The 173,398-nt window shown below is 62.0% G+C and carries 168 protein-coding genes and 3 pseudogenes (1 of these 171 only partly in view); 87 read left to right on the top strand and 84 right to left on the bottom strand.

Going from position 1 to position 173,398, the window contains the following annotated elements:
• Positions 1–370: 370 nt before the first annotated feature.
• From QM716_RS22995 to QM716_RS22960, 8 genes are all read left to right on the top strand, one after another.
• Entirely contained in the window at positions 371–1,810 is a 1,440-nt protein-coding gene (locus QM716_RS22995; protein ID WP_283306438.1) for a uracil-xanthine permease family protein, read from the top strand.
• A gap of 89 nt (positions 1,811–1,899) precedes the next feature.
• On the top strand, positions 1,900–2,802 hold the full coding sequence (locus QM716_RS22990; protein ID WP_283306437.1) for an FAD binding domain-containing protein: 903 nt from the start codon (positions 1,900–1,902) through the stop codon (positions 2,800–2,802).
• Positions 2,803–2,804: 2 nt separating this feature from the next.
• The gene (locus QM716_RS22985) at positions 2,805–3,449 is read left to right on the top strand and encodes a (2Fe-2S)-binding protein (RefSeq protein WP_029256750.1); all 645 of its coding nucleotides are present in this window, start codon (positions 2,805–2,807) and stop codon (positions 3,447–3,449) included.
• The gene (gene cutA, locus QM716_RS22980; RefSeq protein WP_283306436.1) at positions 3,446–5,968 is read left to right on the top strand and encodes an aerobic carbon-monoxide dehydrogenase large subunit; all 2,523 of its coding nucleotides are present in this window, start codon (positions 3,446–3,448) and stop codon (positions 5,966–5,968) included. Before QM716_RS22985 ends, cutA begins: the two co-directional genes overlap by 4 nt.
• Positions 5,965–6,636 (top strand): SRPBCC family protein, encoded by a 672-nt coding sequence (locus tag QM716_RS22975; protein ID WP_283306435.1) that lies wholly within the window; start codon positions 5,965–5,967, stop codon positions 6,634–6,636. Before cutA ends, QM716_RS22975 begins: the two co-directional genes overlap by 4 nt.
• Positions 6,637–6,927: 291 nt before the next feature.
• On the top strand, positions 6,928–9,027 hold the full coding sequence (locus QM716_RS22970; protein ID WP_283306434.1) for a hydantoinase/oxoprolinase family protein: 2,100 nt from the start codon (positions 6,928–6,930) through the stop codon (positions 9,025–9,027).
• The gene (locus QM716_RS22965) at positions 9,027–10,967 is read left to right on the top strand and encodes a hydantoinase B/oxoprolinase family protein (RefSeq protein ID WP_283306433.1); all 1,941 of its coding nucleotides are present in this window, start codon (positions 9,027–9,029) and stop codon (positions 10,965–10,967) included. Before QM716_RS22970 ends, QM716_RS22965 begins: the two co-directional genes overlap by 1 nt.
• Before the next feature lie 14 nt (positions 10,968–10,981).
• The gene (locus QM716_RS22960; protein WP_283306432.1) at positions 10,982–11,815 is read left to right on the top strand and encodes an NmrA family NAD(P)-binding protein; all 834 of its coding nucleotides are present in this window, start codon (positions 10,982–10,984) and stop codon (positions 11,813–11,815) included.
• A 6-nt stretch (positions 11,816–11,821) separates the two neighbouring features.
• Here the strand turns inward: QM716_RS22960 and QM716_RS22955 are convergent, their stop codons facing one another.
• From QM716_RS22955 to QM716_RS22935, 5 genes are read right to left on the bottom strand one after another with little or no spacing between them, the layout of a single operon-like run.
• A complete protein-coding gene (locus tag QM716_RS22955) occupies positions 11,822–12,832 on the bottom strand; it encodes a YdcF family protein (protein ID WP_283306431.1) in 1,011 nt (336 codons plus the stop codon).
• Between the two features lie 24 nt (positions 12,833–12,856).
• On the bottom strand, positions 12,857–13,666 hold the full coding sequence (locus QM716_RS22950; protein WP_283306430.1) for an ABC transporter ATP-binding protein: 810 nt from the start codon (positions 13,664–13,666) through the stop codon (positions 12,857–12,859).
• Positions 13,666–14,448, bottom strand: coding sequence for an ABC transporter permease (locus tag QM716_RS22945; protein ID WP_283306446.1), 783 nt, complete (start codon positions 14,446–14,448; stop codon positions 13,666–13,668). Before QM716_RS22945 ends, QM716_RS22950 begins: the two co-directional genes overlap by 1 nt.
• A gap of 2 nt (positions 14,449–14,450) precedes the next feature.
• Positions 14,451–15,233: an ABC transporter permease gene (locus QM716_RS22940; RefSeq protein WP_283306429.1), complete on the bottom strand. Its 783-nt coding sequence runs from the start codon at positions 15,231–15,233 to the stop codon at positions 14,451–14,453.
• A gap of 10 nt (positions 15,234–15,243) precedes the next feature.
• Positions 15,244–16,248 carry an ABC transporter substrate-binding protein gene (locus tag QM716_RS22935; protein ID WP_283306428.1) on the bottom strand — a complete coding sequence of 335 codons (1,005 nt, stop codon included), beginning with the start codon at positions 16,246–16,248 and terminating at the stop codon, positions 15,244–15,246.
• 195 nt (positions 16,249–16,443) lie between these two features.
• Between QM716_RS22935 and QM716_RS22930 the strand changes: the two genes are divergently transcribed.
• From QM716_RS22930 to QM716_RS22920, 3 genes are read left to right on the top strand one after another with little or no spacing between them, the layout of a single operon-like run.
• Positions 16,444–17,226, top strand: coding sequence for an IclR family transcriptional regulator (locus tag QM716_RS22930; protein WP_283306427.1), 783 nt, complete (start codon positions 16,444–16,446; stop codon positions 17,224–17,226).
• Positions 17,223–18,035 (top strand): alpha/beta fold hydrolase, encoded by an 813-nt coding sequence (locus QM716_RS22925; RefSeq protein ID WP_283306426.1) that lies wholly within the window; start codon positions 17,223–17,225, stop codon positions 18,033–18,035. The genes QM716_RS22930 and QM716_RS22925 overlap by 4 nt, the downstream gene beginning before the upstream one ends.
• A 43-nt stretch (positions 18,036–18,078) precedes the next feature.
• On the top strand, positions 18,079–18,465 hold the full coding sequence (locus QM716_RS22920; RefSeq protein ID WP_003946047.1) for a RidA family protein: 387 nt from the start codon (positions 18,079–18,081) through the stop codon (positions 18,463–18,465).
• A gap of 10 nt (positions 18,466–18,475) precedes the next feature.
• Here QM716_RS22920 and QM716_RS22915 read toward each other — a convergent pair whose 3' ends face one another.
• The 9 genes from QM716_RS22915 to QM716_RS22875 form a co-directional block, all read right to left on the bottom strand.
• A complete protein-coding gene (locus tag QM716_RS22915) occupies positions 18,476–19,726 on the bottom strand; it encodes a reverse transcriptase family protein (protein ID WP_283306425.1) in 1,251 nt (416 codons plus the stop codon).
• Between the two features lie 227 nt (positions 19,727–19,953).
• A complete protein-coding gene (locus QM716_RS22910) occupies positions 19,954–20,895 on the bottom strand; it encodes an ABC transporter substrate-binding protein (protein ID WP_283306424.1) in 942 nt (313 codons plus the stop codon).
• A gap of 41 nt (positions 20,896–20,936) precedes the next feature.
• Positions 20,937–21,644 (bottom strand): class II aldolase/adducin family protein, encoded by a 708-nt coding sequence (locus tag QM716_RS22905; protein ID WP_283306423.1) that lies wholly within the window; start codon positions 21,642–21,644, stop codon positions 20,937–20,939.
• Complete coding sequence (locus QM716_RS22900; RefSeq protein WP_283306422.1) at positions 21,641–22,795, bottom strand: LLM class flavin-dependent oxidoreductase; 1,155 nt, start codon at positions 22,793–22,795, stop codon at positions 21,641–21,643. The genes QM716_RS22905 and QM716_RS22900 overlap by 4 nt, the downstream gene beginning before the upstream one ends.
• Positions 22,792–23,883 (bottom strand): LLM class flavin-dependent oxidoreductase, encoded by a 1,092-nt coding sequence (locus tag QM716_RS22895; protein WP_283306421.1) that lies wholly within the window; start codon positions 23,881–23,883, stop codon positions 22,792–22,794. The genes QM716_RS22900 and QM716_RS22895 overlap by 4 nt, the downstream gene beginning before the upstream one ends.
• A complete protein-coding gene (locus QM716_RS22890) occupies positions 23,880–24,920 on the bottom strand; it encodes an ABC transporter substrate-binding protein (protein ID WP_283306420.1) in 1,041 nt (346 codons plus the stop codon). Before QM716_RS22890 ends, QM716_RS22895 begins: the two co-directional genes overlap by 4 nt.
• Complete coding sequence (locus tag QM716_RS22885) at positions 24,904–25,746, bottom strand: ABC transporter ATP-binding protein (protein ID WP_283306419.1); 843 nt, start codon at positions 25,744–25,746, stop codon at positions 24,904–24,906. The genes QM716_RS22890 and QM716_RS22885 overlap by 17 nt, the downstream gene beginning before the upstream one ends.
• Complete coding sequence (locus QM716_RS22880) at positions 25,743–26,600, bottom strand: ABC transporter permease (RefSeq protein WP_283306418.1); 858 nt, start codon at positions 26,598–26,600, stop codon at positions 25,743–25,745. The genes QM716_RS22885 and QM716_RS22880 overlap by 4 nt, the downstream gene beginning before the upstream one ends.
• Before the next feature lie 4 nt (positions 26,601–26,604).
• Positions 26,605–27,657, bottom strand: a complete 1,053-nt coding sequence (locus tag QM716_RS22875) for an NrtA/SsuA/CpmA family ABC transporter substrate-binding protein (RefSeq protein WP_283306417.1) — start codon at positions 27,655–27,657, stop codon at positions 26,605–26,607.
• Between the two features lie 247 nt (positions 27,658–27,904).
• Between QM716_RS22875 and QM716_RS22870 the strand changes: the two genes are divergently transcribed.
• From QM716_RS22870 to QM716_RS22855, 4 genes are all read left to right on the top strand, one after another.
• A complete protein-coding gene (locus QM716_RS22870) occupies positions 27,905–28,654 on the top strand; it encodes an IclR family transcriptional regulator (protein WP_283306416.1) in 750 nt (249 codons plus the stop codon).
• A gap of 118 nt (positions 28,655–28,772) precedes the next feature.
• Positions 28,773–29,243 (top strand): NfeD family protein, encoded by a 471-nt coding sequence (locus tag QM716_RS22865; protein ID WP_283306445.1) that lies wholly within the window; start codon positions 28,773–28,775, stop codon positions 29,241–29,243.
• On the top strand, positions 29,240–30,055 hold the full coding sequence (locus tag QM716_RS22860; protein WP_283306415.1) for a slipin family protein: 816 nt from the start codon (positions 29,240–29,242) through the stop codon (positions 30,053–30,055). Before QM716_RS22865 ends, QM716_RS22860 begins: the two co-directional genes overlap by 4 nt.
• A gap of 59 nt (positions 30,056–30,114) precedes the next feature.
• A complete protein-coding gene (locus QM716_RS22855; protein ID WP_283306414.1) occupies positions 30,115–31,353 on the top strand; it encodes an HNH endonuclease signature motif containing protein in 1,239 nt (412 codons plus the stop codon).
• Positions 31,354–31,434: 81 nt separating this feature from the next.
• Here the strand turns inward: QM716_RS22855 and QM716_RS22850 are convergent, their stop codons facing one another.
• The gene (locus QM716_RS22850; RefSeq protein ID WP_283306413.1) at positions 31,435–32,130 is read right to left on the bottom strand and encodes a pyridoxamine 5'-phosphate oxidase family protein; all 696 of its coding nucleotides are present in this window, start codon (positions 32,128–32,130) and stop codon (positions 31,435–31,437) included.
• A 97-nt stretch (positions 32,131–32,227) separates the two neighbouring features.
• Between QM716_RS22850 and pdxR the strand changes: the two genes are divergently transcribed.
• Together pdxR and QM716_RS22840 are read left to right on the top strand one after the other, a co-directional pair.
• A complete protein-coding gene (gene pdxR / locus QM716_RS22845; RefSeq protein ID WP_283306412.1) occupies positions 32,228–33,613 on the top strand; it encodes a MocR-like pyridoxine biosynthesis transcription factor PdxR in 1,386 nt (461 codons plus the stop codon).
• Between the two features lie 59 nt (positions 33,614–33,672).
• A complete protein-coding gene (locus QM716_RS22840; protein WP_283306411.1) occupies positions 33,673–35,790 on the top strand; it encodes an oxidoreductase in 2,118 nt (705 codons plus the stop codon).
• A 7-nt stretch (positions 35,791–35,797) separates the two neighbouring features.
• On the opposite strand, the gene QM716_RS22835 is transcribed toward QM716_RS22840, so the two are convergent.
• From QM716_RS22835 to QM716_RS22810, 6 genes are all read right to left on the bottom strand, one after another.
• Positions 35,798–36,856: an isopenicillin N synthase family dioxygenase gene (locus tag QM716_RS22835; RefSeq protein ID WP_283306410.1), complete on the bottom strand. Its 1,059-nt coding sequence runs from the start codon at positions 36,854–36,856 to the stop codon at positions 35,798–35,800.
• 196 nt (positions 36,857–37,052) lie between these two features.
• The gene (locus tag QM716_RS22830) at positions 37,053–38,156 is read right to left on the bottom strand and encodes an inositol-3-phosphate synthase (RefSeq protein ID WP_230815793.1); all 1,104 of its coding nucleotides are present in this window, start codon (positions 38,154–38,156) and stop codon (positions 37,053–37,055) included.
• A complete protein-coding gene (locus QM716_RS22825; protein WP_283306409.1) occupies positions 38,149–38,712 on the bottom strand; it encodes a PadR family transcriptional regulator in 564 nt (187 codons plus the stop codon). The genes QM716_RS22830 and QM716_RS22825 overlap by 8 nt, the downstream gene beginning before the upstream one ends.
• A 116-nt stretch (positions 38,713–38,828) precedes the next feature.
• Complete coding sequence (locus tag QM716_RS22820; RefSeq protein WP_283306408.1) at positions 38,829–39,608, bottom strand: DUF1707 SHOCT-like domain-containing protein; 780 nt, start codon at positions 39,606–39,608, stop codon at positions 38,829–38,831.
• A 10-nt stretch (positions 39,609–39,618) separates the two neighbouring features.
• Complete coding sequence (locus tag QM716_RS22815; protein ID WP_283306407.1) at positions 39,619–40,443, bottom strand: DUF1707 SHOCT-like domain-containing protein; 825 nt, start codon at positions 40,441–40,443, stop codon at positions 39,619–39,621.
• Positions 40,444–40,452: 9 nt separating this feature from the next.
• On the bottom strand, positions 40,453–41,325 hold the full coding sequence (locus QM716_RS22810; protein WP_283306406.1) for a DUF1707 SHOCT-like domain-containing protein: 873 nt from the start codon (positions 41,323–41,325) through the stop codon (positions 40,453–40,455).
• Positions 41,326–41,432: 107 nt separating this feature from the next.
• Here QM716_RS22810 and QM716_RS22805 point away from each other — a divergent pair, with 107 nt between their 5' ends.
• The 3 genes from QM716_RS22805 (at position 41,433) to QM716_RS22795 (ending at position 46,209) form a co-directional block, all read left to right on the top strand.
• Positions 41,433–41,852: a DUF5318 family protein gene (locus QM716_RS22805; RefSeq protein WP_042448217.1), complete on the top strand. Its 420-nt coding sequence runs from the start codon at positions 41,433–41,435 to the stop codon at positions 41,850–41,852.
• A gap of 592 nt (positions 41,853–42,444) precedes the next feature.
• Positions 42,445–44,592, top strand: coding sequence for a transglycosylase domain-containing protein (locus QM716_RS22800; protein WP_283306443.1), 2,148 nt, complete (start codon positions 42,445–42,447; stop codon positions 44,590–44,592).
• Positions 44,593–44,631: 39 nt separating this feature from the next.
• Positions 44,632–46,209, top strand: a complete 1,578-nt coding sequence (locus tag QM716_RS22795) for a glycosyltransferase family 87 protein (RefSeq protein ID WP_283306405.1) — start codon at positions 44,632–44,634, stop codon at positions 46,207–46,209.
• A 75-nt stretch (positions 46,210–46,284) separates the two neighbouring features.
• Here QM716_RS22795 and QM716_RS22790 read toward each other — a convergent pair whose 3' ends face one another.
• Positions 46,285–48,066, bottom strand: a complete 1,782-nt coding sequence (locus QM716_RS22790) for a sigma-54-dependent Fis family transcriptional regulator (protein WP_283306404.1) — start codon at positions 48,064–48,066, stop codon at positions 46,285–46,287.
• 221 nt (positions 48,067–48,287) lie between these two features.
• Between QM716_RS22790 and QM716_RS22785 the strand changes: the two genes are divergently transcribed.
• The 5 genes from QM716_RS22785 (at position 48,288) to QM716_RS22765 (ending at position 56,132) form a co-directional block, all read left to right on the top strand.
• A complete protein-coding gene (locus QM716_RS22785; RefSeq protein WP_283306403.1) occupies positions 48,288–50,210 on the top strand; it encodes a hydantoinase/oxoprolinase family protein in 1,923 nt (640 codons plus the stop codon).
• A 78-nt stretch (positions 50,211–50,288) separates the two neighbouring features.
• Entirely contained in the window at positions 50,289–50,714 is a 426-nt protein-coding gene (locus QM716_RS22780) for an acetone carboxylase subunit gamma (RefSeq protein ID WP_283306402.1), read from the top strand.
• 30 nt (positions 50,715–50,744) lie between these two features.
• Positions 50,745–52,883 carry a hydantoinase/oxoprolinase family protein gene (locus QM716_RS22775; RefSeq protein ID WP_283306400.1) on the top strand — a complete coding sequence of 713 codons (2,139 nt, stop codon included), beginning with the start codon at positions 50,745–50,747 and terminating at the stop codon, positions 52,881–52,883.
• Positions 52,884–52,912: 29 nt separating this feature from the next.
• On the top strand, positions 52,913–55,243 hold the full coding sequence (locus QM716_RS22770; protein WP_283306399.1) for a hydantoinase B/oxoprolinase family protein: 2,331 nt from the start codon (positions 52,913–52,915) through the stop codon (positions 55,241–55,243).
• Between the two features lie 82 nt (positions 55,244–55,325).
• A complete protein-coding gene (locus QM716_RS22765; protein ID WP_283306398.1) occupies positions 55,326–56,132 on the top strand; it encodes a hypothetical protein in 807 nt (268 codons plus the stop codon).
• 17 nt (positions 56,133–56,149) lie between these two features.
• On the opposite strand, the gene QM716_RS22760 is transcribed toward QM716_RS22765, so the two are convergent.
• Together QM716_RS22760 and QM716_RS22755 are read right to left on the bottom strand one after the other, a co-directional pair.
• Complete coding sequence (locus QM716_RS22760) at positions 56,150–56,734, bottom strand: GNAT family N-acetyltransferase (RefSeq protein ID WP_283306397.1); 585 nt, start codon at positions 56,732–56,734, stop codon at positions 56,150–56,152.
• Complete coding sequence (locus QM716_RS22755) at positions 56,734–58,089, bottom strand: glycosyltransferase family 87 protein (RefSeq protein WP_283306396.1); 1,356 nt, start codon at positions 58,087–58,089, stop codon at positions 56,734–56,736. Before QM716_RS22755 ends, QM716_RS22760 begins: the two co-directional genes overlap by 1 nt.
• A 210-nt stretch (positions 58,090–58,299) precedes the next feature.
• On the opposite strand from QM716_RS22755, the gene rpsF reads away from it, so the two are divergent.
• The 5 genes from rpsF to dnaB all read left to right on the top strand — a co-directional run bounded on the left by rpsF (position 58,300) and on the right by dnaB (position 63,133).
• Positions 58,300–58,587, top strand: coding sequence for a 30S ribosomal protein S6 (gene rpsF / locus QM716_RS22750; RefSeq protein WP_003941237.1), 288 nt, complete (start codon positions 58,300–58,302; stop codon positions 58,585–58,587).
• 64 nt (positions 58,588–58,651) lie between these two features.
• The gene (locus tag QM716_RS22745) at positions 58,652–59,176 is read left to right on the top strand and encodes a single-stranded DNA-binding protein (protein ID WP_003941248.1); all 525 of its coding nucleotides are present in this window, start codon (positions 58,652–58,654) and stop codon (positions 59,174–59,176) included.
• Between the two features lie 39 nt (positions 59,177–59,215).
• Positions 59,216–59,458 carry a 30S ribosomal protein S18 gene (gene rpsR, locus QM716_RS22740; RefSeq protein WP_003941245.1) on the top strand — a complete coding sequence of 81 codons (243 nt, stop codon included), beginning with the start codon at positions 59,216–59,218 and terminating at the stop codon, positions 59,456–59,458.
• Positions 59,459–59,476: 18 nt separating this feature from the next.
• The gene (gene rplI, locus QM716_RS22735; RefSeq protein ID WP_283306395.1) at positions 59,477–59,932 is read left to right on the top strand and encodes a 50S ribosomal protein L9; all 456 of its coding nucleotides are present in this window, start codon (positions 59,477–59,479) and stop codon (positions 59,930–59,932) included.
• Between the two features lie 543 nt (positions 59,933–60,475).
• The gene (gene dnaB / locus QM716_RS22730) at positions 60,476–63,133 is read left to right on the top strand and encodes a replicative DNA helicase (protein ID WP_283306394.1); all 2,658 of its coding nucleotides are present in this window, start codon (positions 60,476–60,478) and stop codon (positions 63,131–63,133) included.
• Positions 63,134–64,021: 888 nt separating this feature from the next.
• On the opposite strand, the gene QM716_RS22725 is transcribed toward dnaB, so the two are convergent.
• A complete protein-coding gene (locus QM716_RS22725) occupies positions 64,022–64,615 on the bottom strand; it encodes a TetR/AcrR family transcriptional regulator (protein WP_283306393.1) in 594 nt (197 codons plus the stop codon).
• Between the two features lie 154 nt (positions 64,616–64,769).
• On the opposite strand from QM716_RS22725, the gene QM716_RS22720 reads away from it, so the two are divergent.
• Positions 64,770–65,651: an SDR family oxidoreductase gene (locus QM716_RS22720; protein WP_283306392.1), complete on the top strand. Its 882-nt coding sequence runs from the start codon at positions 64,770–64,772 to the stop codon at positions 65,649–65,651.
• A 541-nt stretch (positions 65,652–66,192) separates the two neighbouring features.
• On the opposite strand, the gene QM716_RS22715 is transcribed toward QM716_RS22720, so the two are convergent.
• Positions 66,193–67,206, bottom strand: a complete 1,014-nt coding sequence (locus QM716_RS22715; RefSeq protein ID WP_283306391.1) for a GlxA family transcriptional regulator — start codon at positions 67,204–67,206, stop codon at positions 66,193–66,195.
• Between the two features lie 148 nt (positions 67,207–67,354).
• Here QM716_RS22715 and QM716_RS22710 point away from each other — a divergent pair, with 148 nt between their 5' ends.
• The 3 genes and pseudogenes from QM716_RS22710 to QM716_RS22700 all read left to right on the top strand — a co-directional run.
• Positions 67,355–67,990 carry an isochorismatase family protein gene (locus QM716_RS22710; RefSeq protein ID WP_283306390.1) on the top strand — a complete coding sequence of 212 codons (636 nt, stop codon included), beginning with the start codon at positions 67,355–67,357 and terminating at the stop codon, positions 67,988–67,990.
• Between the two features lie 576 nt (positions 67,991–68,566).
• Positions 68,567–69,427, top strand: a complete 861-nt coding sequence (locus tag QM716_RS22705; RefSeq protein ID WP_283306389.1) for an alpha/beta hydrolase family protein — start codon at positions 68,567–68,569, stop codon at positions 69,425–69,427.
• Positions 69,428–69,794: 367 nt separating this feature from the next.
• Positions 69,795–70,109: pseudogene (locus tag QM716_RS22700) on the top strand (AMP-binding enzyme); the annotation flags it as partial.
• A gap of 45 nt (positions 70,110–70,154) precedes the next feature.
• Here QM716_RS22700 and QM716_RS22695 read toward each other — a convergent pair.
• A complete protein-coding gene (locus QM716_RS22695) occupies positions 70,155–70,523 on the bottom strand; it encodes a hypothetical protein (protein WP_283306388.1) in 369 nt (122 codons plus the stop codon).
• A 68-nt stretch (positions 70,524–70,591) separates the two neighbouring features.
• Positions 70,592–71,491: a LysR family transcriptional regulator gene (locus QM716_RS22690; protein ID WP_283306387.1), complete on the bottom strand. Its 900-nt coding sequence runs from the start codon at positions 71,489–71,491 to the stop codon at positions 70,592–70,594.
• 118 nt (positions 71,492–71,609) lie between these two features.
• On the opposite strand from QM716_RS22690, the gene QM716_RS22685 reads away from it, so the two are divergent.
• Complete coding sequence (locus tag QM716_RS22685) at positions 71,610–72,827, top strand: MFS transporter (protein WP_283306385.1); 1,218 nt, start codon at positions 71,610–71,612, stop codon at positions 72,825–72,827.
• A 47-nt stretch (positions 72,828–72,874) separates the two neighbouring features.
• Positions 72,875–74,317 (top strand): amidase, encoded by a 1,443-nt coding sequence (locus QM716_RS22680; RefSeq protein WP_283306384.1) that lies wholly within the window; start codon positions 72,875–72,877, stop codon positions 74,315–74,317.
• A gap of 22 nt (positions 74,318–74,339) precedes the next feature.
• On the opposite strand, the gene QM716_RS22675 is transcribed toward QM716_RS22680, so the two are convergent.
• The gene (locus tag QM716_RS22675; RefSeq protein WP_283306383.1) at positions 74,340–74,756 is read right to left on the bottom strand and encodes a VOC family protein; all 417 of its coding nucleotides are present in this window, start codon (positions 74,754–74,756) and stop codon (positions 74,340–74,342) included.
• Positions 74,757–75,051: 295 nt separating this feature from the next.
• Here QM716_RS22675 and QM716_RS22670 point away from each other — a divergent pair, with 295 nt between their 5' ends.
• The 3 genes from QM716_RS22670 (at position 75,052) to QM716_RS22660 (ending at position 77,153) form a co-directional block, all read left to right on the top strand.
• Positions 75,052–75,570, top strand: a complete 519-nt coding sequence (locus tag QM716_RS22670; RefSeq protein WP_283306382.1) for a MarR family winged helix-turn-helix transcriptional regulator — start codon at positions 75,052–75,054, stop codon at positions 75,568–75,570.
• Positions 75,571–75,691: 121 nt separating this feature from the next.
• On the top strand, positions 75,692–76,231 hold the full coding sequence (locus QM716_RS22665) for a hypothetical protein (RefSeq protein ID WP_283306381.1): 540 nt from the start codon (positions 75,692–75,694) through the stop codon (positions 76,229–76,231).
• Positions 76,232–76,286: 55 nt separating this feature from the next.
• The gene (locus QM716_RS22660; RefSeq protein ID WP_283306380.1) at positions 76,287–77,153 is read left to right on the top strand and encodes an NmrA family NAD(P)-binding protein; all 867 of its coding nucleotides are present in this window, start codon (positions 76,287–76,289) and stop codon (positions 77,151–77,153) included.
• Between the two features lie 44 nt (positions 77,154–77,197).
• Here QM716_RS22660 and QM716_RS22655 read toward each other — a convergent pair whose 3' ends face one another.
• Complete coding sequence (locus QM716_RS22655) at positions 77,198–77,446, bottom strand: DUF3253 domain-containing protein (RefSeq protein WP_283306379.1); 249 nt, start codon at positions 77,444–77,446, stop codon at positions 77,198–77,200.
• Positions 77,447–77,551: 105 nt separating this feature from the next.
• Between QM716_RS22655 and QM716_RS22650 the strand changes: the two genes are divergently transcribed.
• The 4 genes from QM716_RS22650 to QM716_RS22635 all read left to right on the top strand — a co-directional run bounded on the left by QM716_RS22650 (position 77,552) and on the right by QM716_RS22635 (position 80,696).
• A complete protein-coding gene (locus QM716_RS22650; RefSeq protein WP_283306378.1) occupies positions 77,552–78,178 on the top strand; it encodes a class I SAM-dependent methyltransferase in 627 nt (208 codons plus the stop codon).
• A 114-nt stretch (positions 78,179–78,292) separates the two neighbouring features.
• Entirely contained in the window at positions 78,293–78,763 is a 471-nt protein-coding gene (locus QM716_RS22645) for a hypothetical protein (RefSeq protein ID WP_283306377.1), read from the top strand.
• A 502-nt stretch (positions 78,764–79,265) separates the two neighbouring features.
• The gene (locus tag QM716_RS22640) at positions 79,266–80,294 is read left to right on the top strand and encodes an NAD(P)H-dependent flavin oxidoreductase (RefSeq protein WP_283306376.1); all 1,029 of its coding nucleotides are present in this window, start codon (positions 79,266–79,268) and stop codon (positions 80,292–80,294) included.
• 18 nt (positions 80,295–80,312) lie between these two features.
• A complete protein-coding gene (locus QM716_RS22635) occupies positions 80,313–80,696 on the top strand; it encodes a hypothetical protein (protein ID WP_283306375.1) in 384 nt (127 codons plus the stop codon).
• A gap of 18 nt (positions 80,697–80,714) precedes the next feature.
• On the opposite strand, the gene QM716_RS22630 is transcribed toward QM716_RS22635, so the two are convergent.
• Both QM716_RS22630 and QM716_RS22625 read right to left on the bottom strand, forming a co-directional pair.
• Positions 80,715–81,200, bottom strand: coding sequence for a hypothetical protein (locus tag QM716_RS22630; protein WP_283306374.1), 486 nt, complete (start codon positions 81,198–81,200; stop codon positions 80,715–80,717).
• A gap of 20 nt (positions 81,201–81,220) precedes the next feature.
• Complete coding sequence (locus tag QM716_RS22625; RefSeq protein WP_283306373.1) at positions 81,221–83,056, bottom strand: acyl-CoA dehydrogenase; 1,836 nt, start codon at positions 83,054–83,056, stop codon at positions 81,221–81,223.
• A gap of 294 nt (positions 83,057–83,350) precedes the next feature.
• Between QM716_RS22625 and QM716_RS22620 the strand changes: the two genes are divergently transcribed.
• On the top strand, positions 83,351–83,734 hold the full coding sequence (locus QM716_RS22620) for a hypothetical protein (protein ID WP_283306372.1): 384 nt from the start codon (positions 83,351–83,353) through the stop codon (positions 83,732–83,734).
• A 149-nt stretch (positions 83,735–83,883) separates the two neighbouring features.
• On the opposite strand, the gene QM716_RS22615 is transcribed toward QM716_RS22620, so the two are convergent.
• A complete protein-coding gene (locus tag QM716_RS22615; RefSeq protein ID WP_283306371.1) occupies positions 83,884–84,906 on the bottom strand; it encodes a zinc-dependent alcohol dehydrogenase family protein in 1,023 nt (340 codons plus the stop codon).
• A 134-nt stretch (positions 84,907–85,040) separates the two neighbouring features.
• Here QM716_RS22615 and QM716_RS22610 point away from each other — a divergent pair, with 134 nt between their 5' ends.
• Positions 85,041–85,937, top strand: coding sequence for a helix-turn-helix transcriptional regulator (locus tag QM716_RS22610; RefSeq protein ID WP_283306369.1), 897 nt, complete (start codon positions 85,041–85,043; stop codon positions 85,935–85,937).
• Between the two features lie 27 nt (positions 85,938–85,964).
• Here QM716_RS22610 and QM716_RS22605 read toward each other — a convergent pair whose 3' ends face one another.
• Positions 85,965–86,435: a cyclophilin-like fold protein gene (locus QM716_RS22605; RefSeq protein ID WP_283306368.1), complete on the bottom strand. Its 471-nt coding sequence runs from the start codon at positions 86,433–86,435 to the stop codon at positions 85,965–85,967.
• A gap of 33 nt (positions 86,436–86,468) precedes the next feature.
• Positions 86,469–87,677, bottom strand: a complete 1,209-nt coding sequence (locus tag QM716_RS22600) for an MFS transporter (RefSeq protein WP_283306367.1) — start codon at positions 87,675–87,677, stop codon at positions 86,469–86,471.
• Positions 87,678–87,855: 178 nt separating this feature from the next.
• Between QM716_RS22600 and QM716_RS22595 the strand changes: the two genes are divergently transcribed.
• Both QM716_RS22595 and QM716_RS22590 read left to right on the top strand, forming a co-directional pair.
• Positions 87,856–88,941, top strand: coding sequence for a PQQ-dependent sugar dehydrogenase (locus QM716_RS22595; RefSeq protein WP_283306366.1), 1,086 nt, complete (start codon positions 87,856–87,858; stop codon positions 88,939–88,941).
• 186 nt (positions 88,942–89,127) lie between these two features.
• Positions 89,128–89,295 (top strand): DUF4259 domain-containing protein, encoded by a 168-nt coding sequence (locus QM716_RS22590; protein WP_283306364.1) that lies wholly within the window; start codon positions 89,128–89,130, stop codon positions 89,293–89,295.
• 26 nt (positions 89,296–89,321) lie between these two features.
• On the opposite strand, the gene QM716_RS22585 is transcribed toward QM716_RS22590, so the two are convergent.
• Positions 89,322–90,005: an SDR family oxidoreductase gene (locus QM716_RS22585; protein WP_283306363.1), complete on the bottom strand. Its 684-nt coding sequence runs from the start codon at positions 90,003–90,005 to the stop codon at positions 89,322–89,324.
• Positions 90,006–90,117: 112 nt separating this feature from the next.
• Here QM716_RS22585 and QM716_RS22580 point away from each other — a divergent pair, with 112 nt between their 5' ends.
• Positions 90,118–90,711: a TetR/AcrR family transcriptional regulator gene (locus QM716_RS22580; protein ID WP_283306362.1), complete on the top strand. Its 594-nt coding sequence runs from the start codon at positions 90,118–90,120 to the stop codon at positions 90,709–90,711.
• Here QM716_RS22580 and QM716_RS22575 read toward each other — a convergent pair.
• Together QM716_RS22575 and QM716_RS22570 are read right to left on the bottom strand one after the other, a co-directional pair.
• The gene (locus tag QM716_RS22575; protein ID WP_283306360.1) at positions 90,677–91,114 is read right to left on the bottom strand and encodes an SRPBCC family protein; all 438 of its coding nucleotides are present in this window, start codon (positions 91,112–91,114) and stop codon (positions 90,677–90,679) included. The genes QM716_RS22580 and QM716_RS22575 overlap by 35 nt on opposite strands.
• A gap of 88 nt (positions 91,115–91,202) precedes the next feature.
• Positions 91,203–92,168, bottom strand: a complete 966-nt coding sequence (locus tag QM716_RS22570; protein WP_283306359.1) for a DUF8129 domain-containing protein — start codon at positions 92,166–92,168, stop codon at positions 91,203–91,205.
• A gap of 285 nt (positions 92,169–92,453) precedes the next feature.
• Between QM716_RS22570 and QM716_RS22565 the strand changes: the two genes are divergently transcribed.
• A complete protein-coding gene (locus QM716_RS22565; protein WP_283306358.1) occupies positions 92,454–93,350 on the top strand; it encodes an SDR family oxidoreductase in 897 nt (298 codons plus the stop codon).
• A 40-nt stretch (positions 93,351–93,390) separates the two neighbouring features.
• On the opposite strand, the gene QM716_RS22560 is transcribed toward QM716_RS22565, so the two are convergent.
• Positions 93,391–94,017 carry an FMN-binding negative transcriptional regulator gene (locus QM716_RS22560; RefSeq protein WP_283306357.1) on the bottom strand — a complete coding sequence of 209 codons (627 nt, stop codon included), beginning with the start codon at positions 94,015–94,017 and terminating at the stop codon, positions 93,391–93,393.
• 80 nt (positions 94,018–94,097) lie between these two features.
• On the opposite strand from QM716_RS22560, the gene QM716_RS22555 reads away from it, so the two are divergent.
• Entirely contained in the window at positions 94,098–95,432 is a 1,335-nt protein-coding gene (locus QM716_RS22555) for an aminotransferase class I/II-fold pyridoxal phosphate-dependent enzyme (RefSeq protein ID WP_283306356.1), read from the top strand.
• Positions 95,433–95,542: 110 nt separating this feature from the next.
• Positions 95,543–96,247, top strand: coding sequence for an SDR family NAD(P)-dependent oxidoreductase (locus QM716_RS22550; protein ID WP_283306355.1), 705 nt, complete (start codon positions 95,543–95,545; stop codon positions 96,245–96,247).
• A 58-nt stretch (positions 96,248–96,305) separates the two neighbouring features.
• On the opposite strand, the gene QM716_RS22545 is transcribed toward QM716_RS22550, so the two are convergent.
• Both QM716_RS22545 and QM716_RS22540 read right to left on the bottom strand, forming a co-directional pair.
• A complete protein-coding gene (locus QM716_RS22545; protein WP_283306353.1) occupies positions 96,306–96,674 on the bottom strand; it encodes a hypothetical protein in 369 nt (122 codons plus the stop codon).
• A 25-nt stretch (positions 96,675–96,699) separates the two neighbouring features.
• The gene (locus QM716_RS22540) at positions 96,700–98,046 is read right to left on the bottom strand and encodes an APC family permease (RefSeq protein WP_283306442.1); all 1,347 of its coding nucleotides are present in this window, start codon (positions 98,044–98,046) and stop codon (positions 96,700–96,702) included.
• Positions 98,047–98,206: 160 nt separating this feature from the next.
• On the opposite strand from QM716_RS22540, the gene QM716_RS22535 reads away from it, so the two are divergent.
• Together QM716_RS22535 and QM716_RS22530 are read left to right on the top strand one after the other, a co-directional pair.
• Complete coding sequence (locus QM716_RS22535; RefSeq protein ID WP_283306352.1) at positions 98,207–98,878, top strand: DNA alkylation repair protein; 672 nt, start codon at positions 98,207–98,209, stop codon at positions 98,876–98,878.
• Positions 98,879–99,038: 160 nt separating this feature from the next.
• Entirely contained in the window at positions 99,039–100,073 is a 1,035-nt protein-coding gene (locus QM716_RS22530) for an ABC transporter substrate-binding protein (protein ID WP_283306350.1), read from the top strand.
• Between the two features lie 201 nt (positions 100,074–100,274).
• On the opposite strand, the gene QM716_RS22525 is transcribed toward QM716_RS22530, so the two are convergent.
• Positions 100,275–100,394: an AraC family transcriptional regulator gene (locus QM716_RS22525; protein WP_283306348.1), complete on the bottom strand. Its 120-nt coding sequence runs from the start codon at positions 100,392–100,394 to the stop codon at positions 100,275–100,277.
• Between the two features lie 96 nt (positions 100,395–100,490).
• Here QM716_RS22525 and QM716_RS22520 point away from each other — a divergent pair, with 96 nt between their 5' ends.
• Both QM716_RS22520 and QM716_RS22515 read left to right on the top strand, forming a co-directional pair.
• Entirely contained in the window at positions 100,491–101,156 is a 666-nt protein-coding gene (locus QM716_RS22520; RefSeq protein WP_283306347.1) for a HEAT repeat domain-containing protein, read from the top strand.
• Positions 101,157–101,169: 13 nt separating this feature from the next.
• Positions 101,170–102,204, top strand: a complete 1,035-nt coding sequence (locus tag QM716_RS22515) for a MerR family transcriptional regulator (RefSeq protein ID WP_283306346.1) — start codon at positions 101,170–101,172, stop codon at positions 102,202–102,204.
• 44 nt (positions 102,205–102,248) lie between these two features.
• On the opposite strand, the gene QM716_RS22510 is transcribed toward QM716_RS22515, so the two are convergent.
• Positions 102,249–102,620, bottom strand: a complete 372-nt coding sequence (locus QM716_RS22510; RefSeq protein ID WP_283306345.1) for an SdpI family protein — start codon at positions 102,618–102,620, stop codon at positions 102,249–102,251.
• A gap of 174 nt (positions 102,621–102,794) precedes the next feature.
• Positions 102,795–103,136, bottom strand: a complete 342-nt coding sequence (locus tag QM716_RS22505) for a VOC family protein (RefSeq protein ID WP_283306344.1) — start codon at positions 103,134–103,136, stop codon at positions 102,795–102,797.
• Positions 103,137–103,257: 121 nt separating this feature from the next.
• Between QM716_RS22505 and QM716_RS22500 the strand changes: the two genes are divergently transcribed.
• Together QM716_RS22500 and QM716_RS22495 are read left to right on the top strand one after the other, a co-directional pair.
• Complete coding sequence (locus QM716_RS22500; RefSeq protein ID WP_283306343.1) at positions 103,258–103,752, top strand: hypothetical protein; 495 nt, start codon at positions 103,258–103,260, stop codon at positions 103,750–103,752.
• A gap of 672 nt (positions 103,753–104,424) precedes the next feature.
• Positions 104,425–105,081 carry a response regulator gene (locus QM716_RS22495; protein ID WP_283306342.1) on the top strand — a complete coding sequence of 219 codons (657 nt, stop codon included), beginning with the start codon at positions 104,425–104,427 and terminating at the stop codon, positions 105,079–105,081.
• A gap of 27 nt (positions 105,082–105,108) precedes the next feature.
• Here QM716_RS22495 and QM716_RS22490 read toward each other — a convergent pair whose 3' ends face one another.
• On the bottom strand, positions 105,109–105,483 hold the full coding sequence (locus QM716_RS22490) for a response regulator (protein ID WP_349307362.1): 375 nt from the start codon (positions 105,481–105,483) through the stop codon (positions 105,109–105,111).
• Positions 105,484–105,558: 75 nt separating this feature from the next.
• On the opposite strand from QM716_RS22490, the gene QM716_RS22485 reads away from it, so the two are divergent.
• Both QM716_RS22485 and QM716_RS22480 read left to right on the top strand, forming a co-directional pair.
• Entirely contained in the window at positions 105,559–107,382 is a 1,824-nt protein-coding gene (locus tag QM716_RS22485) for a GAF domain-containing sensor histidine kinase (protein ID WP_283306340.1), read from the top strand.
• Positions 107,383–107,503: 121 nt separating this feature from the next.
• Positions 107,504–108,325: an alpha/beta fold hydrolase gene (locus tag QM716_RS22480; protein WP_283306338.1), complete on the top strand. Its 822-nt coding sequence runs from the start codon at positions 107,504–107,506 to the stop codon at positions 108,323–108,325.
• Between the two features lie 116 nt (positions 108,326–108,441).
• Here the strand turns inward: QM716_RS22480 and dmpG are convergent, their stop codons facing one another.
• Genes dmpG through QM716_RS22465 form a run of 3 tightly spaced genes read right to left on the bottom strand, consistent with a single transcriptional unit; the run spans position 108,442 to position 111,235 of the window.
• Positions 108,442–109,470 (bottom strand): 4-hydroxy-2-oxovalerate aldolase, encoded by a 1,029-nt coding sequence (dmpG, locus tag QM716_RS22475; protein WP_283306336.1) that lies wholly within the window; start codon positions 109,468–109,470, stop codon positions 108,442–108,444.
• On the bottom strand, positions 109,467–110,411 hold the full coding sequence (locus tag QM716_RS22470; RefSeq protein ID WP_003943168.1) for an acetaldehyde dehydrogenase (acetylating): 945 nt from the start codon (positions 110,409–110,411) through the stop codon (positions 109,467–109,469). The genes dmpG and QM716_RS22470 overlap by 4 nt, the downstream gene beginning before the upstream one ends.
• Positions 110,408–111,235: a 2-keto-4-pentenoate hydratase gene (locus QM716_RS22465; protein ID WP_064113555.1), complete on the bottom strand. Its 828-nt coding sequence runs from the start codon at positions 111,233–111,235 to the stop codon at positions 110,408–110,410. Before QM716_RS22465 ends, QM716_RS22470 begins: the two co-directional genes overlap by 4 nt.
• Positions 111,236–111,304: 69 nt before the next feature.
• On the opposite strand from QM716_RS22465, the gene QM716_RS22460 reads away from it, so the two are divergent.
• Positions 111,305–112,066: an IclR family transcriptional regulator gene (locus QM716_RS22460; protein WP_283306334.1), complete on the top strand. Its 762-nt coding sequence runs from the start codon at positions 111,305–111,307 to the stop codon at positions 112,064–112,066.
• Here the strand turns inward: QM716_RS22460 and helR are convergent.
• A pseudogene (helR, locus tag QM716_RS22455) lies at positions 112,028–114,251 on the bottom strand (RNA polymerase recycling motor ATPase HelR). The gene QM716_RS22460 and the pseudogene helR sit on opposite strands and share 39 nt — an antisense overlap.
• A gap of 300 nt (positions 114,252–114,551) precedes the next feature.
• Here helR and QM716_RS22450 point away from each other — a divergent pair.
• The 4 genes from QM716_RS22450 (at position 114,552) to QM716_RS22435 (ending at position 118,242) form a co-directional block, all read left to right on the top strand.
• On the top strand, positions 114,552–115,001 hold the full coding sequence (locus QM716_RS22450) for a hypothetical protein (RefSeq protein WP_283306333.1): 450 nt from the start codon (positions 114,552–114,554) through the stop codon (positions 114,999–115,001).
• Positions 115,002–115,336: 335 nt separating this feature from the next.
• A complete protein-coding gene (mbp1, locus tag QM716_RS22445; RefSeq protein WP_283306332.1) occupies positions 115,337–115,573 on the top strand; it encodes a microaggregate-binding protein 1 in 237 nt (78 codons plus the stop codon).
• 143 nt (positions 115,574–115,716) lie between these two features.
• On the top strand, positions 115,717–117,885 hold the full coding sequence (locus tag QM716_RS22440; RefSeq protein WP_283306331.1) for a catalase: 2,169 nt from the start codon (positions 115,717–115,719) through the stop codon (positions 117,883–117,885).
• Between the two features lie 87 nt (positions 117,886–117,972).
• Positions 117,973–118,242 carry a DUF7218 family protein gene (locus QM716_RS22435; RefSeq protein ID WP_283306329.1) on the top strand — a complete coding sequence of 90 codons (270 nt, stop codon included), beginning with the start codon at positions 117,973–117,975 and terminating at the stop codon, positions 118,240–118,242.
• A gap of 41 nt (positions 118,243–118,283) precedes the next feature.
• Here QM716_RS22435 and QM716_RS22430 read toward each other — a convergent pair whose 3' ends face one another.
• The gene (locus QM716_RS22430; protein WP_283306328.1) at positions 118,284–118,589 is read right to left on the bottom strand and encodes a hypothetical protein; all 306 of its coding nucleotides are present in this window, start codon (positions 118,587–118,589) and stop codon (positions 118,284–118,286) included.
• A 161-nt stretch (positions 118,590–118,750) separates the two neighbouring features.
• Between QM716_RS22430 and QM716_RS22425 the strand changes: the two genes are divergently transcribed.
• Positions 118,751–119,899, top strand: coding sequence for a glutamate--cysteine ligase 2 (locus QM716_RS22425; protein WP_283306326.1), 1,149 nt, complete (start codon positions 118,751–118,753; stop codon positions 119,897–119,899).
• Positions 119,900–120,625: 726 nt separating this feature from the next.
• Positions 120,626–121,153, top strand: coding sequence for a CinA family protein (locus QM716_RS22420; RefSeq protein ID WP_283306325.1), 528 nt, complete (start codon positions 120,626–120,628; stop codon positions 121,151–121,153).
• A gap of 299 nt (positions 121,154–121,452) precedes the next feature.
• Here QM716_RS22420 and QM716_RS22415 read toward each other — a convergent pair whose 3' ends face one another.
• Positions 121,453–122,304 carry a PHP domain-containing protein gene (locus QM716_RS22415; protein WP_283306324.1) on the bottom strand — a complete coding sequence of 284 codons (852 nt, stop codon included), beginning with the start codon at positions 122,302–122,304 and terminating at the stop codon, positions 121,453–121,455.
• A 37-nt stretch (positions 122,305–122,341) separates the two neighbouring features.
• On the bottom strand, positions 122,342–123,040 hold the full coding sequence (locus QM716_RS22410) for a TetR/AcrR family transcriptional regulator (RefSeq protein ID WP_283306323.1): 699 nt from the start codon (positions 123,038–123,040) through the stop codon (positions 122,342–122,344).
• A 219-nt stretch (positions 123,041–123,259) separates the two neighbouring features.
• Here QM716_RS22410 and QM716_RS22405 point away from each other — a divergent pair, with 219 nt between their 5' ends.
• The 3 genes from QM716_RS22405 (at position 123,260) to QM716_RS22395 (ending at position 126,761) form a co-directional block, all read left to right on the top strand.
• Positions 123,260–124,630 (top strand): MFS transporter, encoded by a 1,371-nt coding sequence (locus tag QM716_RS22405; RefSeq protein WP_283306322.1) that lies wholly within the window; start codon positions 123,260–123,262, stop codon positions 124,628–124,630.
• 14 nt (positions 124,631–124,644) lie between these two features.
• Positions 124,645–125,109: a MaoC family dehydratase gene (locus QM716_RS22400; RefSeq protein WP_283306321.1), complete on the top strand. Its 465-nt coding sequence runs from the start codon at positions 124,645–124,647 to the stop codon at positions 125,107–125,109.
• 98 nt (positions 125,110–125,207) lie between these two features.
• Positions 125,208–126,761, top strand: a complete 1,554-nt coding sequence (locus QM716_RS22395; RefSeq protein WP_283306320.1) for an AMP-binding protein — start codon at positions 125,208–125,210, stop codon at positions 126,759–126,761.
• Between the two features lie 7 nt (positions 126,762–126,768).
• Here QM716_RS22395 and QM716_RS22390 read toward each other — a convergent pair whose 3' ends face one another.
• From QM716_RS22390 to QM716_RS22380, 3 genes are all read right to left on the bottom strand, one after another.
• Positions 126,769–127,131: a hypothetical protein gene (locus tag QM716_RS22390; protein ID WP_283306319.1), complete on the bottom strand. Its 363-nt coding sequence runs from the start codon at positions 127,129–127,131 to the stop codon at positions 126,769–126,771.
• Between the two features lie 101 nt (positions 127,132–127,232).
• Positions 127,233–127,652, bottom strand: a complete 420-nt coding sequence (locus QM716_RS22385; protein WP_283306318.1) for a hypothetical protein — start codon at positions 127,650–127,652, stop codon at positions 127,233–127,235.
• Between the two features lie 68 nt (positions 127,653–127,720).
• On the bottom strand, positions 127,721–128,446 hold the full coding sequence (locus QM716_RS22380) for a TetR/AcrR family transcriptional regulator (protein WP_283306317.1): 726 nt from the start codon (positions 128,444–128,446) through the stop codon (positions 127,721–127,723).
• Positions 128,447–128,543: 97 nt separating this feature from the next.
• Here QM716_RS22380 and QM716_RS22375 point away from each other — a divergent pair, with 97 nt between their 5' ends.
• The gene (locus QM716_RS22375; protein ID WP_283306316.1) at positions 128,544–128,921 is read left to right on the top strand and encodes a VOC family protein; all 378 of its coding nucleotides are present in this window, start codon (positions 128,544–128,546) and stop codon (positions 128,919–128,921) included.
• Positions 128,922–129,046: 125 nt separating this feature from the next.
• On the opposite strand, the gene QM716_RS22370 is transcribed toward QM716_RS22375, so the two are convergent.
• The 4 genes from QM716_RS22370 to QM716_RS22355 form a co-directional block, all read right to left on the bottom strand.
• Entirely contained in the window at positions 129,047–129,664 is a 618-nt protein-coding gene (locus QM716_RS22370) for a DNA glycosylase AlkZ-like family protein (protein ID WP_283306441.1), read from the bottom strand.
• Between the two features lie 58 nt (positions 129,665–129,722).
• On the bottom strand, positions 129,723–129,875 hold the full coding sequence (locus tag QM716_RS22365; RefSeq protein ID WP_283306315.1) for a hypothetical protein: 153 nt from the start codon (positions 129,873–129,875) through the stop codon (positions 129,723–129,725).
• Positions 129,875–130,405: a histidine phosphatase family protein gene (locus QM716_RS22360; RefSeq protein ID WP_283306314.1), complete on the bottom strand. Its 531-nt coding sequence runs from the start codon at positions 130,403–130,405 to the stop codon at positions 129,875–129,877. The genes QM716_RS22365 and QM716_RS22360 overlap by 1 nt, the downstream gene beginning before the upstream one ends.
• Positions 130,406–130,529: 124 nt before the next feature.
• Positions 130,530–131,945, bottom strand: a complete 1,416-nt coding sequence (locus tag QM716_RS22355; protein WP_283306313.1) for an FAD-binding oxidoreductase — start codon at positions 131,943–131,945, stop codon at positions 130,530–130,532.
• 141 nt (positions 131,946–132,086) lie between these two features.
• Here QM716_RS22355 and QM716_RS22350 point away from each other — a divergent pair, with 141 nt between their 5' ends.
• Positions 132,087–132,986: a LysR family transcriptional regulator gene (locus QM716_RS22350; protein WP_283306312.1), complete on the top strand. Its 900-nt coding sequence runs from the start codon at positions 132,087–132,089 to the stop codon at positions 132,984–132,986.
• Between the two features lie 22 nt (positions 132,987–133,008).
• Here QM716_RS22350 and QM716_RS22345 read toward each other — a convergent pair whose 3' ends face one another.
• Positions 133,009–134,088: a helix-turn-helix domain-containing protein gene (locus QM716_RS22345; protein WP_283306311.1), complete on the bottom strand. Its 1,080-nt coding sequence runs from the start codon at positions 134,086–134,088 to the stop codon at positions 133,009–133,011.
• Positions 134,089–134,097: 9 nt separating this feature from the next.
• On the bottom strand, positions 134,098–135,069 hold the full coding sequence (locus QM716_RS22340; RefSeq protein WP_283306310.1) for an alpha/beta hydrolase: 972 nt from the start codon (positions 135,067–135,069) through the stop codon (positions 134,098–134,100).
• Between the two features lie 480 nt (positions 135,070–135,549).
• Between QM716_RS22340 and QM716_RS22335 the strand changes: the two genes are divergently transcribed.
• Both QM716_RS22335 and QM716_RS22330 read left to right on the top strand, forming a co-directional pair.
• Complete coding sequence (locus QM716_RS22335) at positions 135,550–135,978, top strand: YciI family protein (protein ID WP_283306309.1); 429 nt, start codon at positions 135,550–135,552, stop codon at positions 135,976–135,978.
• A gap of 3 nt (positions 135,979–135,981) precedes the next feature.
• The gene (locus tag QM716_RS22330; RefSeq protein ID WP_283306308.1) at positions 135,982–137,256 is read left to right on the top strand and encodes an RNA polymerase sigma factor; all 1,275 of its coding nucleotides are present in this window, start codon (positions 135,982–135,984) and stop codon (positions 137,254–137,256) included.
• 45 nt (positions 137,257–137,301) lie between these two features.
• On the opposite strand, the gene QM716_RS22325 is transcribed toward QM716_RS22330, so the two are convergent.
• A complete protein-coding gene (locus QM716_RS22325) occupies positions 137,302–137,715 on the bottom strand; it encodes a hypothetical protein (RefSeq protein WP_283306307.1) in 414 nt (137 codons plus the stop codon).
• Positions 137,716–137,869: 154 nt separating this feature from the next.
• Between QM716_RS22325 and QM716_RS22320 the strand changes: the two genes are divergently transcribed.
• Both QM716_RS22320 and QM716_RS22315 read left to right on the top strand, forming a co-directional pair.
• Positions 137,870–138,040 carry a hypothetical protein gene (locus tag QM716_RS22320; RefSeq protein ID WP_283306306.1) on the top strand — a complete coding sequence of 57 codons (171 nt, stop codon included), beginning with the start codon at positions 137,870–137,872 and terminating at the stop codon, positions 138,038–138,040.
• 216 nt (positions 138,041–138,256) lie between these two features.
• Positions 138,257–138,955, top strand: a complete 699-nt coding sequence (locus QM716_RS22315) for a type 1 glutamine amidotransferase domain-containing protein (protein WP_283306305.1) — start codon at positions 138,257–138,259, stop codon at positions 138,953–138,955.
• 76 nt (positions 138,956–139,031) lie between these two features.
• Here the strand turns inward: QM716_RS22315 and QM716_RS22310 are convergent, their stop codons facing one another.
• The 4 genes and pseudogenes from QM716_RS22310 to QM716_RS22300 all read right to left on the bottom strand — a co-directional run bounded on the left by QM716_RS22310 (position 139,032) and on the right by QM716_RS22300 (position 141,661).
• Entirely contained in the window at positions 139,032–140,330 is a 1,299-nt protein-coding gene (locus tag QM716_RS22310; protein WP_283306304.1) for an HNH endonuclease signature motif containing protein, read from the bottom strand.
• A 198-nt stretch (positions 140,331–140,528) separates the two neighbouring features.
• Positions 140,529–140,786 carry a hypothetical protein gene (locus tag QM716_RS22305; protein WP_283306303.1) on the bottom strand — a complete coding sequence of 86 codons (258 nt, stop codon included), beginning with the start codon at positions 140,784–140,786 and terminating at the stop codon, positions 140,529–140,531.
• Between the two features lie 85 nt (positions 140,787–140,871).
• Positions 140,872–140,985, bottom strand: a pseudogene (locus tag QM716_RS29285) (alpha/beta fold hydrolase); the annotation flags it as partial.
• Positions 140,986–141,076: 91 nt separating this feature from the next.
• Positions 141,077–141,661: a TetR/AcrR family transcriptional regulator gene (locus QM716_RS22300; protein WP_283306302.1), complete on the bottom strand. Its 585-nt coding sequence runs from the start codon at positions 141,659–141,661 to the stop codon at positions 141,077–141,079.
• A 116-nt stretch (positions 141,662–141,777) separates the two neighbouring features.
• Between QM716_RS22300 and QM716_RS22295 the strand changes: the two genes are divergently transcribed.
• Complete coding sequence (locus QM716_RS22295; protein ID WP_283306301.1) at positions 141,778–143,211, top strand: amidase; 1,434 nt, start codon at positions 141,778–141,780, stop codon at positions 143,209–143,211.
• Here the strand turns inward: QM716_RS22295 and QM716_RS22290 are convergent.
• The 4 genes from QM716_RS22290 to QM716_RS22275 are packed head-to-tail and all read right to left on the bottom strand — an operon-like array spanning position 143,208 to position 145,183.
• Positions 143,208–143,846, bottom strand: coding sequence for a DUF5701 family protein (locus QM716_RS22290; RefSeq protein ID WP_283306300.1), 639 nt, complete (start codon positions 143,844–143,846; stop codon positions 143,208–143,210). The genes QM716_RS22295 and QM716_RS22290 overlap by 4 nt on opposite strands.
• 10 nt (positions 143,847–143,856) lie before the next feature.
• Positions 143,857–144,501, bottom strand: coding sequence for a TetR/AcrR family transcriptional regulator (locus tag QM716_RS22285; RefSeq protein ID WP_283306299.1), 645 nt, complete (start codon positions 144,499–144,501; stop codon positions 143,857–143,859).
• Positions 144,489–144,752, bottom strand: coding sequence for a hypothetical protein (locus tag QM716_RS22280; RefSeq protein ID WP_283306297.1), 264 nt, complete (start codon positions 144,750–144,752; stop codon positions 144,489–144,491). The genes QM716_RS22285 and QM716_RS22280 overlap by 13 nt, the downstream gene beginning before the upstream one ends.
• On the bottom strand, positions 144,749–145,183 hold the full coding sequence (locus tag QM716_RS22275) for a hypothetical protein (protein ID WP_283306296.1): 435 nt from the start codon (positions 145,181–145,183) through the stop codon (positions 144,749–144,751). Before QM716_RS22275 ends, QM716_RS22280 begins: the two co-directional genes overlap by 4 nt.
• A 154-nt stretch (positions 145,184–145,337) precedes the next feature.
• Here QM716_RS22275 and QM716_RS22270 point away from each other — a divergent pair, with 154 nt between their 5' ends.
• Entirely contained in the window at positions 145,338–146,666 is a 1,329-nt protein-coding gene (locus QM716_RS22270; protein ID WP_283306294.1) for a diacylglycerol/lipid kinase family protein, read from the top strand.
• Positions 146,667–146,779: 113 nt separating this feature from the next.
• Positions 146,780–148,354, top strand: a complete 1,575-nt coding sequence (locus QM716_RS22265; protein ID WP_283306293.1) for a carboxylesterase/lipase family protein — start codon at positions 146,780–146,782, stop codon at positions 148,352–148,354.
• A 10-nt stretch (positions 148,355–148,364) separates the two neighbouring features.
• Here QM716_RS22265 and QM716_RS22260 read toward each other — a convergent pair whose 3' ends face one another.
• Entirely contained in the window at positions 148,365–150,317 is a 1,953-nt protein-coding gene (locus tag QM716_RS22260; RefSeq protein WP_283306292.1) for an AfsR/SARP family transcriptional regulator, read from the bottom strand.
• 98 nt (positions 150,318–150,415) lie between these two features.
• Between QM716_RS22260 and QM716_RS22255 the strand changes: the two genes are divergently transcribed.
• Positions 150,416–151,294 (top strand): alpha/beta fold hydrolase, encoded by an 879-nt coding sequence (locus tag QM716_RS22255; RefSeq protein ID WP_283306291.1) that lies wholly within the window; start codon positions 150,416–150,418, stop codon positions 151,292–151,294.
• Here the strand turns inward: QM716_RS22255 and QM716_RS22250 are convergent, their stop codons facing one another.
• Positions 151,295–152,272: an ABC transporter substrate-binding protein gene (locus QM716_RS22250; RefSeq protein ID WP_283306290.1), complete on the bottom strand. Its 978-nt coding sequence runs from the start codon at positions 152,270–152,272 to the stop codon at positions 151,295–151,297.
• Positions 152,273–152,516: 244 nt separating this feature from the next.
• On the opposite strand from QM716_RS22250, the gene QM716_RS22245 reads away from it, so the two are divergent.
• The gene (locus QM716_RS22245; protein WP_003942885.1) at positions 152,517–154,070 is read left to right on the top strand and encodes an MBL fold metallo-hydrolase; all 1,554 of its coding nucleotides are present in this window, start codon (positions 152,517–152,519) and stop codon (positions 154,068–154,070) included.
• Between the two features lie 14 nt (positions 154,071–154,084).
• Positions 154,085–154,756, top strand: a complete 672-nt coding sequence (locus QM716_RS22240) for a YoaK family protein (RefSeq protein WP_283306289.1) — start codon at positions 154,085–154,087, stop codon at positions 154,754–154,756.
• Between the two features lie 24 nt (positions 154,757–154,780).
• Here the strand turns inward: QM716_RS22240 and QM716_RS22235 are convergent, their stop codons facing one another.
• On the bottom strand, positions 154,781–155,218 hold the full coding sequence (locus QM716_RS22235; RefSeq protein ID WP_283306288.1) for a DUF2867 domain-containing protein: 438 nt from the start codon (positions 155,216–155,218) through the stop codon (positions 154,781–154,783).
• A gap of 53 nt (positions 155,219–155,271) precedes the next feature.
• On the opposite strand from QM716_RS22235, the gene QM716_RS22230 reads away from it, so the two are divergent.
• The gene (locus QM716_RS22230; RefSeq protein WP_283306287.1) at positions 155,272–155,844 is read left to right on the top strand and encodes a TetR/AcrR family transcriptional regulator; all 573 of its coding nucleotides are present in this window, start codon (positions 155,272–155,274) and stop codon (positions 155,842–155,844) included.
• Positions 155,845–156,023: 179 nt separating this feature from the next.
• Positions 156,024–156,152: a hypothetical protein gene (locus tag QM716_RS22225; protein ID WP_003943237.1), complete on the top strand. Its 129-nt coding sequence runs from the start codon at positions 156,024–156,026 to the stop codon at positions 156,150–156,152.
• A 60-nt stretch (positions 156,153–156,212) separates the two neighbouring features.
• Here the strand turns inward: QM716_RS22225 and QM716_RS22220 are convergent, their stop codons facing one another.
• The 4 genes from QM716_RS22220 to QM716_RS22205 form a co-directional block, all read right to left on the bottom strand.
• The gene (locus QM716_RS22220) at positions 156,213–156,815 is read right to left on the bottom strand and encodes a hypothetical protein (RefSeq protein WP_283306286.1); all 603 of its coding nucleotides are present in this window, start codon (positions 156,813–156,815) and stop codon (positions 156,213–156,215) included.
• Between the two features lie 344 nt (positions 156,816–157,159).
• Positions 157,160–158,233, bottom strand: coding sequence for a nitrilase-related carbon-nitrogen hydrolase (locus QM716_RS22215; RefSeq protein WP_283306284.1), 1,074 nt, complete (start codon positions 158,231–158,233; stop codon positions 157,160–157,162).
• A 49-nt stretch (positions 158,234–158,282) separates the two neighbouring features.
• The gene (locus tag QM716_RS22210) at positions 158,283–159,719 is read right to left on the bottom strand and encodes an amidase (protein WP_283306283.1); all 1,437 of its coding nucleotides are present in this window, start codon (positions 159,717–159,719) and stop codon (positions 158,283–158,285) included.
• Positions 159,716–161,449, bottom strand: a complete 1,734-nt coding sequence (locus QM716_RS22205) for an amidohydrolase (protein WP_283306282.1) — start codon at positions 161,447–161,449, stop codon at positions 159,716–159,718. The genes QM716_RS22210 and QM716_RS22205 overlap by 4 nt, the downstream gene beginning before the upstream one ends.
• Positions 161,450–161,626: 177 nt before the next feature.
• Between QM716_RS22205 and QM716_RS22200 the strand changes: the two genes are divergently transcribed.
• A complete protein-coding gene (locus tag QM716_RS22200) occupies positions 161,627–162,364 on the top strand; it encodes a response regulator transcription factor (RefSeq protein ID WP_283306281.1) in 738 nt (245 codons plus the stop codon).
• Between the two features lie 24 nt (positions 162,365–162,388).
• Here QM716_RS22200 and QM716_RS22195 read toward each other — a convergent pair whose 3' ends face one another.
• Positions 162,389–164,311 carry an O-acetyl-ADP-ribose deacetylase gene (locus QM716_RS22195; protein ID WP_283306280.1) on the bottom strand — a complete coding sequence of 641 codons (1,923 nt, stop codon included), beginning with the start codon at positions 164,309–164,311 and terminating at the stop codon, positions 162,389–162,391.
• Positions 164,312–164,389: 78 nt separating this feature from the next.
• On the opposite strand from QM716_RS22195, the gene QM716_RS22190 reads away from it, so the two are divergent.
• The 3 genes from QM716_RS22190 to QM716_RS22180 all read left to right on the top strand — a co-directional run bounded on the left by QM716_RS22190 (position 164,390) and on the right by QM716_RS22180 (position 166,732).
• Positions 164,390–165,070 (top strand): NUDIX hydrolase, encoded by a 681-nt coding sequence (locus tag QM716_RS22190; protein ID WP_283306279.1) that lies wholly within the window; start codon positions 164,390–164,392, stop codon positions 165,068–165,070.
• Positions 165,071–165,131: 61 nt separating this feature from the next.
• Complete coding sequence (locus QM716_RS22185; RefSeq protein WP_283306278.1) at positions 165,132–166,256, top strand: NAD(P)H-dependent amine dehydrogenase family protein; 1,125 nt, start codon at positions 165,132–165,134, stop codon at positions 166,254–166,256.
• Complete coding sequence (locus QM716_RS22180) at positions 166,253–166,732, top strand: carboxymuconolactone decarboxylase family protein (protein WP_283306277.1); 480 nt, start codon at positions 166,253–166,255, stop codon at positions 166,730–166,732. The genes QM716_RS22185 and QM716_RS22180 overlap by 4 nt, the downstream gene beginning before the upstream one ends.
• Positions 166,733–166,734: 2 nt before the next feature.
• Here the strand turns inward: QM716_RS22180 and QM716_RS22175 are convergent, their stop codons facing one another.
• The 6 genes in view from QM716_RS22175 to QM716_RS22150 are tightly spaced (at most 19 nt apart) and all read right to left on the bottom strand, a layout consistent with a single transcriptional unit that may run on beyond the window.
• On the bottom strand, positions 166,735–167,523 hold the full coding sequence (locus QM716_RS22175) for an SDR family NAD(P)-dependent oxidoreductase (protein WP_283306276.1): 789 nt from the start codon (positions 167,521–167,523) through the stop codon (positions 166,735–166,737).
• A complete protein-coding gene (locus QM716_RS22170; protein ID WP_283306275.1) occupies positions 167,513–169,258 on the bottom strand; it encodes an N-acyl-D-amino-acid deacylase family protein in 1,746 nt (581 codons plus the stop codon). Before QM716_RS22170 ends, QM716_RS22175 begins: the two co-directional genes overlap by 11 nt.
• On the bottom strand, positions 169,255–170,916 hold the full coding sequence (gene casG, locus QM716_RS22165) for a steroid-24-oyl-CoA synthetase (RefSeq protein ID WP_283306274.1): 1,662 nt from the start codon (positions 170,914–170,916) through the stop codon (positions 169,255–169,257). The genes QM716_RS22170 and casG overlap by 4 nt, the downstream gene beginning before the upstream one ends.
• 19 nt (positions 170,917–170,935) lie before the next feature.
• Positions 170,936–171,976, bottom strand: coding sequence for an NAD(P)-dependent alcohol dehydrogenase (locus QM716_RS22160; protein WP_283306273.1), 1,041 nt, complete (start codon positions 171,974–171,976; stop codon positions 170,936–170,938).
• A complete protein-coding gene (locus QM716_RS22155; RefSeq protein WP_283306271.1) occupies positions 171,973–173,127 on the bottom strand; it encodes a serine hydrolase domain-containing protein in 1,155 nt (384 codons plus the stop codon). The genes QM716_RS22160 and QM716_RS22155 overlap by 4 nt, the downstream gene beginning before the upstream one ends.
• Positions 173,124–173,398, bottom strand: the 3' end of a protein-coding gene (locus QM716_RS22150) for a flavin-containing monooxygenase (protein WP_283306270.1). Its footprint extends 1,114 nt past the window's final position; the window shows 275 of its 1,389 coding nt (coding positions 1,115–1,389); its start codon lies beyond the right edge, outside the window; the stop codon is at positions 173,124–173,126. Before QM716_RS22150 ends, QM716_RS22155 begins: the two co-directional genes overlap by 4 nt.

Raw genomic sequence — 173,398 nt, 5'->3', positions numbered from 1 at the left:
CAGATTTCGCCGACGTTTGTGATGACCGATGATCAGGTCGCGGAGATGGCAGCGGCGATCCTCGCAGCCCTCGGCTAGGAGAGTCGTCTTCCGTTGACAGACATCGTGTTACGGAACCATTAAGCCGAAGAAAATGTTGGGGCCCTTCGTCACGCGGCCCCCATTTCGGTCGAAACTGTCTCCATCACTGACGATGACCCCTGCCCGCATCATCTGTCACCATTGTTGCCAATCTCGGTGAGCGGGTTCTGGCAGATTGTCATCACGTCCAGAACTTGCCGCTGTATTAGCGTTTCACTCCAGACACGGTGTTTGTGAGCTGGGGCACAAAGCATTTCGAACACCTTCCTTCCTCGCGAAAGGTCTCGTCATGCCGATCTGGACGTTGCACGGAGATGGCAAGAACATCGGAACCGGTGAAGTGGTAGCGCCGGGCGAGCGGCTCAGTTGGATGAGGACCATCGGATTGGGCGGCCAACATGTCGTGTCGATGTTCGGCGCGACGTTCGTCTTCCCGATCATCATGGGTCTCAATCCTCAACTTGCCGTGATGATGTCGGGCTTTTGTACGCTCTTCTTCCTGCTGGTGGTCAAAGGACGCGTCCCCAGTTACCTCGGTACGTCGGCGGCGTTTGTCGGTGGTGTCGCAGCCATTCGCGCCCAGGGCGGAACGACGGCGGAAGTGACCGGCGCGATTCTGGTGTCGGGGCTGGTTCTGGGATTTGTCGGCGTCGCCATCCACTTTCTGGGCGGTGGCGTCATCAGTAAAGCGCTACCGCCGGTGGTCACCGGCGCAGTGGTGATGTTGATCGGATTCAACCTGGCTCCAGTTGTCGCGGGGCTGTACTGGCCGCAGGACCAGTGGGTGGCACTGATCGTGATGGTTGCGTTGATCGTGATGAGTGTTGCGCTACGCGGCTTCTTGGGACGTATCGCCATTCTTGTCGCGCTGGTTCTCGGCTACATCTTCTCGTGGGTCCTCGACCGGGTCTCCGGTCCGATCACGTCCGCCGGCGGTAGCGGAGCACCCACCGAGCACTTTCGTGTCAACTGGGATTCGGTGCACTCGGCGTCGTGGTTCGGGTTGCCGCCGTTCTCGGACGAAGCCAACGGAATCGTCGGTATTCACGCTCCCTCGTTCAGCCTCACGTTCATCGTTCTCGTTCTTCCCGGTGTCATCGCACTGGTCGCGGAAAACGCCGGACACGTCAAGGCGGTCGCCGAGATCACGGGCGACGATCTCGACCCGTACATCGGACGCGCAATTGCCGGTGACGGTTTTGCTACCGCCATCGCCAGCGCGGTAGGCGGCTCCCCCACGACGACACATGCCGAGAACATCGGTGTCATGGCAGCGACCCGGGTGTACTCGACCGCCGCGTACGTGATCGCGGGTTTCATCGCGATCCTGCTCGGCTTCTCGCCCAAGTTCGGAGCAGTCATGGCGGCGACTCCCGGCGGCGTTCTCGGCGGAATTCTGGTGGTTCTGTTCGGCATGATCGGTTTGCTCGGCGCCAAGATCTGGAAAGAGAACGGTGTCGACTTCGGGAATCCGCTCAATCTGATGCCTATTGCGGCCGGCCTGATCATCGGTATCGGTGACACGGCTCTGAAGTTCAGTGACACGTTCTCGCTCGGAGGTATCGCGCTCGGAACCATCGTCGTGATCGTGATGTACCACCTCTGCCAGTTCGTCGGGTCCTGGAACCCCGAGCTGAACAGGCCGAAGTCCGGACAGCGACCGAACGCAACGCCGGGGGCGAATGCGTCAGATGACGAAAGGGAAGAGCCCGTGGCGCAGCTCACGTGATGCCAAGTTGAATGTATGCCAGGTATGACCCGTGACCGTTGTCACATCTGCACAAAACGTGAAGTGACTCATAGAGGCAGGATTGAGTAATGAAACCGTCGCCGCTGACTTATCACCGACCGTCCTCGGTCGAGGACGCGTGCCGAATCCTCTCCGAGGTCTCTCACGAGGGGAAGGTGCTCGCCGGTGGGCAATCGCTTGTGCCGCTGCTGTCCATGCGCCTCGCCGCCCCCGCCCACATCGTCGACATCGGATCGATCCCTGACCTCGCTTCGGTGACCTCGTCCGGAGACGAAGGAGTGCGGTTCCAGGCCCTGGCCACGCACTCGGTGCTGGCGGCTGACGAAGGTGCTCGCCGAGTTCAGCCTCTGCTGAACCGCGCTCTGCAGTTGGTAGCGCACCCCACGATCCGTAACCGCGGGACGAGCGTCGGCTCCATCGTCCATGCCGACCCGTCGGCGGAGATGCCGGCAGTCCTGACACTGCTCGGGGGCAGCGTGACCGTTCAGTCGGTGCGTGGCACCCGCGAGATCGCGTCGACGGATCTCTTTGTCGGTCCTCTCGAATCGAGCCTGGAATCTGACGAGATCGCGGTGTCGGTGTCGGTGCCCGCCGCCGAGCCCGGTGTGGGAACCGCCATCGACGAGATCGCCCGTCGTCACGGTGACTACGCACTGGTCGGTGTCGTCGCGCGTATTCGCGTGGTCGACGGTCTGGTGGCCGACGCACACATGACGTACGTGTCCGCCGGAGAGCTGGGGCAGGTCGTGGACTACACGGACGTGCTGGCGGGCGCATCCGCGACGGATCAGCGAGATCCGCGCTGGCGCACCCTCGGGGAATGCGCCCGCGCACAGATAGATACCGAGGCAGACATTCACGGGACGGCGGCGTACCGCTCGCAACTGGTGTCCGCGCTCACGGCGCGGGTCGGGTTTGCAGCGGCAACAGATGCTCTCAGTGAGAACGCAGTACTGGCAGGAAAGTGGTGACCATGTCCAAAAACGATCGCTCCATCGATGATCAACTTGCCGAGCTGGCAGCAGATACCGGTGAACACCATGTGGCCGTGACGTTCACGCTCAACGAGGTGACGAGCACCGTCGTTCTCCCCTCCCGCACTCTGGCCTCGGACGCCATTCGTCACCACCTCCGTAAGACGGGCACGCACGTCGGTTGTGAACACGGCGTGTGTGGTGCGTGCACCGTGCTGCTCGACGGAAAGCCGGTGCGATCCTGCCTCGTCCTCGCTGCCAGCCTCGAAGGTCGATCGATCACCACCGTCGAAGGACTCGTCGAGCCGGACGGCACCTTGCATCCGGTTCAGCAGGCGTTCAAGGATTGTCACGGCTTGCAGTGCGGATTCTGCACACCGGGATTCGTGACGACCATCGCGGCGTTTCTCGAGGAGAACCCCAATCCCACGCGTGAGGAAGCAACGGACGCGATAGCGGGAAACCTCTGCCGTTGTACGGGATACCAGAACATCAGGGCGTCGGTTCTGCGCGCTGCCGAGATCAAGCGTGAACGAGCCGGGCAGTTCCCGCTCGGAATCGACGACGCATCCACTCGGGAGGCGTTGGATCGCAAGGTGCGGGGAACAACGAATCCCGTCGGAGGACGGGCGGGTAAGGCATGAGTACTCCGGTCAAACCAGCAAAGCGCAACGGGGCGAAGCACCCCGCTTCCGATCATTCGACGGCCGATCATTCGGTTGCCGACGACGGCAAGTTCTTCGGCAAACCGATTCCGCGCGAGGAAGATACGCGTCTGCTCAGCGGTCAGGGGCGGTATCTCGACGATCTGGGCCACAACGCGCTGATCGCGGCATTCGTCAGGTCGCCGCATGCACATGCGCGAATAATCGACATCGACATCGATCAGGCACTGGAAGTGCCTGGCGTACATGCCATCTACACCTACGAAGATCTCCTGGCCGACACCCCGGAAATGGCGGAGAACCTGCCACTGCTCATTCCGCATCCGGGAATCATCGCTCCGCGCAACGGGTACCCCCTTGCGAAGGACGAGGTGAACCACGTCGGAGAAGCCATCGCCATGGTGGTCGCCGACAATCGGTACATCGCCGAGGATGCGTGCGCGAAGATCGACGTCACGTACGAGACACTGAAGCCGGTAGTGGGAATCGACGTCGCCCGCACCGCCGACAATGCCGTTCACACTGACGTTCCGGACAACATCGCCGCTCATCTTCAGCACGGGTTCGGTGATCCGGATGCCGAACTTGCGGCCGCGCCGCACCGACTGACGCTGGATCTCGAAATCGAGCGTTCGGCATCCATGCCGATGGAGGGCAAGGGTGTCTACGCACGCTGGGACGGCGACGAGAACACCCTCACGTTCTGGACCTCCACTCAGACGTCCACCTCCGCCCGCGCCGCCATTGCCGCGCGATTGGGTATGGCGCTGAACAAGGTTCACTGCATCGCTCCCGACGTCGGCGGTGGATTCGGTGTCAAGATCGTCCATCCGTGGCCCGAAGAAGTGATGATCACGTGGGCCGCTCGACGCCTCGGCCAGGCCGGCATCTCCTGTGAGGTGAAGTGGGTCGAGGATCGCCGTGAGCACTTCATCTCGAGCGCACACGAGCGTGGACAGATCCAGAAGATCGACGTCGGATTCGACGACGAGGGCCGTCTGTTGGCTTTCGACTTCACGTTCTGGCACGACAACGGCGCGTACCTGCCGTACGGGATCATCGTCATGATCAACACCGCGACGCAGGTTCTCGGGCCGTACAAGCCGAAGTCGTTCCGGGTCAACGCCTATTCGCTGTACACCAACACGGTCATCGTGACCCCGTACCGAGGCGCCGGACGCCCGCAGGCCGTGTTCGCGATGGAGCGATCCATGGACGCCATCGCCAAGTACCTGAACAAGGACAAGATCGCGGTGCGGGAGGCGAACTTCATTCGTCCCGAGGACATGCCGTACGACTTCGGTCTGATGTTCCAGGACGGACGCCCGTTGATCTACGACACCGGTGACTACCAGGCCGGCATCGACAAGCTCAAGAAGCTCATCGACTGGGACGGATTTCCCGAGTACCAGAAGAAGGCTCGCGCCGAGGGGCGGAGTGTCGGCATCGGCATCGGTGCCTACGTCGAGGGAACCGGTCCCGGACCCTACGAGGGCGCACACGTTGTGGTCGAGACGTCCGGAAAGGTCAAGGCGGCAACGGGCTTGACGACGCAGGGCCAGGGCCACCAGACAGCGTTCGCGCAGATCGTTGCAGACGATCTCGGAGTCAAGGTCTCCGACGTCGAGATCGTCACCGGTGATACCCGCCGGTTCGGTTATGCCGTCGGCACTTTCGCCTCACGTGGCGCGGTCATGTCGGGTTCGGCTTTCCACGTCGCGGCGCAGATGGTCGCGGAGAAAGCGAAGAAGATCGCATCCGGAATCTTGAATCTGCCGGAAGCCGAACTGGAACTCCGAGGTGGACACGTGTGCAAGCTCGGCACCGAACCCGGGGTGGAAGGTACTTCTGTACCGCTGAGTGTTGTTGCCGTGCTGTCGAACCCGCTACGATATGCGTTCGACCGTGAGTCGAAGTTGGCTACCGGTTTCGCCAAGACCGACACGGACATGTCGAAGCCGCCGATTCCCGAGGGCGAGCAGCCGGGTCTGGAAGCCACCGGCTACTACTCGCCGCCCAGTTCGACTTTCGCTTCGGGAGTGCACGCGGCGATCGTCGAAACCGATCCCGTCACAGCCGAGATCACGGTCCGTCGTTACGTCGTCATCCACGACTGCGGAAACGTGATCAATCCGCGCATCGTCGAAGGCCAGGTCATGGGCGCCGTCGCCCAAGGTATCGGCGGCGCACTCTACGAACGGATCGTCTACGACGAGCACGGACAGATGCTCAACGCGTCGTATATGGACTTCTTGATGCCGTTTGTCACGGAGATGCCGGATTCACTCGAGATGGATCACACCGTCACGCCGTCGGGACTCAACCCACTCGGTATGAAGGGCGCCGGTGAGGCCGGTGTGATTCCGACCAGCGCCGTCATCGCGGCCGCAATCGAGGACGCCGAAGGAATCTCGATCACGTCCATGCCCATTTCACCGTCCGAACTGTTCGAACTTCGACTCGCACATGCGGGTTCGTCATCAGAGGAGAATGCATGAGAATCGCCGGCACCGCGCAGCTGACGGCACCTCGCGAAGAGGTCTACGACAAGCTCCAGGACGGTCGTGTACTGGCCGCGACCATTCCCGGTGTGCAGTCGCTCGAGCAGCTCACGGACAATCACTACAAGCTCTCGATCATGGCGGGAGTCGCGTCGATCAAGGGCGTCTACGACGGTGAAGTTGTTCTTTCGCAACAGAATCGGCCCAATTCGTTTGTCATGACGGCTTCGGGCGCGGGTGCTCCCGGCACGGTGAAGGCGGACGTCACAGTCACGTTGACGGAGAACGAGGGTGGCACGCTGCTTTCGTACGACGCCGACGCGGTAGTCGGCGGGATGGTCGGCGGCGTCGGACAGCGGATGATCACCGGTGTCGCCAAGAAGATGGCCGGGGTGTTCTTCAAGAGCATCGACGGCGTCATTGCCAACGGCATCCCCGAGAAGGTCACTGCCGCCGTGGCAGCGGCAATACCGGCAGCGTCGGTCGAGGCGGCGCCGGTAGTTTCCGGAGCTGTTGCGGCACCGGCGATTCTTCCGGCCGGTGTACCGACAGCAGGTGGCGCCGATGCTCGCACGGTGATGGTCAGCGCCGTCGTCGGCGCGGCCATTGCTTTGTCAGGTGTTGCTATAGGCGGATTCCTGGCGCGTTCTGGTTGTCGCGAGTAGTTCAGCAGCGTTTCGACAGGGCTTCCACAGCTGTTTTGCGATGAGGGAAACGCCCCGAACCGACCAGGTTCGGGGCGTTTTTCACGTCCGCGTAACCCATGCGGGCGCCGGCGAAGATCCGCTCGTGATCGTGCGCCGAACCTTGGTCGCCCGATTCGGCGAATTGTGACAAAGAATCCGCCGTTCCGAACCTGTGGAATAGCACTACACGTCAGGTACGAGCCACTTACCGGCTAGGCCACACCGTCGATCGGTACCAGACGAGACGAGCCAAAGATCTCAGGAGGAAGCGTGGAACCCAGGAAGATTCGGGTCGGTATCGATACCGGCGGAACGTTCACCGACATCGTGGCAGTGGACGACGAAACCGGCGCCATCGTCACGACCAAGACCCCGTCCACTCCGGCGGACCCCGCCGAGGGCTTTCTCGCCGGTATCGAGAAGGTACTCGCCAAGCTCGGCGAGAGCGGCGACTCGATCGGTGCGGTCAGCCACGGCACGACCGTCGCGACCAACAAGCTGCTCGAAGGCAAGGTCGAGAATCTCGGCTTCATCACCACCGAGGGCTACGAGCACGTTCTCGAAATCGCTCGTCAGTCGGTGCCGGACGGCTACGGCAACTCGTACTTCTGGGTCAAGCCCGAACGCATCGTTCCTGCCGATCGGGTACGCACCGTCGGTGGACGGCTTTCCTTCGACGGCAGCGAGATTCGCCCGCTCGACGAAGGGAGCGTCCGCAGCGCAGCGCAGTTCTTCAAGGACCGCGGCATTCGCACCATCGGTGTCTGCCTCATGCACTCGTACGCCGATCCGACGCACGAGGAGCGCGTACGCGACATCCTCTTCGAAGTTTTCCCCGACGCGACGGTGAGCATCTCGAGCCAGGTGCTTCGTGAGTACCGCGAGTACGAGCGGTCCATCACCACTCTCGTGGACGCCGCGGTCAAGCCGAACATCCGCAACTACGTGAACAACATCGCGAATCGTCTGCGTGAGTTCTCGACTACCGACGGCGAACCTCGCGATATCCCGTTCTACGTCATGAAGTCCAACGGTGGTGTCCTGTCGGCCAAAGAGGTTGTTCACCAGCCTATTACGACAGTGCTCTCCGGACCGGCCGCCGGCGCTCTCGGTGCCGCGCTGATCGCCGACGCGGCCGGCGTCGAGCAGGTGTTGACCTGCGACGGCGGCGGAACGTCGACGGATGTCACCGTCGTAGTTCGCGGCGAGCCTGCGCTGACAACCGAAGGGCGAGTGGGCAACTACCCGTCGAAGATCCCGATGATCGACGTCGTGACCGTCGGCGCCGGTGGTGGGTCGATCGCGTGGATGACACCGGAACACACCCTCCGGGTCGGTCCTCAGTCGGCTGGCGCCGATCCCGGACCGTTGTGCTACGGCAAGGGCGGTAGCGAACCGACCATCACCGACGCTCATGTCTTGCTCGGGCGCATCCCACCCCATCTGCTCGGTGGTGAGATCCCCCTCGACACCGAACTGGCACGCAAGGGACTCGAAGAGCTTGCAGCACAGCTGAGTCTGGGTTACGAGGAGTGCGCGGTCGGTGTCCTCGAGGTCTCGGCGTGGAACCAGGCCAACGCCCTGCGCCAGATCACCGTCAAGCGTGGTCTCGATGTTCGCGACTTCACCCTCGTGACGTTCGGCGGTTCGGGCTCCCTGCTCGCCTGCCGTCTCGTCGACATCCTCGGCCTGAAAGATGTTCTTGTCCCGCTCAATCCGGGTAACGTCTCCGCGTTCGGTCTACTGACGGTCGACGTGCGCAACGACTACGTTCAGACACACGTCAGCCGCCACGACCGGTTGAAGGCGGAAGACCTGCAGAGCCAGTTCGACGCGTTGGCCGGCGAAGCCGAGATTGCGCTCGCCGAAGAAGGTTTCGACGAGACGCAGCGTAAGTACTCCCGGACCGCGGATCTTCGCTACCTCGGTCAGGCCTTCGAAGTACGTGTCCCCGTGGCGGAAGGCGCCGTCACGGCGCAGATCATGGACGACGCGGCCGAGGCATTCCACCAGGCGCACCGTGAACTGTACGGCTACGACTTCCGGGGAGACCCGTCGCAGCACGTGGAATGGGTCAACCTGCGCGTGAGCGGCATCGGCCCGATCAAGCGTCCGACGCTCAAGGAGATCGCCGCCGGAAACGGTGCCGACACCGCCCGAACCGGTTCGCGCCAATCCTATTTCGACAGCTGGGTCGAAACGGCCACCTACGATCGCACACTGCTCGGAGCGGGTGACGTCATCGAAGGTCCGGCTGTGATCGAGGAGTTCAGCTCGACTGTTCCGATCCATCCCGGATTCTCGGCACGTATCGACACCTTCGGGAACATTCGTATCTCGAAGTCTTCCGACTCGAACGGAGTGAAGTGATGACCGCCATTCTCGATGCTGCTGCTGCCACCGCGGCAAAGCCGTACCGACTCACCGCTACCGACGGCGCGTCACCTGATCCGATTCTGGTCGAGATCGTCGCCGGTTACCTGGCCAGCGTGGAGATGGAGGTGGAGACCTCCATCTCGCGCACCTCGCGCTCACCGATGATCCGTGATGCTCACGACTTCCGCGCAGGTATTCACGACCGGAACCTCCGCAAGCTCACGGGCCGTTCGTATTCCGCCCTGGTTCATCCGATCGCCCGGGACTTCCCGCTCGAGACGATGAAGCCGGGAGACGTGTACTTTCACAACGACGTCTACCTGTCCGAAGGTGGCATCGGCCATCTCCCCGACCTCTGCGTCACCGTACCTGTCTTCGCCCGCGTCACTCCCGATGCCGAACCGAAAGTTGTTGCCTTCGTTCAGGCATTCGGCCACCACGACGACATCGGCGGTTGCTGCCCCGGCTCCATGCCGTCCGGTGCCACCACGGTGTACGAAGAGGGACTGATGGTTCCGCCGATCAAACTGTGGGACCAGGGCGTCCCCAACGAGGCGGCGCTGCGCATCATGACGCGCAACTCCCGCATGCCGGACGCTCTCGCAGCCGATCTCGACGCCGAGTGCTCGGCGTGCCTGATGGGTGCGCGTCGACTCACCGAATTGTTCGAGCGCTACGGCGTCGACACCGTCGAGTCGTGCTTCGACGCCATGATGGACGCGACCACCGAGACGTACCGCCGCGAGATCCTCAGCAAGATCCCGGTCGGTGAGTACACCTGGGAGGACTACGCCGAGCATGACGGCGTCGACGAGCCGATGCTCCACATCCAGCGGATCACGCTCACGAAGACGCGGCCGGAAGACGAGGGCGGCGAGCGACTCATCCTGGACTTCAACGGAACCGGACCGCAGGCAAAGGGACCGATCAACCACTGCGGCGACTACGCGGACGGAAACTTCCTCATCAAGTGGTTGGCGCCGATTCTGCGTAACCTCGCGGACACCCCGGAGCGCATGGCAGAACTGGATGTCAACGAAGGCGTCGTACCGCTGATCGAGATGAAGTTCCCCGAGAAGGGAACGCTGATCACTCCGATCTTCCCCGCTCCCACCAACGCTCGCACGTTTGTCATCCTCCGCCTGCTTGGAGTGCTGGCCGGCGTCGTGGCCAAGGCCGTGGACGGGAACATGCCCGCCGATCAGGAAACCATCAGATACACCGGTGTGTACGGTGAGGACTTCGAGGGTCACTCGTACCTCATGCGTGAGGTACTCGGCGGTGGTTCGGGCGGACGCTACTACGCCGACGGTGAGGACACGATCCACGTCGTCCCCGACTCACGGAACCTGCCGACAGAGTTCACCGAGAGCCGCTTCCCGTTCATCGTCGAGAAGCTCGGTCTGGCCATGGATTCCGGCGGAGCCGGGCGTTACCGAGGCGGCCTGGGATACGAGAAGCACATCCGCATGCTCAAGGATGCGCACTTCATGTCCATCGCGGACCGTTCGATTCTGGCTTGCTGGGGTGTCAAGGGCGGCAAGGCCGGCCGCCCGTTCTCCGTCGTACTGAATCCGGGTGGACCGAACGAGCGTGAGTTCGACGCGCTGACCGATGCAGAGCCGATCAAAGCCGGAGAGGTTGTACGGATTCGTACCACCGGTGGCGGCGGTTGGGGAGATCCACTGGAGCGTCCCACCGAGGAAGTCTTGCGAGATATTCAGTGGCGCAAGGTTTCCGTCGAAGGCGCACGTGACGACTACGGAGTTGTCGTGATCGAGGGTGACGAGCCGTCTGTCGACGAGGCTGCTACCACGGAGCTACGGGATCAGTTGCGCTCGGAGCGCGGTGAGAACGAACCCTTCTTCGATCGGGGTCCGGGCTACGCGCAGCTTTCCGGTGGCGCCACCTCAGCGGTCTACGACTACGTCTAGGACGGAAAACACTCATGGAGAACGGAATTGCTCGCGGCGCCGACATCGCGGTGATCGGCGCCGCGGGTAAGACCGGTGAGGCAGTCGTCGCCGCGCTGCCCCCGAGCGTGACAGTTCGGCGACTGGTGCGAAAGGCCCGTGTCGACGGCGACTTCGAGGTCGAACTCGAAACGGGAAACGGACTGCGCAAGGCGCTCGCCGGGTGCCGAGGCGTGTATTTCATCGCTCCCAACGTCCATCCCGACGAGCCGGCACTTCTTCGCAATGCGCTGACGGCAGCGGCTTCGGCGGGAGTGGAGCACTTTGTCTATCACTCCGTCGCGTGGCCGTTCAGCCCGTCCATGCCGCATCACCTGGACAAAGCCAGGTGTGAGGACGAACTGCATCGCTCCCCGGTGAAGTGGACTGTATTGCAGCCGTGTGCGTATGCCGAGAACTTCGAGGCGGTACTCACTGGTCGGTCCGAGACCATCGTCTTGCCGTACAGCGCGGACACGAAATTCTCGTTCGTGAGTTTGGCGGACGTGGCGGCTGTTGCCGCGGTCGTACTGAGCGAGGGCCCGGGCGAGCATCACGGAGCGGCGTACGAAGTAGGCGGCCCTGAAGCTCTGAGCGTCATGGAGGTGGCACAGATGGTGGAGAAGCAGACGTCACGTACCGTCGCGATAGATCAGATCAGCGTGGATCAATGGCGCGAACGGATCGGCAACGACCTCGACGTGAATGCCAGCTCGCGTCTGGCCGCGATGTTCGACTTCTACAACCACCATGACTTCCTTGCCGGCAGCGCGGCCGTCGAACTGCTGTTGGGTCGCCGACCGATGGGAATCGAGAGCCTGATTCGGTGAAGCTTGTTACGAAATGCCTCCTGCCGCCCACACCACCAGCGGTGGTAGGGCGGCCAGGATCAGGCAGACCGTGCCGTTGAGCCACTTGTGCTCCACCGTGACGGCGGCGAACTCGCGCAGGATCGCACTCGGCAGGTAGTACCGGGCGGTGCGGGAACCGATGACTTCTGCATCCAATCCGAGGCTTCGGGCAAACGTCGCGGTTCGGAGGATGTGGAAGTTGCTGGTGACCAGTACCATTCGAGGTTCGGTGCTGTTGGCGCGGAGAAGGTCTCTGGTGTACTCCAGGTTCTCGAGTGTGGTGGTCGAGCGGTCCTCGAGCAGGACGTTCGCGCGCGGAATCCCGTGATCGAAGAGGTAGGCGGACATCGCCTCCGCCTCGCTGACAACCTCGTCCGATCCTTTCCCTCCGCTGACGACCAACAGCGGTGAACGTCCTTCGCCGACCTCGGCGCGAAAGACGTCTGCCGCCTTGTCCAGACGGCTGGCCAGCAGGGGCGTCACGTCGGCGCCCGAAAGCCCAGCGCCGTGCACCACTATCGCGTCCATCCCAGGCTGGTACTTCTGGCGTCCGTAGACGTAGGAGTAGAGCAGAAAGCTCGAGAACAAGAAGCCCAGGTACGACGCGACCAGACTGAACGATCCGAGAACGACTGCGAGCCAGTACCTCTGCGTCAGCAACGCGGATGCGAGCAGCACATAGGGAACAAGCAGTCCGAGGCCGGCGACGAGTGAGAGCAGATTTGCGACGCTGAATCCCTCGCGCCGCAGCATCGTGACCCCGTTGACGATCAGGAATCCTGCGAGCAGGAGCACCAGCAGCGGTGAGAGCAGAGCGATCGTCGCGATCACAAATGACGGGACCTCGGTTCCCGGCGCACCCGACTGCAACAGCCAGAGGCCGGTGAAGATCAGTCCGAGAAGTAGATAAACACCGTTGCTCAGCCTCCGCCTGTCCTGTCTGAACCGGTAGCCGCAGAATCCGAGCAGCGCGAGGCCGATGAGGAGAAGGATCACGGAGCCAGCCTAAGCGAGGCCGCTCTACCCGACGGATGTCACCACCTTCGACTGCTGGATCGACGTCAACACTCTCGTGCGGGCCTTGATGAACAGTGGGTCCGCTTTCGTGGTCAGTTGATCTCGGGCACCGGTCAGAGGAACGTCGACGATGTCCTGCGTCAACGCCGGGGTTCCGCCGAGGACAACAACCCGGTCCGACAGGTACACCGATTCGTCGACGTCGTGAGTGACGAGGAGGACGGTGATGCCCAGATCACGTTGAAGCGTCAGCAGCAGGTCTTCGAGTTCCGCGCGGGTCTGCGCATCGACCGACGCAAAGGGTTCGTCCATGAGTAGTACCTGCGGTCGATAGGCGAGAGCGCGAGCTATCGCCACTCTCTGCTGCATTCCGCCGGACAACTGCCAGGGGTAGGAACGCGCAGCACCTTCCAGGCCGACGACGGCGAGTGCCTCGGTTACCCTCTCGTTCTGAACCTTGCGTGCCAGGCCGTTACCCCGCAGCGGCAGGCGAACGTTCTCGCCCACTCGAAGCCACGGCATCAGTGTGCGTCCGTAATCTTGCGACACGAGCGCAAGAGTGGCGGGCGGAGCGTCGATCGTGATCCCGGCGATGCGGACCTGACCCGTAGTCGGCTTCTGCAAACCGGCGATGCAACGAATCAGCGTGCTCTTACCGATTCCGGAATGTCCGACGATGCAGACGATTTCTCCCGGTGCAACCGAAAGATCGATCCCGCGAAGCACTTCGCGGCCGGTAGATCCGCCGTAGGTCACCCCGAGGCCGTTCAGTTCGACTGCGGGAGTGGATGCCGCAGATTCTGTGGATGACATCAGTTTCCTTTCACTGCGAGTGCGCCGTGGGTCCGAGGCTGCCATCTGAGAAGCCAGCGTTCGATCACGCCGTAGCCGACGTTGAGTACGTACCCGATGATTCCGAGCAGGAGGATTCCGGACCACATGTCTGCGATGGCAAAGGTCTGTTGCGCAACGATCACGAAGTGGCCGATTCCCGCAGTGGAGACATACATTTCGCTGCCGACCATGATGACGACACCGATCGCGAGACTGGTACGGATACCGACCGTTATCTGGGGCATCGCTCCGGGGAGGAGTACCTGCGTGACCAGCAGGGGCGTTCGGATCCGATAACTGCGCGCCACCAATCGAATACTCGGATCTATGGAGCGAATGCCGTCGAGGGTGTTGAGGAGTATCGGCCAGACCGCGCCGAAGGCGATGGCGGCGACGTTGCCCGAAGAACCTGTGCCGAAGACGATGAACAGGGCCGGCAGTACGGCCAGTGCGGGTATGGCACGGAAGAACTGGAGAAACGGATCGGCGATGTCTGCAGCCAATGGAAACAGCGCAAGAAGAAGGCCGACCCCGATGCCGAGCATCAGCGCTACGGCGAGACCGAAGCCGAGATTGGTCAGGCTCGGCACGACATCGCGTGCAAACCCTGCCCCAAACCAGTTGTCCACAAACGCTTTCCAGATCCGTGACAGCGGCGGAAAGTACGGCGACTTGCTCGACGCGGATCCGAAGTACCACACGACGACGATCAAGATCGGCAACCACAGCTCCCACGCGAGGAGTCGAATCCCAGACATCATTTTCACGTCGTCATCCTCCTCGGGATGTAATGCCAGGCAAGTAAACGATTCTCGATTGCCATCACAGCGAAGGCGAGCAGCATGCCGAGGACTCCGGCGACGATGATCAGTGCGAACATTCGATCGGGGACGGATTGGCTCAGCAGGATTTCCTTGCCGAGTCCGGGAACGCCGGCGATCAGTTCGGCGCCGATGGTCAGTAGCAAACTCAGTGTTGCCGAGATACGAATTCCCGTGAAGATGTACGGCATCGACGCGGGTGCAACTACGAGAGCGAGTCTGCGCCACAGGGGAAGCCGGAAGGATCGTGCGGTGGCGAGTAGTTCCGGATCGACGTTGCGGACGCCGTGGATGGTCTGGAGCAGGATCGGCCACACGCTTACCGCCACGATCAGCGCAACCGCCATACGTTGTGTCGGGCCCATGATCAACAGAAAAAGGGGGATGATCGCGAGCGGAGGCACGGTCCGGCAGAAGTCGATGACGAAGCGCGAAGAGACTGTCAGGAACGGGTGCGCGGCGAGGAGCAGTCCTGTCGGGATTCCGATGACCAGGCACAGAGCCAATCCGATGGCGGTTGTGGTCAAGGTCTGTCCCAACGACGTCCACAGCGAAGGGGTACCGAGTTCGTCCACGAACGCCACTGCCACGTCACTGAACTTCGGCACACCTTTGACGTTCTCGTCGCCCAGCATTCCGAAGACCTGCCAGGCGGCTGCCAACGCGAAGAGCGTCAGCAGCCGTCCGAGCAGTACCTGCCTGCGGCGTGTTTTCGGGGTTGTCAAGGCAGGCAACTCAGTTGGCCGGAGTCAGCAAGGAATCGCTGTCAACCGACTCCGTCAGAACCCCGTACTTGACCAGCAGTTCGATCTCCGTGCCGAGAGCGCCCGGTTCCACTACTGCGACGAACTGAGGATTCTTGCTGTTGGCCAGCATTTCGAGCGGAATCTTGGCTTGTGTCGAGAGTGCAGCCTTGACCGCGCCCGGATTCTGATTGGCATAGTCGACGGATTTGGCAAGCGCCGTACGGAACTTCGCGAGTGAGTCCGGGTTTGCATTGACAAACGATTCCGAAGCGACCAGCGAGGTCCCCGGTACACCGGGTGCGGCCAAGGGGAAGGGGTGGCCGAGGATCTTCAGCCCCGAGTCGGTTGCTTTGCTCAGGAACGGATCGATGAGGAATGCCGCGTCGGCCCCGCCAGTGGAAACCAGGTCGCCGAGGTTGGGCATGGGCGCCTGAATGAACGAGACCTTGTCTGCTGCTCCACCGGATTTCTCCACCGCGGCAGAGATGACCGCTTCGCTGACGGACTTCAAACCGCTGATCGCGACGGTCTTGCCTTCGAGGTCACGGAAGCCGCTGATGGAACTGTCCTTGGCGACAACGAGACCGGACTGGTCGACGCTGTCGTTCGCGGCAAAATTCGTGAGCCCTCCGACAATGGTGACGGGCATGTTCTGGCTGCGTGCCTGAATTGCGGCAGCGGCAGTTGTGGCTGCCATATCTGCATTTCCACTGAGCAGCAACGGAATCTGAGCCGACGAGCTGGCCCCACCCTCGACGAGTTGAATGTCGAGTCCCTCATCGGTGAAGAATCCCTGCTCCATACCCAGCCAGATCGGTGCGAAGTCCGCGATCGGTTGAGGTGCGATACGAATCGTGGTGGTCTGGGTGCCCCCGTCGTCGGAGGCCGTGGCGTCGCTCGAACAGCCTGTCAGTGCCAAAGCAGCCGTCGCAACCGCTGCCAGGGCAACAACTCTGAACTGTGGTGTCGACCGAAGGGTATGTCCAACCGTCATGTCCGAAAACCTCTCGCTGGGAAAGATAGGACTTCCTTGCCGGGAGTCCGGTGGGAAGGTGAAGACGCTCAAAGAATTCCGTACGCCGGAATGATTGTTGTGACTATAGTAATTTCCTAGGCGAATGCCAAGGGTTTTCCAAGAACACGAGATTTCGGATCGCCGGGTACTCACACGGCACCAGGAGGGGATCGGATGACGAAGGGTTCTGCGTCCGCGGTCGACAAAGCGCTGGATCTGCTCGAGGCCATCGCGCGCTCGACCACGCCGATGAAGCTCAGTGAACTGGCAGAAGAAGTCGGGATGCTCCGCCCGACTGCGCACCGAGTGCTCGGAGAACTCGCGAACCGTGGTTGGGTCTTCCGCTACGACGGTCGCTATCTCCCCGGACCGGCTGCACTGCAGGTTTCCCACGAAGCGGCCGCGCATTCCTTGGCGGCCTTGTGCGATCCGACCATGCAGGCGCTGTCCGAGAGCACGGACATGATGGTGAATCTGCAGGTTCTCGAGAGCGGCGGGACTCGGATCATCGCGGCGCTGCGTCCCGAGCGGCTCAAGATGATCACTCGGATGCTCGGGGATCTGCTTCCGCCGCACCGGTTCGCGGGTCCGCTCGCGTTGGTGGCGGCACTCGAGGACAACACCCGGGCGCCTTACCTGGCGATGGTGGAAAAGAGTGGCTATCCACTCGAAGGCCCCACCGGGTTCCTCGCCGACATTGCCGAGACGCAGAAAACCGGATTCGCTGTCGTTCACAAACGATCTCAGGACATCATCGGTTCGGTCTCGCGTGCAGTGTCTTCTCGCAAGGGGTCTCCCCTCTGCGCGTTGACGGTAATCGGTTTCGACACCGACTTCGACGCGAAAACGACGCGGATGGTCGAAGAGCACCTGCTGCGGGCGACTGATGAAGTGCAGCAACTCCTTACCGACCACACTTCGGGCAAGCGCCCGTCCGACACAGGAGAAGAAGGATGATTCCACGGACCGAGGGCTTCATCACCGTCGCAGACGGCGAACGGGTCTGGTACGAGACTGCCGGCGACGGGCCGGATCTGATCCTCACACACGGTCTCGGCGGCAATGCTGCCGTCTGGTACCAACAAGTACCGTACTTCGCTCAGCACTATCGGGTAATCAGCTGGGATCAGAGAGGATTCGGCCGCTCTACCAACGAGAACGGCAATCACGGCCCGGTAGCGGCAGTCTCTGATCTGATCGAAATCATGGACCTGTTGGACGTCGATCGAGCCCACGTGGTGGGCCAGTCGATGGGTGGTTGGGCCGCACTGGGGACCGCGATCGCCGTTCCGGACAGGGTGGAGTCGGTGGTCCTGGCCTGCACGACCGGCGGCATTCCCGTCGGCTTCGGTCCGGACAGCGCACCGCCCCTCACCGCAGCGCCCGTCACCGCGCGTCCCCTGGGGGAACATCCCGCTGTGGGCGGACGGTTGCCGAGCTTGGACATGGCGAGGGCATATCTGTACCAAGCTCTCGGCACCTTCGGCCATCGCCCACCAGACACCGAGTTCTTCCGAATTCTCGAGGCCCACAACTACTCGTCGGCCGATCTTGCGACGGTGGCTGCACCGGTTCTCCTGATCGCGGGTGAGCTGGACGATTTGATGACCCCCGAGCGGATTCGCAGCGCCGCCGAGTTCCTGCCTCACGCAGAAGTGGTCGAACTTGCCGATCGCGGTCACTCCCCCTATTTCGAGGACCCACACGCGTGGAACGAGTTGGTGTCGCACTTCCTGGCCGACGTTCGTGCCCGTCCACTGCGCTGAAACCGCCAACTCGCCGAACATATTCCACTTCCGAGGAGATCTAATGGATTCATCTCAGACCGTCGAGTTCATCCCACCCGCTTTCGACACACCGTTCTCCACCGGAGTGCGTGTCGGAGACGTTCTATATCTGTCGGGTCAGATCGGCATGCTCCCAGACGGGACCTTGGCCGACGGCTTCGAAGCGCAAGCCCGCCAGACCATGGAGAACATCGTCGCTTCGCTGATCGCCTACGGCTCGGGCGTCGAAGCGATCTTCAAATGCACTGTCATGCTTGACGACATGTCTCGCTGGCAGGAGTTCAACAAGGTCTATCTCGAGTACTTCCCGGCATCGAGACTGCCGGCACGCAGCGCGTTCGGAACAGACGGACTGGCGCTGGGTGCGCACATGGAAGTCGAATGCATGGCGTACACCCCGCGGGTCTGATTCGAGGGCGTCAGTCGTCCCAATTCACACGTTCGGCCAGGCGCAGCAATGTGCGTCGGCGCGTAGTGCTGGTTTCGCCGATGTGCGCGATCCGGCCGTGGATGTGAGCCCGGAAGTTCTCGATACCGTCCCGATTCTGTTCCTGTGCAGAGGTATTCGCAGCATTGTGAAGCAGGGCGCGCAGACGATCGTAATCGTCACGCGGATACGACGGTTGGTCGTTGATCACCAGCCCGGTGAGGTGTTGGCGTCGATGAGGGCGCATCACCTTGGTCTTTCGCGGATGGACGGCAAACCCTTCGTCCCTGGCGATCTGCTCGACCGTCCACAGGAGGGTGCCGACATCTGCCACTTCGATTCCGGAGAAGGCGAGGTCGTCGGCGTATCGGGTGTAGGTGAGCCAGTTCGCTTGTGCGAGACCGCTCAAGCGGATGTCGAGTTTGCGCGCGACGAGATTCGCCAGTGCAGGCGAAGTGGGTGCGCCCTGCGGCAGATGCGCCGTTCGTAGCTGCGACGCCTGTGCGTACGGCAGACCGCGCAGGGTATCGGCAGGTGTTGCGACGGTGCACAATCCGGTGAGAGCTCCTGCCACGGCTGGCGGATACCCGAGGGCGGCGAAGATCGCGTGGACTCGGTCACCGGTGATCGACGGGAAGAACTGTGCGAGGTCCACACCGATCACGATCTCCGACTGTGCGTGCGGCGCTGCAAAAGTCAGCGGACTTCGACCACGGACAAACCCGTGGGCCGCGTCGTGTGCGGGCACCTGGTCGAGTATGCGGCGCAAAATCTTCCGTTGGATTTCGCGCAACCGGGGTTTCGGTACCTCTAGGAGGCGATCGCCGGCCTTCTTGCTGATCTGCATGGGCCGGTAGTGGCGTAGCGGTAGGGGTTTCGTGCGTAGCCACTCCCCGCGGTCGGCAAACCACTCGAGTTCGGAGATCGTCAGATCCAGTGAGCGCGCCAGATCCGCACTGGTGTTGTAACGGGGGACGTCGAACCGCCACACCGAGGACTCGTTGGTGTCCAGTGAGACCGGGACTGGTCGAAGCCGCGGAAGTTCGCGTAGCAATCGGTACAGGGTTTGTGGTTCGAACGGTGTGGCCGGCATGAGGTCGAGTACTCGGACGGCCAGCGATGTCGCTGAGACACCGTGGACCGTTCCGAATGCCTCTTCGAGCCCACCGAGAGTCCATGGAGCTTCAGCGGCTGCAACTGCCAGGCGCCGCGCCAACTCGGGATCGAGCTCGAAGTCACGCATGATTCGAGCCCGGGGTGCGGCGGCGTGGGGTGACCAAATCCTTTGTCCGGAGCGGCGGCAAGCACGCGGAGCGTGCAGATCGCCGTCGGACGCAGTGTCCAATTCTTCTGCCTAACCCAGGGGTTACCCCTGAGACTGGTCGCGCGGACCAACTCTCACCCACACGCCGCCGCATCTCTTCACAATGGCAGACCGTCCGGTATCTGTCACCTGCCAGGTGCAGGCTCTCAGATCGACGAACGATCCGAACCGACGAACTCGCTGATCCACGGCACTACTGCTTCGCGAACGGTGACCGCCTGCGGCAGTAGTCCGTTGCTCAGCAGGAGATCGGCCGCACGTTGCTGCTCGTCGAGGAACTCTTCGGTGACGGCGTTGACACCGAACGGACGTCCGCGCAGTGCGGCTTCCCAGGCGTCCAGGCTCGCGGACCCGCCACGCTTCTCGATGTCGTCGACGAAGATCTGTGCGGCTTCTCGCGGGTTGGCTTCGATCCAGGCGTCGGATTCCTGCAGAGCCTCGATGACCGCCTGAAGCGCCTCCGGGTTGGTCTCGGCGAAGTCGCGCCGGGTGAACCACAGTGACGGGTGGCTGAAGAGTCCGTCGGTGGCGATCAGCGTGCGCAGTTCGTGGTTCGCTTCGATGTCCGTCAACCCCGGGTATGCACCCACCCAGGCATCGATGGTGCCGTCGACGAGGTCCGCTCCACCGCCGCGGACGTCGGTGTCGACGGGGACGATGTCGGACCACGTCAGTCCCGCCTGATCCAGGGCGAACAACAGAAGTGTGGTCTGCCACGATCCGTGCGCGATGCCGACGCGCTTGCCGCGCAGGTCCTCGACCGAGTTGATCGCTGAATCGGCCTTGACCACCAGGCGCCCGTTCTCCACTCGGGGGCCGGAGATTCCGATGTAGACGAGGTTCCGGCCCTGGGCCAACCCGGTGACGGGCGGCGTGAAGCCGGTTCCGATGACGTCGTATCCACCCTCCTCGAACAGCCAGTCGGAGTGCAGGGTCGGCAACGCGTTCTCCGGGTTCACTGCGGGCTTGTCGGGAAGCTCACGAAGGTCCACCCACTCGACGTCGGGGAGACGGCGTTCGAGGATTCCGGTGTGGCGCAGAACGAACAGCGAATTGTTGTGTGGGAAGTATCCGACGCGAACGGTCATGAGATCTACGGTTTCCTGTTCTGAATCTGTGATGGGGGTGGTTAGATGAGGCCGCGTCGACGCGCCTCGTCGGCGAGTCCGCTACGCCCCCACTGGACGGCGAGGTTGGACGGATCGAATTCGACCGAACCGCCGAGGGATTCGGCGATCGCCTGGAACTGTGCGCCTTCCTCGAGGAGGACGACGAACTTCGCGAGGTCGAGCAACCCGCTGCGGCCGATGACGTTGACCCCGCCGTTGGCTTCGAAGATCGCGACGAGATCGGGGTCGTGTTCGAGGCGCTCGAGAATGAATTCGCTTGCAGATCGGGACCGATCGATGTGCGGCGGAATTTCGCGGGAGAGAGTCAGCCTCTGCGAAGCCGCATAGCGGATCGGCAGTGTCCGATGAGTCTGGGCCCAACCGCCGAGCCACGGAGTGTGGATGTGGACGACGCTGGTGATCTCCGGATGCTGACGGAACACGGACGCATACCCGGTGACAAAACCGGCCGATCCCGTACCGGACAGCACCTCACCGTCGAAGGTAGCGACAACTGGTGACACAGATGGGTCATCCGCCCACGGCCCCGGATCGTTCAGGGCGACTGCAATTTCGGTGCCCGGCACGCGCTCGACGAAGTTGACGGTCCCGTTGGCCGCAACCGTTCCGGTCTTGCGGAAGACGTCGAAAGCCTTGTCGGCTGCTGTACGTGCTTCCTCGACAAATGCTGCGGTGTCGGCATCGAGACGGGTTTCGGTGGTGGTCATCGGGTCTCCAGTCCAGAAGGTGTGATCGGGGTGCGCTGCAGAAGAGGTAGAACTTCTTCGCCGACGCGGTACGCCTCTTCCAGGTGTGGGTTACCGGCGAGGATGAAGGCGTCGACGCCCAGCTCGCGCAGCTCGTCGAGTCTTTCGGCGACCTGCTCATAGCTACCGACCAGTCCGAAGGCCGGTCCGCCGCGGATCAGGCTGAAACCGCACCACACGTTGGGCTGCACTTCCAGATCTCGGTAACCGGTGATGTGTTCGGGTACCCAGCCTTTGATGCGGGCAGCGCCCACCGAATCACCTTGCGCTGCACGGTCGGCGGCGCCCTTGTCGACGAAGGCCCAACCCTTCTCGATCTCGGCCCACGCGGCTTCTTCGGTGTGCCGGGCGACGACGTCGATGCGTACGGCGAACTTCGGGGTGCGTCCCAGCTTGGCCGAGTTCTCCCGCACGCCGTCGATCTTGGCTCTCAGATCTGCGTACGGCTCCAGCCAGGAAAGGTAGTAGTCGGAGTGCAGTCCGGCGGCGGCGACGGCTGCTGCCGAAGATCCGGAGAAGTACACCTCGGGAAACGGCTGGCCGGCAAGTCCGGGTGGCAGTGCGGCGCCCTGGGTTTGGAAGAAGCGACCGTCGAAGTCGAAAGGTTCACCGTCCCAAACACCTTTGAGGACATCGAGGAACTCGGACGTCCTGGTGTAGCGATCGTCGTGGTCGACCTTGTCGCCCCACCACAGCTGAGGCGCTCCGCCTCCGCCACTGATGATGTTGTAAACCAGGCGTCCGCCGGTTGCACGCTGCAGACTGGCCGACATCCGCGCCGCCTGCACCGGGTGAAGGAACCCCGGTTGGAACGCGACCATGAAACGGTACGTGGTGGTCTCGGCGGCCAACGCTGCTGCGGTCGCCCACGGATCCTCGGTCATCGGGAAGGACGGCAGCAGTCCACCGAGGAAGCCGGCGGATTCGGAAGCCTTTGCCACCGCGGCCATGTGATCGATGTAGCTGTATCCGTCCAACTCACCGCCGCGGATCGCAGGAGCGATGTTGCCCGGCCCGTATCCACCGGCGTCGCCGCGGTTGTAGCGGCGCGGGGTGCGCAGCGACGCGTGGTCGCCTTCCATCCCGATCCGCCAATAGAAATCGATACTCATGCGTTGGCCTTCTCTTCTTTGCGGATCCGACCCTCGGGATCGACCAGGTGCAGGAGGTGCTCGCCCGCCCGGTGCAGCTCTTCGATATGTGGCCGACCTGACAAGACGAAGCCGTCCACGCCGAGATCGCGATACGACGACAGTCGCTGTGCCACTTCCTCGTAGCTTCCAACGAGACCGATGCTGTGCTCGTAGCCGATACGGTCGAATCCGGACCAGAGGATGCCGCCACGCTCGACTGCGGTTGTGTCGGAATGAGCCTCTCTCAGTTGTCGTTCGACGCGGGCCCAGGCTTCGTCGGCTGTCTCCCTCGCGATGATCGGGATGCGCAGGACCTTGTCGACTGTCCTGCCGAGTTCGGACGCTCGGTCGTCGAGGGCGGTGATCCGCGTCGACAACTCGTCGCCGGTGAGGGTGAACAGATGGACGTCGCCGTGGTGGGCGGACAGTTCCAGAGCTTCCGGAGAGTCGCCGGTCAGATGCACTCGGGGAAAAGGGAGTCCGGACAAGATGCCTCGGAACCCGCCGCCGAGTACGTCGTAGTACTCGCCGTCGAAGTCGTAGCCGGTACCGCCGAATCCGCCTGGCAGAATCTGTTCCTCGTTCCACACACCGCGTGCGACGGTTAGAAACTCCGCGGCGCGAGCGTAGCGGTCGGCTCCTCGAACAACGTCACCGCGAGCGGTGGCATCTTCGGCGTCGGTATCGACCTTCACTCGCCATTCAAGACGACCTGCCGACAGACGCTGAAGTGTCGCAGACATTTTGGCGGCATAGACTGGAGTGCCGAAAGTAGGGTGAAACTCCACGACTACTCGCGAATGACGCGTCTGGCGTAGCGCGGCGGCAGCAACGATCCAGGATTCCTCGCCGCTCGGATCGTACGGTGCGACTACCCCGTCGACACCCGACAGTTCGGCCGCGAGAACGATCTGCGCCAGTTCGTCGAAGGGGCCGAAGTTTCCGGGGCGAACATCGGTCGCGATGGTGGCGGGGCGTTGCGCGCCGAATCCGCCGCGACTGTTGAGCGCGGCCACCGCCCGGCGTCCGTCACCGCGCGAGGGTAGCTCCCAGTAGACGTCCGTCATTCTGCTGTGCCCTTCTGCGCAACAAGGCTGCGTGCCTGTTCCAGGGGTTCGTGCGCCACCCACGACTGCAGGTCGAAGTCGGCGGCGAGGAAGCCGTGCGCGTACAGGAATTGCTTCTGCACGCCGAGCAGGTCCACACGCTCGTCCGACAGGCTCAAATGCAGTCCGGTGTGGAAGTTCTCGCCGTACGCTGCCACCACACCTTCGGGTCCCGACTGTGTTTCGGTCTGCAGCACAGCACGGACCTCGTCGATGTTGGCTGCCGCCCAGTCTGCCGCCCTCAGACTCTCGGCGAGGAAACTGACAACGATGTCCGGACGCTGTTCGAGTAGATCGGCGTGAACCGTGATCGGTCGTGGAGTGCCGTTGTTGACGCGATCACGCAGGGAAGCAGTGGAATCGAGATCGACGGCCACGACGAGGCCGTGTTCGCGGGCAACTTCCTGGGCGCGGGCTCCCTTGACGTAGATGGCGTCGACATCGCCGCGCTGCAGGGATTCGACGCCCCACGTCGTGTTGCGGCTGGAGGAGGCGGTGCGGACCTCCGGGGCTGCCGTCGTTGCTACCTCGACGAGCGTGACGTCGGCAAAACTCAACCCACCCAGGCGAAGTGCCGAGGCGAAGCCGTGCAGGGCCATCGCGCGAGGGAAGCTCCTGGCCTGGTCCGCCGCCCAGGCCGGGATTCCGATCCGAGCGCCGGCCAGCAGGCCCGGTTCTCGGATGTCGGAGTCTCCTCGCACCAGGATCGCCTGGGCCTCGTCGATCCAGGTGAGTCCGATCAGCCTCGTCGGTGAACCACCGGCACGCGCGGCCAGCGCGGGGACGTTGCCGCCTTCGCGAATGAGTCCGGAGAGTTGGTGGTCGAAATGGCGCACTGCCAATTCCGGTCCGGCATCTTGCAGTACGCCGAAACGCACTCCGGATTCGTTTGCCGTCCGGTCGAGCCAACCGAGGCTGTTGGCGAGTCCGCTTGCGGTGGGAACGGGGCAGCGGGTGTACCAGAGTGTGTCGATTGCGGAATCAGCGATCAATGTCATGACTGTCCTGTCCGTCGGGGAAGGTGCGACCGACACCGAGTTCCTTCAGGAAACTCGCTCGGTAGCACAAAGATTCGGGATCGTTCCGATCGCGGGGGCGTGGTAAGTCGATGTCGACGTCCACGGCAAACCCACCCTTGTCGAGAATGAGCACGCGGTCGGCAAGCCGTACGGCTTCGTCGACGTCGTGAGTGACGAGCAAGACCGCCGGTCGGTGAAGGGCGACCAGATCGCCTACCAGGTCTTGCATTTGGAGCCGCGTGAGGGCGTCGAGCGCGGCGAAGGGTTCATCGAGTAGCAGCAGTTCAGGTTGCCGGACGAGGGCGCGAGCCAATGCGACGCGTTGGGCCTCACCGCCGGAGAGGGTGGCCGGCCAGGCACGGTGCTTGTCCGCGAGGTTGACCTCGGAGAGTGCGTTGCGGGCGTTATCGGCTACCTGGCGCGATCGCTTCTGTCCCACTGTGACATTCGCCAGCACTCGCTTCGACGGAATCAAGCGCGGTTCTTGGTAGACGACCGTGCGGTCACGCGGAACCAGCACCTCACCGCTGTCCGGTGCTTCCAATCCGGAGAGCACTCGCAACAGGGTCGTCTTGCCGGTGCCGCTGGGGCCGAGGAGAACGACGAACTCGCCACGCGTGATCTCGAGGTCGATACCACCCAGAACAGTCTTGTCGCCGAACGACTTACGCACTCCAGTGAGCGAGACCGCCACCGGTGAACCGGCACGTCGCTCGGCGGCGGTGGTGCCGGTCCGCTCACGCGTTGCCAACGGCGGCAGAGGTGCTTCGGTGTTTGGGAGCGAGCCGACGGTCGTGTTCGTCATCGCGCCACCGACAATCTCCGCCACGGCATGGAGTACCGCTCGATCAGCCTGACGACGGCGTCGAAGATGAGACCCAGCGCCGCGTACATGACGATGCACAGAACCATGTAGTCGGTGCGGTTGTATTCCTGCGCCAGGGTGACCAGGTATCCGATCCCCTCCCGTGTGCCGACCTGCTCGGCTGCGATCAATCCGGTGATGCTGAGCGACAGGCAGATTCGAAGTCCCATCAGAACTCCTGGGAGGGCGGTCGGAAGAATCGCTCCGAACACCAGTCGCCAACCAGTGAGGCCGAAACCCTGTGCCGCTTCCACCATCTTGCGGTCGACTCCGCGCACTCCGAGGTAGGTGTACGCGTACATGGGTGCGACGGTCGCGACGGCGATCAGCACCACCTTGAAGGTTTCGTCGATACCGAACCAGGCGATGAACAATGGAACGAGCGCGAGGAACGGTACCGCGCGGTTGATCTGCATGGTGGAGTCGATCAGTTCTTCACCGAGCGAGGAGAGGCCGGAGAGAACCCCGAGCACCAATCCGACGATCACACCGACCGAAACACCGAGTGCAGCACGTTGAAGCGACGCGAGTCCGAAGTCGACCAACTGACCCGACTGGTACAGCTCGGCGAAAGCCGTCCACACCGCGGGAGGTCCGGCCAGGATCTCCTCTCGGATCAGCCCGGTAGCCGAGCCGATCCACCATCCGGCAACCAATAGGGCCGGAACTAGGAAACGGAGGGGAATCGAGATCCACTTGGGCCTGCTGCGATTGCGCCGGTAGCGCGGCGTTTCGAGTTGTGGATGCTCCACTGACTGCGACGCCGTTCGAGCGGGGCGGGTCAGCGTCACCATCGGGTCACTTCCCCTCGGTGGTGGGTGCTGCCGCTGCCGAACCTGCCACAGCACCCTGGAGGTCGAAGATCACGTCACTGCCCTTGATCGGCTGCTGGATCACCTTGTTGTCGGCGAACAGCGTGGAGATGGATTCGAGGTCGGTAGCGTCGGCTGCAGTCGGGTAGCGGAAGTTGGTGATCTGGCCGCCCAGGGTGACCGCGTCGTCGAGCCGCTGTCCGGAGAGTGCGCGCGGACCAGTCTGTTCGAAGACGTTCTCGAATGCTGCCGGGTCGGCTTGCTGCTTTGCGGTGAGTTCCTGGGTGACCTCGAGGAACTTCTGGACCACCTCGGGATGTGCTTCGAGAACTGCGGTGCGTCCGGCGATGATGGTGCTGTCCACGGAGTCGATGCTTGCCTCGGTTGCGATCTCGACCGCGCCCTTGGCCTTGGCCTCCTGGTACGGAATCAGGAACGAAGCCCAGGCGTCGACCTGCCCGGTGGAGAATGCCGACGCAGCGTCAGCCTGTTGCAGCGGAACGCGTTCGACGGAATCGATCGGTACGCCGGCCTGTGTCAGGGCCTTGAGCGTGATGTATTCGCCCTTGCCTGCCGGATTGACGGCAATGCGCTTGCCGGCCAGATCTGCAACTGTCTTGATGCCGGATTCCGGAGTCGCGATGATGCCGGCCTGGTCCTTGTTGTACGGGTCGGACGTGGCGAAGATGCGGACACCCACATCCTTGGACAATGCGCCGACGACGGGACTGTATGCGCCGGTTTGGATGTCGAGCTCTCCGCTGTTGAAAAGTTTGAGGTTGGAGCTGAATCCCGGTGTGGTCTTGACCCATTCGATCTTTGCGCCCAGTGGTGCCAGCGCCTCGTCGTAGGTTCCGTCGCGCTTGCCGACGGCGATGGCACCGGAGTTTCCCGGATCGAAGACCCTGAGCGTGAAGTCAGCGCTGGAATTGCCTGCGGCGCTGTCGGAATCGGAAGACCCACACGCCACCGCCAACCCGGCCAGCGGGATCATGGCGAGCGCAGCGGCAGCTCGTGGCAGTCGGCGGAAGCGGGACATGTATGTGGCTCCTTCAGGCGTTGAATCGTCAGAACTGACGACGATGACGCTATTGGGTGCGTGTCCGTTTTGCCCCCGTTTGTTTTCTGGAGATTGGAAACCTTGACAACATCAGAAGTGTGTTCATCTGGGCTTTTGTAGGTCTTCGTCTGGTTCCTTTCCATCTGATGGAAAAGATGGCCGGACTGCTGGGGCCGTGTTAGCGTCCGATTCTCAGATCGATCAGGCCACAGCGAAAGGATCGTTCGTGACGGACGCACGCGGCGCGGGAGTTCAGACGGTAACCCGTGCCCTGACCATGCTCACATGTTTTCGCAGTGGCGAAGAGCTGGGAGTCTCGGAAGTTGCGCGGCGACAAGAGCTTGCGGTCAGCACCACGCATAGGTTGCTGCAGTCGCTCGTCGACGCGGGGTTCCTCGAGAAGGACGATGCGACCAGTCGGTATCGCATCGGAGCGGCGCTGGCGGCCTACGGACAGGTCTCCTATCGACAGCATCGAATCTATCTGTCCGAGCCCTACTTGGAGCAATTGGCCGCGACGACAGGAGCATCCGCCTCGCTGGCAGTGCGAAGCGGAAGTGAGGTGGTGTTGCTCGGTTTCAGTCGGTGGCGTGAGGCCGACGGGCACGTGCTTCAGGGTGTCCGCCTTCCCTTGCATGCGAGCGCACTGGGGAAAGCCTTTCTGGCCTGGTCCGACGTCGACGACTTCGAACTCGCTGCCCTGCCACGTGAAGCGACCACCCAGCGTGCGATCACCGATGTTGCCGGTATCCGCCGGGAATTGGAATTGACCCGCGAGCGAGGATACGGATTCAACGACGAAGAGTTGACCCCGGATTTCCGGACGATCGGAATTCCGATCATCGATGGATCCGGCACTGTACGTTACACGCTCGGGCTCCGTGGCCCTGTGGAGTTGATGATCGACGAGCGGATTCCGTTCCTCGCGGATCTCGCCAAGGTGACTGCACGACAGATCGGTGAGGTCCTTCTCTGAATTGATGTGAAAGCGCTTGTGGCAGATCCGGCCGAACATGATTACCGTTGGTGTCGAGGGCGCGATCGCACAATGGCTACGCGACGTGACCGCGTCCTCGCGAGCGTGGAGACGAGTGATGACGACGATCGGTGTCGTTGCCCTGCTGGTGGGTGTCCTGTTGATCGTGGTCGAGGCGCATGCCCCAACCGCGGGGGTGCTCGGTGCGCTGGGGGCTCTTCTGATCGGGGCGGGTGTCTGGATGCTCTTCACATCCGACGGTATCGGCCAATTGATCGCGATCCCGGTGACGGCGGGGGTTGCGGTGGTCGGCCTGGGCGTAGTGGCGGTAGCGAGCCGAAAAGCGCTTACCGCGCGCCGCGCGCCCGTGCGTACCGGGACGGAATCTCTGGTCGGCTCCGATGCAACGGTTCGCAGTTGGGCTGGTGTGCAGGGTCAGGTCGAGCTTGACGGCGGATTATGGCGTGCTCGAATGGAATTCGGGTACGACGACTCTGTGCCTGCCGTGGGCGAATCCGTCGTCGTAGAGCAGGTTCGAGGCCTGACTCTGAAAGTGCGCCGTCGTGAACCGTGGGAGCTGCCGCTATGACCACCGTGCTTGTCGTGTTGTCTGTGTTTGTCGTGTTGGCCGCAGTGCTCGCGGGCATGTCGGTGAGGGTCCTGCGTGAGTACGAGCGCGCGGTGGTGTTCCGCCTCGGTCGACTGATCACCTTGAAAGGCCCAGGCCTGGTGATTCTGGTTCCGGCCATTGATCGCATGGAGCGGGTCAGTCTGCGAACCGTGACGCTGAAGATCCCGGTCCAAGAGGTGATCACCCGCGACAACGTCCCGGTGAAGGTCACCGCCGTCACGTACTTCCGGGTTGTCGACGCGGACCGTTCGATAGTCGAAGTCGAGGACTTTCTGGCCGCCACCTCGCAGATCGCCCAGACCACACTGCGCTCGATTCTCGGCAAGGCAGAGCTGGACTCGCTGCTCTCCGAACGTGAACGCCTCAACGAAGACTTGCAGAAGGTCATCGACCAACAGACTGAGCCGTGGGGAGTCAAAGTCACCACCGTGGAGATCAAGGACGTCGAGATCCCAGCCAACATGCAGCGCGCCATCGCCAGGCAAGCTGAGGCCGAACGAGAGCGGCGCGCCAAGATCATCAACGCCGACGCGGAGTTTCAGGCTTCGGCCAAACTCGCCGAGGCGGCAGAGGTGATCAGTCGCAATCCAACCACCCTGCAGCTGCGTTATCTGCAGACGCTTCACGAGATCGGTAGTGAGAACAACTCCACCGTTGTCTTCCCCTTACCCTTGGATCTGGTCCGGCCCTTCATGGGAGGCCGAGCCGAGGCTACTCCAGCGACTCAAGAACCTGACCGTTTCGCCTGGAATGCGAAAGTTGTTGATTAACAGCTATTTTCATTTCTCTTTCCCTTGTGTTCGAAACTGTGTTCGAACATGATTGCTTCATGGACAGTCGGGAAGCGTGGCAGCTGGATGGTGAGGATCTCAAGAGTGAGGTTCTGGATCTGGTGCGCGTCCGGCACGAGTTGCAGTCGCGGATGGTGTTGCTGATCGTGGAGATGTTTTCCCGGGAGACTGTGGTCGGGAAGGGTTTTCGGGCGATCGCGCAGTGGTTGCATGGTTCGACGAATTTGGAGATCGGTGAGTGCAGTCTGCTGGTTAGTTTGGCGCGGTTGCTCCTACTTGAACCTGTTGTGGCGGATGCGTTTCACCGGGGTGATGTGGATGCGTTGAAAGCGCGTCAGGTGGCGTCGTTTTGTCAGCATCCGCCGAAGAACATGACGCCGGCGGATGTGGACAAGGCTCGCGGGATTTTGCTTGATCTGGCGTCGAAGAATATTGCGGATTGTGATGCGGTGCGGGCGGCGATTCGGCGGATCGAAAAGCAGTACGGCAAACGCGAGGACGGTGTTCCAGTTGGGGAAGATTCGGAGCGTAACGAGTTCTACGCGTCGACAGGCTTGTACGGGCGTGTGTCGGTGAAGGGTGATTTGGATGCGATCAACGGTGCCCGTCTGATCACGTTGCTCTCGAGCCTGTCGGCGCCGACGCCGGAAAAGGACGGCGTCAAGGACACTCGTACTCCGGCGCTACGGCGGGCGGATGGGTTCTGTGAGTTGTTGAGGCGGTACGAGCGGGCGGGGTTGGGTCCGATCGAAGTCGGCGTGAAACCGCACATCACTGTGACCGCATCGGCGAAGGACATGACCGATATGCAGGCTTTGAAGGACTTGTTGCCGTCGACAGAAGAGTTGGGGTTCGCGTGGGCAGATTGGGTGGGCCCGATCAGCATCGATACCGCCCGGATGTTGGCCTGCGACTGCACGGTCACTCGAATCTTGTTGGATGAGAACGGTGTTCCGCTCGAGTGCGGCAAGGAAGTGCGAACGGTGACGGTTCCGCAAAGGCGGGCGTTGGCGGTGCGCGATGGTGGGTGTGCATTTCCGGGTTGCGGGACACCATCGGGGTGGTGCGATGCTCATCATATTGTTCACTGGAGTGATGGTGGTCCAACGGATCTCGACAATCTGATCTTGTTGTGTGGCCATCATCATCGGACGATGCACCACACGGAATGGCGGGTGGAGATCGGCCCGGATCGGAAAACAGTGTTCTATCCGCCGATGTCGATCGACCCGTTCCAGCATCCGATCGGCGGGAACAGACCACCGACTGCGGCTTGAACCTCCACAACTGAAGACTCGAGCACCGGGGCATAGTCGTGCCCCGGTGCTCGACGTGTGTTGTCGGACTCGCGAGTGGAATCAGACCATCGTCGAGATATGTTCCGGTAGTTCGACGCTGGAATCGAGATCCTCGGACGGAATCGGTTCACCGAAGTGCGTGGATGCAGGAACTACTCCAGCCCAAACGGTTTCGACACCGATATCGGCGGCATCGTCACCGGGCCCGCCGGCGCGGGCCTTGACGGAAGCCTCGTACAACGGCAGTGCAAGAACCACGGTAGCCGCCATTTCCTTGCGCGTGTGATCCCGAAGATGCTGGGACCGGCCGGGAACCACCTGGTCGACGATCAGGTCCAGGGCCTTCACCCGCTCGTCGCCGTCGGTGACGACTCGAGGTGATCCGACGACGATTCCGCTGCGGTAATTCATCGAATGATGAAAACCTGACCGAGCCAACACGAGTCCGTCGAGGATCGTGATGGTGATGCAGATTTCGCTGTCGGGAGCCAAGCTTCGTGAAGCCACTGAACCGTGAAGATAGATAGACCCACCACGGTCGGGGCCGTCGAGGTCGAATCCATAGGCGGTGGGAAACACCATGGGAACTCCGCCGACGGTCACGCCCATATGGCACAGCTTCGCGGACTGCAATACGTCGACGAGGGCCGCTCGTTCTGCGACACCGTGATGGCGGGCGCGCTTGTGCGTCGTACGTGCTGTCGGGGACAGCGGGGCAGTGACTGCTGGGACGGTGAGGACAACGGAATCTGTCATGCAGTCAATGTTGGTGGCAAAGTGGCTTCAAGTCATGGTCCAATCAATGGAGACTTCGATAAGCCACTTTCGATTGGCGACTTCCGAGAGGGTTCTGATGTTTCTTCCTTCGGCAGTAGCCGTAGTCCTCGACCGGACGGATCGGCGGGCGCTTCCGGTCCAGGTCGCCGACCACCTCAGAGCTGACATCCGCAGTGGTCAGGCGGCGGTCGGTCTGCGGTTACCCAGCTCCCGGAAGCTTGCGGCAGAGCTTGCGGTGGCGCGTGGCGTCGTGGAACGGGCATACGAGCAGTTGATCGCAGAGGGTTGGCTGGTCGCTGTGCACGGTTCGGGCACCTTCGTTGCCGAGGCGCCCTCCCCCGTGGTCACTTCCACGACTACAACCGCGAAGCCCGCCGAGAAGGTGTTGCCCAGGGTGCGGCTTCGTCCCGGTGTGCCGTGGACGCCGCCGCGCGCTTCGGCAGCGTGGCGTCGAGCGTGGCGAGACGTCGGGGCCAAGCCGCCACCATTCGAGGATCCCGATCCCGCGGGTGACTACGAATTACGTTCGGCACTATCGCAATTGCTGGCGAGGGCCCGAGGTATGTCGGTCGAACCCGAGCGAATCCTGATCACCTCGGGCGCCACCCACGGCCTCGGCCTGGCCCTGTCGGCGTTGCGTACCAGTGGCGCAGTCCTGGCGATGGAAGATCCTGGATATCGTTACGCGTCCTCAGCCGCAACGGCATGTGGATGGTCGTTGCTGGACGTGCCGGTTGATGCGCACGGTCTCTGTGTGAACCAACTCGAATCGGCACCGGAGAACATTCGTGGCGTGTATGTGACACCGTCCCACCAGTATCCGACAGGTGGCCTGCTTCCCGTCCGTCGTCGAAATCAGTTGATCGACTTCGCTCGAACCCGCGATGTTGTCCTGTTCGAAGACGACTACGACTCCGAATTCCGTTACAACGTAGCACCTTTGCCTGCGCTTGCGCAGTTGGCTCCGGACCGGGTGGTGTATCTCGGCACGGTTGCCAAGACGCTCGGCGCGGGAATTCGACTGGGCTGGTTGGTAGCTCCTCTCGAGTTGGTCGAGCGCATTGCGACTTACCGCAAACGAATCGGCGACTTCCCCTCGATACCGCTGCAGCACGCACTCCTGTCGCTACTCCGTGACGGCGAATGGGATCGGGCGGTGCGCACCGCACGTCGTCGGTACCGCGAACGGGATCGTGCAGTGGAAGAGGCGCTGTCACCATTCGGCGAACTGCGTGGACTCGGCGCCGGCATGCATACGACGCTCATGCTCGACGCAGATTTGGCGGCGGTCGTCGCATGCGAGGCACTTGAACACGGCGTCGAAGTGCCCACCCTGGTCGAGTCCACCCGAACGCACGGAGACCCCGGCGGATTGGTCATCGGCTACGGGCGAGTGGAATCCGCAGACCTCGAATATGCGCTCGAGGTGATAGCCGAGTGCCTCGCACGTCACAGCGCGTGAAGTCTCGATGATCGGGAGTGCGGCAACGGACGGGTGGCGTCGAGTTCTAGCGTCCACTCGTGACGATCCGAAGCCAGACCTTTCCGCACCTTCTCGCACCAGGCACTATCGGCCCGATGACGGTGCCCAATCGCGTCGTTCTCCCTGCCATGGACATGAATCTGTGTGAAGACGGGGAAATCGAAAAGGGCGACATCGACCACTTCGTGGCGCGCGCGGCCGGTGGAACGGGTCTGATCATCACCGGTTGCTGCGCTGTTGCGTATCCGCTGGGCTGCACCAGTCGCAAGGAACCGGGGCTATCGGAAGACCGGTTCATCCCCGGACTCAAAGCATTGGCCGACGCGGTGCACGACGCAGGCAGCAAGCTCTGTGTGCAGATGACACACCACGGCAAGGTGGCGCGCATCGATACCCTCGACGGCCGACCGCAGTTGGTCCCGTCCACGCCGAAGCCGCCGGGTGACATGAGTGCGATGGCCGATTGCACACCCGAAGAACTGGGCAAGATGGCTGCCATCAACGAGGGCAAGAGGGCGACCTATCACGAGGCCACCAAGGAAGATCTTGATTGGCTGGTTCGCATGTTCGCCGAGGCTGCCGGACGGGTGAAGGCGGCGGGCGGCGACGCCGTCGAGATTCACTGTGCCCACAACTACGTCCTCGGAGCGTTCCTGAGTCGGTACACGAATCAGCGCAGCGACGAGTACGGAGGTTCCATGGAGAATCGGGCTCGCCTGTCTTGTGAAGTTATACGGGCGGTCAAGGGGGAGGTCGGTGATTCGCTTGCCGTCATCGTGCGTCTGGCTGGTCAAGAGTATGGCGAATCCGACGGGCTAACTGTCGACGAGGCTGCTGCGGCCGCCACGATGTTCGAAGAGGCCGGAGCTGACGCCATCCATGTCACCGGTACCGCATTGAATGCTTTTGCCAACTTCACAGACGGACCCCTGCCCGACAAGGTCGGCTATTACACCGACAATGCAACGCGAATCAAGCAGGCGATATCGATCCCCGTGATCACCGTCGGACGTATGCTCCCCGAGGTCGGCGAGAGGATGATCGCGGAAGGTCGCACGGACTTCGCCGCAATGGGCCGTCAGCTCCTGGCAGACCCACAGTTGGTGAACAAACTCAAAGACGGTGCACCCGAGCGGGTTCGGCCTTGCATCAACTGTTACGTCTGCGTGCAGGAGAACTTCTGGGACGAAACCCCGCTGTGCGCTGTCAACCCCGCCCTGGGCAACGAAGCGCTGCTCCCCTTCGTTCGCACCAGCGCTCCGAAGCACGTTGTTGTGGTCGGCGCGGGCCCCGGCGGTCTCGAGACGGCGCGAGTCGCCAGTGAACGTGGACATCGAGTCACCTTGGTGGACAAGGCAGATCGGCTCGGCGGTACGCTCTGGTTCTCGAGCCTTACCACCCCGGACAACGGTCGTCTGTTGGACTGGCTCGAGGTGGAGACCTCGCGCCTGGGAGTCGATATCCGGTTGAAGACCGAGGCCACAGTCGCCTCGATCCGGGCTCTGAACCCCGACGCCGTAGTCGTGGCTACCGGTGCAGTCCGTGAGCGGCCGAGTGTTCCGGGCGGCGATCTCCCACACGTGCACACCGGTGACTCGTTGCGCGCCTTGATGACCGGAGTAGGCGACGTCTCACAGGTACCGCCGTTCCTGCGGATGATGGCGAAGTTGGGCAAGTTGTCCGGTATCACCAAGAGTCCCGCGGCGATCCGGGCCGTGACTCGCAAGTTCCTGCCCATGGGCAAGGACGTCGTCGTGATCGGTGGTTCGCTTGTCGGACTGGAGCTTGCGGAGTTCCTGGCCGAGCGCGGTCGCAATGTGACGCTGATCGAAGAAGGCCAGCAGTTGGGCATTCCGATGGCGATGCCCCGCCGCTGGACGGCTGTGCGCAACGCCAAGCATGTCGGTGTGAACATTCACCGCAATTCAACGGTGCAGCGAATCACCAAGGGGCACGTCAAATTTCGTTCCGGTGACAAGACACTGACAGCTCTGGCCGACATGGTTGTCGTCGCGTCGGGAGTGTCGGCACAGGCGCCACTGGCCGATTCTCTGATCGGCGTCGTCTCCGACGTACACGTGGTCGGGGACGCGGTAAACGTCGACTACATCGAAGGTGCGATGCACACCGCGTGGAAAGTTGCGATGGACCTGTAGTTCGGTTTCAGGTAGCGCTTTGTGCCGCAACGATGTCCGGCCACCATCGGGCCGCGACATCAGGATGCGCGCGTAGTCGACTCTTGAGGGCGTTCGCCCCGTAGGAATCGTGGATCGGGTTGTTCGCGTCCACGGTGACGCCGGTGGCGCGCGCCGCCAACTCGGGCGGCAGGTCGAACTCCGGGATCTGTGCTGCGTAGTTCGGGTTGAAGAAAAACGGCACCGAGATACGTTCGCCGTCGCCTTCGGGTGAAATTACCCGGTGCACAGTCGCTTTCAAGTAACCGCCGGTTGCGACCTCGAGCAGTTCGCCGATGTTGACCACCAGCGCCCCGTCGATCGGCGGTGCGTCGATCCAGTCGCCGTCATGCTCGACCTGTAGACCGCCCTTGCCTGGTTCGACATAGAGCAGAGTCAGTACGCCCGCGTCCTTGTGCCCGCCGACGCCCTGGGAGCCGGCACCTTCCGGGCGTCCGGGGTAACGCACCACCTTGATGAGGATCGACGGATCGTGAGCGAACGCGTCGTCGAAGATGTTTGCGTCCTGGCCCAGCGCTACCGCCCATTCGCGCAAGAGGCTCAATGCGATCGAGGTGAGCGTGTCGTTCCACTCGGTGATGACATCGCGGAGTTCGGGAAGGGCGTCGGGCCACTGGTTGGGCCCCTGCAGGATCTTCCAGGCCGGTGAGGTGTCGGTGCGTTCAGCCGCGGGCTGTTCGGCGCCGATGTCGATCTGCTCGCGCCAGTCCTGCTTGCCTTCGGTCAGTTCGCCGCCGAGCCTGGTGTACCCACGGAAGTGCGGGCTGCGGACGTTCTCGATCGCGAGCTTCTCGGCAGTCGGAAGCGCGAAGAACTCGCGGGCGACGTCGAGGAGGCGTCGCTGCAGGTCGTCGGGAATTCCGTGGCCGACAAGATAGAAGAATCCGACCTCGTGGGTGGCCTCGCGGAGCTGAGTGCGGAACTGCTCGGCGGTGTCGGGGTTCTGCGCCAGCGACAGATCGAGCACGGGAAGCGACGTAATCGACATGGGGTCCTCGATCCGTGTGATGGTTCTGATGTCCATCATTCCACGCTGATCGGCACACGGACCCGCGCGGCGATTCAGCAGCCGCAGGCGTGATTACCCGCGCGGATGCGGAAACACCCTGCGGATAACAGAATCGGGGCCTTGCGCCGTTGGCGCAAGACCCCGAATCAGCGTGAGCCTAAATCAGGCCTCGTCGGCCCGGCGTCTAGCTACGCCTCATCGGCCCGGCGTCTAGCTACGCCTCATCGGCTCCGATGATGAAAGCCTCGAGCTCGGTGCGAGCCTTGTCGTCCGCCATCTGGACCGGCGGGGACTTCATCAGGTAAGCGGAAGCCGGGTAAACCGGTCCGCCGATGCCGCGGTCCAGTGCGATCTTGGCTGCACGGACGGCGTCGATGATGATGCCTGCAGAGTTGGGCGAATCCCAGACCTCGAGCTTGTACTCCAGGTTCAGGGGAGCGTCACCGAAGGCGCGACCTTCGAGGCGGACGTATGCCCACTTGCGGTCGTCGAGCCACTCCACGTAGTCCGAGGGACCGATGTGGACGTTGCGGTCGTGAACCTTGCCGGCAAGTGCACCGGTCAGGTTGGAGGTCACGGCCTGCGTCTTGGAAACCTTCTTGGACTCCAGGCGATCACGCTCGAGCATGTTCTTGAAGTCCATGTTTCCGCCGACGTTGAGCTGGTACGTGCGGTCCAGCACGACGCCGCGGTCTTCGAACAGCTTCGCCATCACGCGGTGGGTGATGGTGGCGCCGACCTGGCTCTTGATGTCGTCACCGACAATCGGGACGCCGGCGTCCTTGAACTTGGCAGCCCACTCCGGGTCGGAAGCGATGAAGACGGGCAGTGCGTTGACGAAGGCGACGCCTGCATCGATCGCGCACTGTGCGTAGAACTTGTCGGCATCGTCGGAACCGACGGGCAGGTAGGACACGAGGACGTCGACCTTGGCGTCCTTGAGTGCCTTGACGACGTCGACGGGCTCGGCGTCGGACAGCTCGATGGTCTCGGCGTAGTACTTGCCGATGCCGTCGAGGGTCGGGCCACGCAGCACGGGGATGTCCAGGGGCGGGACGTCGGCGATCTTGATGGTGTTGTTCTCGCTGGCGAGGATCGCCTCGGAGAGGTCGAAGCCGACCTTCTTGGCGTCGACGTCGAACGCAGCGACGAACTGCACGTCGCGGACGTGGTACTTACCGAACTTGACGTGCATGAGGCCGGGGACCGTCTGGGTCTCGTCGGCATCCTTGTAGTAGTGGACGCCCTGAACCAGGGACGAGGCGCAGTTACCCACGCCCACAATGGCTACGCGCACCGCGGTGCTGTTCTCACCCATGGTCGGGTTCTCCTTCTTTCCGGGATGTTCCTGTTGTCGATTGCTCGGCTGCGATCAATTCGTTGAGCCAACGCACTTCGCGCTCACTCGATTCGAGTCCGAGCTGATGGAGCTGACGGGTATAGCGGTCCAGCGATCCGCTGGCCCGGCCGACGGCCTCGCGGAGCCCCTCGCGGCGCTCCTCGACCTGGCGTCGCCTGCCTTCGAGGATCCGCATCCGCGCTACTGCGGGGGTGCGACTGAAGAAGGCGAGGTGAACGCCGAAACCGTCGTCGGTGTAGTTCTGCGGCCCAGTGTCGGCAACAAGTTCGGTGAACCGTTGCCGCCCTTCCGGAGTGAGCTGGTAGACGCGACGCGCCCGACGCTTGAGAGTGCCGGTGGCAGTGTCGACGTCTTCCGAGATCAATCCGTCGGCTTGCATGCGCCGCAGTGCCGGGTACAGCGATCCGTACGAGAACGCGCGGAAAGCGCCGAGCAGACCAGTGAGCCGCTTACGCAGCTCGTATCCGTGCATCGGTGACTCGAGGAGCAGCCCGAGGATTGCGAGTTCGAGCAACTGACAAACCTCCCGAGTCGTTGAACCTAACCGCTTGATGCGATACCTAACTATATCGCGCCGATATATAAAACCACACTGCGGCCCGATACATGTACCAAGGTGTTACGGCTAGATCAGGGCTTGAACGGGTAAATCGACATGATTTCGCCATCGAGGGCGGCCGTCAGGTGCCCGCTCTCGCCGAGATCGTTTCCGGCGTGAATCTGGATGGTCGGTTCTGTTTCGGTCTGGTCGACGACCGCATACAGCGTTGACGGATTCTGGACCGCGGTGGTCGACCCCGCTCCGTCGAGCAGGGCGATCACGACACGCGGATCGAGTTCCGCGACGTCGATCTGTACCAGGCCGGGTTCGCGCGTCCCGACCGAACTCGTTTCAACCAACTCGCCGTCATAGCGGCTGTCCAGACTCTTGCGTGGCGCCGCAGGATCGGGCCGAGTCACCCGGGCGTAGGTGGGATAGATGATCATCTCGTCGACCAGGCCGCTGCCGAACTTCGTTTCGATCGCCCTGAACATCGCGGTCAAGCCGCTCACGGTGTGCAACTTCGGTTCGGCAGTCGAGAACGTCGAGACAGCAGTCGAATCCGAAGCCATACGGGCGATGCCGAAGCCGATCCCCGAGGCTACGGACAGTGCAATGATCACTACTGCAATCCAGCGCCTGTCGGTTGCCGCCTTGGCATGCAGGACGGGCAGCGAGGCTTCGGTCTGAATATCGGACGTCAGCTCCTCCAGGTCGCCGAGAGTGATCGCCACCGTGGCGAGTTCGGTCAACTCCGCATGTTCGGTGGCAGTCAGTTGGCCGTCAGCACAAGCGGAATCCAGTACCGCGCAGGTGGCTTCGCGATCGGCATTGCGCGCGCGAGTCTCCCGAGTCAGGTTGTCGGACATGGGCTCACCCTCACGGCTGGAACGGATCTATCCGGATCGGACGGCCATCGGGGGCTATTTCCATCCATCCGTCCGCGCCGAGTGCATTTTCCACGTAGATCGATATGCCTGGACGGCCGCTCGACGAACCCATGCCGATGTGTGAGACTTTGGCGTCGGGGACGTTGAGATTGGCGGACGCTCCGGCCAGGTATCCGGCGAGTTTGTCGATGTCGACGGAGGCGAGGTCGAAGATAGCGGTGTCGGCCGCCCGGGATGTGGCGCTCTCGCGTGGTGCGAAACCTCCCCGAAAGTCTATGTCTTCCTTCAGGTTCGGTGAACTGGGAGCTGCGCGAGTGACGCTTGCATGGCCGTCGTAGAAGTTCGCGGAATCGATCACTGTGGTGCCGAACTTGTTGTTGTACCGGGTGATGAACTCCCGTATTCCGCTTGCCGTGGTGGTATCGAGCGTCGAACTCACAATGGGCGCAAGGGGTTCGGCAGCAATCTCTTGTTCGACGGGTGCAGCCGCAGGGGCTGATTCGTCTCCCCCGGACAGCGCGGCGAACCCGATCACCGTGGCAACGACGACCGAAGCGGCCGCGAGGTACCAGATCTTGTCGATTCGGCGAACTTTCGCGACGGCGTTACGCGGCGTCGCTTTCTGCAGATCGCGGACAAGCAGATCGAGTTGACCGAGTGTGGACGCTTTCATGGCGTCCGCCGTTCGGCCCGCGTGTTCGTCGGCAGTGATCTGTCCATCGGCGAATGCGGTATCGAGCACAGCGCAGGTGTCGGCTCGGTCGACGTCACGCGCGCGGGTGCGCGACGAATTAGTGGCCAGTGCCCCGCTCATGCAGTGACCCTAGCGTTCGTACGGGTACGAACGGGAGATCTCACCCCAAGGTGTGACTTCGATGCGCCCGCCTTCGCCCCGGGCGTTCTCGGCGTAGATTGCGATCTCCGGGACTCCGTAGTTCGCATCGATTACCAGATGGGAGATGGCTGCATCGGGCACGTCGACGTAGCCGCCGATGTTCGCCATGAACGGGGCCAGTTTGTCGATCTGGATCGAACCGAGGTCGAATGTGGGCTGGCCGGATTGACGAGGAGTGGGTGTGGAATCGATCTCGAATCCGCCCCGAAAATCGATGGTCTGAGTCAGGGCCGGGGCGCCGGGTACGGACCTGCGTATCGAGGAATGATCGTTGTGGAAGCTTGCGTTGTCGACGACCATGTCGCCGAACTCGTCGCGGTACCGGTTCAGAAACTCGCCGATCCCCTCCGGCGTCAGCGTGTCGGCGGGCGTGATCAGGATCGGTTCGACGATTGGTTCGGCCACAGGATTGGTAGTGACCGAACCTGTGGTGACTGGGGCTGTTATCACCGAACTGGTGGCGTACCGAGCGGTGATGTCGGCCGAGGGCGTCAGCGGCGCACGACTCCACGCCACGGCTGCAATCGCACCCACGATCACCAGTGCAGCGCCGCCGACATACAGAAACTTGCGCGGCACGGATGTCCGCGGCGCCGTAAACGTAGGGATGTTCGGCACCTGTAGGTCGTTGACCAGAGGCGCAAGGTCGAGCAGCGTCTTCGCAGCCTTCGCCCGCTCGGTCCGTTCGAAGTAGTCGTCGGCACTGAGCTGCCCCTCGGCGTACGCAGCATCCAACAGGCTGCACGTTTCGACGCGATCAAGATCACGCGCGCGAGTCTGAGGCGAACGGGAAGACTTCACAGGAAGTGATGGTAATCGCTGGTCGGCGCCGGGGGTGAGCCCAAAATGTGTTCATCGTGACCCTCCCGAACCGTCCGTCGCGGCGCGGACGCACGTACGCTGGTCAGGTGCGGATACAGCGGCAAGTTGTGGACTACGCGCTCGCGCGTCGGTCTGTGCTGGCCGAAGTGTCTGCGGGTAGGACCGACGTCAAGCAAGTGTGTGACGCCGATCCGTACCTACTCAGAGCCGCGAAGTTCCACGGCCGGGGCAGCGACGTCGTCTGCCCCATCTGCCGCAAGGAACAGTTGACGCTCGTGTCCTGGGTGTTCGGCGACAAGCTCGGCCAAGTTTCGGGATCCGCCCGAACCTCGGACGAGCTCGCTCGGCTTGCGGAAACAGCAGAGGAGTTCACGGTGCACGTTGTAGAGGTGTGCCGTACCTGCAGTTGGAACCACTTGGTGCAGTCCTATGTGCTCGGCGCAGTACCTGCGCCGCCGCGACCGCGGCGAGCACGCCCACCAAGCCGGCGCACCGCCAGCGAGTAACGCCACACCCGAAGAAGGGCCCGATCGAAGTCTGCACGTGATCGGTCCGTGACCACTGGAGATTTGATTCGTGAGTTCCCCCAGCAACAACAACCCGGGAGGCAACAACCCGGGTGGCCGTCCCGTCGGCCCCAACCGTCCCGCCGGACCTCCTCAGGGTCGTCCGCCGCAGGGACGTCCCATGGGTCCGCCTCCACAGGGTCTGCCTCCGCAAGGACGTCCTCCGATGGGCCCGCCGCCCCAGGGCCGTCCGCCGCAAGGTCGCCCGATGGGACCCCCGCCGCAGGGACGTCCGCCGCAAGGCCGACCTTCCGGCCCGCCTCCTCAGGGCCGCCCCGCCGGACCCCCGCCGCAGGGTCGTCCGCCGCAGGGACGACCTTCCGGCCCGCCGCCACAGGATCGCGCGGGACAGGATCGCTCCGCCGGCGCTCAGGCAAACGAACCGACCCAGCGCGTCGCAGCAGCAGCAGCGACCACTCGTTCCAACGCGGGCACTCGCCCGCCGGTCGGACCTCCGCCGACGAAGCCGCCGACAGGTGGCTCCGGCGGCGGTGGCAATGACGGACAACCCCCGAAGGGAAAGAAGAGCACCGTGAAGAAGAAGTCCAAGTGGCGCACAGTTCGCCGCTCGGCCTACGTCTTGGTGGCGCTCGGCCTTGTTCTGCCCGTCCTTGCCTTCATGGCCGCGTACATCGTGCAGGACGTCCCCAAGCCCGGTGACCTCAAGACCAACCAGGTGGCTACGGTCTTTGCCGCCGACGGAACCACGGTGATCAGTACCGTCGTGCCGCCCGACGGTAACCGCGTCGAGGTTTCGCTCGATCAGGTACCGCTGCACGTTCGGAATGCGGTTCTGGCCGCAGAGGACCGCGATTTCTACTCGAACCCAGGCTTCTCGATCTCCGGTTTTGCACGTGCAGCCCGAGACAACGTACTCGGTCGCGACAGCGCAGGTGGTGGCTCGACCATCACACAGCAGTACGTGAAGCAGGCCATCGTCGGCTCGTCGCGTTCGCTGACGCGAAAGATGAAAGAGCTTGTCATCGCGTCCAAGATGGCAAACGAGTGGTCCAAAGACGACATCCTCTCCGCCTACCTGAACACCATCTACTTCGGGCGTGGTGCCTACGGCATCGGCGCCGCATCCAAGGCATACTTCGGTAAGCCCGTCGACCAGCTGACCATCGAGGAAGGCGCCGTCCTGGCGTCGTCGATTCAGCTTCCGTCGCTCCTCGATCCCGAGACCAACCCGACCGGCGCGAAGTCTCGTTGGGACTACGTGCTCGACGGCATGGTGTCCGCAGGCACGCTGGATCAGGCTGCGCGCACGCCGATGCAGTACCCCGCCTACATCCCGCTCGCCCAGGTCGACAACAGCAGCCAGGGCTCGACCGGGCCCGAAGGCTTGATCAAGCGTCAGGTGCTCAAGGAGATCGGCGACGCCGGAATCAGCGAGCAGTTGCTCAACACCGAGGGCTTGCAGATCACCACGACCATCGACCCGCAGGCTCAGGCCGCAGCGGTCGAGGCAGCGCGTTCCAACATGCAAGGCGAGCCGGAGAACCTGCGCACCGCAGTCGTCTCGGTCGACCCGAAGACCGGTGCCGTCAAGGCGTACTACGGCGGTGAGGACGGCGGGGGATACGACTTCGCGAATGCCGGACTGCAGACCGGTTCCTCGTTCAAGGTGTTCGGCCTCGCGGCCGCCCTGAATCAAGGAATTCCGCTCTCGCAGATGTACGACAGCTCGCCGCTGACCGTCAACGGCATCTCCATCGGCAATGTCGAAGGTGAAAGCTGCGGCACCTGCACCATCGCCGAAGCACTCAAGCGTTCGCTGAACACCAGTTTCTACCGTCAGATGCTCAGCCTCGACGGCAACGGTCCGCAGGCAATCGCGGACATCGCACACCAAGCAGGTATCCCGAAGGACATCCCGGGCGTCGGCCCGTCGCTCACCGAGGGTGACGGTTCCGGTCCCAACAACGGCATCGTGCTCGGTCAGTACCAGGCCCGCGTGCTCGACATGGCGTCGTCGTACGCGACGCTCGCCGCGTCCGGTACGTATCACGCACCGCACTTCGTGCAGAAGGTCGTCGCGGCCGACGGCACCGTGCTGCTGGACCGCGGCGCACCCGCGGGCGAGGATCGCATCGACGCTGCCGTCGCCGACAACGTGACGTCTGCGATGCAGCCGATCGCGGCGTACTCGCGCGGTCACAACCTGGCCGGCGGACGTCTGTCGGCGTCGAAGACAGGTACCGCGCAGCTCGGTGACACCGGAGCCAACAAGGACGCATGGATGGTCGGTTACACGCCGTCGCTCTCGACCGCGGTCTGGGTCGGAACTCCCGACGGTGAGGCGATCACCAATTCCGGTGGCGCGATGATCTACGGCTCGGGTCTGCCGTCGGACATCTGGAAGGACACGATGGACGGCGCCCTCGACGGCACCGACAACGAGAAGTTCCCGACGCCGGGCAAGATCAACGGCCAGGCCGGTGGTGTTCCGGAGTACACGGCACCCGCACCGCCCAAGACGTCGGCACCGCCGACCACCACACCGACGACGACGGAAACCACTCCGCCGCCCGTGGTGACGACGACGCAGGTCGAGGTTCTGCCAGGCATCACTATCCCGATTCCTGGCATCTCCCGGCCGACGACAACCACGCCGCAGGTACCAGGGGCAGGCGAGACCACCGAGGAAGAACCGGCAGGTGTGAGCCCCGGCCAGTAGTTGGAGGGTGGTCGGTTCGAAAGACGGTAACCTCGCGGAGTGGCCGCGAATGCTGATGATGCCGAACCGACCTCCCCCGCTCCGCTGGCCGAAGATCTTCGTTCGGCGGATTGGCGGGACGTTCCCAGTCGCAACGACGCGATGGTGTCTGCGCTGTCGGGAACCGTCGGCGGTCCGGTCGGTCGTCACGCACTGATCGGACGCACCCGATTCTTCACACCGATGCGAGTCATCCTTCTGCTTGCCGTGGTGTTCTTGGCTTTCGGCTGGTTCGCGAAGGCCGGTTGTATTCAGCAGTCGCCGGTCGGCGACACGGGGCAGGTCGGCCTCGACTGGAGTGGCAGCCGCCAGTACGTGGCGATGTGTTACTCCGACACCGTTCCGCTGTACGGAGCCGAACGCCTCGATCAGGGCGCTTTCCCATACAAGACGTCGTGGGAAGAAGTGCGCGGCGACGGTTCGATCCAGATGCGGTACATGGAGTATCCGGTCATCTCGGGGCTATACCAGTACGGCGCGATGAAAGTTGCCAAGGCGTGGGATTCGATCACCTGGATGCCGGGCGCGATTCAGGTGGCGCTCTATTTCAACGTCGTCGCATTCGGGTTGGCATTGGCGTGGCTGGTCACTGTGTGGGCGAGCACCCTGCTGGCCGGACGACGAGTGTGGGACGGCGCGCTGATCGCTTGTTCCCCGTTGGTGATTGTGCACGTGTTCACGAACTTCGATCCTCTGGCGACGGCGTTCGCTGCCGGTGGGTTGTTGGCGTGGGCACGTAAGCGTCCGGTACTCGCGGGAATTCTGCTCGGCCTCGGCGGCGCCGCGAAGCTCTACCCGCTGCTCCTACTCGGACCGCTCTTCGTCCTTTGCCTGCGCGCGGGCAAGACGCGGGACTGGCTGGTGACCGCTCTCAGCGCCGTCGCGGCATGGCTTGCGGTGAACCTGCCGATCGCCGCGCTGTACCCCCACGGTTGGTACGAGTTCTTCCGGCTCAACTCCGAGCGCGGGGCTGATCCGGATTCCCTCTACAACGTGATCGCGTCGTTCACGTCGTGGAAGGGCCTCGACGGTCCTCTCGCGCAAGGTGAGTCGCCGTCGAATCTCAACGCCGTCTCCCTGCTGCTGTTTGTCGCCGTCTGTATCGGTGTCGGCTACGTCGCCCTGACGGCGCAGCGTCGTCCGCGCGTCGCGCAATTGTGCTTCTTGCTCGTCGCGGGCTTCCTGCTGACGAACAAGGTGTGGAGCCCGCAGTATTCGCTGTGGCTGGTGCCGCTGGCCGTGTTGGCCTTGCCGCACCGCAGACTCCTGCTCGCGTGGATGACCATCGACGCCCTGGTCTGGGTTCCACGGATGATGTATTACCTCGGCGTGTCCAACAAGGGTCTGCCCGAGCAGTGGTTCACCGGAACCGTCGTGATCCGGGACTTCGCGGTACTCGTTCTGTGCGCGCTGGTGCTGCGGCAGATCTACCGACCGTCGGAGGATCTCGTGCGGTACGGGTTCATCGACGATCCGGCGGGCGGCGTTCTCGATCAGGCGCCGGACAAACAGCCTGCCTGGCTACCCGGTTGGTTGAAGCCGTCCAAGGCGAAAGAACCGGACCCCGTCGTGGCGTGAATTTTGGTATTCGACTGGGAAATTCGTGTCGATGCGTCGCGTGTGCCCGGATCTGTATCGCCGGCGGCAGCGCGATCAGACACCGTCGATGCCGAAGTGTTTGATCTTTCGGTAGAGGGACGAGCGTGCGATTCCGAGCGCCGTCGCTGTCCGGGCACGGTTGCCGCCGTTCTCCTGAAGCGCCCTCACGATCGCATCCCGCTCCATTGATTCGAGTCGGCTGATCGTCCGGGCGCCGGCTTGGTAACAGGAGCCCGGCAGGTCTTCCGGGGTGATGTCGGCGGTCGGGCGTTGCGCCACCGCGAATTCGAGTGCGTCCGCCAACTCGCGTACGTTTCCCGGCCACCGATATCTGGTGAGCACCTGCATGGTTGACGGAAGGACGTTGTCCACTCGGCGATGTGCCAGGACGCCCAGTATCGAACGGGTCAGATGAGCTATGTCGTCGCCGCGATGCCGCAGTGCCGGCAAGTGAACCGATGTCCGGAAATCTCCCAACAGGAATTGTCGATAGGGCTGCTTGTTCTGTGGTTCGGCGGGGGAAGCGGTGGCGGCGATCTTCACGGTTTCGCTCGTATCCAGTTCACGGAGTCGTTGATGAAGGAGTTCGGCCGATTCGGCGTCCAACCGCTCCACGTGACGGAAGATCAACAGTGTCGGCCGAGTCGTCTTCGGCGGCAAGGGGATTTCGGGTGTCCAGGCGTCGAAGCGGACTATGTCACCGTCGCCGAATTGGTCCTGGAATGCCGCGACCAGAATGGTGGTCTTGCCGGTGCCTGCCTCGCCGAGCACGAGTAACGGATGGCTTTCTGCCAGTGCAGATCTGACTTGGCCGACAGACCGTGTCCACACGGGTGAATGCGAGACTTCGACGTGCGGCCCCGCGGTGGTCCGAGTCGCGGGTAGGTTGGCGCCGTCGAAGAAGTGCGGCAGATGAGAGAGACGCTGATCGGCCGATTCCACTACTTCGACAGCGATTCCCAGCATGTGTCCGTCCGAGTTCAACCTTCGGCCCTTCAGTTGGACTGTCCGCGTGGGCGAGATCTGAATCTCGTCGACCGTGTGTGAGACGGCCTCCATGAGGTAGCGGGCATGGTGCGTGATCGCTCTTTGTTCGTCTGCGCTGAAAACGTTCTGCGCCAACAGGTTCGAGATCAAGACGTTGTGTCCGACGACGAAGACGGGAAACTTGGATCTCGAGTCGAGTCGGGAGAACTCGTCGAACAGAATCCGTTGGTGGATACCGCGATCGGTGAGGAGGCTGTTCTCGATGGTCGCGGCCGCGGATCGTACGAAGCTGTGCAGCAGTGGCGTGGAATGCTCCACCAGGCAAGTCAGGTCGAGTACGCCTTCGATGCGGCCGGTCAACGGATCCCGAATCGGCGAACCGGAACACGAATAGCGGTGAAATCGTTCGTGGAAGTGCGCTGTGCCGACGATCTGTATCGAGCGGCCTGACTCGAGTACCGTGCCGACGCCGTTGGTGCCCACTTCGCTTTCGGCGTAGCTGAATCCCGGTGACAGCGATATCTGATCGACCAGGTTGGCCATCTTGTCGTTTGTGTCGAGACGTTTGAGGACTCTGCCCTTGTTGTCGGATACCGCGACGCTGAGCGGGACGTCTTCGGTGTAGTCGATCAGTCTCTCGAGGATGGGTTGCGCGTGGTAGACGAGCCGGGACGCGACGTCGACATCGCCGATGAAGCGTACAGCTCCGCCCTCCCTCGCCACTCCCGCGGCGCGGGAACGATTCCACGAGGCAGTCACGAAATCTTCGTCGACAGCCTCGTATTCCCGCTGACGGGCGCGCCCGAAGCGTTGCGCGCTGTTGTCGTGTCGCTTTCCGAATTGGTCCATGTTCGACCTGATTCCTTCGCCGTACCTCACGCGTGTAGCCATCACATCAACAGGTGTCGATGATCTCGTCACCTCAGCAAACACCGGGTCCGGCGTCTGGAGAGTGTCCCAATCTCGGACAGTCCATGCCCTGGCCGCGGGTGTGATGCTTGCCAGGCATTCATCCGTCAGTGACCTGCGTCACTGTACTTACATTCTCTTCGACAACGCTAGGAGCCTCGATGGAGCGGTTGATCAACATCGACAACGGCGGGACACTCACCGATATTTGTGTCGGTAGTGGATCGGAATTCTCATTCACGAAGACACTCACCACACCAGCTGATCTTTCGCAGTGCCTCTTCGACGGGATGACCAAGGTGTCCGAGTCGATTTTCGGCAAGCCGAATCTGGCGGCGCTCCTCCATTCGACGCAGCACATTCGCTACTCGTCGACGCAGGGAACCAACGCACTGGTCGAGCGAAAAGGGCCACGCCTCGGGCTCGTCACCGACGACGCGGCGATTGTCGAGGAGTTGTGCGGCACCGAGGAAGAAGCGTCGCTCTTCGCAGCCCTCGTCGGCCCACGCTCTGCCGTCGTGCCGCCGCAGCTGACCGGCGACGCCCTGACGTCCGCTCTGGTGGCCGAGATCAATCGGTTGACCACCGCGGGAGCGGAGCGTCTGGTGCTCGCCGCCGCGGACAGCCGGCGCGAGAAGGAGTTCAAACACATCATTCTGGAGAGTTTCCCGAGGCATCTGCTCGGCTCGGTACCCGTACTGTTCAGCTGGGAGTTCGCTGCGGACGATCTGCGTTCACGCCGGATCTGGTCCGGAATCATCAACTCGTTCCTGCACCCCACCGTCGAGCGTTTTCTCTACAGCGCCGAACGTCGACTGCGCGGCTACAAGATCAAGAATCCCTTGCTCATCTACCGCAACGACGGCGCGTCCTCACGCGTGGCGAAATCGGTGGCTCTCAAGACGTACTCGTCGGGTCCCCGCGGCGGACTGGAAGGAACTCGCGCGCTCGCCGAAGCGTACGGTCTCGAACACGTCTTGATGATCGACATCGGCGGAACCACCACCGACGTGGGATCGGTGGAGAACTACTCGATCGCCACCGAGCGCCGCGGACGTATCGGCGGAGTACCAGTCTCGTACGAGCTCAGTGACGTCAGATCGACAGGAGTCGGTGGTAGTTCCGTCATCTCCGTCAAGGATGGACGGCTGGTGGTCGGCCCCGAAAGTGTAGGAGCGGCACCAGGGCCCGCATGCTTCGGCTTCGGCGGAGGCTCGGCCACGATCACCGATGTCAATCTCCTTCTGGGAGTGCTCGATCCGTCCACCTATCTGGACGGGCAGATGTATCTCGATGCGGAACGGTCCCGTGCCGTGATCACCAGGACGGTCGCCGAACCGTTGGGTATCTCCCTCGAGGAGGCGCTGATCGAGATGGACACTGCGTACGCCCGCAAAGTGGCGGACTCCTTCTCGTCCGGGGTGTCGGCAGACAAGTCGACCACCCTGGCCGCGTTCGGCGGCGGGGGCCCGATGAGTGCGTGCGCCGCTGCGAGAATCGCCGGTGTCCGCCAGGTTCTGGTGCCAAGACTGGCGGCTGTGTTCTCGGCTTTCGGAATCAGCTTCTCCGACATCTCGCAGAGCTACGAGGCGAACATCGGCGGTTTGTCCGAGGCCGACACCGCGGCGGTGCGTGACGAATTGACCACCCGTGCAACACGAGACATGTTCCAGGAGGGCTACGACCTGTCGGAGTGCGGTCTCGAGTGGGAGTACGTCGTGGAGAACAGTGAAGGGACCCGGGTGCAGCGGAGCGCGGGTGATTCCGGGTCGATTCCGCTCATCGCCGAAGACGAGTTTCTCACTCTGGTGCTGCAAGCGCGTCGCGCACTCCCCCACGCCCGTGTCGAAGGTGGAACACCGGTGGACAAGAGCGAGGCGCTGGCCGGTGGAACCCGCGCGGTCCGAACGTCCGCGGACCGGATCGAGAGCATTCCGGTGTTCCGGCTCGACGATCAGCAGCCCGGTGCGGTGGCGTCCGGCCCCGCCATCGTCGAAGGACAGTTCTTCACGGCGCGGGTACCCGCCGGCTGGAACCTCGAGGTGTCCAACGCCGGCGATCTGATCCTCGCCGACACTGCGTAATGCCTGTGCTCCCTTCGCGCTCGTGCGCGTCGCGTCTTCAATGCCATGAACTGGAAACCTGAGAAAGGTGAATTGACCATGCGAATTCCCATGACGGAATACCTTGCAATAGAGCTTGATTCGGAGAGATGGCTCTGCCGGGTCTGCGAACACGACCTGGGCGATGCTCGCGGCAACTACAAGGAAGGAACACTGGTCTACGACCGCGATCCACGTGAGATCCACCCTTCGATTCTCGATCCGAACAAGTACGAATACACGTTCGCTCCCGATCCGATCTTCTGCCGAATCCTCGAATTCTATTGCCCCGGTTGTGGAACTCAGATCGAGACCGAGTACACCCCGCCCGGCCATCCGCCGACGGTGGACATGATCTGGGACATCGACTCGCTGCGTGCGAAATGGTCTCAGCAGGAAGGCATTCCGGAGGATCTGATCAATTACGGGCCCGGTGAGAACGCCATCTCCGAGCCGCGACCCGCCCACGCGCACCCCCATCGCTGACCGCCGAACAGAAAAGGAGATTTCCGAGCCATGAAACGCATATCCGTAGACATCGGTGGAACCTTCAGTGACTGCTTCTTCGTCTGGGACGAGACGTACGTGGAGGCCAAAGCGCTCACCACCCATCACAATCTGGCCCTGGGGTTCAACGAGGCTCTCGATCTGGCGTGCGAACGTGCAGGAGTCGGCCGCGATCAAGCCCTCCGCGAAGTCGATTCGGTCCGCTACGCCACCACACTGGGCACCAACGCACTCATCGAGGGCAAGGGGCCGAAGGTGGCGGCTCTGGTAACTCACGGATTCGAGGACACGATTCACCTCTCGCGTGGTCGTGGCTACGGTGAGGGACTCGACGGAACGAAACAGGGCGACATGGCGGACGCACAACGCCCGGATCCCCTGGTGCCCCGCCAACTCGTCCGATCCGTGAAGGAGCGTGTCGACTCGGTCGGCGAGATTCTCGTGCCGCTGATGGTCGACGACGTGCGTCGGCAGGTGCGCGAATTGGTGGACAACGGCGCCGAGGCCATCGTCGTCGCGCTGACCAATGCCACCGAGAATCCGAGTCACGAGCAGCGGATCCTCGAGATCATTCTCGACGAATACCCCACGCACCAACTCGGTGCGATCCCGGTTCTGTTGAGCAGCCAGGTCTCCGGGCGTAAGGGCGAGTACGTGCGAGCCACCTCGACGATCGTCGACGCCTTCCTGCACGAGACGATGTTCCACGCGCTCAACCAGCTTTCGAGCAACTTGCGTGAATCCGGATACGACAAGCCGATGCTCGTCATCCACAACTCCGGCGGTATGGCCCAACCGAATTCGACGGATGCGCTGCAGACCATTCACTCGGGCCCGATCGCAGGGGTGGGCGGAGCGCAGCACCTGGCGGAGACCACGGGAATCGGTGACGTGGTGTCGATGGACATGGGCGGAACATCCTTCGACATCGGACTCGTGCCGGAGGGAGGGGTTCGTCACTACGATTTCCAGCCGACGATCGGCCGGTGGCTGGTGTCGGTACCGATGATCCACCTCAACACCCTCGGCGCCGGGGGTGGCTCCATCGCCACCTTCGATCGAATCCACAACTCGGTGCAGATCGGTCCCGAATCGGCAGGTTCGGATCCCGGCCCCGCGTGCTACGACCGCGGCGGGCTTCAGGTCACCGTGACCGATGCCGACCTCGTGCTCGGATACCTCGATCCCGAGAACTATGCCAACGGGTACATCGAGTTGAACAAGAAGCGTGCGCTGTACGCGATCGACGAAAACCTCTCGGACGAACTGGACATGGACGCCGTGTCGGCGGCCAAGGTGATCAAGCGGACCGTCGACGAGCAGATGGCGATCGGTATCGAGAAGGAACTGCGCTCGCGTGGTGGCCTCGTCGAGGACTACACGATGCTGGCCTACGGCGGCAACGGTCCGCTGCATGCCTGCGGGATCGCAGCCAAGGCCGGAATCGGCAAGATCCTCTTTCCACCGTTCGCTTCGGTGTTCTCCGCTCTGGGCGCAGGCAACATGAAACCGCTGCACATCCACGAGCGGAGTGCGTACGTCGTCCTGTACGAGCCCCGTGAGCGAACCATCTACGACCAGTACGACCTGCTCAACACCTATATCGAGGAACTCGAAGCCAAGGGTGCCGAGGATCTGGTTCGCCAGGGTTACAGCCATGACGAGGTGAAGTACCGGCTGGAGATGGATATGCGCTATGGCAACCAGTTGGTCACCACTGCAGTGTCTTTCGAGATCAACCGGGTCAACGGTGTCGCTGACGTGCTGTATCTGATCAGGACGTTCGCCGAAATATTCGGGCAGCGATACGGCGAGGGAACTCAGGCTCCCGAGGCCGGCGTGCGAGTCCAGACCATTCGTGTCGCGTCGTATATCGAAGGTGATGTGGTCAAGTTCGATTCGATCGACGCCGGTGGGGAACGAATCGCCCCCGCGCAGCTCTCCGAGCGCAACGTTCACTTCACCGACGTGGACGGTCCCGTACTGACGCCGGTGTACGACGAAAGCGCGCTCCATCATCAGCACGTCATTGCCGGCCCGGCGATCGTCACGACGGAGAGTACGACCTATCTGGTCGAACCCGGCTGGCGCCTCGAACCCACCGTTCAAGGTGCTGTGTGGCTCCTCAAAGACCAAGTTACTTCGTAACTTCTCCTCTCAGAAAGGAATTCGAGAGAATGACTCTGACAAGCAACGACATGGGCGCTTCTTCCCCGGATGACGACACCGCGCAGCTGCTTTCCGATCAGGAACGTGAGTGGGTGGACAGGTTCATGGACGAGACGACTCTCTTCCTGGGACCGGATCCCGATATCATGCGCCACCATCAGATCGCTGCCCGCACGGCGCACGAAAGCTATTGCATGACAGCGGATACCGATCCGATCGAGGGAGATCGAATCCGCAAGCGTCTCGCCGGTGCGTTGGACGAGGCGTTCGAGATGTGCGAGAGCATGGGTGCTGCGCCCGGGGCGAAGTGGGCGGATCTTTCGGTGGCCGTGTACACGGCCGAGGGCGACGTCAGCTACCTCTCCAATCGCGGTGTCATCGCCTTCTCGGCAGTGCTGCACCACCCGATTCGCTACATCATGAAGAACTGGAAAGACGAACCGACCGTGGGGATTCGTCCCGGGGACGGCTTCTTCCACAACGATTCCCGCTTCGGCATGGTCCACAACACCGACCAGTCGATGCTGGTGCCGGTGATGCGCGACGGTCGGATCATTGCGTGGGTGGGCGCCACTATTCACGAGGGTGAGAACGGGGCGTGTGAGCCCGGCGGCATGCCGTCGGGATCCGAGACGCCCTTCGACGACGGACTGCGCGCCTCGCCGATCAAGATCGTCGAAGGTGGCCGGCTCCGCCGAGATCTGTTGACGTTCCTGCAACACTCGACGCGAGACCCCAAGCTGATGCTCGCCGACATCAAGGTGAAGATGGGGGCTGTGCGCCGGGTGATGGACACCGTCGATCGCCTCGTCGAGGAAGTGGGAGAGGAGGCGTTCGTCGCAACTCTTCGCACAACCGTGGAGAACGTCGAGGCAGAAGTGCGGCGTCGCATTTCGGATCTGCCGGACGGTACGGTCACGTTCAATCAGTTCGTCGACTCCACCCTCAAAGAGAACATCCTGATCAAGTTCGCCTGCAAGATCACCATCAAGGGTGACACGATGACCGTCGATCTGACGGGCACCGGCCCCGAGATCCTCAACCGCGCCATCAATTCTCCACTGGGATCGACCAAATCGTTCATGACACAAGCGATTCTGTCGTACTGGTGGCCGGATCTGCCCCGCAGCACCGGCGCGCTGTCGCCCATCGAGGTCATCTCCGAGGAACACACCTGGGCCGACGCCGGGTACGACGCTCCGGTAGGACAGTCACTGCAGGCCTCGTTCCGAGGATTCTCGGCGTTGCAGACAGCTTTCGCGAAGCTTCAGTTCTCGGCTCCCACCAAGTACTCGAACGTGATCGCTCCGTGGTTCAACCAGATCAACGACTTTCTCTGGGGCGGCACGACTCAGCACAGCGAGCAGGTGGGCAATCTGTGTGCCGACCTGAACGGGATGGGCGGCGGTGCCAAGGCTTTCCGGGACGGTGAGGACGGTGTTGCGCCACTGTTCTGCGCGATGGCCGACATCGCCGAGCAGGAGGTCATGGAAGAAGAGGTCCCGTTCCTGCAGCTGGTGAGCAAGCGACTGGTTCGGGACAACCAAGGATTCGGAAAATACCGCGGCGGAATGGGTTACGAGATGATCGTGGCCTCGCGCGGCACACCGAGTTGGGGATTCATGACCGTTACGTCCGGCTCGAAGTTCTCCTCGGTGAGCGGCATGTTCGGCGGCTACGGCTGTCCCACGTATCCGCTGTCGATGGTCAAGGGCATCAACATCTACGACATCATTCGCAAGGATCCTTCGCAGTTCGATCTCTCGATCGAGCGCGTGATGAACGAACAGCCCTACGAGGGTGGTACCTACCTGACCGGACACATGGGCCTGCAGTTCGACGTCGCCAAGGAAGGCGAGTTGTACATGATCAGCCAGGGCTCGGGCGGCGGATACGGTGATGTGCTCGAGCGCGATCCCGAGCTGGTCATGGCCGACCTGCAGCTGTCACGAATCTCGGACGACGTGGCTGCCGACCTTTACGGGGTTGTGTACGAGCCGGGAACTTTTGTGGTCCGGGAAGAAGAGACGACGGCGCTGCGCGCTCGGATGCGTCAGGACCGACTGAAGCGGGGCAAGCCGTACCAGGAGTTCGTGGCGGAATTCGTCAAGCCCGAACCACCGAAAGAGTTGTTGTACTTCGGTTCATGGGGAGACGACAACGATCAGCTCGTGGCCACGCACTGGGGCAAGAGTGAGCCCGAGCGGGTGACCGCGCGTCTCGAGGATCTACCGCTCATCATGATTCCGGACCGTCGTGTGCTCGCCATGGAAAAGTTGAGCAAGAGGGTTCGCGAGCTCGAGGCCAAGTGCGGCGAGGAAGTCCAGCACAAGTCCTGACCGTTCCGGCCGGTGGTCCGAGGTGTGCACTCGACGACATCGCGGGCCGCCGGCTTCCGTTCCCCGTTCGAAGGATTCACTCATGACACTCGATCTTCTGTCCGCGATCGTGACTCCGCCCTCGGGCCGATCCAGAGCGGTTCTGATCGATCACCACGACTACGCGCATTCGGTGATCCTGCAGAACCGTGAGGTGCCGTGGGACGACCCGACGAGCTATGCGAACTTCTTCAATCAGGCCCAGGGGCTGCTCCGTCCCGATCTTGCCCTGTTCGATGTTGCTCGCTTCTACGACCATCAACTCGAGGTGAATCCGGGACTGGCCGAGGCGATGCGGGCTAAGACCCGGACCGGTTATGCACTCCGAACGATGCTCGGAGACAAGGTGATCACCGAGAAGGCAATCGGCGTGGTGTCCACCCTTGTTTCGATGTCCCGGGATCCCCTCGTCCTGCAGCTTCCGTCACCTGTCCAATGGTTGTCGCGGACGCATCACTACGGTGGCGGCGACGTCGAGGCGTTGGAGGCCGACGACGGCGAGAACGCGTCGATGTACGTCGCGGATTGGTTGCGTCGTTTCGCAGCGCTGCCGTTGGCGGGCGTCTTCCTCGACGATCGCACTCCCGCTGGGTCGCCCGACGTTGTTACGGTGGAATTGGATTCGTACTCGCCCGTGGTCAACATCGCCGCGCACTATCGCTTGCCGTTGGGGCTTCGCCGTGCCGATGGCGTCCATCTCCACGGGGACACCCGCCGTGGGTCGAGCGTCGAGGAAGGGTACTGGGACCGCGGGACGACCGTGCCGGCCGAGGGGGATTTCCTCATCGCACGCATACCTGCCCATGCAGTGCCGGAAATGGTGTTGAGTCGGCTCGACAGCCTGAGATAGGACCTTGATGCTGTCGGTCAGCCGCGCACGCGTGCTTCCAATCGCGGAGCGATCGACAGCCAATCCTCGTCGACCATCGCGAACAGTGCCGTTGTACGCCAACTGCCGTCGACGCGGCGTCGGTGCTTGCGCAGCAGGCCCTCGAACTGAGCGCCGAGCTTTGCGATCGCCGCCCTGGACTGTTCGTTGAACTCGTCCGTGTGCCACTCGACGCGTACGGCTTCGAGTTGGTCGAAGGCATGGCGAAGCAGGAGTAGCTTCGATTCCGGATTGATCCCGGTTCCCTGAACAGATCGCGACAACCACGTGTATCCGATTGCAAGACTGCGGTTTACCGGGTCGATCTGGTACATGGACGTAGTGCCGACCACGGCGTTCGTCGCGATGTTCACCTGCGCGAAGGCAACCCGATTCGGATCCTCGGCGGCTGCAGCGATGTACTTCTGTGCCTGTTCCCGATCGGTGATCGGCGCCGCGGTCCAGCGAAAGATCGCCGGGTCGTCGGCAGCCGCGAGCAGTGCGTCGGTGTGCGCGACGCCCAGGGGTTCGAGTCGTACCCGATCACCGGTCAGCGTCGGTGATTCGAACCATGATGCAGTCATCAGGTGTGCTCCCGTGAGAGTGTCGGAAGGTTGTTGTCGGAGTTGGCAATCCGATCGGTCCCGCCGGCAAGTGGATAACGCAGTGGGACTCGCAGGAACAGGAAGAAGAACACGGCGAGCAGGACGACGTGGCCCCATACGCTCGCTTGGACGACGGCCTCGTACTTGCTCGGATCGAGATTCATGTCCAGTTGGTAGAAGTATCGGAAGATGCCGATGCCCAACGCCGCATCGACGATCAGGTAGGCGACGATCCAGAACCACCGGATCTTGAACAGAACAAGGAACGGCAGGATCCACAGTGTGTACTGCGGTGAATTGACCTTGTGCAGCAACACGAATCCGCACAGCATCGCGGCACTGACTGCAATCCACGGAAAGTGGCCGTCGCGGACGTAGCGACGCCAACCCAGATACATCGCAAGCGCGAACGACGCCAGGATCATCACCGGGGACAGGATGCTCACCAGTGCGTCGTAGTCGGCGTTGAGTTCGCGAACTCCGAAACCGTAGAACGGTCGCAACCCCCAGAACCACAGTGAGTTGGTGGTGATGTCTGCGCTTCGCTTCTCCTGGAAGCTGAACGACGCGCGCCACCCTTCGTAAGAGATGAGGGCGAACGGCAGGTTGACGAGGACGACGGTGACGATCGCCGCTCCCGCCGTCATCAGCGCCCCACGAACGTCGTAACGCTTGCTTTCGGTTCCGCGTAGGAGCACGTAGGCCATGAGCGGCAGAACGAACATTCCCGGGTACAGCTTCAAGCAGAAGCCGATCGCCAGGATGACGGCCGCCAGAATCGCGCGAGTTCGCAGCGGGATCCGCTCGAACGTCATCAGGAAGATCGCGCCGACGCTGGTAGCCACCACCGGGAGTTCCCAGTTGTGGAAGGCGTACAGAACCAGCGGCGGTGTTGCCGACCACACGACCGCGTACGCGCCGCTCATCTTGCCGAGCATCCACGCTGTGAGCAGTCCGAAAGGAGCCAGGATCAGTGCCGAGTGCAGAAGGAAATCCGTGTCGGTGTGTGAGCCGATACCGCCCAGCCACATCAGAATCCCGCTGAGCACCGGGTACTCGACGGTTCCGCCGGTCAGGAATCCTTCGGGCGTTATCCCTCCGGTGACGAAGGGGAACAGATGCTGATCGATGCCTCGTCCGAGCCACAGCAGCTGAATGTCGGAGTAGCAGACGTCGATGTTCTTGTTGACGTCGAAGTTCAGGCTTCGGCCGTCGGGAGCGAACGGTGCGCCGCCGCATCTGGCCTTGTTGAAATAGCCCAGCGCCATCGTCAGGCCGCACAATCCGACGACCAACGCCAGGATCGACGCCGGGGTCTTGCGGTCTGTTCGCATGATTCTCACCCTAGGGGGCGGAGTGGCTTGCGGGGCGACGCGTCTGCACCACGCGTCGCGTATCGACCCGGAGATCCTCCTTGAGGGGCGGGACGATTTCCCTGGTCAAGGCCCCTCGTGTAACCTACGAGGGTTGCTGACGCAACGACCCTCCTGCCACGGATAGTCCGTGGCCGTTTTCACTTAGTCCACAGGAGGTGATGAGGTCTTATGCGTCATTACGAATTGATGGTCATCCTTGACCCCAGCCTGGACGAGCGCACTGTCGCTCCTTCACTGGATACGTTCCTCAATGTTGTGCGCCAGCACGGCGGCACGATCGACAAGGTCGATGTCTGGGGTAAGCGTCGTCTCGCCTACGAGATCCTGAAGCATGCTGAAGGTATCTACGCGGTTATCGACATCAACGCCACTCCCGCCACCGTCGCTGAGCTCGATCGTCAGCTCGGTCTGAACGAGTCGGTTCTGCGCACGAAGGTTCTGCGCCACAACAAGTAATTACTGTCGGTAGCGAGCTCTACTCTCGCGCCCAACGGTCTTACATCAATGCAGGAGGAACCACATGGCTGGCGACACCATCATCACCGTCATCGGAAACCTGACGGCTGATCCTGAACTTCGTTTCACCCCGGCGGGTGCCGCGGTTGCAAACTTCACGGTTGCTTCCACGCCCCGCACCTTCGACCGTAATTCCAATGAATGGAAAGACGGCGATGCACTGTTCATGCGTTGCAACATCTGGCGCGAAGCAGCCGAGAACGTCGCGGAGAGCTTGACCCGTGGCTCACGAGTAATCGTGAGCGGCCGGCTCAAGCAGCGTTCGTACGAAACTCGCGAGGGCGAAAAGCGAACTGTCGTCGAGCTCGAAGTCGATGAAATCGGTCCTTCACTGAAGTACGCCACGGCAAAGGTCAACAAGGCCAACCGTGGCGGCGGCGGTGGAGGCGGCAACTTCGGCGGTTCCTCCGGCGGATCGGGTGGCGGACGTCCGAGCGCTGCACCTTCGGGTGGAGACGATCCTTGGGGCAGTGCGCCTCAGGCTTCGGGCTCCTTCGGTGGTGCGGGCAGCGACGAACCGCCCTTCTGATCCGTACCTGATCAGGAACATCCAGAAAAGAGCAGAGACATGCCGAAGCCGCCCTTGCGCGACAAGGTTATGAAGAAGAAGGTCTGCACCTTCTGTAAAGAGAAGAACACGCAGATCAACTACAAGGACACGACGTTGCTGCGTAAGTACGTCAGCGATCGCGGAAAGATCCGTGCTCGCCGTGTCACCGGCAATTGCGTCCAGCACCAGCGCGACGTTGCCATTGCCGTCAAGAACTCACGTGAGGTAGCACTGCTGCCTTACGCCACCGTGGCTCGCTAAGGAAAGGGAGGAAAGAACATGAAGCTCATCCTCACCGCTGACGTGGACAACCTCGGTGCGCCTGGCGACACCGTGGAGGTCAAGGACGGCTTCGGCCGTAACTACCTGCTCCCCCGCGGACTGGCAATCGTCGCCACCCGTGGCGCCGAGAAGCAGGTCGAGGGCATCCGTCGTGCACAGGAAGCGCGCGCTGTGCGCGGCCTGGATCACGCCAAGGAGCTCAAGGCTGCTATCGAGGGCCTCGAGTCCGTAACGCTGACGGTCAAGACCGCCGGTGGCTCGGGCAAGCTCTTCGGTTCGGTTACCGTCGCTGACGTCGCTGCTGCGATCAAGGCTGCCGGTGGACCGGTCGTCGACAAGCGCTCCATCGTGTTGCCGAAGGCTCACATCAAGAACACGGGCAAGCACGCCGTGGTCGTGAACCTGCACCCCGATGTGGTTGCCAAGTTCAACCTGAACGTCGTCGGCGCATAGTCGACTGTTCGTCTCGTCGGCGCATTGTCGACTGTTCGTCTCGTCGGGCCCCACACACTTCGGTGTGTGGGGCCCGATGTTTTGTTTCGAGGCTGCGCGACCGCGTGGCCTCGCGTCAGGGTCCCGAATCGGACCTGGGGATAACTCTCACACTGTGATGTTCGACTTCGGTGATCAGTGATGAATCGGGCGAGGCAACACGCCCGACACGCCGACGCGCCGACTGTGGAAAAACTATTTTCATCAACAGGCCTGTGAAATTGTGGATAGCCATCTACCTGGCCTTTTGTAGCTACCACGCAAAGTAGTCCCCAAATGCTCCACAGGCGGTGCACACCATTGAGCGGGAGTTTCCACAAAGCATCCACAGGTTTATCCACAGTTCGGTTTGTATGCGGACCTACTAGTCCCTAACGTCATCTCGGCGTCTATCTACAGACCGGCCGTGAGCGGCTAGGGGATGTCGGTGGGGGCAGGTACAAATGATGAGGGCGCTGGGGTTTCTGGCAGTGTCGTCGAGTGTTTTACGGGAAGGTCTCGCTTGTGGCTGTTGTAGATGATCGAGGACCTTCCGACTTCTCAGGGCCGGACTACCCGGGCCCTCCCGAGGCCGAGCCCGACCAGGAGTTCGGGCGTCAGCCACCTCAGGACATGACTGCCGAGCAGTCGGTGCTCGGCGGCATGCTGCTGAGCAAGGACGCCATCGCGGACGTGCTCGAGGTACTGCGTCCCGGTGACTTCTACCGGCCCGCCCACCAGTCCGTCTACGACGTGATCCTGGACCTCTACAGCCGTGGTGAGCCCGCTGACCCCGTGACGGTTTCCGCCGAGCTCGACCGTCGCGGTGAGCTGCGCCGTATCGGTGGTGCTGCCTACCTGGTGACGCTGACCCAGACAGTGCCCACAGCGGCCAATGCCGCCTTCTATGCCGAGATCGTGGCGGAGAAGTCCGTGCTGCGTCGTCTGGTCGATGCCGGTACGCGCATCGTCCAGTACGGCTACGCCGGCACCGAGGGCCAGGACGTGGCCGAGGTTGTCGACCGCGCGCAGGCCGAGATCTTCGAGGTCACCGAGCGCCGCACGACCGAGGACTTCGTACCCCTCACCGAGCTTCTCCAGCCTACGATGGACGAGATCGACTCCATCGCCAGCCGCGGCGGCCTCTCGCTCGGAGTGCCCACCGGCTTCAAAGATTTGGACGAGATCACCAACGGACTCCATCCAGGTCAGATGATCATCGTTGCGGCCCGTCCTGGTGTCGGTAAGGCACTTGCCCTCGACACTCCCCTCGCAACACCCAGTGGCTGGACCACGATGGGTGACGTTGCTGTCGGCGATCTGTTGATCGACAACGACGGCAAACCGACGAGGGTGATTGGCGCTACGGACGTGATGGTCGACCGCCCTTGCTATGAGGTCGAGTTCTCCGACGGCACCATTCTGGTCGCAGATGAGCAGCATCAGTGGCTGACCGAGACGCGTGCTTCGCGCCGGTCGGCACAGAACGCGAAGACGGGGTACAACCGCTACAAGAACCAAAAGACGTCTGCCGAGGTCCGAACCACGGCGGAGATCGCATCGACGGTGCGCTGTGCAACGGCGGATCGCCGAGTCAATCATTCGGTAGTGAATGCCAAGCCGCTCGACCTTCCAACGCAGGATCTCCTTGTCCCGCCCTACACACTCGGCGCTTGGCTAGGTGACGGATCTACCGCCTGTGCACAATTCACCACTGCTGATCCTGAGATCATCATGTTGATCGAAGCCGAAGGCCTGGTTGCAGTTCCGTCCAAGTCGGCGCATTTGCGCTACAGCCTTAAACTAGCTCCGGAAGATCCCGTCGCTCCGCGCGATTGCGTTGTGTGTGGCAAGAGTTTCGTGCCGTTCACCGGTCAGGTGCGTACGTGCGGTCAATCATGTGGCGGTAAAGTCCGTTTCTTGTCGGATCCTGTTCCCACGCCGACTTGTTCGAACTGTGGCGGCCCTTCTATCGGGCTGCGACTATGCCAGAAGTGCCGCAATGAGTACGGCACGGTACAAGGACGCCTACGTACGGTCGGTGTTCTGGGCAACAAGCACATCCCTGTCCAGTATCTCCGCGGGTCTGAGGCGCAGCGTCGTGCGGTTCTTGCCGGCCTTCTCGACACCGATGGAACTGTGACTGCCGGCGGCGACGTTCAGTTTTCGGTAACCAACGAGCGCCTCGTCCGCGACGCACAGGAATTGGTGGTCAGTCTTGGCTACCGCTGCCAAATGAGTACAAAGCGAGTCAAAGGTCGCACCGAGGCTTCGTCGACAGCATTCACTCTGACCTTCTCGACTGATGACGAAGTGTACAGTCTTACGCGGAAAGCGATGCTGCACAAGGAGCGTCGAGCGAGTAAGAGCACTGCGCGCAGCGGATCGCGCTACATCGTCGACGTTCGGCCAATTGCGAGCGTTCCGGTTCGCTGCGTCGAGGTCCACAACGCCGCCCACATGTACCTCGCCGGTCATTCGATGGTCCCGACGCACAACTCCACGCTCGGAATGGATTTCCTGCGTTCCTGCTCCATCACGCACGGCATGGCCAGCGTCATGTTCTCACTGGAAATGAGCAAAACCGAAATCGTCATGCGTCTGCTTTCCGCAGAGGCAAAGATCAAGCTCGGTGACATGCGCTCCGGCAAGATGACCGACGATGACTGGACCAAGCTCGCGCGTCGTATGAGTGAGATCAGTGAGGCGCCACTCTTCATCGACGACTCCCCCAACCTCACGATGATGGAAATTCGCGCAAAAGCGCGGCGGCTCAAGCAGAAACACGATATTCGCCTGATCGTCATCGACTACCTGCAGCTGATGAGCTCGGGTAAAAAGGTCGAGTCCCGCCAGCAGGAAGTCTCCGAATTCTCCCGTAGCCTAAAGCTTTTGGCGAAGGAGCTCGAAGTTCCGGTTGTCGCGATCTGTCAGCTGAACCGTGGTCCCGAGCAGCGAACCGACAAGCGTCCCCAGGTCGCCGACCTTCGTGAGTCCGGTTCACTCGAGCAGGACGCCGACATGGTGATCCTGCTGTACCGCCCTGACGCGACCGAGCGAGACGATCCCCGTGGCGGTGAGGCCGACCTGATTCTGGGTAAGCACCGTAATGGCCCGACCGCGACAATCACTGTGGCGCACCAACTTCACCTCTCGAAGTTCGTCGATATGGCGCGGGGATAGCTGCTGCCGCTGTAGATTCCGGATCTAAATGACAGATTCCGGACCTATATATTCCGTATTTGGCATAGTTCCGTCCTATATGTCATTTTTGGGTTTGTTTCGGTAACGGTCGGGAATCCCTTGCCGGCACGCAGTGCCGTTGTGTAGCGATAAACCTCAGGTGGCTCGGTTGCATTGGTGATGCATCCGTGATTGGGGATGTCCGGCTGGGTGTGTTTAATCATCGGCGGTCGCATGCATGCCAGTAGTCTGGTGACTCAATACAGGCTGGATCGGTGACCGTCAGGTACTGTGGGCGACGCAGTGACCTCGATTGGCGATGGATGAACCTCCAAGCCTTGCGCCGAATTAGCTCGCCATGTCGAAGCAAGTTTAGAGCAAATTTCGAATCAATTTTTTTGCGCGTACTTGTCAATTACTTGCTTCTGCAACGCAATAAAGTCTATCGACATGTGAAATGTCTCTTCTATCATAGGGATTGCTGAGTTCGGGTCGTGAATTTTGTTGGCCGGGTTGCTGAGTCGGCAGTATCCGGCATGATGATTTTTCTGGTTTAGGCCCAGATGGTGTGCTGTAATTGATTACAGCGAGGCTAGTCATGGACGGGTACGGCGACGATCCAATCATTCGGATCTTGGATGACGACTGGGGTTGCACCATTCGGCCCACCCGATTACCCGCCCGCTTGCAAGATGCACTTCGCCCAATCGGGCCGGCTCGGAGATATCGACGCTCACGGCCACGATTGCCACGCGTCGCGGGTGCGGCCGGCAACCCGATTATGTTGGCGACTTGCGGCACCGGCGGGTCCTCCGCGCCGCGCATCAAGGGCTGTCCTGCGGCGGCCTGTTTGGAAGGGTTGCGACGATCCCTGGAGCCCAAGATTGATCACGGGACGAGCATGCGTTCGAGTACGCGGAGTGCCGCGGACGTGGAGTCGGTGTCGGCGTTGTGCGCGAGTACCCATCGGTCGACTTCCGTGAGGACAGCGATCAGCAGGTGCAGTTGAAGCTCCAGCGGGGTGTCGCGGTCTATCTGACCGAGGTCGCGGCCCCGTTCGAGTGCGTGTGTGAGCCAGTTCGTTGTCGAGTGGCGAAGAGCGTCGAGCGTAGAGGAGGGTGGGACGTCGGCGGCGTGAAGCAGGCGTCCGACGATCTGGGTGCGTGGGTCCGAGGTGGCGGCGATCTGGAGTTGATCACCGAGTTCACGTATCTGCGGCCAGAAGCTGTGCTGATCGAGTGAGTCGATGTTCGGTGGTATCACCGCTGCGCGCAGCGCGTCCATTCCGGCTTCCACGGCGCGCTCGAACAGTGTCGTCTTGTCCCCGAAGTAGTGGTAGAAGGAGCTCTTCGGGAATCGCGCCTCGGCCAGTATCGAGTTGAGCGAGGCCCGCTCGAAACCGTGTGTTGCGAATGCGACGCCGGCGGCATCGAGTAGCGCGCGAGAGCGCACAGGGTCCAACGGTCGTGCGGGACGCGCCATCACGTTTCCTCCATCTCATTGTCGCCGGCTATCCGAGGTGACCCGACGTTCCCATTGTCCAGGTGGGCCGACAGGACCTCCCCTGACGTGTCGAAGTCATCGCATCGCAGTACTGTATTCTTGGACCAGGCAGTACATGAATGGAAGGGTGCACATGGAAGCGCAGACCGTACTAGTTGCCGGGGCGACGGGGTATATGGGTAGGTATCTCGTGCGTGAGCTCCATCAACGCGGCTATCGGGTGAGGGCGCTGGTGCGTTCACGCGACCGGGCAGAGGGCTCGGGGGCGTTCGGAGCTCCATCTCTAAGCGGCCTGGTAGACGAGTGGGTGATCGGAGACATCGGCGATCGCAGTACGATTCCAGGTCTGTGTCACGGTGTGCACCGGGTGGTTTCAGCGTTGGGTGTGACGAGGCAACACGCTGACCCCTGGGACATCGATTTTCAAGCAAACTTGCGTCTGCTGCAGTTGGCGGAGCAGGACACGGCGTCGTCGTTTCTGTTTGTCAACGTCATGCATGTCCACGACGGCACCTCGATGGTGATGCGGTCGAAGGCGGCATTCGCGGAGGCGCTGCGGCGGAGCGACGCGGCTTCGCAGATCGTCAATCCCTCGGGATACTTCTCGGACGCCTCCGAGTTCCTCGACATGGCCCGTCGCGGCCTTGCGTTCGGTCTCGGCGCCGGAACTGCGCGACTGAACCCGATCCACGGCGCCGACCTCGCAGCCTTCTGTGTCGATCGACTCGGGGACGAGTCCGGTGAGTGGAATGTCGGTGGCCCGGACATCTACAGGTATCGCGACATCGTGGACTTGGCGTTCGCCGCGGTGGACAAGCGGCCCCGAATGGTCTCGGTCCCTGCCGGATTAGTCCGGCCTGTCATCTGGACCGCGGATCGCCTGGGGCCGCGCCCGTCGTCGCTGGCTCGATTCTTCCTCGAAGGGCTCCAACGTGAGTCGGTGGGCGAGCGGACTGGCACTCACCGTCTCTCCGACTACTTCCGCGACCTCGTGTCAGCGGATCAGGAATCGTAAGTGACCCTTCGCGCAGCGCATGACACTGCCAAGACCTCACTCTGAGTAGTGCTTAGCCGTGCCTCGGGTGGTGAGGCGCTATCGCCTTCACAACGATTGGAGCTGCGGAACAGGACATTTTCGCGGAGAAACCTCCGCGGGGATAAACGAATCGATCCTGGTCGAACCCATGAGGGGAAACATGACTATCTTCTTCGACATCATGCTCGTACTCTGCGTCGTCTCCATAATAGTGTTTTCTGGATACGTCCTTTATCGCTTGGTGACAGACGAATCGAACCTGCGCTAGCCAGTCGCTTCGACGCGTGGGTGCAGCGGGTGCCGATCGTCCTGTAGATCCGCACCATCGCAATGGATTTCAGGGCGAGCCTCGCGCGCAAGAAGGTGGCTCGGACAAGTAAGCCCGGAACCTGCACTGCCGACGTCGACGCTGTACGCACCGCGCTTGCTGCGCTGCCTGAAGCCTCGAAGGGCCGATAGCTGCCCTGCCGCCTTACGCAGTGAGGCCCAGCGAATTGGTCATATCTGGGCGCGCGGCGCATCATCCCCTCCGTATTGGCCCTTTTGAACCAACGGACGTGGCGATTTCTCCGACGCGATCATTGTGGGAGTGGTCAGCGAACTGCCTCCGGTAAGTGGAAGGTGCGGTCGCAAACGCGGATGCGAAGTTCTGTCGAAAGGTGACTGCGCTTCCGAACCCACACACCAGCGCAATGGCGTCGATGGTCCAATCGGTCGTCTCCAGGAGAACTCGAGCCTCGCTCAGTCGTTGCTGGAGAATCCAGCGTGCCGGAGTGGTTCCCGTGACAAGACGGAACTGCCGTATGAAGTTTCGTCGACTCATCCGTGCCTGGCCCGCGAGGCGGTCGACAGACAGTGACTCGCCCAGGCGTCCGAGCGCCCACTCCAGCACGTCTGCAACAGCTGTGTCGCCCGCAGGCTCCGCGAGTGGTCTCTCGATGTACTGGGCCTGACCACCCTCTCGATGCGGTGCGACGACAAGGTTTCGTGCCACGCGGGTGGCAACTGCGGATCCGAGGTGCTTGCGTACCAGATGTAAACAGGCATCGACCGACGACACCGTCCCCGCGGACGTCATCACGTCGCCGTGGTCGACATAAAGCACCGATTCGTCCAAGCGAATACTGGGATGGCTTTCGGCGAGTGCGGGCATCATCTCCCAGTGCGTTACGGCCGAGCGACCGTCGAGGAGCCCGGCGTCGGCGACGGCAAAAGCGCCGAGGCACAGCCCCACGATCGGTATGCCGCGAGAGTGCGCCCGGCAAAGCTTGACTCGCAATGACTCGCTGATCGGTGACAGTGGCAGCGGCCAGGAAGGAATGATCACGATGTCGGCCCAATCGAGCGTCCGCGGTCCCGCCACATCTCCGACCGAGTATCCCTCGACGGTCCGAACCGCGCCTGCGCGATCGGACCACAACCTGGTTTCCCAGTCGGGTGCGAGCCCGAGCCTGCCCACCTCACCGAACACCATCAGCGGCGCTGCGAGGTGAAACATCGTGATGCTGTCGAACGAATACACGGCGATTCGCATCTGGTCTCCCCACTTCATGGCGCAAAGTCATCGAAAGTATGCACCCGTGCCACTCACGGATGCATAGAAACCTACCGAACAATGGAAGACGACCGTCAGGATCGCCGATGCGAAACCGAACCCGACCGACCTTCCAGGAGTGATGAAAGTGCCTACACCTCGCCGTGCCCTTATCGTCGTCGACGTCCAGCAGGAGTACTTCGACGGGCCATTGCAGATCCAGTACCCGCCGCGTGAGGAGTCATTGGCCAACATCCTCAGCGCCGTCAAGGTCGCTGGCGCGAACGACCTTCCCGTCGTCGTCGTGCAACATCGGATGCCCGAGGGCGCCCCGGTCTTTGTCGAAGGTACGCCCGGATGGTCACTTCACCCATCACTCGAGGACCACATCGATCCGGAAACCAAACACATCCACAAGCAGTACGCGAGCATCTTCGCCGGCACCGATATAGCCGAATGGCTGCACGCGAAAGACATCGACACCATCACGATCGTCGGGTACATGACCAACAACTGCGACCTCGGTACCGCCGTGGAAGCGGAAGCTCTCGGGTTCGCGGCCGAAATTTTGTCAGATGCCAGCGGTTCGATCCATCTGGCCAACGAAGCGGGTCAGGTATCGGCGCAGTCCCTGCACGAGACCCTCATGATTCTTCTGCAATCGAACTTCGCTGCCGTCGCAACAACAACCGCATGGGTCGACGCCGTAGATTCCGGAACGAGTTTACCCAAGAGTAATCTTGTGGTCTCGGCCATCCAGGGGCGCGAGTCGGCCGCCAGCTGATTTGCCAATACTGCAGGCCCGCAATAGATTCGGGAGTCAAAATCCGTACCGGTGCCGACCGAACTCAGGTCGACACCTTAGGTGCCGCGAAACTTGGATGGCAATAAGTCCTTTGGCCGCGGACGTCGGGGCCGACGGGCAATGCCGGGGCTGTGGCCGCATAGATTTTTCTCGGCACCCACCGAGTCTCCGACGGGAACGGAAGCCTTCCCCGAGTGGTTGGCGCTGCCTCGAGGCGGAGGCCGGCCCGCATGGGTCAACCCAGCGGGTCTCGGCCTCGGCGAACGATGATTTTGTATACAGGCACAACACTTCTCCAATAGTCGGTTTCCTCGAACAAAGCCGACACGTCACCCTCCGGTGAATATGTAATATGCGTCACTCCGGGATCGACCATTCGACCGCGTGGAGTCCACCTGCCGATCACAGGAGGTGTCCCCGAGCGTTTCGTGATCGAACTCTCTGCACCGCAACCCCGTTACGGGGGCGTCCGGCCCTGGTTCGCTGACATTTTCATGAAATTGCCGCGATGTACCTACTCCGAGGATTTGCCGCAACTTCGAAAGGTTGACCTTCATGCGAAGATCTCTGAAACTGTTCGCGAATGCTGCAGCGACGGTTGCGCTGTGCGCGACACTCGGACTCACCGGCCCGGCCGGAAGGGCAGTCGCGGATACGCCCGGCATTCCGAGCGTCGGGCACAACTGGGCGAGTGCAGGGCCGTACACGCCGAATGTCTCGATCGGGTTGGTCCACACTCTGTACTACCCGCGTCAGCTCGGCGCGCGCGGCGAGAAGCACCCGGTTGTGATCTGGGGGAACGGGACCGGCGTGCTCCCCGGCGCATACACTTCCTTGTTGCGCCACTACGCCAGCCACGGATTCATCGTGGTCGCCGCCAACACCCCGGCAAGTAACTTCGCTGTCACCATGCGGTCGGGAATTGACCTCATCGCGGACAAAGCGGCCAGCCCATCGAGCGTCTTCTTCGGCAAAGTCGACCTGGAACACATTGGTGCGGTGGGGCACTCGCAGGGCGGGTCTGCAGCGATCAATGCCGCGATCGACGACCGCGTCGACACCGCCGTCGCAATCCAGCCGGGCCCGCTCAATGATGTCGACCTCATCGACGAGCCGGTTCTCTATCTCGCTGGTCAGGCCGACGCAATCGTTTGGCCGGCGATCGTGCGGGCGATGTACGAGGACGCCGACCACGTGCCCGCCGAGTATCTGGAACTGCGGGGCGCCACGCACTTCGGTACGGCGATCACCGGTGGCGATATGCGCGGACCGAGCACTGCGTGGCTGCGGTACTGGCTACTCGACGATCCGAACGCCCGCACCGAGTTCTTCGGAGCGAACTGCGGATACTGCACTGACACTCAGCAGTTCTCTGACTTCGACCGCAACGATCTGGCCCTGCAGATCCCGGGCTGACCGGTAAATGCGCCTCAGCCAACCGGATCTCCGGTATTCGATAGAAACCACTCGGCCGACGCTGACGAGTGTCCACCGCTACGAACCATGACGCTCGTCGGATCGGACCTGTTCAGTGCCCGTGGAGGGCAAAGTTCGGGTCGGGTGGTGCGGCCCTGCCGCGTCAATATGGCAGCCGCCACAGGGGGATGGAACTGGGCGCCGGGTTACACCCTCCTGATAGGGGATCGAACGAGAATGACTGCGCAGGATCTGGGCACCCGTATGGAACCCGCCCTCAAGCGTGTCCGGGTCTCGACAGGGCCTCCCTTGCTTTCGGTGGTCCCGTCGACAGAGCCGGAAATCTACTTATCGAGCGCTTCGACGGGGCGGTGAGAACGTGACTTCGATCGAGGTCGAGGACGCTCTCATGTCGCATCCGGCGGTCAGGGAGGTCGCGGTCATCGGCATCCCGGACGAGAAGTGGGGCGAACTGGTAACAGTGCTCGTGGTGCACGACGACAGCGTGGAGCCGGTCGACGAAGCAGCGCTCATCGCCCACTGCCGCACGCGGCTCGCCGGCTACAAGTGCCCGAAGCGGGTCGAATTCCGCCCGGAATTGGCGCGCACTGCCACCGGAAAGATCCAGAAGTTCAAGCTTCGCCAGGAGTTCTGGCAAGGTCGGGATCGGCAGGTCAACTGACTCGACGGATGTTGCGGCGGTTGATGTCTGGTGAAGATCCGAACATCAGATGACGACGTAGCCGTACATTCGTCCACCCTGAGTCACCGCTCTGGCAGCCGGTTCAGCAAAGGCGGTCAGGAACGGCACCGATTCCTCCGCCGGTTCACTCATCTCGCCGATCGCCCAGGTAGTCGCAGCGGCGGCCACGCCGGCAGCGTTCAATTCGGCTAGTGCATAACGCAATTCGTCGGCAACCGTGAGCACGAGGGTGTCGCCGTCGTCCCTCATTGCGACGAGTTTCCCGCAGCGTGTGCCTTTTGCAACCTCGTCGTAGGAGCGACCGGTGAGAGAGGCCTCGGGCCGGCCGACTGCGAGGGCGGAGGTGGCGTGCTCATCCGTGCGCGCGGTGAAGTAGTCGGTGATCGCAGACATGGCGCGATCATCCCACACACGATGCGCACCAATGTCCCGGAGTCCTTCCGCGACTTGATTGATCGCCGTCAGACAGGGCTCTTGTGTGCTTCCTCGATGGCCTTCGCGAAATGGCGATGGTGGGGGCATTCGAGATCGGTGCGCCACACGAGACCCAAAGCGGATTCAGGTAATCCATTGATCGGTACGAATCTGATGTCCGAGCGCTGACTGTAGGCGGCCGTCGCGGCGCAAAGGATGAGGCCGACCTGACTGAACGCGACCTGCGACAGGCCTTCCTGAACAGTGCTCGCCCCACCCTGGGTGGGAACCTTGGCTCCGCCCGGCGTTGTGCTCGGGGAATTCACACGCTGCCAATAGTCAGGGGCGGGTCCGGTGATGGGTACCAGGCATATCTGCGCTAACTGCTCGGCGTCGATTACGTCCAGTTCACTGAACGGGTGATGGACTGAGACGGCCAGCGTCTGGGGCTGTCGAGAAAAGACGAGCCCGGTTGTCAGCTCGGGTTCTTCTACGGGGAGAAGGGCAACCGCCGCATCGATTCGTCCGGCGAGTACGTCACTGAACGGATCACCCAAGGGCAGTTCTTTGATGGTCACGGATGTTCGCGGATGCTGTTTCTCGAAACGAGAGACGGCCGTCGCGATCGAATCGTAAATTGCTCCTTGGAAACCCACCCGAAGCGGTGTCGGTATGTTGCGCGCCTTCGTTTGAGCGTCCTCGATTACTCCGACGAGTGCTCTGTGGGCGGGAGCCAACGACTCAAGAAATTCGGCGCCGAATTCAGTCAGGTGCACGCGGCGACTGGTCCGCGCTACAAGGCTTGTGCCGATACGACGTTCCAAAGCGCTGATCAGTTGACTGACCCGGCTCTGGGAGATGAACAGCCGTTCTCCGGTGCGACCGAAGTGCAGTTCTTCAGCGAGAACGAGGAAGCACTCGATCTCACGCATCGGAGGCTCCGACATGTTTCTCCGCTCCTCGACTCATTCGACCACTCCATCATGGCTCATCGATGAATTGAGCTAATGGTTAGATGAGCGATTCGCCGTTGATCCGGTGGCCTGCGAGAGCTTCTCTGGTTACATGCCCCACTCTGCATCCGCACAGAACAGCGCTGCGCCCACTTCCTCCACCCGCTTACACAGCGTCGAGAACCGATGGGCTGCCGTCGCCCTGATCGCAGCGTCCACATTCATCGTTGTCGCGGCGGAGATGATGCCAGTCGGACTTCTTACCCCTATCGGTGCCAGTCTGGTGGAGAGCGAAGGGACCATCGGGCTCTCGCTGGCCATCACCGGATTGGTGGCAGCGGCCACCGCGCCGTTCGTGCCCGTCGTGACCCGCCGCTTCGATCGTCGGTCGACGCTCGTCGTCTTGATGCTGCTCGTCGCCGCGGCGAACGCCCTCACGGCCCTTGCACCCAGCTTCGCCGTCCTCGCTGTGGCTCGCGTCGTGCTCGGAGTGAGCATGGGTGGCGTCTGGGCACTCGCCGCAAGCCTGGCTCCCAAGTTGGTCGAGACCAGATCTGTCGGGTTGGCGACCACGATCATCTTCAGCGGAATCGCTGTTGCCTCGGTTCTCGGTGTTCCGGCCGGGACGTATATCGGGGCAGCGGCCGGGTGGAGCGTGGCATTCTGGGCTCTCAGCTGCGCCGCGACGCTGATCGCGCTCGCCATGATCGCCGTCCTACCCACGATGCCAGCTGATCAAGCCCTGTCGCTCGGCAGTCTCGTGGAGGCCTTTCGGAACCCGGGAGTCCGGGTCGGAATCGCGATTACCGCTCTCCTCATCACCGCTCATTTCGCGGCCTACACCTATGTGCGACCGGGACTGGAGTTCTTCGCCGGGTTGAACCCTTCGCAGGTCGGCACGATGCTCCTGATCTACGGTGCCCTCGGTGTCGTCGGCAACTTCATCGCCGGGCCATCCGCCGCCAAGTCCCCGAAGATGGTGGTAGTCATCCTCAGTGTGGGAATAGCGGCCACACTCGCTCTGTTTCCAATTTCCGCGGATGCCTTGATCGCTGCCGCACTGCTCATGGCGGCTTGGGGCCTCTTCTACGGTGGTGTATCCGTGAGTACTCAAACATGGATCGCGCACGCAGCTCCCGCCCACCGAGAGGCTGCTTCGGCGCTGTGGGTTGCAGTCTTCAATGCAAGCATCGCCCTCGGCGCGTTCGCCGGCGGACGCATTCACGACGACGGCGGTTCCCAGTCGCTCTTCTGGATCTCGGCTGGAATCGCTGCTCTCGCAATCTTTCTCGCGACAATCCGCAAACCCGTCGTAGCGGACATGAACTGACAACCTAGTCGCCCACGCAAAACCTTCATACAGGCAGGACAACAAATATGCGCGAGACACCCGACCCGACCTTCATGGACGTGACCGAGATGCTCCGTCGCTACCGAGACAAATCGCTGTCTCCGGTGGAGGTGCTCGAATCCACTATCGAACGAATCGAGACACTCAACCCAACCTTGAATGCAGTGGGGCACACTTTCTTCGATGCTGCACGAGCACAAGCGAAGTCAGCGGAACGCCACTACGCCCGCGGCTCGGATGCCGGGCTTCCGCTCGCCGGTGTTCCCGTTGTCGTGAAAGAGGACGAACCGATCCAAGGACAACCGTGGACTCAAGGTTCCAAGGTCTATGAAGACGTGATCGCCACCCACACTGCGACTTTCGTGCAGCGAATAATCGACGCCGGTGCCATCGTTCACGCGCGATCGACAGCCCCGGAATTCTCCTCGGCCGCGTTCACACAGTCCGACCTGTGGGGAGTGACCCGCAATCCGTGGAACACGGAATACTCGTCCGGCGGTTCGTCCGGCGGGTCAGCGGTCGCGCTTGCCACCGGTATGACGGCCTTGGCTACCGGCTCCGACGTCGCAGGATCTATCCGAACTCCGTCGTCGTTCAACGGCATTGTGGGGTTCAAGCCGCCTCACGGTCGGGTCCCGGTCGACCCGCCCTTCAACCTCGATCGCTACTGTCACTGCGGTCCGATGGCTCGTACCGTAAGCGATTGCCTCACAATGCAGTCGGTCATCGCGGGACCGACCCCGACCGACATTGCCTCGCACGTGCCGGCATCGCAGCTGCCCGACCCCGCATCGCACTCATGCGCTGGAATGCGTATCGCCGTGATACCCGCATTAGGTGACTGGCCGGTCGATTCGGACGTCGCCGCCAGCACTGCCGATTTGGTGGGGACCCTCACTGCGCTGGGCGCACGCGCCGAGATCATCGAAGTCGACCTGTCTCGCACCGCCATCATGCGCGCGGCCGCCATTCACTACGACCACGTGTTCGGTGCCTCGATCTCCGCCGAAGCATCCGCGCACCCCGACAAGGTCACGGAGTACGCGAAGGAATTTGCCCGATGGGCACGCCGCACCCGTGGTGACGCGACTTTCCTCGACGGACTCGCGATCGAAGCCGAACTGTATTCATCGATCGGATCCTTGTTCGACACCTATGACGCATTGATAACTCCGGCAGTGGCGACGGACGGCTTTCTTGCCGGTGACGACTACGTCGGGCACGGAATCGAAGTGGCTGGAACCGAATTGGAGTTCTACCTCGAGGCTGTACCGGCCATCGCCTTCAACATCTTGAGCAGCTGCCCGGTGCTGACAATCCCCACCGGTTTCGCACACAACGGAATCCCTACGGGCACACAGATCGTCACGCGGCCGTACGACGAGCACACGGCCTTCGCGATTGGTCTCGCCCTCGAGAAGGTTCTGCCCTATCCCCGCAATCATCCGGACTGCCATGCCTTCTTGTGAGAATCTCGGGCAGGCGGGTCAATCACGCCACGCAGAATTCGTTGCCCTCGGGATCGGCCATGATCACATGGTGGCCCTCGAATCTTTCCAATTCTGATGCGCCCGCGCGTAGTAGCCGTTCGACCTCGCGAAGGATTGTCGCCCACGTCTCAACCGGGGTTCCGTCTCCGGACACCCGGAGATCGAGATGTAATCGGTTCTTGGCCACCTTGGATTCCGGAACCTGTAGTAGACAGAGTCGAGGAGCCACTCCGAGTGGGTGGTGCAACCAAGCGCCGCCCATCCCGTCGTCTTCGTCGTCGAAAGTGGCCAGCCACTCCTCGCGAGTCGAAAAAGGCTGCGGTGGTGGCTCATCGACGTATCCAGCGGCTATCTTCCAAAATGTGGCCAAGCGGTCGGGGTCTGTGCAATCCATCGTCAGATCGACTCGAGTGAGCATCTGTCGATGTTAATGCCCAAGACAATCGAGTGCAGGAAGGGAGGAAGCTCGCGGAGTTGCTATTGCTCAGTCCGATACAAACTGACGTCGGGGGGACGTTGTGGGGAAACCCTGCGCAAGCGCTCTCGCGAGCGCGATCGCTACGGCGCAACATGACGCATTCAGATGTGGACTTCGCCGCCGGTGACTATATGAACATCCAGGCTGCTTACGCGACACGCAGGAATTGTTCGGGGTTTGAAACAAGCTCGAGTACCGGGTTGACCAAAATTTAGTTAGGTGCCATATTAGTTACATGGCAGTTGACCGAACCGATCACGACTCACCCACGTTGGATCAGGCCCGGCGGCAGTTGGAGCATTACGGTCTCGGGACCGACCCGCAGGCGGTACTTGTTGCGGTGCGGTTGATCTCGGCGGGCGCGCTGCTTGGCCGAGCGACCGAGGTTCACTTCGCGAGGTATGGCCTGTCGACCGGTCGATACCGACTTCTTGCGGATCTGGAAGACCACGACGGGGAGAAGTCCCCCTCACATCTGGCGGCTGATCTCGGCGTATCGCGGGCCACGGTCACCGGCCTGGTCGACGGGCTCGAACAGGAGGGATTGGTCGCTCGGCGTCCGTCCGCGGAAGACGGGCGTGGTGCCGTGGTCGTCCTGACTGCTCGCGGTGCTCGACGGTTGCGTGACATGGCGCCCGAACACTTTGCTCGTCTCGAGGAAATGGTCGATGAGCTCACAGTCGACGAGCGTGCGGTGTTTCTGGATCTGCTCTCGCGGGTCGTTCGCGGTATCGGTGCGCTGACTGCGGAGTAGTCGACCGGGCTCGCAGGCATTCGCGTAGCGATTCGAATCGTCATCAATTCTCGACAGAGACTTCTCTTTCCATGCCCGAATAGTTAGCCGCCTAATCATAATCGGAAAGTTGGTCTCCTTCATGTCCGGACTCACCCCACCGACCTCACGCGAAAACAAAAGGGAGATCACTAATTCCAAACGAAGAGCCGCAGTTGCCGCTCGTCGCGCCGCACGACCCTTCACCCTGTGGCGCGAGGCGCTGGTCGCCTACCTGGCCCCCGCACTGATGGCGGGGGCGGGCGGAGTCGCGTCCGGGCAGGCAGGTCTGACGCTGGCGGCATTTACGTCCATCGCGGGCACGTCGGCAGTGGTGGCGTTGCTGATCGGCTCCTGGCTGCAGCGCCGCGCAGGGTCGCGATCGTGGACCACGGCCCTGCCTCGCATCATGGTGGCGGCAATTCTTGCCGTCGGAGCTGCCGTAATCGCCGGACTCGTCGGTTGGTTCGCCTCCCGATGGCTACCCGGCCACACGAGCGTGGGCGACACCGCTTGGCTCGCTCGGCTGCAACTCGATCTGCCTGTCTCCGCTGCGGTCGCCGCCGTCATCGTGAGCTGGCGATGGCGCGGTGTCCAGCGAGCGCATTCAAGGCACACCGAGTTCGCGCGTCAGAAACCCTGACAGACAACACATATCAAAAGATCCCGGTTTCCGGGGAACAACCGAAAGGAACACGATGATCGTCATCATGGGAGCGTCCGGCACTACAGGCGGCGCGTTGCTACGCAGTCTTGCATCCTCGGGTGTACCGAGCAGAGCGCTGTCACGCGACCCGGACGGGCTGCGCGCCCACCTCGGCGACTTGGCCGACGGATTGGTCGAAGTGGTGCCGGCCGATGCCGCAGACCCCACCTCGCTACGCACGGCTTTCGAAGGGGCCGAACAGCTTTTCCTCGCCATGGCCAACGGCCCGGAACAGGTCGAGCTCGAAACGCGTGTCATCGACATCGCCGCCGAGAGCGGCATCGAACACATCGTCAAGATCTCCGATCCTGCCGCTGCGGCGGACTCCCCCATCACTCTCTCCCGCGGCCACCATGCCGTCGGAGAACACCTGCGCGCCTCTGGGCTCCGCCACACTCTGCTCCGCCCTTATGCGTTCATGCAGAATCTGTTGCTCCTGGCACCGGCGGTGGCTGCGCAGGGGGTCATTCTGGGTGCGATGAAGGACGCACCGTGCAACTGGATCGACTGTCGAGATATCGGTGACGTTGCCGCGGCCGTGCTCACGCGCGCCGATCTCGCTGGCGGCACCTATGTCCTGACAGGCAGCGAGGCAGTCGGCTACGGCGGAATCGCCGATTCTCTGACCCGCATGCTTGGTCGCCCCGTCCGCTATATAGACCTGCAACCGCACGAACTGCGTCAAAACCTCGTCGATCACGCCCACATGCCTCCGTGGCTCGCCGAGCACATTCTGGAGATCCAGCACCTTGCTGTGTCGTGCCCGGAATCACCTACCGACACGGTGGTCCGTGTTCTGGGGCGCGAGCCCCGCAGCCTGGATGCGTTCCTGCGTGAGCATCTGGACCGTTTCCGCTGATGTCACGCTGCGAGAGCAGTACCCGGCGGTAGTCACTCGTTTGGTCAACGAGCCCAGCGAATCCTTATCGGACCTCGTGCGGATTCAGGGTCGACGACTTCGCCGCCCTGGGTGATCTGGACTTCGCCGTCGGCGACCATTCGGCGGGCAGCCTCTCGGACGGGTTCCATCAGCGGACGCCAGTTCTCGGGTGCCGCCGCGCGGGCCACGTCTGAGGGGCAGATGCTCGACTCGGCTGATCGCGCGCTGAGTAGTTCGCGGATCTTCGACGTCAGGTCTTTCTCGTTCACCATATGACCTTAGTTTTCGTTCGTGACCGTAGACCGTCAACAGAGTATGAACCTTCGGTCCGGCGAGTTGTAGTGAAGGAAAGGTGCACATCGACGATCATTGACGGCGTGGAGAATTCGAGTGCAACGCGCCGTGACGTAGTCCGAGAGTCGTATTCGGCCCGATCCCGGGAGTACACGGATCTCTTCGGCTCCATGGATTCGACGCACCCGTCTGATCGAGCCCTGGTGACCAGCTGGGCCGCCACTCTGACCGGCCCCGTGCTCGATGCCGGGTGCGGGCCGGGGCAGTGGACAGACTTCCTGGCCCAGAGAGGGCTGGCTGTGAGCGGGATCGATCTCGTGCCCGAGTTCGTCGAACGGGCCGGCACCCAATACCCCGATCTTTCCTTCGAGGTCGGGGGCTTCGAGGCTTTGGACGCGAAAACAAATTCACTGGGCGGCGTGCTGTCCTGGTACTCGCTCATTCACCACCACCCGCAAGATATCGAGGCGCCGCTCGCTGAATTCGCGCGGGTGATCCGCCAAGGTGGTGGTTTGCTGATCGGCTTCTTCGAAGGCGCAACCGTAGAGCCTTTTGATCATGCCGCGACGACTGGTTATCGATGGCCCGTCACCGAACTTGCCCAGATGCTGGTCACTGCGGGTTTCGACGTGATCGAGACCCATATCCGCACGGGGAGCGGTTACAGGCCGCACGGCGCAATCACTGCCAGAAGGCGCAGCGGCGAATAAGGGATCGAGACCGAGCGAGCAGTCCTCTTTCATTCATTTCACGTGAGTGGTGTGCTGGATGGGTCACTCACCCGCTTTTCAGCACCGGATCATCCACAGTTGAAGGAAGGCGCCATGACCACGATTCATCTGCACCAGACGACCACCGCGACGCCCGAACAGGTCCTCGCCGGCCTGACCGACTTCGGGCCGGGCCGCGAGGAAATCTTCGGCCGCAGCGCGGACACCTACCTGAAAGTGCACCAACAAGGACCCCACGACGCGGATGTCACGGAGGGCTCCAGCGGTATTTGGGAACGCCTGCACTACGACTGGACCGACCCGCATCGCGTCGTGATGACAACCACCGACTCCAACTTGTGGGGCGGGGCGTCGAGCCACACCTACACCCTGACCCAGCAGCCCACCGGCCTGACCGATGTCGACGCAGTGGTGGTCCGTGACGGCAAGAACCTCAAGGGAAAGCTCCTGGCATCAGTACTCTGGCTCTTCGGGACTCAGGTGCTGGGTAAGTCGTTCACGAAGTCCATCGAGGCCATCGAAGCTCGCAACGGCGGAGCCAATAGGCAGTCGAGCGAAGGCTGAAACGTCTCGCGCCTGGACCGGCGCGGTGTCCGCATCGGCGGACACCGCGTAAATCCGATCCACGCCGAGCAGTCGGGCCTTCAGACCATGTTGGGCGACATCGGGTTCCGCACCCAGGCGATGGCAAGGTCGAGGCTGCCGTCTGCCACGCGCGCGGCTTGCGCATGCGAGGGCACCACCTACGGGTCGACGTGCATTTGCGCGACCCCCGAGGTGCGCGCGATCAGATCCGTCGGAAGCCAATTGACGTAGCCGATCCGGACGGGCTCCGCCCCCGACAGACGTTCCGCGCGACGACGCAGATTCTCGGCTGCTCGGCAGTGCCGTCGTCCTTGCGGCGGCTTTGGCCGCCGCAGCATTGCGGTTCCGATTCCCTGCCGATCTCGATGCGGGCCCTCGGGCGGCCACCTCGAATGAGGAGGTAGTTTTTGATGTCAGATGATGAAACCGCCGTAGCGCTATCCGGCGGAGCGCTATCCGTCGAAGGACTGGAGATGTTCGAATGAGTGCACTCACAACCGATCTCGATCTGAAAGTTCCCGTCATCGCGGCCCCCATGGCCGGCGGTGCGTCAACGCCGGATCTCGTCGCGGCTGCTTCTCGGGCCGGTGGTCTCGGCTTCCTCGCCGCCGGGTACAAGACTCCACAGGCTCTGGCCGACCAGATCGATATCGTTCGTGCCGCGGGATTCTCGTTCGGCGTCAATGTCTTTGCGCCCAACCCGGTACCGGTGAATGCCGACGCTTTCCGAACCTATGCCCGGGCGATCCAGGTCGAGGCGGATCGTTACGGCGTCACACTTGCCCAGGGCGAACCGGTCGAAGACGACGACTATTTCGACGACAAGATCGATCTGCTCCTGGCAACCCCGGTTCCGGTGGTCAGCTTCACTTTCGGCTTTCCTGGGCCCGCGGTCGTCAAGGCGCTGCGCGCGGCCGGTTCGGTTGTCGTGCTGACCGTGACTTCGGAGGCAGAGGCACTTCTTGCCGTCGACGCGGGAGCTGACCTCCTGGTCGTGCAATCCTCGGCTGCCGGCGGCCACTCCGGAACCATTACTCCCCTGCAGGTTCCGGCAGAAACACCCATCGCCGAACTGATCGCTCAGATCCGTCACCGCACGTCGGTTCCATTGCTGGCGGCCGGCGGACTGGCAACCTCCACCGACGTCGCAGCGGTATTGCGCGCCGGAGCAGAGGCCGCGGTAGTCGGTACTGTGCTGCTGCGCACCGAGGAGAGTGGTGCCTCGGCTCCGCACAAGGCAGCTCTGGCCGACACGTCGCGCGGAAGCACCGTCGTCACACGAGCTTTCACGGGACGTCCCGCACGGGCACTTCGGAACGAGTTCATCGATCGCTACGACGCACAGGCGCCCTTCGGATATCCGGCGATCCATCACCTGACCAATCCCATGCGCAAAGCCGCCGTTGCGCAGAGCGATCCCGAGCGCATGCACCTGTGGGCCGGCACCGGGTACCGCCACGCCACTGCGGAACCGGCAGAGGTAGTGCTTACGCGATTGACCGACTTGTGATGGCGCGGAAGCGGGACATTGCCGGAAGTAGTGACGTACGACGGTTTGCCGACGTCTGCGGGTTGTGCGCACTCGCTTCGAGCCAAGAGGCCTGACAAGGCATTTCAGTGCCTGCGCACGTTCTTGGAGGCCTGCACCGAACCAGTGTCTTTGCCGTCGTGGACGTTCGAGATCTACAAGGGTGCACCGCAAGTGCCGACCGAGCAGTTGTCATCGCTTGCCACCGAAACTCTTCGGTGGGCCCTACTTGCAGACGAACGGTTGTCGCCCGGTGCTCGTCTTCTACAAGACCATCACCCGTTCCGGCTGTCCGTAGAACACTGGCGTCTCTGGCAGCCGACTCGGAGTGCAGACTCGTACCGTTCCAACAAGATTCCGTCGCCGGTTCACGATCAGGCTTGAATCACGCAGCAAGCGTCCTCATCTCGGGCAGAGTTCGCCGATCTCGGCGACTATGCGATCCGAGCTGCGAACCACCCATACCGCGCGCCCGTCTCGTAATGACGGCATCAAGAATCGGTCCTTCTCGATGGGCCAGTGCACAAAGGGAAATCCACCGGCCAGCTGATCCTGGACTTCTCCGGCGATCAGGGCCGTCAGCTCCTGCACAGGCTGTTCGATGTGCGGCCCGCCGAACCCGAAGCCCCTCAGTGGGCTGGTTCCTGCACTCTTGTCCTTCGGCCGCGGACCAGCGTCGAGCGCGAGGTGGCACTGACCGTCATCGAGCAACGAGATAGTCCACAGGCAGTTCTCGATGTACGTATCTGGGCCGTGCCATCGGCACTGCAGATCCCTGCCGACGGCCTGGCACGCCTCGACAACATTGGCGGGAGCGTCGTCTGGCATATCCGGCCCGATGATCGGAAAGCTCCACACTCCTACGTAGTCGATATCGGGCATGTGCATGCCTTCACTGTGGCACGTTGTCAGAACGCGTCTTCCTCGAGCTCCATGATCTCGTTGTCCAGGGATCCCAGAATTTCTTTCGTCGACGCAAGAATAGGCAGGATGTTTTTCGCGAAGTACGACGCGATGACCACCTTGCCCCGATAGAACGACCGGTCCTTTGCCGACGCGTCGCGATCCAAGGCTGCCAGCGCGATTTCGGCCTGCACGAGCAGTCTCCATCCGATGAGCAGGTCACCTACCGCGTACAGAAAGCGCACCGAGCCGAGGCCTATCTTGTACAACTCGGAAGGCTGGTCTTGGGAACCCATCAGATAGCCGGTGAGCGTCCCGGCCATCTCCTGCACGTCGGTCAACGCCGTTTCGAGCAAGATTCGCTCGGCCTTGAGACGACCGTTGCCGGCCTCGCTGTCGATGAACTCTCGTATACGGCCGGCTACGTGAGCGAGTGCAACGCCACGGTCACGGGCGATCTTCCGAAAGAAGAAGTCCTGCGCCTGGATTGCCGTGGTGCCCTCGTACAGGGTGTCGATCTTGGCATCGCGTATGTACTGCTCGATGGGGTAGTCCTGTAGATAGCCGGAGCCGCCCAGGGTCTGCAGGCTCTCGGTGAGCAGTTCGTAGGCTTTCTCGGATCCGACGCCTTTGACGATAGGCAGCAGAAGATCGTTCACTCGTGCCGCCAATTCGGCATCTGCACCCGAAACCAACTCGGCGACATCGACATTCTGATGCGCGGCGGTGTAGAGGTAAACCGCTCTGAGGCCTTCGGCGTAGGCCTTCTGCATCGCCAGGCTGCGTCGGACGTCGGGGTGGTGCGTGATGGCCACACGGGGTGCGGTTTTGTTTGTCAGTTCGGTGAGGTCCGCGCCTTGAATTCGTTCTTTTGCATACTCCAGGGCGTTGAGATAACCGGTGGACAATGTTCCGGCAGCCTTGGTACCCACCATCATCCGGGCATTCTCGATCACCTGGAACATCTGGGCGATACCGTTGTGCACATCACCCACGAGCCAGCCGACGGCGGGAACGTCCGTTGCCCCGAAGGTGAGTTCGCAGGTTGGGGAAGACTTGAGGCCCATCTTGTGTTCGACACCTGTGACGTAGACACCGTTGCGCTCGCCCAGTTCGAGTGTCTTCGAATCGAAATGTAACTTCGGAACGTAGAACAGGCTCAACCCTTTGGTGCCGGGACCGGCTCCCTCGGGTCGGGCAAGCACCAAGTGGAAGAGATTCTCGGCAGTGTCTCCGACGTCGCCGCCGGAGATGAACCGCTTGACACCCTCGATGTGCCACGTGCCGTCATTCTGCTCGATTGCTTTCGTTCGGCCTGCGCCCACATCGGATCCGGCGTCTGGTTCGGTCAGTACCATGGTTCCGGCCCAACCGCGCTCGAATCCTTCTTTGGCCCAATGCTTTTGCTGTTCATTGCCGATGCTGTAGAGCACGCTCGCCATCAGCGGACCCATGTTGAAAAAGCTCGCCGATCCGTTTGCCGCGACCAACATCTCGCCGATCGCCCAGACCAACGGCGCGGGAGCAGGAACGCCACCCATGCCCTCTGGTAGTCCGAGCCGCGACCAACCAGCCTCGTTCACCGCCTCGACGGTCTTGCGCAGGGGTTCCGGGACGACTACCGCGTGGTTGGGTGCGTCGAATTCGACAGGGTTCCGATCCGCGTCGGCAAAGGATGCGGCGACCGGGCCCTCCGCCAGCCTCGCTACCTCCGCAAGAATGTTGCGCACAGTGTCGGTGTCGAGGTCCCCGTAAGCACCGGCATCCAGCAGTTCGCCGATCCCGAGTACCTCGAACAGATTGAACTCGATATCACGCACGTTGCTTTTGTAGTGACCCATTGTTCTCCGACCCTGGTTCGTCAGCCATACGGTTCATCAGAAATACGGCTCGTCAGCAGTACACAAGAAAGCCTGCCCCACACGGAATTCAGTACGCAACCGTAGGTAGAGGTAGGTGCCTTTGCTGTGAAGTAACGCCTTGGTAGTGGACCCCGAAACATTCACTCGTACAATCGGTTGCCGAACGTGGGGCGCGAGTCAACCGAGAAGTGCCTGTGGGACGGCCCGGCCGGTTCAAAGAAGATGCACACCAAGCGAAGTGCCTATCGCTCTTGTCGGAGGCGACTGGAAGCGATGGCTGATCGAGGCCTCGGTAAGATTTCGGGAGACACTCTTGAAGCATTCTCGGCTCGCACCGCTCGCAGTCGAGTGCTTCCACCAGGGTTGGTCGAAAGATTCTACGCCGAGCACTGCCGAGTTCGGGCCGCTGCGAATATCCCCACCAACCACCAGATGTTCATTCTCGAATCGACCCGTCGGATGACCGTCGGGGCGGCAATGTGCGTCGCCACCGGACGCCCGGCAATGGCCCCATTCGCCAATCCTGGTCAGTTCGATGATCGACTGAACGAGTCAATGCAACAAGGTAACTGGTCGGATGCGAAGCTCTTCACCGAGATGCTGCGAGTCTTCCTGGACGGCGTCGAAGCGGACTACTCGCCCCGCGATAGTTGCTGATTCAACCTCGAATGGACTGGTATCTCCACGCAAGGTTGGATGCGTCGGCTGGTCGCACTGGCGACGACGGTATGGAACAGGCCGCCGTGGCTCATGGACGCGTTTGATCGCTTCGAACAGTCGGCGGTGTGGCGAGCCGTCGGTATCGGTCAGAGAGTGAGTAGCACTTTGGTGGCGCGCCGCTCGTCCATCGCCTGGTAGCCGGCGGCGGCATCCTCCAACGGGAGAGTGAGGTCGAAGACGATGCCTGGGTCGATCTGGTCGGTCATGATGAGGTCGATCAGTTCGGGTAGGAATCGCCTCACCGGCGCGGGACCGCCGAGCAGGCTCACCGTAGCGAAGAACAGGTTCATGCCGTCGAGTTCGACGCCGTGGGATACCCCGACGTAGCCGACATGTCCGCCGGGACGGGTAGCTCCGATCGCCTGCATCATCGATTCTTGGGTGCCTACGGCTTCGACGGTCGAGTGCGCGCCGTAGCCGCCAGTGAGTTCCTTGATCTTCGCGATGCCCGCGTCGCCCCGCTCTTCGACGATGTCGGTGGCGCCGAGTTGGGTGGCGAGTGCCTGCCGGTCGGCGTGACGTGACATGGCGATGATCCGCTCGGCGCCGAGTTGTCTGGCAGCGAGGATCGCCAGGAGTCCGACTGCTCCGTCGCCGACGACGGCGACCGTCTTGCCGGGTCCGGCTTCCGCAGCTACGGCGGCGAACCAACCGGTGCCGAGTACGTCGGAGGCTGTAAGGAGGCTGCGGGCCTGCCGCTCGGTCGGCTCTCCGCGGACAGTGACGAGCGTGCCGTCCGCGAGCGGGATACGGGCGTATTCGGATTGGGTGCCGATCGAGCCCATCATGACCTGGTGGATACAGCGAGACTGAAAGCCTGCCTCGCAGATTTCGCAGGTGTTGTCCGACGCGACGAACGAGCCCACGACGAAGTCCCCAACTTTGATGTCGTTGACGTCAGGGCCGACCTGTTCGACGACGCCCACGTATTCGTGTCCCATCGGCGTCGGGCCCTTCAGCTCTTCGATGCCGCGGTATGGCCAGAGGTCGGAACCGCAGACGCACGTGGCTGTAACCCGAATGATCGCGTCGGTCGGTTCGACGATCATCGGTGCTTCGATCTCTTCGACCCGGACATCGCCGGGGGCATGCATGACGACAGCGCGCATGACGTGGCTCCTCACCATCGGTTTCTTCGTGTCAGTTCAACCTGATCACGTTTTGTCGGCGTGCGAGAGTCCCGCGCGATAGTGGTACTGCGAGGGACTCCCTCGCTACCGGTCACTGACTTACTCTCGATGGCATGGACGATCGAGCGCAAGTACGCGAATTCCTCACCTCGCGGCGCGCCCGAGTCACGCCTGAACAGGTTGGACTTCCGGCCGGATCGAACCGCCGCGTAGATGGTCTCCGTCGAAGTGAAGTGGCAACCCTTGCCGGCGTGAGCGTCGAGTACTACACGAGGCTCGAACGCGGAGCGATCAGCGGCGCATCGCCGGGAGTACTCGACAGCATTGCGAAGGCACTTCGACTCGACGACGCCGAGCGCGCCCACCTTTTTGATCTTGCGCACGCGACAAGCCCGGTAGCAAGGCCCCCGCGTCGGCGAAATGCGAAGGGCTGGAAGCCCCATCAGAGTCTGCAGTGGGCGCTCGATGCAGTCACCGCGGGGCCCGCTTTCGTGCGGAACGGTCGCATGGATCTTCTTGCTGTCAACCCTCTCGCGCGTGCGTTTTACAAGGACCTGTACGACATGCCGGGGCAGCCCCCGAACATCGCACGCTTCACGTTCCTCGACGAAAGGGCTTTCGAGTTCTATCCGGACTGGAACGCGTTTGCCGACGTGACCGTCTCGATTCTGCGAACCGAGGCTGGGCGAGATCCTCACAACAAGGAATTGCACGATCTGATCGGTGAACTCAGCACTCGGAGTGAGGAATTCCGGCGTCGGTGGGGCGCGCACGACGTCCGCCATCACGGCACCGGATTCAAGACTTTTCACCACTCCGCCGTAGGGGAGTTGACGCTTGCCTTCGAAGGTTTGGAGATGGCCGCCGAGCCTGGGTTGACGCTCACGATCTACACCGCAGAGCCGGGATCGCCGTCGGCGGAGCGGATACAGCTACTCGCCTCGTTGGCAGCCAGTGAGGACGTGGACTCCGCGCCTCACGTGTCGGAGCGTTCGCTGACGGACGGCTGACGAACTGCGCGACGGTTGATTGGGTCGTCAGTTGACGACCTCGACGGTCACAGCCTGGCCTTCCAGTCGTTCGAGCTGTTCGATCGTGGCGTCGTACGTGCCTAGGTGGAGGGTTTGATCGGAGTATCCGATTCCCCCGGTGTTGTAGTAGAAGCCGATGTTTCCCCACGGGATGTAATAGATCAGATCACCGTCTACGGGGGCCGAACCTGGCGAACCGGTGTAATTCAGTTCGCGGGGGAGGTCTGCGATCTTCTCTCGTCCGTTGAAGTCCTCCAACCTGACGGTGAATGGCACAAGATCCACAAGGTCGCGTGTGGCGGGATTGTCCTCGTCGATCGTCACCTCTATGGACACCTCGCCGGTGGTGAAACGTAGGACTTCACCTACCGCACTCTTCGAGGCGGGGACTGTTTCGTCACTGGTAGGCGTGCTGCAGCCAGTGATCGTGATCGTCAGTGAGCCGGCTACGACGGCGGCGAGCTTGTTCAGTCGCATCGGAGATCAACCTTTCCTGAAGAGATGTTTCAATCACCGTGGTGATGCGGTGCGTGCCGACGACGCGCGTTCTTTGCGCAACAGGATCAGCAGCGGCAGAAAGTAAAGAGCGGCGACGCCGGTGCCTACCAACACCGGTCCAGTGGCACCGAGACTCGAGGCGAACGCGAACCCCGCGATCCAGGAGCCGACCGCCGTGCCCAGATTGAACGACGAGGTGCTGAGTGCAGAAGCCATCGTCGGTGCCTGATCGGCATAACGCACAGCCATCCCGATCAGGATGGGATTGGTCGACATGCCGAACAGTCCCAGCATGACTATGAGAATCACCGTCACGATCGCGTTGTGCGAAAACAGGCAGAGCGCACCGAGTACGAGAAACGTCATCGCTGCCGAAACGAACAAGACGCCGTATTGATGGTTCGCACCGAGCCGGCCGCCGAGATTGGAGCCGGCGAACGCGCCGATTCCGTAGCCGACAAGCACCAGTGGCACTGCCGATGCAGCAAGTCCTGTGTTCTCGGTCAACAGCGGCGAGATGAAGCTGTACGCCGCAAGCGACGAGCCGCACACGACGGCGCAACCGGACAGAACGAGCCAGATGCGTCCGTCCCGTAGGCTCGCGATCTCCGCTCGCCAAGACGGCACCGCATCGGAGTCGGAGTCGGCTGGTACCAATCGATGGACGATGGCCGCGGCAACGAGCGCGAGGGCGGCAAGGGTCCAGAAAGGACCACGCCACCCGATGGTCTGACCGGCCAGGGCGCCTAGCGGAACACCGATGACGTTCGCGAGCATGCCTCCGCCCAAGACGATGCCGAGCGCGCGCGAGGAAGACGCCGGGCCTGCCGCTTTTGCTCCGACCACTGCGGCGACTGCCCAGAATGCACCCGTCGCCACGGCTGTGAGGAAGCGGGCGCCGAGGATGATTCCGAAGTTGGACGAGAGCGCGACGATGACGTGTCCGATCGCGAAAACAACCAGGGCCGAGCTCAAGGTCGCGCGTCGGGGAACCCTGAGTGTCAAGATCGCCATCGTCGGCGTTCCGACGATCATTCCGACCGCGAAGACAGTGATCATCAGGCCGACGTTCGCGATCGACGTACCGAGGTCACCGGCGATCTGGGGAAGAATACCGGCGACGACGAACTCGGTTGTGCCCATCAAGAAAACTCCGACGGCCAGCACGTAGATCACGAGCGGCAGGCGGCCGGTTTCCTCGACGGTCGGGGCGGAGATCATGAGGTGATCAGTTCTCTTTCTGTTGACGACGCGGATGTCGTGGCGCACCCGTCCAGGGCATCACGCCCGCCGCCCGCGAGGGAGTCCCGGTCGTTGGGGGTACTCGGAGGGACTCCCGGCGTGGCCGATTCCGGGCTACCGTCGGCGCAAAGATTGCCTGACTCGGGGAGGCGCGCCCATGACACGACGACAGATCCGAGGGCTTGGCGCCGCCGTACTCGTTTCAGCCTTTCTAACGGCCTGTAGTAGCGAGGATGCTGAAGGGCCCGGTCCGCAGGCAAGTACGACAACAGGATCGGCGCCTGCCGCGGCCTTCGGTGAACCCGAGACCTTCGCCGACGGCTTGGACGCGCCCTGGTCGATCGCTTTCCACGGCGAGACACCACTTGTCAGTGAGCGCGACAGCGCGCGAATCCTCGAACTCGACGCCGGCGGAAACAGCCGTGAGGTGGGAGTCATCGCCGGCGTCAGCCCTGGGGGTGAGGGTGGTCTTCTCGGGATCGCGGTTCATCAGGATTACCTGTACGTGTACTTCACCGCGAACGGGGAGAATCGAATCGAGCGCTTCGAAATCAGCGGGGCTCCTGGGGAACTCGCGCTCGGGCAGGCCGAGACGATTCTCGATGGCCTCGCTTCGGCCAACTACCACAACGGTGGTCGCATCGCGTTCGGCCCGGACGGGATGCTGTACGCCACCGTCGGTGATGCCGGTAGTCGCGACAGGGCTCAGGGCCTCGACTCGATGTCCGGGAAAATCCTTCGCATGACGCCGGATGGTGATGTGCCGCAAGATAATCCGTTTTCCGGCTCGCGCGTCTACAGCTACGGTCACCGCAACTCGCAGGGCATCGCCTGGGCTGAGGACGGCACGATGTATGCCAGCGAGTTCGGGCAGGACACCTGGGACGAGCTCAACAAAATCGAAGGAGGCGGAAATTACGGGTGGCCCGAGGTCGAAGGGATTGCGGGCGAGGACGGATTCATCGACCCGCTCCAACAATGGTCACCTGACGATGCCAGCCCCAGCGGGATCGTCATCCACGACGGCACGATCTACATCGCCAACCTTCGCGGTGAGCGACTCCGGGCTGTGCCGTTGACCGACTCCGAAACGGCCGACGAACAATTCGTCGACACATACGGTCGCCTTCGCGACGTTGCCATCGCTCCCGATGGGTCGCTGTGGATACTGACGAACAACACCGACGGTCGCGGCGACCCGAACCCCGGTGACGACCGCATCATTCGCGTCCCGTTGCGTTGATGTCGATCCCGGCCGTTGCCAGTGATTCACTACTATCGAGGCGACAGATATCGCGGGTACGGATCGGAGAGACGGCCTGGGGACTTGGGGTTCAGGACCTTTCGACAACGACGTAGCGGGCGACCTGCTCAGCGCCATACAGGCGGGTGACTACGACATCTTGATGCCGCAGGGTACGTCGGAACCTTGAGTCCGGAGCAGAAGGCTTGGGTCCTTACCGCTCTCGAGCGCGCAGTCTCCGACAGCGACACGTCGGAGCTGCACGAGTTGTGGGAAGAGAACGGTCCGGAAGACCTCGAGGCTTGGCGGGCAACGATTCTGAGCAGATTGGCCAGTCTCAAAGCGGTGGGGTGAGGGTCGCCCCACCACGAGGGGCTAGGTCATTCGGAGTTCGTCGACGAAAGGCTCTGCTTGACGTACCGGGTGGTGTCGTCGGCGAGGATCTCGGCCAACCCGCTTTCGATGCCGTCCAGTGCTTGAGTGGCGACATCGGCAGGATTGATTTTCTGTTCGGCGGGTACGCCCGCGGCCATGTCGGTGTCCATGTATGCGACATGTAGTGCCGAGACGGAGATTCCGCGCGGCGCCAGTTCTTCACGAACGGCGTCGGTCATCGCCCACGCCGCGGCTTTCGACGCCGCGTAAGACCCGAGTGCGGCCGGATGGAACCAGGACAGTACCGAAAGCACGTTGAGTACTGTTCCGCCGCCGTTGTTTTCGATGACAGGAGCAAAGGCTCGGGTCACGGTGAGTGGACCGAAGAAATTGACGTCCAGCTCGCGGCGAACGTCATCTATGTCACCGACGATCAACGGTGCCGAGGTGGAGATTCCTGCGTTGTTCACCAGCAACGTCGCATCGGAGGCGGTGCGTGCCGCGGCCGCGATCGATTCGGCGTCCGTCACGTCCAATTTCAGGGGAATGACACCGGGCAGATCGACAGTTTCCGGATTGCGGGCGGCTGCGTACACCTTTGCGCCGCGTTCGACGAGTCCCGCGGCCAGATGGCGTCCGAGCCCGCGATTGGCTCCGGTCACGATGGCAACCGTCTTGTTCAGATCCATGATTCTCCCAGTGCTGTGGCTAGCGTCGGCGACTCCGACAATTAGATTATGAACCAAATCTAAGTTCGAGCTAAGATAGATGTCAAGTGAAATCCAAACAGGAAGGCGTTTGATGGGCCGCGTATCGCAGCAACAAGCGGAAGAGAACCGTCGGCGCGTCGTGGAAACCGCAGCTCGCCTGTTCCGAGAGAAGGGCACTCACCTCAGCGTTGCCGACTTGATGAAGGCGTCGGGGCTGACCCACGGTGGTTTCTACAAGCAGTTCGAGTCCAAGGACGCGCTCATCGACGAAGCGACCGCCCATGCCTTTGGGGAACTGACTCAGCTGCACGCTGCGGGACTGGAAAGGCATGCAGGGCAACGTGACGAGGCTCGGCAAGCCCTGATCGACAACTACCTCTCCGTGGAGCATCGCGACAACCCGGCAGACGGATGCCCCGCTGCCGCGCTCGCCGCCGACATGGCGCGCGAGCCTGCAGACAGCGGGGCCCGTCGGGTTTACACGGAGGGAGTGGGGGATTTTGCCGCAGCCCTTGCCGACGAAAAAGCCGACCAAAATGCCGACGGTCTCGTCCGGCTCTCCACCATGCTCGGTGCACTGGTTCTTTCGCGAGCTACCAAGGGCTCTCCTCTCTCCGAGGAAATTCTCGATTCCGCGCGCGCTGCACTGATCAGAGGGCTTCGAGAGCCTTCGTCATCTTCTTGACCGTTTCGGGTGCCACCTTGGCCTCGAATCCCGCTTTCAGGAGTGGGGAGGCGATCTTGGCAGCGCCGTTGAATTCGACGTTCGCTCGGTAGTCGATTTCGGTGGAGCCTGCGCCGATCGCGGTCAAGGTGATGTCGTCGGTACTGGTAGCGGTCTTGTTCTTGCCTTCGAGTACAACGTGAGTCGGCTCGTCGGTCACCAAGGTGTACGTCAGTTCGGTGCCGATGCCGAACAGCTTGGACACGTTGTGCCACCGGGTTCCGATTGCGATCGGACCGTCCGAGATCTGGGTGCAACTCTCGGTGCCCGGATCCCACAGTGGGGCGTTGGCGAAGTCGCGGAGAAACGCGGCCGCCTTCTCGATCGGTACTTCGGCGGTGAACTTTCGGGTGACTTCGACCATGTTTCGTGCCTTTCGGTTCGGTCTCGTAGGTCTAACTCTCGCGTATCTGGTTCCAAGAGTCAGACGCCGAGCAACTCGATTGAGCGCTCTAGTTGATTCCGACGACTTCCTGGGCGATCGCCGCGAGTCTTGCCTGGGCAGCGGAGACGACGCCATGTCGGTTCTTGTGCGCTTCCTCGTACGCGACGATGTCTCGTACCTGTGCGGCCTCGGTCAGTTCCTTCACCGCGGAGACGGCTTGGGTGACGTTGAGTTCGTCGAAGTCTTCGATGGGAAGTTCCGTGGGCTCGAGTAGACCACTCGACTTCCGTACCGAACGGAAGACATCTGCGGCACCGTCCGCGCCTTCTCGACGGGTGACTTTTTCTGCAGTGGCAATAGCGGCGTCCCTGCTGGCCGACAGCGTCTTCACGGTCACGTCGCCGGCGTATGCGCCCCAGCTGATCAGCTCACCCAATACCGGCGGCGAGGTGCGAACAGCGTCGATGGCGCGGTCGAGGCTGCGGGTGGACCAGGAGACCGGAACGTTGACCAGCCGTATCGCTGCGCCGGTGGCGGCTTGCATCGGAGTGCGCCGCAAAGCTGCCGGTCCGCCGAGTGCCTCCTCGGCCAGGACGGTCGTCAGCCAGTCCACAGTCGCGGAATGTGCAGTGATGAGTCGGTCGGCCAATGTCGCGACGGTCTGATCGCCGGCGGCGGTGGCCAGGGCCTTGAGGTAGCGGGAACGGTCGAGGAGCTGATGTTCGAGCCCGAGGTCGCCGAGGATCGCCTCGTCGAAGGGCTGAGCCTGTTCGACCATTGCTTTCATTCCGGCAGTCGCCCGTCCGATGAACGGGCCGATCAGTTCGGGTACGCCGCCTAGATCGCGAATGGTGGCCTCGATCGAGCTGGCCCTCTCGCGACCGTTCTCGGCGTTTTCCGTGAGTTCGCGTCGAACAGCCTCGGTTCTGGCCTGCGCGACGCGTGTTTCGGCGACCTGGATTTCGGCGTGTGTCAGACCGAGGAGGATTCGCAGCTGGGTGATCAAGGCGGACGTGGTTTCGGAGTTGCTCATATCGGGGTCGTCCCTTCGTCGGTGCGTGCTTTACGTGATGTTCAGCTTCTGCTCGACGAGTGCTCCGCGGGGCCGCGGATCCACCGCCGCTACGCGGGCTACCCCGACCTACCGCGTAGTAACCACAGCGAATGAACGGAACTGAATTACCGCGATTGCCATCGCCTGGACGAGTGAGATGTCGGCCACCCCGAGGTTTCGATTTCTATTCGGCGGGAAGGTGGCATGTGGTGTGCGTCCATCGAGAAGTCCACCCAGAAACTGCGTCAACCGAGGAGCGCCGATATGCCGGACCAATACGCAATGCAGGACCCGACGACGCGATTCCCTGCCCCCATACGTGAGCGGCAGCCAGAGATCGCCCACCCCGGACTCACCGCAGACATGATTTCTCCTCCCGACCACGGTGAAAACACCTATCGAGGAAGTGGTCGACTCGAAGGTAGACGGGCGATCGTCACCGGAGCAGATTCGGGAATCGGACGAGCAGTCGCGATTGCATTTGCGAGGGAAGGCGCTGACGTTGTCCTGAGTTATCTCGACGAGGAAGAACAAGACGCTCGGGAAACCGCTCGCTGGGTCGAGGAGGCAGGTCGGAAAGCGGTCTCGGTGCCGGGAGATCTCCGAAGTGAGGAACATTGTTCTGCATTGGTCGAAACCGCGGTGCGTGAACTCGGTGGACTCGACATCTTGGTGAACAACGCAGCGTTTCAGATGGTGCAGATGGGCGGCATCGCCGACATCACCACCGAACAATTCGACCGTGTGATGAAAACCAACCTCTACGCTCTCTTCTGGCTCTCCAAGGCAGCCATTGCGCAGATGAAGCCCGGATCGACGATCGTGAACACCTCGTCAATCCAAGGTGCGTCCCCTTCTCCCGAGTTGCTCGACTACGCCACGACGAAGGCCGGAATCATCGACTTCACCAAGGGGTTGGCCGCAGATGTCGCACGAATGGGAATCAGGGTCAATGCCGTTGCACCTGGGCCGATTTGGACGCCACTGATTCCAGCGACGATGCCCAAGGAGAAGTTCGAGACGTTCGGGGACGACGTTCCACTCGGGCGTGCAGGTCAGCCGGCCGAGCTTGCCCCTGCCTACGTATTTCTCGCTTCGGGCGAATCCAGCTACACCACTGGGGAAGTCATCGGTGTGACGGGTGGCAAACCCCTCACCTGAAATTGCGGGTCGTCAAGCCGTTCGACGACGGCGTCACCGGTCAACCGTTGTCGAGACCTGCGGCGATCATCGCTGCGGCGGTCTCTCGTTCGGAGAATGAGCCCTTCTCCAGCCCGCGGATGACGCCGGAGCGATCCCCTGGGGAGCGGTTCTGGTTCAACTTCGCTTTGCCGTAGACACGGGCCACGCGCAGTTCGATCCCCACGATTCCTCGCAGCTGCGCATCGATGAAGTTCGCCGGCGCATCGGTGACCTTCCATTGGTTCTCACGGCCGGCTTCGTGTCGAGCAGTCAGGGCGGCGACGTGCGCACGCAGCCACTCTTCGTCGTCGTGCGCGACCAGCTGGCCGTAGACGTAGAGAACTTCGTAGTTCCATGTCGGGACGACCTTCCCGTGCACGCTCTTGCTCGGGTAGAACTCGGGGCTCACGTAGGCGTCGGCGCTGGGGAGGATCACCAGAGACTCCGATGGTCCGGTGTATCGCCAATGCGGGTTCGTCCGGGCGAGATGCCCTTCTAACACGTTTCCTTCGGCGTTGTACAGCAGTGGCAGCGACGTGACTTCGAGGGTCTCGGGGCCGGGTGTGACCAGGTGTCCGAATCCACCGGCGTGGAGAGAGTCGGCGACAGCCTCGTCGGAGAGGCGGAATTGTCCGGGCAGGATCATGTGTCTCCTCATGGGATTTTTTGTCATGTGACAATGTGCCACAGTGTTGAGACTTTGTCATGTGCTAATAGAGTGAGCCTGTGACCAGCACTATGGCGGACCAGGTGAAGCTTTATGTCGTCCGCGGGACCGCGGGCGAGATTTCCGAGGGCATCCGCAATCTCATCAGTGCTGGGGTATTGGCTCCTGGGGACGCGTTGCCGCCCATACGGGCCCTGGCCGACGATCTCGAGGTTCACCGGAACACAGTTGCCGCGGCGTACCGCCTGCTCGTGGCAGCGGCGGTTGTGGAGACACAGGGCCGGCGCGGCAGCTTCGTACGAGCGATTCCGTTCCTCGAAGGAGAGGGCGGGATCGCTCTTCCTGGCCGGGTAGATCTCGCCAGCGGAAATCCCGATCCGGCACTGCTGCCTGATCTCAGAGCAGCGTTGGACCGGACTACGTACGCGCCGCGGTTGTACGGCGGTGCAGCTACCGAGCCTTTACTGGATTCGTGGGCACGCTCGTCGATCGAGCACGAGGTTCGACGGCCGTACTCGATCACAATCACCAACGGTGCCGTTGACGCGGTCGAGCGACTGTTGACCGCTCATTTGACTCGAGGTGACGCTGTCGCAATCGAGGATCCGTGCTTCCTGGCGAGCATCGGAACGCTCAAAGCCAACAGCTTCCGAGCGGTACCGATGGACATCGACAATTCGGGTATCACCCCGCAGGGGCTGCTGCGTGCTCTCGAAAGTGGTGTGCGCGCGATTATTTGCACCCCTCGTGCGCACAACCCCACCGGGGTCAGCATGAGTGCCGACCGAGCGACGATTCTAGGAAGCATCCTGGCCGAGTTCCCTCACGTTCTGGTGATCGAGGACGATCACTTCTCTGCCGTTTCCAGCAATCGGTACTGTCGGCTCGCTCCGATGAGCACGACGCGGTGGGCGCTCGTTCGTTCCGTGTCGAAGTTTCTCGGGCCCGACCTGCGCGTGGCAGTGGTCGCCTCGGACCTCGACACCGGCATTCGGCTGAGCACCCATCTTCGGTCGGGCGCCAACTGGGTCAGTCACCTGCAGCAACGCTTGAGCGCCGAACTGCTGGGTGATCCGGAGGTGATCGACGGCCTCGCCGATGCTCGCGCTGTCTACGAAAGGCGGCGAATCATTCTGAAAGCTGGACTGTCAGAACACGATATCGAAGTTCCTGACACCCTCGACGGACTCAATGTCTGGGTTCCACTGGATCGGGATTCCGAACCGGTTGTCGATCGACTCGCCGAGTGTGGCTGGCTTGTGAGGGATGGAAGTCAGTTCTCGGCGACGCCGGATCAGCGCCACCGAGCACTTCGTGTGACCACCTCCACCATCACCTCTGAGCAAGCGCGAGATTTCGCCAGTGCCCTGGCTGAAATATTGGCGAGCCCGTAGTTTGTCCGGTTGAACGACAGTGTGAATCCGAATCTTTCGCTTCTTGACGAAACTACCGGCGACGGCCGGATCGACAGGATGGGAATGAGCAAGCGACGAAGGGTGTAATTGTGGCGAGGGCGGTTGTTGTCGGTGCGAGCCGAGGTCTTGGTCGCGCTTTGATCGAGGGGCTGAGGAGTGATGGCCACGATGTTCTCGGCATCTCGCGTCGGCGCCCTGACGGGTTCAACGTCTCCGAGTGGATCGAAGCAGACCTGACCGACCCTGTTACGGCAGCGAACTCGATCGATTCGGAGCTTGTCGGGGGTGTAGACACTCTGATTTGCAACGTCGGAATCTGGGAAGGCGACGCCTTCACTTCCGACTATGCGTTCACCGATCAATCCGACGTCGAAATGCTGGAAATGATCAATGCCAACATCACGGGCACGATTCTTTTGCTCAAGCGCCTGATCCCGCGAATGATCGGCCGTCCTCGACCTCGGATCATCCTGACCGGTTCTACCTCGGGACTCCCGCGAAGCGGTAGGCCGGAGGTTGCGTTCGGTGCATCGAAGTCCGCCATCAACGGCATCGCCGACGCGTTGAGAGAAGGCTACCGAAAGGACCGACTCGCAGTGACTGTCCTGCACCTCGGATATCTCAATACAGAAGATGGACTCGATGTGCCCCGAGACATCGCTGCGGCCAGGGGAGAGGGTTCCCTGGTCCCGGTGCACGACGTTGTGGACACGGTGCGCTCGATCTCGAGTTTGTCGTCTTCGACGTCAGTGCGGGAAGTAGTCCTCACGGCGATCGACGATTCGCGATTCTGATTCACGGCTGTCGACTCTGTCTGTGAATCTGGTTGCCGAACAGACGTATTCAGAGAATCTAAACCCCGATCAAGAAGTAAGCTCCCGTCAGATACGCCAGGGTGAGTCCCGCCAAAGCCCACGCCAGGTAAGGACGGATGTAGAGGCGCCGCAGCCGGTGCAATCGCAGGGAGGCTCGCAAGAACGCGCCCACGGTCCCGAGCAGCAACATCAGACTCGGGACGAAGACTGCCAGTCGGCGATCTTTCGGTGAGCACAGCAAGGTATCGGTGCCGAAGCATTCGCCTCGTCGCGAGCCCAACCACACGATCGCGACAACCAACACCGCGGTAGCAAGAACGACGGACAGGCCGTACGTCAGAGTTCGCCTGTCGATCTTTCGCTCTCGACGCTGAATTACATCTGGTGCGTCAGAACTGTCGGTCATCACACCCCCTTTCGAACATCGCACGTTACTTCGTGGATCGCCGGTGGGAGAGGGCGTACAGCACTACTCCGACGGCCAAGAGTATTGACGCGCGCAACCATGTCGCAGCGCTCTGCTGGGTGAGCAACGCAACGCACGTACCGAGGGCGAGGATCGGAAAGATGATCGGGGTTCGGAAATGATTGTGTTGCACTGCGTCACGACGTAGAACCAGGACCGCGATGTTCGTGCTGATGAAAACGAAAAGCAGCAGGAGTACCACCGTCTCCGCCAGGGCCGACAACGAGCCGGTGACGCACAGAGCCATGGCAACGGCTGTGGTCGCGATGATCGCCACCCAAGGGGTCCGGCGCCGCGGCAGCACCCGCGCGAATACGCTGGGGAGTAAGCCTTCCGACGCCATTCCGTACGTAAGCCTGCTCGCCATGATCATCGTCAGCAGTGCGCCGTTGGCGACGGCGACCAGAGCGATCAGGCTGAACAGGCGAGGAGGAACACCGACGTCGGCGGCCGACACCACCGCCAGCAAGGGGCCGGAGGATGCGGCGAGTTCGTCGGCGGGCAGGACCACCGAGACAGCCAGGCCGACAAGGACATAGGCGGCGCCGGCCGTCAGCAATGCTCCGAACAGCGCACGCGGGTAGACCTTGCTCACGTTCTTCACTTCTTCGGCGACGTTCGCGGACGTTTCGAAGCCGACGAACGAGTAGTACGCGAGCAACGCAGCTGCCAACACCGCGAGTGCAGGCGATCGGCTGTCGTCGAACTCGACGACGCGGCTCAGGGTTCCGTCGCCGTGCCCGAGAACTATGCAGGCAAGGACGACAACCAGGACAAGCCCGGTGACTTCCACGACTGTCATGACGACATTTGCGCGCATCGACTCCTTGATGCCTCTGGCGTTGAGAAGTCCCACCAGGAGAAGGAAGACGAGCGCGGCGGGAACGGTCGGGACGTCGATGAAGGCTTTGAGGTAGTCACCCGAGAATGCGAGGGCGAGCCCCGCTGCACTCGTGACACCGGCCGCCAGCATCGAGAAGCCGACGAGGAACGAGATCAGTGGTTTCCCATACGCCCGTTGGGCGAACACCGCAGCACCGCCCGCGCGCGGATATTTGGTGACCAGCTCGGCATACGACGTTGCTGTCAACAACGCCATGACCAGCGCTACGAGCAGCGGTACCCAGACGGCTCCACCCACCTCACCGGCGATGACGCCCACCAATGCGTAGATACCGGCGCCCAGAACATCTCCGAGGATGAACACGAAAAGGAGTGGGCCGGTTATCGCCCGGGTGAGAATGTTCTTACCGCCGCCTTCGTTGCGGCGTGCGGTTTCGTCCACATTCTCAGCACTCGCGGCGCGTCGCATATGCAAGGTTCGTCCTGTCTTCATGGTGACGTGCCGCCACCCCAGGAGCAGTCATGTACCCATTGGCCGAAGTTTCAAACGTAGGTCGACCGCCTTCCCATGCTTTGCTTGTAGGTGGATTGCAGTAGGGGAATCGCAGAAATTGTGACTGGAGGACGAAGTGGCCGAAACGACGGTTGCCGCGGTGATGGACGAGTTGGCTGCTCTCGAAGATCCGAAGGCGCGTGCGGTGAACGAGAAGCACGGTGACGATCACGGTGTGAACCTCACAAAGCTGCGCGCTGTTGCGAAGCGATTGAAGACTCAGCAGGAACTCGCACAACAGCTTTGGGCGACGGGCGATACCGCGGCGCGGTTGTTGGCCCTTTTGATCTGCCGCCCGAAGGCGTTCGAGCGTGACGAGTTGGATGTCATGTTGCGTGAGGCCCGCACTCCCAAGGTGCAGGACTGGCTCGTCAACTACGTGGTGAAGAAGAACCCGCACGCCGAGGAGTTGCGGGTGGCCTGGACCGCTGACCCGGATCCTGTGGTCGCTAGCGCCGGGTGGGCTCTGACCACCGAACGTGTCGCGAAGAAGCCTGAGGGCCTTGATCTTTCAGGACTACTCGACGTCGTCGAGGCGGAGATGAAGGATGTCCCTGATCGCCTGCAATGGGCGATGAATCACTGCCTGGCTCAGATCGGGATCGAACATGCCGAGTACCGCGCCCGGGCGATCGACATCGGCGAGCGACTGCGGGTGCTCGAGGATTACCCGACTCCACCGAACTGCACCTCGCCGTTTGCGCCCATCTGGATCTCGGAGATGGTGCGTCGACAGAGCGCAAAGTAGAGCATGATAACTGAGGGTAGGGTTACCTTCATGCTACGTTAGGCGCCGTCACCCGCTCGGGGTGTCTGAGCAGGTCGATCGACCGGGAGGTCCTGGCGTGGCGAGAATTTTGGGACGCGGGCTGTCAGAGCGGCGAAGTGGGGGCAGCGGTGTCCGCGGGATGGTAGCTGTCCTGGCGGCGTGCGGCCTGGCGGCCGGAATGGCGGCCTGCGGCAGCAACGACGACAAAGACAGCACCGAGACTTCATCCGCAGTCGATGCCGCGTTCCCGGTGACGATCACATCGGCCCTCGGCACGGCCGAGATCAAAGACGAGCCCAAGCGGGTCGCAACCTGGGGATGGTCCAACCAGGACGCCCTCCTGGCGCTCGACGTCGTCCCGGTCGCGATGCCCACTTTCTCCGGACCTCAGTACGGGGCCGACGCGCAGGGCATTCTGAAGTGGGACGCCGAGGCACTCGACAAGCTCGGTGGCGAGCAGCCGACCTTGTTGTCGGGTGACGGAACGGGCGAAGCGCCTGTCGAGCAGTTCGCCAAGGCTGAACCAGATCTCATTTTCGCCCCGTACTCCGGGCTCACTCAGCAGGAATTCGACGCACTGTCGAAGATCGCGCCGGTGGTTTCCTTCCCGGACGAGCCATGGACCGCGTCGTGGCAGGACCAGGTGACCATCGCCGGTCAGGCGCTGGGCAAGCAGGCCGAGGCCAGCGCACTCATCGACAAGACCAACGCCGCGATCAGCGCGACGGCTGCGAAGAACCCTGCGCTGCAGGGTAAGACCGTTACCATCGCACTCCCGAACAGCCCGAGCACCTTCGCGGTGAGTAAGAACGCCGACGTGCGTGTCGAGTTCCTCGAGCAGTTGGGTCTGAAGAACGAGCAGACGATCCAGCAGGCCGATCCCGCCAAGGATCCGGAGGCCGTGTACTTCGAGCTGAGCACCGAGCAGGCGCCTCTGATCGCGTCTGACGTGCTGTTCGTGGTCGCCTACGACAAGGACTCGCTGAACGCGTTCCTTGCCGAGCCCCTGGTGGCAGCTCAGCCGGTGATCGTTGATGGGCGTACTGCATCCACCAAGGACTTCAGCGTCGACAAGAACTTCGCGTTCGGCGGACTGACAGTCCTGACCATCCCGTACATCCTCGACGACGTCGCCACAGTTCTGAACACCGCTGCCGGCAACGTCAAGGGATAATTCCCGCCGGGGTCGGTAGGGCAGCTGGCGTGAAGTTCGAAATTGTGTCCGGCACCGGTGTGGGCTGGTGCCGACCAAGTCTCGGAAGCGTTCGCGGAACGTCGTGACGGCATTGAATCCGACTTGTCCCGCAACACGTTCGATCGAGTGCTCGGTAGTCTCGAGCAGAAATTGCGCTTGGCGGAGCCGCGCGTGATGGAGCTACTGCAACGGCGTCGTACCGATTTGTTCCTGGAAGTGGCGGCTGAGCGTGCGGGTACTCATCGTTGCCCTGGCCGCGATTGTCGTGATGTCGAGGTGCTCCCCGAGATTCTCTTCCATCCAGCTCAGCAGCGGTCGAAGGGTTGTCCCATGTGTCGGTGACAGCGGCGCTTGACCTTGACACAGTGACAAGGACTCCAATGGTCGACGAAGGAGGTGGTTGTCGTGAACACAACCAACCACGGTGGGCAGAATGCTCACCTCGTCGACACATTGGCCGCAGCTGATCCCTCGGTTCGGCTGCGCGCCGCGCTAGCCGCCGGCACACGCCCGGACCCTGAGCTGACGGTTGACCTGATAGATCGGTGTGCCGTCGAGCCGGACTTCTTCGTCCGCGACATGCTGACCTGGGCGTTGTGCCGCCTGCCGGCCGAAACCACGGTGCCGCAGCTGATCCGTGAGCTCGGGTCCGATGGTTCGCAAGCCCGCAGTCAGGCGCTCCACACCTTGTCCAAGATCGGTGATCCGACCGCTTGGCCCGAGGTCTCTGCGCTCGTTCACGACCAGGACGACGAGGTCGCGCGCAGTGCGTGGCGTGCGGCTGTGGCCCTGGTGCCGGCAGGAGGCGAGGACGCACTCGCGGCCGATCTGGCCACCGAACTCGGGCGGGGTGAACTCCAGATGCAGCTCAGTCTCAGCCGAGCTCTGACAGGGCTCGGCGAGGCTGTACTCCTGGTGCTCGACGCGGCCGGTGCAAGCACGAATCCGCGTGTTCGGGCGCATGCTGATGCTACAAAGCAACTCTGGCACGACCCCGACGGTGGGTTCGCTCTCTCACACGAGTTGGCGAAGCGCGTCGCGGCAATCGGCCCGGACGCATAAGAAGGGAAGACGGATGCTGATCGGCGAGGTCTCGCGGCGTTGTGGTGTCAGCACACGGATGCTGCGTCACTACGACACGTTGGGACTGGTGAAGCCGACGGGCCGCACGTCCGGCGGTTACCGCGAGTACTCCGCCGACGACATCCGTCGACTCTTCCACGTCGAGAGCCTGAGGACGTTGGGGCTCTCGTTGAACGAGGCCAAGCGTGCATTGGACGAGCCCGACTTCGCCCCGGCCGATTTGGTGGGTGAACTCATGCAACACACTCGGCAACGGATCGCGGCGGAGGAAGAATTGCTGACCAAACTCGAAAGGGTCGACGCTTCCGCCCCTTCGGAGTGGGACGACGTCCTGCGCATGGTCTCGCTGTTGCGTGCACTCGAATCCGAGTTCGCCGCCCACCGTCAGCAAGCGATCCTGTCGCAGGATGCGAATGCGGCATTGCCCGTCGACGCACTCGTCGAGGCGGTCCTGTCTGAGAAGGATGCCAACGTGGCCGGAGCGTTGCAATGGGCGTTGGCGAGATCCGAAGGTGCGGGCCTTGGAGGTCTCGCGAAGGGGCTCGAATCGGAGGACGTTCAGGTTCGGCGCCGCGCGACGTCCGCCATATCCGGGATTCACACCGAGGAAGCAACTCGGTCTCTGAAGCGAGCTCTCGATGATTCGGACGCGATAGTCCGCGCCGACGCAGCTCTCGCCCTCGGATCTCGCGGAGAGGCCGTCTCGATGCCCGCTCTCCTCGAGATGGTCGCCGACGGGCGGCGCGACGTCGAGGCCGGCGAGGTACTCGGCCTCCTGGCGGAGCGCCCGCCCGCAAACAGTGAGGTCGTCGAGGCCGTGCAGGACAGGCTCGACAACACCGACGACGCCCCGACGCGGTTGCGGATCACGCAGGCGCTCGCCGAGATTCCCGGCGCGGCAGCACGGGAAGCGCTCGCCCGGCTCACCCACGACGAGGACAAGACGATCGCGTCGACGGCAGCAGCGGTCCTCGAGATGCGGGACCGTGGACCACGCCGACGCGAACGACCGCGTATCGGGAATTGAAAGCGGAGAACTAGGGCACGTCTGACAACTGTGGGCCCAGGCGGTCAACGCCGCAACGATTTTGCTGCGGCGTTGCCCTTCAACGCCGCATAAAGCATGGCGACGAGCACTGCTAGACACACGACCGTTGAAGCGACAGCCGACGCCACAGATCCGAAACCTGTCACGACACCGATCGCGGCCTGCACGCACAGTCCCGCTACGGCTGTCCACACCGTCCGGCGCAGAAGCGGCTGCGCAATCTGATGGGCCAATTGCCACGCCTCGGGGCTCGAGCTCGTCGCCTTCGTCCGTATGCCGACAACGGGATTCGGTTCATCACCGACGAGTCGCGGCATGAGCCCAGCAACGACCGCGAAGATCAGCGTCGACGACGTCAGTGAGGCCGTCAGACCCAGTAAGTCAGGCGATTCCACCCGTCCAGCCCCCTATCGGTAGATTTTGACACAGCGGACTTTCCAGTCTGGGGTGCCGCTGGGACACAACCGACTGTATGCGAACGAATGTATGTACCGCTGATCGGGTGACGCACTTTCAGGCTTTGTCGGATGAGCAGTGGACTCGATCTCGGACTAGTTTTCAGACAGGCCCTAGTGCGGATCACCAACGCAGAAAAGGTTTCCCGCCGGATCCGCCAACACGTCCCAGGATGATCCGCCCGACTCATGGCGCTCGACGTGGGCTGCGCCTGCCGCGACGAATGCCGCGACCACCTCGTCTCGTGGAGGATCCTGCGGCTCCAGGTCGAAGTCGAGATGAAGTGTATTCCTTTGACTGCGAGCCTGATCGGTCCGTTGGAAACCGAGAGTGAGCGGGAGATCCGGGGCTGTCACCGTCAGGAAATCTTCGTCACCATCGACACTCGCATTGCGCAATCGTTCCGACCACCAGGTGGCAAGCGATCGGGCATCCATTGCATCGAACGTAACCATGGCCAATCGCACCATCACACACCAACTTCTTTACACGTGACTGCCTTTCGATCGATCTTAGGCAAAGCCTCGCAGCTGATGCGCACCTGCTGCGTGGTGATCAACGGATATGGTTTCCTACGTGGTGGATCAACGGCGAAAGAGTTTGCGACGCAGGTACCTGAGCCTCGGTCTTGGCGAACTGGCCGCCGCGGGAGCATTTGCCGCTGTGGCTGTCGGCGTCGTGATGCCTCGGCTCGAAGGTCCGCAAGACTCCGCAGCGCTGTGGTCGGCGCTGGTCCCGCTGCTCGTGGTGCTCGTACAAGCAGGTGTCTATTGGCTGCTTGCCCGAGACTGGGTCGAGCAGGCACCGATGCCGGCCCGCCTCGCAGCGCTCTACCGTGTGTTTCGGGTCCTCGACATTGTCGTCTTGGCGGTCGGTCTCCTCGGCGTTCTCATCTGGCTACCAGATCATTTCGTCACTGCGGCGGCCATCGTGGTGACGTGGGCATTCGGCGTCGTCGAATACGTCAACTACTTCGTGGCCCGTCTCGCTTATCCGCTGCGGCGGTGGCCGTTCGAGATCGGCCGGTGGCGGACACCTCAACTTGTACGCGACCTGAACTCGGCACGATGATCAGTCAATCTCTTCTGCAGATGGTGAAGTGCCCGGGGTAAAGGACGACCTGTGCCACCTCGTGATTTACCCGCCGCCCTGATTGAACGCATCAACGTCGCGACTGCGACGTACGGGGCCGCTACGTCGGTGCGAGCAACCTGATCTGGGTGGCGGCCCCCGGTGCAGTGCTGGTCGACGGAGACGTCGATGACACTCCCTTCGGTATGTGCGGTCGCCGCGGCGCGCATCGCCGCCGACTGGCTTTCGACTACCGACGATGCGGTGTCGAGGACAGACCTCAGCGCGTCACGGTATTCGGGGCAGCTCCCGCGGGCTCAGAATATAGAACTCCTGGCTTCGAGCGTGGTGGTCTCGGGTCTTGACCGAAATGTCGAGCGGTGACGAGAGCTGGGAGACTCGGCAGTGCATCCTCGTGTCAAATGACAACCATTCGGCTGCAGGCATTTTCAGCAATCAATAGGGTCGGACTTGTGATGATGCGGGGGCGACTCGCAGCGTTGAGTGCGGAATCTGCGTACGACGGTTTCGCTCCGCGAGATCAGAGCGGTGAAGGTGGCATATGTCCGTTATCTTTTAAGCGGTGGTCCCTTCTCGGGCCGCCACGCACTCTGCGAGTGCGGACTGCAATCGGAAGGCGGCCCTCGTGCAGCAGACATCGAGCCGAGTCTTGTGACGGCCCTGCGAGTGGTGATCGCCGACGACGACGTGCTCCTACGGGAGGGGTTGGCCAGTCTGCTCACTCGGGCAGGGCTGGAAATCGTCGGACAGGCAGGGGATGCGGGCGAACTGCTGACACTGGTCGGCGGGCAGAATCCGCAACTGGCCATCATCGACATCCGGATGCCACCGTCGAACACCTCGGAAGGGCTCGACGCAGCGCTGAGAATAAGGAGAGAGTTCCCCTCCGTTGCAATACTTTTACTGTCAGCACATATCGAGGTCGATCATGCGTTGGAGCTTCTCGACGGAGGGAAGGGGATCGGGTACCTCCTCAAGAGTCGAGTGACCGACGTAGACGATTTCGTCGCGACGCTCGACAGGATCGCAGCCGGTGCCTCGGTTATCGATCCCGCTCTGGTCTACGAATTGGTGGCGGCCAGGCGACGTGACGACCCGTTGGCGGCACTGAGCGTCCGCGAGCGAGAAGTGCTGACGCTCATGGCGGAAGGACTGTCGAACGCGGGGATAGGGCGTCGGCTGTGGATCGCCGAGGGCACCGTCGAAAAGCACGTGCGGAGCATCCTCACCAAGCTCGATCTGGAAGATACCGCCGACGACCATCGCCGCGTGCGCGCGGTCATCATGTATCTCGATACCGTCAGCTGACGGGTATCGGCGTTTGAATCGACACACTCACCCTCGCGAGAGAATCCGCGCAATCGAGTCTGCGGACAGATCGAACTTCGAGAGGAATCCGATGGCTGAACTCGATTCGACAAGATCGGCGAAGTCTTCTTCGTCGTGTGTCGACACAAGGATGATTGCCGGCGTCGGTGCCAAACCGGCGGCGTGGAGAACCTCCACCACGTCGAAACCGCTTTCGAAACCGAGGTCGATGTCCACCAGGACCAGGTCGGGGTGGGTAGCTTCGGCCACTGTGACGGCCGTGCCGAGGCTGGATGCGGTTCCGACAACCGTCATGCCCGCAGCCTCGAGCACTCGTCGTGCAGCGGTGCAGAATGCATCGCTGTCGTCGACGATGAGGCAGCTCCGGTCGGAAGACTTCACCCTGTCAAGGCTGTCAGAGCTCGGCGCACCCGGCATTACCGCTACCCGTACTTTCTCGGGAAACCCGGGCGTCCGATGACTTCGTCAGTTCCGTTGCGCAGCCGTCTCGTCACGACCGTGCTGCGCCCGAGCGCTCCTCCACTCGGTTGGGGCATCGCCCTCGCTGCGGGTTTGATTGTCGTGGAGATTCTTCTCGTTCTGATGTTGAAGCGGATTGCACCCGAGAACGCGTTCGGTGCTGTTTTTCTCTTCGGTGTCCTCGTCGTATCGGCAGGCTGGGGATTTCGGCTGTCAATTGCGACGTCGGTTGCCAGCGCTGCCGCGTACGCCTACATCCACGTCGTCGAAAGCAGCGAAAGTCTTGTACCGGCAGTGGTGGTTTTTCTCGTTCTGGCCTTGCTGACCAACGTCCTCGTCGGTCAGTCACGTCTTCGCGCCATGGAATCGGATCAGCGTCGTCGCGAGGCGGATCTGTTGGCTGCGCTGGCTCGGACGATGCTTCGGACATCGAATGTAGTGGAGACGCTTGACGACGCGAGCGCGCGATTGTCGGCCGTGCTCGACCTGCCTGCGCCGTATGCGAAGTTAGGGCCCGCGGATGCCCCGGTGGGGCCCGGGCAGAGGCGGATCGTACTACGGGACGGAGACTGTGTCGCGGGTTCGCTTCTTGTACCGGCAGAGTTGACCCAGGCCGATACTCGCCGCGTTGAACGGATCGTACCGTCGCTGGAGGCCCTGCTTGCCGCTGTGCGAGATCGAGGGGTACTCCTCGAACAGACCCTCGCGTTGGCGCGTCAGCAGGCTTCACTGCGACGCGTAGCGACACTTGTTGCCTTGCGAGCCGAACCCGACGATGTCCATCATGCTGTCGCCGCGGAGTTGGCCGACGGACTGGACATCGAACACGTGTCCGTCGTGCGTTACGACGACGACTACTTCACAATTCTTTCCGCGCGGGACGATACGACAACCGGAGAATGCTTGATCCCGGGTGAACGCTTCCCTGTCGGTGGATACAACGTCTGCACGATCGTCGCGACTACGGGTGCGCCGACTGCCATCGACTTCACCACTGCGACAGGCGCGATCGTGGAGCGGCTGCGCGGACGCGGGTTGCGTACGGGAATCGGGGTACCGATCAACGTCGACGGCCGGACGTGGGGAGCTGTAATCATCGGCGGTACGGGGCGTGTATTCGAGAGTGACGTCGAGGACTGGTTGACCGACTTCGCAGACCTGCTTGCAACAGCGGTCTACAACAGTGAAACCAGGCGCGAGCTCACACGGTCCAGGGCGCGCGTCGTGGCTGCAGCCGATCAAGCCCGCCGAACCATCGAACGTGACCTGCACGACGGGGCGCAACAGCGGATCGTCTCTCTCGGGATGGAGTTACGCGGCGCTCAGGCCGCAGTTCCCGACGGGTTCGACGAGCTGCGAATCAGCTTGGACCGCACCGTTGAAACACTGGCGCAAGTCAATACCGATCTTCGTGAACTCTCGCGAGGGATTCACCCGGCCATCCTGTCCCGCGGCGGTCTCGCGCCGGCGCTGAAGACTTTGGCTCGCCGCAGTCCGATCCCGGTCGCGCTCACAGCCGAGATCGTCACCCGGCTACCCGATTCCGTGGAAGTCGCGGCGTACTACGTTGTAGCCGAAGCGCTCACCAACACCGCGAAATATGCCGACGCGTCCGTGGTCACGATCGCGGCCGTCTCGCAAGAGGGTCGTCTGGATCTCACCGTCAGTGACGATGGCAAGGGGGGCGCAGACGCCGACAGCGGTTCGGGTCTGATCGGGCTGCAGGACCGCGTTGCCGCGGTTGGGGGAACTCTGACGATCTCGAGCCCGGTCGGTGGTGGCACCACCATTACCGTTCGAATCGATCCCACTACCAGTTAGCCGGTAGTGGGATCCCCGGATAGCACTCCCCCCACAATGGAAGCCAGCAGCGACGACATCGCTCCCGAAGTGGACGAATGTTCTTGTTACCCACCGAGAACCTTTCGCCCAGGAGGACATCATGCCGTACATCACCACTTCCGACGGAACCGAGATCTACTACACCGAACAGGGCACCGGAAGGCCTGTGCTGCTCAGCCACGGCTGGCCCCTTTCCTCGGACGCCTGGCAGTTGGAACTCAAGGTGCTCGCCGACGCCGGTTACCGTGCCATCGCACACGACCGTCGCGGCCACGGCCGGTCTTCGAAGACCTATCAGGGTAACGACATGGATACCTATGCCCGTGATCTGGCTGAACTCGTCGAGGCCCTCGACCTCCACGATCTGACGCTCGTCGGTCACTCGACCGGAGGCGGCGAGGTCGTTCGGTACGCAGCGCAACACGGCGCAGGGCGTGTTGCCAAGGTGATCACCGCCGGCGCCGTTCCGCCGATCATGGTGAAGTCGGAGAACAACCCGGAGGGCACACCGATCGAAGCGTTCGACGACATCCGCTCCGGAGTTCTCACTGACCGTTCGCAGTTCTATCGCGACATCGCCGAGCCGTTCTTCGGCGCAAATCGCGAAGGGTCGAACGTGTCCCAGGGTGCGAAAGACGATTTCTGGCGCCAGGGAATGCTGGTCAATCTGGCAGCTGCCTACGACTGTGTCAAGGCGTTCTCGGAGACGGACTTCACCGAGGACTTGAAGGCGTTGACCGTTCCCGTCTTCATTGCGCAGGGTGACGACGACCAGATCGTTCCCATCGGCGCGGCCGCCCTCAAGGCAATCGAATTGGTCAAGGACGGCACGTTGAAGATCTACAAGGGTGCGCCGCACGGAATCTACGGCGACTACCAGAAGGCTTTGGACGCAGACATTCTCGACTTCATCGCCAAGTAAGTCATTCAACCCAGGCCGGTGGCGACCGAAAGGTCACCACCGGCCTGTGCGTGAAAGAGTCCCGCCCCGTCCGGAGACGGGAGCGGGACTCGGGTATCAGCGAACTCGTCAGCGCGTCAGACAGCTTCCTTTGCCGCCTGCGCTGCGAGGGTGAGCGCGATGTCGACGATCATGTCCTCCTGGCCACCCACCAGACGACGACGTCCGGCTTCGAGCAGCAGTGTGCGAACGTCGATTCCGTAGCGCTCCGACGCAGCCTCGGCGTGGCGCAGGAAGCTCGAGTACACGCCTGCGTAGCCCAGTGTGAGGGTTTCGCGATCGACGCGGACCGGCCGATCCTGCAGCGGACGGACGATGTCGTCGGCAGCATCCTGCAGCGCGAACAGGTCGCAGCCGTGCTCCCACTCCTCGATGTTCGCGACGGCGATGAACGCTTCGAGGGGGCAGTTACCGGCACCGGCGCCGTGCCCGGCCAGCGAAGCATCGACGCGGGTGACGCCGTTCTGCACGGCCACAACGGAATTGGCAACCGAGAGTGAGAGATTCTCATGGGCGTGGATACCGATTTCGGTGCCCTCGTCGAGGATGTCGCGGTATGCGCGAACACGATCCGCGACGTCGTTCATCACCAGGCGCCCACCCGAGTCGGTGACGTAGACGCAATGCGCGCCATACGATTCCATCAGCTTGGCCTGCTTCGCCAACTCCTCGGCCGGTGCCATGTGGCTCATCATCAGGAAGCCTGAGACGTCCATGCCGATTTCACGGGCAGTCTCGATGTGCTGCGCGGAGACGTCGGCCTCGGTGCAGTGGGTGGCAACGCGAACGGAGCGTACACCCAGTTCGTAGGCATGCTTGAGTTCACTGATCGTGCCGACGCCGGGCAGTAGCAGCGTGGTGAGGCGAGCGTGCTCGAGTACCTCGGCTGCTGCTTCGATCCATTCCCAGTCGGTGTTCGAGCCGGGACCGTAGTTGAGCGAGCCACCAGCGAGGCCGTCACCGTGCGCAACTTCGATCGCGTCGACGCCGGCAGCGTCGAGAGCTGTGACGATCCGCTTGACGTCGGTCGGCGAAATGCGGTGGCGGACAGCGTGCATGCCGTCACGAAGGGTGACGTCCTGGACGAAGATCTTGCGGTTGCTCACTTGGTTGCTTCCTTCTGCTGGGCGATGCGCTCCGCGATCTGCATTCCGGCGGACGTCATGATGTCGAGATTGCCGGCGTACGCAGGCAGGTAGTGTGCAGCGCCCTCGACCTCGAGGAACACCGACACCTGGTGTGTAGGGCGATTGCCGTCGACGAGCAACGTCTCGACCGGTTGGTCGGCCGGGATCTCGGTGATCTGGACTTCCTGCTTGAGGCGGTAGCCCGGGACGTATGCCGAGACGTCGCCGACCATCTTCTCGATCGACTGACGGATCTCGTCGTGAACAGCCGGATCCGGCGCGTCGACGAGGCAGAAGACCGTGTCGCGCATGATGAGCGGCGGCTCAGCGGGGTTGAGGATGATGATGGCCTTGCCGCGACGAGCGCCGCCGACTGCCACGATCGCCTCGGACGTGGTCTCGGTGAACTCGTCGATGTTGGCGCGCGTTCCGGGACCGGCCGACTTGGAGGCGATGGACGCGACGATCTCCGCGTACGCCACCGGAACCACCCGAGAAACAGCGGCAACCATCGGGATGGTGGCCTGGCCGCCACACGTCACCATGTTGACGTTGGGTGCGTCCAGGTGCTCGTCCGCGTTGACGGCCGGTACGACGTACGGTCCGATCGCGGCAGGTGTCAGGTCGATCATGCGCTTGCCGAGGGGAGCCAACCGCGCGTTGTTGGCGACGTGAGCCTTTGCCGAGGTGGCGTCGAAGACGATCTCGATCTCGTCGAAGTTCGGCAGACCGACCAGGCCTTCGACACCTTCTGCCGTGATCGGCACGTTCAGACGCGCCGCGCGGGCGAGGCCGTCCGACGCGGGGTCGATACCGACCATCGCGCCCATCTCCAGGTAGTCGGAGTTCCGCAGCACCTTGATCATGAGATCCGTGCCGATGTTGCCCGATCCGATGATCGCGACCTTGACCTTGCTCATGCGTTGTCCTCTTCGCTGGAAAAACTGGTGGTGACGGAACCGAGTCCGGAGACGGTCACGGTGACTTCGTTGCCCGCGGTGACCGGCGCCATGGGGCCGAGTGCGCCGGACAGGATCACCTGGCCTGCGGTCAGCGGCTGCCCCAACTCGCGCGCCGTGCGGGCGAGCCAGACGACGGCTTCGATCGGATCGCCCAGGCAGGCGGTTCCGACGCCGGTGGACACCTCGGTGCCGTCGACGGACATCGACATGACGACGCCGGCGGGTTCCACCTCGTCGAGGGTGCGGCGTTCGGTTCCCAGGACGTAGACGCCCGAGGACGCATTGTCGGCGACGGTGTCACCGAACTTGATGTCCCACGACTCGATGCGGCTGTCGCAGATCTCGATCGCGGCGACGGCGTAGTCGATCGCGCCGCGAACCTGGGCGCTGTCCAGTGGCCCGTCCACGAGGTCGGCGCCGAGGACGAAGGCCACTTCCGCTTCGACCTTGGGCTGGATCAAACGACTCATGGGGATGGCGCCGCCGGCCGGGAACTCCATGTCGGCGTACAGCACACCGAGGTCGGGCTGGTCGACACCGAGCTGCTGCTGGACTGCCACCGAGGTCAAACCGATCTTGCGGCCTACGACCACGGCACCCGCCTGCCGACGGATTTCGTCGACGCGACGCTGGACGGCGTAGGCGGCGACGAGGTCGTCGGCGCCGATCAGATCGCGCACTGGCGCGCAGGGAGTACCGCTCGCGATGGCGGCTGCGAGGCGGTCCGCAGCAGCTGCGATGTCGGTCTCGCTAGCTGTACTGGTATTCGTGGGCTGGCTCATGGCCACTACTTTCGCCGCGGCACCGAGATTGCGCCAGGGAACTGTCTCACTCAGCGATACGCTGGGCAGGTGACTGGCAGCGCAAACCTCGACACCGTGCTCGGCAAGGCGGTGACGATCCTGCGCGCCTTCCGGGCCGACGACCACGTGTTGCCTCTGGCCGCCCTGGTCCAGCGGACGGGTCTGCACAAGGCAACCGTGCACCGCCTGGCCAACGAACTGGTCGCGAACCGGTTACTCGACCGACTCGACGGCGGTTACCGACTCAGCGGCGGCCTCTTCGAACTCGGCATGCTCGCCTCCCTCGAACGCAGTCTTCTCGAGATGGCAATGCCTTTCCTCCAGGACTTGTACGAGCGGACCCACGAGACAGTTCACCTGGGGGTCCGTGACGGCCACGACGTCGTGTACGTCGCGAAGATCGGCGGCCATCGACAAGCCAACTCCCCTTCTCGGACCGGCGGCCGGATACCGCTGTATTGCACCGCAATCGGAAAGGCGCTCCTTGCTTTCTCCGACAACGAATTTCGCCGCGAAGTGTTGTCGGAACCGATGACGCGCCGAACCCCGCACACGATTGTCGCGCCCGGCATTCTCAACACCCAACTGAACAGAGTGGTCGAGACCGGCATTGCGTTCGAGCGCGAGGAATCGGCGCCGGGTCTTGCGTGTGTTGCGGCACCGGTATTCGGTGTCAACGACAAACCCGTTGCCGCCATCAGCGTCACCGGTCCCACCAGCCGCTTCGTCCCCGAGAGCCAAGTGTCCTACGTGCGCGCTGCGGCCGCAGGCCTACACAGCACGATCGCTCGTCGCGAACGATTGCGGTGACCTTGCCGTCCCGACCTGGACGAGTCCGGTCAGGGCCTGCGGCAACGGACCCTCGTGCAAGACGCCGAGACGTTGGGTGGCGCGGGTGAGGGCGACATAGAGCTCCGACGCACCGCGCGGGCCGTCGGCAATGATCCGCTCCGGTTCCACGACAAGCACGGCATCGAATTCCAAGCCCTTCGTTTCCGAAACCGGCACAGCGCCCGGCACATCCGCAGGCCCGATGATGATGCTCGTACCTTCGCGTCCGTCCTCGTCCTGATTGAATTCGTCGACGGCGGAGGCTAGTTCGTCGGCGGAGATTTGTCTTGACCACGGTTGAACCCCGCAGGCGCGGACGGACTCGGGTGGTTGGACTCCCGGCGCGAACTCGGCGAGCAATGCGGCGGCGACGCTCATGATCTCGGCCGGAGTGCGGTAGTTCACCGACAGTGATCGGTAGATCCAGCGACCGGGGACGTACGGCTCCATCATCGTCGCCCACGAGCGGGCACCTGCGGGGGAACGTCGTTGCGCGAGATCGCCTACCACCGTAAAGGACCGGTCCGGGCAACGGCGCATCAGGACCCGCCAGTCCATCTCGGACAGTTCTTGTGCCTCGTCGACGACGATATGCCGGTACGTCCAGTCTCTGTCTGCAGCAGCGCGTTCGGAGAGTTCCCGGGTGTCACGTTCGACGAAACGGTCTGCCAGGTCCTCGGCGTACAGCATGTCCTGGGCGAGAAGATGGTCTTCGTCGTCCATCAGGTCTTCGCGACTGATCATCATGTCCAGCACGCCCGCCGCATACGCGGCCTCGTCCTGGCGTTCGCGTTCGGCGCTCTGATCCACGGGCTTGTCCCGGCCGAGCATGTCCACCAATTCGTCGAGAAGCGGAACGTCGGACACGGTCCAGGCATCGCCCTCTCGGCGCATCAGTGCCCCGTCTGTGCCTGCCATGCGTAGGCGTTCTGAAGAAGTAAACAGCTGTGTCAGTAAGTCTTTCGGTGTCAGGATCGGCCAGAGTGCGTCGAGCGCTGCGGCAAACGCGTCATTCTCCGCCAACTCTGCGGTCAGATCTGCGCGCACTTGCTCCCACGCTTCACGGTCACTGCGGGTCAACCATCCCTTTCCGATACGCGCTATCGCCCGTTCGGTCAGTGCCCAGGTGAGGACTTCGGTGAACACCGTGCGAGCGTCGTTGTGGGGGAGCATGCTCGCGCGGGCTTCTTCTCGGGCCCACTCCGTGGTTTCGGCGTCGATCCGCACTGTGACGTCTGCCAGGTCGATCGACAGTGGGCTCTCGGGCAGTCGCTGCCGATCGGCGATCGCCGCGCTGAGCACGTCCAGGATCTTCAGCGAACCCTTGAGTTCAGCGGCGTCCGGGGTGTCCTCGGCGGTGACGTGTAGGCCGGGGACAAGATCACCCGTGGTCATGAACACCACATCGGACTCGCCGAGTGACGGCAGTACGCGGCCGATGTGGTTCAAGAATGCCGGGTTGGGCCCGACTACGAGAACTCCGTGACGTTCCATACGCTCTCGCTGTGTGTAGAGAAGATAGGCGACGCGGTGCAAGGCGACGACGGTCTTCCCGGTGCCAGGGCCACCCTCGATCACCAACACTCCAGGGTGCTCGAGACGGACGATGTCGTCCTGCTCGGCCTGGATCGTGGCCACGATGTCCCGCATGCCCTCACCTCGCGGTGCGTTGACCGCCGCGAGCAGGGCGGAGTCCCCGCGGGCGTCGCGTTCACCACCCTCGAGCCGCCCGAGTACCTCGTCGGTGAAATCGACCACGCGTCGACTGCGTGTGTGGAACTGACGGCGTCGACGCATGTTCTCCGGGTTCGCAGCGGTGGCGACGTAGAACGGGCGAGAGGCCGGCGCCCGCCAATCGAGCAGTACCGGTTCGAAGTCGTCGTCCGCGTCCAGAAGGCCGATCCGTCCGATGTACGAAGTCTCACCGGACAGCGAGTCCAACCGGCCGAAACACAGTCCGTTGTCGGCTACATCCAGCCTTTTCACCTCTTTGGCAAGCGCGCGTACCTCTGCATCGCGTTCCATGAGTGCTTCGCCGTTTCCGCGCAGAGCGGTGCTGTACCGACCCTTGACTCGGGCCCGTTCGGCGTCGAGCCGCGCGTAGAGCCCCTCCACATAGTTTCCGCTCGGATTGCAGTTCGTCTTCGTATCCCTGAGTTGGCACATGCCCTCACTTCCGCTGGCTGTTCCGATCCCGTAGTCGGTCGTGCGGGATCGGAAGAGCCATTCTGCGGCACTACCCGGGCCTTGCCGCAAGCCCCCCGGTGGGCTATATATTGATAGTGGAAGGGAGCGTTGATCGCCCCGAAATCCACCCGCAGCCCCCGCCACAATCTCTCGTCGAACCATCGATGTAAAGGCGCTCTGCCTTGTCTTTGTTTGGCCCCCGAATGCCACGGGTACAGACAGGTGGCCGGTATTCCAAAATCGGTCGCCCTCATGAACTTACGTGGAGCGAGGGATTGTGAAGGCGATACTGGCAACCGCTGTGAGCATCCTGCTGGTGTGTGCCCTGGCCGTCGCGGTGTTGCTGTTCTTTTCCGGGTCACCTCGCGAAGGCACTTCGCACGAGCTGGCCGATACGGTTCACACGATCGGTGGGAAGCCGACAACCTGCACCGATTTGTTCGGTGAAACATGCAGCTTTGCTTTGCAGTCGGACTACAACCAGTGGGGACAAAACCTCGAGAGTTTTGTCAATGCCGGGACTCTCGGACCTTTCGCCCGCAACATCGGCTTCGTGGCGGAGGCGAAGCTGAGCTTGCAGGCATGCGAGGTCAGCGCAACCGCTGGCCGGACGATTCTGGATTTCTACAATCTCGCCGGGATCGACAACCCTGCGGCCACAACCACCGACCTCTTCCCCTTCTGGAACGAGTCCCGCCAATTCCTGTGCCCGGTCGACAGTGTCTGAGACTGCTGATTGCTACTCGAGGCCCGACTGAATGCGTCGCGCACGTAGCGCTGAAGGAATACGTAGATCAGGAAGATCGGCGATATGAATACCGCTGGTTCGAAATTCGAACTGGTGCAACAACTGGTGACGACGATTGTTCCTCGAGCGTCGCCGTTCGCGCCCGAAGCGGCACAGGTTGAAACAACGTCGTAGTTCGACTACTGGGGGTCATGCTCCGCGCCTTGTCCGTGCACGGATGTTTATGCGAATTTCGACCGGGTAGGGCTTCTTGTGTGGGAATCCTGCGCGGCAGGAATCTCGAGCGCGAATCCGAAACGACCTGGAGGAACAACGTGACAGACGACAAGAGCGGCCCCAGCGAGGGCATCAAAGGCGTCGTAGAGGACGTCAAGGGCAAGGCCAAGGAAGCCGTTGGTGCGGTCTCCGGGAACGACAGTTTGACCCGAGAGGGCCGCGCCCAGCAGGACAAGGCGGAGAGCCAGCGGGAGGTCGCGAAGAAAGAGGCAGAAGCCGAGAAGGCTCGCGCGGAAGCTGCTGCAGACGAAGCGCGGCAGAAGTCCGAGCAATAGCCCCGACGCACTCGTCACCCTCGGCCTGGAATTGACCCCAGCCCGGGGGTGAGTCGTGGCTTCGTGTTCAGATTGAAATCTCTACTTTCTTACGGCGTAACAGAATTCGTGCGCCCAGCATCATGATCAAGAGGAGCTGTTCGATGCCTTCATCCCAGTCCGTCCCAGGTGTACCGGCCCCGAAAACGCCGGACCTGACAGAGCCGGTCAAGCCTCGACAGCCGTTGCCTCCCAAGGACGATCAGAGGCAACCGGAGGTGCGTACCGTAGCGGGTGCCGAGGGGAAGGTGAAGGGAAACGGTCGCGGCCAGCGGGGTGAGTACCTCACCACCGCAACCGGAACACGACTCTACGAGACCGACCACTCACTCACTGCGGGTGAGCGGGGCCCGACTCTTCTTCAAGACCACCACCTTCGTGAGAAGATCACGCATTTCGATCACGAGCGAATTCCGGAGCGAGTCGTCCACGCTCGCGGCGCGGCCGCACACGGTACGTTCCTGGCAAACGGCGCAGCCGAAAACATCTGTAAAGCTTCGGTTTTCGCTTCAGGTGCCCGAACCCCGGTATTCGTGCGGTTCTCGACGGTTCTGGGTTCACGCGGTTCGGCGGACACCGTACGTGACACACGCGGCTTCGCCACAAAGTTCTACACCGATGAAGGTGTCTTCGATCTGGTGGGCAACAACATCCCGGTGTTCTTCATCCAGGACGGAATCAAATTCCCTGACATCATCCATGCCGCGAAACCCCACCCGGACCGCGAGATTCCGCAGGCACAGAGCGCTCACGACACCTTCTGGGACTTCGTGTCGCTGCACACCGAAGCCACCGCGCACACATTGTGGAACATGTCCGATCGAGGCATCCCGCGCTCCTATCGCATGATGGAGGGCTTCGGCATTCACACATTCAGGCTCGTGAACGCCGACGGCGAGACGAATCTTGTGAAATTCCACTGGAAGCCGGCAGCCGGAGTGCATTCACTCGTGTGGGAGGAAGCTCAGATCGCAGGTGGTGTGGATCCAGACTTCCACCGACGCGATCTTGCCGACGCCATCGAGGCAGGCGCATATCCGTCCTGGGATCTGGGGGTGCAGGTATTTCCTGATACCGAAGACGAAATGTTCGAAGGCATAGATCTTTTGGATCCCACCAAAATTGTTCCCGAAGAACTCGCGCCGGTTCAGGTCATCGGAACGATGACACTCGACGCCAATCCGACCAACTTCTTCGCCGAGACCGAGCAGGTGGCATTCCATCCAGGCCACTTGGTTCCGGGCGTCGACATCACCAACGATCGACTCCTGCAGGCACGTTTGTTCTCGTACCTCGACACCCAGATCACGCGACTCGGCGGTCCTAATTTCGATCAGATCCCAATCAACCGTCCTCACGCGCCCGTCAACGACATGCTTCGCGACGGCTTCCACCAGGACGGTGTGCATACCGGGATCGCGCCGTACCATCCCAATTCGTTGGACGGTGGTTGCCCGTTCTTGGCCTCGGCAGACAGCGCTGCGTATATCGAGGTGCCCGAGGAAGTTTCAGGGCGCAAGGTGAGGCAGGCGCCGGCATCGTTCGACGATCACTTCTCGCAAGCTCGACTCTTCTATCGCAGTCTCTCCCCTGTCGAACAGGAGCACGTCGCGCAGGCGTATACCTTCGAATTGGGGAAGTGCTACGAGGAGAACATCAAGGCCCGGAATCTGGGCATCTTGGCGAACATCGACGCGGGTCTCGTTTCGATCGTCGCACAGGGGCTTGGCCTTCCGGTTCCCGAACCGACGGAGCCGTTGAGCGATCCGGAGCCCAGCCCTGCACTGTCCCAGTTAGGTGCGGAATGGCCCGTCGAGGGAAGGATCATCGCACTACTGGTCGACGAGAACTCCGACCTCGACACGGTTGTCGGCGTTCGAGACAAGATCTTCGACGCCGGGATGGTGCCTCTGATCCTCGGCCCGCACGGCGGAACCATCGGGGACGGCGACGACGCGGTGACGGTGCAGCGGACTTACCTCACAGCTCGTTCGATCGAATTCGATGCAATCCTGTTGAGCGGCGACGTCTCTCGGATCGGCGAGGGCAAGTTGGATCCCCGGGTGGAGACTTTGCTGAACGAAATGTACCGGCACAGTAAGGCGATTGGTGGTTGGGGCGAGAGTATGAGCGCGCTGGCCGCTGCCGGCATCGACGAGTCTGCATTGGGAGTCGTCGTCGATGCCGACGCGGAAGGGGCCCTCGCCTCGCTGGCTCAGCTTCTGAAGACGCACCGCGTGTGGGGGCGTTTCGAGGTTCCGCCCACCTCTTGAGGGTCGACGTACGTTCGAACTTGCGGTGTGGCCGAATTGGCAGTTCGGCCACACCGTCGGCGTGAAGACGAGTGAAGGGACGAAACAGTGGCTTCCAAGGACTCACAACCTCAGCTCAAAGATCGAGAACTCTACGAAGAGCTACGGGAAAAGGGCGATTCCAAGGAGAAAGCGGCCCGGATCTCCAATGCGGCCGCGAACCGGGGGCGGTCGAACATCGCCAAGTCCGGTGGCCAGTCCTCATCGTACGAGGAGCGGACGGTGGACGATCTGAAGAAACGTGCGAAGGAACTCGATCTGCGCGGCTACTCGAAGCTGAACAAGGGCGAGCTGATCGAGAAACTCCGTAATCACTGAGTCGTATTCTGCTTGTGCAGAATACGACTCCAGCGTTCGGTTCAGTGACCTTCTTGATCGAAGAGCTCCTGACCTTCCAGTCGCTTGACCCGGCGGTGTTCCATCAAGATGACCACTGTCCCGACGATGAAGGACACCACGCAGACGATGCCGGCAATGATCGCCCATCCGCGAAATCCGTAACCCGCTGCCACCAAGGTCAACCCGAGTGTTGCCAGGCCCAGTCCGATCAGCAGGTATCCGGGGTAGTTGCGGCCGTCGCTGATTGCCTCCCCGACGTGCGATCGATTGGTGTGTTCGTCATCTACCGGTGAACTCCCGCTCGTGTTGGTCACAGCACACTCCATCCTGAGTTCGTGAAGACTTGCGATTTGCCGCTTGTCGTCGGTTCACAGGGCAACTACCCGATCGGTGGGTGGGTGAAACCGGTCGAGTAGTGCCGAAAAGGCGGAGAAGGTCGTAGGCTCGAAGCACCGGATGTGGAGGAACACCGGTGCAAGGAAGTCCTATGAATACGAAGCCGACTCCCGACCTGTTCTCCGTAGGTACACCGACTCTCGGTGTGGAGGAAGAGTTCTTGCTCTGCGATCCGCAGACTGGGCATCCCAGTCTGCGTAACGTCGAAGTTGCGGCCGCCGGGCGAGAACTCGGTATCTCGCTGCAACTCGAACTCACACGCTGTCAGGTGGAGACGTCCACTTCGATCGGAAGTCATATTCGTGATCTTCGTGATCAACTCTGTGAATCTCGTGCCGTCACCGCCGACGCCGCTGCTCGCGTGGGTTGTCAACTCATCGCAGTCGGGACGCCGTTCTACGATCCGCCGGTCGACGAGATCACTCAGAAGTCGCGATATCAGCGAATGGCCGGTCAATTCGGTGTGATCACCGAAGGTGTGATGTGTGGATGCCACATTCATGTGGGTGTGGAAGATCGAGAACGATCGGTCCAGATCGTCAATCATCTGCGCCCATGGTTACCGACCTTGCTGGCGTTGACGGCGAACTCCCCGATCAGCGGCGGACGCGATACCGGCTATGCGAGTTGGCGTTACGTTCTGTTCGGCAGATGGCCCAGTTCGGGCCCGCCACCCTACTTCGAGTCCGTGGGGCACTACGAAGATGCTGTTGCAGCGATGCTGGAGACAGGGGTCATTCTCGATCCACACATGGTCTATTGGGACGTGCGCATGTCGGATCACCTTCCCACCGTGGAGATTCGGATCAGCGACGTGCCTGCCACCGTCGAGGAGACGCTGACTCTGGCCACGCTGGTACAGGCCCTTGTCGGCACCGCATCCGCCGCGATCACCAAAGGTGAGGCGGCGCCCGCTGTGGATCATGAGTTACTCCGGGCGGCTTGCTGGCGGGCGGCACGCGACGGACTCGACGGGAGGTCGCTGGACGTGCAATCCGTGCGTTTGCTGACCGCCCACCAGGCAGTTCGGCGATTGGTGGATCATGTCGAACCTGCTCTGACCGCATTCGGCGAGTTCGAGCAGGTCACGGCTTCCTTGGACAAGGTCTTCAGCAATGGAAACGGGGCGATCGTGCAGCGCCGTCAACTCGCGCGTCGGTCACGTGTGGCTGATGTGATCGACGAATGTGCCCGACGCACTTTCGAAGGGTGCAGTTCGCACGGGAGCAGTGAGATGTAGGCAACGGGGAGGCGTTGACTTCCAATTTTGTGCCGAGTTCACTGGAAATGAGGACTTGTCGACTCCCCCGTGCAGAAATCATCCCGTCTGTAGGTCGCGTCGCGAGTTGCATACTGGCGAAGGGTTGGTCATGAAAAACGAATCTGGCGAACGGGCGTCCGAAGAACCTCAGTCTGCGCGTGGAGCCCCGGGCTCCCGAGGCACGGGCTCGGATGAACCCGGAGGCGGTCCGGTAGATCGCCCTTCCGGCTCGTTCGACGACGAGGTGACGATCTCGGGGGTAGAAGGAACCGCGACAACTCCCGCCGAGCCCACCGCATCCGAACCGACTGTGCCGCCCTACGAGGGACGCCAGGAGGCCGCAAAGAAGTCGGCCTTCAAGGCGGCTGAGAGTTCTGGTGGACCGAATACGGGAGGGGCCGGCGAACCTGTCGTCGATTCTGAGTTCAAGGCACCACCGGCGGAAGAGACTCCCGGAGGACGAACTGCATCCCCTGCAGACGAGCAACCCGCCGCGGAGACGACTGAATCGGCTTCCAGCGAAAGCGGAGTGGGGCCGGCACATCAAACCGGCGTAGGGAGGAGCGAAGACAAGAAAACGTGATGATCTGACAGATCCATCGTGTTGCACGTTCACGGCGGTGCGTAGGACGTGCATTCCTGCTGCATCGATCATCTTGCTGCTTAGGCCAGCTTGTGTCGATCACACGGCCCGAGGGACAACATATGAACGACGATCCACGCCCCGCGCTTCCGTCGGACAAGGACCTCGACGCGCTGTGCAGTCGGCTGGCTACCTTGGTCGAAGAGCGCGGCCTCACAGTCGCCACGGCGGAATCGCTGACTGCCGGGAACATCGCCGCGCACCTGGGGAAGGCGCCGAACGCCGGATCGTGGTTTTGTGGTGGGATCGTCGCGTACACCCGAGCGGTCAAGCATTCCCTACTTCATGTTCCTGACGGGCCAGTGGTCTGCGAGGAGGCTGCCCGGGTCATGGCACACAGCACTGCCACGCTGATGGGTGCGACTTTGACGCTGGCCGTCACCGGCGAAGCCGGACCGGATACCCAGGAGAACGATCCACCCGGAACTGTCTGGTTCGGAGTCGTCGACCATGGGACCGCTGAAACGGAGAAGCGGGTTTTCTCCGGCGGCCCCGAAGCCGTCCTGGGAGCAACTGTCGAGCACGCGATCCAACTACTTCTGCGTCACGCATCCGGTCGTCACACACCGAGTTCGAGAGTTGTGAACTAGTCGAGTATTCAACTTTTCGAACGGTTCTTCTTGTGACGACCCGTATGTTTCGCGGGTGCCTGCGCGGTTGGAACCAGATGACCGGCGGCCGTATATTTCTCGACTACGAGGTTCTTGCTGACTCCCCGGTTGGCATCCACTGCGCAAGTGATTGCTTCCTTGTCGGAGTTGAAAGGTTCCTCCGTCGAAGAGCCGTCGGGCATCGTGATCTTGTACCGATCCATCCGTCGACTATTGCGGGTTGATCCGTCTCCGACAACCCGTGCTCACGGAAATATCGGCCTGGCGGATCATATAGATCAGCGAGTCCAATAGTCTTCGGGCCTTTTACCTGAACGGAATCCGTAGTGCTCGAGCATCGCTGTTGCTTCCGGGAAGTTGGCTGCCAGAGCTTCGGGCACATGGGCATCGCTTCCGAATGTCACCGCTTTGCCTCCCTCTGCGCTCCACCACTGGGGTATCCAGGGCCAGAGCCGACGCGTATTCATCTCAAGGGCCCGGCCGCTGTCGGCGATGGCGCGCATGGCATTTCGGAATCCGTCTTCGAATCGGTGGGGATCGAAAGGTCCGGCGCTTTCGGTCGGCCATGCGCGCACCGCGTAGTCGATGTGGGTGAACACTTCGAAGACGCGGGAACCCGCGACCATGCGCGGAATCTCTTCCAGGTACGCCCACATCACCTCGTCAGCGCCCCAAATTCGGAACAGAGTGTTCGGTTCACTCCGATCTTCGCCGACTTCGAGCGTGTGCAAGGAACCCAATACTCGGTCGATGCCGCCGAGATCGAGGAATTGCGCCGCTTGCGCTTCGTGCAGGTTCGGTTGTCCGAACTCGACTCCGGTGAGAATCTGCAATTCAGGAAAACGGTGTCGGCATCGGTCGATGCTGTCGAGATAGCCGTCGATGTCGAGGATCGGTGCGTGAAGGTAGCCGTCAGCGGTGAGGAGGTGGCGTTGGTGGGGCAGCAGGTCTGCGGCGGTTGTGCGCCAACGGTCGTCGAAGTCGAGATGCTCGGTGAACACCAACGCCGGCAATCCGATTGCTTCGGCACGCGCGCAAGTCTGTTGCATTCGCCCGGAAGCGTCGGACTGTGGTCCGCCGGTGTCCCACGACCACTCGCTGTGAACATGACTGTCCGCGGGTAGTTGCATGTTCAGTTCGTACCAGAGCCCGGGAGTTGTGGTGTGATTACAGTTCGGGCTGGCGTACGAAGTCGCTCTGTGCGTGGGTACCCCAAACTTCGGAGGACTGAGTCTCGGGTTCGCTGTCCAGCTTTCGAACGTCGTGAATGAATTCCACACCGTGCAGTTCGTCGGACGGAACCGACAGAAGCTTGCACGTGGTGCTGACGAAGAATCGCTGGACATCTTCCAGCTCGAGACGCCCACCGGGCCGGTACCAATGCGCGACCCCGGTGCACATCTCGAGTATCGCGAGTCGGCTCAATGCAAGATCTTCGATGTCGAAGGCACCCACGCGTTGGCCGCGTTCGAGGATCTGTCCGAAAAGAAGCTCGTACTCGTCGCGTAGCGTCTGCAACTCGATGCGGTTGTCGCCGGTCAACCCGCGCATCTCGTACTCGGCAACGCGGGCAGTCAGTTGGTTGACGGCGGTAATGCCGACGTGGGACGACACCAGGCCGGCGAGCTGGACTACGGGATCGGCGCTGCGGCGCATTGCCCGCTCTCCCGACTGCGTCAACTCGTCGAGGCACGACCGAATGATCGAAGCCAACAGAGACTCTTTGCTGCCGACGTAGTGGTAAAGCGTTGCCGAGTTGATGCCGGCTTCTGCTCCGAGTTCACGAATGCCGGTGGCGGCGAACCCTTTCGTCGCGAACAGCGTGACTGCCGCCCGTTGTACGCGCCCCAGGTCCATGATCCTCATTTCGGTTGGTTGCCCAATCATGCTAGCATCGCCGCCGAAATCGACTGGTCGCCAATCAATTGATTGATAGCTATCTGTGTACTGGTCAATTGCAATTCGATTCATCAATCGATCGATTGAAAAAAGCTTGACTGTGCCTTGGGTCACTGCATAGTGTCCTAGTCGAGCCTCCCTCTCGGTGCGCGAGCTAACAGGGCACTCCATACAAGGAGCAATGACATGAACGACGCGAATCCCCCATCTCCCGCAACTGTCGACAGGCCAGCCCTGCGGCGGGTGGCCGGATCAGTTCTGGTCGGCACCACGATCGAGTGGTACGACTTTCAGATCTACGGCGCCTCCGCAGCTTTGGTCTTTGCGCCGCTGTTCTTTTCGGGCGCAGATCCCGCACTCGCGACGATTCTCTCCTTCGCCACCTTTGCGGTCGGCTTCCTGGCGCGGCCGCTCGGTGGCGTTGTGATGGGCCACTTCGGGGACCGCATCGGACGCAAGAAGGTCTTGGTTCTTGCACTTCTTCTGATGGGAGCCGCGACGTTCCTGGTCGGCGTTCTTCCGACGTCCAACCAGATCGGTGTATGGGCTCCGATTCTTCTTGTATTGCTGAGGCTGATCCAAGGCTTCGGCGTCGGCGGTGAGTGGGGCGGCGCAGTTCTGACTGCTGTGGAATACGCACCGAAGAATCGCCGAGGCTTCTACGGCAGCATGCCGCAGGTCGGTGTGCCGGCCGGTCTTCTGCTGGCGACGGCCGTCATGTTCGGCACCAAGGCGCTCACCGGAGACCAATTCCTGGTGTGGGGGTGGAGAATTCCGTTCCTCTTGAGCATCGCGTTGGTCGCAGTCGGACTCTACATTCGCACCGCGTTGGAAGAGACTCCCGCATTCGCTCGCGTGAAGCAGCAGAACACCGCGGTCAAGATTCCGATGGTCGACGCGTTCAAGAACTATCCTCGTCAGATCATTCTTGCCGCAGGTTCGATGATCAGCACGGGCGCTTACTTCTACATCCTCAACACCTACAGCCTGACGTATGCCGACCAGTTCGATCTGCTGTCCGGAAACCTCATGCTCGGCGCGGTCATGGTGTCCGCACTCGTGGCGGTCATCTTCATTCCGATCTTCGGCCAGCTGTCCGAGAAATTCGGCCGACGCCGGATCCTGATGGTCGGCATCACCGGCATGGGTGTGTGGGTCTTTGTTGCCTTTGCCGCAATAGATACCGGCAACTTCTGGATCACCACCGGGGCACTGGCCGTCGGCGCCTTCATGCTCAGCATCTCCTACGGGCCGCAGGCGACGTTCATCGCTGAATTGTTCGACGCTCGGGTGCGGTACAGCGCAGCGTCCATCGCTTTTCAAATCGGTGTGCTCTTGGGTGGTGCAATCGCGCCGATGGTTGCTGCCATGTTGGTCCGCGCAACCGGCGGATCCTTTGCGGTCGCTGTGTATATCGCTTCCCTGTCGGTCATTTCGCTGATCAGCGTCTACTTCGTCCGTGACTCGGACCTCGACGAAGGAAGCCGCGACATGTACATCGATGACAACGGGGCCTATCTGCCGCCAGTCGATCAACGCTCCACGGTTGTCAACTAATAGAGGAAACCTCAATGATCACAAAGAGTTTCGAAGAGATCTCTGTCGGAGACATCGCGGTAACGGACCCGCGGGTCGTCACCGAAGATTATGTGCGAAGCTTCGCCGACCTCACTTGGGACCGTCATCCCCTTCACCTCGACCCCGACTATGCACAGCAAACGCGCTTCGGTCGCCAGATCGCCCACGGCGCTCTCATGCTGTCCACCTTGCTCGGCCTCGTGGAGTTGGATCCTCGTTACCTCCAGTGTTTCTACGGACTTGACCAAGTCAGGTTCCACCGGCCGACGTACCTGGGTGACTCGGTGCATGCGGTGTCGGAAGTGCTGTCGGTGTGCCCTCGCTCGGACGGTGAGACCGCGATCGTGACGTCCAAGGGCTCACTCGTCAACCAAGATGGAGACCTTGTCTTCTCGGGTGACTTCTCCTTCCTGGTAGGCGCGACGCATTCGCTCGGTCTCGAAGTGGGTGCTCAGTGAGCTCTGGGCCGCACTTGTCCTGGTGGCAGGACCTCGAGGCGGAACACTTCGAATGGTCTGTGCCAGAGCACTTCAACATCGCGCATGCATGTGTCGAGGTGCAGAATCCCGATGATCTAGCCCTCGTCGTAGACACCGGTGGACACTGGGCTCGGTACACATTCGGTGAAGTCGCCACGATAAGCCGAAAGTTCGCAACCGTGCTCGCGGATTTCGGCCTGACCTCAGGCGATCGCGTCGGTGTGATGGTCCCACAGGGAATCGAGGTTCTCGCGACTCATCTGGGCGCCTTCCGATCCGGAATGGTCACCGTTCCGCTCTCGGTCAAGTTCGGATCGGATGCATTGGTGCATCGAATGCGTGACTCCGGCGCGAAAGTTCTTGTGGTCGACAAGGACTGCTATGAAAGAGTCGCTGACGGAATCAATGAGATCCCGGGTCTCGAAGCCGTAGTCGTTGTCGGAAGGCTCGATCAGCCCTCCGAATCGACGCCCGTGCAAATCCTCGATTTCCACAGCCTCGTCGACGATGCCGCAGAAAGCACTGAACTGGCAGCCACGGGTCCCGATTCACATGCCATCATCATCTACACCTCGGGAACGACCGGGAATCCGAAAGGCGCCCTCCATGGGCACCGAATCCTTCTGGCGCACATGCCCGGTATGCGGACGGCATTCGACAATGCACCGCAGCGGGGAGACGTCTTCTGGACGCCCGCAGACTGGGCCTGGATCGGTGGTCTGTTCGACGTACTGTTTCCCGCACTTGCGTTGGGATGTCCCGTAGTTGCGACGCCCGACAAATTCACGCCGGCGCGTGCGGTCGAGATTCTGAGCCGTCACAAGGTGACGGGCGCCTTCATTCCGCCCACTGCGCTCAAGCAGATGCGAAGCATCGGCGTCGACAAGACTGCTGCGCGTGGTATTCAGTTGCGGGCATTGGGAACTGGTGGCGAGGCCCTCGGTGACGCACTGCAGGCATGGGTTACGAGCACGCTCGGCGTAGCTGCCAACGAGTTCTACGGGCAGACGGAAATGAATCTGACCATCGGCACGTCGCGGTCGAAGTGGAGTCCCGCCGGCGGCTCGATGGGTCGCGCTTTTCCTGGCTTCGAGGTCACCCTCCTCGATCCGTTCGGCGAGCCGGTCGAGGTAGGTCAGGTAGGTGAGATCTGTGTGAAGGCAGGCAATCCCGGACAGTTCCTCGGCTATTGGAACCAGCCGTCGAAGACCGATGAAAAGGTGTACGACGGTTGGATTCACACCGGTGATCTGGGGCGAACCGATGACGCCGGGAACTTCTGGTACCAGGGGCGCGCCGATGACGTCATTTCGTCCGCAGGGTACCGAATCGGCCCCGGAGAGATCGAAGAGTGCCTGCTTTCGCACGACGAGGTAGCCATGGCAGGTGTCATCGGTGTTCCGGATCCGTTGCGCGGCGAGGCTGTTCACGCTTTTGTCGTACTGTCCGATGGATCGAACTCCTCGGAAGAGCTCCGACAGGAGTTGCAGACCCACGTGAAAAGTCGCCTTGCTTTCTACCAGTACCCCAGGGAGATCACGTTCATCGACAGTTTGCCGCTCACCACTACTGGCAAGATCCTCCGACGTGAACTTCGAGCGTTGGCCAACGCCGCGAACGGGCTCGGCTAGCAGAGGGCTACATGTTGGGCAGGACCACCACGAAGAACCACCCGCTCAGTGCAAGACCGATGAATCCGGTGAAGAGGCCGACTATTGCGTCCCATGGCAGCTGGCGGGCATTCGAGCGCAGATGCCCGCCAAACCTCCTCGGGTGACGTCGGAGCGCAAAGATCCCTGTTGTAATCGCGCCGGCACCCAACAGGATGCCGAAGCCGAAAGCCCAGAACAGGAGCACCGACAGCGCACCGAGCATCTCCGATCTTTCACTCCAGCGCGCGACGAGCTGTGTTTCGGTCGGGGGAGGCCACTTGTGAGAAGGCGTCAGCGCTGCTCCGAAACGGCGGGTGTGGCGACGGATCGACTGGTCGCTGAGAAACATTTTTCACCACCGCAGGAGTTGAGTCGATGTGCTCGGTCGATGAGCCGTTGGTATCTACTCGTCTACCCCGTCTTGGCGGATGTATGCCCCTGAATTCAGGGCTAGGTGTTTGGCGCTTCTTCCCAGGCATTTCCGTTCCACATGATGGCGAGGGGGTATTCGTTGTTCACCCCGTTTTCCCAGTAGTCGATGATGCCGTCTCGCTCGGATTCGAGTTCGATCCAGCCGATGCTGAATCCCCCACGGAGAACGCGTTGAGCCCGTCGGTCGATGTTGTCCAGCGAACTGCAGAGCCCTCGGACTCGGGACTCGATCCAGTCCGCAGAGGGATCGAGGATGGTGATCTCCAAGATGCTCGCGTCGCTCAGCGGAATCTCGATCAGAAGCTCGCCGGAACCTCGTACCTCTCGGGTCGATCGATTCTCGTAGGCGTGCAACAGCTCTCGTGGCTCGAACAACGAGGGGTCGCCACCAGACCGTCGAGACCAACCGAAGCGCGGCACGGACATATTCTCGCCCACGAATCGCAAGAATGTCATTCGATGTGAGCTAGTCATTCGATGTGAACTAGTCATTCGATGTGAACAAGTCATTCGATGTGAACAAGGCCCTCCAGGGCGTCCAGGACCCGATCCAGTCCGAACTCCCACGCCGCCTCGGGGCTGTACGGGGTGTTCTTGGCTTCGCCGGCCGCGCCGCCGACTCGCTGCGCCAATGGGAAGTCGTCGTCGAGGTAAGCGGCCAGACGCTGGTTCCAGGAGGACCACACCTCGGCCATGTCGGCTGCTCGAGGGTCAGGGCGCCGCGCTTGCGCCGAGGATCGGGCGAAGTCGGCTACGAATGTCAGGGCGGAGTCCCGGTCGATGTCGGTCAGTCCCGTGCCGTCGAAGGCATGTAGTTCGTGGTCGTATTTCGCGATGGTTCCCGGACCCAACGCGGCGCGTTGGTCGGTGATGTCGAGGAGCCACCAATGCTCTGCATAGTGGGCAAGTTCTTCCTCGGCGACCCGGCGCACACGTTGGCGCCAGGTCATGTTTCCGTACGGCAGGCGTGGGCCGTTTCCATGTACGGCGTCGACCATGAGCACCAGCAGATCGTCGCGGGATCCGACGTGGGTGTACAGCGCCATTCCCGAGATGCGGAGGTCGGTGGCGAGGCGACGCACGGTCACGGCGTCGAGCCCCTCGGCATCGGCGAGGGCGAGCGCAGCGTCGACCGCCTGCGAGGTCGTGACCTTCGCACGCGGGCCTCGGGCGCCACCCTTCGGCGCGAGGGGGTGATCGCGCCAGAGTAGGTCGATCAGTTCGCGTGCCATCAGTCATCTCCAAGAATCGGGAATACCTCAACCGTGGTATACCTTATACAGTGCATACGTTATGCACTGCACAAGGTTTATGATCATGGAGGCCACGATGAAAATCACCAGCACTGCTCTGTCCTTGAACGTTGCCGACACCGACGCGTCGGCCCGCTTCGCGAAAACCTATTTCGGCTTCACCGAGGCCATGGCCGACGACGGCTTCGTTTCCCTGAATCATCCCGATGCGGGGGTCAACGTGGTCTTCCTGCGCACCGGCCTCGGGACGTTCAAGCCCGACTTCGTCGCAGGTCCAGCCGGGCAGGGCATGCTCATTGCATTCGTGGTCGATGATCTCGACGCCGAGTTCTCCCGCATCGCCGCCGAAGGCGCTTCCGTCGTCACCGAACCGGAGACCGAACCGTGGGGCGAGCGTTACTGCCAGTTCGTCGACCCCAACGGAATCGTGTGGCAACTCGTCCAGTGGATGTGAAGAACCCGAGTGCTCGGCTCGGCGGCGCGCGGCACCGAACGTAACCGAAGGGCGCGTTCGACGGACTGGGCTTGGATCTGGCAATCGGGATCTGACTCGATCGGGGCTCGCGACCCTCACTGTGGTCACCGGACCCTCGTGCCGGCGGAAGGTTTCAGAACTTCTTGCTTCATCGCCGGCGAGACGTAACCGGTGCCGATCTTGACGCCGCCCAGCCACTCGGTGAGGCGCGCTGACTCGGCGTCGAGAGAACGTCGCGCAGACGCCGGCACGGTCTCGAGCAATCGAACGTGCACCACACCGGCCTCGTCTTGGATCCAGCAACCTACGACGCGACCATCGACCCATGCGGTGGTGCCGGCGTTACCGCGGTTATCGAAGAGTTGGTTGCGGTGTGGACCGAGATAGAAGCCGCGGTCCTTCCATCCCATGATCGTCGGGTCGAGCACTGGTAAGAGCGCCACCCAGGGACCCGGATCGGAGACTTCGGCGACACCATCCGGTAGCAACCAACCGGTGCCGCCGCCGCCGAGTGAGACTGCAACGGCATCGAGTTCGGCGAGAGCGGCCCGGACGACCGTCTTCGTCGAGCCCAGCCACCAGACGATGTCGTCTTCCGTCCCAGGTCCGAAGGTGTAGAGCCAGCGTCGGACTATTTCTCGGTATCCGTCCCCGGGTTCGAGGTCGGCGGATTCGAGGTCGGCGCGGCCGTCGTCGAGCCAGTGTCGAGCGAGAGTCCACAGTGGGCGTGAGATGGGGAAGCGGCCGGTGTTGGTGCGCGCATGATGTCTGCGGTCGCCCCTAGCAAGACAGATAGACCGTCGCTGACTCGGTGGCGTGAAGCACCGTCATCGCCCGAGTCGCAGCTTCCGGAGAATCGACGCGGAACGAGGGAGCCAGCGCATGCCGTACGCCGATGCGTGCACGGCGTTCGTCGTCGGAGACATGGCGCATCAGGCCATCGTGCCACAGTCCAGGTGCGAGGTATCGGCTAGTTGCGCGAGAGTTCGATTGCGCCAGTAGTCGTCGTGTCGGAGATGAGTGATGGCCCCCGGCGTGGTCGCGAAGGTTGCAAAGCCGCCCGCTTCGGCAGGAAGCTGCAGCCAGGCCGAGACGACGAATGTGTGTGCAAAGCCGTGTGTTACGACGATGTGATCGTGATCGAGATCGTTCATCAGTTCGCGAATGCATTCGCCGACCCTCGATGCGATTTCTCGGCGAGTCTCGGCGCCGGCAACGGGGCCACGGTGATCGAGGCGGTTGTTGTCGGGAGCCGGCACCTGGCGCTGGGCGAGCCACGAGTTCGGGCGTCCTTCGGCTTCTCCGAAGCTGATTTCGCGCAATCGTGAATCCGTTGTCACCGGAGTGTCGAGTGTCCGGGCGATGATCGTGGATGTCTCGGCGCAACGATAGAGGTCGGACGAGGTGATGCGGATCGGGCGCGAAGTTCCTGTGCGTCGTCGCTTCAGCGCTTCGGCGATCATTCTGCATCGCGCCGACCGGCAGGGGTGAGAATCGAATTGTGCCAACCGCCGACTACGTCCTGCGCTGTGTGTTCGGCATGAGGATGAGTGACGACGTAAAGATCCTGCACGAGACCCCTTTTGCTTACTCGACCTTTTTCGGCAACAGTATTCCAGGATTGAGGATTCCATGCGGGTCCCAGGACGATTTGATCAACTGCATCGCGGCGATGTCGGTCTTCGTGCGCCCCAGCGTTATCCACGGAGACTTCGCGCGACCTATCCCGTGCTCGGCGCTGATGCTTCCATGGTGGACGGCGACGAGTTGGAACACCGTATCGGTCAGTTCGTGTGCGACCCCCGGATCGGCGTCCAGGAGGTTCACGTGAATGTTTCCGTCGGCGAAGTGCCCGAACAAGATTGGCCGCACGAGGGGGAATCGCTCGGCCAGTGCCTCTCGAAGGCTCTCGATGAACATGCCCATCACGGACAAGGGCACGGAGATGTCGAGCTTTACAACCGGTGTCGTCGACGAAGCGCTGATGCTTTCGGTGTGGCTCTCCCGCAGGGTCCACAGTTTTCGAGCGGGTCCGGGCTCGACCGTCGCGTCCTCGATGAGATCGGCAGAGGCGGAGAGAACTTCGAGGAGTGACTCTTCCGTCTCGCGCGGTGACGAAACCTCGATGAGTGTGTACATCGGTGAAGGGGCGCCGAACGGACGACGGGCATCGGTGTGTGCGCAGACGAGGTCGATGCCGTCGTCAGTCATGATTTCGGCGGCTTCGACGGTCAATCCGCTCTGGCGCACGCGATTACACAGATGCAACGCTTGATCGACGTCGCTTACACCGGCGAGTACGACCTGGGTGTCGGTCGCGGGGGTGACCAGCTTCATCAGGACTTTGGTGATGACGGCAAGGGTTCCCTCGCTACCGGCAAGGAGGCCTGGAATGTCGTATCCGACATTGTCTTTGACGAGTGGCGTCCATCTGCTCAAGACGGAACCGTCTGCGAGCACAGCCTCGATACCGAGTATCTGTGCCCGCGTATTTCCGTATCGGACCATGCGCGTACCACCGGCGTTGGTAGCGACGATGCCGCCGAGTGTCGCGGATTCCTTTGATGCCAAATCGATTCCGAACCGAAGGCCGTGTGCAGATGCGGCCAGGTCGGCGCGAGCAACGGTCACGCCGGCGCCGGCTGCGATTGTCCGGCCGATGGGATCGACGGATTCGATCGTCTCCAAACGCCTGGTACTCAGCACCACGGACCCGGCCGAGGCGATTCCGCCACCGACCAGTCCGGTGTTGCCGCCTTGGGGCGTCACAGGTACCCCCGCGTCGAAGCATGCTCGAAGGACGGCAGATACTTCGGCAGTGTTACCAGGACGGATGACCGCGATCGCGTCGCCGATCCAACGTCCCGTCCAGTCGCGCGTGTAGCCCTCGATCAGTTCGGGATCGGTGAGGACATGCGTTTCGCCGACGATCCCCGCGATGGCGTCGAGGAGCCTCGCGTCCGCTCCAGGTTCGCGCGGTTCGACGAGTGTTCGGGGGTTCATGTGCAACCTTGTGATCGTTCGGGTGACAATTCTTCGGGGGAGAAGCGGTAGAGCATCGTGAACACGATCCTCCGACCTCAGGTGATCCCCTGTCCAAGACCAAGTAGTGACACCACCATCTGTTCTTCTTATAATCGCCGTATGAACCTGCAGCGCGCCCGCTATCTGATCGCTCTGTCGGATCATGGCAGCTTCACTCGCGCCGCCGCCAACGTCCACGTAGCGCAATCGGCACTCAGTCAGCAGATCAAGGTTCTCGAGCGCGAACTCGGCGTGCCTTTGGTGGATCGTCGGGGTCCGCAGTTCACCTTCACCGACGCCGGCCGAGTGGCGGTACGAGAGGCGCGCTTTTTGCTCGGGTGTGCGGAGCGGGCGGTCGAGCGAGTTCGATTGGCTGCACGCGGCGTGGATGGAGAACTGCGCATCGCGTACACCCGCTCGTGGGCAGGCGGTGCAGTCGCGGATCTGGTCAGCACGTATCGAAAGCTGTACCCGGGCGTCGAAGTTGTCGTCCATCGTGGCACTTCGGCGCAGACAGTCGACCTCGTCCGGAATGGAGCCGTGGACATCGCCGTCGTCCGCCCGCCACTCGATAACGGCGATCGTGAACTTCCCCTGATCGTCCTCGTCACCGAACCCATCCTGGTCGCGGTTCCCGTAGATCATCCGTTCGGGGGTCGAGCGACACTCGAACTGGGAGATTTGGTGGACGTTCCCGTTGTGTTCTGGCCCGAGGCCAATGCGCCCGGAATGTATTCTCGCACGCTCGAACAGCTTTGGCCGAACAGCACTCCCAATATCGTTCGATTCGAAGCTGACGACGAGCAGGTCCTACATGCCGTATCGGACGGCGTGGGAATTGCGCCGATCCCGCAGGGTCGGGCACGGATGCTCCGCATCCCAGGTATCCATCTGTGCGAGATCGCCGGTGAGCAACCAACTCTCGATGTTGCTGTCACCTATCGCCCGGATAATCCGAATCCAGCACTTGCGCCGTTCGTTGCGCTGGCTGAACGGGAAAGATCGTCGACTACTGCGTAGTGCCTGTGATGCTGGGTGGGAGCTATCCGCCGTCGAGAACCAGCATCATCGCCGTTGCGCGCGCTCGATTCTCGATGGTGTCGACGTGGAATCCGACGTGCTGGGACAGCTTTGCCAATCGGTGCGCGACGCTGCTGTGGTGGAGGTGCATGGAATCGGCTGCGGCCCTCAATGTTCCGGATTGAAGGTATGCCCTCAAGGTTTCGAGTAATTCGAATCCCTGTTTGGAATCGCCGATCGCTTTGGCAAGAACTAGATCCGGTATCCGCGAGTGATCGATGTGCGATCCCGGTGCCAGGAGGTTGAGTGCGCCGAGATCGTCGGCGTTCACGATCGGTGTTGTTGCTGACGCCTGTGCACGAGCGAATCGTGCAGTGCTGAGTATCATGTTCACTTCGGAAGCGGAAGTAGCCAAAGATATTCCGGCGCGAATGGATGACGACAGTGCTGCCTCGGCCAGCTCGGTTGTCGGTGCGAACGAACCCGTCACGAGATTCAGATACTCGCCATCAGCTTCTATCCCAGCGGCTCTGCCGGGTGTGCAATCTGGCGAAAAAACAAGGCGTGCAGTGCCGAGGGCCGTATCTGAGACTGCCTTGGTTGCCATTACACGGACTGGGGTATGGGGTTCGATACCGAGACCGGCACAGGAGGTGAGCACCGCGAGTTCATCCATCGGGAACAACAGATTTCGAGTGTGCTCGGCTTCGGTAGGCAAGCGTCGGGGTTGCAGGATTATCGCTGCGGTCAGGGCCATCCGGTCGACGAGCATTTCGTCGAGCGGCAAGTGGGCACCAGGGCGCTCGATCCACACTTTCCCGAGAACATCGTCGTCGACGGTGATGTCTCTGGACATGCTCGGTGGGAGCTGGGGTTCGGGGGACCATCGGCCGCGTGGGTCACAACGGCGCCTACTCTTCTTGCTTCTGCCGTGTTCGATGATCTCGATGCCCACGATGCAGTCCGCCAACTGCGCGCTCGCCCGAAGCAAGGATGCGGTGTCGGAGCCGTGCCGCACGAGGGCGTCGAAGTAATCGATGACGCGTACCAGGCCTGCCGAGTCTGCATCGAGCTCGGCAAGCCGGTACATCAGTCCTTGCATCTCGCAACGCTACGAGACTGGCGACAGCGAACGCAACCCTCTCCGGAGCGCAGTGAGGGCTTCGGCGGCACCTCTTTCGCTGACAGCTGCGGTCGCGACTAGTGCCGACCCGTGAAAGGTTCCGGGGAAGGAGTGCAATTCGACGCTGACTCCCGCTTGCAGCAGTCGAAGGGCGTATTCGATTCCTTCGTCGCGGAGCGGGTCGAGCTCCATGGTGGACAGGTAGGTCGGTGGCAGACCTGTGAGGTCGGTAGCCCGGGATGGCGCAGCGTAAATGGAGACGTCAGGATCCTCGGGACCTGAATACGACTCGCCGAGATAGTACTTCCACGACAGGATGGCGTTGGGGCGGTGCCACAACGGTGTGTCGACGAAGTTCGTCATCGAGACCGTCGCCAGACGGTCGTCGAGTTCAGGGATTTCGAGGAATTGGAATGCCACGGGCACAACGGCCTCGTCGCGGGCTTTGAGTACAGTGCCTGCGGCCAGTCCGCCGCCTGCGCTCTGCCCGCCGACTGCGATGCGGCTGGGATCGACACCCAGTTCCTCGGCGTGCGCGTGGATGTACGTGAGTGCGGCGTAGCAGTCGTTGATCGGCCCCGGAAAGGGGGTTTCGGGGGCGAGGCGGTACTCCACGTTGGCAACGGCGAATCCGAGTTCGCGCGCTACCTCGACGCAAAGTGGATCGCTGGACTCTGCGGTGCCGATTGCGAATCCGCCGCCATGGATCCAGAGCACAACGGGGACAGGGCCGGTGGTGTTGTCCGGAGTGAAGAAGCGAATCGTGACCTCCGGATCGCCGTCCAGGCCAGGAGCGGATAGTTCACGAAGCGCGACGCCGTCGAATGACAGGTCGGCCAGCATGGTGCCGACCAGAGCGTCGTAGGTTGCCCGCGCGTTGGGGAGGTCCGAGAAGTCAACCTTCGGGAGCATGGTGAGTGCTGCGGCGAGTTCGGGGTCGAGATTGGGAAATGTTGTCATGCACTCATCATCGAGCCTGAATGTGGCCTACGTCACCAGCGGTCTGTAGGAAATCAAAGAGTCTTCTCCGACGCCCGTCGGATCTCCCCAGGATGACGCCGGTGGACAGAGTACATCTCGGGGTGGATTCGGGCGATTCGAAAAATGGGGCACGGATAGGTCGGCGGCCCCGCAGGTTTTCGCTGGTCAGCCGATTCTGCAGTCGCAACCCGAGTTCGCGGAGGAGTACCTAGTCGGTTACGGGTCGGTGTATTTCTACGGGAGCACTGACGCGACTGGCCTCGTTCGTGAAGTTGTGCCGGGATTTCTCGACTTCTGACCTGCCCGACGACCCGTCTGCCGATAGCGTGAGCAGCGCATCCAGGCCGGCGGTTTTGTCCTCGGAAAAAAACTTTCGGAAGTTTGTCGATCGGTGAGTGCGCCGTTCGACGTGTAGGCAGAGGGGCCGAACGGAACGGCCCACAAACGAAGGAGATTCTCATGAAGTACATGCTGATCATGCGTTCCACCGACGCGGCCATCGAAGCATCCAAGGACATGGACTTCGACGAGATCATCGCCGCGATGGGCCAGTACAACGAATCCCTGATCAAGGCCGGTGTCCTTCTGGCCGGTGAGGGACTGGCCATGGAGGAGGGATTCATCGTCGATTTCGAGTCCGATCCTCCGCTGGTTTCCGACGGCCCGTACGGGGAGACGAAGGAGTTGTTCTCGGGATTCTGGATCATTCAGACGTCCACCAAGGATGAAGCCTTGGAATGGGCAAAGCGCTGCCCGTTGGGTCCGGGAAGCAAGCTCGAGGTGCGCCGGGTGAGTGAGATGTCGGACTTCGATCAGGACAACGAGTACATCCAGAAGGAAGCCGGCTGGCGCGAAGAGCTCGGCACCGATCGCCCGGTCGCAGGCTGAACCATGTCCGACGAGGCGGTGCGAGAAGCAACGAGAGCGGCTGTCGACGCGGTCTGGCGTATCGAATCCGCAAAGATCGTCGCCACGTTGACTCGCACCGTCGGCGATCTTGATCTTGCCGAGGACCTGGCTGCGCAGGCTCTGCTCGAAGCCGTCGAGCAGTGGCCTGCCACCGGGGTCCCGCGAAATCCAGCTGCCTGGCTGACGTCTGTTGCGACACGACGGGCAATTGACGGGTGGCGACGACGCGAGAGGTTGGACGAACGCTACGCCCACTTCGCGCGTGAACTCGAGAACGACGCTTCGCGCTTCGATGACGTCAGCTGGGATCCGGATCGGATCGACGACGACGTCCTTCGGCTGATATTCATTGCCTGCCACCCTGTATTGAATCGAAAAGCGCAGGTAGCCTTGACACTTCGGGTAGTCGGCGGGTTGACTACGGAAGAAATCGCCAAAGCGTTCCTGACGCCGACCGCGACAGTGCAGCAGCGGATCGTACGCGCGAAGAAGACATTGACCGCCTCGAAAGCGGTATTCGAAGTTCCAGGGCGAGAAGAGTTTTCGAGAAGGTTGGGCTCCGTACTCGGAGTGTTGTACTTGGTGTTCAACGAAGGCTATGCAGCCAGCTCTGGGGACGAGTGGATGCGCGCGGATCTGAGTGCTGAAGCGCTGCGGCTGGCTCGGATACTGGCCGAACTGGTCCCGGGGGAATCCGAGGTGCACGGCCTCGTCGCGTTGATGGAACTGACAGCGTCGCGATTCGGTGCCAGGACAACTTCGACGGGTGAACCCATCCTGCTTGCGGACCAGGACCGGACTCGGTGGGATCGCCTTCAGATCGCACGGGGGTTTGCCGCGCTGCAGCGGGCTGACGCAGTCGGGCGTGGACGCGGTCCGTACGGTTTGCAGGCCGCGATAGCCGAATGTCACGCGCGAGCAGCAACTTTCGATGACACCGATTGGAAGAAGATCGTCATTCTCTACGAGGCTTTGGCGCAACTGGCGCCTTCGCCCGTGGTCGACCTCAATCATGCGGCGGCCGTATCCATGGCATACGGTCCTGCCCCTGCGCTCGAATTCGTCGACAAGCTTGTCGCTTCAGGTGAACTGGCCGGCTACCACCTGCTTCCGAGCGTTCGGGGTGAGTTGCTCAGTCAGCTCGGCCGATCCAAGGAAGCTCGAACCGAACTCCTCGAAGCAGTCCGGCTGGCTGGGAATGAGCGTGAGCGCGCAGTGCTGGTCGCGAAAGCAGATGCGCTTCTGCCGGATCAGTAGTCACGCGATCAGTAGTCACGCGATCAGTGGTTACGCGATTTGTAGTCAGGGCTGAGTCGGGTCGTCATTCGGCACCATGGGCGGTATTCCGACTCCGTATGGGTCGAGCATGTCCGATACGCGACGACCCCACCGTTCATGCGCGGACTGTCGGGTCATTCCGGCTGCGCGGCCGATGGTTGTCCACGTTGCGCCGAATCTACGCAGGCTCATGACGCTTGCCGTCGAATCGATGCCCGCGGCAAGCTGGATCCGGAAACATGCCAACTGCCAAGCGATCTGACGCTGCGCCGGGATATCGGTGTCTTGTTCCGCCTCCCATTCGGGGCTGCCAGGCAGGGGATCCGTACCGACAATTTTGTCCGCCTGAGCGCCGGCCTCGGCGATCGCGGCGTTGGCCGTCGCAATAGCGGCAGTATCGATCTTTGCGGTCAGGGCGTGCTCGATCAGGTCTTCCATGAGAAGTTCTCCTTTCGTCAGGACTAGCCTGACAGTTTGAATCAAATGTTGTCAAGACTTACCTGACGGAGTTCTGATTTGAGTAATGCACGATCTATTTGTGTATTATCTAAATGGTTTCCGGTTCTGTTGGCCGACGTCGAAGGGGTTGCTGGTGAAAATCGTGGTTCTGTCATTCCTGATGGCGCTGACCTTGATGACGGTCGGGATCATCGCCGCGCGCAACCGCAGCACTCGACCTGCCGTGACCGGGGCAGTTACTGCGGCGTCGACGGTTCTTGCTGCCGCCTGGACACTTTTTGCCGTGGCCTTCGTCTTGGCCTGATCGCGCTGCTTGACCCAGATGCTCGAGCTGGCAAGTGGGTATGACGGGTTGCATGCCCCGTTGGTGAGAAGTCGCACTGGAACCGGCGATGCGGAATTCCCTCCCGATGAGTGCGTTTCATCCAAGGGAGTGTTCTCCGGGGTTTCGTGTCTCCGGGTTCCTGACTACGAGGGTTCCTGACTACGAGGGTTCCTGACTACGACGAAAGGTTGCGCGATGACAAAGCTGTTGTTTGCAGTTACTTCTGCAGATCACTGGACGCTGAAGGACGGAACGGCCCACCCGACCGGGTACTGGGCGGAAGAACTGGTCGAGGCGCATCGCGTTTTCGTCGACGCCGGCTACGACATCGTGATCGCGACGCCTGGCGGTAAAGCCCCCGTTGTGGACGAGGGAAGCCTGGCGCCCGAGGTCAACGGCGGGCAAGAAGGCGCTGAGCGTATGCGCAAGTACATCGCCGATCTGCAGCCGGTGCTCGATTCGCCGGAGATTCTCGAGAACGCCGATGCCGCCGACTACGACGTGGTTTTTGTACCGGGTGGACATGGACCGATGGAGGATCTTGCGGTGTCGGCATCCTTCGGCGAGCTTCTCGTGAACTTTTTGGGCGCGGACAAGGTGGTCTCGGCGGTCTGTCACGCACCGGCGGCACTCCTGCCGGCCCAGAGATCCGATGGGAGCTGGCTGTTCGACGGCTACCAATTGACCTCGTTCACCAACGAAGAGGAGACGCAGGCTGGTCTGGCGGACAAGGCTCCGTGGTTGCTCGAAACTCGACTACGCGAGTTGGGTGGCAAATTCTCGAAGGCGGATGCCTGGTCGCCTTATGTCGTGGTGGACCGCAAGCTCTACACCGGTCAGAACCCGGCGTCGTCGAAGCCACTCGCCGAGCGGATCGTCGCCGACTTGGGCTGAGCATGCCTTCTGGCACCGCATCGAGATCTCCTCGATGCGGTGCTGGGCCGTGTTCTGTTGTGCCTGAGGTTCGTTCTCAGGTTTTGAATGTGGTGTTCGCCGGTCGCGGGTGCTGCTGCGGGTCGATCGAGGGCGGCGGGATGAACCAGGGTTTGTTGTCGGCGCCGATCCGGATCGCCCATTTTCCGGCGAACCCGGATGTGCGGTGCATCAACCGGTGATGCGAACGGCACAGCAGGACCAGGTTGTTCATGACCGTCGGACCACCGTTGGCCCAGTGCCGAATATGGTGCGCGTCCGTCCAGGCCGGTACGCATGTGCAGCCGGGGAAGGCGCAGCCTTTGTCGCGGGCGATCAGGGCGACGCGTTGTTCGGCGGTGACCAATCGTTTTCCGGGTTTCGCATCCAAGGGTGCGCCGTGATCGTCGAGCAAGACGGTCGAGAGGAAACAGTCGCACCCCAACAACCTCGTCTGTGAGACCGACAGCGGTCCCAGCCACGGCATGTGTCCGACATCGAGATCCGGTAGAGGCGCTCCACCATCAGACGGTGTTGCGGCGCAGTCGCGATGCTCGGCGAGGCCCCGGGCGTTGATGTGCACGTTCACGTGCGGGCGTTGGCCTCCGTCGGTACCGGTCTTGGCGCAGTCCAGATAGCGGCGGATCAGTTCGGTGAACCCGTCCGCCGTCCGGTTCGCCGCCGACCGTGCGTCGGGGGTTCCGTCGGGCGCCGGGGTCGGCATCGTCAGATTCGACAACGCGGAGAGCAGCATTTCGCCGGTGAGGGCGTCGAAATCGCCTCGCACCACCACCCGGCCATTGAGCGTCGAGGCGATACGGAGCTCGTTGCGGTCCACGTCTTCGGCGGGCGGAATCTCATCCGATTCGAACACTCGCTCCAAGGTCGCGATCACGTGCCGTACCTTCGTCGTCGTCGCTTCCACCCCCGACGCAGCCGCGAGCAGCAGGTCGATACAGCGAGGTAACGCCTCCTCTGGCATCCCCTTCGGCGGGGACTCACAAAACGCCACGATCAGCACGGCGTGATCGAACGAGCAATCCCCGCAATCAAAACTCGCTGCCACCGCCGGAAACGGCCGTAGCGCCGCGCCCAGGGCGGCGATCTTCTTCCCGTCCCGAACCTGCAGCATCGTGTTGCCTGCCAACCACGCACCGACACCGCGGCTGGCAATCACCTGATCATCGGGACGCATCGAGAGTTCGTCCACCACCGCCACCCGCACCGCTTCCAGACGAAGAATCTCCGCACTCGCCGACACCGCAGCCGCACGCAACTCGGCAGCAGACAACTGCCACAACCGTCCGCGCAACCCCACCGCAGAACCAGACACCACGTCCGACAACAAGACACTCATTGAAATCCCCCGATCCCCTCCCCAAATCATACTCGAACATGCGTTCGAGTCAAGGGAAATTATGCGAGGCACGGATCAGCGGAGTGGGGTCCGCGACCACGAACAGATGACCGCCCCGTCGACCTCTTCGAAGCGAGGGCCGGGGATCAACAAGCGCGCCCAGCGGGCGACTTCTATAGGTACGTTCCCATCCTCGTTTCATGCAGGAAACCGTTGGTGCCGAGATGGATTGGGAAGACCTGGCACCTCGTGGCGATACCGAGCCAAGTCTACAACCGCTGCGTATCCGCCCTGCACGATCCCTTCGGGTGAATCCAATTGGAGGGCGGGGCGATGCGACTCGTCGGTCATGAAGGCCTGATCGGCGGCCGGCCAGATCGAGACGGAGTCGCTGCGTAGCTTCGAGAACACTCCCGTTCCCGCGAGCGCATAACCACCGCCTCCGAAGAAGCCCATCAGTGTGGCCGAGTCCCGACTCGAGGTGATCGATGAGGGTGGCGTAGTCGTCGTCCCAGGAATGAAATCCCTTGTCCATGTGAGGATCTGTGCGTCCGAAGCCCGGGCGATCGGGGACTATCAGCCGTATGTCGGCCGTCGCAGTCGCGTTGTCGAGCGAGAGACCCTCGTATCGGCTGCCAGGTGATCCGTGGACCACCACTACCGGGCGGCCAGTCGGATCACCTACTCGCAGAACGTGATACGACGACCCGAGGCGTCACGAATTTCGGTTGTCGTCACGCTGCTCGTCATGTTGTGCTTCCTCGCTGCGCGATCGACGCCACACCGTCCAGGATGAGGGCGACTCCGAATTCGAATCTTCGGGCGGGATCGTGATGAAGTGCGAAGACCGACGCCTCGCGTCGATCAGCGGGTGCGCTGTCGAAAGCTCCGCGTCCCAATTGAATTGCGACGTGTCCGGTCGCAAAATCATGCAGGGCGCCGTACGCGTACGTGGCCTGTTCGTCCTCGAGTCCGGCGCGAGAAAGGGCACTCACGACACGGTGCGCGGTGTCGTCGGCACCGGGTGCTTCCAGTGATGCCTGTCGATGGGCTTCCAGGACCAGGGGATGGCGCATCAGGAGATCGTGAAGGCCGTAAGCGAACGTGCGGGCAACCTCTCGCCAGTCGGTCGGCCAGTCGATCGACGAGACGGCTTCTCCTACGAGAGTGGAGATCAGGTCTCGCCTCAAGGCGTCGATGCCGCCGGTTGTTCGGTGGACGGACATCGGCGATATGCCGAGTCGCTCGGCGAGTACTCGAAATGACACCGCATCCAGGCCGTCCGTATCGGCGATCTCTGCCGCGGCATCAAGAATCTGTCTGTGACTCAATGCTTTTGGTCGACCTGCCCTTGCAGAGCCGGCGGATTCGGATACCATGCTGACAACAATAGCGATACGCGTATCGAAATTACAAGTGTCTATTGACCTACAAGGAGTGCTGCCCGATGACTGATCTCCATCAACTGTCCGCCGTCGACCTTGCCGGCGTGATCGCCGCCAAGCAGGTCTCGATTCCCGAGGTCACCAGGTACTTCATCGACCGTGCGACTACTTCCGACGACGTCGGCGCATTCACGACTATTGCCGGAGCGCATGCGGTTGCACTTGCCGAACAAGCCCAGCGCAGGTTGGACGAGCGGGGCGCCGGGCCGCTTCCGCGCCTTTTCGGAGTTCCGACGGCAATCAAGGATCTCGACGCTACTCGCGGCATCCGCACGACCTTCGGATCGGCTCTCTTTCGCGACTTCGTGCCGGACGCCGACGACGAAATCGTCGAGGCGATCCGCGAGGGTGGTCTGATCGACATCGGTAAGACGACGGTCCCCGAGTTCGGGGCGGCGTGTTACACCGAGCCGGAAGTTGCTCCGCCCGCTCGCAGTCCGTTCGATCGCACACGAAGTGCGGCCGGCAGCAGTGGTGGCGCGGCGGCCGCCGTCGGCGCTGGTCTGGTGCCGTTTGCTCAGGGAAGTGACACGGCGGGGTCGTTGCGTTCTCCGGCAAGTGCGTGCGGTGTGGTGGGCCTCAAGCCGAGCCGCGGTTTGATCACGATGGGCGTGGCAGGGCACGACAATTTCGGCTTTGCAAGCAAGGGGCCGATCGCCCGGACGGTCCGCGATACCGCTGCGCTGCTGGATATTCTGGCGACGCGACCTGGCGCAGGGACTATCCACCCGCCTCGGCCGAAGTCGTTCGAAGAGTTCGTCGTACAGGCTGGGGGAGTGCAAGCTCGCCCCTTGACAGTCGCTCTTGCTCACGGGTCGGTCTCCGGCGGAGTCGTGGATCCGCAGCTCTCGGATGCAGTATCGAAGGTTGGTTCTGTACTGGAGGGTCTGGGACACAACGTGTTCGAGCGACCTCAAGCCCGCGATGACGTCTTCGTTGATGCTTTCATCAAAATGTTCTCATCCTTGGCCGGCACCAAGCCGATCCCGGAAGAGTACGAACACCTTCTCCGTCCGATAGTGCAGCACTTGCGAGTTCAAGCAAGCGAGGTGCCGTCCGGCGATCTGGCAGCGGCGATCGGTGTGGTGCAGGCATGGGCGAGGCGATGGAGCCTCGACTACGCCGACGCCGATCTTGTTGTCACCCCGACGGTGACCAAGCCGCCGATGGCGATCGGGGAGCTACGTAACGACGAAGATCCCGCGACCGAACTGATCGACATGGTCGCATTCACCGGAAACACCATCGTCGCCAACGCAACTGGATTCCCGTCGATCAGCTTGCCGCTCGGTTGGACGGAAGACGGTATTCCGCTCGGCGTGATGATCTCGGCGAAATGGGGTTGTGACGCGGAATTGCTCTCTGCCGCTGCAATGCTGGAGGACGCGATGCCGTGGAAGGATCGGTACCGATTCGACCGCGCAACCGTGCTCTAGTTCGGGAGCGGTGCCCGGTCGCTCGCCGATGCAAAGCCCAACCACGTGTGTCGGTTACCCCACCAACACCACCCGATTTTCGGAGCGTTGCGGTTGTCTTTGCCGTCCCGACCGGTTCCGTTGCTGATCCACACGGCGGGAGTTCTGGTGTCGAAAGATCCGTCAGGCTTACGTAATCGGGAACCGATGGTCATGAAGCACTTTCCGCGTTCGAGTATGTCGGGACGCTGCAACAACCAGTGGATGCCTTCGGTAAGCGTCAGCGGCGTACGTTCTGCGTCGACGATTGCGGGCAGCGCCTCGTCCGGGCTCCAATTGGACAGGTGGTCCCCGCGGTCGACTCCACCGAGCAGATGCAAAGCGCTTTCGGGCAGCGTTGCCTGCTCGGTGGGGGCGAACAGATCAACATCCTCCATGTCGACGACAACGAATCCGCGTTTGTTCTTGTGCTCGAGCAGTGGAGTCAGAACTGAAGCTGGAGCGAGTTTTTCGTGCACGGTAAGCAGTCCCGCATCACCTTGTCCGGCTGCGGCGGCCGCCCTGACGTCGCTGGCAGAAAGTCCGGCCATCTCGTGTATACCGAGTTCGATCAATCGCTCGGCCTGCTGATCGATGGGCGGGAGGTCGAAGTGCATACCTGTGATCCTACCTATCGTGAGCAGGCTGATCGGTGGGATCGGCGGCAAGGGAAGTCGGCCATGAGACGCCCAACGCGCGCATGATGAACGGAACGGTGGTCGCCACGACGGCGTCCACTCGGTCGCCGGCCATGAGCATCGGGCGCCGGCTTTCCACGCAAGCGAGGATAAGTTGCGCGGACGCGGCAGCATCGGAATCGACAAAGACACCGGCGTCGATACCTTCCCGGACGAGTTGTTCGACCAGAACCGACAGCGGGACAATACGTTCGAGAAAGCGTTCGCGATCCTGCGCGGACAACAATTCGACCAACGCGATTCCCGTGAATCGCTGCAGCGAGAACTCGACGAGCGTCAGTTTGACGAGGATTTCGATTCGGTCGACAGGATTCTCGCGATCCGCGAGTTCACGCTCGGCCAGGAGTAGGAATCTATCCATCTCGCGGGTGGACCAGGCGAGCAGTAAAGCAGATTTGTCGGGGAAGTAGTTGTACACCGCTGTCCGCGAGACGCCGGCCGCCTGGGCCACAGTCTGCAGCTTCACGTTTTGCCAGCCCTGCTCGTGAAGTTCGCGAATGAACGCGTCCAGCATGGCTTCTCGGGTGGCGACCTTGTGTTCTGCGGTTGTCGCGCCACCGGTCAGCTTCGGCATGGTCGATCCCCCTGGGTCTGATTCACGGTCACGGGGAGGTCGAAGAGATCCGCAACAAGGCGTGGATCACCTTGCCACATCGAGACCGGTACGAGCATCATCTTCTGCGCGATCGAGCGTACGGATCGGCAGACTTCCTGCTCTTCGGCGGGGGTGAGCGTCGTGCGTTTGCGCAATCGCCCCATCTCCGCGGCAGTCAGATCAGTGATCCATTCTTCGGCTGCAAGCGAGAGGGGCGAATCCGGTGTCACGACCGATCCAACTCGGCACTGGAGAACCGCGAAGTCATCACGGACAACATGATGACGGCGACGACCGAGACGGCGTGCGCCGCCGCCAGCCAGAGCGACTCGGGTGCATGTTTGTGGAGGGTCGGCGCCATCAGCATGGCCATGAGGAGGGCGAGACCCGACAACATCGCGGGACTGTCGGGTCGGCCGACAAGCAGGGCGACCAGAAGAACGAGCGCGACGACGCTGCAGAGCACATCTGCGGGCGGGTACGTGGCCGGAACGATTCCGCGGACAGTGTCGGTGAAGTTCAGCCCGATGGACGCCAATTGCGCGAGACCTGTCGCGCCGGCCAACCAGGCCGTCCACCGCAGTCCGTGGAGACCGACTTTCCGAGTCCCGGTCAGGGGCGCTTCCGGAGATCCGCATGCTGCGGACGACGGTGTTGTCACGGGCTTTCTCCTTTTTATGACGAGGTGTCGTCATAACGTATCAGCGCATGAAAAGTGGGTTTCCGAGGGCAGGTAATCGGCTAGTCCTGAGGAAGCAGACACGGAAGCATCAACAGTTGAATAACCGACGAGGCGAACTGCGGGAGGTGGCTCGATGACGACCCCCGTCCGCACGGATCGGCCCTCGTCGAAACAGAGTTGGTTGGCGCGCGCGTCATTTGCGGCGTTGGTTCTGGCGGTTGCGGTGCTTCTGGTCTTCGCCGGCTTGAAGACCTTGACGATGCTGCTCCTGGGGATCGGCGGGGTGATTGTCTGCGTCGTAGCGGTGTACTGGTTTCTGACGACCCGCGGGTTTCTCCGCTGGATCTCGTTGGCGGTGGCGGTACTGACGCCGATCGTGGTGCTCACCTTCCTGGTCCGAGAACGCCTCCTGTGGGTGGTGCTGCTCGCGATCGGGTTGCTCGTCGTAGCCGGTATCTGCGCCCGCGCCGCCTTGGAGGGGGAGGAGAAGGAATTGCCGGTGGTCGAGCGACCGGCACCGCCGCCCACCAAACCGTTCCTGGTGATGAACCCGAACTCCGGCGGTGGCAAGGTCGAGAAGTTCGACTTGAAACGCAAAGCTGAGGAACTGGGTGCCTCGGTGGTGCTGCTCGAGGGGCCGGAGAAGATCGACGTGACGGCATTGGCCAGGCAGGCGGTCGCGGACGGCGCCGATCTGCTCGGCGTTGCCGGTGGTGACGGAACTCAGGCACTGGTTGCCGCCGTCGCGGCCGAACACGACCTGCCCTTCCTTGTCGTCAGCGCCGGGACGCGCAACCACTTCGCCGCGGATCTGGGTCTCGACCTCGAGGATCCGTCACGGTGCCTCGACGCGCTTGTAGACGGCGTCGAGGTCACGGTGGATCTGGGAAATGTCGGCGGTAGAACCTTCGTCAACAACGCATCGTTCGGGGCATACGCCGAGGTCGTCCAGAGTCCGGAATACCGCGACGCCAAGACCAGCACCTTCCTGCAGATGCTCCCGGATCTGCTCGCCGGACGTGCCGGAGCGGTACTGACCGCCCGCTCCCCGAGCGTGTCCGCGGTCGGGCCCCAGGCGGTGCTGATCAGCAACGGACCCTACGAGATGAACGACTTGGCGGGACTCGGACATCGGCCGCGATTGGACCGGGGCACTCTCGGGATCGTCGCGATCTCCGTCGGCAGCGCCCGTCAGGCCGTCGGGTTGCTCCATCGGGCGCATCAACACGGTCTGGCTCAGGGCACCGGATTCGAGGTGATCATCGACGCCGACACCGACGAAATTCCGGTCGGCGTCGACGGCGAGGCTCTCGTGATGCCAACTCCCGTCAGGTGCACAGTCAGCCCACAAGCACTACGGGTCAGAGTCCCCCGAGATCGTCCGGGCCTCCGTCGACCCAGGCACGCCTGGGATCTGGTCCGGTTGCGAGAGTTGGCGAAGTTCACGAAATCCGGCGCATGACCTGGCCGATGGCCTTACGTGACTGCCAGCAGATTGAATCCGGCAAATATGTCCGTTTTATACCGGATGCTGGCAGCATCGTATGCCCATACGGATTCTCGAGGAGCAACCGAATGACGATCACACCCAGCGAAGCGCCGGTAGTCGAGACAACGTACGGGCCGGTTCGAGGATCGACGAAAGGTGCGGTATCGAGTTGGAAGGGGATCCGCTACGCGGCGCCTCCGGTCGGTCCGCTGCGATTTCGCGCGCCGGTTCCGCCGCAGCCGTGGACCGAGATCCAGGACGCAACAGAATTCGGACCATGTGAGCCGCAAAGTCGACTCGCGATGATCCCGCTCGGTGAGAACGTTCCGATGGACGAAGACTGCCTGTTCCTCAACGTGTGGGCGCCTGGCCCCGTCGGTTCTGATGCGCCGGGTAAACCGGTCATGGTCTGGATTCACGGCGGCGCGTACTTCCGCGGCGCATCCAGCCAACCACTCTTCGACGCAACCACATTGGTTGAAAACGGTGACGTTGTCGTAGTCTCGATCAACTACCGGATCGGGGTGTTCGGCTTCGTCGATTTCTCGTCCTTCAACTCGAGTGAACATATCTTCGAGCCCAATGTCGCCCTCCGCGACATGATTACAGCACTGCAGTGGGTTCAGGACAACATCGCGGCCTTCGGTGGCGATCCGAATCGAGTGACGCTGTTCGGTGAGTCGGCAGGCGGCGGCGCCGTGACGACGCTGATGACCGTGCCGTCCGCGCGTGGCCTGTTTCATCGCGCCATCGCCGAAAGCTCTCCCGCTACTTCGGTATACGGGAGTGAACGTGGCGAGATCGTCGCGAAGCTGTTTCTCGAGATCTTCAGCGGCGGCGGCGATCTGGGCCTGTTGCGGTCCACGTCCGCCGAAGACTTGGTTGGGCCTTCGGACGAATTGTTTGCTCGCGTCCCTCAGGAGACACCGGGAACTCTTGCGTTCGCGCCTATTGTCGACGGTGATCTGCTCCCCGACTACCCGGTGCGAGCATTCCGTCACGGCAACGCGCACCCGATTCCGCTCATCATCGGAACCAACAGGGATGAGTCTTCGCTCTTCCGGATGATGAAGTCGCCGTTGATGCCGATCGATCCCGTCGTGATCACGTCGATGTTCGCGGAGATCGCCGACGAGCACCCAGGGCTGGAGTTACCCGATCATTCCCAGATCGAAGGTGCGTATTCGGGGCTGTCGAAGCTGGGTGCCGGCCTCGGTCTGACCCGTGACTTCGGATTCCGTCTGCCGACACTGTGGATTGCCGAGGCGCACGGCAAGATTGCACCGACGTGGTTGTATCGATTCGACTACGCGCCGCCGATGCTCAAGGCGCTGAAGATCGGTGCGACCCACGGCACCGAACTTGCCTACGTCTTCGGCAACATCAATCACGGAGCACGGGACATCACCTACAAATTGGGTGGGCTGAGCGCGGCGCGTCATGTGTCGGAGCGCATCCAGGCTCGGTGGCTGGATTTCGCCAGAGCTGCAGGTGATTACGACACCGGGACCGATCGTGAACTGGGTACAGATCCAGGGTGGCCCACTTACGACACCGACACACGCTCGACACTGTTGATCGACAAGCACGATGCCGTCGTCGCTGACCTCGACCGCGAGATCCGGGAGGCATGGGGTGACACGGTGATCGCATTCACCTGATGGGCCCGGTCTAGCCCAGCTTCGCGAGATAGAACGAGACAGGTCCCGCAGTGAGCATTCCGCTTCCGGCGCCGGCAATTTCGGCTGCGGCAGGCAGGAGTGCCGCTCGGGCTTGCTCCTTGGCTCGACTGTCGCCGACTGCAATCGCCGCAGCAGCAGTCAGGCACCACAGTGCCTCGGAGAGTAGGTCTTTGGGCGGGTCCGGCAATGCATCCACCGCCTGGGCGGCCTCGTTCACCTTTCCGTGTGCGAGAAGGAGGTGTGGCCGGGCCCAGGGTTCGTACGGGCCCCACTGCGTCGTGGCGTCGAAAGTTGCCGGCAAACCGTGCCACACTCGGAGTGACAGAATTGCGAGAGGGAGTATGCCGTCCGCGAGTCCGGGCATGCCGGAATCGGAAAGGTTCACCGCCGCAGCTTCGTACAGCTTCTCACAGTGCGCCGCTTCCGCGCCGGTAGCGGCCGTTCGCATTGCGCGAAACCAGGTGGTGAACACCGCTGCCAACGGCCGCTCGTGACGGCCGGCCAATCGATCAACTGTCTCGGCATGTAGCTCTGCTGCATCGAATTGCCCCAGTGCGCTGAGGGCTTGCATGCGGATCAGATGGCCGAGGATCTCGAAGGTCTCCAGGCTGTGTCGAACGGAGAGGTCTATCAGTTCACGGCCGATGCCGTCGCGCTCGGAGGCCAGGCCGGTAGTCCAGAACGTCTGCATGAACAACCCGTTCAGAGCGAACACCAGGAGTCCTGGATCGTCGAGAGCGCGACCGATCTGTACTGCAGCACGGGCACATTCGAGCCCACGATCACTGGGCAGTCCGCGCGATTCGAGTGCGATCGTCGCCAACAGTCTGGCCCGAGCGAGTTCGTTGCCGTCCGGAAGGCGATCGAGGGTGCGCTGAGCGGTCTCGACGATCTGCGCAGCCTGTCGAGGATCGTCGGATCGTGTCCAGATTCCCGGCACGTCGTAGTTGCCGATGATCCGTGCGGTGAGTTCGACATCGTCCAATTGTTCAGCGGCACCGATGATTGTCAGTCGTTGGTTTCGGGCAGTCTCGAGTCCGCTCCCGCCCGCAACTGCCAAACTTCGGAGCAGGCCTACGGTTGACTCCAATCTCGACTTCGATCCCGCCGCTAAGGTCCGGTCGTACGCTGCCGACACCCGAGCAAAGATCTGTTCTGCCGCTACAGGATCCAGGTAGTTCTCTCGGCGAAGAATGTCGGACTCGAGGTCGGTCAGTCGTGAACCGGGGTCGATGCCCAGCTCTTCGGCGAGTAACTTTCGTGCGCGACGTAGGACTGCCAGTGCATCGCCCTGACGGTCGGAGCGGTACAGTGCGAGAGCCAGCAATCGCCAACCATCTTCTCGCCAAGGGTGTTCCGTCACATGGGCATCCAGATCGGGAATCGCTTCCGCGGCTTGCCCGAGTTCCAGTTGAGTGGACGCCATTCGTTCGACGCCCGTCAGACGCAGTTCCTCCAAGCGCGATCGCTCCGATCGTGCCCAAGGCTCTTCGGTGAATTCCGCGTACGCTGGCCCTCTCCACAGCTGGAGCGCCGTTCGGAGCAGTTCGAGTGATTGCGCTGGCGTCGAATCGGCGGCTTCACGCACCAGTCTTTCGAATTTCCAAGCGTCGACCGCGTCGGGTGCCGTCTGAAAGGCGTAGCCGGGCCCCTCGGTCATAATGACTTTCGGCTTCGTTCGCGGCGCGCGATCCGGTTCGAGCGCGCGCCTCAGTGCGGAAACGAACGTACGTATTGCGCTGGTCGCACCGGCCGGAGGATCGACCCAGAGGTCGTCGACGATCACGTCCACCGGAACAACACGTCCGCGGGCGACGATCAGACGAGCGAGGACGGCTCGGTGTCGTGGGCCCTTCAGATCGATCTGGTGTGAAGACTCGTTCCACGCGACCACAGGTCCAAGAACTCCGAAAGCCGGGCCTTCAAAGGTGTGGTCTCGCATTTGCCCACGTTATCGCGCTCATCGAATGCTCATCGACTCCGGCGAGGCTGGTTGCCATCACCCCAACTTGCCATCACCCCGACAAACGAGAGCGACCGATGACGATCACCATTCCAGGCTTCGAATACCAGCAGATTTCTACAACAGACGGGGTGAGGCTCAACGTCGCGGTCGGTGGAAGCGGAACACCAGTCGTCCTTCTTCACGGCTTCCCTCAGACTCACCTCATGTGGCGTCACGTCGCCACCGCATTGGCGTCGGATCACACCGTCATCTGCCCGGATCTCCGCGGATACGGAGCCAGCGACAAACCGATCGAGGAAAACGCCAACACCTACTCCAAAAGAACAATGGCTACCGACATCGTCGAGGTGGCGAAGAAACTGGGACACGAGAAGTTCGCCCTCGTCGGCCACGATCGTGGCGCACTGGTTGCCATCAGAGCGGGGCTGGATCATCTAGATGTGATCACGCAGCTCGGTTCGTTGGACGTGCTCCCCACCTTGGATATGTGGGACATCCTGCACGGATCGAATGCTGCCGTTGCATTTCATCTTTATCTCATGGCCCAGCCACCCGGTCTGCCCGAGCAGATGATCAGCGCCAGCGCCGACGCGTTCTTCGAGTACTTTCTCGACGTGTGGACGCAGAACCGCGAAGCAATTCCGGCTGACGTGCGGGCCGAATACTTGCGGGCTTCACGGGAGGCGGTGCCGTCGATCGTTGCCGATTACCGGGCGTCGGCAGGCATCGACGTCGAACACGATCAGGCCGATCGCGATGCGGGCAACCAACTGCACATGCCGGTCACGGTCATCCAGCAGGACTGGGGTTCGATGCTCGGCTACGACGCCGAGGCCCTGTGGAAAGCGTGGGCGCCCGATCTCGAGCACCGCACGCTGTCCGCTGGTCACTTCATGGCGGAGGAGGCGCCTACCGAAGTGGTCGACGCGATCCGTGCCCTGCTGAAGAGGTAGTCAGCGCTTGATCCCGGCCGCCAAGTCGTCGACCAAGACCTTGGCAGTCAAGGCGTATCCCGCGGCCTTGTAGTAGTCGAACGGAATCACGCGACCGGTCTGTGCGGCGGGCAGGCGCTGCCACGTCGGCGAGGTGTACACGCTGCCGGAGGCGCCGCGATCCAAGGCGAAGATGACGTCGGCTTCTTCGAGACGGTTGAACTGCTCCGACCCGAGCATCACGCGAAGGTCGGGGCCTTCACGGAGCACCTCGAACCCGAGGTCCTCGGCGACGGCGGTGCGGAAATCGTTCTGGAACCACGCGATCTGATCCTCTGCGGCGGCAACGAAGGCAACCTTCTTACCGGCCATCAGCGGTTCGACGGTCGGGCGGACCTGAGCGAGATGGGCGTCGTACTCGGCCAGTACTTCCTCGGCGCGATCGCTGCGCCCGATGCCGGTGAGGAAGTCCGACATGACCTTGCGCCATTCCGGGGTGAAGTCCTTGCCGACGGGCAGTACCGGTGCGATCTGCTGCATCCGGTCGTTGCCGTACGACCCGGTGTCCCACCAGCCTGCGCTGAGGACAAGGAGGTCTGCGCCGAGGGTCGAGATGTATTCGAAGTTGGGATCCGAAGCACCTTCGGCGAAGATCTCGACTCCGGTGGCATCCGGGACCTCGCGGCGCAGGTGTTCGGCTGCGCCGGTCGGGTAGGCGGTCACCGGGTATCCGGCGAGGATCGACAATTCAAGGCCGTCGCGCGCGTCGAGGGCAACCACGTTCTGTGGGTCCGTCGGAATGATCAGCTTCTCGTCGCCGCGCGTGAACTCGAAGGTCTCCGCGTTCGCGGGCGTCGAACTTTCCGTGCTGCCGCAGGCGGCGAGAAACGCGGTCGCTGCGACGCCCGCGCCGACGCCGAAGAATCCGCGTCGCGTCAGGTTGTCCACGATCGCCCAGTAATCGCGATCGGTCGTGGAGGGAGAAAGGAGTCGAGTCATGCTTGTTAGGTTAGCCTTAGGGGCTGGCTTCGGGAATGCTGAAACAGCTCCCGCGAGCGCCAAGAAATACGGCGAACACGCCAGCGCGGCGAGTGTTGTCGGCGTCACGGGCCGGTCTGATTCGCAACCCACTTTCGTCCTCTGACGTGCATGACGTCACAACCGGCCGCCTCCTCGATCGCGATTCGGCCCTGATCGCGCCGACTATGCTGGACTGACCAGCAGTACGATTTCGGAGGTTGCAATGCAGATCACCAGCGTCGGCCACGCAGGATTTCATATCCAGACCGAGGCCGGATCCATCCTGTGTGATCCATGGGTGACCCCGACGTATTTTGCGTCCTGGGTGCCCTTCCCCGACAACACCGAGTTGGACTGGGACGCGCTCGGCAACTGCGACTACCTCTACGTCTCGCACCTGCACAAGGACCACTTCGATCCGAAGAATCTGATCGCGCACGTCAACAAGGACGCCACCGTCCTGCTCCCCGATTACCCGGTGCCGGACCTCAAGCGTGAGCTCGAGAAGCTGGGCTTCCACAAGTTCTTCGAGACCGAAGACTCCGTCAAGCACACCGTCAGCGGCCCCAAGGGCGACCTCGACATCATGATCATCGCTTTGCGCGCTCCCGCAGACGGTCCGATCGGTGACTCCGGCCTCGTCGTCTCGGACGGGGAGACCACCTGTTTCAACATGAACGACGCCAGGCCGGTCGACCTGGACCCGCTGACTGACGCCTTCGGGAAGGTCGACATCCATCTGCTGCAGTACTCGGGCGCGATCTGGTACCCGATGGTCTACGACATTCCGAAGGGCACCAAGCGCAACTTCGGCAAGCAGAAGCGTCAGCGTGGCATGGACCGCTGCCGCAACTACATCTCTCAGGTCGACGCTGCCTGGGTTGTCCCGTCGGCCGGCCCGCCGGTATTCCTCGACGACGACCTGCGTTACCTCAACGACGATCACGGCGACGAGGGAAACATCTTCCCCGACCAGATCACGTTTCTCGAGCAGATGCGCATCAACGGCAACGATCGCGGTCTGCTGATGATCCCCGGCTCGGCAGTCGAACTTCGCGGAAGCGAAAAGGTCGCGCTGACGCACCCCATCCCGGACGCGGATGTCGACAAGATCTTTTCCAACAAGGCCGAGTACATCGAGAAGATGGCGCAGAAGATGGCCCCGGTCATCGCTGCGCAGAAGGCCACGTGGGCTCCGGCCGAAGGCGAACCGCTGCTCGACGGTCTCAAGGCCAAGTTCGAGCCGATCATGGCTCAGTCCGATCTCATCTGCGACGGAATCGGCTACCCAGTCGGACTCGTGATGGGGGAGGAGACCGTCGTTCTCGACTTCCCGAAGCGGATCGTTCGCGAGCCCATCGACGGAGAAGGCAAGTACCGCTACGGCTTCCGCATCGCTCCCGAACTGGTTCGCACCGTTCTGCGCGACGACGAGCCCGACTGGGTCAACACCATCTTCTTGTCGACGCGCTTCACGGCGTGGCGTATCGGTGGCTACAACGAGTTCCTCTACACGTTCTTCAAGTGCCTCACCGACGAGCGCATCGCCTACGCCGACGGTTGGTTCGCCGAGGCCCACGACGACAGCGCGTCTATCGAGTTGGGTGGGTACGAGATTCAGCGTCGTTGCCCCCATCTCAAGGCGGATCTGTCGAAGTTCGGTGTTGTCGACGGCACCAACCTCACCTGCGATCTGCACGGCTGGCAGTGGGATCTCGAGACCGGCCGCTGCAAGACGTCCAAGGGCCACGAGCTGCGCACCAGCAAGCTGAGCTGAACCGAGCTCGTCGGGTGACGGGATACAGCAGGTCGCTGATCGGCCTGGCGACAGCGCTCGCCGGGCTGGCCGGTTACGTCGACGCGCTCGGATTCATCACGCTCGGTGGGCCTTTCGTTTCGTTCATGAGCGGCAACATGACGCAGGCGAGCGTCGCACTTGCCGACGGAGTGTGGGCGACCGCGCGCGTGGCCGGCGGGATCATCGTGCTCTTCCTCCTGGGAATCGCGTTGGGAACCGTCGTCACCCACTTCACGGAGCGGTACTCCGTCCGGACCCGGAAGGTCACGGTGCTCGCGGTTGTGGCCGGCCTGCTTGCCATCGGTTCGGTGATGAGCAGCCTCGACGTCACCCCTGGCGCGATCTCGGCGATGGCTTTGGCGATGGGAGCCGTCAACTCGGTGTTCCAGCGCGACGGCGAGGTGACGATCGGCGTCACCTACATGACCGGTGCGCTGGTCAAGATGGGCCAGCGTCTCACCGGAGCCTTTCTGGGCGGCCCGAAGTGGGCGTGGCTGCAACACTTCGGGATGTGCGCGGGGTTGATCGCCGGAGCAGTAATCGGTGCGTTGGTTCATCGATGGATCGGTCTTCACGCTCTGTGGCCTGCATCGGGATTCACGGTTGTTCTGATCGCCGTTGCCTGGCGGGTCTCGCCCCCGGCGCCGGCACAGGCACAGGCGTAAAAGGGCTGCGAGCTCGACGGTTGATCACGTGCACAGTCTCTTTCGCGCCGACGTCATCATTGCCCGCGTGATCACGCCGTGCAGTACCTGAACGGGTGCGAAGTAGATGCGGCCCGCGCGGTTCTTCAGCTCCACCGCGGTGACGACGTGTAGGAGGCCGGCGTCGTTGTCGGCCTGAACCGAGGCGACGAATCGTAGGTGTTTCTCGTCCGCTTCGATGAGGGCCTCGCCGTCGGCGATCTTGTCGATGGCAAAGGTGTCGGGGCGTCCCTGGGCGATGCCGAGCAATCCGACTACCCGCTCCCTCAACCAGAACATCGCGAGAACTGGAGCGGGGACATTTCTGACGTCGAAGACGGCCTGTGCCCACTCCTCAGATGTATAGGTGGGAGCTGTCGGGATGGTGATCGTGGTGGCCTCTGCCCAGTCCGGCGCAGGCATGGCCTTGAAAGCGAGTGTCATTTCATCCTCCGTACGGTACCGTATGGAACCTACCCATACGGTACCGTACGGAGGTGACGAATGCCCGCGCTCGACTCTCTCGCGACCAATGGATCGATGCAGCTTTTCAAGCTCTGACCAGCCATGGCCCTGATGCAGTTGCCGTGGAAAAGGTGGCGCGCACGCTCGGATCGACCAAAGGGTCCTTCTATTGGCACTTCACGAACCGTGACGAGTTGCTGCAAGCTGCGCTCGATCGATGGGAAGTTTTGTCAACCGAGAGACTGATCGCCTCCGTCGAGTCCTCTGGTGAACCGGGGGAGGCGCGATTGCGTCTTCTGGTGGATTCAGTCACGACTGGATTGGCCGATCGCCGTGCGGAGTTGGAACTGCTTGCCGGGATCGACCATCCTTTGGTTTCGGCGGCGGTTCGGCGTGTCACCGAGCGTCGAGTTGCCTACATTGTGACGTTGTTGGTCGATCTGGGTATGGACAGACAGAAGGCGGAACATCGTGGTGTACTTGCATATTCGATGTACCTGGGGCAGATGCAACTGGTGCACAGTGCGCCCGATTCGGTCCCTCGCCGCGGTGCGGACCGTCACGCACTAGCCGACGAGTTCGTGAACATGGTTCTAGCCAAGTAAGTCCGCCGTCGAACGCAGCGTGATCTGCGCATCACCCTGCTCTTTCAGGTGAGGGACCACACATTGCGCGTAACCCACAGTTACAGATACTTTGAGATCAGCTTTAGTGGAGCGCCGGAGATGTCGGCATCTCCCGGAGGTGCAAAACCGTTTCACGACAGGAAGAAAGGTGACTCACCATGAGCGTTGTGCTTATTTCGTTGCTGGTCGCCGCTGGACTCACCGTGCTGGCTACCAGTGACGGTGCCGGTCTGGACTTCGGGAGTCGGCAGCTGAACCGCCAGTTGAAGACCCGCACGCACCGGTAACCCCGGAAAACGGCCGGTTCCACGCGATCCTTTGCGGAGCCGGCCGTTTGCGTTGTCCGGTCAGTTCACCCCAATATCTGCAAGCCAGGCCCGGGTGCTGCGGGCATTGATACCCAGGACATCGGCAGAACCCGTCGCCAAGTCGAACGCGACGTTGTCGGCAGATGCGAGTCCCGTGTAGAGCTGAGCAACCCCGGCTGCCGCGCCCGCCCCGATGATCGGTGTGATCGACGCACCGAACTCTTCTGGTATCACGGCTTCGAAAGTTACCGCGCGCGAGAAGTGTTCGGCGAACGCCTCGGCCAATTCGACACCGGTGACCGGCGGAATCTGCCCGATGTCGACTACGTCCGGTGCTACGGCGAGAGTCAAGGCCGCGACGGCTGCATCAGCGACATCGAGGTGCGAACTCCACGCGACCGCGAGATCGGCGCGCAGCGGATAACGCAGGACCCCTTCGTCTTTCGCTCCCGACAGCACGGCGGGCAGAAGAAGATTCTCGAGGAACAAACGTGGGGTCAGAACGGTCACCGCGATACCTTCGGCTCGAAGCCCGTCGACGAGCCCGGCGAGAATCGGTGTGTTGGGGCCGGCGAGCGTCGAAGTAGCGTCGCCGATCACGATGCCGCTGGTCGAGATCACGAACCGCGAAGGACGGGCCACTTTCGCTGCTGCCAGAACATTCCGGGCGTAACGCGAGTGTCTCGATGTCCCCGGCAAGGGGAGGTGGAAGAGCACCCTACTCCTCGGCGCATCAACGTCGACACCGTTCACATTCTCCTTGAGTAGCGCCCGAAAAACATCGAGCTCTCGGCTGAAAGCCGGGTCCGGGAACCGGCCTCGCGCTGACAGAGAAGCGAAGGCGTCTTGTCGTCTGCTTACCACCAGCTCAAACCCTGGAGAGGGGTAGAACACAGAGCGAGCTGCAAAATATGCGATTCGGACAAATTGTTGGACAAACGTCCAATCGGCGAAATTTCTCTACTCGCTGGCCGCTCTGCACTGCTTCAACGTGGTGTGATGTCCGCGCTGCGGAAGTTGTATGCCGGTTCCCGGTACGCCCCGCGGGTGAGCAGTCGGGCGATGTTGGCCCGGTATATCTCGTCGGCTTCTGCATGGAGAACGGGATCACTCTCGAGCCACAGGTTTGCAGGATGAATCGGTTCGTCGTACATACGACGGAAGAGTTCGGTACGGAGGTCTTTGAGCCAATTGGAGTTCAGGTTCATGACGCGGAACTGGCGCAACGCTTCGATGTCGATCACGCCCGACACGATCGAATTGTGCCCGGAGACGGTGTGGCCGAGTACCGCTCCGTTGTAGTCCACGACGTGCGAATTTCCTCCGGCGATGTCGAATGACTGTGTCGCCGACTGAGTCGGATAGACCGGTCCGGTGTTCGGGCAGATCATGTACAGACTGTTGAAATGCGCGTGTGCACGGTTCTGGAGGAGCCAAGTTCCCCCGGGATCAGGTCCTGATTGCGTCATCGGAACCGCCTCGCTCGGACGGTACACGACCTCGGCGCCTTGAAAAGCTAAGGCGCGTACTGCTTCCGGATACTCTCCGTCGCTGCAGCAGATGGTGCCGATCGAACCGATGTCCGGAGTGTGCAGCACGGGATAGAACGCGTCGATGCCGTCGCCGAACAGTTCGGTCCAGCGGTCGTACACGTCGTGAGGCGTGCAGGAGCGTTCACGGCACCAGACGTGATTCTTCGTGGCGCGATGTACCGCTTCGCCCGCAGGGGAGATCACCACCATGGAGTTGAAGAATCGATCGGTCATGACCTCGGGCCACCTCGCCTTGCATTGAGCGATGATGTAAACCCCGTACTGCTTGGCGAGTCCGCCGAGTCGGTCTGTCTCGGGGCCGGGGATGTCGATGAACATCTCGCGCGCGGCCTTCACATGAGGTATGTCGAAGGCTTCATCCCCGAATCCGGTCAAGGCACCTTCTGCCAACGCAATCAGTTTGACCGGCATGTTGATCGAAACCGTCGACACCGCAGCGTGAATCGCTTCCTCCACTACGTCGAGGTTCGCGTTGATCTGCGATCGGTGTTCGATGTTGCGCACCACTGTCGACAGACCAATCGCTGTATAGGGTGCAATCGGAGTTGCGACCGAGTCAGCATTCACCGGCGTTCACTTCCGGTATACGGTGCGCCCACGGCACGACCTTCTCCAATTGGGATGCAACCGCGATCAGGGTGCCCTCCTCACACATGGGTGCGGCCAGTTGAATCCCGATAGGCAACCCCGAGCGCGTGGAACCCAGCGGGAGGCTGATTGCTGGTCCGCCCGTCGCATTGAAAAGTGGAGTGAATGAACAGACGCCGAACAACTTGCGTGTCCATTCGCTCGGGGAGAGTGATGCGTCATTCGAATCGAGTTCGCCCAACAGTTGGGGTGGTTCACCGAGCGTCGGCGTGAGCAACAGATCGTAATTCGTGAAGAATGTTCCGACCGTGCGGGACACCTGGTTGAAGACGCCGAGCGCTCCAGCGAGCTGAATGGCCGTGACTTCGCGCCCATACTCCACGCACGCCAGGGTTGTAGCCTCGAGGTTCTCGGGGCCGGGAGTCACGCCGAAAGCTCCGGCCAGTGCGTCTACGCCTTCGGCAAGAGAGACACTCCAAACCGGCAGGTTGGCATCGACGAACTGATCCCAGTCGAAGACCGGCGTGTCGGGCGTGACGTGATGCCCGAGCCCCTCGAGGACCGTGCCGACCGCGGACACGACATTCGCGACTTCGATGTCCACCGGGTCCCCGGACCACGACCGAGTATGGATGGCAATTCGTAAACGCCCTGGAGCACGGTTGATCTCGTCTATGTAGGGTCGTGTGGGATCACGAATCACGTATTTGTCGCCGGGGGCGGGCCCGCTCACGGCATCGAGTAATGCGGCGCAGTCGCGCACCGACCGGGTCAGTCCCAACTCGGCGCCCAGCCCTGACAGCGGTTCGCTCGAGTCGGGACCCACCGGTACGCGACCGCGGCTCGGTTTCAGACCCACCAAACCGTTGGCAGACGCCGGAATTCGGATCGACCCACCACCGTCGGTGGCGTGAGCGATGGGAAGGGCTCGCGCGGCGACCAATGCGGCTGATCCACCGCTCGAACCACCGGCGCTGTGTTTGTTGTCCCACGGATTGCGCGTCGAGCCTTGAGCAACAGGTTCGGTGTTTCCGTTGAACGCGAATTCAGGTGTGGTGGTCACCGCCACGGCAGCCAATCCGGCAGCCCGGAATCGTGTCATCAATTCGGTGTCGTGGGGAAAGATTGCACCTTCGCCCGCGAGCCGACTTCCGAACCGGGTCGGTACTCCAGCCGCGTGTACGGCGAAATCCTTGAGTGCAAAGGGAACCCCCGCAAAAAATCCCTGTGCGTTGCAATCGAGTGCTCGATCCCACGGACCGTCGACCACGGCGTTCAGCGTCGGATTGACGGCCTCGATCGCGGTGCGTGCTGCCTCGCGAACTTCGTCAACGGATACCTGCTTTTCGCGAATCAGTTCGGCGAGGCCCGTAGCGTCATGTTCGATGTACTCATTCGGCTTCATCGAAGATCCCTCTCGGCGGCGGGGAGGGTGGCATCGTCGTGAACTATGTTTCCGCCCAGCATGGTTCGATGCACACGGGTGTTCTTCAAGTCGTCGAGATCGCAGGTCGACGGATCGCGGTCGACGAAGATGAGGTCTGCGTGATTGCCGGGGCGGATGGATCCGATTCCGTCCCATCCGAGGATCTTCGCAGCGCTCGTTGTCCACATGGCGAGAGATTCCTGGCGAGTGATGACCTGGTCTGGACCGTCGTTTCTCAGGTCGGTGCCGGCAATCTCGTGCGTGTGGGCAAGTGCAATCTGTTCCCAAGGACTCTTCGGTCCCCAGTCCGACCCTCCGGAAACCTCGAGGCCTGCGTCGAGTAGACGCCTCAATGGGACCATGTCACGCCAGACGTGTCGGCCGATCCGCTCGTCATACATTGCACCCTTGCCCCATGCGAAGCCGACAGAAGTGGTGACCTGGAACCCGAGTGCCTTGTACCGGCGAACGTGATCCGGGCTGATGGTGATCGCGTGCTGCAGAATCCACGCCTTGTCTCGAAAATCGTGTTCGGTGACGACACGCTCGGCGATCTCGAGAAAATCGTCGTGCTCACGGTAGGAGCCGATACAGATGTTTGCCCGGATACCGTTCTCCGCGCAGAATCGGACGTACGATTCTTCTTTCTTCAGTGAGACGAAGCGATTTCCCTTGGTGGGTCTGCCGAATGGATCGGCGTAGGTTTCGTGCATCGCGAAATGCCCTGCAAAACAGGGTCCCCCAGGGCTGATGGTCATACCGTCGATTCGAAACATGTCGTCGGCGGTATCGGATGACTGTGGCGCAAGCGATTTCAATCGATCGTCGAACTCGTGCGGCGACAACGGTTCGAACGGATAGAAAATAACCGACTCCACGTCGTGAGTCGCCTGGACCCGCATGGTGAGCAAGTCAGATGCGCGGAGATGCTGATACATCTGTATGTGGATCGGTTCCATGGCGTGTCCCTCGTACAAGGTGGTGACACCGCGGGCGGAGAAGCGAGCCATTTCGTCGAGTACACCGGGTACTGCGTGATCGGGATCGAGTGGGGGGAGCTTGAGAAGGATCTGTCCCCAGAACGGGTCGTAGGTGTAGTAGTTGTTCACCGGTCCGCGAAGTATTCCCGTCAATCGTCCGGCTTCGTCCTTGTCGATCTCCACGTCACACACTTGATCGGGGATGAAGTCCGACAGACCGACAGCACGCAGGCCGGCGCTGTTGAACGCCACGATGTTCGGGGTACGCGGTGCCCACGCCTGGATGAGCACAGGGTGGTCGGTTGTTGCCTGGTCGAGGACATGACGGTCGGGCAAGCGTCGCTCGGCAAGGTCGCGCCACGATCTGCGGATGAAGTAGTGGGCTTCACCGACGGGCGTGCAGATGATCCACTCACCGGGCGCTGTGACGGCTGCGCGAGCACTGATTCGCTCGACGATATCGGCATGATCGACGGCATCGCTCAGATCGACGAGGCCGCCTCGCAGCGCGCCGAAGTGCATGACGTGCGGGTGCGTGTCGATGAGTCCTGGCATGACCACTGCGTCACCGGCTTCCATGATCTGGGTGTTCGGGCCAGCGGACTCGACTAGGTCGGAGAACCTACCCGACTCGAGGATCACGCCATTGTCCACGAGTATCGCTTCCACGACAGGGTTCACATCGTCGAAGGTCAGTATCTTCGACGATCGGATCAGTGTTCTGCTCACGTGGACCTACCTCCGTGCATCTCGACGAGTCCACCGCGTGTGGCTCGTCAGGTAGTAGCACTCTATGACTGGCCCACCTGGGGGGAGAATCATCCGAAAGGATGAAGTCCGATCGGTCTTGACCAGTGATTATGGCCGCAGGTAGCGTCGTACTGGTTCGTTGTGGAGGAGTGCGATATGTCGGTGGTTCAGTCGGAATTCGTTGAACCGAATCTCCAACCGATCAGGCGCAACAACGAGTTCGCACGCAACACCGAATTCAAACGCAACGCGATGGAGTTTCTTGCCAGGTTTGTCCGCGTGTCTGGGATGGTTTTCTACTCCGTTGATCGCAGCATGAATGCCGACACGCACGTGTTCGATCGGGTGTGTCCTGAGGAGAATGGCCGCTACACCGGTCACTTCCACGAGTTGGACCCTTTTCATCCGCGTAGGTTCGCCGAATCGGGCGCCGACCTCGCAACGTCGAACGACATCGGCCAGCGGTTCGACAAGACCGACTATTACGCAGGCTTCTTTCGCCCGATGGGGTATCGATACGAGGCTGAACTGTATCTACGTCATGCCGGACGTATCGTGGCCGGGGTTTCCCTGCTCCGAAGTGCTCGTGACGGTGACTTCTCGAGGGAAGAGATCCAATTTCTGCAGAAGTCCCACGGATTCGTCGAACAGTCCTACTGCATGCTGGCCCAAATGCCCAGTGCGCCGAATGCTTCTGCATTGCAAGAACATTGGAAACTATCTGCTCGGGAGCGCGACGTCGTCGAACTGCTGGCACAGGGTGCAAGCAATATCGACATCTCCCGTGCGCTGTTCATCAGCGTCCCGACCGTGAAGAGTCACCTGCAACACGTGTATCGAAAGTCGAGCGTGCATTCACGTACCGAGTTGGTGTCACGTCTGGTGCACGGCTGAGTGTGGTGACTGCGCCGCTGGTGGTCAGGCGATGGCGCGGCGCATCAGGTCTGCAGTCTCCTTGTTGAACGCGACCAGTGTGACTGTCTCGACTTCGGTCTTCGCCGCGCGAATCGCTGAAACAGCTTGTCGGACGGCATCTTCCTTCGGCCAGCCGTAGACCCCTGCCGAGATCAACGGAAAGGCGACGGTTCGTGCGCCGATCGAGTCGGCGACGGCGAGACTGCGGGTGTATGCCGACCGAAGCAATCCGGATCGGTCCTCGGAGCGCGAATATCTTGGGCCGACGGTGTGAATCACGGCCTTGGCGTGGAGCTTTCCCGCGGTGGTGGCTACGGCCGCACCCACCGGCAGGCCGTCGGGAAGACTGGTGTTGCGCAACACCTCGCAGGCCTTCAAGATCTCCGGCCCTCCGGCGCGGTGGATCGCGCCGTCGACACCGCCACCACCGAGGAGCCTCGAATTGGCCGCATTGACGATGGCGTCGACGGTCAGCGTCGTAATGTCACCTTCGACGACTGTAACGACGGGCATTGATCCTCCTGTGTCTCCGACGGCTATGTGTCCGACGGCTGTGTTCCAGAGTTCACGCTTCGGACGAGCCCACGGCATAGCCGAGCGTACGTCGTTGGGATCACGTCCGATCAACATCGAGTATCGCGCCGCGACCGACGGTGTGCGACTGTGCGCCTGAACGCAATGCAGAAGTACGCGCTTTCCCTCAGCCCGCAACGTCTGGACAGTGCGCGCTGCGTCGTCGAGAACGAACTCGAGGTTGGCGTTGGAATCATGACCGTCGTCGACCAACCAGAACTCGACGTGATCGGAGCTGACCGGTCGGGTTCCCATGCGGCACAAGCTGACCACGGCGTCGTAGTCTGCAGTGGCCAGCGCATCGACGCCTCCGAGCATGACGCCGTCGTCGTGCGGGTGCGTCGTCAGGTGGTGGGTCCCGCGGAACCTCGAGTAATCGAGTTCTGCCGTCGACGGCCAACCGTTCTTGTCGTCGGTGCCGCCGCGCACAGTCTTGATCGCCAGGCGAACCAGATCGGAGGAACGATATCCCGGCCAGCCGTGCATGATTCGGCGCCAGCGCGCGGGAACCGCCGATGCTCCCCAACGGGCGCCGAGCAACCCGCCTGCGATAGCCGCGGTCGTGTCGGTGTCCCCGCCGGCGCGTACGGCCGCTTCCAATGCGCGCTGAAGGTGACGAGCATCGGAATTGTCCGTGGAGGTGATTGCCCACCAGGCAGTCTGAAGTGCATGTACCACCCAGCCGTTCTTGGAGAAGTCCCGCGGGTGCCCGGTTTCGGCCTGATCGAGCAGCGGGCCCCAGTATTCGGCGACCTCCTGATCGGCGACCGAGAAGAAGCCTCGAACGCCGTCGAAGTTGCCGACGACAACGGCATGACGGATGGCGTGGGTCCACAACTCGCACGCCTGTCCGGCACGCGGGTCGTCATGCGTGAGTGAACTGATCCGGTGCGCGGCCGCCATGGCACCGTCTGCATCGTCCAAGTAGGAGAGGGCGACGGGAGCGGTGCGCATGAGCGAGCCGTTGCCGGCCTTGCGGCCGCTGATCGCTCGCGCACGATCCGCCATCGCCGCTGCGCTTTCGGAGCGGGCAGACAACACTGCTAGCGTCTGGTTGCCGATGTCCGCGGGCTTCGAGTCGTACCACCGGATGAACTGTGCTGCAATGGCATCGAGACCGCAAGGGTTTCCGATATCGATTCCTGTCGCGGCCACCTCGGCGATCGCAACTGCCATCGAGGTGTCGTCGGTCCATTCTCCCGGCGCCCAATTGAACGGGCCGCCACCGATCATGTCGATGGTGACCTCGGCCTTCGGATAGGTGAATTCGTAGCCGGCGCCGAGTGCGTCTCCTGCTGCGGTGCCGAGCAGAACGCCCGCCGCTCGATCGGACTGCTGTGCGGTGAGTTTCATAGCCACCTCTTCGGTTCGGGGTGAGAGTTTGATCAAACTTACGCTAACTATAGATCATGTTTGAGATAACATGCAAGGGTGAATAAATGGACAGACACGAGCGGTAAGGCATTGACGGACTATCCACGTCCGTCTGTGGCGGTGGACGTCGCGGTGCTGACGTACAGCGGTGGATCCCTGAAAGTTCTGGTTGTTCGGCATCGTCTCGGCTCGCTGGCGCTACCGGGAACGTTTCTGCACGAACGCGAATTGCTCACGGCCGCAGCCGATCGTGCCTTGTCGGTCAAGGCCGAGTTAGCCGAGACCAGCTTTCACCAGTTGGCGATTTTCGACCGACCGGATCGCGACGACCGCGGTTGGGTTCTGTCGGTCGCGCACACCGCTGGCCTAGCGGAATCGGCTCTGCCCGATTCAGCGCTTCTCGTCGATGTGTACGACCACGAGGCAGTGAGCGGACTCGCGTTCGATCACGCCGACATGGTGCGACTCGCGGTCACGGACCTACGCACGAGGTATGCGTCGTACGTGGATCCGGACGGATTGTCGGGCGGATTGTTCACCGTCGCCGAACTCAGAGGACTCTACGAGGTGATCTTCGATCGTCCGTTCCAGAAGGACAGCTTCCGCCGGCAGGTGATCGACGCGCTCGAAAGTACCGGCGAGATGAGCAGGCCCGGGAACGGCCGGCCGGCCGAGACGTACCGGAGGCGGGGTGACGGCGCACTGACTGCGCAGGCAATGGCATTTTTGACCGGATAAAGTGAAACGAATTCTTGCGATTCTGCTGACCTGACGCGCTGAGCTGGGTAATGTCCGATTGATGGGTGCAGTTTCGAATGAAGCCGAGTCCAAGATTCCGACCATCGTGTGGGGTACGGGCAACGTCGGGCGTGCATCGATTCGCGCTGTGACAGCCAATCCCGCCCTCGAACTTGTCGGCGTCATCGTTGCCAACCCGGCGAAGGTCGGGCGAGACGCAGGTGATCTTGCCGATTTGGGAGTGCATCTGGGTGTCGCGGCTACCGACGACGCCGAGGCCGTGCTCGCCGCGTCCCCAGGCGCGGTGGTCTACGCGGCGTCCGGTGACATTCGGCCCGATGACGCGGTTGCCGACATCACTCGGGCACTGGCCGCCGGAGCTGTGGTGGTCACTCCATCCGTTTATGCGCTGTACGACCCGAAATCGGCACCTCCGGAACTTCGTGATCCCGTCGAAGCAGCTGCCAAGGCAGGCGGCGGCGCTCTGTTCGTTTCCGGTATCGATCCGGGTTGGGGCAACGACATCCTGCCGATTCTCGTCAGCGGGCTTGCGGGGACGATCGATCAGATCCGGTGTCAGGAAATCTTCGACTACACGACCTACGAACAGCCGGATTCGGTCCGCTACCTGATCGGGATGGGTCAGCCGATGGACTACGAACCTCCCATGGTCGCGCCCAGTGTGCCCACCATGGTGTGGGGCGGACAGATTCGGCTCATCGCCCGGGCACTCGGGGTGGAGCTCGACGAGATCCGCGAGACCTTGCTGCGCCGCCCACTCGAGGAAACCGTGTCGACCGAACATATGGGGGAGTTCGCGGCCGGCACCCAGGGCGCACTGCGATTCGAGGTTCAGGGAATCGTCGGCGGGGAACCCTTGATCGTGATCGAACACGTCACGCGTATTCATCCGTCCTGTGCCCGCGATTGGCCGCTCCCGCCCGACGGTGGCGACGGTGCGCACAAGGTGATCGTCGAAGGACGACCACGAATAGAGATCAACGTCGAGGCCACTGATGAGGGTGGAAACCGCGCGGCCGGCGGAAATGCCACGGCCGTAGGACGTCTCGTCAACGCAATTCCGTGGTTGCGTCAGGCCGAACCCGGTCTTTACGACGCGCTGGACGTTCCGCTCACACCAGGCGTCGGCAAGCTCGGTGCCCGAAACTCGGAGGTACTCACATGAACATCGACATTCCCGAAGGCAAGAATCCGATCGGCTACGTGTGGGGTGAGATGGTCCCCGGAATCGGGCCTGCAGCGGCTGGATTTTCCCAAAAGGTGTACACGGACGGCACTCTCGGCCTTCGGGAATTCGAAGCGGCCCGGCTTCGGATTGCTCAGATCAACGGATGCATCTTCTGTCAGGACTGGCGCACCGAGCGCGACGGCGAAACGGTGGAGTCGACGTTCGATCAGGCTGTCACAGACTGGCGCACCACCGATGCCTTCGACGACAGGACACGTCTCGCCGCCGAGTACTCCGAGAGATACGCTCTCGACCACCATGGACTCGACGACGAGTTCTGGGAACGCATGACCGCGCACTACTCCCAGCGGGAAATCGTCGAGTTGAGCATGTGCCTCGGATCGTGGTTGGCCTTCGGCAGGCTCAACCACGTCCTCGGCCTCGACACTCAATGTGTGTTGCCCGGTAACTGAACCTAGTTACCCAGCGTCGTCAGATCCGGGTAGTTCGAGACCTCCCAGCCACCGTCGACGACCAGACTGGTTCCGGTGATGTACGAGGCGTCGTCGCTGGCGAGATAGAGACAGGGGCCGGCGATCTCGTCGGGAGTTGCTGCTCGGGACATGGGGATTCGGCTGAGGAACATGTCGCGGGCGGGTTCGTAGTTCATGACTGGTGCGACCAATGGGGTATCGACCAGGCCGGGAAGAACCGCATTGACGCGGATGCCCGACGCTGCGAGTTCGATCGCGGCATTCTTGCTGAACATCTCGACCCCGGCTTTACCCGTCGCGTATGCGCTCCCGTAGGGACTCGGTACGTGCGCGTTGAGGGAGGAAACGTTGACTATCGCACCGCCGCGTCCGTGCTCTCGGATATGTCGCGCTTCATGTTTGGTGCAGAGAAAGACGCCCTTCTGAACCAAATCGATGGTGAAATCCCAGTCGGCCTCGTCGAGGTCGACTATCTGCCCGACCCGCGATGCGCCGGCAACGTTGAAGGCAATGTCGATCCCACCGAATTCTGCTGCCGCCGCGGCAATTGCCTCGGCAACATCGGATTCCTTGGTGACGTCGACCGGTGCGGCGAGAAATGAACCGTCGTGTTGAGCCGCGATCGCCTTCAAAGCATCTGCAGCGATGTCGATTCCGGCTACCTGCGCACCTTCGCTGAGAAGCCGTAGGGCGATGGCCGCACCGATACCTGATGCCGCGCCGGTGACAACCGCGGTTTTGCCGGCAAATCTGGACGTGTTAATGGGCACCTGCTTTCAAGAATTTTCCGGTCCGGCGGTTGCCGAGGACCGGTGCTGTCTCTCCGTCGCCGAAGACGTACTCGCCGCCGACGAACACTGCGGTGACGGTCTGGTCGTTGCGATTGACCATGCGGGAGAGGTTGTCGTAATCCACAACCGGGCTCTCCGCGTAGGTCTCGAGTGAATCATCGAGATGGGCGGGATCGATGACGACGAGGTCGGCTCGATCACCCAATCGCAGGTGACCTGCATCCACGTCGTACCACTCGGCCAGTTCACCGGTGAGACGATGCACCGCGGCCTCGACCGTCATGAAGGGCCGGCCGATCTTTTGGGCGTCGTAGACTCGGCGAAGTAGTCGTAGGCCGAAGTTGTAGAACGCCATGTTGCGCAAATGTGCTCCGGCGTCGGAGAATCCGAGTTGCACGCCGTTGTCCTGGGCGAACTTGTCCAGAATTTCCGGCCGGTGGTTCGAGATGGTTGTGCGCCACCGAACCTTCGTGCCGTGTTCGAGGACCAGATCCAGGAATGCATCGACCGGATGGAGGCCGCCTCGTTCGACGCCGACCTGCCCGAAGCTCTTGCCGACAAGAGATTCGTCGGGGCAGGATACGATTTCGGCGTCGAAGAAGTCGCGGTGCCAGACTTTGACGCCGAATTTTTGATCGTAGTCCGTGCGGAATTGTCGACGATACTCCTCACTCTGCATCAGAACATTGCGTTCCATCTCGTCGGTCAGATGCAGTGCTGCAGCGCCGGATCCGAACTCCTCGAAGACAACCAGGTCGATGCCGTCGGCATATACCTCGAAGGGAACTGGCAGGTGCTGCCAGCGCAGGTCGCCGCCGAGTCGATTGACCAAGTGCGCCAGTGGGCCGAGGATCACCACGGCCAACTTGTTGGACTTGATGTCGGCGGCCGAAAGCATGCTCGTCTTGAGTCGCTGACGCCAGAGACCCGCACTGGAGAACGCCATCGCTCCGGTACTCACCGGGTTGGAGAGGTCAGGTCCGGCCTGAAATACCCGTCCCCGACGGCGGAGAATCGCATTGAGTCGGCGTCGTTCCTTCGTGGTTGCATACGTCGACGGCAGGGTTCGTGAGCGGCAGGTCTCGCCGTCAAGTTTGTCGAACAGCAATTGCTGACTGGACATTCCGACGAATCCTGCGTCGAGCGCTTCGGTCAACTGTGCTTCCATCGACGTGAGTTCGGCGTCGGTGGGGCGCACATCCTTCCGGGTGGCACGGTCCAACCCCATCTCAGCGGCTCGCATGTCGGAGTGCCCGATGAAGGCTGCCACGTTGGGTCCCAACGGAAGTGACTCGAGCGCTGCGACGTACTCGCTCGCGGAGTTCCAGGTCTTGGCGCGCGTCAGTGCATCGACGACGTGCTGACGTGGGATTGCTTCGACGCGGCCGAAGAGATCACCGGCGTCGGAGGGGCTGGCGTGAATGGTGGACAGGGAACACGATCCGACAAAGATCGACGTGACCCCGTGCCGCAGGGATTCGCTGAGTGCAGGCCCGTCCAGGATCTCGACGTCGTAGTGAGTGTGGATGTCCACGATGCCCGGGATCACCCACTTTCGCCGCGCGTCGATGACACGGGGACAGTCGGTTTCGTCGAGTGGATCGAGGGAGATGGCAGTGACCAGCCCATCGCGGATTCCCAGATTGCGGACAGCTGGTTTCGCCCCGGTGCCGTCGAACCACAGACCGTTGTTGATCACGGCGTCGTAGGTCATGAGAGAACCACCTTTGCGCGTATCGTTTTTCCGGTTGCATTGCGGGGCAAAGGAGTTGTGGTTAGTTTCCACTTCACCGGCACCTTGAAGTAGGCGAGTCGTTCGGCGACGTAATCGCGTAGTTCCTCTTCGCTGGCGGCGCCCTCGCTCCGCAACACGACGACGGCTGCAACTTCTTGACCGAGGTCTGCCGAATCAATACCGATCACAGCGCATTCCAGTACCGCGGGATGCTCGTCGATGGTCTGCTCGATTTCGAGGGGGTAGACGTTCTCGCCGCCGCGTAGGATCAGGTCGGATCGGCGGCCCGTCAGGCGGAGTCGGCCGTCTTCGAACACTCCGAAGTCGCCGGTTCGGAGCCATCGATCAGGACCGATGGCGGTTGCAGTCGCAATCTCGTCGTTCCAGTACCCCAACATCACATAGGGGCTGCGCGCACAGATCTCACCTTCCTCGCCGTCGGGGACCGCAACCCCGAAGGGGTCGCGCACCTCAACGCTCACACCGATGATCGGCCGGCCGAGAGTTCCGGGGAACGCGGCAAGTTCTGGTGGCGTGGCAACCGAGATGCCAGTGGAGGATTCGGTGAGCCCGTAACTGTCGACCAAGGTGTGTTGCGCAAAAGGCAGCCGTGCGCGCAGGCGGTTCTGCAAGGCCGGAGATGACGGTGCAGACGCGAGTGCAAAGGCGCTCAGTGAGGTCAGGTCATATTTCTCGATATTGCCGTGTTCGAGGAGACGGGTTGCCATGGTGGGTACGACCGCCCAGTTGGTGACCTTCTCGCCTTCGACGAGGGAAAGGACTTCGTCGACGTCGAAGGCGCCCTGGTGGATGACCACTGTTCCGCCCGTCGCGAGACGTGGGATCGCCAGGTTATGCAGGCTTGCAATGTGAAACAGCGGTGCGGTCAGCAGATACCGCAAGTCGCTCGGTCGGCCGTCGCTGGGTTTTCCGGTGAACGCCGCAGCGAGGCGATCACTGTAGCGGTGGTAGTCGATGACGGCCAACACGTTTCGGTGAGTGTGAACAGCTCCTTTGGGGCGGCCGCTGGTTCCGCTCGTGTAAAGAATGACGGCCGGATCGTCCTCGTCGACGGAAGTTCGGGGGAGTGGCGATCCCGAGTACTTCTCCATCAAGGCCGGTAGATCTTCTTCCATCGTGAGCACTCGCACATCGGTGTCCAGCTCGGAAAGAATTTGTGCGCGTTTGGCGTCGGCGATCACCACGGTCGGAGTGGTGTGATCGATTCCGTACGCCACCTCGCGGGCCACCCACCACGAGTTGAATCCGACGGCGATGGCACCGAGGGACTGAGCCGCCCAGAAGGTCATCACCCATTCCGGCGAATTAGCGGCAAGTATGCCCACCCGATCGCCCTTGCCGACGCCGTACTTGTCGCGGAGCGCTGTGGCCAATGCTGCTACGGCTTCACCGTGCTCGAGGTAGCTGAAGCGTCGGTCCTTGGTCACCAAGTAGTCGCGTGAGCCGTAGTCGAAGGATGCGGCGAGTACGTCGCCGAGTGCCTTGTCACGGTTCTTCATGACGGGCATCGAACTGCCCAGTACATCCTCGACTTGCATTTCGAAAGGACCACCGGGGCCGGTCAATCCGGCCATGACGGACGCTATGAATGCTTGTGTATCAGCGGAAGTGGTCACGTGAAGCGCCTTTCGAAGATTAGGGTACGAGCACTGCGCGTCCGGTGACCTTGCCGTGTTCGAGACGGTCGAGTGCGTCGCGGGCATCAGCGAGGTCGAACCGGGCTACTTCTACGGTTACCAGACCGGCCTGTGCCAGGGCGATGGAATCGACGAGGTCGTTTCTGGTGCCGCCATAGGACTTCCGGATCGATGCGCCCCACGGCCAGCCTGGTCCGCCGGCAGCTTCGGCCGTGATTCCGGGGTTTCCGCCTCCGAGGCCCACCATGCGATACGCGCCGTTCGGTGCAACCGCTTGAACTGACATCTGTGCAGTTGCATCGACACCGACGAAGTCGAAGATGACTTCTGCGCCTCTGGCCGATGTGAGGTCGAGGATCTGCCGCGCGGTGTCCGGTCCCGATTCGAGCGTGATGTCTGCGCCGCAGCGTTTGGCAAGATCGAGTTGATCTTGTCCGACGTCGACGGCGATGATGCGCACGGCACTGATTGCGCGAAGTATCTGTACTGCAACGTGACCGAGTCCGCCGACGCCGATTACCACGGCGGTGGCACCGGGCTGAAGATGTTCGCGGGCGCCGCGAATGGCGTGGTAGCTCGTCAGGGCCGCATCGGCGAGTGGTGCGGCCTGCAGGAAGTCGAGGTCTCCGATGGGAACGAAGGAGCGAGCCGGAATCTTCACGTACTCGGCCATACCGCCCTCAGGACCGAGCCCCGGGCAGGGCGGCATTGCAGTGCGTCCGGCGGCGAGGCACATGTTCTCGTTGCCGCTCATACATTCTCGGCACTGTCCGCACGACCAACAGAGGTAGACAACGCCGCGTTCCCCGACGGAACGGCCGTCGACGGCACTGCCGACGGCTTCGATCGTGCCGGCGATCTCGTGGCCGATGGTCAGTGGTTCTTCGCGCATCTTGTACGGAAAGTGCAGGAGATGGAGATCGGAGTGGCAGATTCCCGCTGCACCGACGTGAATCAGTAGTTCCGACGGGCCGATCTCCGGGACCGGAACGTCGTTGATTTCCAGGAGCCCGGGCCCCATGAGCTGAGCTGCTTTCATGAACTGACCTCGCTGACCTCGGAGTTGTATGCGGCGCTCAGGTACGCGTTGCTGCGGTCGGATCCGATCAGTCCCGGTGCCATCTTGTTCATGACATAGGCGAAGGTCATCCGTCGGTCCAGATCGTTGACCAGCATCGAGCCGCCGATACCTGCCCACCAGCAGGCGCGTCCACCTGGAACCAGTGGTGCGGTATCCGGATGTGGGAGTCCGTAGCCGATGCCGAACTTGAGTGGAGTCATGATCCCGAGATCGATACCGTCGGCTTGGATCTCGAAGATCAGGTCGATGGTGCTCTGCGAGAGCAGCTTCTGGCCGTCGAGCACACCACCGCACGAGATCAAAGATTGAACCCTGGCGATAGAACGTGCGTTGCCGTGGCCGTTGACTGCGCCGATCTCGGCTTCCCGCCAGGGCGCGGTGTTGACCTCGGGGTAGTCGAGCAGTGGGCAGGTCAGGGTCTTGATGAAGATGCTGTCCTGGTCGAGCGTGGACAGGTCGAATTCCAATGCGGGCGGCGGAACCAGAGTGGCGATTCGACCGAAATGCTCTGCGGACGTGCCGATGTGGAAGTCAGCGCTCAGTGGACCGGCAAGCTCTTCGGCAAAGAACCTGCCGAGAGTCCGCCCGTCGATGCGACGAATGACCTCACCGACGAGATGGCCGTAGTTGATCGCGTGATAGCCCGACGCCGTACCGGGGGTCCACCACGGCGGCTGGGTGGCGAGGCGGGCGGTGGACGCCTCGAGGTCGTAGATGTCCTTCAGTTCGATCGGGCGCTCCCAACCGGAGACCCCGGACGTGTGTGACAGCAGATGGCGAACTTCGATGTCTTCCTTGCCGTTTGCCGCAAATTCGGGCCAGTAGTGAGCAACCTTCTGGTACACGTCCAGTTGGCCACGTTCAACCAGGAGGAGTGCACACAGAGCCGTCATCGTCTTGGTGATGGAGAAGGTGTTGACGATGGTGTCGCTGCCCCAAGGAGTGGTGCGAGATTCGTCGGCGTATCCACCCCAGAGGTCCACGACGGGTTCTCCGTCGACGGTGATGGCGATGGAGCCGCCGAGTTCCTCGCCGGATTCGAGTTGAGCCTCGAAGGCCGTGCGGACGGCTTCGAACTCGTTGTTGCAGTGACCGTTCACCAGACTCATGCGCGATCCGCCTTCTCGAGTTCGTGTGCTGCTGCTCGCGCCGCAACGGGCAGCTTGTTTCCCGAGGCGTCGGCACGCTTGGTGCCCTTGGCGATTTCCTTGTTCATGTTGCGAACGTAGGGATCGAACTCGAGCTGAATCGTGTGGCGCGGAGACTTGTAATAGGGGGCGAGGAAGTACGCCTCGTCGGTCTTGGTGATCTCCTGCATTTCGCCGGCGGACGGCAGCTGGTATCGACCGGTCAGGTAGGCCGCGACGAGCTTGCTCTGCT

This window comes from Rhodococcus sp. IEGM 1409 (assembly GCF_030056735.1).
Lineage (GTDB): Bacteria > Actinomycetota > Actinomycetes > Mycobacteriales > Mycobacteriaceae > Rhodococcus_F.
Note: the sequence above shows the minus strand (reverse complement) of the source record. Positions and strands in the feature narration are given on the sequence as shown.

Excerpts from the sequence above, each read along its gene's own strand:
- QM716_RS22995 (WP_283306438.1), top strand. The coding sequence starts at position 371 with ATGCCGATCTGGACGTTGCACGGAGATGGCAAGAACATCGGAACCGGT.
- QM716_RS22990 (WP_283306437.1), top strand. The coding sequence starts at position 1,900 with ATGAAACCGTCGCCGCTGACTTATCACCGACCGTCCTCGGTCGAGGAC.
- QM716_RS22985 (WP_029256750.1), top strand. The coding sequence starts at position 2,805 with ATGTCCAAAAACGATCGCTCCATCGATGATCAACTTGCCGAGCTGGCA.
- cutA (WP_283306436.1), top strand. The coding sequence starts at position 3,446 with ATGAGTACTCCGGTCAAACCAGCAAAGCGCAACGGGGCGAAGCACCCC.
- QM716_RS22975 (WP_283306435.1), top strand. The coding sequence starts at position 5,965 with ATGAGAATCGCCGGCACCGCGCAGCTGACGGCACCTCGCGAAGAGGTC.
- QM716_RS22965 (WP_283306433.1), top strand. The coding sequence starts at position 9,027 with ATGACCGCCATTCTCGATGCTGCTGCTGCCACCGCGGCAAAGCCGTAC.
- QM716_RS22960 (WP_283306432.1), top strand. The coding sequence starts at position 10,982 with ATGGAGAACGGAATTGCTCGCGGCGCCGACATCGCGGTGATCGGCGCC.
- QM716_RS22950 (WP_283306430.1), bottom strand. The coding sequence starts at position 13,666 with ATGTCATCCACAGAATCTGCGGCATCCACTCCCGCAGTCGAACTGAAC.
- QM716_RS22945 (WP_283306446.1), bottom strand. The coding sequence starts at position 14,448 with ATGATGTCTGGGATTCGACTCCTCGCGTGGGAGCTGTGGTTGCCGATC.
- QM716_RS22935 (WP_283306428.1), bottom strand. The coding sequence starts at position 16,248 with ATGACGGTTGGACATACCCTTCGGTCGACACCACAGTTCAGAGTTGTT.
- QM716_RS22930 (WP_283306427.1), top strand. The coding sequence starts at position 16,444 with ATGACGAAGGGTTCTGCGTCCGCGGTCGACAAAGCGCTGGATCTGCTC.
- QM716_RS22925 (WP_283306426.1), top strand. The coding sequence starts at position 17,223 with ATGATTCCACGGACCGAGGGCTTCATCACCGTCGCAGACGGCGAACGG.
- QM716_RS22920 (WP_003946047.1), top strand. The coding sequence starts at position 18,079 with ATGGATTCATCTCAGACCGTCGAGTTCATCCCACCCGCTTTCGACACA.
- QM716_RS22915 (WP_283306425.1), bottom strand. The coding sequence starts at position 19,726 with ATGCGTGACTTCGAGCTCGATCCCGAGTTGGCGCGGCGCCTGGCAGTT.
- QM716_RS22910 (WP_283306424.1), bottom strand. The coding sequence starts at position 20,895 with ATGACCGTTCGCGTCGGATACTTCCCACACAACAATTCGCTGTTCGTT.
- QM716_RS22905 (WP_283306423.1), bottom strand. The coding sequence starts at position 21,644 with ATGACCACCACCGAAACCCGTCTCGATGCCGACACCGCAGCATTTGTC.
- QM716_RS22900 (WP_283306422.1), bottom strand. The coding sequence starts at position 22,795 with ATGAGTATCGATTTCTATTGGCGGATCGGGATGGAAGGCGACCACGCG.
- QM716_RS22895 (WP_283306421.1), bottom strand. The coding sequence starts at position 23,883 with ATGACGGACGTCTACTGGGAGCTACCCTCGCGCGGTGACGGACGCCGG.
- QM716_RS22890 (WP_283306420.1), bottom strand. The coding sequence starts at position 24,920 with ATGACATTGATCGCTGATTCCGCAATCGACACACTCTGGTACACCCGC.
- QM716_RS22885 (WP_283306419.1), bottom strand. The coding sequence starts at position 25,746 with ATGACGAACACGACCGTCGGCTCGCTCCCAAACACCGAAGCACCTCTG.
- QM716_RS22880 (WP_283306418.1), bottom strand. The coding sequence starts at position 26,600 with ATGGTGACGCTGACCCGCCCCGCTCGAACGGCGTCGCAGTCAGTGGAG.
- QM716_RS22875 (WP_283306417.1), bottom strand. The coding sequence starts at position 27,657 with ATGTCCCGCTTCCGCCGACTGCCACGAGCTGCCGCTGCGCTCGCCATG.
- QM716_RS22865 (WP_283306445.1), top strand. The coding sequence starts at position 28,773 with ATGACGACGATCGGTGTCGTTGCCCTGCTGGTGGGTGTCCTGTTGATC.
- QM716_RS22860 (WP_283306415.1), top strand. The coding sequence starts at position 29,240 with ATGACCACCGTGCTTGTCGTGTTGTCTGTGTTTGTCGTGTTGGCCGCA.
- QM716_RS22855 (WP_283306414.1), top strand. The coding sequence starts at position 30,115 with ATGGACAGTCGGGAAGCGTGGCAGCTGGATGGTGAGGATCTCAAGAGT.
- QM716_RS22850 (WP_283306413.1), bottom strand. The coding sequence starts at position 32,130 with ATGACAGATTCCGTTGTCCTCACCGTCCCAGCAGTCACTGCCCCGCTG.
- pdxR (WP_283306412.1), top strand. The coding sequence starts at position 32,228 with ATGTTTCTTCCTTCGGCAGTAGCCGTAGTCCTCGACCGGACGGATCGG.
- QM716_RS22835 (WP_283306410.1), bottom strand. The coding sequence starts at position 36,856 with ATGATGGACATCAGAACCATCACACGGATCGAGGACCCCATGTCGATT.
- QM716_RS22830 (WP_230815793.1), bottom strand. The coding sequence starts at position 38,156 with ATGGGTGAGAACAGCACCGCGGTGCGCGTAGCCATTGTGGGCGTGGGT.
- QM716_RS22820 (WP_283306408.1), bottom strand. The coding sequence starts at position 39,608 with ATGTCCGACAACCTGACTCGGGAGACTCGCGCGCGCAATGCCGATCGC.
- QM716_RS22815 (WP_283306407.1), bottom strand. The coding sequence starts at position 40,443 with ATGAGCGGGGCACTGGCCACTAATTCGTCGCGCACCCGCGCGCGTGAC.
- QM716_RS22790 (WP_283306404.1), bottom strand. The coding sequence starts at position 48,066 with ATGGACCAATTCGGAAAGCGACACGACAACAGCGCGCAACGCTTCGGG.
- QM716_RS22785 (WP_283306403.1), top strand. The coding sequence starts at position 48,288 with ATGGAGCGGTTGATCAACATCGACAACGGCGGGACACTCACCGATATT.
- QM716_RS22780 (WP_283306402.1), top strand. The coding sequence starts at position 50,289 with ATGCGAATTCCCATGACGGAATACCTTGCAATAGAGCTTGATTCGGAG.
- QM716_RS22775 (WP_283306400.1), top strand. The coding sequence starts at position 50,745 with ATGAAACGCATATCCGTAGACATCGGTGGAACCTTCAGTGACTGCTTC.
- QM716_RS22770 (WP_283306399.1), top strand. The coding sequence starts at position 52,913 with ATGACTCTGACAAGCAACGACATGGGCGCTTCTTCCCCGGATGACGAC.
- QM716_RS22765 (WP_283306398.1), top strand. The coding sequence starts at position 55,326 with ATGACACTCGATCTTCTGTCCGCGATCGTGACTCCGCCCTCGGGCCGA.
- QM716_RS22760 (WP_283306397.1), bottom strand. The coding sequence starts at position 56,734 with ATGACTGCATCATGGTTCGAATCACCGACGCTGACCGGTGATCGGGTA.
- QM716_RS22755 (WP_283306396.1), bottom strand. The coding sequence starts at position 58,089 with ATGCGAACAGACCGCAAGACCCCGGCGTCGATCCTGGCGTTGGTCGTC.
- rpsF (WP_003941237.1), top strand. The coding sequence starts at position 58,300 with ATGCGTCATTACGAATTGATGGTCATCCTTGACCCCAGCCTGGACGAG.
- QM716_RS22745 (WP_003941248.1), top strand. The coding sequence starts at position 58,652 with ATGGCTGGCGACACCATCATCACCGTCATCGGAAACCTGACGGCTGAT.
- rpsR (WP_003941245.1), top strand. The coding sequence starts at position 59,216 with ATGCCGAAGCCGCCCTTGCGCGACAAGGTTATGAAGAAGAAGGTCTGC.
- rplI (WP_283306395.1), top strand. The coding sequence starts at position 59,477 with ATGAAGCTCATCCTCACCGCTGACGTGGACAACCTCGGTGCGCCTGGC.
- QM716_RS22725 (WP_283306393.1), bottom strand. The coding sequence starts at position 64,615 with ATGGCGCGTCCCGCACGACCGTTGGACCCTGTGCGCTCTCGCGCGCTA.
- QM716_RS22720 (WP_283306392.1), top strand. The coding sequence starts at position 64,770 with ATGGAAGCGCAGACCGTACTAGTTGCCGGGGCGACGGGGTATATGGGT.
- QM716_RS22715 (WP_283306391.1), bottom strand. The coding sequence starts at position 67,206 with ATGCGAATCGCCGTGTATTCGTTCGACAGCATCACGATGTTTCACCTC.
- QM716_RS22705 (WP_283306389.1), top strand. The coding sequence starts at position 68,567 with ATGCGAAGATCTCTGAAACTGTTCGCGAATGCTGCAGCGACGGTTGCG.
- QM716_RS22695 (WP_283306388.1), bottom strand. The coding sequence starts at position 70,523 with ATGTCTGCGATCACCGACTACTTCACCGCGCGCACGGATGAGCACGCC.
- QM716_RS22690 (WP_283306387.1), bottom strand. The coding sequence starts at position 71,491 with ATGTCGGAGCCTCCGATGCGTGAGATCGAGTGCTTCCTCGTTCTCGCT.
- QM716_RS22685 (WP_283306385.1), top strand. The coding sequence starts at position 71,610 with ATGCCCCACTCTGCATCCGCACAGAACAGCGCTGCGCCCACTTCCTCC.
- QM716_RS22680 (WP_283306384.1), top strand. The coding sequence starts at position 72,875 with ATGCGCGAGACACCCGACCCGACCTTCATGGACGTGACCGAGATGCTC.
- QM716_RS22675 (WP_283306383.1), bottom strand. The coding sequence starts at position 74,756 with ATGCTCACTCGAGTCGATCTGACGATGGATTGCACAGACCCCGACCGC.
- QM716_RS22670 (WP_283306382.1), top strand. The coding sequence starts at position 75,052 with ATGGCAGTTGACCGAACCGATCACGACTCACCCACGTTGGATCAGGCC.
- QM716_RS22665 (WP_283306381.1), top strand. The coding sequence starts at position 75,692 with ATGTCCGGACTCACCCCACCGACCTCACGCGAAAACAAAAGGGAGATC.
- QM716_RS22660 (WP_283306380.1), top strand. The coding sequence starts at position 76,287 with ATGATCGTCATCATGGGAGCGTCCGGCACTACAGGCGGCGCGTTGCTA.
- QM716_RS22655 (WP_283306379.1), bottom strand. The coding sequence starts at position 77,446 with ATGGTGAACGAGAAAGACCTGACGTCGAAGATCCGCGAACTACTCAGC.
- QM716_RS22645 (WP_283306377.1), top strand. The coding sequence starts at position 78,293 with ATGACCACGATTCATCTGCACCAGACGACCACCGCGACGCCCGAACAG.
- QM716_RS22640 (WP_283306376.1), top strand. The coding sequence starts at position 79,266 with ATGAGTGCACTCACAACCGATCTCGATCTGAAAGTTCCCGTCATCGCG.
- QM716_RS22630 (WP_283306374.1), bottom strand. The coding sequence starts at position 81,200 with ATGCACATGCCCGATATCGACTACGTAGGAGTGTGGAGCTTTCCGATC.
- QM716_RS22625 (WP_283306373.1), bottom strand. The coding sequence starts at position 83,056 with ATGGGTCACTACAAAAGCAACGTGCGTGATATCGAGTTCAATCTGTTC.
- QM716_RS22620 (WP_283306372.1), top strand. The coding sequence starts at position 83,351 with ATGGCTGATCGAGGCCTCGGTAAGATTTCGGGAGACACTCTTGAAGCA.
- QM716_RS22615 (WP_283306371.1), bottom strand. The coding sequence starts at position 84,906 with ATGCGCGCTGTCGTCATGCATGCCCCCGGCGATGTCCGGGTCGAAGAG.
- QM716_RS22610 (WP_283306369.1), top strand. The coding sequence starts at position 85,041 with ATGGACGATCGAGCGCAAGTACGCGAATTCCTCACCTCGCGGCGCGCC.
- QM716_RS22605 (WP_283306368.1), bottom strand. The coding sequence starts at position 86,435 with ATGCGACTGAACAAGCTCGCCGCCGTCGTAGCCGGCTCACTGACGATC.
- QM716_RS22600 (WP_283306367.1), bottom strand. The coding sequence starts at position 87,677 with ATGATCTCCGCCCCGACCGTCGAGGAAACCGGCCGCCTGCCGCTCGTG.
- QM716_RS22595 (WP_283306366.1), top strand. The coding sequence starts at position 87,856 with ATGACACGACGACAGATCCGAGGGCTTGGCGCCGCCGTACTCGTTTCA.
- QM716_RS22585 (WP_283306363.1), bottom strand. The coding sequence starts at position 90,005 with ATGGATCTGAACAAGACGGTTGCCATCGTGACCGGAGCCAATCGCGGG.
- QM716_RS22580 (WP_283306362.1), top strand. The coding sequence starts at position 90,118 with ATGGGCCGCGTATCGCAGCAACAAGCGGAAGAGAACCGTCGGCGCGTC.
- QM716_RS22575 (WP_283306360.1), bottom strand. The coding sequence starts at position 91,114 with ATGGTCGAAGTCACCCGAAAGTTCACCGCCGAAGTACCGATCGAGAAG.
- QM716_RS22570 (WP_283306359.1), bottom strand. The coding sequence starts at position 92,168 with ATGAGCAACTCCGAAACCACGTCCGCCTTGATCACCCAGCTGCGAATC.
- QM716_RS22565 (WP_283306358.1), top strand. The coding sequence starts at position 92,454 with ATGCCGGACCAATACGCAATGCAGGACCCGACGACGCGATTCCCTGCC.
- QM716_RS22560 (WP_283306357.1), bottom strand. The coding sequence starts at position 94,017 with ATGATCCTGCCCGGACAATTCCGCCTCTCCGACGAGGCTGTCGCCGAC.
- QM716_RS22545 (WP_283306353.1), bottom strand. The coding sequence starts at position 96,674 with ATGACCGACAGTTCTGACGCACCAGATGTAATTCAGCGTCGAGAGCGA.
- QM716_RS22540 (WP_283306442.1), bottom strand. The coding sequence starts at position 98,046 with ATGCGACGCGCCGCGAGTGCTGAGAATGTGGACGAAACCGCACGCCGC.
- QM716_RS22530 (WP_283306350.1), top strand. The coding sequence starts at position 99,039 with ATGGTAGCTGTCCTGGCGGCGTGCGGCCTGGCGGCCGGAATGGCGGCC.
- QM716_RS22525 (WP_283306348.1), bottom strand. The coding sequence starts at position 100,394 with ATGGAAGAGAATCTCGGGGAGCACCTCGACATCACGACAATCGCGGCC.
- QM716_RS22515 (WP_283306346.1), top strand. The coding sequence starts at position 101,170 with ATGCTGATCGGCGAGGTCTCGCGGCGTTGTGGTGTCAGCACACGGATG.
- QM716_RS22505 (WP_283306344.1), bottom strand. The coding sequence starts at position 103,136 with ATGGTTACGTTCGATGCAATGGATGCCCGATCGCTTGCCACCTGGTGG.
- QM716_RS22485 (WP_283306340.1), top strand. The coding sequence starts at position 105,559 with ATGACTTCGTCAGTTCCGTTGCGCAGCCGTCTCGTCACGACCGTGCTG.
- QM716_RS22480 (WP_283306338.1), top strand. The coding sequence starts at position 107,504 with ATGCCGTACATCACCACTTCCGACGGAACCGAGATCTACTACACCGAA.
- QM716_RS22470 (WP_003943168.1), bottom strand. The coding sequence starts at position 110,411 with ATGAGCAAGGTCAAGGTCGCGATCATCGGATCGGGCAACATCGGCACG.
- QM716_RS22465 (WP_064113555.1), bottom strand. The coding sequence starts at position 111,235 with ATGAGCCAGCCCACGAATACCAGTACAGCTAGCGAGACCGACATCGCA.
- QM716_RS22440 (WP_283306331.1), top strand. The coding sequence starts at position 115,717 with ATGCCTTCATCCCAGTCCGTCCCAGGTGTACCGGCCCCGAAAACGCCG.
- QM716_RS22430 (WP_283306328.1), bottom strand. The coding sequence starts at position 118,589 with ATGGAGTGTGCTGTGACCAACACGAGCGGGAGTTCACCGGTAGATGAC.
- QM716_RS22425 (WP_283306326.1), top strand. The coding sequence starts at position 118,751 with ATGAATACGAAGCCGACTCCCGACCTGTTCTCCGTAGGTACACCGACT.
- QM716_RS22420 (WP_283306325.1), top strand. The coding sequence starts at position 120,626 with ATGAACGACGATCCACGCCCCGCGCTTCCGTCGGACAAGGACCTCGAC.
- QM716_RS22415 (WP_283306324.1), bottom strand. The coding sequence starts at position 122,304 with ATGCAACTACCCGCGGACAGTCATGTTCACAGCGAGTGGTCGTGGGAC.
- QM716_RS22410 (WP_283306323.1), bottom strand. The coding sequence starts at position 123,040 with ATGAGGATCATGGACCTGGGGCGCGTACAACGGGCGGCAGTCACGCTG.
- QM716_RS22405 (WP_283306322.1), top strand. The coding sequence starts at position 123,260 with ATGAACGACGCGAATCCCCCATCTCCCGCAACTGTCGACAGGCCAGCC.
- QM716_RS22400 (WP_283306321.1), top strand. The coding sequence starts at position 124,645 with ATGATCACAAAGAGTTTCGAAGAGATCTCTGTCGGAGACATCGCGGTA.
- QM716_RS22390 (WP_283306319.1), bottom strand. The coding sequence starts at position 127,131 with ATGTTTCTCAGCGACCAGTCGATCCGTCGCCACACCCGCCGTTTCGGA.
- QM716_RS22380 (WP_283306317.1), bottom strand. The coding sequence starts at position 128,446 with ATGGCACGCGAACTGATCGACCTACTCTGGCGCGATCACCCCCTCGCG.
- QM716_RS22375 (WP_283306316.1), top strand. The coding sequence starts at position 128,544 with ATGAAAATCACCAGCACTGCTCTGTCCTTGAACGTTGCCGACACCGAC.
- QM716_RS22365 (WP_283306315.1), bottom strand. The coding sequence starts at position 129,875 with ATGCGCCATGTCTCCGACGACGAACGCCGTGCACGCATCGGCGTACGG.
- QM716_RS22360 (WP_283306314.1), bottom strand. The coding sequence starts at position 130,405 with ATGATCGCCGAAGCGCTGAAGCGACGACGCACAGGAACTTCGCGCCCG.
- QM716_RS22355 (WP_283306313.1), bottom strand. The coding sequence starts at position 131,945 with ATGAACCCCCGAACACTCGTCGAACCGCGCGAACCTGGAGCGGACGCG.
- QM716_RS22350 (WP_283306312.1), top strand. The coding sequence starts at position 132,087 with ATGAACCTGCAGCGCGCCCGCTATCTGATCGCTCTGTCGGATCATGGC.
- QM716_RS22345 (WP_283306311.1), bottom strand. The coding sequence starts at position 134,088 with ATGCAAGGACTGATGTACCGGCTTGCCGAGCTCGATGCAGACTCGGCA.
- QM716_RS22340 (WP_283306310.1), bottom strand. The coding sequence starts at position 135,069 with ATGACAACATTTCCCAATCTCGACCCCGAACTCGCCGCAGCACTCACC.
- QM716_RS22335 (WP_283306309.1), top strand. The coding sequence starts at position 135,550 with ATGAAGTACATGCTGATCATGCGTTCCACCGACGCGGCCATCGAAGCA.
- QM716_RS22330 (WP_283306308.1), top strand. The coding sequence starts at position 135,982 with ATGTCCGACGAGGCGGTGCGAGAAGCAACGAGAGCGGCTGTCGACGCG.
- QM716_RS22325 (WP_283306307.1), bottom strand. The coding sequence starts at position 137,715 with ATGGAAGACCTGATCGAGCACGCCCTGACCGCAAAGATCGATACTGCC.
- QM716_RS22315 (WP_283306305.1), top strand. The coding sequence starts at position 138,257 with ATGACAAAGCTGTTGTTTGCAGTTACTTCTGCAGATCACTGGACGCTG.
- QM716_RS22310 (WP_283306304.1), bottom strand. The coding sequence starts at position 140,330 with ATGAGTGTCTTGTTGTCGGACGTGGTGTCTGGTTCTGCGGTGGGGTTG.
- QM716_RS22305 (WP_283306303.1), bottom strand. The coding sequence starts at position 140,786 with ATGGGCTTCTTCGGAGGCGGTGGTTATGCGCTCGCGGGAACGGGAGTG.
- QM716_RS22295 (WP_283306301.1), top strand. The coding sequence starts at position 141,778 with ATGACTGATCTCCATCAACTGTCCGCCGTCGACCTTGCCGGCGTGATC.
- QM716_RS22290 (WP_283306300.1), bottom strand. The coding sequence starts at position 143,846 with ATGCACTTCGACCTCCCGCCCATCGATCAGCAGGCCGAGCGATTGATC.
- QM716_RS22285 (WP_283306299.1), bottom strand. The coding sequence starts at position 144,501 with ATGCCGAAGCTGACCGGTGGCGCGACAACCGCAGAACACAAGGTCGCC.
- QM716_RS22270 (WP_283306294.1), top strand. The coding sequence starts at position 145,338 with ATGACGACCCCCGTCCGCACGGATCGGCCCTCGTCGAAACAGAGTTGG.
- QM716_RS22265 (WP_283306293.1), top strand. The coding sequence starts at position 146,780 with ATGACGATCACACCCAGCGAAGCGCCGGTAGTCGAGACAACGTACGGG.
- QM716_RS22260 (WP_283306292.1), bottom strand. The coding sequence starts at position 150,317 with ATGCGAGACCACACCTTTGAAGGCCCGGCTTTCGGAGTTCTTGGACCT.
- QM716_RS22255 (WP_283306291.1), top strand. The coding sequence starts at position 150,416 with ATGACGATCACCATTCCAGGCTTCGAATACCAGCAGATTTCTACAACA.
- QM716_RS22250 (WP_283306290.1), bottom strand. The coding sequence starts at position 152,272 with ATGACTCGACTCCTTTCTCCCTCCACGACCGATCGCGATTACTGGGCG.
- QM716_RS22245 (WP_003942885.1), top strand. The coding sequence starts at position 152,517 with ATGCAGATCACCAGCGTCGGCCACGCAGGATTTCATATCCAGACCGAG.
- QM716_RS22235 (WP_283306288.1), bottom strand. The coding sequence starts at position 155,218 with ATGACACTCGCTTTCAAGGCCATGCCTGCGCCGGACTGGGCAGAGGCC.
- QM716_RS22225 (WP_003943237.1), top strand. The coding sequence starts at position 156,024 with ATGAGCGTTGTGCTTATTTCGTTGCTGGTCGCCGCTGGACTCACCGTG.
- QM716_RS22210 (WP_283306283.1), bottom strand. The coding sequence starts at position 159,719 with ATGAAGCCGAATGAGTACATCGAACATGACGCTACGGGCCTCGCCGAA.
- QM716_RS22200 (WP_283306281.1), top strand. The coding sequence starts at position 161,627 with ATGTCGGTGGTTCAGTCGGAATTCGTTGAACCGAATCTCCAACCGATC.
- QM716_RS22195 (WP_283306280.1), bottom strand. The coding sequence starts at position 164,311 with ATGAAACTCACCGCACAGCAGTCCGATCGAGCGGCGGGCGTTCTGCTC.
- QM716_RS22185 (WP_283306278.1), top strand. The coding sequence starts at position 165,132 with ATGGGTGCAGTTTCGAATGAAGCCGAGTCCAAGATTCCGACCATCGTG.
- QM716_RS22180 (WP_283306277.1), top strand. The coding sequence starts at position 166,253 with ATGAACATCGACATTCCCGAAGGCAAGAATCCGATCGGCTACGTGTGG.
- QM716_RS22170 (WP_283306275.1), bottom strand. The coding sequence starts at position 169,258 with ATGACCTACGACGCCGTGATCAACAACGGTCTGTGGTTCGACGGCACC.
- QM716_RS22160 (WP_283306273.1), bottom strand. The coding sequence starts at position 171,976 with ATGAAAGCAGCTCAGCTCATGGGGCCCGGGCTCCTGGAAATCAACGAC.
- QM716_RS22155 (WP_283306271.1), bottom strand. The coding sequence starts at position 173,127 with ATGAGTCTGGTGAACGGTCACTGCAACAACGAGTTCGAAGCCGTCCGC.